Below are 230,686 nucleotides of genomic sequence, written 5' to 3'. Positions count from 1 at the left end.
ATTATATTGCTTGGCGATTTTTGATAATGTATCACCTTTCGCAACTGTATGAACAGCAGTTGAAGGTTTTGAAGGTGTAGTAGTTGTTGGTTTTGAAGGTTTTCCTGTTTCAGCTGTTGCCTGCTTTGTAATTTCTAACTTTTGTGCTACATAAATCGTATCCTTCGATAGATTATTCCATTTTTTTATATCTTGTATCGTCACTTGATGACTTTGAGCGATTTTGGATAACGTATCGCCTTTTTGTACTGTATATGTTGCAGCTTCAGCATTTTGTATCGCAAAAAATGAAGTAGCAATAGTGCTTAAAGCGAGAATTCTCAATTTTTTTGATTTAAGCATATCCAATAGCCTCCGTTCATGTTAGAATATTTCCTTGTGTGTCTATCATACTAAAGAATTGTCAAAACAAAAATCGGAAATACTGACTATTTTTCAAACAATTTATCAATCCTATATAATACTACAGAATCCGACTGTTTAGCATTACTGTAATAATTGCAAGTTTAATAGTCCTATGATAACATACATTTCTGTATTTAAAATTTTTAGAAAGTTTTAGCTTTTCAATTATAAAGGAGTTTTTATTATTTATGAGAAACATCTTAGTTTTCATCAAAGAGAATTTAGCTGTAGGCTTATTACTTTTTGCCTTGTTCTTAGGGGCAGGTAATATTATCTTTCCACCGTTGCTCGGGCAACAAGCTGGTGAACATATTACAACAGCCATGGTTGGCTTTTTAATAACAGGCGTAGGCTTACCTTTACTGGCAATCGTTGCAGTTGCAAAAGCAGGCGGCGATTTACAACTACTTGCCAGTCGTGTTCATCCAATTTTCGGTATCATATTCACTTCAATTGTCTATTTAGCAATTGGGCCGTTCTTCGCTGTTCCACGTACAGGCTCTGTGTCATATGAAATCGGCATTGTGCCATTTCTTTCAGAGGCAGCACAAGAACATTGGGCTCCACTATTCATTACATCTATAGTATTTTTTGCTTTAATACTTTATTTAGCATTCAACCCATCGAAACTTGTCGATCGTGTAGGGAAAATTTTAACCCCTGCGCTCTTAATTGTTATTTTACTACTAGCTGTTAAGAGCTTTATTACCCCAATGGGTGAATCAGGCACAGCGGTTGGAAATTACACGGATTCACCATTTTACGAAGGTTTTGTACAAGGCTATTTAACGATGGATGTTCTTGGTGCTCTCGTATTTGGTATTGTTATTTTACAGGCATTACGTGGTATGGGAATGAACGATACTAGAAAGCAAGTCAAAACAACCATTTTTGCAGGGATTGTCGCTGCCATTGGCTTGGCCTTTGTTTATATTTCACTTGGCTATATCGGCAATACAAGCATTGGAGCAATTGGTACATCTGATAATGGTGGCGTCATCATCGCAAAATCAGCAGAATATCTGTTTGGCGACTTTGGCAGTATTATTTTATCGGTTACGATTTTATTAGCTTGTATTTCTACTGCTGTTGGCTTATTAACAGCCAATGCACAGTTTTTCAATAAGCTATTTCCACAAATCTCATATAAAACATTTTTAATCGTCTTTACGTTATTTAGTGTAGCAATTACAAATGTTGGATTATCGACAATTATTAATACTTCACTTCCAGTATTATTGATTATCTATCCGCTTGCAATCGTACTGATGGTGTTATCACTTGTCGATCATTTCTTTAAAGGTGGACGAATTGTTTATGTGTTGGCGTTAATTCCGACATTCTTTGTCAGTCTTTACGATGGCTTAAAACAGATGAAAATCACGTTTACTTCTTATGAGAATATTTTAAATATTTTGCCACTGTATGAGCAAAGCCTTGGTTGGCTTGTTCCTGCAATGATTGGTACAATTATAGGTTTTATTATTCATAAGCTTTTTAACAAAAACTAAACTTCAAACAAACAGACACGTCTTGGTACTGCACCCCAAAAGTTAGAGTGAAAAACTAACTTTTGAGGTGATTTTTTATGACTAAATATAATGAAGAATTCAAATTGATGGTGGTTCAAGAATATTTAAGTGGCTCTCTAGGATATAGAGCGATAGCGAAGAAGTATGGTATAGGTGATTCTCCATTAAGGAGATGGGTCCGTGCTTTTAAAGAGTTTGGGCAAAGTGGCTTATCCGTTAAGAAAACGAAGCAGTTTTATTCTGTTCAATTTAAATTAGATGTATTAAACTTTATGAAACGAACAGGTGCTTCCTATCAAGATACTGCGATTCACTTTAACTTGAATGATCCAACTTTAGTTGCTAGTTGGTATCATCGTTTTTTAAAAGGAGGGATAGAGGGCCTGCAAAAAAAATTAAAGGGGAGCCCGTCTATGTCTAAGAAACAAAAATCAACAGCGAATAACCAAGAAAAAACAATGTCACGTGAAGAGCAGCTAGAACGCGAAAATGAACTGCTTCGTTTAGAGGTGGCGTATTTAAAAAAGTTGAAGGCTTTTCGAGAGAATCCAGATGCCTTCCTCGAAAAGCACAAGCTGCCATCGCCTTCGAACTTAAACAAGAAGGATTTCGATTAAAAGATATTTTAAAACAAGTGGATATTCCAGAAGCGACGTATCATTATCATATCAAACTGATGGGGCAAAAGGATCCAGACGTAGAGTGGAAAGTCTTGATTTTAGAGACTTTCGAAAAACATGAAGGTCGATATGGCTACCGGCGAATTCATGCGGAATTAAGAGTGCAAGGACATACAATAAATCATAAAAAGGTACAACGAATTATGAAAAACCTAGGGTTGAAATGTGTGAAATTCGTGCGTAAATCACGCTATAAATCATACAAAGGAACAGTTGGGAAAGTCGCTAAAAACCTTTTGAATCGTAGATTCAGAACGTCATATGCCCTTCAAAAATTGGTGACTGATGTAACTGAATTTAAATGTACAGATGATGAAAAATTATATTTAAGTCCGATCATGGATTTATATAATGGTGAGATTATTGGGTTAAGTATGTCAAAACGGCCGAGCCTAGATTTTGTGTTAGATTCACTTAAACAAGCGCTTCCAATTATTCAAAAGCGTGCTGAATATCGGACAACCATTCATTCCGATCAAGGATGGCACTATCAACACAATACATGGGTGAAAACATTGAGGCAGAACAGGATTTTTCAAAGCATGTCTCGTAAAGCAACGTGCGCAGACAATGCGGCCATGGAGAACTTCTTTAGCTTACTAAAACAGGAAATGTATTATGGAGAACAATTAATCTCTTATGAAGCATTACAAAAGAAAATAAAAGAGTATATCAATTATTATAATAATGTTCGTATTAAACAAAAACTGGCCGGCATGAGTCCGGTAAATTACCGAAAACATGCCAGCCAATTAGCTGCATAATAAAAACTCTAACTTTAAGGGGTCACTACCCTTCCTTTTATAGACGTGTCTGTTTTCATTCGCTGTAATTTGGTAATTCATGTATAATAAACATAAGTCATTAGAAAAGAGGTGTCTTATGAAAAAAGTATTATGGTCCTTCATTTTTATTCTGAGTGTTATCCTATTTCCTTTATCAAACGCTTCTGCTGCAAATAACGAACAGCAACTCGTTGGGGAAATAAAGGAAATCATTACGGAAAATTATGTTGGTAAAGTAAACGGTAACTTACAAAATGCGAAAACTATTTCAGAAATCATTAATATGTTAGACCCTTACTCAACATATTTTACTAAGCAAGAATTTGAAGAATTTATGAATAGCATTAATATGTCGACAATCGGTATTGGTGTTGTGATTGAAGAGCATGATGACGGCATTCATATTTTACAAGTAATTGAAGAAAGTGGAGCAGCTGAAGCTGGTGTCGTGGCAGGAGATATAATCATCGGCATTAATGGTCAATCCATTGTAGATAGCTCAACTCAGGAAGCCTCTTCCCTGCTAATCGGTAATGAAGGCACCGATGTGCAAGTTAAGCTATTACACGAGAATGGGACTACTTCTACTAAAACTATTACACGTAAAAAATTCACACTACCAAACGTAGAATCTGCTTTATTGTTTGGTGATGTTGGCTACATAGCAATGTCTTCTTTCTCTGAAGATGGCGCACAACTAGTGAAAGACGCACTGACTCAGCTTAAGCAACGTGGTGCTACTTCTTTTATTTTAGATTTACAAAATAATGGTGGGGGCTATGTTGCAACAGCTGAACAGCTGACTGGATTATTCCCAAAAGCAAAAATCGCCTATTTATTACAGGAAGCCCATGCCTCTTATGAAGTGCGTGCAGCACAACAAAACATGAAATTCCCAACTGATACACGTATTTTAGTAAATCGCTATAGTGCAAGTGCTTCAGAAATGCTTGCAGCTTCGTTACAAGATCAACAATCGGCGATTCTATATGGTGAAACTACTTATGGTAAAGGCGCAATGCAAGGTTTCTTTGAATTACATGACGGTAGTTATTTAAAGCTTACTGTGGGTAAATTTACAGGTCCTGCTGGTCAAACGATTAACGAAGTAGGCGTGAAACCAACTATTCAAACGAAGACGGCACCACTCTTCCAAGCTCATTACGATGCCATTAAAGCGCAATACAAAGAGTATCAGGAACTAGTAAGCCTAAAAAATGTACCATCTACAAAAACATTTGTAGTTAAGTTTTCGCAAGCCTTCTCTTCACCAATTCCTGAAGGCAGTGTACAGCTTGTTGCATTAGGCGGAGACGAGATTCCAATTACTACAAAAGTAGGAAAAGACAATTCCTTACTCGTTACACCTAAAAATCCTTTAGGAAAAGGCCAAGAATATATGTTGCTCGTTCATCCAACTATTCAGAAACCTACAGGTGACAAACTGCAAAAAGGTATTTATCTGCATATTGCAGTAACTAACTAACAACAAGCCATGAATAAAAGCGTTTGATTGTCGCTCCAAAGCGAAGCGGGAATCAAACGCTTTTTTTAATAACCAGCCCTTTTATATGCCCCAACCACAAGCGCGTCTGGAACGAAAATAAAAAATCCCTCTCTGTATTGAGAAGGATTTCATTTTCTATCACACATATGGAGGTTCTTTTAATAAAAAAAAGACATGAACTAAATTTCGCGCAAGTTCACATGGCTTGCTTTTTTGTTCTAGTAAATTCGTTAATATTAAACGTTCAAAAGAGCCAACAAAACTATCCGCAACTATTTTGATATCGATATTTTGTAATTTAAACAATCTATCACAATCATGTCGATAAACTAGCTCAATAAATCGCTGTGTAAGCTGCGATTTAACGCTTGATGATTGTTTCGATTCAAAAAAGCCAATTTTCGTTAACTTTGGATTTTCAATAATATAGAGAAACATCAAATATAATTTATGTTCTAGCATATGAATAAAGCCTTCCAGCCCTTTTTCAGCCTGTTCGGAATGATTGTCCATAATCTCATAAAATCCAAGCTGAAATTGTATGTTTAAGTCCTCATAAAGCGATTCTTTACTTTTAAAATATAAATAAAATGTGGGCTGTGTTACATCTGCTGCTTTCACTATATCGCTTATTTTCGTAGCATGGTATCCCCTTTCAGCGAAAAGCTCCACAGCCTTTTCCAGTAATAATTGTTTACTTTTTTCACCGTTTGAGTTGATTTTCCTACCTCTTGCCATCATTGTCACCTTACTCTGTTAAAAATTATTACCCTGTTTAAAAATTAATTTTAAATAGTAAACCATCACAAAACCCAACATTTTACTTTTCACTATCTGAATAATGTTAATTATAATATAATTCCAAAAATTACACTATGCATATTCAACAAAATATGATGTTTGGTACTTTTCTAATCTATTGAAAAGCAATGTAATAAGCTAAAAGCATTACCTTAAACAGAATTGTTTTTGCTTGACAAGAAATACAAAAAGCATGCTGGAAGTACTACTTCCAACATGCTTTTCGCGCATTTTATTTTAACCATAATGATTATTGCTTTAATAACTTCTTTTTCAGTTTATCCGTAAATTCTTTTACTTCTTTGATGCCAAATACTAAGTAGGAACCTACAAAGACGGCTATAAAGATGATGAGACCTACAATAAACGTTAACCACTTATATTCAAATACTAAATAGTGGCTGGAGTAATACATAACTACCGCAATGACAATCATTGGTGGCACCGCTCTAAAAAATTGTAACTCTTTGCTAAAGATGCCCATTTCCAAGTCATATTTAGGTATTGCATTATAATATAAGTGTGTTCATTATTAGGAGTTAATACCTAAATCTTTCTTTAATTCATCTAACTTATCGTTTGAATATATATTAGAAATAATACCGTTAGGATCTATTAGAAAGATTGTAGGAACATCATAAACTTCATAATTAATCAGAATAGAATTAGAACGAACTAAATAGGTATAATCATTGTTTGGATAAGTTATATTTTTCTCTTCTACCTCTTCTGGCGCAACGATAATCAAACGCATAGATGTTGTGTTTTTTATAACCTTAATTAAGGCTGCCAAAGTTGCTTTACATACATTACAAGTGTCCTTTGCAAAAAATAATATTGTATTTTTATTATTATAATCACTCAATTTTACCAATTGTCCATCTTCACTTACTTCCCTAAACAATGGAGCCCTAGTTCCAACTGATACTATTCTAGAATTAGCTTTTTCTAATTTAAAACGATTTAAAAAATGGGTAATTGATTTTGTTAATAAAAAGATAACTATTGTCTGTAAAATAATAAATACCCATAATAATATATTTGAATACATTAGAATATTACTCATAAAAATCAATCCTTTTAATGATTTAAAAATCTTTAAATGATAAGATAATACGTTTAAAGATTTTTCTTATATTAATAATTTCTTTAGCAATAAGTACTATGATAATAGCTTGTAAAGTAACGAAAATGGTTTCCCATGCTTTATATCCAAATACTTCTAATGATTTGTTTCTAAAGATAATGGCATCAATAGAAAAAAGTAATTCTTTGTTTAAAGAAACTAGAATACATATTGAAACTAAAATAATATTACGTATTACAAGCTTCCAAGAAAGATTATGATTCCCTAATACACCACCACATCCACAAGATATTTCTTTGCGTCCACGCATTATGTTTATCACTATTGCCATTGTGTAGATTAATAATAAACCTCCAGCAATTAATCCACTTAAAAACTGAAATAATCCTAATAAAAGCAGAATGCCTAGACAAAATTCTACTAGCACATCTAATTTACCTACTACACTTGACCAGCTAGGAGGTAAAACTTTGTAGTTTTCAATTATTCCGATATGTTTATCTAAGGTATTATATTTAGAAATGGAGCTACTAAAAAAAATTATAGCCATGCATATCCGAATAAATAACTCAAACTCTGAATTCATACAAGTACCTCTTCTGTTTTTTTACTAAAATCATCATTGTGCCATTCTGTCTGTTTAGTATACATGTTTGCATATAGTCGATTTAAACTCATTAATTCCTCATGTGTCCCAGCTTCGACAACAGCCCCTTTATCTAATACTAAGATACGGTCTGCTAACCTTGTAGAAGCCATTCTATGTGAAATAAATATAGTTGTTTTACCCTTTGAAATCTCATTAAATTTCTTAAATATATTTATCTCTGTAATTGGATCTAATGCAGCTGAAGGCTCGTCCAAAATCAGAATTTCACTATCCTTAAATATAGCCCTTGATATTGCAATTTTCTGCCATTGGCCACCAGATAAATCTACTCCATCCCCTAGATAACGGCCTAACATAGTTTCATATCCCTTATTAAAATTACAAATAAAATCATGTGCTTCAGCTAATTTCGATGCATTTTCTATTTGACTCCTATCATTCATATTTACTGGTGAACTGATCCCTATATTCTCTTGTGCGGTAAAATTATATTTAGTAAAATCTTGGAAAATAATAGTTATTTTATTAGATAATTGTTCGGGTTTTACATACTTTATATCAATATCATCATATAATATGCGTCCTCTAGTAGGAGAATATAAACCTGTGAGACATTTTATCAGAGTAGTTTTTCCTGACCCATTCTCACCGACTATTGCAATTTTTTCACCTGGTTTAATATTAAATGTTACATCTTTTATTATTTCATTATTGTTATTTGGGTAACTAAATGAAACGTTTTCCAATTTGATTCCTTTTACTAACTTAGAAGGTAATAAAAGTTTTTTTTCAAAACTATTATCCTCAATTTCAGACTCTATAAAGTTGTAATAATCATCAATATATAAAGAATTTTCATAAATATTAGCGAGTTCAATAGCTATATTATTGATAGAGTTCTGAGTAGTATGCACAGCTTCTCCAATAACAACAAATTCTCCAATTTGAATCTTTGTTTTTTGAATTAGCCATATGATTATCATAGCTGCCCCTCCATAAAACAATGCAGCAACACCATCTAATGTGATATATGATATATGTTCTTTCTTAGCTAATGCTAAATTGGCTTTATTACTTATTTGAAATTTTTCAGACCATCTATTCAGTAAATAATCTTGCAACCTGAATGCACGAACTTCTTTGGCAGTTTCACGAACTTTTAATAGGCCCGAAACATAAGTGGCTTCACGTGATTCAGGAGTAAGGTTATACAGTAACCAAAATCTTCTACTACCAAATCTTGCATGTACTATAAACATGGGAATAGCAACTATTAGGCTAAATAACACTAATGACCAATGTATACTAAAAAGAAATACTAACATAGAAATAAAGGTAATAAATGTCTTTATAATTTGTAACATTGACTTAAATGGTGATAAAAAATTGCTACCACTTCCCTCTATTCTTGCCAGATGATTATAAAATTTATGATTATCGAAGCATATTAAAGGAACAGAAGCAGACTTTTGTAAGACTTTGAACTGTAATTGATAATCTAATTTAATTTCAAATTTTTTATCTATGTAGTTTTGAATATTATATACAATAGTACCGGTAAGGGCGACTACTAATTGTAATAATAACAATATAATCGGAATGGTAAACGTGAGATTAGGGTTAGCTATTATTCTAGCTATAGAATTTACTAATTCTTTCGTTATAAAGAGTGTTATAGCAGGAATAATACCTAGAAAAACATTTGTAAATAGAGAAATGAAAAACCAAAATTTACCTATTTTTAAAATGAAATAGAACGCTTTTTTTATATTTTTATACTTCATTTGTATCACCGTGTGTTTTTAACATTTGAATCATAAAATAGTCTAATTTCTTAATTAATACGGTGACAAGAGAGATTATTCCTTCTTTATTAACTATAATAAAAGTAGGGAATTGTGTAATATTCATTATTTCAGTAACTTCCCTAGAATAAGGGAGGATTGTTACTAAATCCTTATACTTTTCTATAAAATTAGAGCTCTCTTTATTATCTTCAGAAGGCATAACTACTACATAAATATCCGTATTATATAATTTATTTGCTTCTATCAACTCCTCTATTGCAGAATGACAACTTGCACAAGATGGTGAGGCAAATTGTATTATCACATCTTTTTTGACGATGTCCCAATTTCCTGGACCAACATCATGTATACTTTCTCCAATTAATGGATGACTATTTTGTAAATCCCGCTTTATCTCTTTTGGTAAATAAGAAATCTCTTTATTAAGTGAAATTAATTGTTTATATGTAACAATTAGTATAGTAATGAAAACAATAAATAAGAATATTAAAATTATTTCCAATTCATCCACATCCAAATCATCTTAAGGCATAATTTAACTAAAAAAGAAAAACACTCATAATCCTTAATTTAATAAACTAATAGGGTTATGAGTGCTTTTTTAGATTAGGTTGTAATTACAATCTTCAAAAATAAAAAACTTATAACTTATTAAGCTAAGTCTATTCTATGTAATTAACCATATCGTAAATCTAAAAGTCTAGTTATGACAGCAATCTACCATTTTACTAGTAGTACCAGTACTGTCTTGACAAATCAATAAAAGGGTGCTCTTATCTCGGTCCAGCATATTACATGCTAAATTAACTTGCCATTTACAAGTCTTATAACAATATAAATCCTGGCCTTTTACTCCAATACTGCTCATAAATTTTTTCAACATATTAACATTTCCTCCTTAAATTTGATACTATTTTAGTATAAGATATATTTCAAAAAATGTAAATAGTTGTAATAAGGAAAAATAACAATTATGAATATTATGATAATCATTTCCTATAATGAAACTTTCAAGCTGCTTCGATTTCATTCTGTAAAAATCAAGATAATTATATTACTCTTAAGCTCCTCTTACTCTAATAAAATTTATTCTTTGAGTCTTTTTATTTCAAATAAATAGTAGTAATATTTCGATGCAGGGCTTCATACAGCTTTAATTTTTTATAGAAATACTTTAGCAAATGAATGGAGTTTTATATAAAAAAAACAAAATGATAAAAAAGTGAGTATCTTTAACAACATAAAGATACTCACTTCTAAAATTATTTTAAAAACTTCCGTTTTAACTTATCGCTAAATTCTTTTACTTCTTTGATGCCAAATACTAAGTAGGAACCTACAAAGACGGCTATAAAGATGATGAGACCTACAATAAACGTTAACCACTTATATTCAAATACTAAATAGTGGCTGGAGTAATACATAACTACCGCAATGACAATCATTGGTGGCACCGCTCTAAAAAATTGTAACTCTTTGCTAAAGATGCCCATTTTCAAGTCGTACTTCACTATTGCATAGCCAACTAACATAATAAAGTTTGTAATGGCACTAATTAATGTACCCCAAGCGATTGCTTCGGCGCCGTAATTTTCTACCATCAACATAATTACGGCTATATTGACACCAAATACATTGATTAAACTAAAAATAACTGGCGCCATGGAGTCGCCCTTTGCATAATAGAAACGCGTAATATACGTATTTGCCGCTAAAAAATACATGGACAACACGAATATTGCTAAAACAGCTGCAGTAAGCACTGTCGATTTTGCATTGAAATTACCATACTGGAAGACCACCTGTATCAAGTTTTCTGAGTAAAAATAAGAATATATTGTTACTGGTACAAGTAGCAATAGTAGATAGTGTAGCCCTTTAGAATAAAGGCTCTTGATTGACACAAGGTCATTGTTGGCTTCTTTTTGACTCAAAATTGGATAAATTACTGTTGTCACAGCTGTAATTAAAATCGCTTGCGGGAATTGCATTAGCTTGGAAGAATAGTTCACAGCTGCGACAGCCCCTTCAGAAAGCATGCCAGCAAAAACACGCTGTAACAAAGCATATAATTGAATTGTCGCTCCTCCAAGCATAATTGGTAAAACCATAATCCAAAGCTGCTTGGAGGAGATATTATGTTCAAATGAAAACCCGACTTTATGGGAATCTAATTTGCGATAACCAATTATTAAGAAATACAACATAATCGCCGCACTAGCTAAAGCACTTATACCGTATCCAAGTGCTTTAATACTTTCAATTTGAGATAACCCAACGGCAATGACTAAGAAAATCGCGTTGTAAATTAAAATGGCAAAGCTCGATAAGTGGAATTTTTCATTGACATTCAGTAAACCACTATACCAAGAAGATAAAACAAGTAAGATAGATGAAGGCATCATCCAAAAGTACAAGTTTTTCAATAAGTCTAAATCACTTTGACTATAATCTTCCTTATTTTTGCCTTGGTTAAACATATCCATAATTGGATTTGTAAATGCTAATAAAATAATCGTCATAATAGACACAGTCAACAATACAACCGTAAAGGATTGTTTTACAAATAATGCTCGGTCTGTTGTTTCCCGATTATAAATTGAGATAACGGCTGTTGTAAAAGCACCACCTACTACTAAATATAAAAAATTGGGAATGGTGTATGCTGTGAAAATACTATCCGCAGTATGGGATACCCCATATTGGATACCGATAATAACCTCACGTAAAAAGCCGAAAACACGGGCAACGATATTAATAATCGCTACTGCCCCTACAATTTTAATAAATTTATTCATAAGTCATCCCTACCTTTAATGGCCGACTTATAAATGTCTATACATCTAGCTGTAATATTTTTTTCATCGTGAATAGCTAATATTTCATTAACCGCTTCACGATTCATATATTGATCTTTCGGCGTGTTCACTGCACGCAGCATCTCCTCAGATAAAGCCATAGCGTTCCCAGGCTCCACTAAATGCCCTGCCCCTTCACCAAGTAGCGATACAAGCCCACCTACTTTAGAAGCGATGACAGGCGTATCTGTTGCTAGTGCCTCTAATGCTACAAGACCAAAACCTTCTAAATGTGATGGTAACACAAAGACATCACTTGCCTGGAACCACTTTACAAGTTCTTGTTGTTTTAGTGGGTCTATAAATTTGACGTCTTCACTGAAGAATGGTTGCAAGGATTGGAAAAAACTTTCATCTCTTCTAGATCCTATAATTTTCAGCTCGATAGGTCGCTCCACTTTTGTTTTTAACATTTGGAATGCCTGCAAAAGTTCCTCAACGCCTTTTTGCTTAATGACATTGCCTACAAAAAGAAAAATAAATGGTTCTTTCGCTAATTGCAATTGTTGACGTACTTCAGCCTGGCTCCCCTTTGAAAATACATGACGATTGACACCCATGCTAACAACAGAGATTTTGTCGGGTGCTATATCAAAGTCTTGCTCGATTTGTTTTGCTAACACGGGACCTACTGCAATAACATGGTCACTTTCACGTAAAATGCTCGCTGTCCAATTGCGAATTCTCGCATTTTTCTTTGCCATACGTTCAATGTCCCCACCATGAGCAGTAACAATGTACGGTATACCAAACATTTTCTTTAAAAGTAACGATAACATCCCTGAAGGAAACACATAGTGTGCATGTGTTACATCGATTGATTTTCGATATTTCAAACCCTTCATTAATGTAGAAAATCCCCATTTAGCATATTTGACAATTGTGTTTTTCTTGCCTGTAGCTGGGTTTGTATTCACTGCTATTTCAACGTCTAGTCCAGCTTTTTCAAGTGCTGTCACTTGGTTTTTTACAAAAATACCGAATGATAAATGATCAGATGAAGGATACATATTACTAATGACGAGTATTTTTTTCATAGACGTGTCACTGCCTTTTTCATTAATTCCTGACCATACATGGCCTCTTTATGAATATGTGTAGCAATTTGTTTCGTCTCTGCAATTGACTGTTCCCAATTGCTACTTAGTTTGCCAACTAATTTAGAAAGAGCTTTCTCATCATCTTCTATATCCTGCATCTGTAAACATCGATCTGATGCGCCGACAAAGGACATAAAATCTTGCACCTTTGTATGATAGGATACAGCAATAATGGGAGTCTCTGAATTGGTCGCCAATATTAGTGAGTGTAAACGCGTACCAATTATAATATCTTGCTCGCCTGTCACTTCAAGTAAACGTTCAGGCACAAGATTTTCCTCAATTATTTCTGTATGAGCATGATGTTGCATTTTTTTCTGAATATCTTTTGTCACAGTAACATCTTGCGGAAACTTCGTTGCAAAAAATGTAATGTGAACGTTTTGCTCAGAAATGACTTGATCTAAATTTTTCGCCATACCTGTTACATATGCATCGTATTTTGCTACATTTCCTTCTGGCCAATAGTTTGCATTATAGTACGGAACAGCTGAAACACCAATTTTTATTGGCTTTTCCGCGTAATCTTTGCGATCCCCTTTTAACGTAAATGCAGGGTCACCAATGACTTCTATCGGTTTTTTGACCCCAATACTGTGTAAAAGTTTTTTAGACTGAGGATCACGCACAGAGATATTTGCTGCATAACGACACATAACACGGATACTAATTTTTCCTGAAAATGTATCTAGTGGTCCTGCACCACATCCGTAAATAATGTAGGGAATATTATTTTGTTTTGCCATCATTGCATATGTTCCATAAAGATGGGCCTCACGCTTATAAAAATCCATTAAAATACCACCACCACCAATAATGAGGAGGTCAAAGTTTGCTACATATTGTTTGTTATTTTTATACGTATGGATAAACGTTTTATATAAGTTGCCCTTTTTATAATACAATGGATAGCTATGTACCCCATAACGCGCGGATGTTTGTTGTGTGTTATTACTAAAAACGGTAATGTCGTCACTCGTTACCGAAAATGTTTGTTTTACTTGTTGAAGAATGCCGTATAATATTGATTCATCACCATTATTATCATTGCCGTAATTCCCCACAATGCCTATTTTCATTAAAAAACATCCTTTTACTTTTTAATACAGAGATTATACCACAATTGCACTTATTCGTTCTTTTTAAAAATAGTAAAAAAAAGGGGAGCCCCGAATTTCAACGAGATTCCCCCCTTTTCTAGCACCTTATGACAATACTAAATCCTATAAAACAGCAAAAAAGTACTACTTTATTTTTGCTTCTGCTAGTCATCTATTGCTAACTTTTACTTATGAATTGCTCTATAAAGGAACAAACCGAAATGTGCTCGACTAATCGCTTCATTTGGTTTAAAAATGTTACCATCATAGCCTGTCGTAATTTTGTTAGCAGCTAGTTGTTGTACAAATGTATACGCCCAATGATCTTTTGGAACATCCTTAAAGGCAATACCACTTGTTCCATTTAATTGATATGCGATTGCAACAATTTTCGCCATTTGTGCTCGTGTTAATGTTGCATTCGGGTCAAAAGTATTGTTTTCGCGGCCACTCATAATGCCTGCTTCTACAACGGCAGCAATTTCTTTAAAGTAAATGTGATTTGCCGGTATATCTTTGAAGTTTGGATTTTTCACATTTTTTGTATTTAAACCTAGTGCACGGCTAATAATGACAGCTGCATGTGCACGTGTCAGTTTGTCATTCGGTCTAAATGTTCCATCAGCCTGTCCCGTAATAATATTTTGAGACGTTAAATATTCAATCTCTTTAAAGTATACGTAATTATTTGGAATATCTTTAAATAGCGCTGGCTTCGCTACAGTAACCGTAGCAACTTGACTCTTCGTACCTAAAGTTGCAATGACCTTACCTGTTGTACCAGCATTTTGTGCGGTAAACTTACCATCGCTTGTAATGGTACCAATATTGCCTTCTACGGACCATTTCACTTGAGATGGATCATAAACAATCGGCTTACCTGCATCATCTTTTGCGTCGATAGTAAATTTCACAGATTCACCTGCTCCAACTGTTTTAGAGCTTGGCGTAACAGCCATTGTTGTAGGAGCATCTACTACTTTGACTTGGAATGATTGTACCGCGGCGCCATCATAGCCGATGTAAATGCGTTCCTCACCAGCTTGCGTTGCTGTATAGTTTAAACCATTAATCTGTAATGTTTGGTTTTGAGAAGCTAACGTTACATGACCATCTAGTGGTAGTGTCGTAAAGTTATCATCTAAAACGTATTGTACTGCGACACTCGATGAAGCACCTACTAACAATGTTGCATAGTTTGTACTATTCGTAAATTTAATGTGTTTCGCCTTGCCATTTGGCGCCGTACTTACCGCTTGTAGTGTGGCAGATACAAGACGTTGTGTATTCCCTGAATTAGAAGGTAAATTCGCTAAAACAACATTATTACTGCCGTAGTTTCGAATTCCCATCGTTGTTGAACCACCGCCATCTAAATTAAGGGCTCTATCAACCCCAAGTGCCACTAAATAATTAGCAAGTTGCACCATATTCATGCCCTTACTATGGCTTTGACGTCCGTCTACTGTAATGAAATGTATAGTTTGTCCATTATTACTTGTAGCCACTACTGTACGTGGCGCAACTTCTTTTGCACGTGAACTTGTTGTGCTCATCATAATATAAGGTTTGCCATCCTTTACTAGATAAGGACCGCTAGCTAAGATAAATTGTGCATTTTGCCAAAGTTGGTCAATTGAAAAGTTAACACTCATTTCATCGCCAACCGCTACATGGCTTAACTTTTTGTGCCAATCGCCACCCTGTAAAGATACAACGAAGCCAGTAGATGGAATCGTTAATTTATCTTTCGAACCGTAAGGCTTAATTTGTGTGACTTTACCAGTTAACGTTTGACCAAATGTATTTTCTGTAATCGGTGAACCTGTGTCTACTACCATTTCAAATCCGAATTCATTTGTATCTGTTGTTTTACTATAAAACTGTGGTGTGTAAACAATCGCTTCATTTATATTACGAATACGATTTAAGCCTGACATTTCATATTTCGTGCCATTATGGGCTAGTGTGACGTCAAAATCAAAATAATCAATGACCCCACGACCATCCGAATTCATACCAAAAGCCGTTGGAACGTTCATATATTGGTCGGAACCGTTTGAAACTGCACCACCATTTAAAATAACATTATTTTTAGCTAGTAAAAATAATGGATAGCCTTCAGACATATTATAAAAACTTGCATTAATAGCACCAACTACTCGATTTCCCTCACGAGAATGACGATTCGCATTTGCTACTGTCGATTCTTTTCCATTGACTGCTGCGGGCATTCCTAATTGTACTTCTGTCGTTGCATCACCAACATTAATCGTTAAGTGATTAATAGAGTTTGTATAGGTATTGCTGTATGTATATTGGTTATACTGCACACCTTTTGAAAGTGGGTAATCCTTCTTTACTGTTTGAAATGCATAGGCATTTAGCGGACTAACAACAATCGACATCATTACAACTAAAATCAGTAAAATTTTTGCTATTCTTTTCATTTTTCGCGCTCCTCATGAAATGTAGAGCCCTCACCTTCCCTTCTATGTTTTTCTTCTATAAGATTATCAAAAATATGCCAAAATAGCTATGGAACATTTAAGCTATTTTCCAGTTTCATATAATTGGTAAAAAAACTGTTTATATTGACGCATTTTATGATAATACGCATATTTAACCTTATCTCAACTCTTTAACTTTGGTAAAATGATGTTAAAGTTTAGGAGGTTAAAAAATATGAAAAAACTATCAATCATTGCATTGATTATGACAATAGTTAGCTTGCTCTTTTGGCAACCCCAACTAGCATCTGCCGATGAACTTTCAGGGCATGCACACGAAAAGGGTCTTCGTTATTTAATTTCAAAAAATGCTATAGTAACGGATGCTAATGGCAGTTTCCGCCCTAATGACAATGTTACACGCGGAGAATTTGCTTCGTATTTAGCAAAGGTCATGAAGCTTGAAGGGAATAACGGTATGGTATTTACCGATGTACCTGATACATATGTGTATGCAACCGATATTCAGCTTGCTGCTACAGCCGGCATTATAACTGGCTACATAGACGGGTCATTTAAGCCTGATGCTGCCATTTCAAGACAACATATGGCCATTATGTTGGAGAGAGCTATTGATTATTTAAAAATTCCTAAAGGTACGTCATCCATTACATTTAAGGATAATGCTTCTATTATTAAAGACTACCGTTCTGCTGTAGCAATCGGTGCACAGTTAGGCATCATCATTGGTTCTGATGGCTACTTTATGCCCGAAAAAAATGCAACAATTGGACAAGCTGCAACGTTCATTCAACGTTTGATGTTACTAGCTGGTGATGGAGCTGCCGACGTCTCAACGTATGCGATTAAGGAAATTTCAAATGGTACACTAGTTGGCAATCAAGGCTTTTCAAGTTTTGAAGCTGCTGAAAAAGCAATCACAAAAAATACACAAGTGATTGTCCAAAAAGATAAAATTGTGAAAATGTCCTCCGGCTATGTTGTCACGAATAATTATGTTGCACTTTATTCTGAAACGATTAAAGATCAAATCGCTGTTGCAGGTAATACAGAGATGGAATATATCAGCAGTGATGCCACACAAGTAAAAGTGAGATTAGCAGGTCAGGTTGGCTATTTAAAACAAGCAGATGTCACGTTAATTCCTTTTTCCCTAAGTAAAGGACGCTCTTACTACTCCGTCGAAAATGGTGAAATTAAACATACGCTATACGATTACAAAACAAATAAATATTCTTCAAGCTATGTTTACGGAAAAGCACCTGCCTTCATGAAACAAGGTGAAAAATACTATAGCTGGAATGGCATTTATTTCACCAATGGAAATGGTTCTTCGAAAGGTGAAGCTTATAACTATTATCAATTTTTACCTGCACGCGCAACAACACAGTATACAGCAGAAGAAATTGATGCTTACATTTTGAATAAGCTTGCTGAGATTGAAAGTACAGGTATTACGCTTTATAAAGATGCTACAACAAAAAGTAAGTTAATTGGTTTAGGAAAGACGTTAAAAGAAGTTGAGGCAAACTCAAAAATTAATGCCATGCTAATATTGGCACTTGCGCAACATGAAAGTGCTTATGGTATGAGTGACCATGCCCAAAACTTAAACAACCTATTTGGTTTATATGTTTATGACACAAACCCACTTAACAAAAAATTCGATAGCGTCGCTGCTAACATTAACGAACTTGTTGAGAAGTTTTTACAACCGAACTATATAACGCCAGGTGGTTCTCCAGGTAGAAACTACGCAAATGGTGCTGTAGTTGGTTCTAAGGCACTTGGCTTTAACGTAAAATATGCATCCGATCCATTTTGGGGTGCAAAAATTGCTGGCCATTACTACCGTGCTGAAAAAGCATTAGGCTTCAAAGATGCAAATAATCCATATAAAATTGGCTTAACAACTACTGCGGGCTTAAATGTTCGTTTAGAGACTTCAACTAGTAATAGTCCACTCTTCACATATGTGCGCAGTGGTATGCCAGTTATCATCGTTAACACGGACATCAATGGCTGGCATGAAGTACTATCTGATAAGCTTCATACAGGCTCTGCTTACATTAGTAAAGATTATATTAAGCTGATAGATACAGTGAAATAAGAAAAAGCGCCAATCCAATAGCTGGAACTGACCCCAATAGGTATAGACAAATAAAAAAAGCATCTTCGATTGAAATTCGGGTATAGATACTTAAATTTCAATGTGGAGGTGTTTTTTCTATGGGAACAAGAGTGAGTTATCCCTATGAAGTAAAAATGAAAGCGATTAAGATGCGATTAGCAGGTGTACCTGTCAAACAGATTCTATTGGAATTAAATATACGCCATAAAACACAGGTCGAAACATGGGTGCGTTGGTATAGAAATGGTGAAGTCAATCGTTTGAAACAACCTGTAGGCAAACAATATATCTTTAATAAGGGTCCTGAACCGGACAATGAACAAACGAAATTAGCATTGGAAAACCGTTATTTAAAGCAACAAATTGAGGTGCTAAAAAAGTACGCAGAGTTGGAGAGGAAGTGGTTGGAGAAGTAGCTGTACAGTTAGTTGCGTCACTAAGAAGCATGATGTCTGTAAAGGACATTTGTAAACACTTTGGGATTGCACGATCTACCTACTATCGTTGGAAACAGGCATCAACCGATGCAAGGTCTCGTCAAGCAATAGAGAGACGTATCGGTGAACTCTGTCGAGCAAATAAATTTCGCTATGGCTACAGAAAAATTACAGCACTTTTACGTCAAGAAATGTGCGTCAATCATAAAGTGGTTCAACGTATCATGCAAAAATATGGTTGGCAATGTCGCGTGAAAGTGAAAAAACGGAAACGAACAGGACAACCTTATGCAATCGCAGCAAATTTATTAAATCGCGATTTTGAAGCCACCGCACCGTTACAGAAGCTCGTAACTGATATTACTTACTTGCCATTTGGTCAAAAACAGTTGTATCTTTCAAGTATTCAAGATTTATATAATGGTGAAATTATTGCCTATTCGATTGGAGACTGCCAAGATACTGATTTTGTGCTGGATACATTAGCTCAACTTCATCATTTGCCCGAAGGGTGTACGTTGCACAGTGACCAAGGGGCGGTATACACATCGTATGATTATCAACAGGCCGTAAAAGCAAAAGGCATTACCATGAGCATGTCCCGTAAAGGTACGCCCGCTGATAATGCCCCAATCGAATCGTTTCATTCTGTGTTAAAGTCTGAAACATTCTACTTAGACAATTTGAACAGTACTACGACGGCCATCGTAGAACAAACTGTCAAAGACTATATAAACTATTATAACAATAACCGAATTCAAACGAAACTAAACAACCAGTCGCCGGTTCAATACCGACAACTGGTTGAGTAATGCTTTTTTGATTATTGTCTTATATATCGGGGTCAGTCCCGCTAAATTGGATGGCGCTTTTTTTTATGATTTCATCGGTGTGGGTGTGGGTGTGACTTACCCGCGGAATGCACATGTTTACCCGCGATTTTTTGTGACTTACCCGCGAAATATAGCTGTTTATCCGCGAATCACACACGTTTACCCGCGATTACAAAAACAAAAGGGCTGCCTAAAATAGGACAGCCCTTCATTTTTAATATTTAAGTTTTCTTTGCTCGGTTTTAATAATTGCCGATGCAATGACGACGAAGCCTAACATTAAAATAAAGATTAAATCAAGTAATCCAGTGTGCATAGACACGGTAAACAATGTAATGACAAATGCGTATGCTACTGAGTGGAAACTGCGAATGCCACCTTGTTTCACTTTATTATAGATTAATGAAATTAACACACCGTACAATAAGAAACCAATTGCCACAAGCGCATAGCCACCATCTAGGAATAGCTGTCCAATAAAGGTTGGTGTTGTCGTTCTTGTAGGTCGTGTAATAAATTTACCTTCTTCCACACTTAAAGAGTTAACAACCTCTGTCACCTTCATACGTGGTGAAATTTGCTCACCAGGAAGAATCGTATTAAAGATGCCTTTATGAATTTGACCGTTTAAATAACCCTCTTCTTGTGTGTACTCAATAATTTTACTTAAAACGATATGACCTGTTACACTTTCACCATTTAATGAACGCATCCATTTTGGCGTTAAGTTTACTTTTTGCTCAACTGTTAACAGTTTTTCTTTTTCCGTCTCTGTCAGTTCAACATCTGGTTGATCGCGATTATTAAATTCTTTCGTAGTATCTTCTGTCACCACGCGTAAGAAACCGAACATTGAGAATGCTACACCAATAACAAATAATGCCGTTAAGAACCAAGTTAATTTTACACGTTTCACAACATAGTGGAAAATAATAATTCCAGTAAATAGCATAATAATTAAAGGCGTACGATAGCCCATTAATAGGAATAGGAACATTACAACAGCAAAGATTGAGCCGTATATTATTGCTTTCTTCCACGTCATATTCTTTTCTAAAATCATTTTGTAAGATAATAATAGTAAAATTCCGTACCATAATAACTGGCTAAAGAAGTTTAGTTTTGGATCAAGATTACGACGATTGGATTCATCGGAAATTCCTAAACCACCGCCAAAGATCATCATTAAATAAGAAGCTAATCCGATTAACGTTAATAACACAACAAAGTGAATCACATATTTTCCTAAGAACGATAGCCCAAATGTTGGGATTGTCCACTGTAATCTATCGATTATATATACACCAAGGTAATAGCAAACAAGCGCAACTAATACTGCTGGTAAAATGGATACACGAACATTAAATAATTCAAATCGATGAAAATCAAATAGACTCGTAAAGAAATATAGCACTAATATAAAAGGTAAAAAGAAATACGGTGAAAACGTATCAATCTTATTGACCTTTGTGAAAACTTGCTTCAGTTTATTCATACATGTAATACATCTAAAAAGATGTTATTGCCCTCCTCTATCATGAATCAATAGTTGTCATCACTATTATATTCTTTAGTTTTCCCTACAAAAACAAAGGTTATTATATCATAAATACGGTTAGACTTATAGAAAGGATTGAATTGAATTTACATAAAAAAGCTAAAAAATTTCATTTTTACCTAATTCTCTGCGAATCAGTTAATATTTAGGTGTATGATGAAATTTAGTAATACGAGTTTTGAGAAAAATAAAAAGCAAGGATGTGGATTTATTGAAGAAATATGTTATTTCCTTCATCGCTGTCTGTGCTTGTTTGCTTGTTGCAATGCTATCTCCGATCAAGGCCCAAGCTACAACACAAAAAATCGGCATTGTTTTCTCTGAAAGTAGTGAAAAATATGCCAACACTACACACCCTGGTGGTACATATGAGGGACAAACAGTATCTCCAAAGGTCGACTATAGCTCAACATATAACAAAGAACTTAAAGCATACCTTTTATATCAGCAACAAGGCTTCCATGTAGAGAAAATTTTCGAAAAGGACTTAAACAACCTAGAAAACTTAAGTCAATATGATGCAATCGTCTTTCCATATACGGTCATGATGAATCATCAACAACGCGAAAATATCAAAATATACGTTCGAAATGGTGGCGGTGCTATTTTTGCATTCCAAACAGCACGTAATGAATCAGCAAAATTTCCGAAGGCTGGTCAAATGGATCTTTCTCCATTAATCTATGATGTCGACTCTTGGGTGATGGAATGGGATAACTTATCAGAAGTTTTCAATGCACGCTTTATCGACGATATTGTGCTAGGTAACGCGACCATTAGCAATGCAAATTCAGTTCACCCAATTATCCAAAACGCCACAAAAGAGCTCGGTAAAAGCACGCTTAGTCTGACAAAATCGGATAAAGAGTGGGTTGAAATTATAAAACCTTGGCAAGGTGGCTACGCTTCACCGATATTATATTTCTCGAATTACAACTATACCGATAAGCCACAAACGATGAAGAAAAATGAATTTGGTGCAGCTCATGCTATTGAATATGGCAAAGGAAGAGTTGTACAAATCGGCTTCAAAATTTTCGATTATATGACGATTAATGTGAAAGCAGACTGGCAAGACAATGAAAACGGTGCTGCTTACTCGACCACACGGGGCGACACAGATGCTCAAGTATTTATGAAGCACGCTTTACATTGGGTTGCCGAAGATCACGATGGATATGTGCCACGCCGCTATAATCTTTCTCTATACTCTGACGGTGTGCAAAGTTATGTAGCGCCATCTGGTCAATTTGTCTTTTACTCTACAGTAACAGTAAAAAACAACGGTAATGTGCCTGCTCGTGGTACGTTAAAAGTAGAAATTGTTGATGCGAACGACCGTATTGTCGGAAAGGGGCACGATCGTTACATACCAGGTCTAGCCGCAGACGCGACAACATCGAACGCAGACCGGAAAGATATTAGTACCCACTCGGAAAAATATCAAATCTTGATGCCTGGAAATTTAGCCGCTGGAACGTATACGATACGCACTTCCTTCATTGAAGGTCGTGATGATCGTAAAAATGCAGACGAAAAATTTGCAACTATTGCAGAAATTAAAACGCTCACACGCACAAAAGGTTCCAATAAGGCCTCTATTGGCACTGCCTCTTTCTTCCAAGATGTACCAAAATCAAGTGCTGCTTATGATGATATTAAAAACTTACATGCACTGGGTGTTGTGAAAGGCAGTAATGGCAAATTTAATCCCCAAGGCACATTAACACGCTTGCAAGCTACCGAAATGGTGTTACGTGCACTAGGGATTTCACCTTTAAGTTCAGCAACATTGAACGCCAGTGATATTAAAGCAGGCGATTATGGTTATTCAGTATTAGCTACAGGCGTTCGTTACGGGATTATTACTTTAGAAGATGGTAAAATCAACGCGCACCAACCAATGACGCGTGCTGCTATGGCACATGCACTTGTTAAAGGTTTTAAGTTACAAGGCTATTCTAGTAAATCATTTTCTGACGTTCCTACATCTCATATCTATTTTAAAGATATTCAAGCGCTCTATGCGTTAAATATAACAACGGGCTATGCAGATCAAACATTTAAGCCAAACAATACAGTATCCCGCCAAAACTTTGCTCAATTTGTTAATCGTACGTTACACGCAAATGCGAAATAGATTTTGATTAGGATCAAAATCTACTATTGCCAGTTAAATCCAAATAAAAAAGAGCTACACAGTTCATATTTTGAACAATGTAGCTCTTTTGATTATTGTTTCGCGTAGTATTGATAAATTCCTTTATAAATCGCTTCAGCAAATAACTCAACATATTGATCATCTGTCATTTTACCTCGGTCTTCACTATTCGTTAGGAAGCCTAGTTCAACTAGAATCGATGGAATTAACATGTTACGAATAACATAATATTGTTGTTCTTTCACGCCACGATTTTTCATGTTTAAGTTATTCACAATTTGGTTATTTACAAAAGTAGCTAAATCAATATCTTCTTGATACATATCTCCTGTTGTCACAGCATAATATGTTTCAGTACCTTGTGCAGAGGTGCTAGATGCTGAGTTTACATGAATACTAACAAAGATTTCGCCATAGTTTGCATCTGTAAAGTCAACGCGATCTTGCAGTGATGGGTACGTATCACCTGTACGTGTCATTGACACTTTTGCTCCAGCTGCTTCCAGCTTTTGTCGTACAAGTGTCCCAACTTTTAAGGTAATAGCTTTTTCTGATTGGGAACCTACTACAGCGCCTGGATCTTTACCACCGTGACCAGGGTCAAGAATGATAATACGATTTTTAAGTGGATTGCCATTTTGGTTTAATAGTTTTAAATACGATTTATGCACGTAACCTTTTTGACCATCAAAAGTGATTTCAGCCCAATAGCCATTAATACTGTTGACATGCACATAATCGCTCTTGCTTAATTTACCTAATACCGTTGAAGTAGAGTTCGCTTCTTTACGAACATTTAAACTATCAACAGTTGCACGACCTAGTAAATCTCCTCCTGTTACAGGTGGAAGCGTTGGATCTGGTTTTGAAGGCTGTTCTACTTCTACATCCTCTGTGCTATTTGCAACAACATAACCTGGCAAGCTATTTACGATTGTTAAATGGTAGCCATTAACCGTCTTGTAGACAGGCAGTTTAACATTACTATTAACTGTTGAAATGATTTTAGAAGAAGAAGTTGGCTTCACATAAAGATTAATACCTTGTGTTGTCTTTACTTCTTTTTGAATTTTGCCTAATGCATTACCATCTGCATCTAAAAACTGTGCGTACGTTTTATAAATATAAGCAAAGGCACCTTTATACGTTACTTTTAACCAGTCTCCTTCAATTGCATAGACTGATAGTTTTCCGCCTTTATTGACTGTGCCTACAATGTTTGTACTCAAATTTGAATCTTTTGATTTACGAATATTCAAGCCATCTGTTGTCACTTGAACTAAACCAATTACTTGTGATGTATCAGGAACAGCTACACCTTTTACAGGTAGCTCTAAACGATATTTTTCACTTTTTGCACGAGCAACAAATAATGCAAATTGTGCACATGTTACCGAGCTATTTGGATTATAGTTTTGGCCGCTTCCTTTTGTAATACCATTATAGTAAATCGCATTGACGTATTGAACGTAAGGATTTGTAATCGCTACATCCACAAAAGGAGAATCCATATTTTCGTATTCACTTGCATCTAATTTAAATGCTTTTGTTAATACATAACTCATTTCATCACGAGTTAAAGGCTTGTTTGGTAAAAACTGACCAGTTATGTTTGTTTTAAAGAACCCTAATTGGATAGCACGTTCAACATAACCTGAAAGCTCTGTACCAACCGTTACATCTGAAAAGTTGGACTTGCTAACCGTTAATGGTTTATTACCTGAAGCCACAACTGCCATTTTGGCAACTTGTCCACGTGTTACCGTATTATTCGGTTTATAATACGTTTTACCTTTTTCTGTATACCCTTTTATAACACCTAAACTAACTAAATAATTGATCTCTTCATAAGCTTCATGCTTTGGTGTAACATCTTCAAAACCACCACTTGCATTTGCACTATGTATCGTAAACATAGAAGCTGAAATGAATAAGACGCATAATATAAGACTGATTTTTTTAAAGTACAATGTCTTATTTCCTCCCTTCATGTTTCGTGTTCTCGTGTTCATTTTAACAAAAATTCACTTGCAAAACTATCATAGATTGTAACTATTCGACATTTTTTTGTTATCACCTCATTTCACAAAGATTCATAAAAAGAAGAGAGCCTGCATGTGCAAACTCTCCTCCATTTATACGTTATTTAAAAGAACTTCCATGCAATGCTTTACTCCAAACGTAGCCCTTGTCCGAAGCAAAGTAGAAATTGATTATTTATTCACTTGCTTAGCACGCTCAATAAATGTCTCTAATTGAGAAATTTTTAACATTTCATCATAACCGAAGTTACCATTATCTTTACCTGCTGTAATTCCGTTTGATGCGATAATTGAAATATATTCTGTTGCCCAATAGTTTTCAGGAACATCTGCAAATGTCACAACATCCCCTTGATGCTCAAGACCAAAAGCAACTACTAAAACTTTTGCAATTTGTGCACGAGTCATTGGAGAAGATGGATTAAATTTGCCGTTGTCATCACCAGAAAAAATACCTAATTTCGCTACAGCAGCAATTGCCCCAGCATGTGCATAAGTAGGTTTTACGTCTGCAAATGACGTATTTTTATCAGAAGTATCTAAGTTAAGAGCTTTTGCGATTTGAACAGCAACTTCAGCACGAGAAGCATATACTGTAAAATCAATTGCAGCTTCTTTTACTTCCGCTGCTGCTACTTTCGTTACTTCAGCTTGTTGTTCAGTGTCAAATTGTGCTACGCGTTTTGCGCCAACATAACGTGAGCTCCAGTAATATGGATCGTTTACATCAGAATAACTTACACCTTTACCTGTTTGAGAGTGAATCATTTTACCGTCACCTATGTATATCGATACATGTGAGATACCACTACCACTCGTGTTAAAGAACAGTAAATCGCCAACTTGAAGATCACTCTTCGCTACAGCAGTGCCTTGTTGATATTGTGAGCTTGAAGTACGATTTAATTTAATGCCTAAATCACTGAAGACTTTAGAAGTAAAGCCTGAGCAATCTAATCCGCTAGTAGTTGTACCACCATAAGCGTAAGGAATACCTAAATATTTCGAAGCTGTTTCAGTGACCTCATCTGCAGTCGCCGCTTCAGCGTTATCTATTTGAATTGTTGAAAATAACATAAAAGATGCAAAAATCGGTAATAACCATTTTTTCTTCATAAGTTTGTAATACCCCTCTCAAAGAACTTTTTTGCCTATACATAGACTATCACAAATGATGGTATTTTAATTTTTCAATTGTGTAACGGTTTTGAAAGTAAAAAAAACGTTGATATACCAACGTTTTGTGGTTTATCAACGCTAAAATATGGGTATTAATTAATGGGTATTCCGGCTTTTTGTAACATTCCTGTAATATAAGCCACGCTTTGTTACAATAGAGGATGACGAAAATTGCCAATAAAAACTCACGAATTGCTCGTAAAACAAGCGTTATCGCCGATAAAGACCCATGAATCGCCCGTAAACCATCAGAAAGTGGTCAACACATTCATATCAAAAAAGTGTTAGATTGAGCGCTCAATCTAACACTTTTTCTTTAAGCCCTCTAACCGACTTATTCAATACGAACATTCCCTACATATTGTACACTGCCTGCTGTATTGCTAAATTTAACTTCCAAAACATAGCTTCCTTTGTCGGTTGGGAATTGAAATTCTCTAAAATCATCAAATTCCAGTTCAATTCGCTCGTAATCTTTTAACAGGAAAGTTGACACTTGAGCATCAGTCCAAATATCTCCACCGTTTTTTTCGTTCTCCTCAAAATCCAATGATGTATGTTGACCTGGAAAGACTTTTATTTCATCCAATGACGATGCGTATTTTTTTATATCTTCGATGGACTTCTGTACATCTTCACTTGCTGTCTTCCAATTGATATTTGCTTCTGTTAATTGAACAGAGGCATGATTAAAATTTAAATGAGCAGTTGGCACTCCAACATCATAGTCCTCACCAATACAGCCTGTTAGCATAAAAGCACAAAGCAATCCAATCAATAATTTACCCAATACTTTCATCTTACACCTCATTATTTTAGTTTAGGCTACGTTGTCAATATAAGCGCTTTGACTTGCTAGTAAAACTAAACTGTGGACATCACTTACACCATCATCATGAATCAGGATAAATCCCTTCAGCATATTCGATTTCTATCGTTTGAATTGCTAATCGACAGTTCTCAACTGCTTCTTCAACATTTCTCCCTTTTGTAATAATAAAGCCATGTTCGTCTTTTGGACTGTTCGTTTCTGTTGTGCCATCGCCTTCTTCAATATTACATTTATAGGCTACAATGGTTTCATCCGCATTTTGGAAATTTAATTTCTTTATTTTTTTATTCGGCTGGAATCTTAAATAAAAAACTGCGGCAGCACGATATTGTTGACTTACATCATATTTTTGCCAATTCTCTGTATAGATGGCATCTAAAGTCCATTGTGTTAAATCAACACCTGAAACAAAACGATGCAACGCTACAATCTGGTCGCCACCTGTTCTACAATGTGCAGCAATTATTTTAGGACCATATGCTGTCATTTTTATCTCTATATGGCATGGGCCAAAAACTACACCTGTTAACGTTAAAAAATCCAAAACAAATAATGTAATCTCGGTTATTAATTCATCATTTAAAGTTGTTGGCACACTGTGACCATACGTTACAAAATCAGGTTCTGTATATTTATCTGTAATGCCCACGACATAGTGTTTTCGATTAAAAGAAAAAGTTTCAACACTAATCTCTACCCCTTCTTGGTAATCTTCCGCTATAAGGGTCGCGGGATTTTCTTTATCCAATAATTCGTATACTTCTTTAAATGTGGAGATTTTTTTAGCGACCTTACTACCTGTTTCAATGCATGGTTTTAGAATAAATGGAAATCCATTTTCATTAGCAAATTCGATTAATGCTTCTTTAGAATTAATGAGTTTAACATGAACATAACTAAAATTATTACGGTTTAGGAGATTACGTAAGTTACACTGATTCTTAAATAATTTTATTTGATCTGATTGTTTATATTTGTTTAATGGATATTCCTCTTGTAATGCCACGACAGCATTTTGACCATCTCCTGTAAAGGATAAAATAGCATCTACGGGGTATTTTATTAATATCTTTCCTACTTCTTTTTTTAATAAAGTTATATCCTTATAATCTATTTCAAAGTAAATATCATCTGAATTCATTAAATCTTTCAGCTGTTTTTTTTGTTCTTTCTCGATACATATCACTTTTATGTTTAATTTCTTAATTGTCTTTAATGTATTCACACTACAATCAATAACCATTATCCTTTTTCTCATATTTTTTCTCCTTTTAATCCATTTGTTATGAAAAAACATCCTAAAAAATTAAATAATAGTTACATATCTCTTTATTTGAAGTTTTGTTCATAAAACTTATACAATTGTTATTTGCAGATAAATTAAAAAGGGAGGATAATGCAGATAATTATTATGATAGACAGCGCTATTAGTTCTTTTAATGCTTGATAGGCAAATACAATCAGGCATAGTTAAAAGGCCTGAGTCGATACACTACCGATTTCAGACCTTAACTGACTTCCCAATTAACGATGTTGCATTTATTTAAAATTCCGAAGTTAAAAATACTACTTTACGTATTTAGCTTGCTAGCTATTTAAAGTTCGAAAATATCTTTTACCATTATCCAACTAGTATAAAGTTACATTAACTACCGATTAAGTCCCAAATAAAACCGACAATCGCTGAAGAGTTAGCCGTAAAGATTTGTATGCCTGCCCACATCATTATTTCCCTCCTGCCATTCCATTTTCTATATTATCTTATGTTTTCAATTTTATTTGTTAAAATGTAAACAAAAGTTAACATTTTACGAAGGGGCGAAGTACATGAAAATTGGAGAATTAATTCGAACGTTACGGCTACAAAAAAATTTACGTTCTAACGTACTCTATAAAAACCTACTAAGTCGACCTGCTATTGCTAAATTTGAACGTGGTGAAAGCGATACAACAGCTGAAAAATTTTTAAAGATGTTAGATCACTTAAATATTACGTTAGAAGAATTTAGTATCATTTATAATGATGGGAATAAGGACTTGGATTACATGCGAAAGTATGTAGAAGCTTTCTATAACCGAGATGTCAGTGCGTTATACATGGTCGCCGAACAAGTTGAAAATGAATACAAATTAACGGGCAATCTGAAGTTTTTGCATTATCGATCTTTAATTTTGTTATTAATTGATGATGTCCGAGGGACCGATGAACATCTTAACGAAATAACGTTGCTTCAAGAATATTTAATGAACTGCGAAAGTTGGGGTTATTACGAAATTACCTTATTCGCTAATAGTTTAAGCTTCTATTCTATAGAATTAATCGACCTTGTTTTTGAGCGTGCCAAAAACACATTACAACGTTATCAAAATCTTACGAGGTACCGTAACGAAATCGCCTTAATGATTTTCAATATTTTAGAGAAAAAAATTACGTGCAAGGATTTAGATGGTGCTAAAACGTATCTCACGGAGTTAGAAAATATAAAAGTAAGTGTAGTAGATAATATGTACATGCAAACAATGATTAAATTTTTCTCTGCCATCATCGCCCTTATCGATGGTGATAAAACGAAAAACAAATCCATACTGCAAATTATTGAAGTTTTCTCTTTGTTGGAGCTAAAACTTAAAGCTGCACAATGCCTAGAGTTTTATGACAAAGTAAAAGGAATATATACAATAAAAATAAAAGAGGACATCTTCTCCTAGTAAGTGTCCTCTTGTTCCTATTTCCCCACTGTCATCAAGTTATTGACTAGAAAATAATTGTACCCAATAGAAATTCCCTTTGCCATCCACTGCGATGGCCACACCGGTGTTTGTATAATTTTCACGTAAAATATTATCGCGGTGTGCTGGTGATGCCATCCATGCTTTAACAGCCGCCTCTGGAGTCGGAATATTTCTTCCTATGTTTTCACCTAGGCTCGTATATGAATAATCAAATAATGTTGCTAAATCCCATGGCATTCCGTAGTAGGGTGATTCGTGTTCAAAATAATGACGATTAACCATGTCCTGTGCCTTGATAACAGCCACTTGTGTTAAAGCTTCATCATAGTTAAGACTCTGTAGTTTTCTTTTTTGTCTTTCGTTATTGACTAACCTAATCACATCATTAGACATGGCAGATGAGTAATTTTTAGTCGGAATATAAGACTTCGATAAGTAATCATAGGCTGCTTCCAAATTGGTTAGTGTCATTGAGAAATCAAGACTCCGTTCAACTATCGAGGCAAATTGTGCACGTGTTACCAATTGATTCGGTGCAAATTGTTTTGCATTGATTCCTTTAATAATGCCCACATCTGCAAGTGATTCAATATAATCCTTTGCCCAATACCCTTCAGTAATATCACTAAACTTACTATTATTTTGTGAATCGACCTCAATATTGTAAGCAAGCGTTATCATTTTAGCAATTTGCATGCGCTTCAATGGCGCATCAGGATTAAAACAATCGCCATCTTGTAATATTCCTAATTCCACCAATGCACAAACTTCCTTGTAATAAGGATGCGCTGGAGATAAATCTCGAAAATGAGGTGCAGAGGGAGCAGTCATATTTAGTTGCATCGAACGGGCAATTGCCGCAGCTGCCTCCGCTCTCGTAATAGTCTGCTCTGGCTTAAATGTCCCATCCTGATAGGTTGTCATATATTGCTTATCCAACATGTGCTCGATGGAACGATTCGCCCAATGTGTAGATGGAACATCCTTTACTGATTCTGCCGCTAAGGCAACATCTAGTAGGTTTGGAAGAGGCACAGCATGTGGTGTAGCCAGCAAAATAAGCGACAAACCGACAATACTAGGTACTTTTTTTAACATAGCTTCCTCCTTAAATATGTATGAAAATTTTTGCATTCATGCCGATATTTCATCGCTTCATCATAAGCAACGAAATCCACTAGTGTATCGTTTTTACCCTATTTACCACATAATAAACATACCATTATTACCTGTTTTTTCCTACAAAGATTTTTAAAAAAATCACTCTACAGGCACGTTCATTCCCAAGAGTGATATTTATCTTGTTATTCAACCCCAATAATGTATAGGTCATTATTATTTTTTTGTAATATGCGATAAAGGAATAAAGCCATTTGACCACGTCGTACATCTGTATACGGAGAAAATGTCGTAGCGCTAGTACCTTGCGTAATCCCATAATCTACTAACGTTTGAATGTATCGATTGGTTTCAACGTCTTTTGTAAAATCTGTAAAAGGTGCAGTTAACGATGTCGCTTGTTGTAAATGAAAGCCCAGTGTCAGCATTTTTGCCATTTGACTACGCTTAATAGAAGCATCCGGATTAAATTGATTTCCTTTTTGGATAATACCATTAGCTGCTAGTGCTGCTATATAGCCATAATACTGATGCGAAGTTGGCACATCGCTAAAACCTGGATTGTCCACGTTGTTCGTTTGCAACTGGAGTGCTTGTGCTAAAAAATAAGCGGCTTCTCCACGCGTTAATTGTTGATAGGGGCTAAATGTTGAAGGTGTTGTACCAAATACAATGCCTTTATTGTATAGCTCGCTGACTGCATGATAGAGCTCAGTTTCACTATTATTGTTTGTAATATCTACAAATGGCATGGAAGCCGCTTCCGTAGGAATTACGGCAACACAAGGTGCTACAGCTAAAGCCGTAGCAAATGCCCATGCATATTTAGTATGCTTTATTTTCATAGACCTTTGCCCCTTTGTAATTGAATATATATTAACCATTTAAAATAACGAAAAGAGGGACCCCATCCCTCTCTTCATCCATTAGTCCAATCCTAATGTCTTTGCATGCTCTTGTAAAATGCGATAGTTGTAAACTAAATCTTGTTGCTCCAACGTTAGTGAGCTATATAGTTTTTGTGCAGCAATCACTTTCTTTTCAAAAGTTTTTGAATCGGGATCTAGTTCTCCAATCGCATTGACTACTTTTAATACTGCTGCTATATCTTTTTCTGCACCTTTTAGCTTATCGTAGTTGATCACTTGTCCTCTTACTTTGGAGTCTAGCGCCTTATACGCAGCTACTGCATTTTCAACATCTTGGATATACGTACTTGATGTTGGAGAAAGACTAGCGATGATTTCCACCACTTTTTTTACTTCACTCATGTTTTTCTCTGCTTCTAGTAAAATCGAATAATTCGATACTCTTTGTTTATCGGCTGTATTAAGGCTATCGTAGTCTTTACGAACGGACTCAATCATCCCAAAATACATTTTATCGCTCGGTTTTAAAGCTGCAATACTCTTGTAAACGTTAATTACATTATCTAAAGAAAGAAGCACTTGCTCATTATAGACATATTTACGTTGTGTAGCCGTTAAATTATCATAGGCTTTCAAAATCTTTTGATATTGACTATCCATATTTTTAGATGTCATCAATTTATCAATCTCATTGATAACACTAATAACTGGCTTAATCAATTTTTCTTGGTCTTGTAGTGTTCTATAATTCGCTACTGCCAATTGCTGATCTTTCGGCAATGCATTATAAGCTGCACGAATTTCCTCAATACGTTTGACATATTGTTGTGGTTCAGTATTTGGCAACTCATCAATCATGCGTTGGACATTGCCAGCACCTAATATGCTTGTTTCCGCAGCTTGCAACAACTTGTAATTCGTCACATACTGCTGCATTTCTTTGCTGAGTGCTTCATACAATGCACGCGCATGTACAGTATCTTCTTGGAATGTCTTGCTCGATGCTTTTAACTTACTGATTAATTCGATTACGTTAGCTAATGGTTCATAGCTTTGTAATGTTGCCATATTGTTGACAAACGCCTTTTGTTCTTTTGTCAATTTATCATACGCTTTACGTGCTGCATTGACCTTGCTAACAAAATTATTGGCACTTGGGTCTAACGTATCGATTTGCACCATGACACTTAAAATTGGCTTCACTTGTCTTTCACGATCCGTTAATGTCTTGATATTTGAAACAAGCTTTTTCTGTCCAGTTGGTAGTTTATCGTAAGCAACACGTGCATTCATTAGCTTAGTTAAATAATCCTCTGCTTCTGGAACTGCCGCATCTATTAATGCAATTACTGTACTTGCGGAAGTAAGCTCCGTTTCCGCTGTCACCAGCTTTTCATAGTTAATGATTTTCTGTTGTTTGTCTGGTGGTAGTGCATCATAATTGGCACGTGCAGTTTTTAAATCGTTTAAAAACGTCTTACTTGTAGGCTTTAACGTTTCAATTAACCCGATTAATGATGCTACATCTTCGACAGCTGTTAACTGTTCATAATTGGTCACACGCTTTTGAGATGCTGCATCTAATGCATTGTAAGCTTTACGTGCTGCAATTACCTTTTTCGTATAGTCTTTATTGGCTGGGTTTAAGGCAGAAATTAAATTAATAACCTTCACAACGTTGGCATTATTTTTCTCATACGTTGTTAATGTTTTATATTGCGTTACTAATCTTTTGGCATTTTTGTCCATCGCTTTATATTCAGCAGATAATGCCACTACTTTTGCAACAAATGTGGCATCTGGTTCATTGGCTAATGCATTGACTCTATCATCAAACTGTTGAGCAGTGGTGATATAGTTGTTTGCTGTTAACAACGCTGTGTAGTTCGTCACTAATGCTTGCGCTTCTGGAGACAGTTTATTATATTCTGCAAGTAAATTAACAACCGTGTCTTTATAATCTTTGCGTGACGTATTTAACCCCATAATAGGATCAATAAGATTCATAGCGTCCACTTGATTTTTTAAGTTTTTATAGCTTTTAACATACTCGCGTTTGGTCGGATCTAATTTTAAGTAAGCCGTGTTAGCAGCCTTTGCTCTTTTTGTATAGTCCTTCGCCGTTGGATTTAGTTTTTCAACTAACGTAATAACATTTAAAACTGCTTTATGAGAGCTCTCCCACGTTGTTAACTCAGACAAGTTTTTCACGATTTTTTTCACACTTGCTGCGTCAATTTTTTGTCCAGCAGGTGCTACAGGCGTATTATAGGCTAAACGTGCTTCTTCTATTTTAGAGATTTTATCTGGCGCAGCCGCAATTTCAGAAATCAATGACTCAATGACTTCTGCAGCCGCAATATTAGATTCAGCTAATTGTAAATCTTCCGCATTTTTTACAAATTCTTTATTAGAAAGCTTATCATATTCCGCTCTTGCCGCCTTTACTGCTATACGATACGCGTCCGTATTAGAAATACGTAATGCTGTAATTTGCTTGGACACGTTGGCCGCCTCTTGGAAAGGTTTTAAATCGCCATAATTGGAAACTAAACGTTTTGTTTCTGCGTCCTTTAAATTGTTATAAGATGCTTCAATTGCTGCTACAGTACTGATAAAACTAGTAGCTGAAGTAAAATCTTCTGGTTTTTTCGTAGTTAGCTGCGTAATACTTGCAACAATCTTATCTGCAGAAGATAAATTGACTAGTACATCGGTATATTTTTTAAATGGCGTAACTGTTGTGTTATTTGGATTATACGCTGTAACAATTTTCTTTTGGTCAGCAGTTAGAGCATTATAGCTTGTTGTTACTTCAGCGGCTGCTGTAGCAATATCACTAGAGCTCGAAGATGTGTTATCTAGTACGTTAATAAAAGTAGTTAATTTAGCAATTGTTCCTTTAGCAGCATTTGCATCATCATTCATTTTTACAAGCTTGGCGATATCTGCACCGTTCTTTTTAAAATAATTGTTACGTTCCGTGTCGTCATAGCCGTATTGAAGTGATGTACCGCGAACAGACGAGACAATGTCTTTGGCATCATTGGCTAATGCTGTATTGACAGCTACATTAAAATTATTTTGAACAGCCAGATAGGAATTGGCTGCTGAAGTTGAACCTAAAAATGCAGTATACTCTGCTTGCACAGCGGCAACATCGTCAACAAATGTTCTACTTGTATAAGTAATTGCATTAATACTTTTACCTAGTTCATTTAATTTTTTAACGAATCCTCTTTGTGCCACTACATACTCATATTTCGCTTTAATAAAAGCTCGTTCATTATCATTAAAATCAGTCGTGCTTAAAACTTTAACATCGCCGTCTGCAATAACCATCTCATTCGCTGTGGATGTTTCGGAAAGCTTGCCGAATTGTTCAATCGTTTTATTTCTAGTTTCCGTTGTTGCTACAGCGTTGACATAAGCTACTTGTTCAGCTTGTACTACAGTTTGTGCTTGTGCTTCTTGTACATTAGCAAGGGCTGCTGGCGTTAATAAAAGGCTCGTTAAGACACCCACTTTTAAAGGTTTCTTCAACTTGCTCATCCTTTCTTTTTACGTTATATAGGAAAATCGATATGTATCATATATTGCGAATCTACTATCTTTAGTATCGGTGATAATAACTTGATTTCAAGCTATTGTTGTAAACTCACATACAACCTTTACTAACTTACAGATAATTGCTATTTTTAGATAGAATAGACTTTTTAAAGGAAGTTATTGTTAGAATACTATATAATTGTGATAGACGCATTTATCCCGCATCGGACGTTTAAAATTAAGCCTAATTAAAGTCCCACCTTATTGAGAGAATTCCTTAAAAAAACTAGCATTTATACTATGTCATTTACCAGTAACTAGGTGTATACTACATCTTTAATATTTAATTTATTAGAAAGGGAGCTAGATATGTTTTATCACTACAAGTTTTGGCATAGCTTAACGCATCCCCTGAACTTTACACAAGCTTTGGAAACAGGAGAAATAAGAGGCTATAAAAAGCGTTCCTTTACGATTTTCTTTCTCTTCATGCTCCTTTTTGCAATACGTGAGTTTTGGGGATTAGGCACTGAAAGTTTAACAACATTATTTGCAACGAACCAGCAAGATGAATATTATACAGCCCGTTTGCTATCAATGGTCGGAGCCATTGTTTGGGGAATCATTTATTTTTGCTTCCACTATTATGGCGTTACATATATATTACATCTATTAACGGACATACCTTACAAATGGATTCAAAAAGTACAACTGTTTGTACTGGCATTTATACTTATTGAAAAGACCATTTTATTTGCAGTGTTTTACGCAGTAGGCTACTCTACAACTTTCTCCTTCTTATCACTTGCCCCTGTGGTACAGCAAGTGATAGATAAAGATGTTGTGTTATTCATTATTAATCAGCTAACAGTTACTACTGTACTGACGATTATTGTGCACTTTACTTTCCTTTCTAAATGGGAGGAAGCAGCAGATCGCAAAGCGCTGTTAGCAAAAATTATCATACTACAAGTAATAATGGCCGTTTTTGTTGGGATGATTAGCGTACTACCACTTCAAGAATGGATTACAAGGGGGCTAGGATGATGCGTTTTATAAAATCCAGACCTTGGACATGCCTTAGTATGATCGTGATGGCGATTTTAGTTGGCTTAAATGCCTTCTACGTATTCAAGGATAATAGCAAAGTAGCGCGTTCCTATTTTGTTGATGAATTTCAACGAGCTACTGTCGGTGACCGTGTAGAAACGGTGAAAAAAGATGCAATAGTTGCACCAGCCGAAACATATACAGTTTCTGCAGATGCGAAAAGTTTATCAGCAGTAAATGTAAAGCGTGGTCAGCACATTCAAGCAAGCGATTTACTCGCTACCTATAAAACAGAGCAAGTTGACGATGAGTTAACGAAGCTTGAGGCTGAACGGGACGCTTATGAAACTGAATTAAGTGACTTGCAATCCGCCTTGTCACAAATAGAATCGGATTTTGGAGGTACAGATAATCCAAAAAGTTCGATTAATACAGATCAAATTAGTGATAAATTAAATGTCACAGTAAAATTGGAGTTAGGTCAACAAAATACTCCATCTACAGCTGTAGCTATTTTAAATCGCCATATTGCAGAAGCTACACGTCAAATTGCCGTAATGGATGCTCAAATTGCCCAAATTCAAGCACGCCAAGGAGTAGTAAGCCCTGTTGATGGTGTTATTGCCAACGTCACAGACGAAGCTGGTACAGTAACATTTGAAATTTATTCAACAGAAAAAGTAATGCTTGTCTACTTATCTGAAGAAGAATGGCAACAGGTTGCGGCTGGGCAAAGGGTCGACTTTGAACTACAGCATTTCAAAGATGACCTATCAGGTATCGTACTTGAAAAATCAATGATTGCTACAAATCATGACGCTCTATGGGCAAAAGAATTAGCAAAATCAGCGAAACTACCGAAGCCTACTAATTATGAAGTAATGCTACAACAAGACGATATGTTAGAAAATATTCCGTTTTCAACAGTTGGTCAGGCTGCAATCGTAGTGAATGAAGCTTTCGATGCTTATAAAGTGAATTCTTCTTGGGTTAAATCAGTAAAAGGTGCTAAGAGCGTCTATATAATTGACGAGGATGGAAAAATTCGTCTTGAAGATATTGAAGTTGCTTTTTCAACGAAAGATTCAACGATATTCACAAGCTATATAGATGTTGGTACGCCTATTTTAGCTAATGAAAAACGTAATATTTTAGCACGCACTTTCTGCTCAATGCCCGTGAAAAAAATTGAGTGGCAACACTTTAAAGAAATTGGCTGGAAAGACTACGTCAAATATATAATTTTCTAAACTAAATGGAAAAGTGTTAGATTGACGCAGGACAATCTAACACTTTTTTGCTATATCGTTATGTCCGCTATAGGAGTGCCTTGTTACATTTCTACTCCATCGTTTGAATCCTTTAATCTGTTTTTAAAATATTGCTGATTATCTAATATAAGTTTATTTGTTGGATCGTATTGTAATGCTTGTTCATTGTAATTATTCGCTATGTCATATTGTCCCAGACGGTCGTAACAAACAGCTAATTGAATATATGGTAGCCATGTCCAAGCGATATGTTCAATTAAATTCCCCTGTTTTGGTTTGTTCTTCATACTGATTGCTTGTTCATACCAATAAATAGCTTGTTCGTATTGTGAATCTGCCAAAAATTTTGCACCTAAACGACAACAACATTCTGGGCGAGGCGTGCTATAAGCGAAAGTTTTTAATAAAAAATGCAACTGTCTATCAGCATCATTCAGCATTTCATAACAATCTGCTATTTTTATACAAGCTGCAATTTCATCCTCAATCCACCCTTGCTTTGTCGCTAAAAATTGTTGATATTTATCAATGGCTTCTTTGTACAATGCATGATCTTTTAATTCATTTCCATAATAAAACAAATCCCGTGCCGTAAATTGCTCTTGTTGCGCTTCCCTGCGCTTATAAATTTTCAAATTACGGTCTGTATAGGCTTTTTCTTTACGATGTGTAATGGCTATATTACGCTGTATAACATTCCCTTGGACTGCTAAATATTCATGTACTGCCCCAACCCATTTAAAATCGCAAGAACGTTTTACTACTCTATTTCTTTTAAGGCTATATGTTGGATTGCCATTCTCATCAAAGGCTAAATGATAATCCATCATCACACTATCCACTTCTTTATTCGTTAGTTCTTCTAGTAAGTTTAGAAAATGTATTCTTTCCCTCTCTTCTATAATATCATCTGCATCTAACCATAAAATATAATCCTTGGTGGCTTTGCTAAATGAAAAATTGCGAGCTTGTGAAAAATCATCTATCCATTCAAAATCATAAATAAGACTTGTGTATTGCTTGGCAATTTCTTTCGTTTTATCGGAGGATCCTGTATCTACAATAATTATTTCATCCACAAGTCCTTGAACAGAAGATAAACAACGCGCTAAAACTTGTTCTTCATTTTTGACAATCATACATAAGCTAACAGTCGCTTGTTGCTTTTTTCCAATAATGATTTCATTTTTAAATTTTTCCGCACCTAGTAGGTCTGACTCTCGATAAATATGAAAAGCAGGCAAACGAGTATCAACAAATAACGGTAATTCTAAAGCGGAAGCTCTTATGCAAAAATGTCGATCTTCTCCCCAAAACGATAAATTTTTTAGCTGTTTAAAACGAACACCCTTTAAAAGTGCTTTTCTACTTATTAATGTGCAAGCACCTAGCCCCCCTACTTCATAGATGCCTGGTACTTTTAATTTATTGATAAAAGCGGACGTTCTATTGGCAATATCGATTGGTTCTAATTTTTCGCCATTATTAATCTCGTATAATGTATATTCATCCATCATCCACACTTGAGGTAGTGCTACTTCATTTTTGTTCCACTCAGTCCAGAAAATATTAGAGATAATGTCTTTTTGCGCATTCCATAAGTTTTGAAGTGTATTCGGATACAACATTAAATCAGAATCTATCAGTAGCAAACCATCATATTGTAATTGAATTGCATGTTCAATAATCATATCTTTCATTTTCCCTACTTTTTCAATTAGCGAGTCGGTCCAATAATGTGTGTGTTCATCCTTCCTATAAAGTTCATTTTGCTGGTTATTTTTAATAATTTTTACACCTTCATTTTGTGATTGAAATAACGTTAAAAGTTCCGTTGATTGTTGGTCATCATTATCATCAATAAATAAAAAATCCACTTTATGCTCGTCTTTGTTTAACGACTGAAGTGAAAACAAAAAATAATCTAAAATTAAAGGTTTTTGTCGTACAGGGCTAGCAATTAATATACGAGGTTTCATACAGTTCTCCTTCATTTGGATATTTTCAGGAAATCATACAACATACCATCCCCATCCATGTCTTCAATTTAGAGCCAAGTAGGAACTTCATCGTACTATCAATATTCATCATGCATTTAATTTGTGACAAACCGTTAATATATACTTCAACTAATGAAAAAAGTGAAATTGACAATTGTCAATTTCACTTTTTCGTATCACGATGTTCTATCGGTGAATTACCACGCATTTTCCATATCTTGTTGTGTCGCTAATTCGTAATACATCGTCGTTATTCCACTTACTTCATACATCATTCCTTGAACAAATAGCTTTTCACCATTCGTACCGTTTAGGCGAATGGCAAAAATGGTTTCACCTTTGCCAACTTTTTTAACTGTTACACCATCAGCAGCATTTTCCACATCAACAATTTTGTGATCATACAATGCTCCTGTAAATTGCTCTACGTGAACATCTTTCACAGTAAAACCTATTTCACTCTTCGGAATGAAAACACTGCTGACTTCAACTGCTGCTGAAGTATACATTTCATAACCATCTGTTTCAGCATGAATACCTACACGTACAGATTGTCCTTTATCATCCGACAATGTTGCAATGTAGTCACCTGCCTGCAATAACTTCAATTCATAATTGCCGCCTTTTGGAATGCTTTCTGGCTCCCAACCATCAAAATTGAATGGTTGATAGACGTAGACTTTGTCACTTACTTCATGACCATTTGCAGTTGTTAGCTGAATATGAGACGGATTAAAGCCTAAATCCTCTTCGAAAAGTAATGCTGAACCCGGTGTAATTTCATCTGTTTGTTGGCAATCAAGTTGAAGCTTGCCATCCACTTCTGTAACGACCACTTTATATTTTTGCGTGTCAATAATCTCATAGTTTTCTTCTTTATCAATATTGTAGCTTACTAACATAAAGTGGCCAGATCCTTCACGCAATGCCTCTACCGTCAAACCATTCGTTGTTTGATGAATTTTGAAAAATTCGTGCTCCCCATCAGCCGCTATATTATCATAAGAATAGGCTTCCAATTGAGTAGCTCCAAAATCACGCGCAGTGAAACTTTGGACAACGCGATTTGCTTGTATCGCCTCTATACGATGAATAAATAATGCAAGTTGTGAACGTTTGACTGTTTCTTTTAAACCGAATGTTGTAGGTGTAATACCCTTTGTAATATTGTGTTCAAACAATGGACCTACTGCATAATACGCATCAGAGTATTTTACAATATCCGTAAACGGCAGTGTCCAATCTTCAGTATTATTACTTAATTGGAAAGCAGATGTTAACATGCTCGCTAATTGCTCACGTGTGATGGCTTGATTGACACCAAAGCTACCATTGGCAAAGCCTGTCGCAATTCCCTCATTTGCTAATGCCGCAATTGCGCCGTAGTATTCATCACTTTGCTTAACATCGGTAAATTGAGGGTCTATTACATTTTGCGTATCTAAAGCCAATAAATTTGCTAAAATTTTGGCTACTTGTCCACGTGTGACATCTGCAAACGGCTTAAATGTACCATCTGCATAACCATTAATAATCCCGCGGGTAGCTAAATCTTTCACCGCAGTTCCATATTCTTTCGTCATATCCACATCGCTAAATCCTTCAACTGCGTGCGCTGTCGGCACTACTACAATGGCACTTGTAGCTAAAGCCGCAACGATTGCACCTTGAAATAATTTATTTCGTTTCATTCACTCGACCCCCTACGTCTTTTCCCTATCATACTATGATAACACATGGAAATAATACTAAAAGTTTCATATTCTTCTATAGTTATGTAGTTTATAGCATTGTAGCAAAGTCAAATGTATTCATACCCGCTGTTTTTTCCATTAAAAAAGCCTTGTGACTAGGATGAATCAAAAGATTTCATCTAATCACAAGGCTAGTTATAACACTAGTAAACTAGTGTATAAAGTAACACTTCGTTTTATTAAGGAGTTACAATTGTTGCTTTAAGTTCTTTTGTTGCGTTACCAACTTTAATTTTTAAAGTTACTTTAGCTTCTGTAACGCCAGCTTTTAATGTAGCTGTTGCAGCTGCAGTACCGTTACCAGCAATTGTTACATCCGTAACTTTTTCAGGTACGATTGTAACTGTTTCTGCTGCAAGTGCTTTGATTTCTTTGTTACCATATTGGTCAACAGTTGCAACGTTTACTACTACTGGAGCATCTCCTGTAGTTTTTAAGTTTGCTACAGTTGCACCAGATGCTAATGTAGCTTCTGTAATAGCTTTCGCTACGTTGTAATCAGCTAAATCTACTGATACTGTTGATGCTGTAAAGAAGAAATCTTGTGTTTTTTCAGCGTCAGCTGAAACAACGAATTTTTGTTCTAATACTTCACCAGTTGCATTAATTGTTACTTTTAAAGTGAATTCTGTATCAATTTTGTTTGCTGCTGGAGTTGTATCAGTGTTTAAAGCTGTGTCAGCGATATTTACTTTACCTGCAGTTACAGCTTGTGGCACAGTTAATTTACCGCCAGTTACTGTTGCTGTATATTCGTTTGGCTCAAGTGCAACTTTACCACCGTTTAATAAACCGTTAACAGTGATTTTTTTGTCAGTTGCTACTTTTGTTTTACCGATTTCAGCAATTTCGTAGCCTTTGTATTCTGTACCATCAGTTACTTGTACTTTTACTTCTACAGCAGAATCAATTGTGCCATTTGGCGTTACTAGAGCAACGTTTAATGTTGCAGTACCATTTTTAAGTGGTGTAACTTGGTTTGCACTTACTGATACTACATCAGAAGTACCAACTAATGTAACTGTTACAGGAGCTGCAGAGTTTTTCATTTCACGACCGTATTGGTCTTCAATGATTAAGTGATCTTTTGCAGTAATTGTCACTGGTGCTTGAGCAGTTGAAATTACTAATGGGTTTTTAAGTCCGCGAACTACAGTTGGTACTGCTGCAGCTTTAACATCTACAGTGATAGTAGCAACTTTGAATGTTGAAGTTTGGAATACTAATGCTTGTGTTCCAGCTGCTCCAAATGTTGTTTTGTAGTATACTTGACCGTCTTTTACTTCAAGAGCAGATTCAGCAACTGGTGTGCCGCCAACTTTAATACCTTTGTTAGCATCAGCTAAGATTTTTTTGTTAGTGATAACATTGCCTTCTTTATCAGTAACTGTTAAAGGAATTAATGTAGCTTCGTTAGCAACTGCGATTTCTGGTTGAGAAACAGAGATTGCGTTAGTTGTAGTAGTTTCTGCCACTTTCACAGTGTATTTTGCAGATTGGCCGTTAGTTGTTGAAATTAATAATACATCAGTATCACCAGCTTTTAAGATTGATGATAAAGCAACTACTAATTTATCTTTTTCGCCAATTTTTACTTTTGTTACTTTGTTATCGATTGTTAAGTTTGTAGTGTTAGTGTTTGTAATTACTAAACCACTTGCTTTAGCAGCATCTGTAATTTCTTTACCGTATTGGTCTTTAAGGTTTAATACGATGAATGCTTCAGAAGCTTTAGAGTTATCATTTAAAACTACTTCTTCACCTTTAGCGTTGTAAACACCCGCTACTTCAATAGAAGAAACTGTAGATTCAGCAGATAATTTCACAGTTTTAGAAACTGAAGTACCTGTAGCAGTATCAAATAATACAACTGGTACTAAATCGCCGATTTTTTTACCTTCTACAACAGCGCCTGATAATTTAACTACACCTTTAGCAGCATCAGCTACAACAGTTGTGTTAGCAGTATCATTTGTTTTTAAAGAAGTTGTTTTTGTAATATCTGTACCGTATTGGTCTTTCACTACGTAACCAACAGTTGCAGTTGTACCTGCAGCGAAAGTACCGTTAGATTGGATAGCTGTATCAACTACTGCTACTTCGTCTAAGATTTCGATAGAAGTAACTTTTTGAGCTTCGATTTTAACGTCGCTTGTTAATACTTTTTCAGTTAAACCAGAGATGTTTACAGTGTAATCTGCAGCTTGGAAGTTTGTAGCGCCTACTAATTGAACTGATTTTTTGTCAGCAGCCCAAGTAAGAGTTACGTTTTGCTTGAATGTACCGCGTAATAATTCAATTGTAGCTTTAGAAGTATCTTCTACTGCTTTGTTGAATTTTACTTCGATTGTTTTAGCGTTAACAGCTTTTACAGATTCTAATTTAACTTCAGCTACTTCATATGTAACTACAGCTGAATAAGCTTTGCCTTCGATTTCGAAGTCTACTTTAGTTTCTTTGTTTTCTGGAAGTGCAGTTTCTAATTTTACAGTATGTTTTGTATCATCAGAAAGAGTTACTTCTAATGTAGTTGCGTCAACAACTTTAGCTTCTTTTACAGTTAAAGGAGCTTCTGCAATGTTCGTGATTGTACGGTTTAAGAATGATGCGAATTGACCACGAGTTAAAGTGTTTTTAGGGTTGAACGCTTTAACGTTTGTAAGACCAGCATATTCTAACGCGATAATTGCTTCACGGTTTTCGTTAGCTGTAGCGTTATCTAAGTCAGTGATTGTAGATTTGAAGTCAGATTCTTTGTAATCTGCAACTAAGTCTACACCGTAAACAGTGTTGATAGCACGTACTAATACTACTGCCATTTGTTCACGAGACATGTTTTTAGTGTACATTAATTGGTCGTTAGAACCTTTGAATACGCCAGCATCTTTAACAAGTGCTGCATATTGTAGTAATTCTTGGTCTGGAGCTGTAGTTGGTAGGTCAGTGAAACGAGCTTTTGTTGCATAGTCAGCTGGCACTTCATAACCTTCAGATACTAACCATTTACCTAAGAATTTTGTTACGTTACCGCGTGTTACTACTGCATTTGGTTTGAATGTACCGTCAGTGTAACCTCCTACGATTTTAGCGTCCGCTAATGCTAAGATTGCGTCCTTGTGATCACTATTTTCAATATCAGAAAAGCTTGCTGCGCTAGCTACTGGTACGATTGCTGATGCTACTAGAGCTGCTGATGCTGCGCCGACAACCCATTTACTATATTTTTGTTTCATGTGCAAAAACCTCCTAGATAAATTAGCCACTTTTGTGACTACGTTTCTATTATAAAAGAAGTAGAACATACATTTCTATGTGCAATATTTGGAATGAAGGATGTGGTAATAGTTTATCTTCATTGGTTATAAATACATTTATTAGTTTATTTATAACTTGTTTTCCATCCGAATTTTGGCATACTAACGTTTCTTTTGTTCGAAAAATATACCATTTTACCCATAGATATTGAGACTTTTTCCCTTCCAATAATTTTTAAGTAAGCCAAATATCTCACTTAAAGGAATAGTGAACAAATCGTGAATTTAAGTTACAATAATATAGGTAATTTATTCATTAATTCCCTTGGAAAAATGGATTAATATTTTATGGAAACCAGAATCTAGCGATAGCTATTAAAGTAAATGGGTATTACTAGACTTCTAATAGTGGTAAAACTCGGTTTTGTGGCGATTATCTCGGGTTTTGTGGCGTTTTGTTCGGAGTTTGTGGCGTTTTGCTCAAGCTTTGTGGCATTTCATACTGCTAGTCAGCGATTCACGAAGTTTTATTTTTTACAGAGATGGGGAATTGACAGAAATGGTATTTAGTAGTCTTATTTTTTTATATGTCTTTTTGCCATTAGTGATTGTTGTGTACTTCATTTCTCCGAAGATGCTACGCAATACGATTTTACTGTTGGCAAGTTTGTTCTTTTACGCTTGGGGTGAGCCGAAATATGTGCTTCTCATGATGCTGTCCATCGTACTCAATTATGTGCTCGGTATCGTTATTGAAAACACCGCTTCCCAGTCCAAGCGCAAAACATTACTTTGGTTAGTCATTGTTAGCAACTTAGCCATCTTAGGCTATTACAAATATGCTGGCTTTTTCGTGGATATTGTCAATAATTATTTGTCGCAACCTATTGAATGGCAGGCTGTACCGCTGCCAATCGGTATTTCATTTTACACGTTCCAAGCACTTAGTTATGTAATCGACGTCTATCGTAAGGACGTAAAGGCACAGCGCAATTTTTTAGATTTATCACTGTTCATTACATTATTTCCACAACTCGTTGCAGGCCCTATCGTTCGTTATCAAACGGTAGCTGAACAAATTAAGAAACGTATTGCGACAGCAGAAGATTGGATGATTGGGTCGCGTCGCTTTGTACAAGGGCTGGCGAAAAAAGTACTGATAGCCAATCCGATGGGCGAAGTTGCCGATCATGTCTTTAGCTTATCAGGTGGGGATTTAACAACGGGGACTGCCTGGATTGGGATTTTAGCGTACTCCCTGCAAATTTATTTTGACTTCTCAGGCTATAGTGATATGGCAATTGGGTTAGCACGAATTTTCGGCTTTAAATTTGAAGAAAACTTTAACTATCCATATATAGCACAATCTGTTACAGACTTTTGGCGACGCTGGCATATCTCACTTAGCAGTTGGTTTAGAGATTATGTCTACTTCCCACTTGGTGGTAGTCGTGTTAGCCATGAATGGAAACTATATCGTAACTTACTTGTTGTGTGGACACTTACTGGTTTTTGGCACGGGGCAAGTTGGACCTTTATGGCATGGGGCTTTTACTATGGTATCTTAATTTGCTTGGAAAAATGGGTGCTGTTGAAATGGTTGGCACGCATTCCACGTATCGTCCGACATATGTATATATTAATGATCGTAATGATTGGCTGGGTGTTCTTTAGAGCAAATGATTTTACATATGCATTTTCATTTATCAAAACAATGTTTGGGCTTTCCGATGCCGCACTGTACAATTATGAAACGATTTTACTGACAAAAGATTATGCGCTTTACTTTGTCATCGCTATTATTTTTGCCATGCCGATTTATAAGCTTTACCAAACATGGAGTGAACAAAAGGCAGCCGCTTCCCTATCATTTGACTGGGGTCTGCGCATTACACAAACCGTTTACTATGGTGCACTTTTGTTATTTATTACGATGTTTTTAGTAAACGCAACACATAATCCATTCATTTACTTTAGATTTTAGGTGGGACATCATGCGAAAAATTCAAACGTATCTATTACCAATTACATTTTTTTGCATTATTTTCGGTGGCTTCGTCGTGCATGTATTAACGGTGGATCGGCCGCAATCAGAAATGGAAAACCGGCCATTAGAATCTGCCAACATTACGCCAAGCGCTAAGGAAATTTTAACAGGGACATGGTCCAAGCAAGTAGAGTCGTATATTTCTGACCAGTTTCCTGCACGTGATACATGGATGCGCAATTATGTAAACTTTCAACGTGTTGTGGGCAAAACGTATTTAAATGATAAGTACGCTGTTGATAATAAAACTGGATGGATTATTTCGAAGCCGGCCGCCGTAAAACCCGAAGAAGAGCTAGCTGCTTTTGCCTCTGATTTACAACGCTTAAGCGAAGGTCTAGCGGAAAAGCATATACCGTTTACATTTTACTCCCTACCAGCAAAGGCGACTTATTCACGTGAGCCAAGCCCACACTATATGCCAGAAGATGCTGGTATTACCAACAATGTAAAACTGCACGAACTTGTTACCGCTGCTGGCGTTGACAATATTCGTCTTTATGATGAAATGCAAGAAAACTTTTCTGCCGAGCGCAACTTCTTTAAAACAGATCATCACAGGACAATTCGCGGTGCCTATTCAGGCTACGAAGCGCTTATCCATACACTAAACAAACGACTGGGCGAAACAATAACAACCATTCCTTTTGATGAAGCCAATACATTTTGTTTACCAAATAAGTTCGCCGGCTCATGGAATAAAATACTCTATATGACCGTCGAGAATAATGAACAAATTTGCTATAACGAACCTGCATCGTTTGCAACACAGTTTACAATCTACGACGGTACAATTGAAGGTGGCGTCACTGCACCGTACGACGCAGTGTACGGTCGGGCGAAACAGATGAGTCCTGACGCCATAGTGAACTATGCGGATGCCTACAGCCGCGACTTTGCCGAACTTACAATCGTCAACCAAAACTATGACAGCGACAAACATCTCGTCGTCATTAAAGATTCATACTTTAACACCATTCAATTTCATGTAGCAAGTCACTTTAAAACTGTGACCATTTTAGACTTACGTTATTTAGAGAAAGATATTATTCCTTACTTACAAAACATGCAACCGGACTATGTCATTCTTGCCTATAATGATCGCAATTTAAAACTGATGCCCGAGTAACTATCGGTCAATCACGTGATAACGAGGTACCCGCGGTTTGCTTGAGGTTACCCGCGATTTACTCTAATTTACCCGCGGTTCGTTACGGTTTACCCGCGGTTTACTCTGATTTACCCGCGATTTACCCGCGATTTACCCGCGATTCGCAAAACAATTACAAAAGCAGTGATTTCTATCTAGTTAGAGATCACTGCTTTTTAACGTTTTTTCAACTTTCCCACAATCCATTGATTAAACGGTAGGAATGACAATAGTTTCGTCAGCCCAATGCAAACAACAAGTGTCCACAGCATAAGCATGGAAACACGCGTCAATGTGCTATCAAAATGTGCCACAAACCAGCTTGTCGATAGACGTAGCACTTCCCAATGGATAAGGTAAATCATAAACGCATATTGACTAATAATACGAACCAACTTCGTAGCTGGCAATGACTGCCCCCAAGCAATAACACAAAGCACAACACTAAAGACAAGTGGGACTATATCGAGACGCCTCGAATGCACCTCAGTATAGCCAAGTAACATACGAATCATCAAAAACAGTACAGCAAGTACAACGAAAACAACCGTTGCACCTCGGTACTTCTTCGCCAATGCAGCTAGTCTCTCATATGAGACTCCCATCGCATAGGCAACTGAAAAATAACCAAGCCATCCTGTAAACAGCAAGCGTAGCACATTCGCATGATCCTCAAAAATTGGATAAGGCAAGGCAATGACCGCATGATGTACTAGCGTAATCAGCACACTGAGCGGTAGAAACCACGTAATCGACCATTTAAAACGCTTCATCAACGCAAATACTACATATAACTGGAAAATAACTACAACAAACCAGCCCACAAACTCTCCATAAACTACATTATAGAAATACTTGTCCCATAACAAACCTTTACGATAAATTGACTCCACCAATAATGCATCGACAAAAGCCCACACTAAAAAAGGCACTAAAATATATTGGAGACGACTCGACCAAAAATAAATTGGTAGCCGTTCACGATAACGGTTTGACAATATGATAATCGATAACACAATAAACGTCGGCGTTGCATAGCAAAGCGCAATCCGCAAAAACAGATAAACCTGTTGCTCGGGTTCTACACCAACCTCCAAAATTACCCAGGATGATGTATGTAATAGTAAAATGGATAGGCATGCCACTACACGTAGGAAATCCCACTCTTTAATCACTACAACATTCTCCTAGTACTATACTCTCTCTATTAAGCATGTCATAGTTTATTAGATAATGCAATGGCACTAGTTGGTAGCTATTTTTGTAGTATTTTTCTATAAAATAAAATAGCGATGCTAAGTGTCGCAATATCAGCAAGTGGAATTGACAAAAATATGGAGAAAGCAGGACTAATATCGAACAAATTTTCTTTACGAAAAAAAGTCGGTAAAAGCAGAACGAGCGGCACAATTACGATAACCTGTCTGATTAGACCAAGGATTACGGCATAAATTTCTTTACCTGTAACCTGCAATACAGTCATAATTGTATAGGTAATACCCAATAGCGGAAATGTTAGAAAAATGACCTTTATCACATGTTGTGTTGATGTTAACATCGTTTCATCAGAAGTAAACAAATACAAAATCACATTACTGAACATATACATAGCTACAGTAATACCAATACCATAAATAATCGCATACAACATTGTCTTTTTTACAGTTTTATTTTTTTTCAATAATTCTCCCTTACCCTCAAAATAAGCAAGAATTGTTTGAACTGCCTGCGTGATACCAATAATCGGCATTAATACAAGCATATACATCTTGTTGGCTATATTCCAAATCGCTATTTGACTATGGCTTCCTATTGATATGAGCTGATGGTTTACTATAAATGCAGAAACACCGGCTAATAATTGTATGGCCGTTTGGGCAAAACCAATTTTCAACATTTGAAAGGACAGCCATCCATGTTCTCCTAAAGATACCTTGCTCGCTAAAAACCAGATATGACGTTTTACCAAATAAACAATGGAAATAATAGCGCATACTAACTCACTAATGAAAGTGCCTAAAGCAATACCAACAACGCCTAATTGAAAACCGAAAGTTAAAATAGCATTGCACACAATATTAATCACCACTGCAATGGTAATAATAATTGCCTCTACTTTTGGATAACCAAATGCTCGAATAACGCTCGTCAATGTATAACCAATAGCACTCAAAATATTACTAAGTAGAATAATAGTTAAATAATCTTTGGCAAGCTTCCATACTTCACCTTTAGCACCCAACATAGTTAAAAGTGGCTCCATCAAAATCCATGTAGTGCCAGATGTAACAAAGCTAACAACACACGTCATCACAAACCCACTCTGAAAATACTTATTTAATTGAAGTTGATCGCCACTACCTAAATACTTTGAAATCATGATTGCCGTTGACGTGGCAAAGAGCGTCTGCAGTGCTACAAAAGCAGCAAGAATCGGCGATAATAAGCCCATGGCAGATAAGGCACTTTCACTTTGGCTACCTATATGCCCTGCAAAAGACGTATCCACTACGGAAGTCATCATTTCAAGAATTAAGGACAAGATTGCAGGAAGTGAGAACGTTGCAATTAATTTACTGATTGAATAGTTGTCGAAGTTATTGGACTTCATCTAGCATCCCCTCCAACACAAACAATATCATGTCAAATAAGACACCTAATGTCTTATTTGAAAATAATTGTGTGATTTTGTTGGTACGGAGTAAAATTTCGTTCAAACTCAATATTCGTTATATGCGAATAAGTAATTGAAGCAATCTTTATTAATACATACTCCCTTTCAAAAGCATATAAATATAACCCATCCGCTTTTAAAACATAACTAATCGGTGCTACGTCCATTTGTTTCTCACCAATAACGACACGAAGATAGTATTCCTCGTCAAGACAATGGTTTATCCGTTGATAGACTGCTTCTGTCATATCGACCTTATTATCGAAAAGATCAACGATAAAATAATCTTTGGCATCTTGTTCATACAGATAAATCAATTCTGGAGAAATGAGTGCCAGTTTCTTTAATATACGCTCCTTATGCATTTGCATTGACAAACTATCATAAACAGATAACGCAAATGTTAAAACTTGCAAATCTTCATCATTAAAGAAGCTACTAGATAATTTATAATGCTCTTCAATATACACGCCACCCCTATGCCCCTGCTTACAAGTAACTGGAACACCCATCACTGATAACTTATCAATATCCCGCTGAATCGTTTTTACACTTACTTCAAACTGACGCGCCAGCGCCTCATGCGTTGTCTTTTTCACCTTCAACAAATGTAGCAATATCTCCATTTGACGATTACGAATCATCTTACAGCTCCCCCCTTCTGTCACTTCTATATTTAGTATGGACTAAAATCTTCAGTACACAAAGTGGCTACAAGTGAAAAATCGTATTTTTGCTTTATAGTAAATTATTTGCGTATAGAATAGGAATTGACTTCCTTTCAGGTATATTGCAATCATTTAGTGATAAAAATAGAAGAAAGCTTCTAGCTATAAGAAAGGTATAAAATGTATAAAATATCAATTGCGGAAGATGACATGGATATTGCTCAAACATTGAAAAATCAACTAGATAAATACGGCTATCAAAGCGTTATTACACAAGACTTTGACAAAGTGCTCGATCATTTTCAAGCATTTCAACCGCACCTTGTTTTGCCTTTGATGGTTACTATCTATGAGCATTCTTTACTTCTACTTACAAACATCAATGGAAGGTGAAAAAGCAAAATATACAGGCATTCGAAAAATTGGTCTTTCTGTAAAAGAAGTACGTTCTGTAGTGACAAAGGAATTAGCTATGCTAGTTTTTATCCCCTTCACCTTTGCTAGCATTCTATTAGTTTGTGTAATGTTCTCCATGCGCAATATGATATCATCGTCATTTTATGAAATGACGGCAATGGGCATCAGTATATTTTTACTGTTATTTATAGGAAGCTTCTTCATTATCTGACGAAGCTATTTAAAGAAATTAGTAGTAGCACATTAAATAGAACCGTTCCCTTTCATTTACAGCGACGACGGAACTGACACCAATAGAATAGACAATAAAAAAGCACCTTTGATTGAAATAAGGTTTAGATACCTACACTTCAATTGGAGGTGTTTTTCTACGAGAACACGTGCGTAAAAAGGACTTTTTACAGAATTAAAACTCTATACAATCCTATACTTATTCAACAAATAATCAAATGTGACAAATATTATAATATAAATGCTCCCCAATAAAGAACTAATGTAAAAAGTATCTTTATACGTGTTTATATCAAAATTAAGGAGTGTAAACAACAGTGAAAAAATTAAGGCACAAAGGAGATGTTTAATATACATCAATACTATATGTTTATTTTTACTATGTTTCTCAATAAGTAAGGAAACTCCTAAAGCTACAAGCATAGAAGGTGCCGTAAATGCAGTACCATACATACCATAAACAATACTGTATGTAGAAGTAATAAATAGTGGAATAATAAAGATGCCAATAATAATTGTAACGACAGCAGCGATTACTTTGTTTTTAACCATTCTATTTCACAACCTTACTAGTTTTGAAAAAACCATTTTATAAATTACATAAGTAATTAAATTAAAAATAGGGAAAATAATCGACTGGACTATTGTCACAACTATAATAAATAAGAAATCTGCACCTAATACAACCTCGCCCGGGGGCAACTCTTTTTTTGTGCTTTCCACCAAAACAATAGTGCCCCAGACAAAGATAGATACGTATAATCCTAAATATGCGAACAGTGAATATTGATAAAACTTCATTCTAAATTTAAATCCTAACACCACATTCAGAAGAATTATAACGAAAGGAAAAGCTAAAAATTGAACTAACGAATCAAACCTTTCGTCTAACATTGAACCAAGAAATTGACTTATACATGCAATTGCACTATTTGCAAACGCTACTATAATGAAAGCATTTTTTTGTGTATCCATTTTTCCCCCTCTATTAACTCCTATAGAGTGTTGTTATAAATTTTATCATAAATGGAATGCATACCCATGACTTTCGCCACTATATTTTGTATTATGTATTCACTTTCAAGCTCGTTTGAAATCAATTGCTTGTCGCCAATCCATAATAAAACCAGCCAGTTTTCAGCGATTTACCGCTGAAAACTGGCTGGTTTTTGCATTTTGCTAATTCACCATCTGCACCGCTGGTTTGTTGCCATAAATCGTTTCTACCCATTCTGGATGGTCGATAAATGGATTGCGGTTCCCTTGGATTTCGTAGATTCTTTCGTTTCGTCGTTTTTCATAGTCATCTACTGGGTCTTGTAGATGCCATTGTAAAAGAACCGAAAGTTTACCGTGATACGGAGCCGTTCCATTGTTAACTTTGTCATTTAATTCAAGGTCTACTTTATCGCCTAGCTCATAACGCGTTGCCATATAAAACAGAATGCGTGCAACGTCCCCTTTGACACGATTCGGTGGTTCGAAGGAATCGGCGTCTTTCAAACAACCGTTACAGCCAGCGACTGGACTACCGCCATTGTCAAAGTCTAAATTTCCTCTTGCGCTATTTACTTGCACATCGGTAGGGCGTAAATGATGGATATCAGTTCCTGGTCCTTGACTTGTGCCGAAATTACCATGTGATTTTGCCCACGTATGTTCTCGGTTCCAGTTGCCTACATTGCCGCCGTTGTTTGTTTTTGGACTAGATTTACCAGAATAAAATAACAGGACATTATTTGTATTATTCGGATCTTCATCTGTGTATCTCAAAGCATCCCATGCAGCATCATAGGATAATACTTTTTGGTTTGCAATAATATCGTGCAGCGCCTTTTTAAGTGCTTGCCCCTCTTTGTTATAGGCAGCAGTATAGTAGTCGTTAGCCGTTACAGTAACACTAAAATTGGCCGTAACACTTTTTGTACCATCAGATGCCGTGACACCCACAAGATGACTACCCGCTTCTAAAGTTAACGTTAAGCGTTTGCCCTTTATCGAACCTTTTGTAGCGGTAAATGTCAATTCGTCATTATCAGGATCAGCGAAATGTTCTGTTAAATCAATGGTAATGTCCGTTCCTACAGCTACTGTCTGATTTGTAAAAGGCTTTTTGATAATTGGTTGCTTGTTTTCAGCAGGGACAGGAGGGTAGACAATCGGTTGCCCCTTAGAATTTGTAAATTTAATGTTTTCTAACGATGCACCCTTCTTCAATTCAATCAACTGTAAGTCAATATTTTCTGCGCCTCTAATTTCACTTACATTTTTGCCTTCAATGGTAATCTTTTTAAACGTATTGCCCTTTAAGTCTACAATGGACTCTGGATGATTTGGCGTAATAATCACATCTGTCTTGTTAAAGCCTTCACCGTGAAGCTCGACATACTTCCCTTTTAAGTGTACGCCCTTCGTAATATACGACGCTGCATCTAAATGTAATGCTACACTCGGTTTTGTAATAACTAAGATATTTTTCTTAAAGTTCTCATAGTTATATGTGATTTCAGGTTGAATCGGTTCTACTGTAGGACCTTGTTTTAAATCCAGTTGCACCATGACAGGGTCATGGTCACTTGCACGGCCTGCCATATCTGTAAAGTCTGCATTAATATGAAGAATATCAATTATCGTTTTTTCTTGAAGGTTATTAGAAACTAAAATATGATCTAATACTTGCGAATTTCCTTGATACAAATACGTATAACGGTCAGATGAATCGGCTTTATTGATCATATTAGTCATCCATTCACCTTCATGAATTTTAAGCGCTTTGGCAAATTGGTAATCGTTAAAATCACCTAACGATACAATGTTTGCATCTGGATTTTTCGTTTTAACATCCGCAACAAAGTTATACACAATATTTGCGATTTTCTGGCGTTGCACTTCACTTTTATATTGCGGTGGTTGTGTTGCTCCAAATAATGGTGTGTCACCCGATTTAGAATTCCAGTGATTAGCAATCACAATGACATCTTCACCTTGGAACTCAAATTGTGCAGCTAACGGTTTTCGGCTATTATTAAATGCTTCATTCATCGGGTCAATTCGGCCTGGGTTCAGCGTTAATTGACCGTTTTGATAACTAACCGCAGTAGTCGCATCCCCTGCTTGGATTCCTTCCTTCAAGTTCACCCTTGCTGGATTGTATAAGAAACCAACACGAATATTCGCGTTCGGTGCACCACCATCTGCATTATTCACAGGGTCAATATTGACATACTTATAATCAATACCACTTTCAGCTTTAATGGCATCAATTAAGCGTTGATAACTTTGATCTGCTTTGGCATCACCAGCCGACTCGCCGTTATTATCTTGTACTTCCGTCACCCCTACAATGTCTGGCGTTTGCATATCAGTACCAATGGCGCGTGCTAATTTTCGCGCCTTATCATCCGATGTGGATGTTTTGTTATTAGAAAAGTTTTCTAAATTATACGAGGCAATTGTTAGCTTATCCTCTGCTTTGACTATTTTAGTTGTCTCAGGTGTTGCCGACCCTTTTACATGGGCTTGCTTCATGTTATCTAATGGCACGTAAATTTTGAAGTTTTGATAAGAGTAGCCCACAATACCCGTAATCGGTCCGTTAAACTTATCGCCTGTGGCAACTTCGAAATCACGAGCTGTACCGTTCGGTTCCAATCTGAATTGGATACGATTTGGGTTTGTTTTTCCTTCCTCATACAAGACCCCACCATGCAGCGTGTTTGTTGGCTCACTTTCAAGAACCGTTACTAAATCGCCATGTTCCTGTGGAGCAACAGCTTTGACATTGTCTACCTCCACTCGCATCGCTTCAATACTTTCCCAAAAATCAATAGCATCAATTGTTGGGTTGAAAACTTGAAGATTGTCACTATCAATTTGGCTAAATGACATTTTTAATTTATCAATTTGAATGGCATTTGGTAATGCTACACTGGCATTAAGTACTTGTACTTTGCCACCTTGATCATTTCGTACATTGATTTGCGTCGTTTTTAAATCTGTTTGGTTCGCATCACTATAGCCATCATACGCATATTCATCTACTTTACCTGTTACCGATACTAAATTTCCTACTTGAATCGGCCAAGCATTCTTTCCGCTATAAAGTAAGATTCCTTCCGATGTATTCGGATTATCATCCGCTAATTCATCAGGTGTTTGAATTGTATAATAATAACTACCATTTAAAGAAAATGAATATGTTACAATCCCTTGAATGCCATCAACGGTTTTGCCAGCAAATGGAGAACGATGGCCTTCCCCTTGAATATCATGAATTTGCAGCGCATCTGTAATAACATAGTCATAGGTCATCACTTCACTAAACGTGCCATCACTTGCTTTGACAACCGTTTTTAATGTTGTGTTTTGCGTAATATCGATTGGTTTTTCGTATTTAATACCTGATATAGTAGGATTTGTACCATCTACTGTGTAATAGATTTCCCCATTAGCTGTCGATGTTGATAAAGTGACCGTTGTTTGATTAATAAATGTACCACTACTTGGCGACGCAATCGCTGGTTTTATTGCGGTACTATCCACAACAATATCGTTTACAGAACGTGGTATCACTTGGTAATCCTGATCAAATTGTTGAACAATGCCCGTAATTGATTCATATGTTGTGCCGACCGTTAAGCCTAGCGTATTCGTTTCATCGCGTACTAAGAAATTGCTACCATCACTAGCTGTATAGTTTGCCCAGCCACTTCCTGTTTGCACATTCGTCAGCGCAACATTTTTTATCGTAACAAGTTGTGATTCATTTGCTTCTGCTACCTCTGCACCTGTTACTACTTTTGCAGTTGGTGCACCAACACCTGCCACTTTGTCGATAATTTGAGCTCCGTCTAATTGCAGTAACCCTCTATAGTCCGCAAGCTTCCCTTTAAGCGTTACTTCGTCCCCAATTTCTACATTTAGACTCGTCGGTCGTACAGCGATACCACCTGTTCCATCCTGTACAGAGATGGTATTTTTCAGCTTCCCTGCCACAATACCTTTGATTGTTACTGTTGTACCGTTCGCTTGTGTTCTTGCATCAGCGATTGACTGAACATCTGCTTGTCCAATGACGGTATAACTAAAAGTTTGCACATCACTATTTTCCAGCCCCTGTGCAACTGCTATCGCTTTGATCGTCATTGTTTTATCAATAACAATTGGCTGCGTATAACTAGCACTTTGCAATGTTGGCTCTGTTCCATCCGTTGTATAAAAAATCGTTGCACCAGCAGTGGCAGAAAATAATGCAATGGCAGTACCTGACGCAACCGTTCCAGAAGGTGTAGAAGCTGTGACGGCTTCTGCCTTTATAATAGGCCCACCCTGTCCTCCATCCATTGCATGACTGCCTAAATGTTCGAATGTATCGATTGGATAAGGCTGCCATTCTAATGAAGGGTCAAAGGTGTCACTTGGATTTTTATCACCAGACGTAATGGAACTCTTTCTAACCAATGTTGTATCAACAGTAGACACCCCATTGTCATTCCATGACTTGCCTGGATCAAACCCCATTTGCCCAAAAGAATCTACTACCTCTTCACCTTTCTTTAAAACAATCGCATCATTACCATTAAACGCGGTAACAGCTGAAGCAAGTCCACCTTTCTCTTTGATCGCTGCCACTGCACTAGAATTATAGAGAATGATTGTCTCATTATGTGCTAAAGTGCCACTTAACGTCTGTTTGTTCGTTGGTGTCGTACTACCATTTGTATAAAGTTCAAGTTTGTATTGGCTTAAATCAATCGTTGAACCCGTTCCATTGTAAAGTTCAATCGCCTTATTATTACTGGACCCTTCAATATACTCAGAGATAATTAAATTAGTAGCTAATTCAGCCGCAACAGCTTGACTAGGCATTACTGGCATCGATACACTCGCAACTAATGTCGTTGCGAGAAAAGCATTGAATGACTTGTTCCATTTCTTTTTAGACATCATCAGTTAGCTCCTCTTTAAGTATTTGCTTCATAAAAACCTTCTTCTTAACCGAAGAAGGTCTACCATCTCTCTATCTCGGCTGTCGGTTTGAACCTACACCAGACGCATCAAGCGTGCCATCAATAGTAGTAAAACTTATTTCCCCAGTATATATATATGAAACCATATAACTGTTAATGCACTATTGAATTACTATATAGTAACTGTTAAATTATAGCATTTCACAAGAACCTAAGCACACAACAAAATAGTACAATTGTTAACCGAAACTTCACTTTTGCTAAACAATTAGTACTTTTTCATGGTTACTCCTTACAGCGGTTAGCTATAGATAAACGTAGGAAAAGTGTTAGATTGATTGGGGTAAATCTAACACTTTTTTGCTATACCGTTGTTGTTCGCTCTGGCGGTGCTTTCCGCGGGCACACACGTAAGCCGCAACCCTCGCTAACGCGCGGAATGCCCGCGTCTTACGCTGTGTGCGTTCCCGCAGGAGTCACCGCCTCTGCTACCAACAACTAGTACACGCCTCTATTTATTGTTTACTGCAAAAGAATAAACAGCTAAGGTTTCCTTTATTTGCATAGCAGATAAATGCCATCATTTGAACGCGCTTCACAAACAATGCAACGTCAACAAATGGCAGTAGTTTTAGTACGTGCTATTAAAGAAATCGCTGGCGTAGACTTAGTAGCTGAGTACAAAAAAGCGAACTTCGTAACAGAAATTGGTGACTTAGACAAAGCTTACTCTGCAGAACAACGCACAGCGATCGTTGCTTTAGAATATGCGGGTATTACAAATGTTGCTCACTTCAACCCAGGTAACAGCGTAACACGCGGACAATTCGCTTCATTCTTATACCGCACAATCGAAAACGTTGTAAACAACCCAGAAGCGGGTGTTGCAGCAGTAAAAGCTATCAACAACACAACTGTTGAAGTAACATTCGACGAAGAAGTAGATAACGTACAAGCTCTTAACTTCTTAATCTCTGATCTTGAAGTGAAAAACGCAGCTGTTAAATTAACAAACAAAAAAGTTGTTGTATTAACAACTGCTGCTCAAACAGCTGACAAAGAGTACACTGTATCTCTTGGCGAAGAAAAAATCGGTACATTCAAAGGTATCGCAGCTGTAGTTCCTACTAAAGTAGATTTAGTAGAAAAATCAGTTCAAGGTAAACTTGGCCAACAAGTAACACTTAAAGCACAAGTAACTGTTGCTGAAGGTCAAGCGAAAGCTGGTATTCCAGTAACTTTCTTCATCCCAGGTTCTTCTAATGGCGTGAAAACTCCAGTAACAGTTGAAGCTGTAACAAACGAAGAAGGTATCGCAACTTACTCTTACACTCGTTATGCTGCAACAAACGACACTGTAACTGTATACGCAAACGGTGACCGTTCTAAATTCTCAACTGGTTATGTATTCTGGGCAGTTGACCAAACTTTAGAAATCACTGAAGTAACTACTGGTGCTACTATCAACAACGGCGCTAACAAAACTTACAAAGTTACTTACAAACACCCAGAAACTGGTAAACCAGTATCAGGTAAAGTACTTAACGTTTCAGTAAAAGAAAACATTGACGTAACTGTTGATAAATTACAAAACGTTACAGTTAATGGTCTTGCTGTAGTACAAACAAGCGATAACAACACACGTGCTGCACAAATCACAACTGATTCTAAAGGTGAAGCAACATTCACAGTTTCAGGTTCGAACGCTGAAGTAACACCAGTTGTATTTGAAGCAACTCCAGTAACAGTAACTAATGCTAATGGTACAGTTACAACAACTGGCTACACTCAAAAATACACTGCTGACACGTTACAAGCTTCTGCTGCGAAAGTAACATTCGGTGCTATTCAAGCGGCTTACACACTTGAAGTAACTCGCGATGGTGGCGAAGTTGCAGCAACTGGCTTAACAAACGGTCGTAAATATAACTTAGTAGTTAAGGATAAAGATGGTAAATTAGCTGCTAACGAAACAGTAAACGTTGCATTTAACGAAGATATTGACGGAGTAATCTCTACAGTTACTTCTGCACAATTCGTAAAAGTAGAAAACGGTAAACAAGTTGCATTTGAAGGTAAAAAAATCACTGTTAAAACAAACTCTAAAGGTGAAGCAAGCTTCGTTATCGGAACTGACCTTGCTAACGTAAACACTTACGCTACACCAATCGCTTGGATTGATATCAATAACCAAAGCGGTAAAGATGCAAACTTAGACAAAGGTGAGCCATCTGCAGTTGCACCAATTTCATACTTCCAAGCTGCATATTTAGATGGTTCTAAACTAGTATCTAAAAATGCTAAAGGTGACGACACTGAGAAATTTGACGGTGGAGAAACGGCTACATTTGAAGTACAACTTACAAACCAAAGTGGTAAAGTAGTTCCTAACTCTGGCTACACAACTAAAGATGTTACTTACACTGTTTACAACACTGGTGCAAACAATGTAAAAGTTGGTACTGTAGAAATCGCACCAAACCGCGTGCATACAGTAGTTGCTCCTACAGGTAAAATTGATGTTACTTCTGTAGAAGGTAAAACTTCTTCTGTAAAAGTTCTTGCTACAGGTGTAGCTAAAGAAATTAACGGAAACAAAGAATTTGCATTCACTGCTAAAGAAGCAACTGCAACATTTACTAATGCAGGGGAAATTACAAATCCTTACACAGGTGTACTTGATCTTACAAGCATCAACAAAAAAGATAAAGAAATCAAATTTGTTGATAAATCTAAAGCTGTAGCTTATGCTGGTGAAACAGGTAAAACTTACAAATACTTCGGTATTGGTAACACTACAATTTCTAGCGCTGACGCTTTCATTTCATTACTAGAAGAGTATAAGGCTACTAATAAAGTAGTTCGTGCAACATATGAAGTAAAAGATGATGTTGTAACATTCACTATTATCAGTGAAAATACTGCTGGTAACAACAATGGTGCTGCTGGTAAATTAGTGTCTGCAGTTGTAACTGATGAAACTCCAGATGTTGCTGGACTTGTAGATACAATTACATTCACATTCGATAAAGCTGTAGATGCTACTACTGTAGCTGCTTCTGACTTCACAGGTATTGCTGGCTATGCATTAACTGCTGGATCACAACAAGTATCTGGAACAACTGTTAAATTTGCTATTACACCTGTTGCTGCAGTAACAACTGCTACAGTAACAACAGTTGCTGATTCAATTACTGTTGGTTCTAAAGTAAGTAAGCTTTATACAAATAAAGCGAATACACTTGCTGTTACAGGTACAAATGCTGTTGCTCCAACAATTACAATTGATGGTCAATCAGTGGATGTTACTGTAGCTGGAACTACGAATGCTGCTGACTTCAATGGTCTTAAATTTGAATTTAAGCAAAATTCAGATGATACATTAAAAGCTACTTATAACAGTGGTGTTGTAAACATTGCATTACCAAATGCTACTCCTGCAAATGCTACTGCAGCTCTAATTAAGTCTGCAATCAATGCATTAGGCTCTACAACATTCAATGGTAAAACTATCAACTTAGCTGATGTTAACGTAGCAGTAAGTGGTGCAGGTCTTACAGGTACTACTATTTCTGGTGTAGCAACTTTAGCTAATGGTGTATCTGGCGCAACAGCAGTTAAAGGCGAATACAATTTTGCTGTATACCCAACATTAGTTACTGGTGATAAAGTTACTATTAACGGAATCACTTATACTAAGGTTGTAACTGGTGCATCTGTAGCTGCAAATAAAACATTTGATACAACTGCTAACTTATTACTTGCAATTAAAGCTAATGACCCACGATTCGATGCTACTTCTTCAGAAGCAGCAGGTGTATTTACTTTAATTGATGCAGCTGCAACAGGTGCTGCTGCACCAACTGTATCTGTGAACTAATTTAAAGCAGAATATACAAACTTTATTAAGTTCATAATTTTACATTAAAATTAGACATTGTAGAGGTTTTCTCTACAATGTCTTTTTTTTGTGTGTTATAAATATTTGAGTTACTATACTGTAGAGATTTTTTAAGTTGATATGTTCTGTTTGGAGAGACTATTTTGATTACTAATCATCCTGCTTAAATGATTGGTTTTTTTGTATTTTTTAAAATTCCCCTGTATGTAGGTGGTTCCGAAATGCTTTTAGCTATGGACAACAAAAAAACTCCAATCGTACAATAAAATCAGGTCTAGTCAACCGACTTTGTACGAAAGGAGTTCCAAATGGATAGTAAAAGTTTAGCACATACAACATGGAATTGTAAGTATCATATCGTTTTTGCACCGAAATATAGAAGACAAGTTATTTATCGTCAAATCAAAGCAGAAATAGGAAGAATACTACGTCAGTTATGTGAAAGAAAAGGTGTAGAAATTGTAGAAGCAACAGCGTGTCCAAATCATATATATATGTTGGTGAAGATTCCACCGAAACTAAGTGTATCTGCTTTTATGGGCTATTTAAAAGGGAAAAGTAGTGTAATGATTTTCAATCGGCATGATATTTTAAAGAACCAATTGGAAAGTCGTCAATTTTGGTGTCGTGGATACCTAGTAGATACAGTTAGTCGAAATCAAAAAGTGATTCACAAATATATTCAAAAACAATTACAAGAAGATTTACGCTATGATCAAATGTCAATAAATGAAATCATTGACCCTTTAAATTGTGAATAAATTAACTGGAAGAAAAAAGTCTGCCGCTTTAGCGGTTGTAGAAAAGAAGTATGGTTGGCGGACCTTTCAGAATATCGTTAGACATAAGGTATTTAAATAGCGTTTACGCGTAAAGGAACCCACCAGTTTTACTGGTGGGTTTTTAACAGAAAGCTTTTACATTGGTATAAATTATTATTTTTTTGAATAAATATTCGCTAGGTATGTTATTGTTATTTCAATTTCTTCATAGCCGACCTTAAATCATCTACTTTTAAATGTTGGTAGCGTGCAGTGGAACGGGAATCGGTATGACCTAATAGAGTTGCAATATAATGTTGGTCTACACCGAGTAGTGTTAAGTGTGTGGCGGTACAGTGACGAATGACATGGGGGGTTAATCGTTTTGTAATATTGCATTGGGCGCCAATTTTTTTTAATTTGATTCGGATTTCTACGCCGCTAATGGGCATATTACGGCTTACGGGAGAGGGAAATAAATAATCTGATCCGTTGTCTTTTGTTTTCTGTAAATATTCCCCTAATATTTTTTGTAGTTTTGGATGTAGGGGTAAGTGAAGATCTCTGCCACCTTTAATCCGTGGGAAGTATATTTTATTATTTTTTATATCAACATTTTCCTTTAATAACGTTCGAGCAGCTGTAATTCTTGAACCGGTATAATAGAGTAAGCTGATTAATACATAGTAAAACTCGGAGTACTTTTTCGCTGTAGCCAACACTAATGCCATTTCATCCATATCGAGTATTTCAGGTAAAGGTACATACACATTTCGAGTGGAAATACCTATTGTTGGATCGACTTTAAAGTTCAACTCTATTACAAGATATTTGAAAAATGCCTTCACACCATAAAAATATCTACTAATCGAATTGGGTTTATAATCCTGATTGCCTAAAAAATCTAGATATTCTAGAATATCATCCTTCGATATTTCCTCTGTTAAAATATGACCATCGTATAATTGATAAATAAAGGACGAGAACTTTTTTATATCATTTTCATAGCCAATAATGGTTTCTTCTGAATAGTACTTTCTTTTTAAATGTTGAAGAAATTTTTTAGAGTACTTAGGCAAATCAAAGTCAGAATGGATAATCAAAGAGATATCAGCTCCTTCCCGTTAGCTAATGTGTTCTTGAATATCTTGCATTGTATTGTGCTGCTCGTAATTAAGAACAAACCAACTTAATTTCGCATCACAATAGTTTAACTCCAATGAAAGTAACGCTTTTTGCACTAAGTAATGATGTTGTTGGCGATAGGACATATTAGGACTTAACCATAAAATATTAACGATTTTCTGTGGTTCACGAATATGCTGTAAATATTCCTCCGTTTGATAATAAAGGGAACAATCGCCTAACCAACTTTCAAACAGAGAGCGTTGTCTTCTATCAGCATGAAGTAATTGAAGATGCAATATATGATGCTGTACTTGTAATTGAAAATAGATTGGCTCATTCGATAAATTGATATAGCCCTTGTAGCTTTTATCTTGTTCAACTTCTTCACTTTCTGAAAACCAAGCATTTTTTATTATCGTAATACTTCGTTTGATATCTGAAAGCTCATAGGGTGTCAGCAAATGATAAAGCGTTTGTTGAATTTGCTCCTTAAAGTTTTCAATCATTGTATAACGTATATCTTCATTTAATTTTAGTAATAAATTGTTTAACTCTATTATTTCATTTGTTAAAGGGGGAGGCGATTCGCTAGATGGACTATGAATGGTAGGAATAGTTTGCAACTGTAATTCAACTAATTCTGCAAAAGACACATCAAAAAATTCTGCATACTTTTGCAATACTTTTTCAGATGCTTTCCTCGTCCCTTTTTCTATAAAGCCTACATAACTATGCGAAATACCTAATAAATCTGCCAATGCAGCAAGCGTTAGATGATGTTTATGGCGTAGCATTTTTAGTCGATTTCCTAAAGCAATGGCTTGTCCATCTTTGTTCTTCATTTTTCTCACACCCCTTTCTAAACTATCTTCCATTAGTACATGCTTTATAAAAGGACTAGTAAAAGTAATGTTGGAACTATGCAATATATTGCGAAGGAACAGAAGATAAGTTGGTGACTAATTCAAATTGCACTATATTGGATAATTTCAATAAAAGGATTTATACCCTCAATTTGGTAGTGTTAGTTAGAAAGAAAACCCAATGTATTGCACATGGGTTTTCTTTTTCTTTTATTTCTATGAATTCCTTAGTTTATAAAGTTGATGTTTCGTTTAGTTTTTAAGTGTTACTGTCCATTTATTCATTGCAGTTGGATTAAAAGCAACTTCATATGTGAACTCTTTTTCAAAAGTTGTTTCAGTTGCAGCAACTTTCACTTTTAGTGTACCTACAGCTGCATTTGTTGGAGCAGTAGTAAATAGCAATCCGACTGTGTTTTTGCCTAGGTCAGCAACAGTTGTTTTTTGACTATCAATAGTGAATTCTTGTTTGTCATCTATAATTACATTAGATGCAAATGAGATTGTAATGATTTCATTATTAGTATCCCAGTATATTTCGCCAACTGTTGGCGCAGCAGGAGCTTTTACTAATTTTGCAAGACCAGTTTCTAAAGCAGTTTTTGCATTTTCATACTCTGCTTTTGTAGCATTCGCTTTAGTTAATACATCAGTAGCCGTTTTCACAAGTACTTGAACTGCAGTTTTATCTTGATAATTCTCTTCTTTAACAGCTTTAATCGCTGCATCTAAATCCGATTTTGCTTTAGCTAAAGCATCTATTCCAGCTTGTTTATCTGCTTCTACTGTATTAATTGGAGCTGGTGCACTAACAGTTTTTAGATAGAAAGTAATATCGTTGTCTTTTGCTTCATACGTAATTTCTAAACCAGTATTACCGCCAGCTTTTGCAGCATCAACTAGTGCTTTTTCGAAGTTTGCTAATGATACTGGACGATTTGCTTCATCTCGGTAAGTGTAGTTCTTACCTGTTTCACCAGCATATCGAATTGCAGTTTTTCCGACAATTGTTAAAGTTCTTCTCGATGTATCGAAAGAAGCAATTCGACCTGATTCTAAGTTCGATACCTCATTAGTAGCAGTAAATTTAGCTGTTGCTTCTTTTGATGTAAAGTTGAAATCTCTACCATCATGGCGTACTTTACCTGTTGCTACCACTTTTACAGAGCCTGATTTACCATCATAAGAGCTCACTTTTAGCACTTCATTACCTGTTAATTTCACAGTTTGACTACGGTTTGGTGAGATTTTAGCTGTGTCTGAAACGGTTGTTGTTAAGCCTGCATCCCCAAGATAAATGACACTAGAACCAGTATTGTAGATTGTATACGTTACTTCTTCAAGTGTACCGATTGTTGTAGAGCTACCGCTTTGGTTAACTAAATCTACTTTAAATTCAGCCGATACATCGCCTTTTAAATCGGCTGTATCTCTAAATCTACCGTTGGCATCTTTCACTTTTAATGAAGCACCGTCTAATTTCTCTGCTTCGAAGTAAGAAATAGGGGCAATAGCTTTTGGTTCACCTTCATCAAGTGTTCCTTGTTTGTTAACAAACGCACTGTTAATATCAATCCAAGCGACAGGCGTAGCATATGTGCTTACTTTGTCATTCGCAATAATGAAGCTTGCTTCCCCTTTAGCGTCAGTAGTAACCGTAATTTGTTTCAACGTTGGTTTATACACTCTGTTGTCATTTGCATCTAATTCTACAAAATAAGCATCTGTGTTTGTGCTAATTACACGATCTAGATGTTCATTAAATGCCACATTGACTACTTCATTTTTCGCCACTTCACCATTTTTGTTTTTCACAACGACTTTGTATTTACGACCATTTTGATAACCGATAGCTGCTGTTTCACCACCATCACGTGTAACGTCAATCGTGTAGTCTGCTTGTAAAGCTGAGAACTTCACTTTCGCAGCAGAAGCTTGTAACGTGTCAGCAGTGTATTTTTGAGTGTAGCCAGTTGTTGTAACTGTACCATTAGCATTAGTTACTGTTACTGGAGTTGCTTCAAATACAACTGGTGTTACTTCAGCGTTCGAACCTGAAACTGTGAATGTTGCTTCACCTTTAGAATCAGTTGTGATTTGTGCAGCACGTGTGTTGTTATCGCTTGTTTGAACTACAGCAAGACCATTAACTGTAACGTTTTGTAATTTATCAACAGTTACGTCAATGTTTTCTTTTACTGAAACGTTAAGTACTTTACCTGATACTGGTTTACCAGTTTCTGGGTGTTTGTAAGTAACTTTGTAAGTTTTGTTAGCGCCGTTGTTGATAGTAGCACCAGTAGTTACTTCAGTGATTTCTAAAGTTTGGTCAACTGCCCAGAATACATAACCAGTTGAGAATTTAGAACGGTCACCGTTTGCGTATACAGTTACAGTGTCGTTTGTTGCAGCATAACGAGTGTAAGAGTAAGTTGCGATACCTTCTTCGTTTGTTACAGCTTCAACTGTTACTGGAGTTTTCACGCCATTAGAAGAACCTGGGATGAAGAAAGTTACTGGAATACCAGCTTTCGCTTGACCTTCAGCAACAGTTGCTTGTGCTTTAAGTGTTACTTGTTGGCCAAGTTTACCTTGAACTGATTTTTCTACTAAATCTACTTTAGTAGGAACTACAGCTGCGATACCTTTGAATGTACCGATTTTTTCTTCGCCAAGAGATACAGTGTACTCTTTGTCAGCTGTTTGAGCAGCAGTTGTTAATACAACAACTTTTTTGTTTGTTAATTTAACAGCTGCGTTTTTCACTTCAAGATCAGAGATTAAGAAGTTAAGAGCTTGTACGTTATCTACTTCTTCGTCGAATGTTACTTCAACAGTTGTGTTGTTGATAGCTTTTACTGCTGCAACACCCGCTTCTGGGTTGTTTACAACGTTTTCGATTGTGCGGTATAAGAATGAAGCGAATTGTCCGCGTGTTACGCTGTTACCTGGGTTGAAGTGAGCAACATTTGTAATACCCGCATATTCTAAAGCAACGATCGCTGTGCGTTGTTCTGCAGAGTAAGCTTTGTCTAAGTCACCAATTTCTGTTACGAAGTTCGCTTTTTTGTACTCAGCTACTAAGTCTACGCCAGCGATTTCTTTAATAGCACGTACTAAAACTACTGCCATTTGTTGACGTTGCATTGTTTGTGAAGCGTTTAGGTTGCCATTTGAACCGTTGAATACGCCTGCATCTTTTGCAAGTGCAGCATATTTAACTAATTCTTCTTCAGCTGTTACTGGTAGATCGTTGAAGCGTTGTTTTGAATTCCAGTCAGCTGGAATTTCTTGGCCTTGAGCTTCTAAATAACGACCTAATAATTTAACCACTTGACCGCGGTTAATTGTTTGGTTTGGTTTGAATGAGCCGTCAGCGTATCCATTGATGATACCTGCATCAGCAAGTGCGTTGATTGCTACTTCGTGGTCGTTACCTGCTACATCTGAGAATCCTGCTGCAGAAGCCACTGGTACGATAGCAGAAGCTACTAAAGTAGCCGTTGCAGCCGTAGCTACGAATTTTTTGTATTTCTTTGGTTGGTTAGCCATAGAAAAATTTCCTCCTCTAAGTTCAAAAATTATGTCTCTACTACATAGTTATGTAGTAAATAAACAACTACACATAAAAGTATAGTTGTATCCCTAAAAGTTGTCAATCATATTTTGGGAAAATTACTAATTGGTTTCCGGAAAATAGTGGACATCGAACTCTCTTTTACCATTGTCGTTTATCCAACACTTTTTTTCAAGTGAAAATATGCAACTTTACCAACAAAATCTAATTTTCTATCATTCCTTGTTCATATTTTCTAGAATCTTATAAAATAATGGATAATTAAGTTAAATCAGGGAACGAAAAAAGCTCAAGCATATAAATGCTTGAGCTTTTTTCGCTTGGGCTACCAACCGTTGTTTCCTTGCAGGGAATTCTATTTATTTCATAGAGGAAATTCCTATACACCTACAGTCTAACACTTTCAAATTAAAACGACAATACCATTTTTTAAAAATTATTGACGTTTTTGCCTAGCCACTTCCAATAAAAAAAGTGGTAAAGCGATTTGACGCTTGATACGCTTAGGTTCTTTCATTAATCGGTAAAACCATTCAAGACCAAATTTTTGGAAAATTTCTGGTGCGCGTTTTACTGTACCTGCCAACACATCGAATGATCCACCGACACCTTGATAAATCGTTGGGTGCAATCGGTCGCGATTAGCATTAATCCAATTTTCCTGTTTTGGACTACCCATTGCTACAAATAGTAAATCCGGTTGTGCTTCATTAATACGATCAATGACCTTCTGTTCGTCTTTTTCATAGCCGTCCTGTGTGCCGACTATTTTAATAGAAGGAAATAGTGATTTTAGCTTTGCTTGTGCTGCATCAGCTACCCCAGGTTTACCTCCATAAAGGAAAATAGGCTTGCCTCGTTTTGCCGCTTCTTCACAAAGCTTTATCATCATATCAACGCCTGTAACACGTTCACGAATTTGCCCTTTTTGAATTTTAGAAGCAAGAATAACACCAATCCCATCTGGAATTTGAAATTCTGCTTCATTTAATAGCTTTTTTAGTGCAGGGTCTTCTTTTGCTTTAATAATTTTTTCTGGATTGATGGCAACGACGAGCGCTTTTTGTTTCTTTTCAATGCGCTCGAATGCCATATCCATTAATTCATCGTAACCTTCTGTATTGACGTTAATGCCAAGTACTGTTTCTTTCATCGGTTTTTCGCATCCCCTAGTAAGTGGAACTGGAAGCCAGCTTCTTGCCATTTATCACGGTTTAAGCAGTTTTTCGTATCGAAGACGATTTTTGTTTTCACTGTGATAGCTGCTGCATCCATTGCTTTGAACTCATTGTGGTCTGTTAGTACAACGATGATGTCTGCGTCTTTTGTAGCTTCTTCTAAGCTTTGTGTTTGTGTAGCATGTTTGTTTTCTTTAATGTGCGGATCGTAAGAAATCACTTCTAAGCCTAGGTTTTGTAGCTCATCAATGACGATTGTTGATGGGCTTTCACGCATATCATCAACGTTTCCTTTGAAGGCTAGTCCAAGAACTGCTACTTTACCACCTGCGATTTTGTTTTCGTTTAAAATGGCTTGTGTTCTTTGTGCCGTATAGCTTGGCATGCTGTCATTTGTATTACGAGACAGATGAATAATTTGTGCTTGTTCGCCACCTAGCTCTACAAGGAACCATGGGTCAACAGCGATACAGTGACCACCTACACCAGGACCTGGGAAGTGAACATTTACACGTGGGTGGTAGTTAGCAAATTTAATGGCTTCCCAAATGTTCACGTCTAATTTTTCAGCCATTTTTGCTAATTCATTGGCAAACGCGATATTGACATCACGGTATGTGTTTTCCATTACTTTTACTAATTCAGCCGTTGTAGCATCTGTTAGATGAATTGTGCCATTTACAAATGTTTGGTAAAGCTCTTTTGTCATTTGTGCAGATACTGGATCAATCCCACCAACGATACGGTCGTTGTTCACTAATTCTTCAAAAATACGACCTGGAATAACGCGCTCTGGTGAATGCGCTACAAATAAATCAACGCCGAACTCTAGGTTTGCTTTAATTAGCTCTGGTAGCATAATGTGTTCTACTGTTTTCGGTGGAACTGTGGATTCAAGAATTACTAAGTTCCCTTTTCTTACATAAGGCACAATAGATGCCGTTGCTTGACGTACATATTCTAAATTCGCTGTATTGTCAGGATTGATTGGTGATGGAACAGCTACAATGAAAACATCTGCTTCTTGTGGTGTTGTTGATGCTGTTAAGAATCCTTCATCTACTGCTTTGTTTAGGCGTTCTTGTAAACCGTTTTCTTCAATATGAAGCTTTTTCTCTTGAATACTTTTTACTGCTGCTGGGTTTACGTCCACCCCATGTACTTTTATGCCGTGGTTGGCAAACATTACAGCCGTTGGTAATCCGATATAGCCAAGTCCAACGACACAAATTGATTTCGTCATTCTCTATTCTTCCTTCCGTTTCAAAAACGAGTAGTAAATTTTTATATGGTCTATAAATGCTGAATTGCATTTTTGTTCTGCATTATAGTATACATCTTTCAAGGGAAAGTGTGAATCAATTTGTTATTTTACAGTATTTTCTGTGTGCGATTTTGGATAATGGTGGGTTTAAAGTAGCTTTCTGGTGGCGATTTGTTTTGGTTTTGTGGCGATTTGTTCGGTCTTTGTAGCGTTTTCTGTACGCTTTGTGGCGATTCATGAGCGTTTTGTGGCGTTATCTAAAATTTTAGTGGCGTTTCCAATAACCTCGACAAATCGTACTTCGTAAGTTTGCCTGAATTACAGCATGTTTGGAATGTTTTTTGCAATAATCGTTTTGTGACATGTTTACACTCAAGCATTAAAAATGCACGACATTCCCTGTTCTTGATCGTATCTCCAACAAGCATGTAATAATCTTTCAATGCTTGTATATGTGCAGATGTACATTGATGCTGACATCTTCGGCAAAACCACGTTCTTTTTAACTTTTCCATTCCAAAGTGACCACAATTTTCGCAATAAACACCTCTTTGCAAAGCGGTAACCTCAAGTTGATAATAGCGGCAAAGTGGAAATGGGTTTCTGTCTTGTAATTGTGACAAAATAATGTTTGTTATTTCGTTCGTAGCTATCCCCATATTTTTCTCGATGATTTTGTACAGATATATCAGAAGTTCTCTGCCCATGACGATTGGCAGTCCTTCACCCTCACGATGGATTGCTACATTATTAAAAGGAAAAACAATAGCACCATAAATTGGTACCGTAATATTATGCTCGTTAAGAAAATGATGCATTGCCTGGATATACTGCTCCAATTGAATTTCAGGATGCGTAAATGCTTGAACTTCTCCTTTATCAGTAGTGCGTATTAACTGACGTGGGTCATTTTTAAAATGGACGGTTCCCCGTATATTTTTTATTTCTAATATGACGATGCCACTGGCTGTAATAATTAATATATCAATTTGCATGGGGAGGATCGTAGGAAGTATAACATTGTGGAAAAGGTGACAGTCACTAAGCTGCGGTAACTTTTGTAGCTCTTTCAAAATATATTGTTCTGCAAAATCGCCCGCTTCCTTATTTTTAAGTTCCTGTTGTAACGTTATGAATTGGAGATGTGAAGGAGGCAATCGACGAACAAGTGCTTGCAATCCCAATGTCAGTGACGACGGTGCGAAAGGCTTTACTATCAATAACTTCACTCCTTTTCTATTTACTATAACAGCAAAAAAGGCCCGAAAAAATAGCTTGCTTGAAATTAAAAATTTGCCATGATTTTAAAGGATAAAACTAAATTTTAATAACATAAAAAAAAGGAATCTCCATTAGTATCGGGGATTCCTCATTGTTCCGCTTTCTAGTAACTTTAAAATAGATTGTGCCTGCTGCATATGCAATGCTAGAACATATTGGCTTGCTTGAAGCAATATTTGCGACTTCACCATATTCATCATTTCCTTCGCAATGTCAGCATCGCGAATTCGTGATTCCGCTGCGGTTAAGTTTTCCGCTGTATTGACGTTTGCATTATAGGCATGCTCTAGGCGATTTTGATAAGCGCCCAAACGAGAACGCTCCGATGATACCCGTTTTAATGCCTCATCCATCGAGGAAATCGCATTATTGGCATTATCTCGTGTTGCTATTGAAGTCGTGGCGTCCAACCCAAGCGCCCCTGCCCCCATATCATTAATAAACAACTCGATCGTTTGACCAGCATTTGCACCCGCTTGAATCTTGAGACCATTCGTTGAATAATCGCCATTTAATAATGTCCTCGTATTAAATTCAGTATCTTTAGAAAGACGTTGAATTTCTTTTTTTAGCTCCTGAAATTCCAAATCCAGCTGATGTCGATCACTATCAGTTAATGTGTCATTGGATGCTTGTACTGCTAGCTCCCGCATTCGTTGAATCATGGCATGTGTTTCGTTTAGTGCACCCTCTGCTGTTTGCACAAGTGAAATACCGTCCTGTATATTTTTCGACGCCATATTCAACCCGCGAATTTGAGCCCGCATTTTCTCGGATATCGCAAGACCAGCCGGATCATCAGCCGCACTATTAATCCGATAACCAGTAGAAATTCGCAACATTGACTTGCTCATAGCATTATAGTGCCTATTCATGTTACTTAATATAGATAACCCTGAAGCAGACCACTTACCAAGCATTCCCCCACCCCCATGCTAAAAGTATTATTAGTTATATCGGTTTGTGACAACTTCTTTAAAGTTACATTGGTAAATAATCCAAATAATTGAAGTGTTCTATCTATAAAAGAGTTAAAGCACCCGCTTCTCTTTCTTGAAAAGTGGGTGCTTATTTGATGTACCGAGTATTCAATTTCCGAAACCTCCGAAATGCGTGCTCTTTTGATGTAGTAGCTCAAAAAAGAGTGCTTCATTGTAATCTGCTAATGCTTGGTCTATTAAATAATCAATGTTTTTTTGTTCAATTTCAGCAATCAACTGATCAATCTCACCTACAGTTGCTGAAGAGACAAGGGGTAACTGTGGCAATTTTGGTGTAGCGCTTTCAAGAATTGGCGTTAAATGTTCATGCACATTGGTAATGAGTAATAGCTGATAGAGTGGTAATCGGATAAAACGATTTCCCTTTTGGAAAACAAATACCTCAGATAAATTTTCGATTTGTTGTGTATGCAAGTTAATAATCATCTCTTTCCCTTCAATTGGAATGAAATGAAAAATCTCATTCTCTTTTAAAATTGAGAAATATTGATAAGCAAATACGAGACGCAATTTATCTCCAGAGATTTTCGTGTAAAACGGCTTCATATACTGAACTTGCATCATCCTTCATCCCTCCTTATTATCTGATTATTCAGATTTTAACACAAATCACGCATCTTGTTAACCATCTTATCCTCAAATTTTTTCTTTCTCATCATTCAGCTTATCATGTCTGCATTTTAATCGTATAATGGAAAGACAGTCTTTTTTTCTTCCCACAAAAGATGACATTCAATCATCTAAATAAAGCTAAAGTCATTGGCCAATGCAATTGAGAGGAGTGAGGTTATGGCTTTGTCTATTTCGCAACTAGCTAAGGAACATCAACCATTTATACTTGCTAAATTAAAAGAAGCTGAGCAGGATTTACATCCGTCCTCTAGCGAAGACGAGGAACTGGTGCGTCGTGCTGTATTTTCTGTACGAAACAAATCCATCGTATTTGAACGTTTTAATGGAGCAAGTTCTATATTATATGCAAGTGTACAGGATGTGAGACCTGCAACTGTAGAAATTGATTTTGCTCATGGGACTCTAAGCTGTAACTGTCCCCAACTAAAATGGTGTCGTCATCAAGTTGGCGCATTACTTGCTCTCTATCAGTATTTTGATTCTGTACAAAACTGGTCAGGTGCATGGCGTGCTCAAAAATCTGTGCAGTTAAAATCATTAGCGGATGAGCGTAGTCCTGAAAGCTGGCAGCTAATGGTCGACGAAGTAATGAAACGTCTGTTACCACCTGGTCGCATTTTAGAAGGCTATGGACTTTCAGCAATCCGTTCTGATGCATTAGAACGACTGCGCAAGCATATGCCATTTGAACGTGAATGGCAGCCACTATATAAGCTATTTATCGAACTTTCGATTTTTAATGCAATTTGGCGGCATTTAAATAATACGCAAGGTCATTCATTAGACTCACCTTATATGAAATACTTTATCGATCAAAGCGTGCAGTCATTTGAAAGTATATTAACTGAATTAACGAATCGTTCTCGACTTTTTGCAACTGATCCATTTTATAATGCCCTTCAAGAAATTGTCCGTAAATTTTTACTAGAGCGTGAAGGGCTGTTTGCTAGTCGATTACAAATCTATATGCTGCTGTGGGCAGTGCTTTTTTATGAGAAGCCTCGCCGTGAACAGGAGCTAACGCTGATTAACAATCTTGAAGAAGTTTCCCCCGAGATTTCTTTACAGTCATTAAAACTGTTATTTTACGTGTTATTACAAAAAGAACAGTTATTACAGGAAAGCATTGCGCATATTTCCTTACCACAAATGCAAGATTTGTTTGAGTTAGCCACTTTTGCTAAGCGTGCTGGCGAGTCACATTCACAGGCATTCATTTTACGTGCGATGCTCCCATTTGCTGAAGCTTTTTTACAGGAAACTGTGCCCGTCGTACAGCGAGCTCAATACGTACGGCAATTTCAATTGTTATATGAAGATATACAATTAACAGAAGAAGAAGAAACAACACTTTATAGCGCATTTGGTGTGTATGGACTACAGCCCTATTCGTTTTTCCTTATAAGAAAAGAGCGCTATCGCGAATGGGCAGCATTGCATCAATTAAATCTTTCCTCTTTTTCTTATTTAGAAATGTGTGGATTAAAAGATGTTCTACACCTAGCTCCAGCAGTTGTTTTACCTTTGTATCACGTCTATGCAATGGCAGAGATTACGCAAAAATCTCGTATGAATTATAAGCAAGCTGTACGTATTTGGAAAAGTATGCGGAGTGCCGCAAAAAGAGCAGGGAAAGTTGCTTATTTTGAAAATTACATGCAAACAATCCGTGCAGAATATAAACGACTTCGTGCACTTCAGGAAGAAATTGAGAAAGGAAACTTAGTATGATGACATTACATGCTCCCTCTCCGTTTACGAAAAAACAACAGTTACGTATTGAATCAGCTCAAAACGGCAATTATACGATGCGGGGTTTTACTACAAGTGGTGCAGCAATCGATGTTGACACACTGATTTCTTCATTATTTTTTAACTATGAAGCAAATACTTATGGTTTAATGACCAGTCGTACAGACATTTCCATCGATATTTCTAGTGCAGAACTACTCGATATCTTTTCTCCACGCTATCAGCACCCGTTTATTAGTTGGCAAGGGATTGACGCTGACAGTAGTACATTGATTGAACACGCACAAATGTTACAGCAATATTGGCAAGAGCCTAGCCTTTGGTCGTACGCCGTTATTGCAGATGATTTTTCCTCCTTGTCATTTAATATAGACGGGGTAGATACGGCATTACTGGAAGTAGCTGTGCAGCAAAAACTTGCACACGCTGGGTTATTGGTGTCTGATGTTCCGAAGCTCCTTCCATTTTTCATTCGCGGAGGATGGCCATTAGAGCAAGACCGTCAAGCTGGCACCGTTGCTGTTTCTCTACGTTTAAGTGAGCCTGAGGAAGATTCGGAAGTTTGGCTTTTGGAAACGGTGCTTAGTACAGTGACAACGAAAAATTACTGGACACCGGCTGTTCGAAAAAAATCACTACCGCTAGTCGATGCGCTACCAACAAAATGGCAACCATTTGCACTAGATATTGAACAACAACAAACGCAGATTGTCGAACTCCTTTCCATTGAAAATTTACAGTCTGATATTTTCATTCATGCTACCCTTGACGATTTGGAGGTTCGCACATTTTTACGTGAAGACCTAGCCCGTTTACAGGCACTTGGTTTTGATGTTGTGCTACCAGCTTGGCTAAAAGATTTAAAGCAATCCAAAATGCGTGTACGTGTTAGCACAGGTAATTTATCAACGAAAAAAGTTGCTGGACTCGATGATATTTTAACGTTTAAATGGCAATTTTCTATGAACGGTGAATCAATTTCTGCTGAGCAGTTTAAAAAGCTTGTCGATGAAAAACGTGAATTTATTCGTATTGGTACGGAATGGTTCCGAGTGGATGCCAACTGGATGCAAGAAATGCGTGCTTTAATGCAACAGGCTGAAGATGAAAGTTGGACTGTTCGTGAACTATTGTTCCGCGAGTTACCTGAAGATCTTTCTCCGCTAGAAGAGGAAGATGCTGATGATGCGTTGCGCGATGATCCAATTTTTGCATTTGAACTCCAGCAGTCTTTAAAATCGTATATGGAACAGCTTCAGGAGAAAAAAGGTCTTCCAGCAGTTCCAGTCCCTCTTTCATTAAATGCTAGCTTACGTCCTTATCAGCAAGAAGGGTTTGAATGGCTAGTCTTTATGCGTGAGCAAGGTTTTGGCGCCTGTCTCGCTGATGATATGGGACTCGGCAAAACTGTTCAGCTTATTTCTTACTTGCTGCATATCTATGAAACAACGGATGCCAAAGAACCATCCATTATTATTTGCCCAACTTCGGTCCTTGGTAACTGGCAAAAAGAGCTTGACCGTTTTGCTCCATCTTTAACTGTGCATACGCATTATCAAGCAAATCGAATGAAAGAGGATGCATTTGTTCGGTTTATTGAACAAGAAAAACCGCATGTTATTTTATCTACCTATGGAACTGTGTCACAGGATGCTGAATTTTTACAAGCAATTGATTGGGCAACTGTTGTATTAGATGAGGCACAAAATATTAAAAATATGCAGACTTTGCAATCTCGTTCCATTCGCAAATTACATGGTAGTCATCATATTGCTTTAACAGGAACGCCTGTTGAAAATCGATTATCAGAACTTTGGGCGATTTTTGACTTTATTCATAAAGGGTATTTAGGTAGCTTCGGTCGCTTTAATGAACAATTTATTTTGCCTATTGAGCGCGATGAATCCGAACCACATAAACAAAAGCTACGGGCAAAAATTCAACCGTTTTTACTTCGTCGTACAAAGCGAGATCCAAATTTACAGCTTAATTTACCTGATAAGCAAGAGTCCCATGCGTACTGCGCCTTAACGGCAGAGCAAGCTTCACTGTACGAGGGCTATATTTTAGAAACGTTGGATCAGCTAGAACAACTAACGGGCTTCCAGAAAAAAGGACGCGTCTTAAAGATGCTAAGTAAATTGAAGCAATTATGTAATCACCCTGCTCTTTATTTAAAGGAACCTTTTGAGGATGCTGCAACGATGCTGACACGCTCGGTCAAATTAGAGCGCATTGTTCAAATGGCAGCAGAAATCGTCGATAATGGTGAACAGTGTCTTATTTTTACGCAATATATTGGAATGGGCCAATTACTTCAGCATTGTTTCAGTGAAATTTATAATGTCGATGCACCGTTTTTAACGGGCGCCATGCCTAAACAGCAGCGTGATCGATTGGTGGAGGCTTTTCAGGCAGGAGAATTCCCTATTTTTATTCTCTCATTAAAGGCTGGAGGAACAGGGTTAAATTTAACTGCTGCAAATCACGTACTACATGCCGATCGTTGGTGGAATCCTGCTGTTGAAAACCAAGCAACAGACCGTGCTTATCGAATTGGGCAAACGCAATTTGTGCAAGTGCATAAGTTTGTCACGATTGGGACGATTGAAGAAAAAATTGATAAGATGCTGGCGCAGAAATCTGCATTATCAGAAGAACTCATTCAATCAAGCCAGTGGTTAACGGAGCTAGATGATGATGAGCTTCGAGATTTGATTTCACTCGATTATAACTTGTCTTAAAGATGCGCCAAGAGCTCTAACGTTCTTGGCGCTCTTTTACTTTGCAACATATTCGTGAACAATGTTTACTTCTTTCTACTTACTTCATATTCTTATTTAGTTGTGTGAAATAATCATTGCTGTGCGGTCTTCAGCAACGATAGATGATAGGATAGTCCACAACGCCCCTTTCTAACTAAAATGATTACGGTGCAAAGCATTCTAGGAGAATGGCGAATTGCGTAAATGTTTAGCTTTGCTCCGTATGTATTGCGATAGTCGGTTATACTACTGGTAATTGCAATTCTTTCTTAGGTAACACAAAATCTTTCATAATCTCCTGCTCGACCGATGACGATGATGGCAATGTGCTTCCATCATTATCTGGCTGTTTCAGCCTATAGAAGCGAACATCTTCTACAACCACTTCTGTCATATAAATCTTGGTGCTGTGCTCATTCGTAAATGATCTAGATTGAATACGTCCATTTATGCCAACTAATGAACCTTTACCGCAAAACTTCACAATATGCTCTGCCAGTTTTCCCCATACTGTACAAAGAATAAAGTCAGTCTCTACTTCTCCACGACTGTTTTTGTAATTGCGATTTATGGCAAGGGAAAAATGAGATTGGACACGATTTCTAGATAGTTGTCGCAACATAGGATCTTTTGTTAATCTTCCAACCAGTCCGACTTGGTTCATTGATTCACCTCCTTTGTGTTTAATTGCCCTCATCTTACAAGAGGCTATTCACTTTTGGCAAAACTCGGTTTTTGTTTTTTAGCTCATTTTTAAATAAGAAAATAATTTTTTTAGCTGTTATTTATTTGTTTGTTAGGTTTTTTTATTGTGTGGAGGTCAGACGGCAGTAAGTGTTACACCCCATTTTTAAAAAGATAAATTTAGCATCTTTTCATATTTTAAGAAGACAGTCTTAGCTGTAATTGATTATGTTATACTAAAAGGAATGACCGACTTAGGAGGATACATAATGAAAACATTTAAAATGCTTTCTTTTGACCTTGTCACTCAAGATGGCATGCAAGCATTTCCTTTAGTCGATGGCATTATTATTAACCAGGAAAACAGCCATCAATCTTGGATTCTTGAATTGTTTATCGATCGGCAATATCGTCCGATTTTTGATGAGTTATTAGCGAATGCTACAGTAGTTGATGTTCGTGCAGTTATTTCATTTCCTGATAATGAACCAGCTCCATTTCGGGTAGTTGTGCATACTGTCCAAGAAATTGGCGAGCATGTTTCTGTGCTTTTAAAAGGGACGTTAAAAATTAAGCGTTCTAAATACGCTGAACAATTACTCGCTGATCTTTTAACAGAAGGTGTGTCACAAGTAGAATTACTAGACCGCTTCTCAAAAGGAATGAAAGAGCGGCCAAAACTTAAAAATGATGAATGAGCAGCGATACGTTTAAGGACGTATCGTTTTTTTGTACTGGACAGTTTGAGATTTTTGGATAAAATATGGTGTAAAAAACATAGGGGTGAACGTCAATGAATATAGTCATACGTGAGAAGCCGTTAAAGTTGTTATGGTATGAGGCTTTACTACGACGCTTATGTGATGGAGATCGAGATGCTAACTATTATAGCGAGCAATTTCGAAGGCTTGATGCTGGCTTTGCTGGTGAAAAACGAGTAGACCGAGAATGGCATGAATTAGTATGTCCAAATACTTTTGCTGTATTGCATAATGTTGTACTTGTCAATGCTGCACAGCATTTTCACCAAGTTGATACACTCTTTATTTGTAAGCATTTTATGTTCGTTGTGGAAATTAAAAATATACACGGTCGTCTGAATTTTGATGCTACGACACATCAATGCACACGCACAAAATCTGATGGCACAGTGGAAGGTTTTGCAAATCCCATTACGCAAATTCAACGTCATATGCAATTCATTAAAATTATATCTAAAAATTATTCTCTCCCCATTGAAGGTGCAGTTATTTTGTCTAATCCGTCAGCTATAATTGCAAATCATCCAAAATCCGTCCCTATTTTTCATGTGTCAGGGCTACAAAGTCATATCCAAACTCTTTTTGAAAAGTATCCAACACCTATTTTAACGAATGAGCAATTAACCCGTTTTGTACAACTAATTAGAGCGCAGCATCAACCACAAGAAATACTCCCTCGTATAGATACTTCGAGATTCCGACATGGCGTACTTTGCCCAAAATGCCGATACAAAAATCAAATGCACTTTTACAGAGGCGGTTGGAAGTGTCTAGCATGTCACTATACAAGCACCGAAATTTTTGCAGAAGCCTTGCAAGATTATCGATTGCTCGTAAGTCGTACAATCACCAATAGTCAATTACGTGCGTTTTTCGGTATTACTTCTAGTGATGCTGCTAATCGTTTATTACGAAAATTTCAATTTCCTAGCACTGGTACTTATAAAAATCGAATCTACTATCTTCCTGATAATTTAATAGAATATATGAAACCGTTTTTTTAATGCTACTTTGGGGGAGATTGGGGTAGTTGAATGTTTGAAGTTATGTTTATCGGAGGTTTATCTTTGTTTCGCGGGTATTCTCCTTCATTCCGCGGATAAACAAGCTGCTTTCGCGGGTATCTCCATGCGTTCCGCGGGTAAACGTTCTACTTTCGCGAGTATTCTCCTTCATTCCGCGGGTAAACGTTCTACTTTCGCGGGTATCTCCATACGTTCCGCGGATAAACTTTCTACTTTCGCGGGTATTCTCCTTCGTTCCGCGGGTAATCATATCATTCCCGCATATACCTTCATTCCATAATCATAAAGAAAAAAGTGATTCCGGTTGAACGGAATCACTTTGTTTTTAAGGGTTAGTCATTGTATTGCGGTCTTCTCTCATAGTGCCGTTGTTTCGTTCAACACCATTTACACCATTGGCATTTGGTACGTTGTCATAGCCATTTGTGCCATTGACATCCGCATTCGAACCTGGTGTTGTTGCTTCTGGCATAACAGTATTTTCTCTTACTGTGCCATCATTTACAGTACCGTCGTTAACAGTACCATTGTTGACGTTACGATCGTAGACATTGTGATTCTTATCTGGATCGACAACATCTTCTACATCGTTAACACCTCGTTTAACGTCGTTTTTCACGTTCTCCATTGGGGTTTCAGCTGCATTATTACCCCAGTTACAACCTCCAAGGAATACTGTAGCAAGGATAATGGCTAAAAATGACATTTTCCACATATAAAAAACCTCCTTTCTTGAGTACTATGTCATCAAATACAACATGTGCATTTGTGATCCTACATAGATTGCCCGAGAAAGGAGGGAACTATCCGATTTTTTGTGCAAAAACTATTTTTGTTTATCTTTCAGTAATTGCTCAATGTATGCAGCTTCTGCTTTACAATTATAGGTATAGTTTGTACCTAATTCTTTTTGTAAAGCTTCGATTGTTTCGACTTGTTTAGCGGTTGGTTCTTCATTTAAAATTTTTGCAATTACTTCATCGATTTTTTGTGCCATCTCTTCATGGAATTCAGTACTCATCAAAACATCGGCTGGGATTTTTTCGATCCAAGCGGCATTTTCCTGAAAATAAGACTGCCAGCTAGCAATGAAGTCTTCCATAGAAAAGCGCTCTTCTTCCCAACCAATACTTGCTAAGTATGATTCAAAAGATGTTGAAATCGAACGCGTAATGCTAATTTTAACACCTGAAGACAATTCCTTATACATCTATATAATCCTCCTACTTTTTAAAAAACCTAAAATTACATGTATTTCAATTCACAATACTATCTATGCCATCGCATTAAAAAAACTAAACTAAATTCTGTCAAAAAAAATTGACAATAAGAACACTATTCGACAAGATTATTTTATAACTTTTAGCCTATAATTGCAAATTAAGGCTGTTTTGGTTGTTCAGGCCCTATTGCAAATAAAATATCTGCCTCACAAACTAGCTCGCCATCAACGGTAGCTACAGCATGTCCTTTGCCTATTACACCGCGCAGTTTAACGAATTCTACTTCTAATCGTAGCTGATCTCCCGGTACTACTTGGCGCTTAAAACGAGCATTATCGATTCCTGTTAAAAATACTAAACGTCCTTGATATTGTTCTGATTTTAATAAAGCGACGCCACCTACTTGCGCCAATGCCTCTACAATTAAAACACCTGGCATAACAGGATATCCTGGAAAATGTCCATTAAAGAAATCTTCGTTAATCGATACATTTTTGATACCTACTGCACGCTTGCCTACTTCTAATTCCACAATACGGTCTACAAATAAAAATGGATAACGATGTGGTAAAATTTCTTGAATTTGCTCTGCTGTTAACATTTCTTTTCCCCCTCTAAGTATGTATATATACCTTACGTCCAAAAGAGGATGTAGGTTTCAACGTATAATCGCTTTTAAAATTAAAATACTCGATTTTTTATGTGAAACACAAAGTATGGTAAAGAATATTATTATTCTTTACCATTCATAATGTCAAATATATGTTGCCATGTTTCTAATTTAAAGACATCCATTGCTTTTCCTTGACCAATTACACTGTAGCCGACCATTGTACCTAAAATAGCGGCAACAACGATTAAAACAAGAACAAGTACAACTCGTAACCAAATCGGAATCAGCCGTATTTGCACCCATCGAACCTCGCGTTGCTCTCCGTTTGAGCGACGTCCCTTTTCTTCTGGTGGCGTTTCGGTTTCTTGTGTCGGCACAGAACGTCGACGTGAATCGTTTGTCATAGATATTGTACCCCTTCATTTCTTACTCAATAATGCACTTATCTAACACCATTAATAAGCCCTAGCATTTGGTCAGCTAGTGTTACAGCTCTTGCATTAAATTGATAAGCACGTTGCGTTTCGATTAAATCTGTCATTTCCTTCGACAAGCTCACATTCGATAATTCGAGTGCTTCATTTTGCATGCCGATTTGTTGACGATTTGCTCCTTGTAACTCTGTTACAACTTCTGCTTGTGTATATCCTAGCTCTGCTAAGTTATCTGGTAAGCCTACATATGTACCAGAAATATGCTCCATTAGTTGCGGCTTTTGGAATTCCGTTACTGCTAAATCCGTACGAATAACATCACCATTGGGATATGTAGCTTCTAACATGCCTCCATTGCGAACAATAAAACCTTTTGCATTATCAGGTAATGTAATAGGCTGTCCATTTGCATCTGCCACTGGATAACCATCTGTATTGACAAGCATCACCGTTCCATTATTTAAAGGTGATAAATAAAAGTCACCTTGACGAGTATACACTGTTTTTGTGCCATTTTCACCATCTGGCATTAAAATGTTGAAATATTGCTTTGGTTTTGTAAAAGCGAGATCCAAATCGCGATCTGTTGTTTGAAGCGAACCTTGCTTATGATTTGTTTGAATTTGTCCAAGCTGTGCTCCAGAGCCATAACGGATGCCTACTGGTGATTGACGCACAGTTGGGTCCTGTTTATCATTATTAAATTGCTGATACATAAGTTCGTTGAACGTTGCTTGACGTGTTTTATAGCCATGCGTTCCACTGTTAGCAATATTATTACTAATTGTATCTAATTTATTTTGCAATTGCCCCATTGTATTTGTTGCCGTAATCATTGTTCGTAGCATGTGAAAACGCCTCCTGTTCGCTTAATTATATTTTACCGATTTCATTTACAGCCTTTTCCATACTTCGATCATACGCTTGCAACACTTTTTGGTTTGCTTCAAAAGCTCGGTATGCTGTCATTAAATCTGTCATTGTGCGTCCAGAGTCTACGTTTGAGCGCTCTAAAAATTTTTGTCCTAATGTAAACGATACACCATTTGCACCGTAAGCGGTCGGCAAGGCTTCTCCGTTTTCTGTACGAATTAAGCCATTATCTTGTTTACGTAGCATGTTCGGATTGGCCGCAAAAGATACACCTACGCGCGCTACTTGCTGGTTATTCACATAAATTCCACCGTCCTGATCAAGACGGAAATCATCATTTGGTAGCTGGATGCGTTGTCCATTATCAGATAACACGTAGAGACCTTGACCATTTACTAAATAGCCTTGACCATCTAATGTGAAATTCCCGTTACGTGTATAGGCTTCTCCACCGTCTGGATGTGCTAAACGGAAGAAAATTGAACCAGAGACACCATCTTCATTTTGAGGTAAGTTTCCATCGATAAGGGCCATATCTGTCGTTAAATCCGTGCTATAGATTTGACCTTGTATGTAATTTGGCAATGTTTCTTGCATATATATCCCTGTATTGAGTGCACCAACTTGACTCATATACTGTGAGCCAGCTTGCTGATTGGCGGGTGCATTTGTTTTTCCTACGCTGGACATTAGCATATCTGGAAACGAACGGATGGTAGATTGATCTGCCTTAAATCCAGGTGTACTTGCATTTGATAAGTTGTTTGTCAGTAATTCTGTTCGTCTTTGTTGTGCTATCATACCTGTTGCTACTGTATAAAACCCTTTAAACAAAGGAATCACCTCATTGTATTTTTATAGTGATGCTGGAACACGATCAATATTTTCTAACATAATGCCAGTGCCAATTGCAACACAATCCATTGGATGTTCAGCAATAAAGACTGGAACTTTTAACTCTTCGATTAACAGTTGGTCCATTCCGTGTAATAATGCGCCACCACCAGTAATAATGACACCACGGTCAATAATATCTGCTGAAAGCTCAGGCGGTGTTTTTTCTAACACGTTTTTCGCCGATTGTACGATCATGGCTACTGATTCATGTAATGCACGTTCAATTTCCTCTGAATGAATTGTAATTGTACGAGGTAAGCCTGTTACCATATCACGACCGCGAATATCCATTGAGTCGTTACGTCCACCTTTGAAGACTGTGCCAATCGTGATTTTGATAGCTTCGGCTGTACGCTCACCAATTAACAATTTATATTCTTTTTTAATATATTGTAAAATATCATTATCAAAAACGTCGCCCGCAACCTTAATAGACTCACTTGTTACAATGTCACCCATAGAAAGAACTGCGATATCTGTAGTACCACCACCGATATCCACTACCATATTGCCACTTGGTTGGAAAATATCCATCCCAGCTCCGATTGCCGCAACTTTTGGTTCTTCCTCTAAATATACTTTTTTACCACCAGATTTTTCAGCAGCTTCGCGAATCGCTTTTTGCTCTACACTTGTAATATTTGTTGGACAGCAAATCAATATACGTGGCTTTGTTAAAAATCCTTTTAGATTTAATTTATTGATGAAATGTCTAAGCATCGCTTCGGTAACATCAAAGTCTGCAATTACTCCATCGCGTAATGGCCGAATTGCTGTTATATTACCGGGCGTGCGACCCACCATTTGACGAGCTTCTTCACCTACTGCTAATACCTTATTTGTCTTTTTATCTATTGCTACCACAGATGGTTCGTTTAGGACGATTCCTTTGCCTTTAACGTGGATTAATACGTTCGCAGTTCCTAAGTCAATGCCTATATCCTTCGAAAACATTTTTTAAATTCTCCTTCCCGCCAGTTCCAACTACATAACGTTCCTATTGTCTATTTATCTAGAATATTTTATCACACCCCATTGGTAATTTCACCTAAATTTAGTTATTCCGCTTGTTTTCCTTCAATTATATGTACACAAATAGAAATGTACAAAAAAAGAACGAATCATTCTTGACTCGCTCTTTCTTTCCACTTGTTTTTCGTTGCCTCTCCTCCACGAATATGACGTACGGCTTTATGGTAGGCGAGAATTTCTTTCACTTGATCAGCTAATCCTTCATGAATTGTTGGTAATCGCTCAGTTAAATCTTTGTGCACCGTACTTTTAGAGTAACCTGTCATTTTCGCGAGGACACGCACAGTTTCACGCGTCTCAATCAGTAATTCACCGAGGCGTATGCAGCGCTTCCGAATGTGCTCGTGCACGTTCTCGTCCTTTCCACACAATTTCACAAAATGGCTTTGGCATCAGATGCACGTCTGCGCATTTCTTCACCTTATGTGAGGACAAAGCTATTCAGAACACGATTTGCACTTTCTCGTTAAATTGCTGACTTTTTTAAAATCCTAGGAATTTTTTCGGATTAACGTATTTACCGTTTTCTAGAACTTCAAAATGCATGTGAACGCCAGCTGCTTGATTCCACTCATTGTCAGTCGCTTTTCCAAGTGCCTGACCTTGTGCTACTTCATCGCCTTCTTTCACAGCGATATCTTTTACTGAACTATAATGCGTTTGCACACCATTTGCATGCTCTATGACGATTTTATTACCTGTGAACGCATCTAGCTTTACTTCTAGTACTTTACCAGTTAACGCAGCAACTACTTCGAATTCCTCTCCATTCATAGAAAGGGAAATGCCTGATGAAGTTGTAAATGTTTGATTGAATACCATTAAGGCATTCTCACGTGACTCTTCTTTTGCTTCTACATCATAAAATTCCTGTGAAACTTGTACTTTACTAAGCTCTGCTTCCTTGAATGGATACTTCATTGTTTCTGTTTTTGCATTTGTTTCAACTACTGGACCTGGGTCTACTTGCGCTACATCTGGTAATGGTGCTTCTTCTTTTGTCACGAGACTATTGTAACCAAATAACATACCTGCTAACATTAATGCACCACCCGCGTATACCGCCGGCCAAAACCAAGGTTTTTTCTGCAATTGTCCTTTTTCATTTTGAGAAGTTTTACTATTTTTATCCTCTCTCATTTTCATCACCTCTAGTTGCAGTGTGAACAACTAGAAGCTATTTTAAACATGCATCTATTTTTTTTATCTCAATTTGTTGATAATAATAGTGTAAAATCTCTGAAGCGCTCTTTCCTTCACGTGCCATCGCATCTGCACCGTACTGGCTCATACCAACGCCATGACCATATCCTTTCGTTGCTACCTGAACCTTACCCGTATTCTTATTATATGAAATTTTAAAATCTGTTGATGGTAATTGTAAGAGTGTTCTAACCTCTCTGCCCGACCATCCATTTTTACCTAATTGCAGGCGTTCTACACGCTCTGAATCATTTAGAAACACTTGCATACGATTGAAATCATTCGCCTGCCATTTAACTGGCCACAGCGCATTCCATTCGGCTAACGTCCATTCTTTTATTGTTGCAAACTTTGGAGAAGCTTGATCGGACATACTTGCAACGCTTTGTAAATACGGTAAGTCATTCCCACTGTAACCGTAAGCACTCTCTGTTTTACCATTGCTCGTTGAGTGAAACATCGCCGTAATTAATTCATTATTATATAGAAGAACTTGTCCTTCTGTTTCCGTAATGGCTTCGACAATTTTCTTTTCATTTCCCGGGAAATTGCTAGTCCAATTGGCTTTTCTTTGTTCTTTATTGTAGTAGACTTGCCTTGCAACAGTAGGTGCAATGGCTTTTTTACCGTAATTTGTCGTTTTCAGCGCATAGGTTCTGGCAGCAATGGCTTGAGCTTTTAAAGCTTCTTTATTAAAGGACACGGGCATTTCTGCAGCTACTACACCAACTATATACGTTTCTAAAGGAATTTTTTCCTTCTGTCCCTCCACTTCTATGAATATTTCACAGGCGTTTTCCGTCTTTTGTGGGGAGTTGTTAGAATAATCATCGATTCGTCTCTCACTGAATGCTACTGGCATCATATATAATGCACCAATTAAACAAATCACAGCAATTATCATTATCCAATTTTTCATAAGGAATAATATGCGAGTACTACAGAAAATATGAGCGTTCCCTGATTACGGGAGTTCGTTTTGCTTTGGTTTGTGAGGGGTATTGTGTTTCGCGGGTATTCTGCATTGTTTCGCGGGTAAATCTCTCTGTTCCGCGGGTATTTCACTTCGTTTCGCGGGTAAATCGCTCTGCTCCGTGGGCATCTCTTCGTTTCGCGGGTAAATCTCTCTGCTTCGCGGGTATTTCACTTTGTTCCGCGGGTAAACCTCTCTATTCCGCGGGTATTTCTCTCTGCTCAGCAGGTATCTCTCTTTGCATTAATTAAAAACCTCTTTGCTTATGCTGAGCAAAGAGGTTTTGTTGTTAGTTTGCTGGTAATTCGATTGTTGTTTTTTCTTTCGGTGTAACATCCATTGTTGTTACACGTTCAATATTTGCACCAAGTGATGCTAATTTGCCATGGAAGTCTACGTAACCACGGTCTAAGTGATGGAGTTTTGTCACTCGTGTTATTCCTTCAGACACAAGACCTGCTAAAATTAGGGCTGCCGCTGCTCGTAAATCTGTTGCCATAACCTCAGCTCCCTGTAGGTTTACTGGTCCTTCGATAAACACAGAACGTCCTTCGATTTTAGCACCGGCATTCATGCGACGGAACTCTTCAACGTGCATAAAACGATTTTCAAAGACTGTTTCTGTAATGATACTCGTACCTTCAGCAGTTAACATCAACGCCATCATTTGCGACTGCATATCCGTTGGGAAGCCTGGATGTGGCATTGTTTTAATGTCTACAGCTTTTAATGTTTGCGGTACGTGGACACGTATTCCTTCATCAAGCTCTGTAATTTCTACGCCCATTTCGCGCATTTTTGCGATTAAAGCCGTCATATGTTCAGGCACAGCATTTTCAATCGTTACATCACCCTTTGTAATCGCAGCTGCTACCATAAATGTACCTGCTTCGATACGGTCAGGAATAATATAATGCTCTGCTCCATATAATGTGTCAACACCTTCAATACGAATCGTATTCGTACCTGCGCCGATAACACGGCCACCCATACTATTAATGAAGTTTGCAAGATCTACAATTTCAGGCTCTTTTGCTGCATTTTCAATTACTGTCGTTCCTTTTGCTAAAGATGCAGCCGTCATAATATTTTCTGTTGCACCGACACTTGGGAAATCTAAATATACATTCGCACCTTGTAAACGACCCTCTACCTTCGCTTCCACATAACCGTGCCCAAATGAAATTTTTGCACCCATTGCCTCAAAACCTTTTAAATGTAATTCAATTGGACGTGAACCGATTGCACAGCCACCTGGTAAAGCAACTCGTGCAAAGCCGTTTCGTGCAAGCAAAGAACCCATCACTAAAATGGATGCACGCATTTTACTGACATATTCAAATTGAGCTTCACTTGAAAGTTCTTTTGTTGCGTCTATATATACAGTATTGTCTTCTGGTATATATGTAACATCAGCGTTTAGACTTTTTAGTACTTCATTTATGGTATAAACATCTGCTAAGTTAGGGACTTCTTTAATTACATTTTCTCCTTTTGAAGCAAGTAAAGCTGCCGCCAGGATTGGTAACACTGCATTTTTTGCGCCCTCTACACGAACTTTCCCCTGTAGCTTTTGGCCGCCAGTCACTATAATTTTATCCACCTTACGTCCCTCCGAATTCAATCTCTTAACCTATCGAAAATTTATTTTAAAAAAAGATGTATAATGTCATAATAAGTAAACAAACAACTCTATAGTACAACTTTTCACACGCTCGTTCAAGCGTCCAAATCACTATTTTAAGGCATTTATTGATATTTTGCTATTAATTTATTGTACGCATTATTTTTTTTTTTGTGAATGACCAATAACACGGTAAAATATGTAAATCCCTAAGCCCTTTTTTCAAAAGTTCGTGGATACTATATTTCCGTTTCCATAGCTTATTAAACCTCTCAAGTACATATTTCAAAGGACCACATAAGTGAACTTATGGAGCCCTTCGAAATATGCACATATGAATTACGCATCCGTTACTTTATAGTTAGTTGTCACTAGCTAACTTTAAAATAAGTAAGGGAGTTTTCCAGACCAACTTGAAACTTGTAGAAAGAAATTAGAGACTGCGGTCCCGATTGCAATGCTCAACAAAATATAAATCAACTGTATTTGAAATACTTTGTTTTTTTTAAACAATTTTTCTAGCATGAAGGCCTGCAAAGCGTAAAAAGTGATAGCAATAAAAAAGAGGTGCGATAGAATGCCCATTAAAGCTTCTTGCCCTACTGCTTCATAAATTCCCACATCGTGTCCCTCCATTTAAAAAACGGGCAGATATTACATCTGCCCGTTAAAAATTGAATTAGATATTACCCTCATGAACGTTGATACGATTCAACGCACGTTTTAATGCTAGGTCAGCACGTTTGAAATCAATGTTATCTTGTTTACTTTGAATTCGTCCTTCAGCGCGTTTAACGGCTTCTTTAGCACGTTGTACATCGATATTATCAGCAATTTCAGCAGAAGGTGCTAAAATTGAGATCTTTTCTGGACGAACTTCAATGAAACCACCGCTTACAGCAACAATCTCAGTTGAACCATTGTCCTTTTTCAGCTTCACTGCACCAATTGCAAGTGGAGCTACCATTGGAATATGGCCGGCAAGAACACCAATCTCACCTGAAGTTGTTTTCGCGATTACCATTGATACTTCAGAATCGTATACCGGGCCGTCGGGAGTGACAATATTGACTGTAACTGTCTTCATATTTTTTCCTCCTCGTCCCTAGTATTAAACCTCTACGCCCATGCTTTTCGCTTTTTCAACTACTTCTTCAATAGAACCTACTAAACGGAAAGCATCTTCTGGTAGGTGATCGTGTTTACCTTCAAGGATTTCCTTGAATGAACGAACCGTTTCTTTAACAGGAACGTAAGAACCTTTTTGACCAGTGAATTGTTCCGCAACGTGGAAGTTTTGAGATAAGAAGAATTGAATACGACGAGCACGTTCAACTGTTTGTTTATCTTCATCAGATAACTCATCCATACCTAAGATAGCAATGATATCTTGTAACTCACGGTAACGTTGGATTGTACGTTGTACGCCAGTTGCTACTGCGTAGTGCTCAGCGCCTACGATTTCTGGTGATAATGCACGAGAAGTCGAAGCTAATGGGTCAACCGCAGGGTAGATACCCATTTCAGATAATTTACGCTCAAGGTTAGTAGTTGCATCTAAGTGGGCGAAAGTTGTAGCTGGAGCCGGGTCAGTATAGTCATCGGCTGGTACATAGATCGCTTGAATAGAAGTTACAGATCCTTTGTTAGTAGATGTGATACGTTCTTGTAATTTACCCATTTCAGTTGCAAGTGTTGGTTGGTAACCTACCGCAGAAGGCATACGACCTAATAGGGCAGAAACCTCAGAACCTGCTTGTGTGAAACGGAAGATATTGTCGATGAATAAAAGTACGTCTGCACCTTGCTCATCACGGAAGTATTCTGCCATTGTAAGACCAGTTAAAGCTACACGCATACGCGCACCTGGTGGCTCGTTCATTTGACCGAATACCATCGCTGTTTGCTTGATAACGCCTGAATCGCTCATTTCGTAGAATAAGTCGTTCCCTTCACGAGTACGCTCACCTACACCAGCGAATACAGAGATACCTGAGTGCTCTTGTGCGATGTTATTGATTAATTCTTGGATTAATACTGTTTTACCTACACCGGCACCACCGAATAGACCGATTTTACCACCTTTAATGTATGGTGCTAATAAGTCTACTACTTTGATACCTGTTTCAAGGATTTCAACTGAAGTTGAAAGTTGATCGAAAGATGGTGCTTCGCGGTGAATTGAATCACGACGTGCATCAGCTGGAATTTCTTCACCTAAGTCGATTACTTCTCCTAATACGTTGAATACACGACCAAGAGTCACTTCACCAACTGGTACTGAGATAGCTTTTCCTGAATCTGTTACTTCTGCTCCACGTTGTAAGCCATCAGTAGATGACATTGCAATTGTACGAACAGAATCATCACCTAAATGAAGTGCAACTTCTAATGCAAGAGTTGTTGGTTCTTCATTAGGACGTTCAATCTTAACTGTTAATGAGTTATAGATTGCTGGTAATTGGCCATTGTCGAATTTTACGTCAACAACCGGACCCATTACTTGAATAACATGTCCTTTATTCATTACTGTGTACCCTCCTATCGTATTCTTATACGACATTGGTGAGCTGAGCCTATTCTAAGGCTGCAGCCCCACCAACGATTTCTGTAATTTCTTGTGTAATAGCTGCTTGACGTGCACGGTTATATTGCAATGAAAGATCTCCGATAAGATCAGATGCGTTATCAGTTGCATTTTTCATAGCAGTCATACGAGAAGCATGTTCACTTGCTTTTCCATCTAATAATGCGCCGTAAACAAGGCTTTCCGCATATTGTGGAAGTAATACTTCAAGAATTGCCTCACCAGATGGCTCGAATTCATAAGAAGCATTGCTGCTTGCAGGTGCAATATCAGTTAATGGAAGAAGTTTTTTCTCTGTCACTTCGTTAGCGATAGCACTAACAAAGTGATTGTAGTACATATAAAGTTCATCATACGTACCGTCAATGAACATACCAACAGCATTACGAGCGATTTCTTTAATATCAGCGAATGATGGTTGGTCAGGAAGAGCAACAACACTGCTAATAACATTATGATCACGTTTCACAAAGTAATCACGAACAACACGACCTACTGCTAAAATCACGTATTCGTCTTTTGATTTATGACGCTCGTTGATTGTACGTTGTACTTGACGTAGGATACTTGAGTTGTAAGCACCTGCAAGACCACGGTCAGAACCAATGACTAAGTAAGCTGTTCTTTTAACAGGACGAGCAGTTAACATTGGATGTCCACTGTCTTTTGTACCTGATGCGATAGCGCCTACTACGTCTTGAATTTTTTCCATGTAAGGAACGTAAGCTTTAGCATTTTGCTCTGCACGACGTAACTTTGAAGAAGAAACCATCTGCATCGCTTTCGTAATTTGTTTCGTACTCTTTGTAGAATTAATACGACCTTTTATTTCGCGTAAGTTTACCACTGGTATTTCACCACCTTTTGTTTTTAATCAAGCGACTATTTTCTTGCTTATTCTGATTTAGCGAAAGTTTTTTTGAAGTCAGTTAAAGCTGCTACGTATTCCGCATCAGGAGCAAGTTCTTTAGTAGTACGAACGTGATCTAAAACGTTTGTGTGGTTTGTATCTAACCAGCTTAAGAATTCACTTTCAAAACGAACGATATCTTGAACTGGAATATCATCTAAGTGACCTTTAGTTAATGCGTAAAGGATTGCAACTTGTTTTTCAACTTTAAGTGGTTTGTTTAGGTCTTGTTTAAGAACTTCAACCGTACGTTTACCACGCTCAAGTTTAGCAAGTGTGATTTTATCTAAATCTGAACCGAATTGAGCGAAAGATTCAAGCTCACGGAATGCAGCTAAGTCAAGACGTAGTGTACCCGCAACTTTTTTCATCGCTTTAATTTGAGCAGATCCACCTACACGTGATACAGAAAGACCGGCGTTAATCGCTGGACGTACACCTGAGTTGAATAAGTCAGATTGTAAGAAAATTTGTCCATCAGTGATTGAGATTACGTTAGTTGGGATGTATGCAGAGATATCCCCAGCTTGTGTCTCAACGAATGGAAGAGCTGTAATTGAACCATTTTGATATGTTTCATTTAACTTCGCAGCACGTTCTAATAAGCGGCTGTGTAAGTAGAAAACGTCACCAGGGTAAGCTTCACGACCTGGAGGACGGCGAAGAAGAAGTGAAAGTTCACGGTAAGCTGATGCTTGTTTAGAAAGATCATCATACACGATTAAAACGTGTTTACCTTGTAACATGAATTCTTCAGCCATAGATACACCAGCGAATGGTGCTAAGAATAATAATGGAGCTGGTTGAGAAGCAGAAGCTGTCACAACGATTGTATAATCTAAAGCGCCATGTTTACGAAGTGTTTCTACTACACCACGTACAGTAGATTCTTTTTGACCAATAGCAACATAGATACAGATCATGTTTTGGTCACCTTGGTTAAGGATTGTATCGATCGCTACAGATGTTTTACCAACTTGGCGGTCACCGATGATTAACTCACGTTGACCACGACCGATTGGTACAAGTGCGTCAATCGCTTTAATACCAGTTTGTAGTGGTTCATGTACTGATTTACGAGCCATTACACCGAAAGCTGGGCTTTCGATTGGACGAGATTTTGTTGTGTTGATTGGACCTTGTCCGTCCACTGGTTGACCTAGTGGATTTACAACACGACCAATTAGTTCTTCACCAACTGGTACTTCCATAATACGACCTGTACGACGAACTTCATCGCCTTCTTTGATGTCTGTGTATGGACCTAAGATTACGATACCAACGTTACCTTCTTCTAGGTTTTGAGCCATACCCATAACACCGTTAGAGAACTCTAAAAGCTCTCCAGCCATGGCGTTGTCGAGGCCATGAGCAAGAGCGATACCGTCACCAATACGGATAACTGTACCAACTTCGCTTACTTTAAGTTCAGATTCATAATTCTCAATCTGTTGTTTAATCAGACTGCTGATTTCTTCAGCCTTGATGCCCATGTATGTCACCTCTCACATTTCTAAATTATTAACCGATTAATTCACGTTTTAGACGCTCTAGCTTGTTCACTACTGAGCTGTCATAAATATGGTTACCGATTTGAACACGAATACCACCTAATAATGATGGATCGATTTCGTTTGTAATGTTTAATGATTGTTTCCCAACAAGTTTAGCGAATGCTGCAGAAATTTTAGCGCTTTCTTCAGCAGAAAGTGCACGAGTTGAGAATACAGTTGCATCTGCAGAACCTTGTGCTTGTGCAGCAAGTTCAGCATACGCATTCGCAATAAGCTTCACTTCGTTTACACGCTTTTTCTCAACAAGTAGTTGAACTGTGTGTAAAACTTCTGGCGTTGCACTTGCAAAGATTTCAGCAACCATTTGTTTCTTGCGTTCGATAGAGAACTTAGGCGCATTTAAAAGTGTTAAAAAATCAGGAGATTCATTTACAACTTTTGTTAACTCGTTTAAGTCTGCCCCAACTTCAGCAAGAATATTTTTTTGTTGCGCAAGTTCAAAAAGAGCTTGAGCGTAACGCTTAGCTACAGTTGAATTACTCATTGAGCTTCCCCTGCCTTCGCAATCGTCTCTTCAATTAGAGCACGGTTGTCTGCCTCAGAAATCTCTTTGCTAAGGACTTTAGATGCTGCAAGTACAGATAATGAAACGACTTCATCACGTACAGCTGCGATCGCTTTTTCTTTTTCAGACTCGATTTCACGTAAAGCCGATTCTTTTAAGCGGTTAGCTTCGTTGCGAGCTGCTGTAAGAATTTCTTCTTTTTGCATTTCGCCTTGCTTCTTAGCACCCTCAACAATCGATTGTGCTTCCGTACGAGCTTCTTTAAGAAGACTTTTTTGTTCTTCTAAAAATTTGTGCGAATCTTTGCGCGCTTTTTCAGCTGCTTCGATTTCACTTGCTACTAATTCTTCACGTTGTTGCATGATGCCCATTAATGGACCCCAAGCGAACTTTTTAAGAAGAAGCATTAATACTAAGAAGATGACTAATGTTGAGACGATATCTCCACCATTGAATCCTCCACCTGCACCAAGTACAAGATTGTCTAAAAACACGATTGTTTCACTCCCTTCAAGAGCTTTAACTTCAACATAATAGTTTGTAATACTTAAAAAACTTACCTATTTTAAAAAGCTATATTTGCACATAGCTTTTATCAGTTCCAAAATGAAGGGCGAAGTTTCATCTGGTGAATCCTGCTTCGCCACTAGTAAAATTCAGTATACAACTGAATTATTTGTTCATTACGATGAATGCTACTACTACTGCGATGATCGGTAAGGCTTCAACTAATGCAACCCCGATGAACATAGTAGTTTGAAGAACGCCACGAGCTTCTGGTTGGCGAGCGATACCTTCAACTGTTTTTGATACGATAAGACCGTTACCAATACCTGCACCAAGTGCACCTAAACCGATTGCGATTGCTGCTGCTAATAAACCTAATGAACCTGTCATTTTTAAATTTCCTCCTTGGAATTGTTTGTTTTTTTGGTTCAAGCATAAAATTTATGCTTTATATTAATGGTCATCGCTCACTTTATGAGCCATGTAAACCATTGTTAACATTGTGAAGATAAAGGCTTGGATAAAGCCGATGAAAATAGAGAAACCTTGCCATGCCATCATAGGAACAATTGCCCCTACGAACCCGATTGGTCCTGATACGGCTAATCCTGCGATTAATGCAAGTAAAATTTCACCTGCATAAATATTACCGTAAAGACGCAGACCTAATGTTAAAGTGTTTGCAAACTCTTCAATGATTTTTAACGGGAACATAAATGACATTGGTTTGAAGAATGTACCAACATAATGGCCTGTACCCTTCATTTTGATACCATAGTATTGCGTTAATACTAAAATCATCGCTGCAAGAGTCATTGTAACCGTTGGGTCAGCTGTTGGCGATTTCCACCAAAGTTGATGGTCATAGATGATAGAGAATGGAAGACCTAATAAGTTAGATACTGCGATAAACATAATAAGTGTGATACCTAGAATGTGGAATCGTCCACCCGTTTTCCAGTCCATGTTGCTTTGAATGATATTCTTTACGAAATCCATAATCCATTCCATAAAGTTTTGCATACCAGTTGGTTTTAACTTTAAGTTTCTAGTTGAAATAACTGCGATTAAAAATACGATAGTAGCTGCAACTAGTAACATCATAACTGTAGATAAGTTAAATGTTAAAAATCCAATGGTTACTAACGGAGCTTCATGATTCATTGTTATTTTTCACCTCTCTTTCTAATAAAGCACATTAGTGGTTCCTTACATGAGATACAATTCTCTCGACAAAGAGAAAAACGTACGGAATCATTAGCCCTATGACCGTGCTAATTAAGTGAAAATAGTTTGGCAACGAAATGGCTATAGCAACTGCCGCTACACCTGATCCAAAACGAAGTGCTGTACCAAGTGAACCTATTTTCTTCCCTTCACTAATGGAACGATCAAACTTCTCCATACGGCGAACTAAAATCCAAAAATTATACGTACCAAAAAATGCACCGATTGCGATGCCCGCAAAAACAGTTTGATAGGACGTAAAGCCCCAGCCTAATGCGCAAAGTGCGAGCAAAAAAAATAACGCTCTCTTCTGCACAGCAAAAATGTGATGCAAATCTAGCATTGGTTTGTAGTCTCCTGAATCATTTTTTCGAGTAAAGAAAACGTTTGCTGACCACTTTGTGAAATCAGAAAAGAGCAGTGAAAAACACTACTCACAGCGGAATAGTAATGGGGACGTCATTTGAAATTACAGGTGTAAATCCCTAATAATGCCTTACACCCCATACTTATTCGGTATAAAACCGAAACGCACAAAACGTTGCAAATCGACAGTGATGGTTTGTACTGTCAATTTAGTAGAAACTTGATATAACAAGTGTTTCAACGTCTATCAACGAATAGAAACCCTTATCATTCTTACCCTTTGTAAGCATACAATAGGTGATATTTGAAGTCAATTAGTAAAGGAGAAAAACTTCACAGCCACTATACTCTTGTCAAATTGTTGACAAATTTGTGTATAAACTTTCATAGATTCCAAAAGTTTTTTCGGAATAATGCAAAAAAAAGCTAATTTACGACATAAATATGCTCGTAAATTAGCGACGCATTTACCATTAGTTCTATTTACTCATTTTTTAAACTCAGAATGGTGTATTACTTGCTTTTTTGTAAAAAATCTAAGAGCGCTTCCACAATACGCTGTGAAGCATGCCCATCTCCATAAGGATTAGAGGCTTTTGCCATAGCTTCGTATGCTTCTTTATCCTCTAGTAATTCTTTTGCTAGAGAATAAATCGTTTCCTCTTCTGTACCTGCTAGTTTCAAAGTTCCAGCAGCAATACCTTCTGGACGCTCTGTTGTATCACGTAGCACTAGAACTGGCTTGCCTAATGATGGTGCTTCCTCTTGTACACCGCCAGAATCCGTTAAAATCATATACGAATTAGCAGCGAAGTTATGGAAATCAAAAACTTCAAGCGGTTCAATTAAATGCACACGTTTATTATCACCTAATATTTCGTTGGCAATTTCTCGAACAGCTGGATTCATATGCACCGGATAAACAACCTGAACATCCTCATGCTCCGCCAGCAGTCGAGTAATTGCTCGGAACATATGGCGCATTGGTTCGCCTAAATTTTCACGACGATGTGCTGTTAATAAGATCATGCGGTCATTTGCTATTTTCTCTAACACTGGATGTGTATAATGTTCACTCACCGTTGTAGCTAATGCATCAATAGCTGTATTGCCCGTTACATAAATCGTATTTGGATTTTTATTTTCGTCCAATAGGTTTTTCTTCGATACTTCAGTTGGCGCGAAGTGTAAATCGGCCATGACACCTGTCAACTGACGATTCATTTCCTCTGGATAAGGCGAATATTTATTCCATGTACGTAAACCCGCTTCAACATGACCAATGGCAATTTGATTATAAAATGCTGCTAAACTTGCAATGAATGTTGTAGCCGTATCGCCATGCACTAAGACAATATCAGGTTGCGCTTCTTTCATAACTTTATCTAAGCCTTGTAAAGCATTTGTTGTCACATCAATCAGTGTTTGACGATCCTTCATAATATTTAAATCGTAGTCTGGCGTAATCTTAAATGTTTCTAATACTTGGTCAAGCATTTGGCGATGTTGTGCTGTTACAGTCACAATCGATTCCACTTGCTCGGGATGCTTTTGTAATTCCAATACAAGCGGGGCCATTTTAATCGCCTCTGGTCTTGTACCGAAAATCGTCATCACTTTCCATTTTTTCGTCAAAACGATTTGCACCGTCCTTTGGTTATATTGTACGTTTAAAAAGCAATGCCCCTTCTTCACCTTGAAGTGCCAAGTTCGGGGGATGAATTGCCCAAACATACTATGAAACGTCCTTCAGTACTGAAGGACGCTTTCAAGTGCTATAAAGTTGCTGTTTATAAAACGATATTACTTCGTAAGCAATACACGCAATATTATTTTGTACCGAATAAACGGTCTCCAGCATCACCTAAACCTGGAACAATGTAGCCATGGTCATTTAACTTTTCGTCAAGTGCTGCAATATAGATATCCACATCAGGATGTTCGTCTTGAATCACTTTTACACCTTCAGGCGCAGCAATTAAGCACATAAATTTAATGCTTTTCGCACCGCGTTTTTTCAGTGAGTTGATAGCTTCCACTGCTGAACCACCCGTAGCAAGCATTGGGTCTACAATAATGAAGTCTCGTTCTTCAACATCTGCAGGCAATTTTGCATAGTACTCAACAGGTTTTAATGTTTCTGGGTCACGATAAAGACCGATATGACCAACTTTAGCAGCTGGAATAAGTTTTAATACACCGTCTACCATGCCGATTCCTGCGCGTAAAATCGGTACGATGGCAAGTTTTTTCCCAGAAAGAACTTTTGTTTTTGCAATGGTTACAGGTGTTTCAATTTCAATTTCTTCTACAGGCATATCTCGCGTAATCTCGAATGCCATTAATGTTGCTACCTCATCAACTAGCTCACGAAATTCTTTAGTTCCTGTATTTTTATCACGAATATAAGTTAACTTGTGTTGGATTAGTGGATGATCAAATACGTATACTTTGCTCAAAGGGGTTCTCTCCTAACCGTTCGGATTGATTTTTATCTCAACTAGTATAACAGAAAATATCAACTGTCTCAAAATTAAATTCGAGATATGCCCTTTTCTAGAGTGTTTGCTACATATACAAGCTAATTATACATCAAGTATAGTATCAAGTTGTGCAATTGACATTGGTTTATAATAGAAGTAACCTTGTCCGACTGTACAACCTAGCGCTCGTAAAATCTCAACCTGTTCCTCATTTTCTATTCCTTCCGCAACATATGTCATGCCTAAATTTAAAGCTAGCTGAATAATGGAACGTACAATGGCTAATGTTGCCGCATCTTTTATGTCATTAATAAAACTGCGATCAATCTTTAACTCTGTGAACGGTAATCGTTGCAAATAGCTCAGCGAGGAAAAGCCTGTCCCGAAATCATCCACCGATGTTTGAAAGCCATAGCTTTTTAATTCTTTGATAATGGTGAATGCAGTTTGGAAATCGACTAAACCGATATTTTCAGTTACCTCTAAAATAATATTGCTTGGATCAATTTTATATTTTTCAACGAGCTGGCGGATATCCCTTACAAAATGAAGATAGTAAAAATGATCTGGCGAAATATTGACTGCAACTTTCACCAGCTTCTTGCCTAATTGTTGCCGGTCTGCTAGCCATGCAAGTACTATCTCTAACACTTGACTATCAATCTCACGAACCTTACCTGCATTTTCTGCAACTGGTATAAACATAGCCGGCGATACAAAGCCGAGAATAGGTGAATGCCAACGAGCTAAAGCTTCAATACTTTGAATTTCACCCGTTCGTAAATCTACTTTCGGTTGTAGATTTACAGAAATTTCTTTATTTTTAAGTGCTTGTGATAAATGATTTAGAACAGTCATTTGTTGCTCTAGTAAATCGTTGCGTTCTTTTGTGAATATTTCCATATGTGTGCCTGGTTTGTTAGCTGCATAAGATAGTGCATTATCAGCAAATCGGATGGCATCAGCTATTTTTATTGCTTTATCAAAATAAGAAATTCCAGTTTTTAACGTAATATAAATGTGCTTACCATTTATTATAAAGGGCTGGCGTGTTAATTCTTTGATGCGTTGTTCATAGTCACTGAATTCTTCTTTATGTGTTACTTGAGAAATAATAAGACTCGAACTTGTAAATCGAGCAATATATTCATTAATTTCGGTTTTATGTTCTTGGAGGCGTCGAGCAACTTGCCTTAATAACTCGTCGCCCGCTTCTCGACCGTATAATTCAACGACTTGATGGAATTCACTAGGTTGTATTATTTTGATAAAGCCAATATGCCCACGTTGTTCTTCCTGTTCAATCTTATTTAAAAAACTATGTCGATTCGGCAAACCCGTTGTAATATCCTTATAGGCTAAATCCCATATCTTTCTTTGTGTTTTTGCATACGTAAATGCTAATGCAACAAGTGCACCTATTTTTTCAAACAACTTATTAAACAATGTACTTTCGCTTGAATATTGCGAAAATATCATAAACAAGCCAATCGCTTGTTGCTTCTGATTACGAATAGGGACAAACCATCCAATTTGTTTATTTGTTGTATTGGCAAAACGTTTAAACTCTATTGGAATAGCAATATCTTCTAAGTTATTTGTAATTATCGTCGATCCCTGTTGCATCACCTGTCTATAAAAGTCGTTCATCTCACAAAATTGTGGTACATGGTCACGCATCCTATTAGAAGTAAACACTTGAAGTTGATTGGATTCTGTTTTAATAAGTATTGTACTAAAGACAAATGGAATAAAAAATTCATCTATGCCGCTACAAATAGTGTCCATTTTTTTGTAAAATGGCTCGTCTTTTTCTATCGCTTCGTAGATGGCTCTCTCTAATTGCATTATAAAATCTTCTGTATGATAATACGTTATATCCTTTACAAGTACTAACACAAATAAAGTTTCATTATTATGACTTTGAAAAGGAAGGGTCTGCATCTCGGCCCAAAATGGCGGCTTTTCAAAGCGATGGTGATGCAACTTTGCTGTCACCATTGCTCCACTATGTATTTTCTCTGTTATCATTTCAACTGTTGTCGTTTGTAACTGATTTGAAAGCATCTCAAAATAATCTTTTTTGAGAATCTCTGTATGACTTGCATTTATTAGCATGCAAAAAGATTCATTGCATTCTAGTATACAATTTGTTTTAGCATCTAAAATAACGTAGCTTTCTTTTGATTGTTCACCTAAGTTACGAATTGTCGTTAATAATATACTATTGTGTATATCCATAGATTTAGTAACCATCCAACCCCTCCCGTCTCTATCCACCAACTATAACTTCATTATATATTGTACATAAAAATTCAATAAATTGTCACTTTTATAAAAAAATATTATCCTTTTCAGGACATTAGTTGTCCTCAGTGAATACAATATACCCTTTTATTATATATTTATGTAAAAAAACCCATAAATAAGATGATTTTATTTTTTGGGTAGCAAAAAAGTGATTATTGCAGATATATAAACAAAAAGGCCGTGGCTAAAGTGAACTTTACACTTTAGTCACAGCCTTTTCGCAATAATGATTATGCGTATAATGGATGTTTGTCAGTTAAAGCTTTTACGCGCTCTTTTGCTTCAGCTTTCACCGCTTCATCTTCAGGGTTTTTAAGTACAGCTGCAATAATAGCGCCGACTTCTTTCATATCTTCTTCTTTAAAGCCACGAGATGTTACAGCAGGTGTACCAATACGGATACCAGAAGTAACAAATGGAGATTCTGTATCGTAAGGGATTGTGTTTTTGTTTGTTGTAATACCTACTTCATCTAGTGCATGCTCTGCTACTTTACCAGTTAAGCCAAGAGATTTTACGTTTAATAGTAATAAGTGATTATCTGTGCCACCCGAAACGATTTCTACACCTTCAGCGATTAGCACGTCTGCTAAAGCGCGTGCATTTGCTTTAATTTGTTTGGCATATTCTTTGAACTCAGGTTGTAAAGCTTCGCCAAATGCTACTGCTTTTGCAGCGATTACGTGCATAAGTGGTCCGCCTTGGATACCTGGGAATACAGATTTATTTAATTTTTGCTCCCATTCTTTAGATGCAAGAATTAAACCACCACGTGGGCCACGTAATGTTTTATGTGTAGTCGATGTAACAAAATCAGCGTAAGGAATTGGTGATTGGTGCTCTCCAGCAGCTACAAGACCTGCGATGTGTGCCATATCAACCATAAAGTAAGCTCCTACTTCATCGGCAATTTCACGGAATTTAGCGAAATCAATTTCGCGTGGATATGCAGATGCACCCGCTACAATTAGTTTTGGTTTATGTGCTAATGCTTTTTGACGAACATCTTCGTAGTCAATTACATGTGTATCTTCTGTTACACCGTATTCAACGAAATTGTAAAGCACGCCTGAGAAGTTTACAGGAGATCCATGTGTTAAGTGACCGCCATGAGATAGGTTCATCCCTAGCACTGTATCGCCTGGTTCTAAAATTGTATGGTATACAGCCATATTCGCTTGTGCACCAGAGTGTGGTTGTACGTTAGCATATTCTGCACCGAAGATTTCTTTCACACGGTCACGTGCAATATCTTCAACTACGTCTACGTGCTCACAGCCACCATAGTAACGTTTTCCCGGATAACCTTCAGCATATTTGTTAGTAAGAACTGAACCTTGTGCTTCCATTACTGCTTCAGATACAAAGTTTTCAGATGCAATTAACTCGATATTCGCTTGTTGACGTTTTTTCTCTGCTAAAATCCCATCTAATACTGCTTTGTCTTGTACTGCTAATTTTTCGTATGCCATGTTTGAAAAAGCCTCCTAAGTATTATCGTTATTTACCTGTACCTCTGACAACAGAAGTAGTGTTATTTATATACAGCACGTTCGCCACCAATTAGCTTTGGACGTGATGTTGCTACTGTGACAATTGCTTCCCCTACTGTTCGTACGGATGTACGAACTGGAACAGCTACTTCCTTTAAATGCATACCAATTAGCGTTTGTCCTATGTCAATACCTGCATGTGCACGTATCGCCTCTACAACAACTGGGTTTTCCAATTTTGTATACGCATAAGCTGACATTGACCCGCCTGCAGTACGAACAGGTATGACTGCTACTGGTTCATAGCCAAACTGTTCTGCAACTGAAGCTTCCATCGTAATTGCACGATTGATATGCTCACAGCCTTGGAATGCTAGATATAGCTGATGTTTCTTTGCAAATGCTTGCAACGGCTCAAAAATCGCTTGTGCTGTTTCCAACGCACCCGCTGTGCCAATTTTCTGACCAATCACTTCAGACGTAGAGCAGCCTACGACAAAAATAGTCTTTGGTCGCAACACTACTTGCTCTTCGAAATCACTGAGTAACTGAGTCAATTGCGTTTGTATTTGTTGCACAACCATTAAGCTCAGCCCCTTTTATTGATGTCTTTTCCTTACGCTAAGCCGTACAATGGCATAGGGCGAAGTGACAGCATATGCTGCCACTGCCTATTCGCTATTGTGACCACGACTGAAAAAGCGTATTGTTTATTGTTCTAATTCAGCGATTTTTTCTACGCGGCGTGTATGGCGACCGCCTTCAAAATCTGTTTCAAGCCATGTTTTAGCGATTTCACGTGCAAGGCCAGGACCAATGACGCGCTCACCCATTGCTAAAATATTTGAATCATTATGGCAACGAGTTGCCTTTGCACTAAATACATCGTGTACTAAAGCACAACGAATACCTTTTACTTTGTTCGCAGCGATGGACATGCCAATCCCTGTTCCACAAATTAAAATGCCTTTATCAAATTCCCCGCTAGCAACACCTTCAGAAACTGGCTTTGCATAATCAGGATAGTCTACTGAATCCGCAGATTGTGGACCAAAATCTTCGTAGCTAATATTTAGCTCATCTAACAGTTGCATAATCTCACGACGTAAATTATTGCCTCCGTGATCAGAAGAAATTGCTATTCTCACTGGGTTCCCTCATTTCGAAATATAGTCAACATTAGTTTACCACTTCTCTCCCTAGAATAACATGATTTTTGTTGCATTTTTATGCTGATTTCTCCTAAAAGACGAACGTTTCTTGTAAGTTGATTAAAAAACGTTCATTTTTAGGTCTTTTTTTTGTGGATAATGTGAATATCCTGTTAATAAATTCGGATAATGGTCTTTTGTTCTAATATTCCCTCTTCTGAAGTTTGTCTGTTTTTTCTATTACGGTGGACAAACTATTTTGATATCTTTTCCAAAAGACCCCATTATCGTCCATGCCAGATAAAATAAAAAAACTGTGGGCATGCTTTTTAAGCTTGTCCACAGTCTAATTTTCTATGCTTGTCTATCAAATTGTTGAATCATTTTATGAAGCGCTTCAGATTGCTTTTTTAAATCTTGCGCAAGTTGTTCAACCTGCTCGATTGCATAAGCTTGTTCTACTGTTGCACTGCTAACTTCCTGAGCACCTGCTGATGTTTCTTGTGCAATTGCTGCTACTTCTTGTGATTGTCGAGCTGTTGTTTCGATATTGTGCATTTGTTTTTCTATTAATGAAGAAATCTCGACAATTGCGTTTGCCATTTCATGCACACTAGAGGACATTCCTTCAACAGCTGTCGTTGTCTCTGATACACGTGCTGCTTCTTTTGTTGCAAATGCTACCTGTTGATTCATTTGCTTCACGACAATCTCAACATTTTGTTGCATGGATTGGATTAGAGAAGTAATGCCTTGTACTGCTTTTGCACTTTCATCCGCTAAGCCACGAACTTCTTCTGCTACAACCGCAAAGCCTTTTCCATGTTCTCCTGCACGAGCAGCTTCAATGGAGGCATTTAACGCTAGTAAATTAGTTTGTGCAGCAATATCCCCTACTAAACTAATAATCCGTTCAACTTGTCCCGCATTGTCTTCCAATGTACGAATACTTTCTAACGCTTCGTTGTTGCCTGCTGCAATTTGTTGAATGCTGTTGACTAACGTTTCAATCGCTTTTGTTGTATTAGTTAAATTATGTAAAATCTCTTTCGATTGTGTTGCAGACTGTTCAGCTCTCGTATTGACTTCAGTTGCTAATGCTCGCACATCTTCAATTGCTTCTGCGGTATCTTGTACTGCTGTAGCTGACGCTTCGGCGCCTTCGGAAATATGTCTCACTGTCACCGCAATACCGTCTGCTTTCTTTGTAGCAACAGCGGTTTCATCGGAAAGCTTAATAATAGATTGATTTGTTTGTTGGAAGTTTTGATCGATGCTTTCTACCATATGTCGTAAATTTAACACCATTTGTTGGAATGCTATAGCGACTGAACGAATCTCATCATTTGTTTTCGGCATCACTACATCCTGTCCAATTTTACCTTCTGCAACACGTGTAGCAGAATATTCAAGCTGCTGTAATGGCTTGATTAAAATAACACTGAAAATTGCAGCTAAAATACCTGACCAAGTAATCCCTAATAAATAAGTAATCACTTCAAATAGCTTACGATTGGTTTCCGGGAAAACAGTAGGTTGTATAAATTCAATGAAGATAAAGCTTATACTATATGTGATTAGTGCAAGTATACTTACAAATAATACTAGTTTAAGTCGTAAGCCAAACTGTTTTTTCATAGTGCCCCTCAATTCTTCTCAAGTATTTTTACTAATCGTTCAACTAGTTCCTGTAATTCTGCAAAGGTTTCCTCATAAATTGCTTTACTTCCACCGTAAGGATCTACAACATTTTCATAGCTTCCTTCACTCGTATATTCCTTCAATGTAAAAACTTTTTCTTCCGTATGTGGATAGTTAGCAATGATGGTATCTTTATGTGCTGTGGTCATCGTTAAAACGAGATCGGCCCACTCCACTTCTGCTATGGATAGTTGTGTAGCTAAATGCTGATGAGCTATATTCGCCTCATGTAAAACTTGCTGTGCATGTGCAGACATTTCGGCGTTCGGCATTGCATAAATTCCAGCTGAACGAACATTAACATCGGCGAGTTGTTTCTGTTTTAAAATGGCCTCTGCCATCGGACTGCGACAAGTATTCCCAGTACATACAAATAATATATTCACACTTATCACCTTCCTTATTTATTTTTTAATTGCAAGGATACTCATAATGATAAAAATAATGCCTGCAATTATTTGAATTTTATTTCCAAAAAAAACCTGACTTCTGCGTGCTAAAACTAAAGACCCATAAGAACAAATAAAAGCACTCAATCCAGCACTAATTATAAAAATTGTTTTTTCTAAGTTAAGCATACCAAAAGAAACACTCACTGAAAAGGTATCTAGGCTAGCAGTCACAGCTAATAAAACGGGTGAAATGGTTATTTTCTCATTTTTGTGAGAAGACAACAGTAAATGGAGGCCAATACTAAATAATAAAATACTAGAAATCCATTGTCCCCATTCTAACAAAAAACGCACTAAGTAGCTTCCTAATTCAAAGCCGAGCAGTGGAAAAAGCATATGTAACGTGGCTGTCCACACTGCCAAAAACAAGCGATATCTAACATTTGGAATTAATACAAATAACCCGATGACATCTACAGACGTTAAAATACCTGCAAGAATCCCCTGCAAGAATGCACTCCTTCGCTTTCTAATATTTTATCATTTTATGCTCGAAAATACAGTATTATCAATAATGTCCATATCAAAAAAAGCATCAAGAACGAACTTCCTTGATGCTTTCATATTACGGGTAAACTTGTGGATATCTCTGGTAAATTCTTGCTTGTCGCGATGAAAACTCGGCGCATCGCCACGAAATTCTCACCAATCGCCAGTAGAGTCTCGATGCATTCCAATGTTAACGTGTATACCATTTACCGCCCGCGGCTTTTTCGAGTCTGTTCATAATGGCGGCACCTACACCTTCAGTGGATGTTGTCGTCGCTAATATAATGGTAGCTTCTGTTTTATCGCAAGCACGTAACGCATGGTATAAAGACGCACCCATCTCTTCTTTGCTACCTGCTTCACCGATTGAAAAATAAAAATCCGTTTTAATATGCTCAAAGCTAGCAGGTGCTAGAAGTGCTACTTTATGTTGCTGTGCTTGAAGTTGCTGTATTGCTTGTTGCACTTTTTGGTCATCACAGTCGATTAAGTAGACAGGTGCATTGGGCGCATAATGCGTGTACTTCATACCTGGCGCTTTCGGTGTTTCTTCCATTGTCTGTTCTATTTTGGACGGTTGAATAACTGGGCCGATTACAGACTCTAACATTTCCTTTGTAATGCCACCTGGACGTAATATAACGGGTGGTTCATGCGTAACATCAAGGACAGTTGATTCAAAGCCAATGCCTGTTGGACCACCATCTAAAATATACGGTATGTACCCTTCTAAATCGTCTTTTACATGTATCGCTTCTGTTGGGCTTGGTTTCCCGCTTCGATTCGCACTTGGTGCAGCTAGCGGTTTTTGTATTTGCTGTAGTAATGCTAACGCAACGGGATGATCAGGCATACGAATGCCCACTGTTTTTAAGCCAGCTGTCACACTTTCTGCTAGCGCATTTGGTTTTACTGGCATCACCAGTGTAAGAGGCCCTGGCCAAAATACATCCATACATTTTTTTGCAAGTTCAGAAATATGTTCTATATAAAGGTGAACTTCCTCTTTCGTTCCTATATGGACTATAAGCGGGTTATCGGATGGTCGACCTTTTGCCTTAAAAATCTTTTTGACTGCTTCATCATTTGTAGCCACTGCCCCTAAACCGTAAACCGTTTCTGTTGGAAATGCCACAACTTCTCCTGCATTTAAGATATCCACAGCTTGTGCATAAGTTATTTGACTATTCACATTACTGTCCACAATCTTGCAAACGGTTTCCATATGAAAAACCTTCTTTCAATCGTTGTTTTTTTCTGAATTATCCACATTTTGTTTATAACTTATCCATAATTGTGTATAAGTTATCTGAATTTGTGCACAATTACTCAAAAATTCCTTTAATCCATTCCCAAATAAAAAATGTCACTTGTTCTTTTTCTTCTTTCTTTTCTTCCTTTTTTTCCTCTTGTTCAGGTTCACAAATAGATGGGAAAATGCTGCACCACCAGTTATCGCCACGCGCATCACCAATTTTCACGACAATTGAATGATACATATTTTGTGGGTAAAACATTGCTTCCTGTCTTTTCGGTGGAAATAAGTTATCCCCAAGTACAACTTGTGTATGCAATTGTGGATAATTTTCTTTTATTTGTGCTTCAATATTCTTTTTTAATGTCGCAATGCTGTCATTATCCACATCTGTAGTAGCACCTACTTCTAATAAATAAGGCTTTAAGTCTTTGACAAGTTGCTCTTTTTCTAGTTGATCATTCGTTGTATTGCTATTTGCTATAACTCTTATACGAAAATCATTTTCTTGTTGATGATTCATAGCTTGCTGTGCAGAACCTATTAATGATGGAATATATAAAATACATAGTTGTAAAGCTATCGCAATGATTACTAGTCTAGCAAAGGCTAGTATACTATTTTGTTTTGGAAATCTAACAATCTTGTATTCGTTTAACATAAAAATCCCTCCTTGCTCAACATTGTGGTCAAGAAGGATAATCTTTATACATGAATTTCACAAAAAACCATACGAGGTTTCCCATTAATATCTTTTTCCACGGTAACACTAGCCTGTGGAAAACTTTCTTTAAAAAATTTCGCTACTTGCTCTCCCTGTGTATAACCAATTTCCAGTCCAATTAAAGCTGGCTTGTTCATTAGGGCCGGAAGCTGTTGTGCTAGTTTACGATATAACACAAGTCCGTCCTCTTCTGCAAAAAGAGCGCTATGCGGTTCATGCTCCAACACAATGCTAGACATCTCCTTCGCTTCTTCAAAGGCGATATATGGAGGGTTCGATAACACAATATCAAACTTTTCCCCAACTAAAGGTGCTGTTAAATCGCCTAGACGGAAATCAATATCCGCAGCTAGTAATTGTGCATTTTTTTGGGCAGTAGCTAATGCCGCAACAGATACATCTGTTGCTACAACTGTTAATTCTGGACATTCTAGCTTCATAGAAATGGCAATAGCACCGCTACCTGTTCCTATATCTGCTAGCTTTAGCGTTCTGTTTTCAAATAATTGGCCAATTCGATTGGTTGTTGCCAGCACTAATTCTTCGGTTTCAGGTCTCGGAATAAGCACCGACTCATCTACTATAAATGTACGTCCGTAAAATTCTTCGCTACCAATACAATACTGCACAGGTCGGCCACTTGCATGCTCTTCAATCAATTTTTCAAACCGTTCACTTTGCTCAAAGGTTAAGGTGTCTTGTAAGTGTAACATCACAGCCGAATACGTTGTGCCGAGTACATGCTGCATGACAATACGAGCAGCAGTCTCTTCGCGTCCATTATCCACTAAAAAAGAAGAAGCCCAATCAAGGGCCTCCATTACATTTTTATAGGTCATCATTAAGTCGCTCTAACTTCGATGCTTGCTCTTCTAAGATTAGCGCATCAATAATTTCGTCTAGTCTACCCTCAACGATTTGATCTAGCTTTTGAATTGTTAAGCCAATGCGATGATCTGTGACACGGTTTTGTGGATAATTGTATGTGCGGATACGCTCTGAACGGTCTCCCGAACCTACTGCTGACTTACGTGTTGCATCAATTTCTTTTTGTGCTTCTTGTAAATACATATCTGCTACACGTGCACGAAGAATTTTCATCGCTTTTTCACGGTTTTTAATTTGTGAACGTTCATCCTGCATGGATACAACAACACCTGTTGGTAAATGGGTCATACGAACAGCTGACATCGTTGTATTTACCGATTGCCCACCTGCGCCTGAAGATGCAAATGTATCGACACGGATATCTTTTTCGTGAATTTCAACATCTACTTCTTCTACTTCCGGTAAGCAAGCCACTGTCGCTGTTGATGTATGAATACGTCCTTGTGATTCAGTTGCTGGTACACGTTGTACACGGTGTGCACCATTTTCAAATTTAAATTTAGAATAAGCGCCTTGCCCGTTAATCATAAAGATTACTTCTTTGTAGCCGCCCATTGGGTTTGGTGTTGCTTCCATAATATCAATTTTCCAGCCTTGTGTTTCAGCATAGCGAGAATACATACGGAATAAGTCACCTGCGAAAATATTTGCCTCATCACCGCCGGCTGCACCACGAATCTCCATAATAACGTTTTTATTGTCATTCGGATCTTTCGGAATTAATAAAACACGAAGACGTTCTTCCAACTCTTCTTGCTGTTCTTTTAATGAGTTGAATTCTTCTTTTACCATCTCGTGCATATCCGGATCTTTTTCATTCTCTAACATTTCTCGTGTATCAACTAGTTGATCTTTAACACTTTTATATTCACGATAAGCATCCACTGTCTCTTGAATATCCGATTGTTCCTTTGAATATTCACGTAATTTTTTACTGTCGTTTACAATATCAGGATCACTTAAAAGCTCATTTAGCCTTTCATAACGATCCTCTACTGCTTGTAGTCTATCAAACATGGGCTTCACCTCTATTTAGTTCATTTATCTATATTCAAGTAGAAGTTCGCCTCTCTTTAAAGTGAATGAGACGAACACTATTTTCCTCTATTTGTTAATTATTCCGGCTACGAATTATATTAGGCGTAATTATATGCATGGAATATTTCCCTTACTTAGTATAAGGAAAATTCCGCGTGTATGCTACAATTATTCGGTGGATTGCTTAAAATCATGATAGCCATACGATGAAATTAACAATAGTCCACTTCCATGTTAACACAACTTTAAAGCGGTGGATGTGCGTGGCACTTTCGACAAACAGGATAGTAAGAATCGTTACCTCCGATTTTTATTTGATCGCCTGTATACACAGGTTGACCATTATCATCGACACGTAAATTCATCGTTGCTTTTTTATGGCAGAACCAGCAAATCGTTTTCATTTCTTCAATTTTATCTGCATATGTAAGCATATACTGACTACCCTCAAATAATTCATTTTGGAAATCATTCTTTAGGCCAAAGCCCATCACAGGAATATCTAGTTCATCCACAATATTCGCTAATTGTAGCACATGTGCCTTTTTTAAAAATTGCACTTCATCTACAAGCACGCAGTATGGCTTTACTTCATTATTTTTTACAAGTTCAAAAATATTTGTATCCTCATAAATTGGAATAGCCTCTTGTCTTAAGCCTACTCGACTTGAAACAAATCCAACCTCGTCACGTGTATCAAGACCTGACGTAAATATCATGACAGGCTTTTGCTGTTCTTCATAGTTATGGGCAACTTTTAAGATTTCTATTGATTTGCCACTATTCATCGCGCCATGTTTATAGTATAGCTGTGCCATTGTATTTTCTCCCTCCCTGTTGTCATTGGATTTTGAAAGGAATTATTTAAGCAATTAGCTTTAAGCCCGAACGATTATAGCTGTGGGTTGGCTTAAAATTTCAAAATCCGCTCTACTGCTGTTATATATTAAACGCCCGCAACGTTGCGAAAGAAACCTATACTCTAAGACGCAATGATTGCTTGCACTTTTTAAATACTGAAAAAAATACCTGCCAAGCACATGCTTGGCAGGTATTAAACTAACATTAGTTTTTAAGACCGTATTTTTTGTTGAAACGATCCACGCGACCATCAGCAGACGCGAATTTTTGACGGCCAGTATAGAATGGGTGACATTCGTTGCAGAACTCGACAACGATGTTTTCTTTTACTGAACCAGTTTTGAAAGTGTTACCACAAGAGCAAGTTACTGTTGCTTCTTTGTAGTCTGGATGAATTCCTTGTTTCATATTCGTTTTCTCCTCTCGCCCTGAACCATCTGGAACAGAGTAATTCGAACTGTACCTTACATAGCCCGAATATGTCGGCTACATATGTACACGTTGCATACTTTTGAAGTATAACATAGTTATTTTATTGTTTTCAAGCAAAAAATATTGAAAACTATTCACGAACTTCGCGAAATAGTTTGGCACTATTTAACGCCAAAATCCACCTGTACATGCACCCGCAATTAATCTTACTTTACTAGAATGCAATAAAATCTAATGTTCTGTGCTCTTTTAAAAGCTCTACTTCAAGTTGTATTCACTTTGTAGCTAAAAGAAATACGTTCTTCTTAAACACTTATTGATAATGATTATCATTTTAGCTATACTTTTATTGAAGCCGTAAAAAAACACCAGTAACGACAATCGTTACTGGTGTTTCCGAGTGTAGATAAATTGTTTGAGAATTGTTTGAGTGACTGGCACCTTAAAGTAGGCCTTTACCTTTAGTGGCTTTTTTCATATCTTCATTTAACTTTTCGAAAAATTCTTCGTTTGATTTTGTTGTGCGTAGCTTTTTCAAGAAACGCTCTGCAAAATCTGGCGCATCTGAAAATGTTTTTCGGATTGCCCATAGTTTTTCAAGTTGTTCTGGCTCAAGAAGCAATTCTTCCTTACGTGTACCTGAACGACGAATATCAAGCGCAGGGAAAATACGACGCTCTGCTAATTGACGATCTAAGTGCAACTCTAAGTTACCCGTCCCTTTAAACTCTTCATAAATAACTTCGTCCATACGTGAACCTGTATCTACTAAAGCTGTAGCTAAAATTGTTAAGCTACCACCTTCTTCAATATTACGAGCAGAGCCGAAGAATCGTTTTGGTCTATGGAAGGCCGCAGGATCGATACCACCTGACAGCGTACGACCACTTGGCGGAATAACTAAGTTATATGCACGAGCAAGACGTGTAATGGAGTCCATTAAAATAATCACATCACGTTTATGCTCTACTAAGCGGCGTGCACGTTCTAACACAATTTCTGCTACCTTCACATGATTTTCCGGAACTTCATCGAAAGTAGAACTTACGACATCCGCATTTACAGAACGCTCAATATCCGTTACTTCCTCAGGACGTTCATCGATAAGTAATACGATTAACTCTGCCTCTGGATGGTTAGTTGTAATAGCGTTAGCAATTTCTTTTAATAATGATGTTTTACCAGCCTTAGGTGGCGCAACAATTAATCCACGTTGACCAAATCCTACTGGTGCTACTAAATCCATAATTCGAGTCGATAGATTGCGCTGTGTAGTTTCAAGCTTGATTTGGCGATCAGGATATAACGGCGTCAATGCTGGGAAGTGAACACGTTCTTTTGCTACTTCAGGATCTTCTCCATTTACAGCATCCACCTGTAGTAATCCATAGTAACGTTCATTTTCTTTAGGGGGACGCACTTTACCAGACACTTTATCCCCATTACGAAGATCAAAACGACGTATTTGAGAAGCAGAAATATAAATATCCTCTTTACTTGGTGAGTAATTAATTGGTCGAAGGAAGCCAAAGCCCTCTTGCGATACAATCTCAAGTACCCCTTCCATAAAGAAATAACCCTCTTGCTCTGAACGCGTTTTCAAAATAGCAAAAATTAATTCCTTTTTCGTTAGTTTGCTATAATACGAAATTTTGTATTGGCGTGCGAGGGCGTAAAGCTCCTTTAACGTCATGTTTTCTAATTGAGCGATTGTCAATGTAGACATATGCACAACTCCAGTCTTTTTCAAAATATAATGCATGTATTGGGGTAAACATAGAAGTTTTAAAGTAAAACTATGGGATGGTTTAAATGAAGAAGAAGGTACCTAGTGCAAATAGTTGCACTAGGTATATTTTAGAAGAAAATATTATTAATAGCTAGGTTTTTTATCAAGAGCGTGACGACCTTCTACAAAACGCACAGTACCTGACTTCGCTCGCATAACGACTGAATGCGTTAAAGCATAAGCACCTTTGTACTGCACACCTTTTAATAGCTCACAATCTGTAACAGCGGTTGCTGCAAAAATTGCATCGTCACCTTTTACTAAATCATCTAAGTAAAGAACTTTATCTACATCTACGCCCATTTGTTTACAGCGTTCTAACTGTTCTTCATCTTCTGGCACTAATTTAGCCTGGAAGTCTCCGCCAAGGCATTTTAATGCAACAGCCGATATAACACCCTCAGGTGCACCGCCCATACCAAACATAATGTCGATGCCTGTTTCATCAAAGGCAGTGTTAATCGCTGCTCCCACATCACCATCTTGAATAAATTTAATACGAGCTCCCGCTTCACGAATCTCATCTACTATCGCTTGATGGCGTGGGCGATCTAATAGAGTAGCTACTACATCTGAAATATCTTTATTTTTTGCTTTTGCTACTTGTAATAAATTATAAGTAACAGAGGCGTTAATATCAACTTTTCCTGCCGCTTCTGGTCCTACAGCAATTTTCTCCATGTACATATCTGGTGCATTTAATAGATTACCTTTATCAGCAATTGCTAATACAGTCATAGCACCGTTTGTACCTTTTGCCACTATATTAGTACCTTCTAAAGGATCGACTGCTATATCTACTTTGGGACCGCCATTACGAAGACCAAGCTCCTCACCAATATAAAGCATTGGTGCTTCGTCCATTTCGCCTTCCCCAATTACTACTGTAGCATGCATTGGAATCGTATCGAACATTGAGCGCATTGCTGTCGTTGCTGCATCATCTGCCTCAATTTTCAAACCGCGACCCATCCATTTCCCGGATGCGATTGCTGCTGCCTCTGTTACTCGTACTACTTCCATCGATAAACTGCGTTCCATTGTTGTTTTGCCTCCCGTTATCGGCATGTTTTATTTTACCGAAACATTCAAATTACCTTTATTGTAACATAATTGGCTCAAAACTTTTACCTTACATTACTCCTTTGCCTCTGCAACGCTAACCATAATTGTTTCACGTCGAATATCTGCGCCTAAGTCACGTAATTTTTCAATAAGTGAGCTATAGCCACGTTCAATATGATAGATATCATGAATTTCAGTTTCACCTTCAGCTAATAAGCCAGCTAGAACTAATGCTGCACCTGCGCGAAGGTCTGTCGCAGTGACACTTGAGCCATGTAATTTACTTGGACCAGTAATTATCGCTGTATTTCCTTCTACACGTGCGTTGGCATTCATACGACGTAGTTCATCAATATGCTTAAAACGAGCCGTATAAATGGTATCTGTGATCTTTGAAGAGCCAAGAGCTTGCGTCATTAACACAGAAAGTGGTTGCTGAATATCCGTAGGGAACCCAGGATAAACTATCGTTTTGACGTCAACCGCTTGCAATGTAGATAGGTCTGTTTTAGGAACAAAAATACTTTCCTCGTCTATGTCAATCTTGACGCCCATTTCACGAAGCTTTGCTGTAATTGCCTCTAAATGCAATGGAATGACATTATCTATCGTAATGCCGTCGCCAACTGCTGCTGCCATTATCATAAATGTAGCGGCTTCAATACGGTCTGGAATAATTGTATGTTCCGTTCCATGCAGTTCCTCAACACCTTCAATGCGAATAACACTTGTACCCGCACCTTTAATATTGGCACCCATATTCGTCAGGAGTGTGGCTACGTCAATTATTTCAGGTTCTTTTGCGGCATTTTCAATAACCGTACGTCCCTTTGCACGTACCGCAGCAAGCATAATATTGATTGTTGCGCCAACACTTGCGACGTCTAAATAAATTTTAGCGCCGATTAATTCTTCAGCACGCAAATAAATCGCACCATGCTCGTTAGTAATTTTAGCGCCAAGGGCTTCAAACCCTTTAATGTGTTGATCGATTGGACGCGGCCCTAAGAAACAGCCACCCGGCAAACCGATGACAGCCTTTTTAAAGCGACCAAGCATGGCACCCATTAAATAATAAGAGGCGCGGAGTTTTTTTACATTACCATTTGGCAACGGTAGTGCAACCATATCGGATGGATCAATAATCATTTTGCCATCCTCAAATTGCACTTCTCCACCAATCTCTTCTAACAAGGCTTTTAAAGTCCAAGCATCTGAAATTTCGGGAATCCCTCCAATTGTCACTGGAGAGTTCGCCAAAATTGATGCTGGAATTAAGGCGACTGCACTATTTTTTGCACCACTAACTTTAATTGTACCCTTTAGACGATTTTCGCCTGTAATTTTATAAACATCCATTTCGCGTTCTCCCTCATGATTGGAAAGTAATTTTTGCATTTGACTCACTTTATAATCTTATTATTCACCTTTTCGCTTATTCCAATCCGCTAAAAATCCTTCAATTCCTTTTTCCGTTAATGGATGGTGGAAAAGTTGTTTTAACACTTTGAAAGGAGTTGTTGAAATATGTGCGCCAGCAAGAGCTGCTGCCGTTACATGTTGCGGGTGACGAATAGAAGCAGCAATAATTTGTGTTTCGATATTATGGATTGTGAAAATATCTGAAATTGTTTCGATAAGTTCAACACCGTTTTGACCAATATCATCTAAACGGCCGATAAATGGTGATACATATGTAGCACCTGCACGCGCAGCCATTAATGCTTGGTTGGCACTGAAAATAAGTGTTACGTTTGTTTTAATGCCTTTGTTTGCAAAGAAGCGACACGCTTCTAAACCAGCGGGTGTCATTGGTAATTTCACTGTAATATTCGGTGCAATAGCCGCTAATTCTAGACCTTCTTTAATCATACCTTCAGCATCTAATGCAATAACTTCTCCACTTACTGAGCCATCAACTAGCTCGGCAATTTCACGTAGACGATCATGGAAAGATACGTTCTCCTCTTTTGCCACTAATGATGGGTTTGTTGTAACGCCTGATAAAATGCCCCATGCGTGTGCTTCTTTAATTTCATCAAAGTTTGCTGTATCAATAAAAAATTTCATAATATTTCCTCCCTAACCCTATTTATTTATATTATTAATTTTTTTCAAAAAAGTTATGATTTCAAAAACAAGAGAAGGTCGATTGCTAGCATCAACACTTCTCTTATTATGTGTATTCATCTATGCTTTTGTACCATATGTGAAGCAAAAATTATGCTTTTTGTGCACTACCAAATTCACGGATTTTACCGATAACTGTTGTTTTAATCGCTTCACGTGCTGGTGCTAGGAATTTACGTGGATCGTAAACAACTTTATCGTTGTCAAGGATTTCACGAATCACTTTAGTCGCAGCGATTTGATTTTCAGTATTCACATTAATTTTAGCGGTACCTAATGAAATGGAACGTTGAATATCTTTTGTTGGAATACCTGTACCACCATGTAATACTAAAGGAAGATCTGCTAATTTAGAAATTTCTTCCATTTCTTTGAAACCTAAGTTTGGTTCACCTTTGTATGGACCATGAACAGAGCCGAGCGCTGGCGCTAAGCAATCAATATCTGTTAATTCAACCATTTTACGGCACTCTTCTGGATCAGCGTACATAATACCACCAATTACGCCATCTTCGTCGCCGCCAACTGTTCCAAGCTCAGCTTCTACAGAAACGCCTTTCGCATGTGCATATTCAACTACTTTTGAAGTAATTGCAATATTTTCTTCGAAAGGATGATGTGATGCATCAATCATAACAGAAGTAAATCCTGCATCAATCGCTTCTTTACATTTTTCAAAGCTTGAACCATGGTCAAGGTGAATAGCTACTGGCACTGTCGTACCATAAGATTCCATTAAACCTTTTACCATGTGTACAACTGAAATAAATCCGCCCATATATTTACCTGCGCCCTCAGATACGCCAAGGATAACCGGTGATTTTTCTTCTTCTGCTGCTTGTAAAATTGCTTGCGTCCATTCAAGGTTGTTGATGTTGAATTGACCAACTGCATAACCTTCTGCCTTTGCTTTAATTAACATCTCTTTCATAGATACTAACGCCATACTAAAAATCCTCCTTTTAGGACTATTCTTTATACATAATTGTGCTATTCAATCATAGCAAAAATATAAGCCCCTGAAAAGAAATTTCAGGGGCTTATATTTTTGCCCCGATAGCGAAGTGCAACGCAGCGACAGGGGCACTTTTTTTCTATAAGCCCCTGAAAAGAAATTTCAGGGGCTACTATTTTTGCACCGATAGCGAAGTGCAACGTAGCGACAGGGGCACTTTTTTTCTATAAGCCTCTGAAAAGAAATTTCAGGGGCTACTATTTTTGCACCGAAAGTGGAGAGTAACGTAGCAGTTAGTCTGAGTTGATGGTAGCGGAGACGTCGACTTCTGCGGGAACGCATACAACGTAAGACGCGTGCATTCTGCGCGTTAGCGAGGGTTGTGGCTTACGTGTGTGCCCGCGGAAGGCGTCCGTTGTAGCACACATCAACAGCACTAGCATGCGCAACAAATAACACCTATGTATAAAAAAACAGGCGGTGTTTGCCACTGCCTGCTTAACTATGTTTTTAACGTTTTATTTACTTCGTCACGCACTTCAAAAATATCAAACGGCTTCGTAAAATATCGAATTGCCCCTAATTCCAACGCCTCCTGCACAACATCTAATTCACCGTATGCTGTCATCATAAAGACAGGTAATTCGGGCCATTTCTCTTTTAAACACTTTAAAATTTCTATGCCATCCATGCCAGGAATCTTCATGTCTAGCAATACACAGTCTATCGATTCTTCCTCTGCATAACGTAGTGCCTCAGCGCCATTCGCTGCTAAATATGTAACGTAACCTTCTTTTTTTAATACTTCATTTAATAGCAAACGAATTCCCTGCTGATCATCAACAATTAGTAATCGTTTCACATTGCATTCCGCCCTTTTTGAATTATTATTCTTGCACAAAAAGATCTATATATGTAATATTCTCCTTTTACAGCTTAATACCTTCTAGTATTATAAATTATCTACTCTTTTGCTTTATGCTTCACACATCCATATAATATTGATTGAGGTGGAATCATGTCAAAAATTCTAACAACACAGTTGAGCGGATTATTACAAAGAATAACACAAAATGAAGAAGAAGCTATTGAAGAAACAGCACGATTACTTGCACAAGCTGCGATAGGCGAAGGCAATGTCTATTTTGCTTGCTTTGGTGAAATGCAAGTTGTCGAATTAAATGCACTTCAAGGTGTAGAGCGTTTTTCTAAGCTACTCCCTTGGAACGAGCATACAGTCGTTAGCGAAGCAGATCGCATCTGTATTTTTACACGCAGTGCTCATGATCAGGAAGCATTAGCCTTAGCACAAAAATTGAGTGCTCAATTTATACCATTTGCAGCAGTGGCGAGTGAAGTAGCAAATAACGAAAATCCATTAGCCGATTTAGCGTATACATATATCTCCACTCGTATGCGCGGTGGTTTAATGCCTAATGATTTAGGTGAGCGTATTGTTGTACCGCATGCAATAGCTGCACTGTTCATTTATGAAGCTGTAAAAGTAATTTATGATGAAATGCTTGGCTTGGATGAGGAACTGTAATCGTTTCATAATATGCAAACTAAAATGCTTTAAACAAGAGGCTGGGACATAAGAGAAAAGGTGTTAGATTGATGGCAGTCAATCTAACACCTTTTTTGCTATATCGTTGTTGTCCGCTACGACGGTGCTTTCCGCTCAGCACAGTAAGCCGCAACCCTCTGCTTTCGCGCGTATGCCCGCGTCTTACATTATGTGCTGTTCTGAGCAGGAGTCACCGCCTCCGCTACCAAAAACTAGTGAACACTTCTAATTTTTTATTAATTGCAAAAGCAAGAATTGCTAAGGTCTCCATATAGCAAAAATTTATGAACACCTTTCCTCTGTTCCTTAAATTTTTGTAGTTATGTCCCAGCCTCTTCTTACTATTATTTAAATGTTGCACCAATGAAATCACGGAATAATGGTTGTGGACGGTTTGGACGTGACACGAACTCTGGGTGGAATTGGCATGCTACAAAGAAATTGTTTTCTGGTAGTTCAATGATTTCCACTAATTTTCCATCCGGGCTTGTTCCTGAGAACACAAGACCTTCTGCTTCCATTGCTTCACGGTATTCATTGTTAAATTCATAACGATGACGGTGACGTTCATAGACAAGCTCTTTGCCATAAGCATCACTTGCTTTTGAGCCTTCTTTTAACTTACATGGATATAAACCTAAACGTAATGTTCCACCAATATCTACGCTATCGTTTTGATCTGGTAGGAAATCAATAATAGGATACTGTGTTTCTGCATCAAGCTCTGTAGAATGTGCTCCTTTTAAGCCTAGTACGTTACGAGCAAATTCAATTGTTGCTAATTGCATACCTAAACAAATTCCTAAGAATGGTACATTATTCTCACGAGCATATTGCGTAGCTAAAATTTTGCCCTCAACCCCGCGATCACCAAAGCCACCAGGAACTAAAATAGCATCTGCACCTTTAAGTAACGATACAACATTATCAGCATCTACATGCTCTGCATTAATCCAATCAATATCAATATCAGAGTTAAACGCATAACCTGCATGTTTTAACGCTTCTACTACTGAAATATAAGCATCTTGTAGCTCAACATATTTCCCTACTAATGCCACTCTGCGTTTATTTGGTAAGCTCTTCACTTTTGCCACAAGGTCACGCCATTCTTCCATATCTGCCTCTGGCGCTTTAATGCCGAAATGATCTAGCACGATATCATCGAAATCTTGTGCATGGAGATTTAAAGGTACTTCATATAAGTGCTCTGCATCACGAGATTCAATAATTTCATGAGGTTGTACGTCACAGAACAATGCTAGTTTTTCTTTCATATCTTGTGGTACTTCTTGTTCTGTACGCACAACGATAATATTTGGTTGAATCCCTAAAGAACGTAATTCTTTAACAGAATGTTGCGTTGGTTTTGTTTTTAATTCACCAGCAGCTTTAATGTAAGGAATTAGTGTACAGTGTACATACATGACATTGTTATGACCTAAGTTTGTTTTCATTTGACGAATGGCTTCTAGGAATGGTAGTGATTCAATATCGCCTACCGTTCCCCCAACCTCTGTAATAACAACATCTGCGTTTGTTTCACGTCCAGCGCGTTGGATACGATCTTTAATTTCATTTGTAATATGAGGAATTACTTGGACTGTTCCACCGTTGTAATCACCACGACGTTCTTTTTGTAAAACAGATTGATAAACGCGACCAGATGTCACAGTTGAATGTTTTCCTAGGTTAATGTCAATGAAGCGTTCATAGTGACCTAAGTCTAAGTCAGCCTCTGCACCATCATCTGTTACAAATACCTCACCATGTTGATAAGGACTCATTGTACCTGGGTCGATATTGATATATGGGTCAAATTTTTGAATTGTAACTTCTAACCCACGGTTTTTTAATAAACGTCCTAGAGATGCTGCAACAATCCCTTTTCCAAGTGATGACACTACCCCACCTGTTACAAAAATATACTTTGTCATGAAAAATTCCTCCTTATGTTGTTCTAGATCTTGTTAGTAAAAAAAGTATATTGCGTCCATCCAATGTGTCACTTATGTTTACCGATTCGCCTAATTGCAGGAAGGTAATGTAAACGTTCAACACCGTTGTATGGACCTGAATAAGAAACATCTATGCTTTCCTATCCCTAAAATAAGAAAAGCCGAGAATGCCTACATAAGATGCAGTCAATTCGAAGCTGTAATCGTTTCTATCTCTTTTTTACTTTCCTTTTCTACATTGTCCTTCATCGTAAAGTGATTTTGCATTCCTCTCTTGTGAGCAATTTCATTATCCCTCCACTAGAAGCACTAACATATTCTCAGTCACCGATTTACTTTACAGAAAGAATAGTTCTGCAACATATAGCTTGCTATCCTTATCTATACGTATGGGAGTGCTTGACTGAATATTGATTAATTACCCTCTCGGCGTATGCGTTCAGATTTATTCAAACCTGCTAAAAAAGCGGATTTTAAAACTGTACCTTCTGCCAAGCCTTTAACTTAATTTAGCTTCCCAAAGCAAGTTAAAAACAAAAAAAACGCCCCTCCTGCATAGGTTTGCAGGGGGAGCGTATTATATACACGGTCTTTCTCCTTTTTTTAAGGAGCCCAAGTAAAAGATTAAACGTAACCGTGATAGAAGTCAAGAATTTTTACTACATGTAAAAAAGTAAGAAAATTCAAAGCAAGTTAGTCTTACACTTCTTCCTCTTCTTCTTCTTCAAATTCTTCATCATCTTCAATGAAATCTTCATCTATTTCTTCATCAATATCTTCTATATCTTCTTCATCAAAGTCGATTTCTTCTTTTTCTTCATCGATTTCTTCTTCAACAAATTCTTCATAGTCTTCATCGAAGTCAATTTCTTCTTCGTCTAAATCTTCCTCTATATCATCTTCATCATCAAGAGCAGCTTTAGATTTTTTCTTATGTGTTTTCACAGAAGGAGCTGTTTCTTCTTCGATTTGTTCAACTTTAAACCATTCACGTAAGCCCCAACCAGTTTCTTGATTGAATAAGAAACGTCCATCAATGTTCATATCTGTGTAAAATTGTAGTAGGCGTGATTTTATTTCTTCATCGCTATAGCCAACAAGCTCTTTAATAATTGTAAGCAGGTCATTAAATGACACTGAAGCACGTTTTTCTGTTAAAATTGCATAAGCTAAGTTAATTAACGATTCTTCCGCTAATTGTTCCTTTGTCATTTCACGAAAATTCAATTCGTGCACTTCCTTCCTCTCATCACAATGGACGTTTTAAAATTAAATAGTGCTTTATTTTCGGAGCGCAGCTAAAAAAGACCGCACAAAAGTAACTTTCCATACCATAAGCATAATACCCATTATATACAATGTTTTAGTCTCTTTGCTACCTTCAATTACTGTTTTTTATATTACACATTTTTTTTATCCCTAGAAAAAACAAATATATCGATAATAAAAGTAAAGGAATAGCGCCAATTTGCTTATTATACAGGAAAATGACTCCTAATACTAAAGCTAAAACAATAATGTAGTGAATTATTGATTTCATCCTCCGCTGCGCCCCCCTCTTTTTTACATTTCTATTATAACGAAAATAAAAAGAAGTGCCTAATCGTATGACTAGACACTAAAAAATTAGCAGTTTTTCGGATAGACTAGCATTGCCGTTCCTCATTAAGCAAATTCACAGTCTTTTGTTTTACATATTGCGACGGAATTGTCCTCCGACTTCATATAAAGCCTTTGTAATTTGTCCTAGACTCGCTACTTTTACAGTTTCCATTAGCTCTTCGAAAATATTGCCATTGTTTACAGCTACCTCTTGTAAGCGGGCTATCGCTGCTTCTGTTGCCCCCTCATGCTGTTGCCAGAATAACTGTAAATTGCGAATTTGTGTTTCTTTTTCTTCTGATGACGCACGAGCAATTTCCATATTATCAATCGCATCATCTGTAGGCGGATTCGGGTTTAAGTATGTGTTAACACCGATGATTGGTAATTCACCTGAATGCTTTAACATTTCATAATGCATCGATTCTTCTTGAATTTTACCGCGTTGATATTGGGTTTCCATCGCACCCAGTACACCGCCACGATCATTAATACGATCAAACTCTTCTAACACAGCTTCCTCTACTAAATCCGTCAATTCCTCTATGATAAATGCACCTTGTAATGGATTTTCATTTTTCGCTAAGCCATGTTCTTTTGTAATAATCATTTGTATTGCCATTGCCCGTCTTACTGATTCCTCTGTTGGCGTAGTAATGGCTTCATCATATGCATTTGTATGCAAAGAGTTACAATTATCTTGCAATGCCATAAGTGCCTGTAATGTTGTTCGAATATCATTAAAATCTATTTCTTGAGCATGCAAACTTCGCCCAGAAGTTTGGATATGATATTTAAGCTTTTGTGCACGGTCATTTGCACCGTATTTATCACGCATGACAACTGCCCAAATACGACGTGCTACACGGCCAATTACTGTATACTCCGGATCTAAACCGTTTGAGAAGAAGAATGATAAATTTGGTGCGAAATCATCAATATTCATACCTCGGCTTAAATAATATTCAACATACGTAAAGCCGTTTGCAAGTGTAAATGCTAGCTGTGAAATTGGGTTCGCTCCTGCTTCTGCAATATGATAGCCCGAAATAGAGACAGAATAGTAGTTACGCACTTTTTTGTCGATAAAATATTGTTGAATATCGCCCATCATGCGAAGCGCAAATTCCGTAGAGAAAATACATGTATTTTGCCCTTGATCTTCTTTTAAAATATCAGCCTGTACTGTACCACGCACAACCTGCAATGTTTTCTCACGCGTCTCTGTAAATTCTTCAACTGTTAATGGTCTTCCTAGTTCTTTTTCTCGTAATTGAACTTGTTGATCAATAGCTGTATTCATAAACATCGCCAAAATAATTGGCGCTGGTCCATTAATTGTCATAGATACAGAGGTTGAAGGTGCACAAAGGTCAAAGCCTGCATAGAGCTTTTTCATATCCTCAAGCGTACAAATAGAGACGCCTGATTCACCAACTTTACCGTAAATATCCGGACGGTAATCAGGATCCTCGCCATAGAGCGTTACCGAGTCAAACGCGGTTGATAAACGTTTAGCATCATCATCTTTCGATAAATAGTGGAAGCGTTTATTTGTACGTTCTGGCGTACCCTCGCCGGCAAATTGTCGTTTCGGATCCTCTCCTTCACGCTTGAACTGGAATACACCTGCTGTATAAGGGAATTCTCCTGGTACATTTTCACGATATACCCAACGTAAAATTTCACCGTAGTCCACAAACTTCGGCAGTACAACTTTCGGTATTTTTGTGCCTGAAAGACTCGTTGTCGTTAAAATTGTACGAATTTCCTTATCCCGCACTTTGGTTACAAACTCATCCCCAGCATAAGCTTCTTTCAATGCTTGCCAATTATCTAAAATACGCTTCGATTCTGCTGTTAATTCATCTCGTACACCTTCCGCTAAAGAAGTAAGTGATGCAACAAGGGCATCATCTGGCGCCTTTTCCATTACTGCTGCGATGGCACCTTCTAATTGGAATAAGCGACGAGCAAATGCAACCTGCTGCTCTGTTTTTTTATGATAGCCACGCACTGTATCAGTTATTTCACGAAGATAATAGCGACGATCATTCGGAATAATAACATCCTGCTTTTGCGTTTTGGCAAATTGTTCGTAACCTGTTTCCCAATCGCTTCCTGTTTTTTGGTTAATAATCTGAACCAATGCAGCAAATAACGCATTCGTTCCTTTATCATTAAATTGACTGGCAATCGTGCCGTAAACAGGCATTTTATCGATTGGTTCATCCCAAAGCTCTCGAGAACGTTGGTATTGCTTCTGTACTTGACGTAGTGCGTCTTCTGAGCCTTTTCGTTCAAATTTATTGATGGCAATGACATCAGCAAAATCAATCATATCGATTTTCTCAAGCTGTGTCGGTGCTCCAAATTCGCTCGTCATTACATACATGGATAAATCAGTGAATTTTGTAATTTCTGCATCGCCTTGACCAATACCACTCGTTTCAACAATGATTAAATCATAGCCTGCCACACGTACAACATCCAATACATCGCCAATAGAAGCCGAAAGCTCCGTACGAGAACCACGTGTTGCTAAACTTCGCATATAGACACGATTATTGAAAATAGCATTCATACGAATACGATCTCCAAGTAAAGCGCCACCTGTTTTTTGCTTTGTTGGATCCACCGATAAAATTGCTACACGCTTTTCTGGGAATTCTTTTAAAAAACGACGGATAAGCTCATCCGTTAAAGAGGATTTACCAGCACCACCTGTACCTGTAATCCCTAAAATCGGTGTTCCTTTTGAGCGCTTACGTGCTTCCTCTAGCATTCTTTTCGTTTCTTCATCGTTATTCGATTCAGCTGCGGTTATTAAATTTGCTAAAATTTCTGGTGTTTCAGTTGTTAAAGCATCTAGCTTTTCTAAATAGTCACCAGTTGCAGTTGGAAAATCTGTACCTTTAATTTGCTCATTAATCATACCTTGCAGCCCTAATACACGACCATCTTCTGGTGAGAAAATACCTGCAACGCCGTAAGCATGTAATTCTTTAATTTCACGAGGCAAGATCACACCGCCACCGCCGCCGTATATTTTAATATGCGGTGCACCTTTCTCACGCAGTAAATCATACATATATTTAAAGTATTCCATATGGCCGCCTTGATAAGAAGATACAGCAATGCCTTGTGCATCCTCTTGAATCGCAGCATTGACGACTTCTTCTACAGAGCGATTATGTCCCAAATGAATGACTTCCACACCGCTCGATTGTAAAATCCGTCGCATAATATTGACCGAAGCATCATGACCATCAAAAAGACTTGATGCTGTAACAAAACGTACGTGATTTTTTGGACGATACACTTCTACCTTTGTCATATGAAACCCCTACTTTCTCCCCTTAGTAAATCTTTTCATCAATGTTTGCATTGATTTCATCATTTAAAAAGTACAAACACAGAACCATTTTGCTTCGTACCGATGCTTTGCTAGCAAGCAGTGAATCACTGTTAAATGCCAGCTTCCGACTCGTTCAAATGAAAAATCGACACATTGTATGGGCTTCTTGAGCCTAGTGAAATACCATCAGCTCTGCGCCATACGCCATTATGAAAAAAATCGGTAATTGCAATGTCGCATTATGCAATTACCGACAAACCCCTTTGGAACTTATTAAAACCCCTTAATGCCTGAAATGAACAATGTTGTTTGCATTTCAATATACTCGTCAAGCGTATGTTGACGGTGAAGCGCCCATTTGCGGAACGCCCAGCTTTGACCTTGAACAACTAAATTATTTGCTGCTAAATGAATTTGCTGATCAGTCATTGTTAGTTCCCCTGACTGTACGCACCGTTTTAACAATCGTTCAAAAGTGGCAACCATCTCAAACTCTTTACTAAAAACATAACGCTGTGCTTCTTTGGATAATGATTTCGTTTCCTGATACATGATTGTTAATTCATCTACCATGCTATCGATTTGTAAAAAATACTCACGAATCATTTCTTTTAACTCTTCTATCGTTCCTGCCTTTATCTCATAGCTTGATAGACGTTCCATCGCATGGTGGTAGATGCTATCACAAACGAGGTATAGTACATCTTCTTTTGTACGAATATATTCATATAATGTACCGATACTAAAACCTGCTGCTTTAGCAATTTCTCTTGTAGTAGCACGATGGAATCCTTTTTCTTTAAATAATTTAATAGCACCTTGAATCATTTGTTCTCGGCGGATGGCAATGAGATTTTCGTCTTTCACGGTTGACTGGACTTGGGGTCTTTTGTTCTTTTCTGTCATAAATTATTTCGTCAACATACGCGAGATAACAAGACGTTGAATCTCTTGTGTACCTTCGTAAATTTGAGTAATTTTCGCATCACGCATAAAGCGTTCTACTGGATAATCTTTCGTGTAACCATAACCACCAAAGACTTGAACTGCCTCAGTTGTGACGCTCATTGCTGTATCACTAGCCATTAACTTTGCCATTGCCGATGCCTTACCGTAAGGAAGATTGTTTGTCTCTAACCAAGCAGCTTGGTATGTAAGCAGACGAGATGCTTCAATTTGCGTTGCCATATCCGCTAATTTAAAGGACACACCTTGGTTTGCAGTAATTGGCTTACCGAATTGTACACGCTCTTTGGCATATTCAACCGCAGCATCTAAAGCACCTTGCGCAATTCCTACTGCTTGAGCTGCAATGCCGTTACGTCCACCATCAAGTGTTGTCATTGCAATTTTAAAGCCGTCTCCTTCAGCCCCAAGTAAGTTTTCTTTTGGTACACGGCAGTTATCGAAAATAATTTCTGTTGTCGGTGATGAACGAATCCCTAGTTTTTTCTCCTTTTTACCGACTGAAAAACCTGCAAAACCTGCTTCAACGATAAAAGCGGACGTGCCGTTTTTCGCTTCTGGGTCTGTTACTGCAAATACGATATATGTATCTGCTACGCCACCGTTTGTAATAAAAATCTTTGAACCATTTAGAATATAATCATCGCCATCGCGTTTTGCATACGTTCTCATACCACCAGCATCCGAACCAGAACCTGGCTCTGTTAAACCATAAGCACCGATATGTTTGCCTTCTGCCATTGGTCGCAGGTACTTTTGTTTTTGTTCTTCAGTACCAAATTTATATAGCGGCCAACCTGCTAAAGAAGTATGAGCAGATAATGTTACCCCTGTCGAAGCACATACACGAGATAATTCTTCAACAGCAATGACATAGGCAAGGTAGTCAAAGCCTGCACCACCATATTCTTCTGGCCACGGAATACCTGTTAAGCCTAATTCAGCCATCTTATCAAAAATGGCACGATCAAATTCTTCATTTTCATCGCGTTCTGCGGCTGTTGGTGCTACCTCATTTAAAGCAAAGTCGCGAATCATTTCACGTAATTGTTCATGTTCTTCTGTTAATTGAAAGTTCATTGTCCATTTCCCCTTTAATTTTAATGAAGTTCGCCTGTTCCTTTATTGAATTGCCTATAAATACGTGTGCATAAACTAAATTCTTTTACGAATGTTGGCACTCTATTAAATTAAATATTTACTAATCACTAGTTTTTGAATTTCACTTGTACCTTCGTAAATTTCTGTCACTTTAGCATCACGGAAATAACGTTCTACTGGATAATCCTCGGTGTAGCCGTAGCCACCAAAAATTTGTACGGCTTCAATCGCTGTTTGTACAGCTGTTCGAGAAGCAAAGAGTTTTGCCATTGATGCCTCTGCTCCACATGGTAAACCTTTCGCACGTAAATCAGCTGCACGATACACAAGCAATTTTGCCGCTTCTACAGCCGTTGCCATATCGGCTAGCTTAAAGCCAACTCCTTGCTGTACGGCGATTGGTTTGCCAAATTGCACACGCTCTTTGGCGTATGCAGTCGCTGCTTCAAGAGCTGCTTCAGCGATTCCTAAAGCTTGTGCCGCGATTCCTATGCGCCCCACATCCAAATTTGCCATTGCGATTTTGAAGCCCTCTCCTTCTTCCCCTAGAAGGTTAGCGACCGGAATTCGACAGTTATCAAATGTTAATTGGACCGTACGTGAACCATGTAGCCCCATTTTGTGCTCATCCTTGCCTATAATTAGGCCCGGCGTACCCTTTTCAACAATAAATGCTGAAATGCCACGTGTTTTTGCAGCTTGATTAGTGGAGGCAAAAACGATATAAACATCTGCTTCGCCTCCGTTTGTAATAAATACTTTTGAGCCGTTAATGACATATTCATCACCATCACGCACTGCTTTTGACTGTAAGGAGCCTGCATCCGAACCCGCACTTGGCTCTGTTAAACAAAATGCCCCTAAATATTCACCTGCTGCTAGCTTCGGAACATAACGTTGTTTTTGCTCATCGTTACCAAAATAAATAATTGGGTTTGTACCTACAGACGTATGTACTGATAATATAACACCCATCACTGCGCTCACTTTTGATAATTCATTGATTGCGATAATATACGAAGTAAAATCCATCGCAGAGCCACCTAGTTCTTCTGGGGTTGTGATGCCCATTAAACCTAATTCACCCATTTGTGTAAGCAGTTCACGCGGAAACTCACCAGCCTCCATTCGTTCTACCCACGGTGCGATTTTCTCCTGTGAGAAATCGCGCACCATATCACGCATCATTAATTGCTCATCCGTAAATTGTAAATGCATCTATAATGTCACCCCTCTATGCTGTCACGTAGCATTACACATTAACATACTTTTAGCAAAAGCCCTCTAAATGTAACGCCTAGCTAAAGTAAGTTAAGACCTCGATGGCTAGCACAAATTTTATTGAGCCTGCACTCCAAAATCTGAACACCATTACGCCTAGGTGTAATTATTGTGAATATCCCATCCCCATAGGACTATTCGTAAACGTAAAAGCCTCTTCCTGATTTTTTACCTAGCCAACCTGCTGCTACATATTTGCGTAATAAAGGACAAGGTCTGTACTTACTATCACCTAGGCCCTCATGTAAAATTTCCATAATAGATAAACATGTATCTAAGCCGATAAAGTCTGCTAATGTTAATGGCCCCATCGGATGATTCATGCCCAGCTTCATCACATCATCGATCGCTTCTTTCGATGCGACTCCCTCATATAATGCATAAATTGCTTCATTAATCATCGGCAGTAAAATGCGGTTTGCAATAAAGCCTGGGAAGTCATTTACTTCCACTGGTGTTTTTGCTAACTTTACAGTCATTTCTTCCACAGCTTTGTAAACCTCGTCAGCCGTCGCTAAACCTCTAATAATTTCGACAAGCTTCATAACAGGTACTGGGTTCATAAAGTGCATCCCGATTACTTGCTCTGGCCGGTTTGTGACTGCTGCAATTTCTGTAATCGGCAGAGATGATGTATTTGTCGCCAGTATGGCGTGAGCAGGTGCAATTGTATCTAATTGCTTGAAAATGGATTGCTTCACTTCCATATTTTCAACTGCTGCCTCGATAATAATATCAACATCACTAGCATCCTTTAAATCTAGTGACATCTGAATGCGACTTAGAATAGCCATTTTTTCATCTGCTGTTTTACGACCCTTTTCAACATCACGTGTTAAGCTTTTTGTGATAACGCTTAATCCACGCTCAAAAAAGGATTGCTGTATATCATTCAATAACACGTCATAGCCAGCTTGTGCACAAACTTGCGCAATCCCTGAACCCATTTGCCCTGCACCAATTACCATTACTTTTTGAATTCCCATTATTCATGTCCCCTTTGTTTTGGTACTTCAATCATTATGGCATCGCCTTGCCCGCCACCTGAACAAATTGCCGCAATCCCGATTCCACCACCACGGCGTTTTAATTCATGTGCCAGTGTTAAGATAATGCGTGCACCGGATGCGCCAATCGGATGACCTAGCGCTACTGCACCACCGTTGACATTTACTTTTTCTGCATCAAGATCTGCCAACTGGTTGCTAATAAGCGCTACTGCTGCAAAGGCTTCGTTGATTTCAATTAAATCGATGTCAGCTAATGATTTCCCCGTCTTTTTTAGTAGGCTGTTAATCACAAGACCTGGTGTTTGCGGGAAATTTTCTGGTTCAATTGCCAGTTCTGCATGACCGATAATGACAGCGAGTGGCTCTCTACCTTCCCGTATTGCGCGGTCTTCATTCATGATGACAAGAGCACATGCGCCATCATTGACACCTGGTGCATTGCCTGCTGTTATGGAACCATCCTTTTCAAAGGCTGGCTTGAGCTTAGAGAGCACTTCCTGCGTAGTGCCAGGTCTTGGTGCTTCGTCGGTATTGACTACAAGCGGATCACCCTTACGTTGTGCGATTTGTACAGGCACAATCTCCTCGGCAAAATAACCTTGTTCAATGGCTGCAATCGCACGTTCATGACTGCGGACAGCCCATGCATCTTGTTCTTGACGACTTAAGGAAAATTCACCTGCTGCCTTATTACCGTAGCTCCCCATAGGTGGTCTTGCCTGATTAAAGGCACAAGTTAAACCGTCATAAAGCATGCCGTCTACCATTGTTGAATCGCCCATTCGTAAACCTGTGCGACCATTTTGAAGATAATACGGTGCATTTGACATCGATTCCATACCACCAGCAATCATTACTTCTTCGTCCCCTAAACGAATTAACTGATCGGCTAATGTTACTGCGCGCATCCCCGACGCACAAACTTTATTAATCGTTTCAGTTTTGACTGCTACTGGTAATTCTGCCTTCAGTGAAGCCTGTCTTGATGGTATTTGTCCTTGCCCACCTTGTAAAACTGACCCTAAAATTACTTCACCTACTGCATCTGGAGCGATATTTGCCTTTTCCAATGCGCCCTTAATGGCGATAGCACCTAAGTCACTGGCGCTAAGAGTGGAAAGTGAACCACCAAATTTACCAAATGCCGTTCTTGCTCCTGCTAATATTACAGCTCTATTCAAGTAAAACACCCCTTTTGTTTTACGTTACTCGAAGAAGTATCAAAGCGATCATTGTTGACTGAACGCTCGCTCGACTCTTCTCGATAAAAAATGGGAGTTTTTTAATAACTCCCATTTCCAATTAATCTTATTCTACAAAACAATTAATTATTGTGCAATTTATATTTTTCAGATAAAGAAAATATTTCTACAATAATTATCATTTCTCTGCGTTTAGCTCTTCATTCTTGTCTTGCTCTTGTGAGTCAACAGATGCTACCACTTCTTCTAGCATTTCTTCTGTTAGTTCATCAACATTGTCTGCGACAGTTTTCACTTTTTCCCCAAACACAGAGCGTTCTAGTAATTCTGCTACATCGAATGTGCTGATAGTATCTTCAACCTCTTTTGCCTTTGTACCGTCCTCTAACATCGTTAAACAGTATGGGCATCCTGAAGAAATAACTGAAGCATTCGTTGCTAACGCTTGCTCTGTTCGTGCTACATTGATGCGATTGCCAACATGCTCTTCCATCCACATTAAGCCACCACCTGCGCCACAGCACATGGCTGTTTCACGATTGCGTTCCATTTCCACCAGCTTCACACCTGGAATGCCTCGTAAAATTTCACGTGGCGCATCGTAGACATCATTGTAACGACCTAAATAACAAGAGTCGTGGAAGACAATTGTTTCCTCTACTTCATAGTTCAGTACTAAACGATTTTCTTCAATCAATTGATTTAGTAATTCCGTATGGTGATAGACTTCGCCTTTCCAACCAAAATCTTGATATTCATTTTTAAAGATATTATATGCGTGCGGATCAATTGTGACGATTTTCTTTACATCATTTTTCTCAAACTCATCAATATTGGCTGTTGCCAACTCTTGGAATAAAAATTCATTTCCTAAACGACGTGGTGTATCCCCTGAGTTTTTCTCTTTATTTCCTAGAATTGCAAACTTCACGCCCGCTTCGTTCATTAGACGGCAGAAAGCTAAAGCAATTTTTTGAGAGCGATTATCAAAAGCACCCATAGAGCCTACCCACAACAAGTACTCCATTTCCTCGCCTGATTTTTTCAGTTCCTTCACGGTTGGAATATGGATTGTTGGGTCTAAATCACGCCAGTTTTCTTTTTCTTTTCGATTTAGTCCCCAAGGATTTCCTTGGCGTTCAATGTTTGTCATTGCTCGCTGTGCATCTGAGTTTACTTTTCCTTCCGTCATCGTTAAGTAGCGACGTAAGTCAATGATTTTATCGACATGCTCGTTCATAACAGGACATTGATCTTCACAGTTACGGCAAGTTGTACATGCCCAAATCTCTTCCTCTGTAATTACATCCCCGATTAAAGATGGACTATAAATATCCTCAATTACTGCCCCTTCAGCACCTGCTGCCATTGCAAGCTGATTGCCCTTTGTATTTGCAAAAAATTGATAAGGCACCCACGGTTTTTGCTTTGTTACAACCGCACCCGTAAATGTTAAATGATCCCGAAGCTTGACGATTAAATCCATTGGTGAAAGCATTTTGCCAGTTCCTGTTGCTGGGCACATATTTGTACAACGGCCACATTCTACACAAGAATATAAATCTAGCATTTGTTTTTGCGTAAAGTCTTGAATACGTCCTACCCCGATAGATGGGATATCGTCTTCACTTTCAGCATTTTCTCCAGCTTCCTCAAGCGCCTCGAAGTCGATTGGCGTTAACGTACCTGTGCGATCTAAGCGGTTCATATACACATTGATAGGGCTGACAATCAAGTGGAAATGCTTCGATTGCGGTACATAAATTAAAAACGTTAATAATATTAATAAATGAGCCCACCATGCTATATAGAAAACAGTTGCTGCTGCAGACGTTGGTAAAAAACTAAAAATTGCTGCAATGCTAGAAGCAACAGGCTCTGTGTACGTTAAACCTTCGCCATGCCAGATAAGACCCATACCGTTTGCCAGCAATGTTGAAAGCATTAAGCCACCAATAAAAATCAATACAAGACCATTTTTCCAGCCTCGTTTTAGACGTACTAGTTTTTCCACATAGCGACGATAAAATGCCCAGACAACCGCCACTAAAATCATTAATACTACTAGCTCTTGGAAGAATGTGAATACACCATAGAACATGCCAAGTGGTAAATGAGAGCCTGGTACTAACCCCTTCCAAATTAAATCGATAGCCCCTAACTGAACCATTAAGAAACCATAAAAGAACATCACGTGAATTAAACCACTTTTAGGATCCTTTAACAGCTTATTTTGACCAAACACATTCACCATTAAATAACGAATGCGTTCTTGGACACTTTCATCAAACTCAACCTTTTTCCCCAATTGCACAAATTTATAGCGTGTTTTTAACAGATAGATAAATAACCCTACTGCATAAAGCACAACCACGACTGTTAGAACAATGTTTGCAATTACTAATGGACTCATGGTTGGTCCCCCCTTTAGTTTGTCGTAAATTTTCTCTCTTTGTGTTAATATTTCTAGCTCAAACGTAAATGTATGACATTTCACCACTATATCCACATTCTAATAAATGAGTGAGCATTCAGTCAACATAAAACGAAAAAATTTCTGATAATTTTATATTCTTACATTTTATAAGCAAAAAAGCTACCCTGATTTTTACTTTCGGAGTAGCTTTTTGGCATTTGAATTTATCGTTTTATCTTACAATTACTTGTATTCATCGTCATAAATTCCGCTTAAAATATTTATTTTAAAAATGGTTCTTTTTTTGCATCGTTAGGCTCAAATCTTTTGTTTATTTGCTGTTATGCGTTGCTGCCTTCTTCTCTACTTAAGTTATTTTTTAAAGACATTGCCACTACGAATATATTCAATATCAGGTAAGTTTAAACGTGCATTCACAACACGTGCTGCGGCAAATAAATAATCTGATAAACGATTTAAATATTTTTGTACAATAGTCGGTACATCTTCAATTTCTTTCATTAGCGTTACCATTTGGCGCTCTGCTCGGCGTGCAACTGTACGTGCGATGTGTAATGTTGCAGCGGCCGGCGCTCCACCAGGTAAGATAAATTTCTCTAATGGTGGCGCTTCGTCTGACAATGCATCTATTCGCGCCTCTAGTACTTCAATCGGTGCTTCCGTTAACTTATAATGACGTTCCTTCATAACATTTGCTAAATCACCGCCTGCATCAAAAAGCTCATGTTGAATCGTTTCTAAATCCACTAAAATATCTTTAAATAACGCGCGATCTAATTCACTAACAGCCTTGCCGATAAATGAATTTAATTCATCAATTGCCCCGTATGTTTCCACACGTAGACTATCTTTGTCGACACGCCCACCAATTAAGCTTGTTTTCCCTGTATCGCCTGTTTTTGTGTAAAGTTTCATCCTGTTCCACTCCTATGCTTTATTTTTATAATTTTGAATTGCTTGCACCGTCGTCTCATAAACACCTTTACCAATAATCTTACCAACAGCCGTAATCGGTCCACCATAGCGCATTTCCTCACCCTTTTGCGTTGCCGCAATAAGCAAACTATCGGTCGCAGTACCAGTCGCAATCGTATCAGTTAAATGATCCCGAATGTTTTCTGATTGTAAAGCCTTTGTTTTAGCTTCATTTGCAGTCATCAATGCTTGAAAAAATGCCTCTTCCGATAAACAGCCATTGATGACAACCCACGTATTGATAGTACCAATATATGGCGTATCCTGCCGTTCGTGTGTACGAGAGACATCTACAGCATTGCCAACACCTGCTGTTACCACAACAAACACACTCCCAAAGGCAGTGCTATATTCATTAAGTGCAAACAGTTGTGTAGGAACAGCCGTTAACATAACAACTGTGCTTGTCGGTGAAAAATGCTCCCTTTGTAAAAAGTCCGCAACTTCTTGTTTAACATCACTAATAACATAATCTCCTGGCACTGAACGATTTAATAGACAGTCATACCATCCTATACCAGGATTATGAACAGCCGAAGAAACGGTTTTTAAAGGAATGGTTGATTTTAGTTGAATATAATCTGGCGTTACTCGAAAGTCTTCTTTTACGATGTCAGCGCGTTGCTGATATTCATTGGTTGATGGCATAATTGTAATTTGCGGTTTCGGTATTTCAGGGTGGGCATAGGTTGTTACCCGTGCCTGATATACATCCTCAATTTGTGAAGCTATTAACACCTTATGTGGTACACCTAAAGCACGCACAGAGCCACTCTCCATTAACAATAATTCATCACAATAAAGAGAGGCTAAATTCATGTCATGTAGCACCATAATAACTGTTAAACCGCACTCGATTGCTTCCTTACGCACCATATCCAAAAGTTGACGTTGATGGGCAATATCTAAGTGATTGGTCGGCTCATCTAGCAATAATACTTCTGCTGTTTGCGCCAAAGCTTGCGCTACAAAAACCCGTTGTTGCTCGCCGCCCGATAGAAATTCCATCGATGTATGCTCATAGCGTGCTACGCCTGTTTGATCCATGGCATATTGAACAGCTCGTTCATCCTGCTCTGACCAATTGGAAAAAAAACCAGATTGATGCGGGTAACGACCGAGCGATACCGCTTCCCGCACGGTATTTGAAAATGCATTGGCATGTAATTGTGGTAAGACGGCCATCTTTTTCGCCAGCGCGCGTGGACTATAGTGTTTAATATTTTTGCCATCTAAAAAAACCGTTCCTGCTGTTGCAGGCAATAGACCACTAATGACTTTCAATAATGTCGATTTACCACTACCATTCGGTCCTAAAATGCCAAGGATTTTCCCCTTTTCAACGGTAAAACTAACATCTTTGACGATAGGTACGTCCTCATAGCCACCCGATAGGTGTTCAACGATAATCATACACGTACCCCCTTGCTTCTACGTTGCTTATAGAAAATATAAGAAAAGACAGGAGCACCGATAAATGCAGTAATAACGCCTATTGGTAATTCCCGAGGGATAATGATCGTTCGCGCCACTAAATCACAAATAATTAGCAATGTTGCGCCGTTGATAAATGATAACGGCAATAGATGACGGTGATCCGAACCCCAAATCATGCGTGTCATATGTGGCACAACTAAACCGACAAAACCGATTGTGCCAGAAACAGCAACAGCCGCACCAGTCAGCATGGAGCCCCCTACTAAAATTAAATATTTACTACGCTTTACATTGACACCTAAATGCTTTGCACGTTCTTCTCCGTATAATAGAACATTGAGCTCTCGTCTTTGCGTCCACAGAATAGCAGAACCTATGACAACAAATGGTGTAATCATCTGCACATACGGCCAGCCCCGCATCGAAACTGAACCAAGCAACCAGCCTATCACTTGGCGGAGTTCTTCTCCTGATAATGCAATCATTAAGGATATAAGAGATCCTAAAAAAGAACTAAAAATAACACCTGTTAAAATAAGTGTTTCCATTTTCAGTGCACGGTCGACTATTCTGGCAAAGCTCATGACAGCTACCATTGTTAGTACCGCACCCACCATACTAAGCGTTGGTAATGCATACAGCCCGACAACCGGTATCGAGATACCAAAAAATAATGTCACCACAGCACCTACTGACGCTCCCGAAGATACACCTAGTGTATAAGGATCTGCCAATGGATTCTTTAATAATCCTTGGAAGGCTGCCCCTGCAATCGCCAACGATGCGCCAACAAGTCCTGCCAGCAATACGCGTGGCAACCTAATTTTCCATAAAATATTAGCGGCTGTTTCATCTGCCGCCCTATTCCAAAATACTTCAAATGGAATATGAACCGAGCCTATTGATACGCCACACCAGATGCTAACAAGAAGTAACGTAATGGCTGTAATATAGGCTAATAATGCTCTACTCACTCGAAAGCCTCTGGATAGACGGCTTTCGCTAACTCTTCAAGCCCATCTGCTAAACGCAGGCCTTGACGACTTGTTAAATTTTCATCTACTTGTACAATTGCTTTATTTTTTACAGCTGTAATAGTATCAAAGCCTGCACGTTGCGGAATTTTCGTTAAAATATTTGGCACATAATCGTATGTGACAACGATGACATCTGGATTTTTTGTAATAATTTGCTCCGCATCAATTTTGAACCAACCAGTTGTATCGGCTGCAATATTTTCAGCATGAATCATATTTAGCATTTCCTGCATAAATGTATCCTTACCAGGTGTGTAGATTTCAGGCTCATCTGACGTTTCGACAAAGACTTTCTTTGGTTCCACATCCTGCAATTTCGCTTGGATTTCTTCCACTTTGGCTTTCATATTAGCAATAATTTTTTGTGCCTCCGGTAACTTACCAGTTGCGCGTCCTAATTGCTCAATCGTCGTATAAGTTTCATTAAAATCGCTTGCATTCGCCACTACAAATACCTTTACACCTGCTGCCTCAAGCTGCTCCATCGCTCCATCTAAAGAAGCCATTCCTGATTCATGAGCAAACACAATATCTGGCTGTAAGGCGATAATTTGTTCAATATTGAACTCCATACTGCCGACTTTTTCTTTTTTAGCTGCCTCCGGTGGATAATCATCATAATCATTGACGCCGACAATTTCGTCATCTAAGCCAAGCCCAAATAATATTTCTGTATTACTCGGAATAAGAGAAACAATTTTTTCAGGCGGTGCTTCTAGCACGATATCTTTGCCAGTAGCATCTTTTATTGTCACTGGAAATGTTGCTTCTTCTTGTTTGGTTACTTGTTGCTCCTGCTGCTCTGATGCAGATTGCTCGTTTTTCGGTTGTGCTCCACATGCTGCAAGTAAACCCATTGCCAAAAATGCTGATAATCCTATCTTCCAATACTTTTTCATTGTGAATCCTCCTTAGATTGTATGTGCATTTTTTAGCTCTGTTAACTTGATTGATCGATAGTATAGGGATTGTCATTATTAAATATGGAGATTGCTCACCTTTATTTTCAATGGTTATCGATAGTCGCCTTACAAAACATAAAAAAAGCCCTCGTCCATTTAACGAGAGGCGGGCTTGCACAAAAAAACCACCATCCTATCCTCGTAGGCTGAAATGTAATGTTCTATAAAGGCAGGTCTCCTGGCTCGTGCTCCAAATGCTTTTTCATGCCTTCCCAAAATAGCTTTCAGTGGCATCCATTGAAAAAACTCACACTTACAGTGGCGGGACCGCATCGGAATTACACCGATTTCCCTTTTCACTTTACTTAAGTAAAGAACCTTTATAATATTCAGTTGATTTTATTATACATGAAAATAGAAATAGGGAACGATAAAAAAAGTGACACCATTCTATGTGCTTCAAAAATTGTGTGCGTGCCTGACACCCTAAAGACGGTAGATAAACTCACAAAAATTTGAGTTTATCTACCGTCTGAAAACTTTTTAAAAAGGCTTATTTCCTTACATAATATCTGAAAAATACTGGACCGTTTTCATGGGTGCGCCAATTTCGCGTAATGCCCATGTATTTTCTAAATATATATCTGCTAGCTTTTCGTATTTGCCACCAAATTTAGCTGCCCATTCGACTGCTACTACACTTTCATAGAGATGAGCCATTTTTTCGGCTACTCCCTTTGCCTCGTATGATTTAGTAGCTTCATCCAGACAACTAAATATTTGTAATGTACCTTCTAATTTCGCTAGTTGCTCTTCCACAATTTGCACTAATGAGCCATTTGCTAATTTAGTCAACCGCTCATGCATTACTCGTACAAATAATTCATGGGCAAAATATTTATCGACTAAGCGAATAAGCTCTAATGCTAAAATATTCGCTGTACCTTCCCACACCGTAAGTACTTGCGCATCTCTAAGCAAACGAGGCGTAACAAAATCTTCAATATAGCCATTTCCCCCATGTAATTCAATCGCTTCGCTTGCATAATGTACCGCTTGTTCAGCCGTTTCTTTCTTCATAATGGCGATATTCAAGCGATTAAGAATCATATCCTGCTCATCGCCCTGACCACTCGTTACCCTGTCATACAATTGAATAAGGTCGAAAACAGTAGCCACTTCTACATGGACCTTCGCCGCATATTTCCCTAATGTATCTTGAATCATAGGATATTGAATTAAAGGTTGCCCAAATGCATTCCGATTAGTCACATAATGCTTCGCCTCTAAAAATCCGCGACGCATAATACCGATAGAAGCCACTGCATTGCAAATTCTAGATAAATTAAGCGCCTCTAACATATAATAGATTCCTTTATTTGGTTCCCCAACGACATATGCTAACGAACCATCAAACTCTACCTCACCTGATGGCACTGCTCTCACACCGAGCTTATCTTTTAAACGACGAATGCGAAGGTTGTTTATCTTACCATTGTCTAGACGCCAAGGGACCGCAAATAATGTTAAACCTTTCGAACCTGTAGATGCGCCCTCAATGCGTGCTAAAACCATTGCCACACCACACATTCCTACATTCGATGCAAAATATTTTTCTCCGTACATAAGATAATGCTGTCCATCTTGTCTAGCCTTTACAATATTTGCGCCAACATCTGAACCACCTTGCCGCTCTGTTAAAAATGTTGCTCCCTCATATAGCTCTGTATCTCCTGTTGCACAAACATGTGGTAAAAATCGTTGCTTCAACTCTTCACTTGCATAATGATCCAGCAAATAGGCTGTTGCCATCGTTAACGTGACGGGGCAATAGAAGCCTGGCTCCGCGTGAGATAGTAAATAGCCTTGCGCAAAGCTATAGACATAATTCCCCTTCCTACCTAACTGCGGAATGTTCTTATGCACATAGCCTACAATTCCCGTGTTGTATGTTTCTTCAATGGTTTTTTTGTAGCCTTCATTGACCCAAACTTCCGAAACTTCCTCACCATATGCATTATAGCGTTGCAATCGAGGTTCGCCCTCTCGATCAGTATGCTTTGCCCTTACGTCAATAGCACCTGCACAAAGCTCACCAAAATCCGTTAATTCTCGCTTAGCATAGACGAATAACTCTTTATCTAGCATCATGTCTAATAGTTGTTGGAGCGTCTCATCCTCTGTGAAAAAATTAGTGGTCTGTCTTGCATCCTGCTGTAGCACTTTCATAACTATCTCACCCCTTGTTCCTTCAATGATTGTTTAAGTATTTTCCCAGAAGCATTTCTCGGAAGCGCTTCCACGCGTTCAAATAGACGTGGAATTTTATATTTTGCTAGATGCTCCTCTAAATACGCCTTAAGTGCGCTCTCATCAATCTCTATCTTTGTAGCGTACACAGCCTTTACGGTTTCGCCCCACTGCGGATGTGGAACTCCGATAACAGCCACCTCAAATATGCCGTCATAGCTTAAAAGCAAATCTTCAATCTCTTTCGGATATATATTGACACCGCCCGAAATAATCACATCTTTTTTTCGATCAACAATCCAAATAAAGCCGTCTTCATCTTTCCGCGCTAAATCTCCCGTTTTCAACCAACCATCTACAAACGCTGCCTTTGTAGCGATTTCATCTTTGTAATAGCCCATCATGTTGCCTTCACCGAATAACACAATCTCCCCGACCTCATTCACACCAACTTCTTCCCCACTATCGTTAATAATGCGTAGCTCCGTACCGAGTGGTGCACGTTGACCAATACTCCCTGCTTTCGCTATATGCTCTTGCCCGAACATTAAAGAACCACTTGGCCCAGCCTCTGTTAAACCATAAACACATGTTAGATTTTCTGTTCGAAAAGCTTTTTGTATATGACGAATTTCATTTTGTGATAATGGCGCCCCTCCGTAAACCCACCATTTCATTGAAGATAAATCTGCCGTTTGCAGTCTCTTTGTTTGAGCAGTTAATAAGTAAGCGACTGGTGCCCCGAAAAAATGCGTCGTCTTTTCTTGTTCTACCATGTCTAGTAACAAATCTGGTGTAAAGGTTGGCGTTAATACATTTGTGGAGCCAACAAGGACGCCTGCCATTAAAAATAAATGTAATGGGGCTGAATGCGTTAACGGCATCATTAGAAGAATACGGCTTGCAGGCTTTACTTCCATTTCGACGGCAATCATCTGTGCTACTGTTAATATATTACGATAACTAAATAGCACACCCTTTGGTTTTCCTGTTGTGCCTGAAGTATATAAAATCGTTGAGGCATCCTCTTCATTTAGCTGGCAATCTATTGTTTGTGTACTTGCATGTTGTATTAACGTCTCATAATGAAGCCACCCTGCCTCCATATGACCCGTCTTAATCTTTAAAGGCACGACGTTGATATGCTCGACAGTAGCAAATATAGCTTCATGTACTAAAATGGCTTTAGCCTCAGCATGCTGTGCAACATACTCAACCTCCTGCAATGTAAATTTGGCATTTACAGGAACGACAATAGCGCCTATACGCTGAATCGCAAAATAACTAACAACAAACTCTACAACATTAGGCATAAAAATAATCACTTTATCATTTTGGCGAACACCCTGTTCCATCAAAGCATGACCAAGTCGCGTCACTTGCTCATCTAATTCGCGGTAAGTCACGCTTTTCCCATGACAAACAACAGCTTCTTTCATAGGGTACTTTCGGGCATTTCGCGCTAACAAATTTGAACTATTCATCGTGCATCTCTCCCTTTAAAGTCAATAATTTTTCACTAAACATGCCATGTAATTGCTGTAATTCATTTTTCATTTGTGTAAGCTCAGCTATTTTACTCTCAATTTCTTGTATTTTTTGATTTCCGTATGCCACAGTCCGTTCCAATTGTTGAATCCCTGAACGATCAAAATCAAAGAGCAACACCATCTCCTTGATTTCTTCCAATGAGAAACCATAACGCTTTCCTCTAAAAATAAGCTTGAGCTTCGCCATTTCCTTTTTGGAAAAGGTTCGTTGATTCGTAGAAGATCGATGTGGACTTAGTAGCCCCAACTCCTCGTAATAACGAATCGTACGTGTAGAAACATTAAATTGCTTCGCTACTTCCTGAATCGTTTTCAAAACCAACTCCCCCTTCACAATTTTTCATCAGTATATCATTAACGTTAACGTCAACTTCAACAGAAAATTAGAAATAAACAGAAAAATACACACACAAAACACAAAAAAACGGTGCCAGTCACTCAAACAATTCTCAAACAATTTTGTTCGTAAAAACAGAAAAACCCCGACACGCAATTGTGTCGGGGTGATAATCATGTACATTACATTTTTTCTGGTGCAGATACGCCAATTAGACGTAGTGCGTTGGCAATCGTTGTACGAACAGCTGTAATCAGTGCTAAACGCGCTTCTGTTAGCTCTTTATTCGATGCATCTAACACTTTTTCAGCGTTATAGAAGCTATGGAATGCAGCTGCTGTTTCTTGAATATAGTTAGCGATACGGTGTGGTGTACGGTGTTTTGCAGCATCCGCTACTACTTTCGGGAAATCACCAATTTTTTTCAATAAATCAATCTCTTTTTCAGCAGTTAACAGGCTTAAATTTGCTGTTGAAGTAGCGAAGCCTTGTTCTGTCGCTGAACGTAAAATAGAAGAAATACGCGCATGTGCATATTGTGCATAGTACACTGGGTTTTCATTTGATTGAGAAACCGCTAAGTCAAGGTCAAAGTCCATATGTGAATCACCAGCTGTTTTCACAAAGAAGTAACGCACAGCATCTAGACCAACCTCTTCCACAAGCTCACGCATCGTTACAGCATTCCCTGTACGTTTGGACATTTTGAATTTCTCGCCGTTTTTGTATAACTGCACCATTTGGATAATTTCCACTTCTAGTGTGTCACGGTCATAGCCAAGTGCTTGAATAGCCGCTTTCATACGTGGAATATAGCCGTGGTGGTCTGCTCCCCAAATGTTAATTAGTTTATCGAATCCACGAACAATTTTATCCTCATGGTAAGCGATATCTGGTGTCAGATATGTGAAAGAGCCATCGTTTTTAATTAGTACACGGTCTTTATCGTCACCGAATGTTGTTGAACGGAACCAAGTCGCACCGTCCTCTTCAAATACATGACCATTCGCTTTTAATTTATCTAATGCTACTTCGATTTTGCCGTTGTCATATAATGATGTTTCAGAATACCACACATCAAAATTCACGCGGAAGTTCGCTAAGTCTGTTTTTAATTTATCTAATTCTAAAGCAAGACCATGTTGACGGAAAAATGCAAAACGTTCTTCATCCGGTTTTGATAAAATCGAATCGCCATGCTCGCTCGCTAATTTACCTGCAATGTCGATAATATCTTGACCATGATAGCCATCTTCAGGCATATCAGCAGCAAGGCCTAATGCTTGCTTATAGCGCGCTTCCAGAGAATAAGCCAAGTTATTAATTTGATTACCAGCATCGTTAATATAGTACTCACGAGATACAGCATAACCAGCCATATCTAAAACATTACACAATGAATCCCCTACAGATGCTCCACGTGCATGACCTAAGTGTAGGTCGCCAGTTGGATTTGCTGAAACAAATTCAACTTGCACTTTTTCACCAGCTCCTGCGTTAGAGCGACCATAATCAGCACCTTGTTCAAGGATAGCTGTTACAACTTCTGTTAAGAAATCTTTACGAACCGTTATATTCATAAAACCAGGACCTGCGATGTCGATTTTTTCGATATCAGTTCCTGCTGTTTCAAGGTTTTCTAAAATTGCCTCTGCAATTGCACGCGGTGGCTTTTTCGCTAATTTCGTTAATTGCATGGCAATATTTGTTGCATAATCACCGTTTGCTTTGTCTTTTGGTGTTTCAAGGTGAATCGTTAACTCTGTGCCAGCTTCGACTAAGCCTGCTTTGTCAACAGCCTGCGCAATTGCCGTTTTAATGGCTTGTTGTACTTGTTCTACTGCGTTCATCATTGTACCTCCGTAAATGTAATGTCTAATGTATAATTGCCAACGCTTTGTCCACCCATTAATAAATCGTATTGCACATGAAAATCTCCGCACATTTCATGTCTAGTAAATAGCATGTTTTTTGTTTGTGTTACGAGTGGCATCGAACCTAATTCACTTTCATAATGGCCAATTTGTTGTTCAAAAATATTGAGTGGTAAGCGCATTTTGACTGCTCCAGCGCGCATAATAAGTGCCCGTTCCGTGTCTAACTTCATCGTCGTGCGGATTGTTTTATCATCCTGCATCTCTTCATATTTTAAATATAGGGAATCTGCTTTATTGATTAGCTGCCCATCCAACCACATTTCCAAGGTTTCGGACTCCCCATCAATCGGACGAATCGTCGAAATGAGCTTAATGTTCACCTGCGATTTTACTTCGTTCACCTTCATGGACGCTCCCTTTTAATCTTTTTACTATAACCTTTTTATTATAGGATAAATGTCCGCTTTTTTTCAAGATACAAGTGCGTATTGTTTTCAAGCATTGGCACAGAAAGTGAAAAGATTTACTATTATCTATATATGTTCGAGAAAGGAACTACTATTAATAGATGTTACTTCATATTTATGTCAGCTTTTGTATTACCTTTACTTTAATTATTTTAACGTATTGGCCATTTACTCATCCGACTCGAAGAAAATCATTTATCAAAGATTTTAAACCAATTTTAGTCGGCATTATTTTTGGTATGACAGGCCTTGTATTAAGTGCTATATCGTTACGTTTTTTACAAGGGACGCTTATAAACATTCATATTGTACCGCTACTATACAGTGGGCTGATTGGTGGTCCGTGGTCAATTATTATAAGCGGTGCAATTATGGGGATAGGGAGTCTATATATCATTCCTACACAATCTTTACTGTCCATATCAAGTTTATCAAACATTAATTTAATCGTTCTTTCGATTATCCTTGCCTTTGTCGCTTGTAAAAAGCCTATTACACTTCACACTTTAACAACTTATTTTTTTAGTGTCATGGCAGAAATTATTGTAATGCTTGTACTAGCAATCTGCATGCCACCTATACTGAAAATAGAGACCATTTTAGGATTCATTGCCTATGCCCTTTTTACATTTTTTACAATTTTCACTGTTATTACACGTTTACAAGCAACTAGTGAAAAAGTACAGCTCATTTATCGACTTAAGGAAAAAGACTATTTAACACAACTACCAAATAATTTGGCGATACGATCATTTGCACAAGAAATGGTACTAGAAACGGACAATTTTTCTGTACTCCATTTTGATGTCGACAATATGAAAGATATAAATATTAAGTATGGCCATTTAGCTGGTGATGGGATTATTAAGCAACTCGCTACCATTATTCATCATTATATTGAAACGAAAAACGGAATGGCCGCACGTGTTGCTGGTGAGGAGTTTTATATTATTTTAAAAGATGCCCCACCTGCTATCGCCCTCTATCATGCTGAAAAACTAAGACAAGTAATTGCACATCACTCTTTTAAAATTAATGACAGGCAAACTACGCCATTGACGGTTTCTATTGGTATTAGTTCAAGTCCCGATAACGCTGTAGACTTTGATGAACTTACCATTATCGCCACACAGGTTACTACAGAAGTGAAAGCTTTAGGTGGCAACCAAGTAGTACATGCCAACAATAGTGAATTTCATAAAGGATGCTAATGTTAGGTCCTCTATACCAGAAACTGCGAAACTTTTGCGATATTTGCAAACGTCTTGCAGTTTCTTTTTATGTGCCATGCTAGCAAACATTGACAGATATTAACTCTAATACTACATTTATATTGTTATTTCCGAATTTTCAAATTGTTAAAAGAAATGAGGTATACTTTATGCTATCGCTTGAAAAAATCCAAGCTGCCAAAATGAAAGTCGCACCTTATATTTATGAAACACCTGTTATTCGCTTGCAAGGACTCGATAATTTATTACATTGCAACGTTTCGATAAAAGCCGAAAATATGCAAAAAACAAACTCTTTTAAATTGCGTGGGGCTCTTAACAAACTACTGTCGATGCCAGTTGAACAATTACAACATGGCGTTGTGGCAGCTTCCTCCGGTAATCATGGCAAAGGTGTGGCTTTTGCGGCTCAACTATTAAATATACCAGCAACCATCGTTTTACCCGATTCAGCGCCATCTGTTAAAGTCGAAGGCATACGAGCCCTTGGTGCACGTATTGTCCAATGTACGCTTGCCGAAAGACATCAAGTGACTGAAACCCTAAGCTTAGAACATGGTTATGCCATTGTGCATCCTTATGATGATTACGATATTATGGCGGGGCAAGGGACAGTAGGATTGGAAATTTTAGAACAGTTCTCTCAGGTAAGTGCAATTGTTGTTCCTATTGGTGGTGGTGGTCTGCTAAGTGGTGTCGCAACTGCGGTAAAATCTTTAGCACCACATATTAAAATCATTGGTGTTGAACCAGCCGTTGTCCCGCGCTATTCCAAAAGTATTCAAGTAGGTAAAAGATTACTATTAGCTGAACAACAATCGTTAGCGGATGCTCTATTAACTTTACAACCTGGGGAGCGAAACTTCCCGATTGTTGAAAAATTAGTTGATGACATTGTGCGTGTAGACGAGGCTTCCATACTTAATGGGATGAAAACATTGCTACTAGAAGGCAAAATATTAGCTGAACCCTCCTCTGCCATCGGGATAGGAGCAGCTCTTCGAGGCAATTTACCGATTACAAAAAACGACCATGTTTGCTTCCTTATTTCAGGTGGCAATATTGGGCTAAATCAATTACAACGTTTATAAGGAGGAACTTATTATGAAGAAAGTTTTGATAGAACAAGAGCCAATCGGGCATTATACACCAGGCATGATTAGTAACGGGAATTTATATATTTCGGGGCAAACTTCAGTCGATCCAGCTACAGGCAAACCTGCAACTGGTGGCATTCACGCTGAAACATTCATGGCTCTTCAAAAGATGGAAGTCGTGCTTCAAGCAAGCGGTCTGACGAAGGAGGCTGTTGTTATGTGTCGCGTCTATATAACATCTGCTGATTTATGGGCGGACGTAAATGAAACTTATGCACAATTTTTCGGTAGTCATAAGCCTGCCCGCGCCATTATCCCAATTAAAGAATTAAGCCATGGCTGCTTAATTGAATTAGAGGCAATTGCAGAACTTGAAGGTTAGTGCTATGTAATTAATAAGAAAAAGCATCAAAACATGCTCTTTTTCGTTCGAAAAATATATATTCACACCGGCTAAATATTTTCGAATTTTCAAATTATTAATCCCAAAATAATTGAAATAATAGTTTTAATTATGATATTTTTTAAGTAACTCGAGTATAAGTAAATTTGTTATAACAAATTATCATTATAAGAATGTTTCATATAAACAGGAGGTAATTTGTTTTGAAAAAAATAGCTTATATTTTAACTTTCTACTTATGTTTCTCAGTAGTACTTACGCCCATAAGCAGTAGTATCGCACTAGCAAAAACAACCTCAAGTAATTTTGATTTAATAAACAACGCTACTCACAATACAGATTTTGATTGGGATTCCGTCCGATGGGAAGAAACGTATTTCGAAAACTCAAACGATAGTTTCCCTGTTTATCTTGATGAACAAGACGAAAACATTGAAATAGTAGACCTTGAGCCTGGAGAAGTCTATGATGGACAATATCATATTATTAATGAAGAAGATTTCCCTAAAATACAACCACGCTTATGGAATTTGGTAGCTAGAGTTGTTTTATCAGGTGGACAATACGTAGTTAAATTTGGTTCAAGAATATTTAAAAAACAACCTGCTAGTGATGCACAAGTAGAAACGATAGCATTCCAGTCTGCTACTGTAAATATTGGGAATGGAAATACGGTGCTTTTACAGAGAAGTAGTATGGTGCATATTTTACAACAACACCATCCACGTTTTTGGACAGGTTCAACTGGAAAAACTCTTTTTAATCCTAACATCACTACTTCTCAACTAAGATCACAAATAATTCAAATCCTAAATCAAAATAGACATAAGATTGATCTAAACGGCTATGGAAGAATAAATGTAATGATTGAGGGACAAGTTTATAGATTAGTAGTCTCTAATAATCGAGTAACTACTTTTTATCCTGTGGGCTTATAGGTGAACTATATGATTAAAATAGATACATTTATTGCAATCGAAACAAAAAGTTTCTATTCACAAACGATAGAACAGCTTCAACAGGAATTTACTAGCATACAAAGTAACAACGCGCTACAGATTATTGCACAAAATCTAACAACAAGTAAAGGTCATTTTTTACATGGTGCTATTATTGTAGAAATAGACGATGTTCAAATTACGTCGTTGTTTGATTGGGACGATTGTGATTTAATATGGCCAGGATTTTTAACGATGGTCATTGATTTCTTACATGATGGTTTTGGTGAAACTGCTACATCATTGAATGATATTCAATGGACTTTAGAAAAAATTCTGACGAAACCAAGCCCTTTGGTTGTTTTTTCCTCAAAACATGGTCGGGGGGAAATCACCAAAGGAGTTTGCAATGAATATGACTTTCTTCAAGCAGTCTTACTTAGCGCACGCCAATACCTGACGTTAAGGCAACAAGATACCCGAACACACACTTTAAATGGCATGGCTGAAAAGTATCATTATCTAAAAAGTTTAACGGAAAATTACTTCGGCTAAAAGATTTCATAGCCATTATTTTGTTTGAAATGCACTGTCTAAAATGTGCAGTACTTCCATGCTAGAAGCAATGTATTGGGCTAGAGTAGTAGCTATCCTTGCTATTTTACTGGTTGTGACAATGTTATTAGTAAAGTCTAGCAATGTTAAATTGAACATTATATAACGATAAACAAGAGTGTGATGACTGTAGATATTATTAAAGGAACTAAAAACAGTTGTTTTATCGTAAATTTATAGGGATTCACAATAAGTTTTTGAAAAGTATAATTGAGAATCAACACTGTAATAGTTGTGAAAATAAATGTTAGGATGACTGTATACATTTGAAGAAGCCCCTTCCCACTTTAATAAACTGAATATTCACATTATTAATAATATATTATAACATAGTTTCATAGAAATGGAGGAGATTGAAAGTGAGAAAGTTCTATTTCAGCTTTTTGTTAGCTGTTGCCGTCTTTGTGTCACTGTCATTTGAATCGTTCAATGTAACTGCAATAGCGGCAGAAGAAGAAACTCAGGTATTAACGCCTGCCCAAATAGAAGAAATAAATGTGGTATTAGAGATTTTAAGAAATCAAGTGAATACTAGATTAGAACATGGTGAAACAAATATAACTTTGTATGGTAGTTTGAGTTTTCAGAAGGAACCTATAAGTCTTTCGTTTCAAGTCGAAGAACCGGGTTCTAGTATTTCGCCATTTTCAGTACAACAAAGAAAGACTTTTAGAACAGAGGTAAAGAATACAGCTGGATTTGATTTTGGCCATGTTTTGACAGGTAGTTTTTTGTGGGGTTCGGGTAAAGTAGGGAATTATTCTTATGATGCTTTTTTATATGGTTCTTTTTATGGTAAAACACATTCTACGAAAGCTACTAGATTGGATCCTAGTGTCGTTGAAATTTCAAGTATGGGCACTTTTAAAGCTTTGAAATATGCTCCTGTAGAGTATAACACGCATATGAAAGTAGAACTTTATGGAAGTGGTACATATCGCTTAATGGAATCTAAGTTAGCGATTAAGTAAAGCTGTATTATTTATGGATGAAAGTGAAAAGATAGAGTAGCACATATAGCTACTCTATTTTTATTTCACCGTGCCTAATATGGAATTGTTGCAAGATTAACGTGAAATACTAATAAAACATAGATGTATCAATGTTTTTAAATTTAGCACCCTACCCCTACTAAAAACGCTCCCTAAACATCATTTACAATGCCTCTAAAACTCAATGTTAATGCTTTTTATACAATCCCCATTTCTTTTCCTATTTTCTTAATTTTACTAATGACCATATCGAGCTGCTCTATTGTATGTGTAGCCATTACCGTTATACGCAACCGACTTGACCCTTTTGGCACTGTTGGTGGTCGAATCGCTGGAATAAAGACACCCTCATCCAGTAGTTTCGCAGAAAACTGCATGGCTTCATGAGAACTGCCAATGATAAGAGAAATAATAGGTGTTTCCCCTTCTTTTATTACAAAACCAGATTCCTCTAATTTCAAACGTAAGTACCGCGCATTTTTCAGCAATTGCTTTCTCCGCTCGGGCTCATTCTGTATGATGGAAATGCCTTCTCGCGCTGCTTCAATCGCACTTGGCGATAAAGCTGTTTGGAAAATAAAAGATCGGGCGTTATTTAACAAATAGTTCTTAGCAATGGATGACGTCGATACAAATCCACCCTCTGCACCAATCGCTTTACTCAACGTGCCTACTGTAAAATCAATCTCATCTTTCAAACCAAAATAATCAGCGGTACCACAACCATCATTGCCAAGAACACCTGTTGCATGCGCATCATCAATCATTATGTACGCTTTGTATTCCTTGGCTAACTCTACTATTTTTGGAAGTGGCGCAATATCACCATCCATACTAAAAACGCCATCCGTTACGATGAACTTCATTCCATCCCCATGTGATTGCCTTAATTTCCGCTCTAAATCCACCATATCCGCATGTTCATAAACAATCGTTTTGGCTTTACTTAATCGACAACCGTCTATAATACTCGCGTGATTCCAAGCATCAGAAAAGATAGTATCTCCTGTTTTCACCACACTCGAAATCACACCTACGTTCGCTAAATATCCACTGCTGAAAACAATGGCTGCTTCAGTCTTTTTAAAATCTGCAATTTCAGATTCTAGCTGTTCATGAATGTCGAAGTTTCCAGTTGTAAGTCGAGAACCGCCAGCCCCTGTCCCGTATTTACTAATACCTTCAGTTGCTTTCTTTTTCAAACGACTATCTGTTGCAAGGCCTAAGTAGTTATTCGATGAAAATAGCAAAAATTTCTTACCATTCATCACTACCTCGCTTTCATTTCCAGTTGAAAACAAACGTAACTTCCTTGTCAATCCTTGCTCTTCTATTACTTGCAGTTCCCTTCGAAAGCGATCATTCATTTTTAATGCCCCCTAATGAGAATAGGTTCTCTTTCTAAATAGTGTATATATGATTCTAGCTCAACTTCATCTGACACAAAAAAAATACGTCCGCCACTTTCACAGCCTTCCCTTTTTAAAGGCGTAATTCTGACATAACCAATCTCATGATTGCTTACATAGCCAGTAACGTATTCTGGATCATCTGACCAACATAATTCTGCGATGGTATACGGAGAATTTGCCACTTTCGTTGCCAGAGCTAGCGCTTCACGAACACGCTCATTGTAACCTACATCAGCGTCTTGCCAATCGATTCGTGATACACGAACGCCTTTCAGTCCGCGATTGTCAAGTCGCAAGCCAGTTTGACTATGAAGGAGGATAGCCCCACGAAGATTTTGGTTACTAGCAAGTAGATGAAAAGCAACATTTTGTGCCTGCTTGGAAACACCTACTGAGGTTAATATACTCCTAGCTTCTTTATGTGCCCTTTCAATTGAACTCTCATCAATTGTCGTTATTTCTAACGGTGGCATATACAGTATCTGATCACCTGTAAGTTTTTCAACGGTAATTTGAATAAAGTCAGCATCTCCGCGCGAATGATTCCTTGCTTTGTTCAATAACTGTTTTACAATTGGCTCTATTTGAAATTCACTCCCTATCCGTTCCCCACCAGATATATGCTTTTCTCCTCCTTCGAGATTTTTTTCAGCTGCACGCATTCGAATGCTATAACACGTTTCTGACATGATGATCACCTGCTACTTTCTTATTAATTGCATATAACATTTTCGTTATTGGATAAACACTGACAGCCGTAATGACCATCCCTGGAATCGCCAAAACGAATAGTGGCAAAAACGGGGTCCCTAACGTAAAAGCCAATCCAAGTCTAGCAACCATTGTTCCAATCGGTCCTGCCACAACTAGTACCGGAATTGAAGTTCCTAATAAAACAATGATTAGACCAACAGTCAATCGGAAAATTATTGAAATTTCAACATTTAAGATGGAGTGTATACCTAGTAAAAATAAGATTAGACTTGCAATGATTCCCGCAAGAAAATATCGCTTAAATCCAAATACTGCTGCAATCGCAACGGCAATCGGTGCAGATAATTGAAACTCAGATCCAGGAATACCTGTTGGAATCTTAAACATGCCTGTAACGATAATAAGACAAGCTAGTAATGAAATCTGAGCAAGATCATATGTAGAAAACTTACGCATCCTCCTATTCCTCCCATTCTAACTTCTTCGATTTGAGTTAACCTTAATAATAATTAAGTTAACACATTTATAGATAGGAAGGTAGATTAAAATTGATTTTTTTCATAAAGGACTATATCTTTAACGGCTGTGGCGATGCAGTCATGAGATTGGCAACATGCGCATTTAAACATAGAAAAAGGGGTTAGCTCATCGCTAACCCCATTCAAACCGCTTTCTAACAACCTATACAAAGCCCGTATTATTTTACCCAGCCTAAAATCATTTCTCTTAATAATTTACTTGCCGTATTGGCTGTCATTTCTGATGTGTCATAGATTGGTGCTACTTCAACTAAATCAAAGCCTACTACATTGACGCCACTTGCAGCAATTGCATGAATAGAAGCTAATAATTCTTTCGACGTAATGCCACCACAATCTACAGTACCAGTACCAGGTGCATGTGCTGGATCTAGTACATCGATATCAATTGTTACGTAGACATTGCGCCCTGCTAATGTTGGTAACACTTCTTTTAACGGCTCTAGTACTTCAAATTTTGAAATATGCATACCGTTTTCTTTCGCCCATTCAAATTCTTCCTTCATACCTGAACGAATGCCAAATGAATAGACATTTTTAGGCCCAATATGCTCGGCAATTTTACGAATCGGTGTTGAATGGGAAAGTGGCTCCCCTTCATATTCCACACGTAAATCTGTATGTGCATCGAAATGAATAATGGCTAAGTCATCGTACTTTGCAGCAACTGCCTTCATTACAGGCCAAGACACTAAATGCTCGCCGCCCATGCCGACAGGAATTTTACCATCTTCTAATAATTTCACAATGAATTTCTCAATTTCATCTAAAGAACGTTGAGCATTGCCGAATGGTAATGGAATATCCCCAGCATCAAAATACTTTACCTCTTCTAATTCGCGATCTAAATATGGGCTATACTCTTCTAGGCCAATCGACACTTCACGAATACGTTGTGGACCAAAACGTGACCCTGGACGGTAACTTACTGTCCAGTCCATCGGCATGCCATAAATAACTGCCTGTGCATCCTCATATGTAGGATGACTTTTTATAAAAACATTTCCTGAATAAGCTTCATCAAATCTCATATCTAGCCTCCATTAATCTCTGAACTTCCTATGAAATTCAGTTGTTATAGTTATTATGACGAAGGACTTACAGGTTTGTAATGAAACCTCACTCAGCAAATCCTCGTATACATTATTGGAACGTCTAGCAAAATTCATTTAAAATCTACAAAGTGCAATGCTGTTGTCGAAAGCTAGCGTTTCATATCAGTACAAAAAAAGTATAGATGTTTTTGAATAAAGTGCAATAGTTTTTGCTTACAATTCCGATTAAAGAATAATATTCAGACACATACTAAACGCAAGTTGTTAGAAATCGAGGTGAAGTCGGATGAAAAGAAAAAGCTATCAACGTAAGCAAAAGCGTATAAAGCGTACACGCAAAACGCTTACACTTTTTGTCGCCTTTGCATCTGCAATAGTAGTAGCATTTATTGCCCTACGCGTCTATGTTCAAGTGGCTGGTGCACCGCCATTAACTGTACCGAAAGCCTCTATTTTCTTAGATGAAAACGAGAACCAAATAGGAGACCATTTTACAAATGAACGTCGCTATTGGGTAAGTCTTGATGAGATGTCACCCTATTTAGTAAAGGCAGCCGTCGCTGTAGAGGATAAAGATTTCTACAAACATAGCGGTTTTGACTTTTCTCGTATTGCCGGTGCGTTATTAGTTGATATTAAAGCTGGTAGTAAGGTGCAAGGTGCAAGTACAATCACCCAACAATATGCTCGAAACTTATATTTATCCCATGAAAAATCATGGACTCGAAAAGCAAACGAGGCATTGTATGCTTATAGATTAGAAGTTTTTTATAACAAAGACGAAATATTAGAAGGTTATTTAAACACAGTTTACTACGGACATGGTATGTATGGCGTAGAAGCTGCAAGTCGCTATTATTATGGAAAATCAGCAAAAGATTTGACGTTAGCGGAGGCATCCATGCTGGCAGGTGTACCGAAAGGACCAAGTATTTACTCACCCATTGCCAATCTTGAAAAGGCAACAAATCGCCAGCACGTCATTTTAAAACTGATGGCAGATCAAGGCGCAATAACACAAGAAGAGAAAACGCGTGCACAAGAAGAGCAACTTGTTTTGAAGAACGATATGTGGGTTGCCTCTAAATCCGTGGCACCTTATTTCTTGGATGTAGCATGGCAAGAAGCTAGTGAAATTTTAAAAGCAAAAAATCTTGATATTAGCGAAGGCGGTTGGACAATTCAAACAACGCTTAACCTAGGTCATCAAAAAGCAGCAGAAGAAGCTGTAGCTAAAAATATGCCTGCTAATGATTTGCAAACAGGGTTTGTCAGTATGCAGTCGAAAACAGGAGCTGTTACAGCGCTTGTTGGAGGGAAAGATTATGCCGCAAGCTCATTTAACCGTGTGACACAAGCTAAACGTCAACCAGGGTCAACGATTAAGCCCGTTTTATATGCAGCAGCGTTAGAAAATGGCTATACGCCTTTAACGTATTTAGATGTCGGACAAACTACGTTCACTATTGATAACGGACGCAGCACTTACTCTCCTAAAAACGTCAACGGTGAATTCGCAGACCATGACATGTCAATGGCTCAGGCAATTGCAATTTCCGATAATATCTATGCAGTTAAAACATTAGAGGATATTGGATTTAAAGCATTTCATAATATAGCAGACCGTTTTGGTGTAAATATAGGCTCAAAAGACAATCTATCACTTGCTCTTGGAACGATGGAAACAACACTGTACGATATGACAAATGCTTATAATATTTTAGCGTCACAAGGACAAAAAACTGTTCCGACAACGATTATCTCCATTAAAAATGCCAATGGAGAAGTTATTTACGATAATAAAAACGTTGAAAAACAAAATGAAAATGAAACGGTGCTGTCAAAAGAAAATACCTATATACTAACAGAAATGATGACTGGTATTTTCGATCCTGTATTTAGTGACTACTCACCTGCTACAGGGATTAGTATTCGTTCACGTATGACACATACGTATGCCGCAAAATCTGGTTCTACCAATAGTGATCAGTGGCTTATCGGCTTTACACCAAATTTAACAGCGGGTGTTTGGAACGGCTACGACCAAGGTAAAAACCTTACTTCGAAAGAAGATTCGGCTGCAACAAAGCAAATTTGGATCGACTTTATGGAAAGCGTGAATAAAGGAACTAAAAACGAAGACTTCACAAAACCAAAAGGCGTTAAAGGAGTAGTAATTGATATTGAAACAGGAAAGCTTGCAACAGATGCCTGCCCTAAACAACGTCTTGTATATTTAGAAACGAAAGCTGTACCTAGTGAAAAATGTACAAACTTTGATATTCTGGATAGCAATACGTGGGGAGAATTTTGGAATATGCTACCGTTTTTCAACAATAAACAATAATGCGCAACCTTTAACGGGGCATCATCGTTTTATTTAATGAAAGCTCTCGACAAAGGCTATAGACATAAAGCGAAAAAGAAAAGCTTTCTCTTCCCCGGAGACGTGTCCGTGGGAACAGAAAGCTTTTCTTATTTTTGGTCCTGGAAAGGATGAGAATCATGGGGCATTTGGCTTGGGTTTGGGTTGTTCAAATGCCGCATAGCACTCATCACATTCTGGGACCAAGTGTCCTAGCTTACTAAAATGTAAGCTCTGAATCAAGTGTACTTTTTTTCATATCTACTTTCAACCTTATATCGAAAGCGATTGCAAAATGTCACAGATTGTTCAATCATTGTAGGTCTATTATACAAATAAGTCTTGACGTAATTGCTCCTCACTGCGCATCCACAGCTCTGGATTCAGCTCCTCTAGGAAAGAAGCTAATACTTTTTTAGACGCTTCATCCATATGGTCTACAATAATTTGTCGTTTCATCGACTTATCCATTTTATTAACGTGATCCGCCAAAATTTTATATCCACGGCGTTTTTCACGATTTACTACCATTTCACAAGCTGTTACACCAGCATAGTACGGTCCATCTGCTTTATGGTCAATCGTTACCCAAACCAACCAGTAAGGCTTCCCACCTTCTGAATCAGCACGATCGGTCGTAAATTTAATGCCCCGTTCTACATCGCTACGTGCGTGCATCGCCCCAATTTCAACTGAAGCTTTCCCTTCTTCTATATCAATAATGACTGGTGACACGTTTTCAAGTGAAAGCGAACCAATACCAAATCCTTTATGGCCGTCTGTCGGGTCATTTTTTATAATGGTAAAGCCCATTTTTTGTTTTGGTTTCTCTTCATTTGCCATACTTTAATTCCCTCCATTCTGCTATTATAAAGTAAAGCATATTCTTGCGCTTTTGTGCATAAGTAAGAAGTTTATAATTTCTTATAAACTAACTATACAACATAATTCTAAAAGGAGGCACTATTATGCCATATGTAACAGTAAAAATGATTGAAGGCCGTACCGAGGAACAAAAACGCGCACTAGTAAAAGAAGTAACAGAAGCCGTTTCACGTACAGTAAACGCACCTGTTGAAAACGTAACAGTTTTCATTGAAGAAATGTCCAAAAACCATTATGGTGTGGCAGGCGTCCGCTTCAGCGATAAATAACTATAATTCGGGTAGAGCAACAGTCCGCTCTACCCATTTTTTTAGCCAAAGCATTCACGTTGCTATCCGCTATTCTTTCTTATAAGGAGGTGACCTTACAATATGAACAAGCTGAAAATATCAGTACTTATTTGTTTATTGATAATCGGTCTACTACTTATTTTTATTAATCCGATTCAAAATGCAGTTATTGCCCACTTAAGTCAACAATTAAATACAACCGATTACAGTGCCAAAGATATCGAAAAGAACAATCAAGCGACAGCAGATTTTGCATTTGAAGATGTTCAATCCCTGTCCATAGCTGAAGTTTTAAAAGCACAGACACAGTTGGATAACTTACCGGTCATCGGCAGTATTGCCGTACCGACTGTAGAGCTGTCTCTTCCTATAATTAAAGGCGTCGGGAATGCCTCCCTTGCTGTTGGCGCAGGTACGATGAAGGCAGACCAAACGTTTGGGCAAGGAAATTACGCCTTAGCAGGTCATTATTTTGAAAATAAAGATATATTATTTAGTCCATTGTATAATGCAAATATTGGTGATGCGATTTACGTAACGGATTTAACAACTATTTATGAATACAAATTAACAACTAAAAAAGTGATTGCAGCAACAGATGTCTATGTCATTGACGATATCCCAAATCAAACTATTTTAACGCTTATTACATGTGCAGATAATGGCACAAAACGCCTGGCTATCCATGCAGATTTTGTGGAGCAATATCCTTTAAACGATGCACCTGCCAAGCTATCAGAAGCTTTTTAGTATAGGAAACCCCCCAAGACTGAATGGTCATGGGGGGTTATTTTATACATTATTTCATTTCTGCCTTACGACGACGTAAGAAGAACAATGCGCCTAAAACAAGCGCTACACCCGTTAGAGTAAGAGCTGTTTGATTGGCTCCATCTGTTTGAGGCAACTTACCTTGTGCCTGTAATTGCGTTTCTAAACGTTTTGCATCTGCTTTGATTTTATCTACATCAAGTGATTTTGCAATTTCTTCCTGCTCTTCTTTTGATAATTGGTTATAGTTATCAATGAAATCTTTATACGCATCTAGCGTATCTTTATTTGCAGTAGAAGTATTAATTGACGGCAAGTTTTTCCCTTGATCAATAACATCTTGTACAGATGGTTTAGACGTATCTGTTTTTCCAGGAGCCGTTGAATCTTTTGAATCTGTTGAAGGATTCCCTGGATTACTTGGCTCTTCTGTATTTGTTGATGGATTTTCAGGATTCACCGGTTGTTCTGGATCTGGTGTTGGCTTGTTCGGATCCACCGGTTTACCTGGTTCTGGTGTTGGCTTGTTTGGATCCACCGGTTTACCTGGTTCTGGTGTTGGCTTGTTTGGATCCACTGGTTTACCTGGTTCTGGTGTCGGCTTGTTCGGATCCACCGGTTTACCTGGTTCTGGTGTTGGCTTGTTTGGATCCACTGGTTTACCTGGTTCTGGTGGTGTTGAACCACCGCCTCCACCGTTATCACCTGGTAATGACGGTTTTACAAGTGCCGAACATGTATCTTTTACAACGAAAGAGCCAATTAAACGACTTCCTTCATATACATTGTACGTTCCTTGTTGAATTGCTTTATCTGGTAAAACAATAGTTCCAGCAACAGACGTTGTTAGCTTGTCGTTACCATTCGCATCTTTAATTGTATTTCCTTTCACATCTTTCACAGTGACTATCGCATTTGCAAGAGGCGTACCAAATGCAGTTTGTACAGTCAATGTAAACGAAGGACATGTAGGTGCTGCTACAATTTCCGCATGACAATTAACGGAATATTGAACTGTAATTTGACCAATAAATAGGTCACCTTGATACACGCTATAGTCCCCTGAAGGAATATCTTGAGATGGCATCGTCACTTGACCTAATGCGTCTGTTGTTTTGTTTGAAGCAATTGTTGCGCCGTTTTTATCTTTAATCATAATATTACTTACATTCGGGCGAACATTACCGTTTTCATCTTTCACCGTTAATGTAAAGATTGGACAAGACGGTGCTGGTTGCACTGTTGCTGCACAGTCAACATTCGATTGGAAGCTACCATTTTCTTTGCCATTGACTTCAACTTTATAAATACCTGGTTGCAGATTTGTTAATTCCAGCACACCATTCGTTGTTGTTTTTGTCGCAACAATTTTATCATCTGCATCTTTCACTGTTACAGAAGTACCGTCCGCAACTAAGTTGCCATCAACATCCTTAACAGTTAGTTTAAACGTTTCACATTTTGGTGCTTGTGTAATCGCAGTTTCACAATTCCCTTTGTATGAGATATCAACTGTACTTAAAAATTGATTGCCCTCATATAAATAGTATTCTCCTGCTTTAACACCATTTACATCTTGAATTGACGGCACTGTAAACTTACCATCTTTATCAGTTGTGACAGTTACAATTTCGCTACCCGTTGAATCTTTCAACGTGACAGTTACTCCTGCACGAGGTACATCAACTCCAGCTTTTTTCTCATTTAATGTAATTGTAAATGCTGGACAAGCTGGTATTGGCGCAATTTCATCTTTACAGCCATCTGTATATTTCACAGTTACATTTCCAATTTTTGTATCATTCGCATCATAAACATCGTATTGTCCTGCTAATACAGTGTTCGGCACTTTTACAACACCATTAGTAGTTGCACCCGTGTATTTCACTGTACCGTTTGCATCTTTCAATGTTACATTTTGGTCTGCTATAGCAGAACCATCTAAATCTTTAATTGTTAATTCAAATTCTTTACACGCATTTGCTGGTGGTGCAATATCTTCAACGTTAACAATTGTATAAGGTTTCTTTGTAACCTCGAAGTTGTTGCTATCATTAAACCTTACTTCAACTGTTGAAACTGCTTTATAGCCTGCAGGTGTTGTTTCTTCTAGTTTATAAATACCGTAGCGTAAATTTTCGAATGAAAGTTCACCATCAACTGTCGACCCTTCTGCTAAGACAATGGATTTGTCACGGTTATATAACTTGAATTCTACGCCATCAAGTGTTGTTGTTGCACCTGTATTCGGATTTACACCTTGTTTCTTAATTTTAAACGTTCCCTTTTTAGCTGAAGCGTTTGTATCAGATGTACTGTACTTAAATAACTTGTTATCTCCACCTGTAGCGGGTGTACCTGCGGAAGTAGCACCTGCATAGTTAATGGATGCATTATTCGATACATTTTCACCCGCGTTCGGGTCACCCATAAAGTACGTTTTGTATTTAATAATATAGCCCTTACCATCGACATTTCCTAAATCTAATGTAAAGGTACCATCTGGCTGTACTTGAATATCGCTAGGACTAATCACAGTTGCTGTACCAACGTTTTGTGATTTTCCTGTGGCATTTAACTTAATTTCTTGCTTTGTAAATGTGTTAGTTAATAGCTTTTGGTTAGCTGAAGGCGTATCCGTTAACGTAATATTACCTAGCTTTGAGTTGGATTCGTTAATCGTGACTGTCCATTCAATCGTATCTGATGTTGGTTGAGGACTAGCTGTCTTAGTAATTAACTTGTTCGCTTTATCTGTAATCGTTGCGATTGCATCATACGAATATTTACCATTATCTGGAGTATCTAAAACGGCACTATTCGTATATTTTCGAGCATCCGTACTTCCATTTCCATAAACATCATCTGAATCTTTTGATTTGTACTCTATCAAGTACGCTTCATTATTTTCTGCAGCCGTTAACCCTGTAAATGTAAGTTCATAACTTGTCACATTGCCTTGGGCATCTTGTGTAACAGATTTCACATCCCATTTAGTAGGATCTAATGGCGCATCTTTTGTTCCTCTTTCATCATTCACACCTAATTTTAAAAGATTTACAGTAATAGCATCTTTTAAACTTTGACCATCTGGAACAATAATATGGTGTCCTGTACCTAATGTATCTATTAGTTTTGCACCTTCGATGTTTTGCTTATTAATGTTAATACCAATTTTCCAAGAAAATTCTTGTTTACTATTATCGACAATTGCATTGTCTTTATAACCATTTTTACCTGTAGGCGATGTTGCGGATGGTTTATAGCTAGCATTTTTTTGTGCTTTATTATTTGTACTTGTTTGACCATCCCACGTAGCATCTGCTACATTGTCATAGCTTTGTGCCACGCCACCGTTTGATTCAATATCAAACTTTGTTTTGTATTCAATTGTTACAGTTCCTGAAGGGATCGATGAGAATGTCATTGTAAATGCTTCATCTCCGATTTCTCCTCCATTATTAATTGTTGGTGCACTACTATTTGTAACATGGAATACTTTACTCGAACCATCCCACGATGTTAACTTATGCTTCAACGTTTTACCGCTCGCATTTTTCGTTGAAATAGTATCTGCAATGACAAAGTTTGTTAATGGTTTTTCAGCATTAATTGTTAGTTTCCAAGTAATTGTTTTGTTGACATAGTCAATTGCGCCACGTTCTTTGCTAAAGATATTTGATACAATGCTTACAGTATCTGATGACGAACTATCATCATCTAAGCGCTTTACAGTATTTGTGATACTCCCTGCATTTGCATCTGTGACAAATTCTTGATCAAACTCTGTATTATACTTAATCAAATAAGCTGCACGCGGATTAGCAGCAACATCTTTAGAAAAATCAATAGTAAATCCTTGCGCAGTATCATCACTTAATGCATAATCTGTATCTTTCGTTAACAGTGTTTCTGACGCTGCTGTTTGACCATCATCATTTAACGTTACACGATACACTTGGAAATTAGCATCATATTGTATATTGTGCTTTGCCCCATTATTGTTTGCTGGAATGGTATCAGTTAATGATTGGGAAGATTTTTTGCTAAGATCTTCTCCTAACCAGTTATACTTAATCTCCCAAGATGCTTCGTATTTATTATTCGATTTAATAGTTTTTAGTAAAGCTGGGCCATACGGGATATTTACTTGTCCTGGACTTGTCTTAGTAACGCCGTTATTTGTGAATTCTGCTGTGTTCTTATACGTCATATTGGAGCTTGTTGGATCTGCTGTAACTTTCGTTTTATACGTTAGTTTGTAGGCAAAACCTCCCGCATCCAAATTGACAGGGAATGCTGTTGAACCACTGTCATAACTTACTGGCGCTCCTGGATTACTTTTGTTAATACCATTTAAGCCGATTGGATATTTCTCAACTACTAAACTACCTGCTATAAATGCATGATTTGCATCTGGCGTATCGTCTACTGTAGCACCTGAAACAATTGGTTTACCTTCTGTGTTGACCCAGACTGTCCAATCAATTTCAGCGCCATCCGCTTCACGTGTAATTGCACCGGAAGATTTAGTGATTGGCTCACCACTACCAGTAGGCTGAAATATAAAGGGTAACGTAATATCTGCTTTGCCTAACACAGGCATTACTAATTCTTGATCAAGTTTAGACTCGTCTTGGAAATTGCCAAACTTGGCCATAAAATCAAATTCAATCTCTCCATCAACACCGTCTTCGATGTCACTCTCTAATGTTACGAGTATTTTACCAGCAGAATAGCTATACGAATATGTAGCGTATTCCGTAGTTTTCGAACCTGAAAACGAGTTACCTACTTGCTCAATCATATATTGTGGTAAATCAAACGTAAATGTAGAACCTACACCATAGCCCTGCGTAGGCTTCACATCAAATACATAGTTTAGATAAACTGTGTCACCTTTTTTTGGTGCAGCGTCGGCTGGAATTTGTGATGAGTTCTCGATTACCTCGCCTGTTGGACCAGTTAGTCGAATACCCGCAGATAATCCACTTACATTACCTTGCATATCACCAGCAGTTAACGCTAATGGTGCTATGTTCATAGGTGCTATTTGCGGTGTCGTTGCGTCAGTCGCCTCTTCACTTGGCTTTGCTTCACCTTCAGCACCGTCAACTTTGTCAGATTCATCCGGTGGTGTCACGGTTGAATTATCCGTGCCCCCCGTATTAGCATCTGTCCCATCAACTTCCCCTGTATCACCAGGTGTTGGCACTGTTGCATCCGGATTACCGGTGTCACCAGGTGTCGGTACTGTTGCATCTGGATTGCCTGCGTCACCAGGTGTCGGCTCTGCTGCATCTGGATTGCCTGTGTCCGGCGAATTAGAAGTAGTTTCACCATTTCCAGCTTCAACTGCTGGAGGTACAGAAGAACCTGTATCTTCTGCAAATACGGAAATCGGTGACAGTACCGTTTGGAACACTAGCAACAATGTAATGATTGCTAAATTTAATTTTTTCATGTTTCTCTCCCTTTTTAAGTTCAGAGAGATCCCTTAAAGTGTTTGCGGACGACATGTAAGTTTTCACACTATGCGAAAACTTTGCTACAAACATTCGGTTTGCCCCTCTTCCCCTCTAATAACGTGTCGTCTCATTGATACATAAGAACCTTTCATCACTCGGTACACATACCGTTTTTGTATCGAAAACTGGTGTGTGGCGCCTCTGCTGTATAGAATGGCCTCACCCCCTTTTGGTTTTCATTCATTATAAGAAATGATTCTAAACAAATTCTAAACATTGCCATTTTTTTCATTAACAATTCCTATATTAATGACATCTTCACTAATCGAATATGTATTTGTGCACAAGAAAAAGCACTAAACCGTCACTATTTTTTAGTGAGTTTAGTGCTTTTGTATTACTTATATAAAATAAGGCGTTTATATATAACCAAATTAGATAGATTTACACTTGATTTTTAATGTATTTGTAATAACTTTATAATTTGCTGTTTCACTGATGCTTGTGTACTAGAATCCTCTAATATATCAAGTGGAAAATATACTTTATGATCTCGTTTCATGCGTCCTGAAATGGAATCAACGATAATAGATTCGCGTGATAATTCACGTAATTCTCCGTTTTTCATTTCTAAAAAGATAGGGACTCGTACTTCTTCCTCACCTGGTCGATAAAAATCGTAAGGGAGATCTGCCGTTGTATCATGGACAAGGTAGTAGTCTGGATTGATGTCTGCTTGTTTAAATAACGCTTGTAACTTTTGATATTTTTCTAGTTCTACTCCTGGATCTAAATCAATGTATTGGAATAGCTTACGATTCACAAAACGGCGACTTAAATCACTTAATATCGCATCATCCTCTTGCATCCATAATTGAAAATATGTAAACAGAATACTTTCATCTAGGGCAAGGTAATCTTCCAACGTAATCGTATTTTGGAAAAATGCCAAAAAATGTGTAGGCTCATGCTTAAACTTATAGCCTGCATTACTTAATTGCTTCGCTCGCTTTAAAATATTATTCAAAATTACTTCTGCACTTCGCGATACAGGATGGAAATAGATTTGTAAGTACATTTGATAGCGACTCATAATATAATCTTCTACAGCATGCATGCCGGTTGCTTTAATTACTACTTGATTTTTACGTGGACGCATTACGCGTAATATACGTTCCATATCAAAATGACCATAGCTTACACCTGTAAAATAGGCGTCACGTTGTAAGTAATCCATACGATCCGCATCAATTTGGCTTGATATTAAGCTAATGACTTGTTTGTTCGGATACGTTTTTTCAATTACTTGTGATACTTTTTCAGGAAAATTGGGTGCAACTTTTTTTAGCACCGCATGTACTTCCGTATCCCCAAGCAAAATTTGTCTTGTGTAAAATTCATGATCTAACTCAAACACATTTTCAAATGCATGTGAAAATGGACCATGTCCTAAATCATGTAATAGGGCTGCACAAAGCACTAGCAGTCGCTCGTCTTCATCCCAATCAGGGCGACCTACAAAAACATCATCGATAATGCGACGCACAATTTCATAAACACCAAGTGAATGACTAAAGCGACTATGCTCTGCTCCGTGGAATACTAAAAACGTAGTGCCTAGTTGGCGAATTCTACGCAAACGTTGAAATTCTCTTGTTCCTACTAAATCCCAAATAACTTGATCTCGTACATGTACATAACGATGTACAGGATCTTTAAATACTTTTTCTTCTTGTAATTTTGCCTTTGCATAATGTGTCATTTGTACAGCACCTCCATTTCATCTTTCTTCTATTATATGCAAACATTATAGAACTAGCATAGAGATTACACTGTAATTATAGAGACTATCAACCTAATTAAACGTAATTTCCACTTCATACAGGTTATTATCGTCCTAAAACAAACAAAAACTACCTTCAGCCGTGTGAAGATAGTCTTTTATTACTTATTTTTTAATTTAGCTAAAACTTTTTCCATTAGTTCTTCTTCCGTTAATGCAGCAACAGGGCGACTATTTACAAATGTAAATGTTTTTTTACGACCTGGGCCACAATAAGAGTGACAGCCAATTTCGATGGTTGCATCAGGATCGATTTCCTTTAATTTTGGAATTAACGTTTTTAAGTTAACGGCCTGACATTCATCGCAAACTTTAAATTCGTTTGCCATTTTGTCAACAACCCTTTCTATATAGTATTTTTCAATAAAATTATCTAATGTCCGCATAACCTTCACATATTTAAGTATGTAGCATACGCACAAACCTACAATCGGTATTGTATCGTATTATTCCCCTTGTATTCAAGCATAATTCCTTTCACATAGATGAATAAAAGGTTAAAAGATTGGTCATGCTAGACATAAATAAAGAAATTCCAAATAAAGGTGGGAGGATTTTATAATGAGTAAAGTAAGACAAGATGCTTGGTTAGAAGAAAATGATGAATTGCTAGCAGAGGCAGTAATTCGTCACGTAACGGAAGGTAGTACACAATTAAATGCTTTTGAAGAAGCTGGTGATGCGTTAAATCGTACGGCGGCTGCATGTGGTTTCCGTTGGAATGCAGTTGTTCGTAAAGCTTATGAGGAGCAACTAGCTGAGGCGAAAAAAGAAAGAAAAGAGAGAATGCGAGTGTTGGGTGCACCAGCAAGACGTCGTTCCACAAATATGTTTACAATAAATAATAGTGATACAGATAGCAAGTCAATTCCTCTATCTGCCCTATCACTTGATATTGTCATAGCATATTTACTACGTTTACAACATTCTGGTGAAATAGGTAATGAGTCTTCAAAATGGAGACAACTTGTGCACGTAACATCCGAGAAAAATAAAAAGCTAGAGAAAACAATTGCTCAGCTTGAAGAAGAAAACCGTGCAATTCGCAAAGATTATGAGCAGTTTGTCCAAATTATGAACCGCGCTAGACGCCTTGTAACGCTAGATGAAGAGGAAGAACGTATTGCTCCGGTTTTTAAAATGGAGAAAAACGGAAATCTAGTTATTAGTGGTCCAACCTATCAAAAAGAAAATGGCGATGTGCTTAGTTAGCACCATCGCCTTTTTTGCTAGAAAATATGATTACATTTACTTCAACGCAAGCATTTTGGCATTTCGCTCTAATACCCGTTGTAAATAAAATGCATATAATGGTAATTCTTCATCATGAAATGGCTCTAACCGAACTTCTTCAGCCATTGTATGCAGCATTTGCTGTAAACGAATGACTACGTCTTTGACTGTTAAAGAGGCATCCACTAATTCACTTAACGAAGCCATTACATCTGGTAGTATTTGAGGATACGTAAATTTCGTTACCTCTCCTTGTAAACTTTCAGCGTAAAAATCACGAATTAGTGCCGCACGCTCCGCTCCGCTTCCTTCAATACATAAATAAATTTGCACTGCTACACCTTGTCGTAATCTTCTTTGGGAAATACCTGCAAATTTCTTGCCTTCAATACTTAAATCATAGGAACCTGGGCAATAGGAGCCGACTATTTCATAGGCTTCGATTTTATCAGCAGCTTCAGGAAATAGTGCTTTAATCAACGCAACCATGACATCATAGCCATCATTAATGCCTATGGCTGTTGTTTGTTCAGATAAAACAACTGATATATTTAGTATCCCTTCATCTAACACAACGGCAAGACCACCTGAATTGCGAACAATGGGATGATAGCCTCGCTTCTCAAGCAACTTCATGCCTTGCTGTACATAAGGTAATCGATGATCTTGAATGCCAAGTACCACCGAAGCATTATGTACCCATGTACGAATAGTCGGTGGTGATACGAGCTGTCCTACCAATTGACATAATGTATCATCTGTTGCAAATGATTCAAGGGGGCTGCTATTTTTCAAGCTAATAGATTGATCATAAAAACGCCAAATGGGCTGTTGTAAATTACTGTTCATGTATTTTAAAGCTCCTCTATTTCCATCATCTCTTCTCTTTAGCATACATCATCCATAGATGGTGTCAAATTGGTGAAAATCAGTCATGAATTTAGGGATTTTGTACAAACTATGATAAACTAAATTAAGAATGATTTTCACTTATAAAGGAGTGCTTTGCATAATGAATGAAGCAGCAATTACATTAGACGGTTGGTACGCTTTACATGATTTCCGCTCAATTGACTGGGCTTCTTGGAAACTTGTGTCCGCAGAAGAACGTCAAGCAGCAGTTGAAGAATTTATTGCTTATTTAGAAAAGTTAAATGAAGCAGATGTTGCTAAAACAGGTGCTCATGCTTTCTACGCGATTGTTGGTCAAAAGGCCGACTTTATGATTATGACATTACGCGAAACAATGGATGAATTACAAGAGCTGGAAGCGGAATTTAATAAATTAGCTATTGCTGATTTTACTATTCCTACATATTCTTATGTATCTGTTGTTGAGCTTTCAAACTACTTAGCTGGCGAATCAAACGAAGACCCATACCAAAATCCACATGTCCGTGCACGACTATACCCGGAACTACCTCGTTCTAAGTATGTTTGCTTCTACCCAATGGACAAGCGTCGCCAAGGGAATGATAACTGGTATATGCTATCAATGGACGAGCGTAAGTCATTAATGCGTTCTCACGGTATGATTGGTCGCGGCTATGCTGGTAAAGTAAAACAAATTATCACTGGTTCTGTAGGTTTTGATGACCACGAATGGGGCGTTACATTATTTGCAGATGACGTATTACAGTTCAAAAAACTCGTTTATGAAATGCGTTTTGACGAAGTTTCTGCTCGTTACGGTGAGTTCGGTGAATTTTTCGTCGGTAACCTACTTGATAACGAAAAATTGGTTAATTTCCTATCAGTTAAATAAAAAAACGCGAGTCCATATCGAATGGGCTCGCATTTTTTATACTTCATTTTCCTCACTGTATTCAGATTCTACTATTAAAATAATGGTATGAATAAAAAATCCAATAAGAATCATGAAAAATACTAAATACCAATCATATGGCTGATCATAATACTCAGCAATTCCAACAGCCATAAATGCACTTGCGATAATGGCTACAAACATACCGAAAATACGCATTGTACTACTCCTTTTTATAAAAACAATAATCAGTTTCACTTTAGTATGTCACAATGCATTTTCAATATACTTGCAAATCATAAGTTTTTTCACATTTTTTCGCAAAAAGATAATAAAAATTTTATCGCATTATTCAAGTGGGAAGAACAAATACATCTTCTTGTTAATTGTACTGAGGCTGGGACAAAACTAAAAAAAATTAAGGAGCAGAGGAAAGGGATTCATAAATTTTTGGTATATGGAGACTTAGCACACTTAGCTATTCTTGCTTTTGCAATAAATAAAAAATTAGAAGTGTTCACTAGTTGTTGGTAGCGGAGGCGGTGACTCCTGCGGGACAGCACAGAACGTAAGACGCGGGCATTCCGCGCGATAGCGAGGGTTGCGGCTTACTGTGCTGAGCGGAAAGCACCACCGAAGCGGACAACAACGGCGCAGCAAAAAAGTGTTAGATTGACTGCCATCAATTTAACACTTTTTCTCTTTTGTACCAGCCTCTTATGAATGGGACATTACGTAAAGCATTAAGAGCTTTCATCCTTCACTTTTAAAATAATAATAATCGTATTTATGAAAAAACCTACCAAGATTATTACTATAAAAAGATACCAATGGAGGGGTTGACCATAGATATTCCCAAGCAAAAATGCGAGCACTGCACTTACTAAAATTGCAACCCAAACACCTTTCTCCATCTCTCGTCACCTCACATGTATTCATACACATGCAATTTTCTCTTATAATCCCCTAATGTAATGTTTATTTTATCTTTACCCCATTGAATATAGTAACTATCGTAAAACCACCTTTTATTGACGGACTCCCCCGTTATTACTAATATATGCTTCATCATTTTGATTTGTGAATTTCTTTCTTATCAAAATTGAACATGTCTACAATACCTTCATGCATATACTGTTTGCGAGGAGGTTTGAAAATCGCTGTAATAAAGACGAATGATGCACAAACAGCTTTGCTTGCAAGGCTTATGCGTGCGGAAGCTGAAGGCGAAGGTGAATTAGGCATGCTGATGGTCGGCAATGTTGGCGTCAATCGTGTACGAGCAGATTGTCTAGATTTTGGTGATATTCGAACACTGGAACAAATGGTTTATCAACGACCAGGGGGGTTTGAAGCAACAACAAAAAGTTATTTTTATCAACGGGCACGTGAACAAGATCTTCGATTAGCAAAAAGGGTTATTGAAGGTGAAAGATTTCATCCGGCTACCCGCTCTCTGTGGTTTTTCCGACCTGCGGGTGACTGCCCTGCACAATGGTATGGACAGTGGAATACAGGACGTTTCAAATCGCATTGCTTCTTCTCTCCAACGGAAGAAGATTGCCCTCAAATTTAAATGAAAGAAGGTTGATACTTATGATGCCTTACTATTGGACACCGACAACACAGCAACAAATGACGCCTCCTCCAGTGACGCTTCCAAGCGGACGGCCACCTGGACGTGAGGAATCGTATATTGAAAACATCTTACGTTTGAATCGAGGAAAACCTGGTACTTTCCACTTTTCCTTCGAACATGCTGTTGAGCAAGGGAAAAATACCAAGACTGTACGAGGTGTTGTAGAAGCTGCGGGTCGGGATCACGTTATTTTACGAGAAATCAAATCGAATCATCGTTTTTTATTCCCAATGATTTACTTTGATTTTGCTGAATACGATGAGGAAATGTCTTATTTCAATCAAAATCCATAACTGAAATGAGGTTAGAAAAAAAGAAAAAGTGTTAGATTGACGCAATCAATCTAACACTTTTTTGCCGCGCAGTTGTTATCCGATTCTACAACTACCAGCAACTATTCATTTTCTTCTGATGTTTTTTGTAAATATTGTAAAGTCGCTTTTCCTAATGTTTTTGCTGCAATGAGCATTGCACGTTCATCAAAATCAAAGCGGGCATGATGATGTGGATAGGCTGTTTGCCATTCTGGCTTTTTGGCACCTGTAAAGAAAAACGCACCAGGCACTTGTTCAAGATAATATGCAAAATCCTCCCCAATCATAAACGGCGGACATGTAATGACATTTTCCACCCCTGGAATTTCTGCCGCAAGCTGGGCAACAAATTGGGTTTCATTTGCATGATTATAGACAGGAGGATATCCTCTTGTATAACGATATTCATAACTTGCTCCGAAGGCAAGACAAGTAGCTTTTAAGACTGCTTCAAGCTCTTGTTCCATTTGTGTACGCACCTGCTCCTCAAAAGTTCGTACTGTACCAGTTAATGCCACTCGTTCTGCAATAACATTAAATGGATTAATGGCTTCAAAATGCCCAATTGTCAAAACTGCTGATTTTAATGGATCTATTCGTCGAGCGACTAATTGCTGGGCATTGATAACAAATTGAGAGGCTAGTACAACCGCATCAATGGAATGGTGTGGTTCTGCACCATGGCCTCCTTTTCCTTGAATAAGAATTTCTGCTTTATCGGCGGCTGCCATTATCGCTCCCTCTCTTACTAAAATATCCCCAAGTGGTGTTGGAGCCCATAAATGTGTCCCAAAGATTACATCGACCCCATCTAGGCAACCATCTTCAATCATCGGCTTTGCCCCGCCTGGTGCAACTTCCTCCGCATGTTGATGAATAAACACAACATTACCTACTAGGTCATCCTTCATTGCATTAAGCGCTTTAGCCAACCCAAGTAAAGTAGCTGTATGTCCATCATGTCCACATGCATGCATTTTACCGTCGATTAATGATTTATAAGGCACATCATTTTCTTCTTGAATAGCTAATGCATCAAAATCAGCACGTAACGCTACTGTTTGTCCTGTCTTTGCACCGCGTAACGTTGCCACAACGCCTCGTCCACCTACTTGTTCCCGTACTTCATGCCCTAACGCTCTATGAAAAGCTGCTATGTATGCAGGTGTTTCCACTTCTTCAAAAGATATTTCCGGATACTGATGTAGATGACGACGAATTGCTACCATCTCCTCATAGCCATCATCCAATAACGTAAATAATTTTTCCATATACCATTAACCTCGCTTTCTACTGTCGTTCCTTTTTTTAGTAATACTAGTGTACCCTACAAATCCTTACAAAAACAATAGGAATTAATATAATGAAAATGCTGTTTCTATTGTGGAAAGACGTTCTATTGATAAAAAAATAGTATGCCAGTTTACCTAGCATACTATTTTAAAGTTTAGGGACATACCCTCGTTACATATTTTTTATACAAATAACTGTGAGGAAAAATTCATTTATCATTTTGCATGTTTTAACGCACTAACGATAATTAGCACCCAACCAGCTAAAAATAACACACCACCAATTGGTGTAATTGCCCCTAATACTTTAATGCCACTTACCGCTAACACATATAAACTTCCTGCAAAAAAAACAATACCTAAATTAAAGAAAATACCTGCTAACTTTAATTGTTTTACCTCACCTAGTAATTTAGAGCTCATTAAAAGACCGATGACTAGCAGACCTGTAGCATGGAACATTTGGTATTGCACAGCTGTTTCCCAAATGCTAAGACCGTATTCATCTACAACATCTTTTAATGCATGTGCACCAAATGCACCTAGTGCCACTGCTAAAAAGCCATGAAGTGCACCTGTGACAATAAATTTTTTCATCGTTATTTACCCTACCTTTTTTCTAATACTCAATTTTTTAGTCTAATGTTGCCAGCACTAATTAAAAATCAAAGATTGAATCACCATTTGCACCATCATCATGTTGGATTTTTGCGGTATATAAATTGGATGGCTTTTGTTCAGTAGCTAACATTTGCGGTATAGGTTTTGACTGAACATTGGAAGTTTCAATAGGTAAATCCAGCACTACATCGCATAATGCCCGAATAGCTGTCAGTGCTTCACGCATTTGCTGTTCATTCGTTGCATTTTTTACACTAGCTAATTGTTTTTCAAGCTGCTGTATGACAGCTTCATATGATATCATTGCGCTCTCTCACCTTCTGCTTTTGGCACGAATTTTAGGCAGTTCATACCAGACGATTGTTTAACAACAACTGATGGCATTTGCTTCGTTTTAAAGCTATATGCCACACAAGCACGCGGTGTTTGCGGGTCCCACGTTACTTTGAAATATTGACATTTAAAACAATTTACCTGCATCGCTGTGCCCCTCTTTCTTCTATTATAAACTGTACCATGATTTTTCTAGTGTATAAAGCAAACGATTTGTGCCACTTTATACTAAACACCAATCAATCGGTTGCTCTCCCCACGCCAGTAATTGTGCATTGACTTGTGAATACGGTTTGCTACCAAAAAAGCCTCTATATGCACTTAATGGACTCGGATGTGGCGCTTCTAAGATGACATGTGGGGTTGCGTACTGATGAATTATTTGCTTTTTACGCTGCGCAGGCTTGCCCCATAGCACAAAGATGATTGGTTTTTGTCGTGCTGCAAGTTTATCAATAACCGTATCCGTAAACTGTTCCCAGCCTTGCTCCTTATGGGAGTGAGCTTGTCCTGCTCTTACTGTCAGCACTGTATTTAAAAGCATTACACCCTGCTCCGCCCATTTCGTCAAGGTGCCATGCTGTGGTATTGGACAACCAATATCATCTTGTAATTCCTGTAGCATATTGCGTAAGCTTGGTGGATGTGGGACATTGGGCTTTACAGAAAAGCTTAGACCATGCGCTTGATTCGGTCCATGGTACGGGTCTTGTCCTAAGATTACCACTTTTACATCATGATAAGCTGTGCAATAAAATGCATTCATAACATCATGCATTGGTGGATAAATGGTCTGTGTCGAATATTCATGGGCCACAAATTGACGTAAACGTTGATAATATGGTTTTTCTAATTCTTCTGCTAGTATTGTTTGCCAATCATTTGGGAATACTTCTTTCATTGAAATGCCCCTTTCTTTTATTTACAACGGTACAAAAAAATAACGTGTTATTCAAGTTTCAATTGATACTGACCATATAAAAATATTGATTTCTGACTATTTTTACAGAATCAGATTAAGACTATACTAAACGGTAGATTAAACTATTCTTTCATGAAGGAGATCTTTCACATGGCTCTTAAAAAAACTTTAACAATCGCAGGTTCAGATACATCTGGCGGCGCAGGCATGCAAGCCGACCTTAAAACTTTCCAAGAACATGGCACATACGGGATGGTGGCATTAACAGTAGTTGTGACAATGGATCCAAATGGATGGACACATAATGTAACGCCATTGCCAACAGAGCTTCTTCAAAAACAAATTGATACAGCATTATCAACAGGCATTGATGCAGTAAAAACAGGTATGCTTTCGACTGAGGAGATTATTCGTATAGCTGGTGAGGCGATCGCCAAGTCTGGTACTTCAAATGTTGTGATTGATCCTGTTATGGTATGCAAAGGGGATGACGAGGTTTTAAACCCTGGCAACACTGACGCTATGATTCAGCACTTGCTACCGCTTGCTGCCGTGACAACACCAAACCTTTTTGAAGCTGGACAATTAGCTGGTACAGGTACACCAAAGTCAATTGATGAGATGAAAACAGCGGCCAAAAAAATTCATGAACTAGGTGCAAAAGCAGTTGTCATTAAAGGCGGAAAAGCATTAGCAACTGAAAAAGCAACAGACTTATTTTTTGATGGTGCAACATTCTACTTATTAGAATCAGAAAAAGTCGCTTCTACGTTTAACCACGGTGCAGGCTGTACATTCGCTGCTTCTGTGACAGCTAATCTTGCCAATGGACTATCTGTCAAAGAAGCTGTAATTGAAGCAAAAGAATTTGTATCGGCTGCCATCGCACATGGTTGGGCGTTAAATGATTATGTAGGACCAGTTATGCATGGTGCTAAGTCTCGATTTGGTGCTCCAGCAGTTACTGTAACTGAAATTTAATAAACCGTAAAAAAGAAAAAGAGGCTAGGGCAAAAGAGAAAAAGTGTTAGATTGATGGCGGGACTGACCCCGATATATAAGACAATAATCAAAAAAGCATTACTCAACCAGTTGTCGGTATTGAACCGGCGACTGGTTGTTTAGTTTCGTTTGAATTCGGTTATTGTTATAATAGTTTATATAGTCTTTGACAGTTTGTTCTACGATGGCCGTCGTAGTACTGTTCAAATTGTCTAAGTAGAATGTTTCAGACTTTAACACAGAATGAAACGATTCGATTGGGGCATTATCAGCGGGCGTACCTTTACGGGACATGCTCATGGTAATGCCTTTTGCTTTTACGGCCTGTTGATAATCATACGATGTGTATACCGCCCCTTGGTCACTGTGCAACGTACACCCTTCGGGCAAATGATGAAGTTGAGCTAATGTATCCAGCACAAAATCAGTATCTTGGCAGTCTCCAATCGAATAGGCAATAATTTCACCATTATATAAATCTTGAATACTTGAAAGATACAACTGTTTTTGACCAAATGGCAAGTAAGTAATATCAGTTACGAGCTTCTGTAACGGTGCGGTGGCTTCAAAATCGCGATTTAATAAATTTGCTGCGATTGCATAAGGTTGTCCTGTTCGTTTCCGTTTTTTCACTTTCACGCGACATTGCCAACCATATTTTTGCATGATACGTTGAACCACTTTATGATTGACGCACATTTCTTGACGTAAAAGTGCTGTAATTTTTCTGTAGCCATAGCGAAATTTATTTGCTCGACAGAGTTCACCGATACGTCTCTCTATTGCTTGACGAGACCTTGCATCGGTTGATGCCTGTTTCCAACGATAGTAGGTAGATCGTGCAATCCCAAAGTGTTTACAAATGTCCTTTACAGACATCATGCTTCTTAGTGACGCAACTAACTGTACAGCTACTTCTCCAACCACTTCCTCTCCAACTCTGCGTACTTTTTTAGCACCTCAATTTGTTGCTTTAAATAACGGTTTTCCAATGCTAATTTCGTTTGTTCATTGTCCGGTTCAGGACCCTTATTAAAGATATATTGTTTGCCTACAGGTTGTTTCAAACGATTGACTTCACCATTTCTATACCAACGCACCCATGTTTCGACCTGTGTTTTATGGCGTATATTTAATTCCAATAGAATCTGTTTGACAGGTACACCTGCTAATCGCATCTTAATCGCTTTCATTTTTACTTCATAGGGATAACTCACTCTTGTTCCCATAGAAAAAACACCTCCACATTGAAATTTAAGTATCTATACCCGAATTTCAATCGAAGATGCTTTTTTTATTTGTCTATACCTATTGGGGTCAGTTCCGGCGGTCAATCTAACACTTTTTTGCTGAGCAGGAGTCACCTCCTTCGCTACCAACAACTAGTGAACCCTTTTAATTTTTTATTTATTGCAAAAGCAACAATAACTAAGTTAGCTATGTTCTCCATATAGCAAAAATTTATGAACACTTTTCCTCTGTTCCTTAAATTTTTCTACTTATGTCCCAGCCACTTTTTTGCGTAAATCGGTAGACGCTTGCCGAAAGGTTTACCAGCGTTTTTTTCTAGCTTATCAGCGATTTTTGAGCTTTTACCGGCGTTTTCTCGTCGCTTACCCGCGAAGTACTGGCTTTTACCGGCGTTTCCCCTCTATTTACACTTTACATGTAATTTTCCATCAGTTCGAGCCGATAATCCCATGGATCATTCATGGATATAAAACTAGCTAATGCCTTGCTTTCTTTTTTGCGCTCAGCCCGCACTTTTGCTCTTTCAGAAGCAGTCTCGTGCAATTTTGTTTCCTCAACTGTTTCAGGTATAACGCGTGGTACTGCAGCAGGCCGATTTTGTTCATCTAGTGCTACAAAGGTTAATAAAGCAGTGGCTGCAACTTTACGTTCACCTGTTTTTAAATTTTCGGAGATGACTTTCACAAACACCTCCATCGAGGAAGTTCCAGTCCATGTTACATATGACTCAAAATAGACAGAATCTGTAGGACGAATCGGATGTAAGAAATCGACCGAATCGGTGGAAGCAGTGACACAATCTCTCCGACTATGCTTAGCAGCGGAAATTGATGCGACCTGATCAATATCGCTCATTAAACGACCACCAAAAAGAGTATTATGATTGTTTACATCATTCGGAAAAACACGACTTGTCCGCATAACCCTTGATTCCTTACAAAACTTATAATCTTTTATCACATCAATTCCCCCTATTACTTTTTTCTACTATAATGCAATATATTTCTAAAAAAAGCAATTAAATTATCTGATTATTACAATACTTTACATTTACATAATAAAAGCGGACAAGATACCGTAGCACAACACATGCCATATATTAGCTGTATATGGGAGGGAGACGTATGAAAAAACATAAATCTGAGGAGACAACTGAAGAATCACGCTTGTTAGCTGGAGAAATAACATCTTCTAAAATGGAAGTAATCGCTTCAATTGTATTAACCCTCGGGTATTCACTATCCACCCTCGCAACGATATTAGCGTTACAAGAGGAAGAGGAAGATGCGCAATTACTCGCTTCCAATTCACAAGATCAAAATCAACAATTTAAACAAATGTGTAAACAACTACAAAATGTTAATAATCGTTTAGAATCCATTGAAAAGAAACTTAATCGTTTTTAAAAGAGACATATCTTACTCCCACACGCTCCCCGATTAACCTTAGGAAGCTTTAAGAGCAATCTGATTTTGATGCCCATTATTGCAAAAAAACCACAATTCTCCGTCATAAAAGAGAATTGTGGCTTTTTTACTATACTATGATAATGAGCTTTCATGTCTTCTTTGCACGCTACAGCCCTATACCAGATGGAGAAGGACGTCATCTATTGTACCAAGATAGAAATCGTTTTTGTCTAGCTTATATTCCCCTTCTGCATGGTGAACTGTCACTCTACGTGTGAAGAAGTCAAATATGCAACATCTTTTCGTATTGTGAAACCGCATACAAAATAAAACGACACTTTTTGTACAAATTTGCTTTCACACTTTATATATTGATACATCGCAATAACTTTTTCAAGAATTTTGCTTAAAGAAATTGCAAGGGAATTATAGCCATTTTCAATCCCTATTTCTATCCAATTTTCAAACACTCCACAAAAGAACCCAACATAAATTTGTCATAAAAAGGGCATTCAATTTCCCTTTATGACCTTTTTTGACTATACTTAATAAAGAAATAATCGAGAGGAGTGTTAAGATGCAAGAAGTACAAGTAGAGACGTTGCAGGAATTATTGAATTCTTTCGCCAACAAAGACGTTTATATTCATCTTGAGACGACAAACGGTTCTTACGCAGCACACTACGATGAAAAATTTTTTAATGCTGGGGCTTTTATTCGTAATGCCAAAATTAATTACGAACTGGCTAAAGTAGTGGATGACTCTCCACATCGTGTCGGTTTAAAAATGGCACATGGTTGGGTTTATGCTCAAGGTATTACACATTATGAATTAGATGATTTAGGCCGTTTGTTAATGGCTGGACTAGACTATTCAGGTAAATTGGCGATAGCACTGGAAATTAGCGAAACGCCATTTACTTATTAAGGGGGACGACTATTTGAATTTACAACCACAACGTCATATTTTAATTGTTTACCCTCACCCAGATGATGAGGCTTTTTCAGTTGCTGGAACGATTGCCTATTATACTAAAAAGATGAATACACCTGTTACATATGCCTGTTTAACATTAGGTGAAATGGGTCGTAATTTAGGAAATCCACCATTTGCTACGCGTGAATCGTTGCCAGAAATACGCCGCAAGGAGCTTGTCGCTGCTGCTGACGCTATGGGCATTCAAGATTTACGTATGCTAGGCTTACGCGATAAAACAATTGAATTTGAAGACGACGAAAAAATGGTCAAGCTTGTAGAAGGTTTAATTGAAGAATTAATGCCGTCGCTTATTTTTACTTTCCTTCCTGGCTTCGCCGTGCACCCTGACCATGAAGCAACTGCACGGGCCGTTGTAGAGGCTGTGCGTCGCATGCCTAAAGCAGCGCGACCTCAAATTTTTGGCTGCGCCTTTGCTAACGATACAATTGCTAAAAATGGTGAACCACATGTCGAAATCGACATCCGTGAAATGAAGATGGATAAAGTAAAGGCTTTACAAGCGCATGCTTCTCAAACTGGTTGGATGATGCAAGAAACAGAAAAGCGCATTGATGACGGCGAGCCAATGAGCGAGAGCTGGCTGAATGTTGAAAAGTTCTACATTGTTAACCCTGATAATTATGTAAAATAATACAAAAAAGCGGTTGTAACCTTTTAAGGCACAACCGCTTTTATTTTGCTATTTTTAATTTATTAAACACATGGATAACCATCGTCAAACCAAAGGCAATGACTAAAATAATAAAAAATAAATAATGCGGTACATATATACCAAATACAGTCACTAACATTTTAAGCGCAATAATCCCAATTATGATAAATGCCGTCGCCTCAAGCTCTGGAATTTTTTCGATAATAATTAAAAATAATCCTGCAATTGTTCGCATCATTAATATACCAAGCATGCCGCCTATTAATAACACCCAAACCTGATCAGATATTGCAAAGGCAGCAAAAATGGAATCAACCGAAAACGCAATATCCATTAGCTCTACAGAAATAACAGTAGCCCAAAATACGCCAAATATCCGCACCATTATTCCAGACTTTTTTACTTCTTTGACACTGTCCTCTTGTCCTAGTTGTAAAAAATGCGCAATACTAATCCACCCTAAATACAACGCTCCCAACACTTTAATAAACCAAAACTCTACTAAATACACGCCAATTCCGATAAATAAAAAACGGAAAAAATAAGCCCCTAGCATACCATACATTAACGCCCGTTTACGTTGCTTATCGGGTAAATGTTTGACAAGTACCGCTAGTACGAGCGCATTATCTGCCGACAGTAATCCCTCAATGACAATGAGCGATGAAATTAATCCCCACGATACTGGATCTGCTAATACTTTTTTCCACATATCCCAATCGAAAAATTGCATATATGTAGATAGTATCCCATGAATAATGTCCAAATGCTTACCCCCTACTTGTCCTAAACTAATATATGCTCGGCGTTCTTCGTTATGAAAGTTTCTCCTTCTGTCATTTTTAAAAAATTTTTGATAATTCAATTTCTAGAAAACTCGATCAATAGACGTTTTTTCTCGAACATCATAAATTATGCTACTTCCATGTAATAAGATAAGAAAATGGACACCGAAAATTTAGAATTTACTAAAAATTTATAACAAAAATCGAAAAAAATATGCTATCATAGATGAATGTTTTACACGTAAAACGGAGGATGAATACTATGGAAGTTGCTGACACTAAAACAGTGCAAGTAGAGAATATCTTAATTGCACATCACTTTTTAAAAGATGTAGTCGTGCATACGCCACTACAGAAAAACGATTATTTATCAGAGAAATACGGAGCTAATATTTATTTCAAACGTGAGGATTTACAGCATGTTCGCTCATTTAAACTTCGCGGTGCTTACTATAAAATTAAAAAAATCGAGGAAGAAGCACGCATTAACGGCGTTGTCTGTGCCAGTGCGGGAAATCACGCACAAGGTGTTGCTTATGCCTGCGCACAGTTAAAAATTCAAGCGAGCATCTTCATGCCTCAAACAACCCCAAAACAAAAAATCGACCAAGTGCGTATGTTTGGCCGTGATTACGCTGAAATTATTTTAGCAGGAGATACGTTTGATGATGCTGCTGAAAGTGCAATGGCCTACTGCGAAGAACAAAGTAAAATTTTTATCCACCCATTCGACGATTTTGACGTCATCGCTGGACAAGGCACAGTTGCTGTTGAAATTATGAATGACATGGAAGAACCAATCGACTATGTTTTCGGAAGTATTGGCGGCGGTGGATTAATGTCAGGTGTTTCAGCTTATGTGAAAAACCTTTCCCCAAACAGTAAAATTATCGGTGTAGAGCCAGCCGGTGCAGGCAGTATGAAAGCTGCATTTGCAGAAGGTGGCGCAGTGGCACTCGATTGGATTGACAAATTCGTTGACGGTGCTGCCGTAAAATGCGTCGGTCACCACACTTATGATGTTTGTCGCCGTTATTTAGACGATATCGTGCTTGTTCCCGAAGGAAAAGTATGTACAACCATATTAGATTTGTACAATAAACACGCGATTATAGCTGAACCCGCTGGCGCATTATCAGTTGCTGCTCTTGACAGTTATAAAGAAGAGATTAAAGGCAAATCTGTTGTAGTTATTATTAGTGGTGGTAATAACGATATTGGGCGTATGCAAGAGATTAAAGAGAAATCTTTAATTCACGAAGGATTACTATACTACTTTATCGTAAGTTTCCCTCAACGTGCAGGTGCACTTCGTCAATTCCTAACAAGCGTCCTTGGACCAAATGATGATATTACAACTTTTGAATATACGAAGAAAAACAATAAAGAGAGTGGTCCTGCCTTAGTGGGTATCGAGCTAGGCAATCGCGATGATTATGAAGGATTGTTAAAACGCATGAAAGAGTTTGGTTTCAACTACAAAGAAGTAAATAACGACATCCAATTATTTGGCCTACTCGTGTAAGGGTCTTTGAGGGCTACTAAAAGGAAAATAGCGCACTAGAAATAGTTCTAGTACGCTATTTTTTATAAGTGCCAGGCACTCAAACAATTCTGAATTCTGACATAACGAAGCTCCCTAGATTATAGCATGGAATTATTAACAGTAGCATAGACCCACAAAACAAATAAGAACAATACGAGTCCTAGAATACAAAATCAAAATACAATTTTTCTTGCAAGAGAATCCTCTTTTAACCTAAAATCATATTTGTTTGCATTTTGATATTTCGGGTCTATATAGCTAGACTTCTCATCACTTTTTGAGGCTTTTCTAAATTTAGGAAAAGATGTATATTCTTTCTCTTTCCATATCCAAATACCTGTTTCTCCTTTTTCTTTATGGAATACATTCTTTTGGAGTTTATTTTTTTGATTGGCTGTAAAATAGTTGGAGATAAAAATCCGCGATGGTCCAGCGGTTAAAACATTTCTTTCTATCACATTGTTTTTTGTATCATATTGTAATAATAGCTGTCCCCCATCTAGCCCCTTCGTGTCATTTCGATAAAGAATATTTTGAGAGATAGTAGAATTAATCGTACCTCCCCGATCTTCATCATACCCACCAATCGATATCCCAGTGTAAAAGTTTTCATAAATAATATTGTTTATTATTTTAATGTTATCAGCGTATTTTTTAGCATGCTCAGAAGTTGCTTCTATTCCAATATCACTTTTATAAACGGTATTCTTTTCAATGGTTATATTTTTGCCACCATCTACATAAATTCCGCCAGCAGCATAATCCTCCCCATAAGCTGGATTGTCATAAGAGGATATTTCATAAACTATATTATTCTTTACGATGCCATTCCGTACAAAGTCCACTTTTTTATCATTTGAAATGCCTTCATAACCAATTAGGTCAATTCCGATATTATCACTACGGCGAACTATATTATTTTCTACTTTAAAAACGTCAATATTGCCATTTAGAACAAGAGATTCACTTGCCCCTAGTTTCAAATCTTCCAACGTATTATTTGAAATATTTATATCTTTCATTGTGCCAGTTCCGTATATAGCAATCCCATGGCCATTCCCATCATCTGCATGGGTTTCAATGCGCTGCACATGATTATTGTCTAGTGTAATATGGCTACTAGAACCTGTTACATAAATCCCCATTACTGTTTCGCCTGCTAAATCAGTAGATAAATCCTGGATAGTTAGTCCACTGATGGTCACGTAATTTTTATTATTTATCACCACTAAGGCTACATCCTCTTCAACATCCTTCAAGTCCTTTCCACTCAGAACAACCTTTTCCTTGTTGTAGGCTTTAAATGTAATTGGTTTTGACTTGGTACCACTATGTTTTACGACAAGTTTTTCATGATAATTTCCTTTTCGTATGAGGACGGTAGTACCGGCGCTTGCTTCTAAAGCCGCTTTTTTTAATGTGCGTAATGGCTTTGATTTTGTACCAACATTATCATCATGTCCATTTGTCGCAACGTAAATAACTTGATCCTGCTTATCTTCATTATTGTTTAAAACAAAGACAATCACCATAGCAACTGCTACCAAGAGGATAAAATAAAATTTTTTCATTAAATCATTCCTTATTGAATATATTTCATAACTTTAATAATACAAGTAACAGGCACCAAAACAATTCAGAATTTTCACTAGCACAATAAAAAACGCCCATACCTATGTATGAGCGTTTAATCATTAACCTAGCAATGCACGGTCAGAATTCATTTTTTCACCGCGAATGCGTTCGAATTCAGCCATTAAATCAGGAATTGTCAGTTCATGTTTGCGATCCTCGCCGACCTCCAAGATAATCTGACCTTTATCCATCATAATAAGACGGTTTCCTAAGTCCAATGCTTGTTGCATATTGTGCGTGACCATTAGCGTCGTAAGATTGTCCTTTTCAACTAAATGCTTCGTAATACGCGTAATAAGCTCCGCACGCGAAGGGTCAAGCGCTGCGGTATGCTCATCTAGCAATAGAATGGATGGCTTCGTAAACGTAGCCATTAACAGTGATAATGCCTGACGCTCACCGCCCGAAAGCAAGCCAACCTTTGCGGATAAGCGACTTTCTAAGTTTAACCCTAGCATTTCTAAGGATTCCTTAAAAAATTGTCGACGTTTCTTATCAACGCCAATACGTAGACCGCGACTTTTGTTTCTTGAATACGCAAGTGCTAAGTTTTCTTCAATCGTCATAGTCGGTGCTGTTCCCGCCATTGGGTCCTGAAACACGCGACCAATGAAATGAGACCGTTTATATTCTGGCAAACTTGTGACATTATTACCGTCTATTAATACGGAACCAAAGTCTGGTGTTAACGCACCAGAAATCATATTCATCATCGTAGATTTACCCGCACCATTACTGCCGATAATTGTAACAAAATCGCCTGGTTTTAAATGTAAGTTTATTTCAGCAAGTGCAATTTTCTCATCGGGTGTACCTTCATTAAAAATTTTATTAATGCCGTCTAATTTAAGCAAGGCCTTTTCCTCCCTGCTCTACCGTTTTCACTTGCGAACGTTCTGCTGCCCGTTTTGCTTTGCGCTTTCGCTCTTTGTTTTTTTCGACAAACTGAGGAACGACAAGCGCTAAAATAACAATAATAGCCGTAATGAGTTTCATATCACCTGAATCAAGGAAATCGACGCGCAATGCTAACGCTAAAATAATGCGGTAAATAATAGCACCAGCGATTACAGCCAATGTAGTACGCATAATTGTTTTTGTACCAAAGATGGCTTCCCCTATAATAACCGAAGCAAGACCGATAACAATCATACCGATCCCCATACTAACATCCGAAAACTTCGAATATTGTGCGATTAAAGCTCCAGAAAATGCGACAAGTGCATTCGAAAGACCAAGACCAAGAATAATAAGCGTATCTGTATTCGCAGAGAAACTACGAATCATACGTTTATTATCACCTGTTGCTCGAATAGCTAGCCCGACTTCTGTTTTTAAGAACCAGTCCGCAATAAATTTAATTAAAATCGTGATGAGTAAAACTACAATCAACGTACCCCAAGTTGACGGTACTTGCTGAATGCCGATGCTTTTTAATACGTTATTTAATGCCGCATCGATACCTAAATTACTCCAAAATGTTTGAAACTTTGAAAACAAGGTTTCAGAGTTTAATAATGGAATATTCGGACGACCTATCGTATTTTCTGCAGTTAACCCCATGATGCGTAAGTTAAGCGAATACAAGGCAATCATCATTAAAATCCCTGATAATAGCGGATTAATCTTCCCTTTTGTGTGAAGAATTCCTGTCATACATCCTGCAATAAATCCAGCAACAATTGCCACTAAAGTCGCTAAGATTGGGTGGTAGCCAAGCAGAATCATTGTTGCTGCCGTAGCCGCCCCTGTTACAAAGCTTCCATCAACCGTTAAATCCGGAAAGTCTAACACACGGAATGTTAAGTAAACACCGAGTGCCATAATTGCATAGATGATTCCTTGCTCCACTGAGCCAAATATTGCTGTAAACATTGTTGAATCATCTCCTAAAAATTATCGTATCAATTATACCGAGCCGTCATTGCGCCAAGATGTTATCTAGCTTGTTCAAAAGCTTCTCTTAAAATCTGTAAAATTTACTTGGAACTCAAATCTCTTATTGATAAACGTAAAGATTGTCTGCTTTAACAAGTTAAAATGAAGAGAAAGCGGGGATAGTTCTCCCCCGCTTCAGCTCAAATGTAACATGACTTATGCATTATTTTTCTAAAAGCTCTGCGCCCCAAGAATCTTTAATTTCAATCCCTAATTCATCAGCAACTTTTTTGTTCACTACTAATTTTAAGTTTTGTGGATATTGAGCTGGTGTATCAGCAGGTGTTGCTTCACCTTTTAAGATTTTGACAGCCATTTGACCAGCTTCATAGCCTATATCATAGTACTCAAAGCCGTATGCAGCTAAGCCACCACGTTCTACAGAATCAAGCTCACCAACAATAAGCGGTAATTTATTTGCTTTTGCTACATCAATAACAGATTCTAATGCAGAAACAACTGTATTATCCGTAATAATATAAAAAGCCTCTACTTTACCAATTAACGATTCAGCCGCTTGTTTAACATCCGCTGAAGTTGCAGCTGAAGCCTCTTTTACTTCAAGACCTTGTTCAGCCATCACTTTTTTCACTTCTGTTACTTGTGCTACTGAATTTTGCTCACCAGCATTGTAAACCATACCGACGTTTTTAGCGCCAAGTTCTTTTAATAATGCTACCGTTTTAGAAATCGTATCAGGATGTAAATCAATTGTTCCCGTTACATTTTTCCCTGGTTTGTCCATCGAATCAATTAACTGCGCGCCCACTGCATCTGTCACAGAAGTAAAGATAATTGGAATATCGCCCGTTGCCGTAGCTGCTGCTTGTGCAGAAGGTGTAGAGTTAGCAAAAATTAAATCTACGTTTGCACTTACTAGGTTATTGGCAATTGTTGTATTTAAGCTGTTATCACCTTGTGCAATTTGTGCATCATATTCCACTTTTAAGCCTGAATCCTCAATCGCTTTTTTGAACCCTTCTGTTGCAGCATTTAAAGATGGATGCTCAACAATTTGAGTAATCCCGATTTTATATGTTTTTTGATCTACACTACCACTTTCACTTGCATTATTCTTTTCGTCGCCCTTTGAATCTGATGAACTACCGCTACCACAAGCAGCAAGCAATAATAATAATCCAAATAATAGGAACGAAAGCTGTTTCATATTGCGCTTCACAAATAATCCCCCCGACTAATACTCTATTATCTATCACACTTCACTCGAGCAAAGTGTGAATGTATCGCTATATTATCGTTATTATCGCTATTCGTCAACAACATTATGAATGTTCTGACTTTTAAATTTGACAAAATATTTTACTTTTTCACTTAATTTGTCGCTTTAAACCGCTAAACTACTACATTTCTTAATTTATAATTCTTTTGTAATATAATAATAATTGTATGGCAATTTTTCGAAAGTTAAAGGTTGCCTTCATAATCCAAAAATCGATAAGAGCATAATAGAATTTGGGACAAAAGAGAAAAGCGTTAAATTGACCGCAGTCAATCTAACGCTTTTTTACTATATCGTTGATGTCCACTTCGAATGGTGCTTTCTGGGGGCACACCGTAAGCAGCAAGGATGAGAGGTGTCCTCATCTTGCATTGAGTGCACGTCTTGCCTTCACTGCGCCATTTAATTAACTACTTACAGATTCAATAGTAGCAAAAATTTGCGAGTAAACATCTTGAATATTCTGTTTCTTTCTCAACTTATATCTCCATGTATGTTCTTTATTTTTCTCATCAGTTCCTAAATCGAGAAACCCTGTTGCGAAATTAGCAGGGTCAACATCAATAATATCATCATACTGTACACCTTCATTGACAAATGGTACATGTACTTTAGTCGATTGCATAAAAAATGTAGGAATTTTTAACGACCTATAAGAAGCTACATATTGGTCATCATCTGCTTCATGTAAAAATTCTTTCATAATCATAATGGCATCTAGCTCTTTAGATAGGGATTCCGTATTATTTTTTAACTTCTCAAAAGTAATATCTTGAAAATCTATATTTTCTTCCCTTACTTCTGGAATCGCCCCAATTACCCCAATTTTTAAATCCCGCCCTTGGTAAATTCCAAATTCTGTATTGTTACACCCAACGAGACAGATTAAAACCCAGATAAGCAAAGATGCAATTTTCTTCAAACGACATCCCTCCAGTTACGGATAATATCATTTTACTTTATCCTATCTAATAACCTAACACATCCCGTTTTGTCCTTAAGATTGTTAACGATGCATAATAATTACTAGTTGAGGCAACTGAATAAGTAGCACTAAAAACTGTAGTGACTCCAGCAGTGCCTGTATGTGTAGTTGATGTAGATTCATAAAAATTTCCATTCACTGTATAATAAAAGTGACCATTGTATAATTCAACTACTATTGTACCTTGAAAAGATATTGGGTTTGCACGAAACTCTTGAAGAAGTGGTTTCGTATTTGTATCTATATATTGCGCACCACCACGGCACACATTCACATACACAAGAAGAATTGGTTTATATGATCTATTTGGAATTGTTACTGGTGTACTTGTAGCTAACCATCCACAAGACGGATTTGATGTAACAGACCTTGCTCTTGGCTTAGCTTGTGCTAAACTATCTGACATTGCCTGGTAAGCTTCGTCTAAAGAAACACCCTTTATTTCTGCATAATGTTCAGCTACTTGTTCATCAGTTAGTTCTATCGTAAATTCTTCACCTGAGTTTAAGATTGCATCCAACTCTTCCTCTCTCATATTTTTCCCATCTAATATTTTAATTATGTTTGAATTAGTTTCATCATTAGCCTTTACATCCGAATCAACTAATGGAAAAAAAATCAAAAGAAATAGTGTGAGTTTAAGTATCCTCATCATGCTTTGCACCCCTTTTTCCTTTTCAAATTCAACTTTAATTTATTAAGTCATCTGAAATGGTTGCTATAGCAAATTTGAATATACTCGATTTAATTTAATTTTATCGAGAATAGTACCGACATTTCAACCGACATTTTTTCTGTCGGTACACCAGTACTTTATACTTAAAAAATCGGAAAATTTTACACCACGTATAAAAGAAGCAATACTACGAATATTCGGGCTACACAAATTTTACACATTGCTATTTACAAACCTTTATAAATACTGCTATGATTGCACTTGCTTTACGTGGTTCGTAACCATCCCACGAAAAAAAACTAAGGAGAAATGAATATGAAAGTGAAATTTTTAGCAGCAAGTGGCATTATTGCCGCGCTCTATATTGCTGTTACAATGCTCGTCGCACCATTTGGTTTTACAGAGGTGCAATTCCGCGTATCGGAAATTTTTAATCATTTAGTTGCCTTTAACCCTCGCTTTGCTGTTGGGATTATTATGGGTGTGTTTATTTCAAATCTATTTTCACCACTTGGTGCCTATGATTTAGTGTTTGGCGTTGGACAGACAATGATTACGCTTGGCCTGTTAATTGTGATTTGTAAATTTGTCCAAAATATATGGGCGCGTTTAATCATAAACACATTTTTATTTACATCCACAATGTTTATCATTGCCTTCGAGCTGAACTTAGCATTAGAATTACCATTCCTGTGGACATGGTTAACTGTCGCAGCCGGTGAATTTGTTGTATTAGCAGTCGGTGCACCGATTATGTATATGCTCAACAAGCGCCTAAATTTCAAAAATATGATTTAATAGACGAGTCTTTGCGATTCGTCTTTTTTTTACTTTCGGGCGTACTCCCCCTGCTTTTCCTCTTACAATTAAGGCTACAAAAGTATTTTTTCTTTTTCTTGACACTATTCTGAAAATATATTAAAATTTTTCAATAATAAATGTGTAGAAGAAGATGAGTAGCAAGCAATCGTACTTTTAGAGAGCTGATGGTTGGTGCAAATCAGTAGTATGGACTTGTGAATGGACTTCGGAGCAGCCTTACTAAAATAAGGTCGAACTAACTCCCCGTTACAGGAGTACAAGCGCGCATTTTTGCGAATAAAGGTGGCACCACGGTTACTCGTCCTTTTTATAGAGGATTGGAGTGACCTTTTTTTATGGAAAATTTAGAATAGAGGAGTCGAGAACAGATGGGTACAGCAGTAGAGCAAAAAGGATATTTTGGTGAATTTGGAGGCAGCTTCGTTCCTGAAGAGCTTCAAAATGTATTAAATATTTTAGATGAGAACTTCCAAAAATATAAAGATGATGAAGCGTTTAATCAAGAACTAGACTATTATTTCCGTGAATATATTGGCCGAAAATCGCCACTGTATTTTGCAGAAAATTTAACGAAGCAACTTGGCGGCGCTAAAATTTATTTAAAGCGTGAAGATTTAAATCATACTGGTTCACATAAAATCAATAATGTACTAGGTCAAATTTTACTTGCAAAACGCATGGGCGCTAATCGTGTTATTGCTGAGACGGGCGCAGGTCAACACGGTGTTGCAACAGCAACTGCTTGCGCTATGTTTGGCATGGATTGCACAGTCTACATGGGACTAGAAGATACAAAACGACAAGCATTAAATGTATTCCGTATGGAGTTATTAGGTGCTAAAGTTGTTGCGGTTGATAAAGGCCAAGGTCGTCTGAAAAATGCCGTAGACGAAGCATTTGCTGATTTAGTAGAAAACTATGAAACAACTTTCTATTTATTAGGCTCTGCAGTAGGACCGCATCCATTCCCTTCGATGGTGAAACATTTCCAATCAGTGATTAGCCGTGAGAGTCGTGAGCAAATTTTAGAAAAAGAAGGCAAACTCCCTACAGCAGTTCTTGCATGTGTCGGTGGCGGTAGTAATGCAATCGGTGCATTTGCAGAATATATCGCTGATGAAGGCGTTCGTTTAATCGGTATCGAACCAGAAAAAGCAGCAACATTAAATGAAGGTACTCCTGGTGAATTGCATGGTTTTAAATGTTTAGTATTGCAAGATGCACAAGGTAATCCATTACCAACATATTCAATTGCAGCTGGTCTTGACTACCCTGGGGCTGGCCCTGAACATAGTTATTTAAAAACAATTGGCCGCGCTGAATATGTAATCGTATCAAATGACGAAGTGCTAGAAGCATTCCAAGTACTTTCAAAAGTGGAGGGAATTATCCCTGCGCTAGAGAGCTCGCATGCTGTAGCACATGCTATAAAATTAGCACCAACACTATCACCTGACGAAAGTATTATTATTAATATCTCAGGTCGTGGAGATAAAGACGTTGAACAAGTATTCAATATGTTAAAAAATAAAGCTACACTATAGATTGCTGTTTGCATTTAGATGCGTTCCGCGGGCACATGGCAAGCCACAACTCGCATCATAACGATAAAAAAGACCAAGCAGGCTTGGACAAAAGAGAAAAAGTGTTAGATTGACTGCCGGGACTGACCCCGATATATAAGACACTAAACAAAAAAGCATTACCCAACCCGTTGTCGATATTGAACCGGCGACTGGTTGTTTAGTTTCGTTTGAATTCGGTTATTGTTATAATAGTTTATATAGTCTTTGACAGTTTGTTCTACGATGGCCGTCGTAGTACTGTTCAAATTGTCTAAGTAGAATGTTTCAGACTTTAACACAGAATGAAACGATTCGATTGGGGCATTATCAGCGGGCGTACCTTTACGGGACATGCTCATGGTAATGCCTTTTGCTTTTACGGCCTGTTGATAATCATACGATGTGTATACCGCCCCTTGGTCACTGTGCAACGTACACCCTTCGGGCAAATGATGAAGTTGAGCTAATGTATCCAGCACAAAATCAGTATCTTGGCAGTCTCCAATCGAATAGGCAATAATTTCACCATTATATAAATCTTGAATACTTGAAAGATACAACTGTTTTTGACCAAATGGCAAGTAGGTAATATCAGTTACGAGCTTCTGTAACGGTGCGGTGGCTTCAAAATCGCGATTTAATAAATTTGCTGCGATTGCATAAGGTTGTCCTGTTCGTTTCCGTTTTTTCACTTTCACGCGACATTGCCAACCATATTTTTGCATGATACGTTGAACCACTTTATGATTGACGCACATTTCTTGACGTAAAAGTGCTGTAATTTTTCTGTAGCCATAGCGAAATTTATTTGCTCGACAGAGTTCACCGATACGTCTCTCTATTGCTTGACGAGACCTTGCATCGGTTGATGCCTGTTTCCAACGATAGTAGGTAGATCGTGCAATCCCAAAGTGTTTACAAATGTCCTTTACAGACATCATGCTTCTTAGTGACGCAACTAACTGTACAGCTACTTCTCCAACCACTTCCTCTCCAACTCTGCGTACTTTTTTAGCACCTCAATTTGTTGCTTTAAATAACGGTTTTCCAATGCTAATTTCGTTTGTTCATTGTCCGGTTCAGGACCCTTATTAAATATATATTGTTTGCCTACAGGTTGTTTCAAACGATTGACTTCACCATTTCTATACCAACGCACCCATGTTTCGACCTGTGTTTTATGACGTATATTTAATTCCAATAGAATCTGTTTGACAGGTACACCCGCTAATCGCATCTTAATCGCTTTCATTTTTAATTCATAGGGATAACTCACTCTTGTTCCCATAGAAAAAACACCTCCAAATTGAAATTTAAGTATCTATACCCGAATTTCAATCGAAGATGCTTTTTTTATTTGTCTATACCTAATGGGGTCAGTTCCGCCATCAATCTAACACTTTTTTGCTGCGCCGTTGTTGTCCGCTTCGGCGGTGCGTTCCGCTCAGCACAGTAAGCCGCAACCCTCGCTAATGCGCGGAATGACAGCGTCTTACGGTGTGTGCGTTCTAAGCAGGAGTCACCGCCTTCGTTACCAACAACTAGTGAACACTTCTAATTTTTTATTTTTGCAAAAGCAAGAATGGCTAAGTTCCCATAATAGCAAAAATTTACGAACACCTTTCCTCTGTTCCTTAATTTTTTTTAGTTATGTCCTAGCCTCTTTTCCTATTACACAAGCATATTTAGCTTCGGATAAATTTCCGCTACATTGTCACGTAACTTAGCTTTTAAGAACTTTCCTACAGATGTTTTCGGGATTTCATCTAAAAAGACAATATCGTCTGGCACCCACCATTTCGCAAATTGACTTTCTAGAAATGCTAGCAATTCTTCTTCCGTTGCTGCCATCCCTTCCTTTAAAACGACACAGGCTAGTGGACGTTCTTGCCATTTGGCATGTGGAATTGCAATAACTGCTGCTTCAAATATAGCATCATGCGTCATTAGTGCATTTTCCAAATCTACAGAAGAAATCCACTCACCACCAGATTTAATTAAGTCTTTTGTTCGGTCAGTAATTTTAATAAAGCCGTCCGCCGTACGAACCGCAATATCTCCTGTAAATAACCAGCCATCTCGATAGGCATCTTTTGTACGCTCATCTCGATAATATTCATGTGAAATCCACGGACCACGTAAACGTAATTCGCCCATGGTCTCACCATCCCATGGCACTTCTCCATGATCATTAATAATACTTGACTCAATCCCAGCCATTGTCATTCCTTGCGTAGCACGAGCTTCAATACGTTTTTCAATCGGCCATTCTTCCATCCATGACATATAATTTGATAACGCAACGATTGGCGTTGTCTCCGTCATCCCATAAACAACGATGTATGGAATACCGTATTTTTCTTCAAACGTACGGATTAAACGTGTTGGTGAAGCTGAACCACCACAACAAATCGCGCGAAGCGAACTGATATCTCGCTCACGCTTCTCCTGCTCTTGTAATGCTCCAATCCAAATGGTCGGTACACCCGCAGTCAATGTCACCTTTTCTTGCTCCACTAAATCTAAAATCAAATCAGAAGTAAATTGAGGCCCTGGCAGTACTTGTGTTGCACCGACATTGACACTTGCAAATGGCAACCCCCAAGCATTTGCATGAAACATTGGCACAATTGGCATCACAACATCGCGCTCTGAAATACCCATGGAGTCGGACATACTTAGCATCATACTGTGTAACACTAAGCCACGATGTGAATAAACCACCCCTTTTGGATTTCCTGTTGTGGCACTTGTATAACACATACCAGCAGGTGCTTCTTCCTCTAAATCATCTGGAAATTCGAAGTTTTCATCTGCAGCAGCTAATAATTCTTCATAGGATAAAGCATTCGGTAACGTTGTCTCTGGTAACGTCTCTTCATCAGTCATAATAATATAATGTTTTACTGTTTTTAACTCACTAGCAATATTTTCTATGATAGGGAGCAAATCAACATCAATCATTAAAATCTCATCCTCGGCATGGTTAATGATATAAATTAAATGCTCTTCAGATAAGCGAATATTCACCAGAACATGGCACTGCAAAATACGCCTCTAAGTGGCGATGCTGATTCCACGCGAAGGAACCAATCTTTTTCCCCTTTTCCATCCCCAGCTTTGTCAGCGCATCTGCTAAACGACGCGTCCTTTTCGCCCATTCTCCATATGTTAAACGGTGAATTTTATGTGCACTTGTACGCGACACGATTGTCTTTCTAGCGAAGTAACTCTCAGCTCGCTTAAAAAAGTTTGTTAATACTAATGGTGTTTGCATCATATTACATCCATCCCTTCTTCTAAGTGAATTCCCCCAAACACTTGTAGAACATCTATGTATTCTTTAACAGAATACTATTAATATTCTGAATATGATTATATTAGAAAATTAATTATTATGCTATATATTCCAAAAATTTTCTTTTTTATACTCTGTTTTTCTATCCTGTTTTTTATTGAATAGTGCCACGTCAACAAAAAACAGGTAAAGAAAAACAATGTCGTTTCTCTTTACCTGCGTTAATTTATTTTCATTTGAAAAAGCTTTTATTTTTATGAAATAGCCTTCTTTTGCAGTTTAATTTTTAACTTCTCCAACATATCGATAGTCATCTTGGCTAAATCATATTCTGCTTTAAAGCCCCATTCATTTTTGGCTGCATCAACATTGATAGAATTTGGCCAACTATCCGCAATTGCTTGACGAATCGGATCGACGTTATAATCCATTCGGAATTGTGGCAAATGTTTTTTAATTTCGGCTGCAATTTGTGATGGTTCAAAGCTCATCGCAGTAATATTAAATGCATTGCGATGAATTAGTTTACTACTATCAGCCTCCATTAAATCCACAATCGCTTGTAACGCATCTGGCATATACATCATATCCATATACGTTCCTTCTTGAATATATGATGTATACTTCCCTTGTTCAATCGCTTCATAGAAGATTTCTACGGCATAATCCGTTGTACCACCGCCAGGAGGCGTTACATAAGAAATCAATCCTGGGAAGCGTACACCACGTGTATCTACCCCAAAACGATTGAAATAATAGTCACATAATAATTCTCCCGCGACTTTATTTACACCATACATCGTTGTTGGACGCTGTAATGTATCTTGTGGCGTATCATCCTTAGGTGTTGTTGGACCGAATGCACCAATAGAACTCGGCGTGAAAAATTGTAACTTCAACTCACGCGACACTTCTAATGCATTCATTAAACCACCCATGTTTAAATTCCAAGCAAGCAATGGATTTCTTTCTGCAGTTGCAGATAGTAGTGCAGCTAAATGCATCATCGTATCTGCACCAAAACCCTTAGCTAAATCATGCATCCTTTGTCCATCCGTCACGTCCAGCACTTCGAATGGCCCCTTTGTATGTTCAAGCTTTCGTATATCTGTAGCTAACACATTGTCCTCTCCATAAATACTACGAAGTTTTTCTACCAGCTCAGAGCCTATTTGACCAAGAGCACCTGTAACCATAATCTTTTCCATTTCTCCAAACCTCCACATATGAACAATTGTACTTCTCAGGAGTACAATATTTTATACTGAAACATTGATTTAATAACACTTCTGATGCATTTCATTATAATGTGTTCATATAAAAAATACAACAACAATCTATACGAGTTTCAAAAAAGGACGTAAATTTCCTTGTTATCAGTATATGGTTTTTGATAAATCTTGTGCTGTCTCACAACACAAAAATACATTTGTACTTTCCAAAAATACAATAATCTATTTTTCATAAAAAAAAGAACCTCTTTACACATACATAAAGAGGTTCAACTTTTTTTCTTGTTCCATTAAATTGAAAAACGTTTAACAGCAATTTGCAACACCTTTGAAACTTTTCGTAATTCTTTAATCGTATGATGAAATTGTTGCTGTGCATTTAATTGATCTGTCGTTAACTTCGCTACATGTTTAGTCGAGGCTGCATTCGTATCTGAAAGAGCTGTTAACATACCTGCATCTTCGTTAACCTTCTTTGTATGTTCAGCTATATCTTGCACTGTCGTCGATACTTCTACAATATATGGCTGAATGATATTGACCTTTTCTAATATTTGATCGAAGCTTGTTGCAGTTTCTGACGTTACATTTACACCTTTTTCTGTAGCACTTAGTACACCTTCCATCATCTTTACAGCGTAGTGAGAATCGGTTTGGATATTTTGTACAATGGACGTAATTGTCTGAGTTGAATGTACTGTTTGCTCAGCTAGTTTACGTACTTCGTTGGCGACGATGGCAAACCCTTGTCCGTGTTCGCCAGCTCTCGCCGCTTCGATGGACGCATTTAGCGCCAGTAAATTGGTTTGGGCAGTTATTTTTTCAATCACTTCAACCATATGGTCGATTGTAGAGGCTCTTTCCACTAGTTTAAAAATAGCTATATTTGATTTTTCAACAGCGCGCTTTATGGCTTGAATTTGGGTTAAATTCGCCTGTACAATATCTGTACCACTTTCTGCTTCACGGGCAGTCTCATGTGCAAAGCTCTCTACAAGCTGCACTTTTTCTAAGACAATCTGTACACCGTTTAATACTTCTTCTAATGAGGCAGAATTGGACGCTAATTTACTAGTAGATGCAGTGGTCAAATCTGCAATACTTTGCACATCCTTTGCTATTTTTACTGTAGCTGTAGAAGATCGCTCCGAGGATTCTTGTAAATTTTCCGTCATTCCTGCAACCTCTTGCGCACTATTTGTAACCGTATGTAACAATCGCTTTACTTCTGTTGCCATCTGATTATATGACAATACAACTTCTCCAAGCTCATCATGCGCCACATAGCTCGCATTGGCTGTAAAATCACCTTGTTCTGCACGTTTTAATAGTGATTTCAATTGACGTGTCGGTACATTAACAGCCTTCGTTGCGATGAAACCAATGAAAACGACTAATAGTACGACAAATGTACAAACACTCCCCAATAACCAATAACCAAATTGCACATCCTTTTGGTACGCTTGTTGCTGTTCATCAGCTCTTTGAACTAAATAACTCTGCGTCTCTTCTAAAATTGCATGGCTTTGTTGTCTAACCGGTAAATAGGACTGCTCATAAAACTGCTGACGTTTTTGCGTATTTAACTGTTGATAACTTTCAACTAATTCTATCTGCTGTGAGAATACCGAATTATACTTCTTTACTTGATGATTCATTTTTTTATCAATTACTATTTTTTCTAAATTACTTAAAGGCTGTTCAATATTTTTTAGTATAGCTGCCATCTCTTGATATTCGCCACCTGAATCCATTAAATAATCCAAGTGTCGTTGCGCTTCCTCAAGCTCATTAAGCCATCCAATCGGTACAAGTGCCTCGGTATAACTTTCGCTTGCATGCCATGACATTTTCCGTAAATAATCCACACTAAATATACCGAGTAGGACATTCGATAGTACACAAACAATCATGAGTACAAGCAGCTTATCTTTTACCTTAATATAACGAAAAAAATGCATTATTTTCGGCTCCTTCTCCAACTATTACCATTAATCATAGTATGGAGATATAAAGCTAGTGTTATGTTTTTGTAAAATTTTCTAACAGAATTATAGAACATTCGATTCTTTAATAAATTCGACACAATATAAAAACTTGCGCAACCTTCTTTACATTCTATCGTTTACTATTAATAGATAATTTTTACAATTATGAAGGAGAGGTGTTTGACTGTTGCATTTAAAAAAATTAGATAGCAGTTTAGCAATAAGTCTATTGTTGCTAGGTATTACTAGTTGCCTCTTCGTACACTCTAGCAGTACAGCGTTTGAACAGTATGCAAGTTTGTTTATCATAAAGCAATTTATCTATTATAGTTTGGGCTTTTTAATGATGTATGGTGTAGCAACACTTGATATTGAGCAACTAAAAAAAATCGGCTGGCCCTTTTATTGGGTTATAGTAGCGCTAACATTCGGATTATTTATTGCACCTGAAAGCATCGCGCGCACCATAAATGAAGCAAAATCTTGGTATCAAATTCCACTTTTAGGGTCGTTACAACCCTCTGAATTTTTGAAGTTCGCATTTTTAATTGTTGTCAGTAAAGTGATTGTCGCCCATCAAGCAAAATATGTGCGTCCTTCCTTTTTATCCGATATGCGATTGCTATTGATGATTGGCATCATTACACTTCCACCAACACTCGCTGTATATAAGCAACCAGATACAGGCATGGTTATGTTATATATGGCGATGATATTACCGATGATTTACTTTTCAGGTATCCAAACAAAATTACTCGTCATTTTCACAGCTATTCCTGTGACCATCGTTAGTGCAATCGTTATTCTCTATGTAAAATTTAATGATTTTTTTACAGAAAAAATACTAAGTAAGTTATCTGGGCATCAAGTTTCCCGTTTTTACGGGTGGTTACAACCCTATGAATATACGGATTCCTCCTTTCAAACTAGACAAGGCTTTATGGCCATCGGTACAGGAGAATTTACTGGTAAAGGCTATTTACAAAATAATGTCTATGTTCCAGAAAAGCATACAGATTTTATTTTTTCTGCCATCGCTGAAGAATTAGGATTTGTTGGTGGAGCCTTTGTCATTACATTATTATTTTTTGTAATTTATCGTATTGTTCTTATTACAGTAGAAGCAAAGGATCCATTTATGACCCTTATGGGTGCGGGTATCTCCAGTTTACTAGCATTCCAAATTACACAAAATATTGGCATGACGATTGGACTTTTACCTGTAACCGGTGTAACGTTACCGTTTTTAAGTTACGGAGGTAGTTCACTACTATCAAATTTCATGTTAATGGGTATTGTTATGGTTATCCATAATTCTTATAGCGGGTATATGTTTAAAACCTCACAAGTTTAGGAGGACGCATTTATCGATGAATACTCATGTAAAGAAGCGAATTGTATTATTACTTTTCCTGACAGGAGGCGTGTTGTGCATACTCATTCTTCGCCAAGCCTTTCTGATGCTTTAAAAGCTGTCCTGAAAGCCCTTGATAGCGACTTTTAGAGACAGCTTTCTTTGTACATAATTATATTTTTTTAATATTTTCAATAACAACTTCAATTATTTTATCTAAATCATGTTGGACAATATTAAGTGGTGGTGATAGCGTTAGAACATTGTTAAACCCTGCTACTGTTGCACCATTTTTCCCTATTATCACACCCTGCCCTTTGCATGCAGCAATGACGGCGTTCACTTTATCCACTGGTAAGGGCTCTTTTGACTCTTTATCTACGACTAATTCAATTCCTATTAATAAGCCTTTACCACGTACATCTCCAACATGTGGATGTGTTTTCAAAGCTTGCTGAAGCGTTTGAAGTGTACTAGCCCCCACTACCTTGGAGCGCTCGAATAATGCTTCTCGCTCTAGAATTTCGATATTCTTCAATGCGACAGCACAGGCTACAGGAGAGCCACCAAATGTATTGACATGGCGGAAATAACCATATGCATCTGAACCTGTAAACGCCTCATAAATTTCGCGTTTCACTGCCGTTGCTGATAATGGTAAATACCCACTTGTAATACCTTTAGCCATTGTAATAATGTCAGGCTTCACCCCATAGTTCATAAAACCAAACGGCTTTCCTGTGCGACCAAATCCACAAATGACTTCATCGACAATCATTAATGCCCCATGTTTTTGACAAACCGCCTCGATGCCCTTCATGTAATTTTCCGGTGGCATGATTACACCACCACCCGTAATAATTGGTTCTAATATCATCGCAGCAATCGTATCGCTAAGTTCCCATGTCATCAACTTATCGACAGCCTTAACACTTGCTAGCTCAACTGGAGCTGTTGCATCATTTTCTGGATCTCGATATTGGTCTGGTGGCGCGACATGAATAAATCCTGGTGTTAGCGGTTCATATTTATATTTTCGTTCTGCTTGCCCCGTTGCGGCTAAAGCTCCAAACGAACTTCCGTGGTAAGCCCGATAGCGTGAAACAATTTTATAGCGCGCACTTTGCCCTTTCTGCTGATGGTATTGGCGGGCAATTTTAAATGCAGTTTCATTTGCTTCAGAACCACTATTCGAAAAGAAAATAACATAATCGCCACCAAGCATTTGATTAATCTTTTCAGCTAATTCAACTGCAGGTAAATGCCCTTGCGATAGAGGTGCATAGGCGTTTTTCATCATCTGCTCATGTGCAACATCTGCTAATTCCTTCCGTCCATAGCCTGCATTAACACACCATAAACCTGCCATCGCATCAATGTATTCAATACCTTCCGTATCAACGATTCTTGCCCCATCCGATTTCTCTACTACATAAGTGGCTTGCGGATTATAAGGCTTCATTGAATGCCAGACATACTGTTCATCCTTTTTTAATACGTCACTCTTCAGATTTGTTTGAACCATTTACATGCACCCCTTTAATTTATAATGTTGTTCCATTATTAAAGCAGTTTGTATTGTTCTAGCGAATATAAAAAACGACCTGATGTCACCCCTTTTTCAAAATTGCACTATTTCTTACAAAAAATTTTACAACTTTTAGCAAAACGAAGGAATAGACAACTTGTATAATTCTATGACTTTGTTTTTAACATAATGTAAAATTAGAATAAACTTTCTTTAAAGAAGATATTTCATAAACTACTAGCTAAATATTCACAGTTGTCGTAAGTTACTATTTTTTATATCATGCAATACTTTGAGTGGAGGGCTACGATGAGTCAATTTAAACTTCAAGTGAAGGATGTATTAAAAAATGAATACTTTCAAAGTGCAGAGGTCATTGCAGGAAAAGACGGATTATTACGCATTGTTAAGTGGGCACATGTTATTGAAATTGTGCAAGTGGATAATTTCTTAGCAGGGGACGAATTAATTTTGACGACGGGGATTAGTTTACAGCATCATCTTGAGGACTTTATCTTTTTCGTCGAGATGTTAATTAAAAAAAACTGTGCAGCACTGTGCATAGAATATGGCACTTACTTACAGACAATACCTGAAGCTATACAATCATTGGCCAATCGCCATGACTTTCCAATCATTGTATTTCATGAGACAGTGCCTTTTGTTCGGATTACACAGGATTTACATAGCCAAATTATGAATCAACAATATTTCATGATTTCTTCATTAGAAAATTACGCACAAACGTTAAACAAAAATGCCCTTCATGGACAAAGTACTGATGACATTTTGCAAACAATTTATCATACATTACGTACACAAATCATTTTTTCCATTAAAGACCGAGACGTTATCTTTTTCCCAAACATGCCTCTAGCGAAACGACAGCAATTATTAACGTTGCCACAATCAGCGCCACAATTTAAACATGCACCTATTTTTATTGTTGATCAGCATTATGCCGATTTGACCCTTTATCGAACGGATGGATTATTTTCTGAATTCGAATTACTCATTTTAGACCGCACAGCAACGGCACTCGCACAGCTTTTAATGCGTGAGTTCTATATAGAAGAAAAAAGAGATATTGAGGATGCCACTATTTTAGCAGATTGGATTGATCACAAGCTGACGAAAGAAGAAATCTATAAATTTATCGTATCCCATCATGCTAACTTTACACACTATAGTAACGCTGTCTTTATTTTATCGTCGCCTTATACAATGATGAAAGGTCAAGAGGATATTGTTTATAGCAAACTTTACTATAGAAATTTATTTGAACAAAATGGTTTTGTCCCCTTTTTGTTCGAGCGAAAGAGCTACGTTGTATTTATCTTACTCCACACTAAAGATTGTAAAGCGAGTCGTGATTTATTAAATTCGATCTTTTCTACGCTCCAGACAACGGATTTTTATAAAAAGCAGCAAGCACAGGGCTATCAACTAGCTATCGGTAAGATTGTGGCGGATGTCGAGGAAATTCCGAAGAGTTATCAAACCGCTTTGGAAACATTATATATTTGTCGCAAAGTTCAAACGACATCATTTTTTTATGATGACTTACATTTATATTACCTAATTTATAAATTACAAATGCAAGTAGACTTGCAAGAAGTCATTCAAGATTATTTACAGCCTGTGATTGAATATGATAAAAAATACAACAGCAAGCTATTAGAAACATTACAAGTCTACTTACAAACGAATGGCTCGAAACAACAAACAGCAAATCAATTGTTTATCGTGCGACAAACTCTCTATCATCGCCTAAAGAAGCTTGAAAATTTGCTAGGAGAAAATTTCATGAAAGGGCACAATCGGATTACACTTGAGTTTATGCTTCTAGCCCATTCGTTAATTGAAGATAAGAAATGAAATTAGTCAGAATTGTTCGGGTGACTGGCACCACAGCAGGCATCTTGCGGCTTACGTTACACGCGTTCCCATAGGGGTCTTTGTGAATTTTCAGAATTTTTTAGGTGACTGGCACATGCTATATAATCCTGGTCTGCGGTCATCGTACACTGGAATTCTGCCGCGCACTTCATCGACAATTGAAAAATCAACATCAATAACTGCTACTTCTTCATCGTCTGCTCCAATCCATAACACTTCTCCCCAAGGTTGAATCACCATGGATTGCCCATTGAAGTTTTCTACTTTGTTGGCAATACGGTTAACCGCAATGACGAAGCATTGATTTTCAATCGCGCGTGCCTGCAATAATGTTTTCCAATGGTCAATACGTGGTGTTGGCCATTGGGCTGGCACGAATAACACCTTTGCGCCTGTTAATGCGTGCGCTCTCAACCATTCTGGAAAGCGAATATCATAGCAAATAACGCCTGCCGCCTCAATATCTCCTAGTGCAAAGCGATTCATTTCATCGCCTGCTTCTAAAAATAGATGTTCATCCATCAAACGGAATAAATGTGCCTTACTGTATTCGCCAACTAGTTTTCCATCTTTATCAAACGTATACATCGTATTGAAAAATTTATCGCCCTTCTTCGTTGCCACAGAGCCCCCGACAATATGTACGCCAAGTTCCATTGCTAAACCTTGTAAAAATGCTTTCGCTCGTTCTCCATCCACATCTGCAAGCTCAGGTAATTTTTCAAGCGCGTAACCTGTATTCCACATTTCTGGAAGCACAATAATTTCTGCACCTAATGTTGCAGCCTCACGAATCTTTTCTTCAGCCCTTGCAAAATTCTCTTCCACTTTGCCAAATCCTACATTTAATTGAATACAACCTATTTTCATTTTTCATTCCCCCTGTGTAAAAAATAGTTTTTAAATTCGAGGTATAAATAGCTTTAAACATTTCCAAAAGCGCTGATCCTACTACCGCTTTTCTACTGTTCATTATACTACAGTTAAAAGTGCACTAATTTAGATTTTTTGCACAATTAGTCGATTAAGCTAACTAACAGGCTCCAATTTTACTTAGACCCACTTACACTAAGAATGTATTTTTTTAACGTATGTACGGTTGAAGAAAATCAAATCCGGATATCTGTTACTGCCCTTCCATTTTTAACGTTTAATGACAATAACCATGTTTATTGCTATATTTAATACATACAAAAACGACAGATTTCTCGATATTATACGAAGGAAGGTAACATCATTTATGGACAGTACATTAATCGCTTTTTTGCCTCTTTTAAGTTTATTCATCTACATAGCGCCCGTGATTTTTATTATTTGGTTTCTCCTTAAATTTCTTAAAGTACAACAGGAACAAGTACAAATTCTTAAACGTATATCTGATAAGTTAGATCAACGCTAAAAGGATGGGATTTCCCATCTTTTTTAGTTACTCTTCTATTTTTTAAAATACATATCAGTAAAATTTCTCTTTTCGTAATGACATACTTTTCTTCTATATACAAAGGGGAATATGGCTTTCCAATAGAATAAAGCACTATATTAAAAATGCTAAATGGAAAGAAGGCGTATGATGAAAAAGAAAACAATAATTATCGGGTCTGTATGGCTATTCGTTGCCCTTCTATTACTAGGAACCTATAAATTAATGAATTCTAGAACCTATCAGTTATTCGGGAATATAACTAAACAAGTAGAGACCACTCAAAAAGTGGTCGCTTTAACTTTTGATGATGGCCCAGCAGAAAACGTCAACATAATATTACCGCTATTAGCTAAGTACAATGCTAAAGCTACCTTTTTTCTAATCGGTGAAGAAATCGAAAAGTACCCTGAAGAAACGAAAAATATTGCAAAAGAAGGACATCAAATTGGCAATCACAGCTATTCTCATCATCGAATGGTTTTCAAAAGCCTTTCTTACTACAAGGCAGAGATTGAAAAAACAGATGTATTAATTCGAAATGCTGGATTTAACGGAGAAATCGATGTTCGTCCTCCGAATGGCAAAAAATTAATCGGACTTCCTTATTACCTAAATAAACAGCATCGAGACACGATTACTTGGAATCTCGAACCCGATAGTTATTTCAATACAGTTTCAGACAAAGTAAATGATGTAAAAGAAAATATTAAGCCTGGGTCGATTATTTTGATTCATCCAATGTATGATGACACAGACAAAGTACGTCAAACAATCGAAGGCATTTTACAAGCACTTTCAAATAAAGGCTATACATTTATTACCGTAAATGAACTGCAAGATATATAACATAAAAACAGCGTTAGTTTTGAACTAATCTTCTTTTCTAACCTGCAATATAGTGAAGCGCAACTTATTTAGCCATCTAGGGTCTAGACAATCAGTTGAAAAAGTACTAGTATTTGCAACATATCTACAATAATTATTATATTCCGAAAAAGGTGAACATTCATGGAATTATCTAAAAAACTACAACAACTCCCTACTCAGTTTTTTGCAGCACTTGTGCAAAAGGTCAATGCGGCATTAGCAGAAGGACGAGACATTATTAATCTTGGGCAGGGCAACCCTGACCAGCCAACCCCTCCTCATATTATTAAAGCGCTACAAGAAGCGGCGGAAAACCCTCAGCATCATAAATACTCTCCATTTCGTGGTATAGCCGAATTACGGCAAGCTGCCGCTGATTTTTATAAACGCGAATACAATGTAACAATCAATCCCGATACAGAAGTTGCTATTTTAGGTGGTACGAAAATTGGACTTGTTGAGCTACCAATGGCTGTGCTAAACCCTGGTGATACAATGTTATTACCTGACCCTGGGTATCCCGATTATTTATCTGGAGTGGTCTTAGGAGATGTTCAATACGATGTCATGCCACTTTTTGCGGAAAATAACTTCTTACCTGACTATGATGCATTGTCCGACGAAGTAAAGGACAGAGCTAAGCTTCTTTACTTGAATTACCCTAACAACCCTACTGGTGGAACAGCAACGCTTGAATTTTTTGAAGAAACTGTACGTTTTGCTAAAGAACATCAGATTATTGTAGCACACGATTTTGCCTATGGTGCTATTGGCTTTGATGGCAATAAACCCGTAAGCTTCTTACAGGCAGAGGGTGCCAAAGAGGTCGGCATCGAGCTATATACATTATCAAAAACTTATAATATGGCTGGCTGGCGCATCGGTTTTGCAGTCGGTAATGCTCAAATTATCGAAGCGATTAATCTTATTCAAGATCATTTATTTTGTAGCCAATTTCCAGCAGTTCAACAGGCAGCCGCTGTCGCTTTAACATCTTCACAAACTTGTGCACAAGAGCTTAGTGCGACATATGAGCGACGTCGTAACGTATTAATCGAAGAAGCACAGCGCATCGGTTGGCAAGTAACAGCGCCAAAAGGCTCGTTTTTTGCATGGCTCCCTGTTCCCTTAGGCTATACGAGCGAACAATTTGCCGATTTATTGCTCGATAAAGCTGATATTGCAGTAGCGGCTGGCAATGGCTTCGGGCAGTTCGGCGAAGGTTATGTACGTGTCGGTTTACTTGTAAGTGAGGAACGCTTACAGGAAGCGATTCGCCGTATAGAAAAACTTAATCTGTTTAAACAATAATTCCACAATACAAGAAGCACCCGCCATATGACGAGTGCTTCTTGTTTCATTTTATTTACGATTTTTCATCCATTCTGGTTTCCCAAAGCCTTTGAAGTCTGCATCAATAATATCTTCAAATTTAGCTGATTCTACAATTTCCACTAGATCCTTTGATAATTGCGAATCTTTATTCTCTGCCTTTACTGCGATAACGTTGCGGAATTGGTCAGGCATATTTTCTAAAAATACAGCATCTAGTAAATCTAATCCAGCCGCTAAAGCAAAGTTACCAGGAACTCCTGCTAAATCAACACTTTCTACTGTACGTGGAAGTGCTGCCGCCTCAATCGGTTGGAATACTAAATTTTTGTCGTTTTTCACAACATCTTTTTCTGATGCTTTTAATTCTTCGATTTTAGGATCAATCTCGATTAAGCCTTGTTCTTGCAATGATAACAATGTACGTGCTGCATTAGAAGGGTCATTGGCAATTGCCACTGTCGCCCCATTTGGAATTTCATCAATCGATTTATATTTGTTTGAGAAGAAGCCCATTGGCGCTGTCGGCACAATAATTAATGGTTCTAAATCCATGTTATTCTGTTCTTCAAAGTTTTCTAAGTAAATTGTATGCTGGAATAAGTTTGCATCAATATCCCCATTATCTAAAGCTTTGTTCGGTTGTACATAATCACTGAATTCTACTAATTCTACTTCATAACCCTTTTCTTCAAGCTCTGGAATAATAGCTTTTTTCAGCATATCACTATAAGGACCTGCTGTTGCACCTAATTTAATCGATTTGCTTTCCCCTGCTGCATCTGAACCTTTTTTTGAATCTGCTCCTTTGTCGCTTGCGCCACATGCTGCTAAAACAACAGCAAAGATGATTGTCAAAAATGCTAATAACGATTTTTTCATCTTATCAATCTCTCCTCTTTTTATCTTTTATCAATTGATTTTGCAAACCAGTCACCTGCAATTTGTATCGCTTGCACGAGCAAAATGAGTATCGCAACGGTAGCAATCATAATTGTATTATCATAACGGTAGTAGCCGAATCGAATGGCTAAATCACCAATACCACCACCACCAACTACACCTGCCATTGCAGAGAAAGCTACTAAACTAATCACCGTGACTGTCACTGCTTGAATAATGCTCGATTTTGCTTCAGGAATTAAGACATCCTTAATTATCATCCACGGCGTTGCTCCTACTGCAATAGACGCTTCTATTACCCCTTTATCAATTTCTCGTAACGACGTTTCCACTAAACGTGCAAAAAACGGAATGGCTGCAACCGATAATGAAACACTTGCTGCAATGGGTCCAATTGTTTGTCCAACAAGCAACTTCGTCAACGGGAATAAAGCAACCAATAAAATGATATATGGAATCGAACGAATCAAGTTCACCGCAAAGCCAAATACGCTTTTAATCAATCGATTTTCCCAAAACAATCCCTTATCCGTAACGAATAATAAAATACCCAGTGGTAGACCTAATACAATCGACACAGATAAGGAAATACCAATCATAATAATGGTTTCTTGAAAGGCCTTTAATAAATCTGGAACCATATCTATAAAATGTGTAACATCAAACATGCAAAACCACCTCCACAATCGCACCACGTTCGGTCATATAGGCCCTAGCTTTTGCTAACTCGCTGTCCTCACCTTGTAGCTCCATTAAAAAAATACCCAGTGGTCTCTCTTGAATGTACTCGATTGTGCCATGAAGGAAATTCCCTTTTACCTCAAAACGTTGCATCGTATCTGAAATAACCCCTTCACCTGCAACATTTCCTTTGAATAAAATTTTAACGATTTGACCCCGTACATCTTTTAGAATTGTTTTTGGAATATCAAAAGATACAACACTACTAATAAACTCCTGTGTTAATATTTTTTGGGGACTGGCAAAAATATCATACACCTCCCCTTCTTCTATCACTTTTCCGTCCTGCATCACAGCCATACGATTACAAATTTCCTTCACAACATCCATTTCATGTGTAATAAGGACAATTGTAATGCCTAACTTTTTATTTATTTCCTTTAATAATCGTAAAATTGACACTGTCGTTTTTGGATCGAGAGCTGATGTTGCTTCATCGCATAGCAACATCGCCGGATTGTTTGCTAAAGCTCTAGCAATACCTACTCTTTGTTTTTGACCACCACTAAGCTGTGCAGGATAAACATCTCGTTTTTCCGCTAAACCAACCATCTCTAGTAGCTCATCCACTCGAGCAGGAATCGAATTGGCTGGCATACTCGCTGCTTTTAAAGCAAAGGCAATATTTTCACCAACTGTTTTTTGACTGATTAAATAAAAATGCTGGAATATCATGCCGATTTTTAAACGGGCTAAACGCAGTTCATTTCGGGAGAGCTTCGTTAAATCCTTACCATTTATTAATATTTCACCACTAGTAGGTCGTTCTAGTAGATTTATACAACGCAGGAGGGAACTTTTCCCTGCCCCCGAATAGCCTACAATACCGAAAATATCACCACTATTAATTGTTAAGGATACATTATCTACACCAACAACATCTTTTTTCTTTACGCTATAAACTTTTGATACATTACGAAATTCGAGCATATTGTTCTCCTTACTCAATTATTCAATATCTAAAAACCTACTATTCTAATATGTTTTATAGAATAGTTTGAATTATGTTATTTGTCAATCTCTTTCGACAATAAGCTTATCCCTCAATATCTAATTTCCGTTTAAAACGATGAATATTGAGCAATATCTCGAAATTTCACAGTAAAACTAACAATGCAAGAAAAAAAAGAGCACTATTGTTCAAATTGAACAATAGCGCTCTGTCTTTATTATTTAATTACACCTAGTTCACGACCTACTTTTTCGTAAATCGCCAATGCATTGTCTAGCATTTCTTTTGTATGAGCCGCTGTCGGCATATTACGGACACGCCCAGTGCCTTTTGGAACAGTTGGGAAAACGATAGATTTTGCATAAACGCCTTCCTCAAATAAGCGACGTGAGAACGCTTGTGTAAGCTTTTCATCCCCAATAATACATGGTGTAATCGGTGTTTCAGAGTCACCAATATTGAAGCCTAACTTCGCTAATCCTGCTTTTAAGTAGTCGCCATTTTCCCATAGCTTATCATGTAGCTCTGTTGAGTCAATAAGCATTTGCACTGCTGCTGTAATGGCCGCAACATCACCTGGTGGTAATGCCGTTGAGAATAAAAATGGACGAGAACGTACTTTCAGCCAGTCAATTAAATTTTTCTTACCAGCTACATAACCACCGACTACGCCAATTGCCTTTGACAACGTGCCGATTTGGAAGTCGATTTCTTTTTCAAGCCCGAAATGTTTTACCGTACCTTTGCCTTTGCCTGTCACACCTGAACCATGTGCATCATCGACATACGTAATTAAATCAAATTCCTTGGCAATTTCGACGATTTCAGGCAGTTTGGCAATATCCCCATCCATTGAGAATACTCCATCTGTAATGACCATCACTTTATTATACAAACCTGATTCTGTCGCTTCTTTTGCCTTTGCACGTAAATCCTCCATATCCGAGTGATTATAGGCAATAATTTTCGCGCGCGATAAGCGACATCCATCAATAATCGACGCATGGTTTAATTGATCTGATAAAATCGCATCGTTTTTATCCATAACAGCTGAAATAGCCGCCATATTACAGTTGAAGCCCGATTGATAGGAAATCGCCGCTTCCGTTCCTTTAAATTCAGCGAGCTTTTCTTCTAATTTAACGTGTAGATCGAGCGTGCCGTTAATTGTACGAACAGCCCCTGCGCCTACACCATATTGTTCTGTTGCTTCTTTAGCAATTCGCTTTAATTGCTCATTTGTTGCTAAGCCGAGATAGTTATTAGAGGAAAGATTGATGAGATGCTGACCTCGAACCTGAATAATTGGTCCATTTGCGCCTTCTACTGCGTCAATTTCATTGTATAAGCCTTGATCTCGTAAGGCTTGTAAGTTTTCATCTAAAAATGCGTTTAGTACTTTAGACAAGAGTATCATCCTTTCTACAATTCATTTCTTCTCGGCGTCATAATATTCGGATTTTAGTACATGCATGCATTGTAAAATCCAAGGCTTCAGCCAGAGGCATTCTCTTCATTTAGCTGGCTTTTGAACATCTTTGCAACTAAGGGGTCACTTGCATCGATATTTCTTGAGCAATTAGCTATTAATTGAAGATTGACTAGTCTACCCATAGTGTAGCATAAGCGTGCAATTAGAATAAATTACTTTGCTAATCTTTCAAATAAAGGTGCTGTTTTTTCACGCCATATCGCAGTCGATACACAATGATCCATTAGCTGGCGAATCGTTTTCTCCGCTTCAGCATAACGCGTCGCATAGCCAATTGCATCTTGCATGGCGCTTTTATATTTCACACGGATATCTTCAATTTGAGCTTCGGCTTGCTCTGATAGCTTACAATGCTGACCCATATCAAAAATTTCATCGCCTAATCTTCCATCCTGCGGATTAAATACATGCGGTTCTGTGCTATCAAATATACAAAAATTTAATTCTGGTATGATGACCATATCCACTGATCCAGCATCTAAGCCACACCAAACAATTTGTGCATCTAATCCCCTTGCATTTGCTTCATCAGCCAATCCTTTCATTAATGAAGATTTACCTGTACCGGGCTTCCCTTTAATCATCAATCGTCTTGTTAAATTTTTTGTCATGCTGTCTACTGTATTTTCTGCTCCACGAGGTGTAAGTGTTCCTAATAATCGATGTGTACGTCGGCCTGTTTTATTTAACACGATGGATTGAAAAATAGTTGACTTTAAACGAGCAACTTGTTCATCTAACGCTTGCCAATCCATGCAACCTTGCGTGACTACTTCCCAGTCATCATGTATTTTTTTTGCAATTTCAAGCATTGTAATACACTTCTCACGCCACAAATCTCGCTCTTTTATCGCAGCAGCCAACTTTTCACCTATTTTTTCAAGCTGTTGTTCTTCTAGGCAATCATAAAAGGACAGCACGCGATGCTTCGTACCAAGTAAAGTTGGTTCAATGCCCCATGTTGAAGTCCAAATAAAAAGTCGATTACAACCTCTAACAAATACTCCTTCTATTACGTTCTCTAACAATGCGTGTTGAAACCACTCTACTGCAAAGCCCTGTTTTACATAAAAATAACCAAGCTCCTTCAGAAGCTCTGACCCTTTAAACGTTGATGCGCCTTGCAGAACGTAAACAAGTTCTGCTTCGTCCATCATTTCTTTATATAAATGTTTGATTCCTTGCCCTGTAAGTGCGTGTCCAAAATAGTAGGTCACATTTCCGTTCAATGTCGCTCCTCCTTTTTTTATGCCATGACAGTATATGAACTATCACAGAGAAAAATGAAAGGGAGCTAGCTCTAATTGTATGAGAATTGTGTGAGAATTGTGTGAGTGCCTGACACTAAAAAAACTATCCAAGATTATTCTTGGATAGTTGTAATTGGTGCCAGTTGCGCCTTTGTTACGGCGAGTAAATCATCTAGTTGTATATGCATTTGCATGCCGATTTTTCCTGCACTTACAATAATACTTCCTTGCTCCCGTGCAGATGCATCCACAACCGTCGGATACAGTTTTTTCATGCCGACAGGTGAGCAGCCACCACGAATATAGCCTGTATAACCTAGAAGCTCCTTTACTGCTAGCATCTCAATCTTCTTCTCTCCAACTACTTTAGCCGCAGCTTTTAAATCCAATTCTTCCGCAACTGGAATGACAAAAACAAATAGCTGTTGAGCGCTTGCCTTTGCGACTAATGTTTTAAAGACACAGGACACAGGATGACCAATTTTTTCAGCCACTGAAACCCCATCTACTTGACCATCACCTGTTTCGTATTCCAATACATCAAATTGTATTTTTTGCTGCTCTAATAGTCTAATCGCATTTGTTTTCGTATGCTTTGCCTTTGCCACAGTCAATTCCCCTATCTACACCATTAAGCTGTCATTGAAAACAACGCGTTATCCCCAAAAAGATAACCGTTTTTAGCCATTTTAATGTGTGCTGCATATGTTGCAGACGCCAGTTTAAATGTTCGTGCCTTCAACGCCTCTTCATAACTCTTACCGAAAATTGTATCTGCAAATGGGTCCAATTTCAATGCCTTCGCAAATCGCTCTGGCACCTTTACATCTACCATTTCCGTAACATAAGCTGGTTCTAGAGCCGCTTCTTCCAGCTCTAGTCCATTTAACATTGCCTGAATTTGTTGTATTTGAGTATCTGCACTAGCCGCTACACGTAAATCCTGTGAAGATGGGGCAGTTGGCGCAAGTGCAGCACTTCGAACCTGCTGTAAAATTTGCAACGTATCAACATCACCACTATCTTTATCAAGTGCAACAATCGATGAATCGTCTAATGCTATAGATCCTTCAGCATTCACTTCTGAAGGCAATAACGAGTCATCAGCCTCACCGCCAACTGCTTTATAAGCTTGCTCATGTGCTCTTACACTTTTCTCTGCTTGTTGTAAGTCTTGAATCATAGCTTGTTGTTGTGGCGTTACATCTTTCGCTTCTTCTTTATGTTGCTCATATAAATCTTGATCTGTGCGTCCTAATAAAAGATTTTCGAGCTCTTGCAAAATGGGATTTTTTTTCGGTTGGAAATACTGTGCATTTTTACGATAAGCATCACCAGCCTCTTTACGCTGAAGAATCTTTTTTCGATTATAAAAGGCTGATTGTCTCTCTTGTTCTATTACATTTGATAGTTTCATCATATCACCTCGACTTTCTTTTTTAATATGCAAGTTACATCGTAAATATGAACAATTCACTCATAACGATTTTTATTCGAACAAAAGCATTCTGTACTCTTATTATCGGAATTTTCCATTATAAATTCAAGTGCAAATTGATACTAACCTCCTAAAGAAACAATAATCCAAATGTAATATAGGTAAAAAGACACCGCATAAATCCATTTTTTCAGTGAACATTCCATTTCTTTATTACTTTATAATTTAGTTTCAATAAATTTTATCACTTTAAACACGTGGTAAATAGTGTAAACGTAACAATAAAAAACAGCCCATACATAAACGGGGGACTGACCCCGATATATAAGACAATAATCAAAAAAGCATTACTCAACCAGTTGTCGGTATTGAACCGGCGACTGGTTGTTTAGTTTCGTTTGAATTCGGTTATTGTTATAATAGTTTATATAGTCTTTGACAGTTTGTTCTACGATGGCCGTCGTAGTACTGTTCAAATTGTCTAAGTAGAATGTTTCAGACTTTAACACAGAATGAAACGATTCGATTGGGGCATTATCAGCGGGCGTACCTTTACGGGACATGCTCATGGTAATGCCTTTTGCTTTTACGGCCTGTTGATAATCATACGATGTGTATACCGCCCCTTGGTCACTGTGCAACGTACACCCTTCGGGCAAATGATGAAGTTGAGCTAATGTATCCAGCACAAAATCAGTATCTTGGCAGTCTCCAATCGAATAGGCAATAATTTCACCATTATATAAATCTTGAATACTTGAAAGATACAACTGTTTTTGACCAAATGGCAAGTAAGTAATATCAGTTACGAGCTTCTGTAACGGTGCGGTGGCTTCAAAATCGCGATTTAATAAATTTGCTGCGATTGCATAAGGTTGTCCTGTTCGTTTCCGTTTTTTCACTTTCACGCGACATTGCCAACCATATTTTTGCATGATACGTTGAACCACTTTATGATTGACGCACATTTCTTGACGTAAAAGTGCTGTAATTTTTCTGTAGCCATAGCGAAATTTATTTGCTCGACAGAGTTCACCGATACGTCTCTCTATTGCTTGACGAGACCTTGCATCGGTTGATGCCTGTTTCCAACGATAGTAGGTAGATCGTGCAATCCCAAAGTGTTTACAAATGTCCTTTACAGACATCATGCTTCTTAGTGACGCAACTAACTGTACAGCTACTTCTCCAACCACTTCCTCTCCAACTCTGCGTACTTTTTTAGCACCTCAATTTGTTGCTTTAAATAACGGTTTTCCAATGCTAATTTCGTTTGTTCATTGTCCGGTTCAGGACCCTTATTAAAGATATATTGTTTGCCTACAGGTTGTTTCAAACGATTGACTTCACCATTTCTATACCAACGCACCCATGTTTCGACCTGTGTTTTATGGCGTATATTTAATTCCAATAGAATCTGTTTGACAGGTACACCTGCTAATCGCATCTTAATCGCTTTCATTTTTACTTCATAGGGATAACTCACTCTTGTTCCCATAGAAAAAACACCTCCACATTGAAATTTAAGTATCTATACCCGAATTTCAATCGAAGATGCTTTTTTTATTTGTCTATACCTATTGGGGTCAGTTCCCGGACTGTTTTTTCTCTTCTTTTTTAAACGTTTCTTTTTGGAAAAATGAGAATACATTTGTAAGCTAAGTATCCAAACCAAGCGCCTAGCGTATTTAAAATCAAGTCATCGACATCCGCAGAACCTACCCTGAATATAAACTGGACTGTTTCCACAGCAAGGCTTGAGAAAAAGCCTGCGCAAACTACAATCCACACCTTCCGAAAGCGCTTTGATAGTAATGGTAACAAAAAGCCCATCGGTGTAAATATTAACAAATTGCCTAATAAGTTTAGGATAATTAAATCTAAATTAAAATATTGGGAGTAGTTGATATAACGTAAAATCGTTTCAAACGGTATAAAATTTGTCGTTACGCGCCAGCTACTATAATCAAATAAACCAATTTCACTTAAAGAATTTTCGCCTCGGAACAAACTAACACTGACATTCACTAAGCGATTAATGACTAATTTGTAAAAGGCGATAAATGTGTAAAAGCTGAAAAATACCCAGCCTATTACTTTAAGCTGTATGTAATACGTATCAATCCACGCGCGATATGGTAATGGTAGCTTGGCATCATCTTGAATACTAGGTATATTATTTTTTACCATGCTAATTCACCCACTTCCTCTTATCCATCCCATATTTTAATATGTCTGACCATCTCCATGCAAGAGGTGAAATATATCAAAAAATGCACACCAGCATGAACTGGGTGCATTTAAGTAAATCCTCTTAGACAGGATTTACACCATGTTTTCGTTGTGAAAATAACAAGTATTTTGACATATACAACTCCAAACGTGTTTCAAGTGCTCTACGTAAGTCATTCGGCTCAATGACATCATCAATAATTAGCTCAGAAGCTAAGCGATAAATGTCAATTTCCTCTTGATACTCTTTCCGTTTTTCCGCAATAAAGCTAGCTTGTTCTTCTTTTGGCAATTCAGCAATTTTATTGGCATATACTGCATTTATCGCTGCCTCTGGACCCATTACCGCAATTTGTGCGCTCGATAAGGCAATACAACAATCCGGTTCAAAGGCTGGGCCTGCCATAGCATAGAGTCCCGCGCCATACGCCTTGCGAACAATTACAGTTAGCTTTGGTACAGTTGCCTCACTCATGGCAAAAATCATTTTGGCACCATGACGGATAATACCCGCCTTTTCAACTTGTGTGCCAATCATAAAGCCAGGCACATCTACGAGGAAAATAAGCGGTATATTAAAAGCATCACATAACGAAATAAATTTTGCCGCTTTATCTGCCGAATCGTGGAACAATACGCCACCCTTCACACGTGGTTGGTTAGCTATAATCCCTACTGATTGTCCATTAATGCGCCCAAGCCCTGTTATTAATTCTGAAGCAAATAATTTCTTTATTTCACAAAATGAATCTTCATCAATCAATCGATCAATTAACTGATACATATCAAACGGCGAGTTCTGATTTTTAGGTATTAAGTCTTCAATTGATTTTTCAAAAGAAGCTGGTGGCTTTGGTGCTTCAACTTTGCTACGCTCAGCATAGTTATTCGGAAAATAGCTCAAGTATTTACGAGCATAAGCAATCGCTTCCTGCTCTGTTTTTACAAGCACGTCCCCACAGCCAGATACGGAACAGTGCATTTTCGCGCCACCCATTGTCTCTAAATCTACCTTTTCACCAATCACCATTTCCGCCATACGCGGTGACCCTAAATACATGGAAGCATTACCTTCCACCATCACCACAATATCAGAAAATGCAGGAATATAAGCGCCACCTGCTGCTGAAGGCCCAAACAACAAGCAAATTTGTGGCACTTTACCAGAAAGCTTCACCTGATTGTAGAAAATACGTCCTGCGCCACGACGCCCTGGGAACATCTCTAGTTGGTCTGTAATACGCGCACCTGCCGAATCGACTAAATAAAATAATGGGCAATTTAGCTTCTCCGCCGTTTCTTGAATACGAATCATTTTTTCGACAGTTCGTTTTCCCCAAGATCCAGCTTTAATAGTTGAATCATTGGCTAACACACATACTGTACGACCATGGATTTTACCAATACCCGTAATGACACCATCTGCCGGTAAATCACCTGCTAAACAGTTTGCGTACAGGCCATCCTCTGATTGAAGTCCATCATCTAATAATAATTCCAAGCGCTCTCGGACAAATAGCTTGCCTTGTTGTGCATTTTTATCGTGATATTTTGGCAAACCCCCTGCTAAAATTTGATCTTTCATCGCATTGGATGTGTTTTCTGTAGAGATATTACTCATGTTCCATTCCCCCTTTGCAGTCCATTACTTCCCTAAGTATTGCGGTGCTCTTTTTTCTTGGAATGCTTGTAAGCCCTCTAAACGATCTTCAGTTGGAATAAGTGCACTATAGGCCAGTGATTCAATTTTCAAGCCTGTAGCCAAATCTACTTCCATCCCATTATTGATAGCATTTTTCGCCTGAATCAATGATAGCGGCGCATTTTTCGCCATTTCCAGTGCAAGTTGAAGCGCTCTTTCCTGCACTTCATGCCCCTCATAGACATATTCCACAATACCAAAACGCTGTGCTTCCACGGCATCGATTCGACGTGCTGTATAAATGAGTTCCTTTGCTTTTCCAATGCCTATTAGTCGCGGTAAGCGCTGTGTTCCTCCTGCCCCAGGTATAATACCAAGAGAGGTTTCAGTAAGTCCCACTTTTGTATGTGTAGCTGCTACCCGTAAATCGCAAGCTAAAGCAAGTTCTAGCCCGCCCCCAAATGCAACGCCATTTAATACGGCAATCACAGGTTGCGCCAATGCTTCAACTTTAGCAATTGTTGTGCCGATTTGTTGCACAATTTGTTTTACTTGTCGGTCGGACATACCATTGCGTTCTTTTAAATCAGCACCTGCACAAAACGCCTTTTCTCCTGCACCTGTTAGTAAAACAACCCGCACTACTGGATCAGCATTTATTTTATCTAGTGTTCCACTAAGGTCGTTTAGTAATTGTACAGACATGGCATTTGCAGCTTCGGGTCTAGTAAGTGTAATAAGCCCGATATTACCTGGTAATACATCAAATTGAACGAGTTGTTGTGTCACGTGACATTCGCACTCCCTTCATTACGAACAATTGCCATTTGCTTAGATGCAACGTCCTTCCCTAGCCTCTGTTCGATAAATCGTACTGCATCTAGCAACTTTTCCATGTTAACGCTGGTTGCTATGCCCATGCCGTCTAATAGATACAGCAAATCTTCTGTGGCAACATTGCCGGTTGCCCCTTTTGCATAAGGACAACCTCCTAAACCACCAAGGGAACTATCAAATTTTGTAATCCCCATTTCTAAGGATTTCGTAATATTGGCAAGTGCTGTACCACGCGTATCATGAAAATGCATGGCAAATTTTTCAACCAGATATCTCTTTAACAGCTCTTCTAAAAGATACTCAACTTGTGTCGGTACGCCGACGCCGATTGTATCCCCTAGCGATATTTCATCAACGCCCATTTCTAATAATTTATCTGTAACTTGTAAAACCTTTTCTGGGTGTATGTAACCCTCGTAAGGGCAACCAATTACTGTTGAGATGTAACCGCGTACGTGCTTGTTTGCAGCCTTTGCCCCAATAACTACTTCCTTTAAAATCGGCAATGTTTCAAGTATCGTTTTGTTAATATTTTTTTGGTTATGACTTTCACTTGCCGACATAAAAATACTTGCTTCATCAATACCCGCTTGCAATGCACGTTCTAGTCCTCGCATATTCGGCACAAGGGCTGCGTACGTTATATCTTTTTCTCGTTTAATCGCTTGCAACACTTCTACCGCATCTGCCAATTGTGGAATCCACTTCGGATGAACGAAAGACGTTACTTCTATATAATTTAATCCCGACTGACTAAGTAAATTGACTAGCTGTATTTTATCTTCAGTTGCGATGTGTACCTTTTCATTTTGCAGGCCATCACGAGGACCAACTTCCTTCAACGTAACATGCTTCGGTAATTGCATAGAAATGCCTCCCTATTCAATTTCTAAAATATCATCATCTACGTTAATAAAATCGCCCTCATTCGCGATGATTTTTGTGACAATGCCATCCTCTTCAGCGGCAATCGGAATCTCCATTTTCATCGACTCTAAAATCGCAACATCTTGCCCAGCTGTCACCTTTTCTCCTTCTGCCACTACGATTTTCCATACTGTTCCTGCCATGCTTGCTTTTACTGTTGCCATATTAACCCCTCCAAATTGTTAATGACTGTATTTAAGTGCTTAAATCACACTTACATCCATACATTGATTATCATTTTGTAACGCACGCTTACTCACTCCACGCTTTGCATAAGCTACTCAGTATGAAAACATCTTTTCGTCATCTCGTACTTTAAAGCACGCATGCCGAATGCTCATATCTTATTTTGTTTCTGTTAATTGTGGTAAATAGAATTCCTCGACAAATTTTGTTGTTGTATGCCCTTGTAAAAATTGCTCGTGACTGACAGTTTTCAAAAGCATCGGTATATTTGTTTGAATTCCTTCAATTTTATATTCTTTTAGTGCCTGTATAAGGCGTTGACATGCAATTGTCCGCGTATCTCCCCAAACGATTAATTTACTAATCATTGGATCATAGAAAGGAGTCACCGTTGTGCCTGCTTCTACACCGCATTCATGTCGAATGCCTTCACCTATTGGCAATACCAGTTCTGTAATTTTGCCTGGAGACGGGAAAAACGTTGTAGGGTTTTCTGCATAAATTCGTACTTCAATGGCATGCCCCTGTTTATCAATGCTGTCACGCGTAAAGCTCAATGACTGTCCCGCAGCTACTTTCAATTGCTCTTCCACAAGATCTAGTTTTGTTATTTCTTCTGTGATGGGATGCTCGACTTGCAAGCGTGTATTCATCTCTAAGAAATAAAAATTTTGCACTGCATCGACTAAATATTCAATTGTTCCTGCATTGACATAACCGATGTGCTTCGCCGCCTGTACAGAAGCTTCTAACATCCTTGCTCTCGTCTCTTCAGAGATGAATGGAGAGGGAGCTTCCTCCACCACTTTTTGATTGCGTCGTTGAATGGAGCATTCTCGTTCAAACAACGGAACGACATTGCCTTTGCTATCTGCAATAATTTGCACTTCCACATGATGTGGATTCGCAATAAAACGTTCCATATACATCGTGCCATCACCGAAAAATGATTGTGCACGTTTCTGATTACCCTCGAATGCTTTTGCGAGCTCTTCTGCATCTGCCACCAGTTGCATGCCGATGCCACCACCACCAGCAGAGGCTTTAAGCATAATGGGATAACCTAAGCGTGCAGCGATTTCAACTGCTTCTGTTACATCTTTAACAGGCGCTTCTACCCCTTCTACAATCGGTACACCCGCAGCTTTCATCGTTTTACGCGCTTCTAATTTACTGCCCATTGACGCAATCACAGTTGCACTTGGTCCAATAAATACGAGTCCTGCTTCCGCACAACGTTTGGCAAAATCAGCGTTCTCTGATAGTAAGCCATACCCTGGATGTATGGCATCAGCACCGCTTTCCTTGGCGATTTCAAGAATGCGTTCCATATTTAAATAGCTTTGTACAACAGGTGGTTTACCTACGCAGTATGCTTCGTCCGCATCTTTGACATGTAAACTTTCTGCATCCGCCTCGGAATAGATCGCAACCGTTAGAATATTTAATCGCTTACATGTGCGTATAACCCGTCTAGCAATTTCACCACGGTTGGCAATTAATACTTTTTTAAACATTATGTTGCCCCCTTCCTATTTCACCTTCACTGCTGCCAAAAATTCTTCGCGTAGCTTAAATTTCTGTACTTTTCCTGAAGCAGTCATTGGGTAGCTATCGATAAAGAAAATATGTCTTGGAATTTTATGTTTAGAAATTTTATCGCGACAAAATGCTCGAATTTCTTCTTCTGTCGCCTGTTCCCCTTCTCGTAAAATAATCCATGCTGCCGCTTCTTCTCCATACTTAGGATCGGGAACACCAGCGACCTGCACATCTGCAATTTTTGGGAACGTGTATAGAAATTCTTCAATTTCACGTGGATATAAATTTTCTCCACCACGAATAATCATGTCCTTCAAACGACCTGTTACTCTGACATAACCATCCTCATCCATCGTCGCTAAATCACCCGTATGCAGCCAACCGTCTTGATCGATTGCAAGTTGGGTTTCTTCTTGGTTGTTATAATAGCCTTTCATCACATGGTAGCCTCTTGTACAAAGCTCACCTTGCTCGTTTATCGGCGCTTCCACATCTGTACCAGGAACAACAATTTTAACTTCTAGATTTGGTAATGCTCGACCTACTGTCTCTACTTTTAAATGGAATGGATCATCTGCTCGTGTTTGTGTAATAACAGGTGAAGATTCCGTTTGACCATAACAAATGGTTATGTCAGTCATCCCCATTTTTTCGATGACCGCTTTCATGACTTCGATTGGGCAATTAGAGCCTGCCATTACGCCCGTTCGCAATGTCGATAAGTCGTATGACGAAAAATTCTGCAAATTCAATTCACTTATAAACATTGTTGGTACACCGTGTAATGCTGTACATTTCTCTTTTTCAACTGTTCGTAACACTTCCGCAGGTGTGTATTCTTGTACTGGGACCATTGTTCCACCACTTGTCGTAATGGCTAGTGTACCGATGACACAGCCGAAACAATGAAAAAATGGCACAGGAATACATAAACGATCTGCTGAAGTTAGACGCATACATTCAGCGATGTTAACGGCATTATTAACTAGGTTATAATGTGTTAACATAACACCTTTTGGAAAACCTGTTGTACCTGAAGTATATTGAATATTAATGACATCATCATAATGTAATGAAGCCTGTATTTGATCTAATTGTTGCTCTGTTACTTGCTTTGCAGATGCCAATACATCTGACCAATTCAGGACACCTGGGTACTTTGTTTCGCCAATTAAAATAACATTTTTTAATAGAGGTAGTCGCTTCGATTGCAAATTACCTGGTTCACAATGTTCAAGCTCAGGACATATTTCTTGGAGTGTATGAATAAAAGAATGGTCACGAAAATTTTCGATTAAAATAATCGTCTTTGCATCGGATTGTCTTAGTAAATATTCCAGTTCATGGGCACGATAATTGGTGTTAACAGTGACAATTGGCGCACCCATTTTTCCTGTACCAAACTGTAACTGTACCCACTCCGGAACATTTGTTGTCCACACGGCAATATGGTCTCCTTTTTCAATTCCAAGGGCCAGTAACCCCCTTGCCACTAAACGACTTTGCTGGTTTAACTCCTCATAAGTCAACCGCAAGTCTCTGTCTGCATACACTAGCGCTTCATGTTTAGGATATTTTTTAGCCTGTTCATCGAGCAATTGACCAATTGTTTGATACACAAGTTCTGCCATGAAAATCCCCCTTCAATATGCTATTTAATTTTTAACAGCCAATTAGACGAGAAATAACGAGACGTTGAATTTCAGATGTTCCTTCACCGATTTCCATTAACTTAATATCACGCAAATGACGTTCTACATCATATTCCTTCATATAACCTGAACCACCATGAATTTGAATGGCTTGATTACAAGTACGGAAGCCCATCTCAGAAGCAAATAATTTCGCCATCGCTGCCTCTTTAGCAAATGGTTTTTTCTGATCTTTAAGCCACGCTGCTTTATGTACTAGCGTACGAGCTAGCTCAATTTCCATTGCCATATCTGCCAACTTAAACTGTATTGCTTGAAACTTGGCGATTGGTGCCCCAAACTGCTCTCGTTCATTGGCATACTTTAATGCTTTTTCATATGCAGATTGTGCAATGCCGACTGATAGCGCAGCTATGGAAATACGGCCACCATCCAATGTATTTAAAAATTGACTGAATCCACGTTTTTCGTCCCCTAATAAATTCGTTCTTGGTACGCGAACATTTTGCAAAATAATTTCACAAGTATTGGAACCACGCACACCCATCTTGTCATAATTACAATTGATTGTGACACCAGGCGTATTCGTTGGCACAATAATGGATGAAATGATTTTTTTGCCATCTTCACGTTTACCTGTTACTGCCGTGACAATAATTTGGCGCGCATGACCTGCATTGGTAATCCAGCATTTTTCTCCGTTAATAACGTAATCATCACCATCTATAACTGCTGTTGTACGGGTACCGCCAGCATCAGACCCCGCATTAGGTTCCGTTAAGCCGAAAGCACCTAATGTTTCCCCTTTCGCTAAAGGAACAAGCCATTCACGCTTTTGCTCTTCCGTACCAAAATTATAGATAGGAGCGGCGCCTAAGCTTACTGCTGCTGCATAGCTTAAACCCGTACCACCACACGCACGTCCAATTTCTTCAACAGCTATTGCATAGGAAACCGTGTCTCCTCCAGAACCACCATATTCCTCTGGAAACGGGATACCTAATAAGCCTAGCTCAGCCATTTTTTCAAAGCTTTCTATTCTCATTGTTGATGTCTCGTCGACTTCACGAGCATAAGGTTTAATCTCTTTCTCTGCAAAATCACGTACCATGTCTCGAATCATCGCTTGCTCTTTCGTTAGTTCAAAGTTCATTCCCATTTCCCCCTAATATCCAATTTGCCATAGCGGAATTCATTCAGACGACAGTTACACAATATTTAGACCGACTAGTCGGTCTGTACTAAACATTAATAAAACCAGCTTGTTCTTCTGGCTTCATCTTTACCATAAATTGAGTTGCTTCTTCCATAGCTTGGTCTGTCACAATTGCTCGTAATATCATATCTGTAAATACTTCTGTAATTTCCTCCATTGTTAACGGACCCGTTTGTTTAAACCACATATATGTCCAGTTAATCATCCCTACAATGGCCATTGTTACAATTGTACAAGGCAATTCAGCACGAAAATCCTTTGTCTGTTGCCCTTCTTCAATTACCTTTTGTAAAATATCCCGATATTGATCCCGCTTCTTATGAATGATTGCACTATATTCTTCTGATAAAGAACGGCTTTCCTCATAAAATACGGTAATATGAGATTGGTATACATCAAACACTTGGGTCAACGTTTGAAGCATTGCACATAAGCGTTTAATCGGTGTATCGTATTTGTCATACGCTTCCTGTGACTGTTTAATCACATAGGAAATAAACACGTCATGAACCTCATACAACAGTTCATCTTTCGATTTAAAATTATGATAAAACCCACCTTTTGATGCGCCAATATACTCCACAATGCGTTCAACTGTTACATTGTGATAGCCATCTTGCTGAAACAGTACTACAGAAGCATCTACAATTCTTTGTTTTAACGTTTTTTTTACCATAGGCATCTATCATCCTTCTTTTATAACACTTACCCCTTTGTTCCCTATAACTAGGACTAACATTTTCTTAATTTTCCTAATTATAAAAACTATGACACTCTAAATATAGCATCACAAAAATTGACTGTCTAGTTTAAAAAAGAATTTTAATGACATTAAAAAGAAAATAAACTACATTAAACAGAATAAAATAATGTACCACTTTCACAAAACACATACAATAACTGTATGCACACCATTTAAAATTCATTACTTTCGTGCCAGTCACTCAAACAATTTATAAAAAATACCTCGAGGCGTTGGTGTCGATGCCGAAAGTAGCACGCTGATATAACCTTATACAAACAAAACCAGCAAAACATCTTTCCGATGTCCTACTGGTTTTGTTGAAGTCCCTCTTGAATTGTAGCTAGTTCAACGTGATTGCAAATTCCGAATTCGATGCACCAGCAAATACAACCGTTCCGTTCTTCGGCAGTTTTACTTTGTTATTGCCATTTACAACAGTAAAATTAATACATAATCCCTTGTCATCATACACCGCAAACGAACTATTTGATGGCAACTCCACCGTCATCGTTTTCCCTGCTAACGCTTCCGGGATTGTAAACCAGCTCGCATGTCCATTTGCTTGTAGTGTAACTTTGGATGATTGGCTTGCATCAAGCGGTTTTAAGTTGGATTCACTTACGTATAAAAATCCGGACATCTCTAAATATTCATCGTCACCTTCTGTATAGAAACTGGTTTCCGTCGTATCACGTCCACCCATCACAGGTATTTGGAGCTGATGCATCGCCGTGTTAGGGCCTGTAATCTTACTACTTCCCCAATAGCCTTCCATCGCTTCCTTGCTATTAATTTGGATAGGCACGATTGGTGCAAAATATAGCAAAGAACTAAATTTCTCACTCACAAGATAAAACTTGACACCTTCTCGCTTTGCCCATGCGGCAGCTGTTTCTTTCGATAGCACATTGTCTTCAAGTTTCTCGGCTACATAATGCGTAATCGCTATTTGCCCTAAATCTGGCAGAGACGAATATGTGCTCTCCTTCAAATAAGTTCGTCCATTCTTCTCCGTGACGAAGTTAAGCTTGGCGGTACCATTCTCATTCATAAAGCTTCCATCGGCAGTATATATATATTTTTCTTCTGGATTAGTTGGCAAGATTAGTTCGTCATTCTTCGTAATTTCTATTTTGAAATGACCGGAACTATTGCCGTAAAAACCTGCTTTCTTCGCTAGATCTTCAGGCATTTTGTCCTTGACTGGCTTGCCAAAGGATTTACTCGGCTTGATGTCCTTAATTGTGCCCTTCTCTTTAAGCGCAGCGAGCAGTATTTCAGTCGCCATTAGTTGATTTGTCATGCTGCTACCGCCAGATGATAACACAGCCATTGCCATCTTCTGTTCAGGAAGTACTACCAGTGAAGCATGTTGCAATCCCGTGTCGCCGCCTTTAGCCAAACCTTTTATCCCATATTCACTAAATGGATATAGTTTCACACTATCCCAACCAAGACCATAGTTGATAATACTATCTCCATCCTCTGGCCACATTCCTTTTTTATATTCCTCTTGCTCCATCGCCTGAACTGCCTTGTCAGAGAGGATTCCTTTTCCCTGTCCCATAAATATTTGTGAGAATTGCACAACATCTTCGGCAGTGGAAGAAATCCCTCCCGTACCAATCACATTCACTGATTCAGGTGGAAGCTGTCCTTGATATGTTGGAAAATAAAGTCCTGCCCGCTTATCATTTTCCCATTCGTCCTGTGGCGTTTTCGTATGATTTAGCTTTAAAGGTTCTGTAAACTGTTGATGGATAAATTCCGTAAAGCTCATACCGCTGACTCTTTCGACCATTATCTCGGCTAACGTAAAACCGTCGTTGCAGTATACTGAGAACGCGCCAGGATCAGCCTTCAATTGTTGGTTGGATAATTGGCGTAACAAGTTATCATGGGCATAAGTATCATTATCGTTAAATAAAAAAGTATTAGTAAACGTACTACCTTGCAAGCCAGAGGAGTGGTTTAATAGCATACGTGGCGTAATGCTTTTGTAACGCTCATCTTTCATCTTGAAATCAGGAATATAGTGGACAACAGGTTCATCCAAATCGACTTTTCCTTCATCGACCAATTTCATAACAGCTGCAGTTGCATACATTTTACTGACTGAACCAATCCCGTATAAAGTATCTTTAGTCAGCGGCAGTTTCCCTTCCATATCATTCTTGCCTGTCTGACCTGACAAAACAAGTTTACCATTATCAATTAGCGCATACTGCACGCTAGTCGTCTCATAGGAATTCGTAAGTAGCGCAGCCTTCTCTTCCGCAATCTTTTTTAGTTCTTGACTAGCTAATTCTTGGCTAGCCACAACCGCAGTCTGACTGTTAGAAAACGCCAACGCCCCAGTTGGTAGACTTATTGTTAATGCTAATGTAGCGGCTAACACCGCAGATAGTTTATTTTTCATAATTGCCCCCTAAGATAAGTAATCGATTTCATTGCTTCTACCTTGTTTAGCAGTATAGCTCAACTAATCTAGATCAGAACCTCTCCTTCCAACTAATTTGGTAAATATCCACAGCAAATCTGTTATACACAAGATAACACAGTTTTGTTATTACAGTCAAATATTTCTATTAATATAAATATCAAACAAAAAATCTCTCCACTATAGCGTGGAGATGATGTTAATTTTCTTATGTCCTCCGTTCACATAGTCTTTAAGTGCGGTGATTAAAATAACTGTTAGTGGAGAGAGTTGGTGTTTGAGAGAAATTGAAGAAGAACTAGCAGAAAAATGTGGACTACAAACTTCTTATTGAAAAGAAATGGAGCGTGGAGCTAAGAATATTACTTTACTAACGTTAGGCAAAATTCCTAAATACGGATTGGGGGGACGGAGATTTTCTACAAAATGCCCTCGAACATTGGTTAGGGAATTTTATTACTAATAATTTGTTGTTTCTACCTTTAGGTACATATAAAATATATAGCTTAATCCTAAAAAAATATCTCCCTGTTGGATAAACAGATTAATCTGGCTATCCAACAGGGAGCAAATCAAATGCATGCATTTCATTAAGAGCGCTACGTTAAATAGCGATTCTATGCCTCGTTTAGCTGCTTTGTTAGCGAGTAATATTCTATCTACCAGAAAATAATAGACCAACGATATTCTGCAAAGATTTATTTTTTACATCGAGAAGCTTCTGGTTTAGGTCAATTTATTAGTGGTACCGATATTGAAACATATTTGCCAGAATGAAAACTAAATTTCTACTAGTTAACAGTCTATGGGCAAATTCTATTGAATTTGCCTATAGTCCTAAATCTTCCGATGATTTAATTATCAGAGTTAAAGCCTTTTAATAGATCTGCAAACGGATTATTCAAAGGTTCTTCTTCTTTTGCTTGTTGTTTCAAATACTTTTGTACACTTCGCTTATCCACTTTTCCGCCACCTTCTTTTTTGCGACGAGCTTCAAAGGCAGATAATTTTTCACGATGTCCGCATTTGCATACGAAGATTTGACCATCGCCTTCACCACGTAACTCTAGTTTTTTCTTACATTGAGGACAACGAGCGTTCGTTATGCGAGCTACATTTTTCTTGTATCCACATTCACGATCTTGGCATACAAGCATTTTACCTTTCTTACCGTTCACTTCAAGCATTGGTTTGTTGCAATCAGGGCATGATTTCGTTGAAATATTATCATGCTTATACTTCTTATCGCTTGATTTGATTTCTGCAACTATTTTTTTCGTGTGTTGCTTCATTTCATTGATAAATACTTCTTTCTTCAATTTCCCTTTTGCAATCAACTCCAACTTTTGTTCCCATTCAGCAGTCGTTGCAGGTGAGCGTAATTCTTCAGGTACTAAATCTAATAGCTGGCGACCTTTTGAAGTAATATAAATTTCTTTACCGCCTCGTTGCTCAATCATAAAGGAATTAAAAAGCTTATCAATAATATCGGCACGCGTTGCTACAGTACCTAATCCCCCCGTTGATTTTAAAGTATCGGCTAACTGTTTATCATTACTCTCTAAATACTTTGTCGGGTTTTCCATCGCAGATAGTAATGTTGCTTCATTAAAACGTGCTGGGGGCTTTGTTTGACCCGTTGTTTGTGCAATTAAATGAACTTCTAATGTTGTGCCATTTTCGATTCGAGGGAAAACTTGCTCTTTTAAGTCGTCATTCGATTCCTCATCATCAAAGCGGTTTTCATATACTTCCTTCCAACCAGCTACAGTGATTGTTTTTCCTTTTGCAACAAAATTTTCATCACTAATTTTAGCGCGTAACGTTAATTGTTCAAATTCATGTGCTGGGAAAAATACCGCTAAGAAACGTTTTACAACTAAATCATAAATCTTACGTTCTTTATCATTAAAGTTTGCGAAATTTACGTATTCTTCAGTTGGAATGATCGCATGGTGATCAGAAACTTTAGCATCGTCTACAAACGCTTTAGTTGCTTTTATAGGTTTAGATAAAATTTTATTAGCAAACGGGCGGTATTCGCCAATTCCGCATGCTTTTAGACGTTCTGGTAACGTTGCTACGATATCGCTTGAAATATATCGTGAATCAGTACGAGGATACGTTAATACTTTATGTTGCTCATATAGCTTTTGCATAATATTTAAAGTTTCTTTCGCAGAGTAACCAAAAATTTTATTCGCATCGCGTTGTAATTCTGTTAAATCATACAGCCCAGGTGCAAACGATTTTTTAGGCTTACGCTCTACTTCAATTACCTTTGCGTTGTTGTTACCTAGTTTTTTAACGATGGTATCGATTTTACCTTTTTCAAAGCTACGGCTATTGCCTTTTGCATCTTGCCAAGTAAGTTTTAAATTATCTTTTGTTTTTGCTTCAATACCGTAATATGTTTGAGGTTTAAAATTTTTAATTTCTTCTTCGCGAGCTGCAACCATGGCAACAACAGGTGTTTGGACACGCCCGCAGTTTAATTGTGCATTAAAACGTGTTGTTAAAGCACGTGTTGCATTCAATCCGATATACCAGTCAGCTTCACTACGAGCTACAGCAGCATGATATAGATTTTCATAATTTTTGCCTGGTTTAAGATTGTCAAAGCCCTCTTTAATTGCTTTGTCGGTTACAGAAGAAATCCATAGACGTTTGATTGGCTTTTTAGTGTTTGCTTTTTCAATAATCCAGCGTGCTACTAATTCGCCCTCTCTCCCAGCGTCCGTAGCTACAATTATTTCTTTTACATCATTTCGAGTTAGTTGCGATTTCACCGCATTATATTGTTTACCTGTTTGCTTCATTACAACCAATTTCATGCGTTCCGGAAGCATTGGTAAATCTTCTAAATTCCATGTTTTATACTTCACGTCATATGCTTCTGGGTCCGCTAATGTTACAAGATGTCCCAGTGCCCACGTCACAATATATTTGTCGCCTTCTAAAAAACCATTCCCTTTTTTTGTACATTTTAGTACATTTGCGATGTCACGCGCAACCGATGGTTTTTCGGCAATTACTAAACTTTTTGCCATATTTTCATACTCCTTTACTTACATCTGTCATGTTAAATATACCACAAGTAAAGCGTTAAATTTTTTTAGCCACTCTTACTTAGAAGTTCTACTAAGGTGATGAGTGGAATTTTCAAAAGTATTAAAGATGATTTTAAGTATGCATAGGAAGGCTGCTAGTTTATCAGGAGCAGCTAGGCAGTCTAGTTTAACGACAATTTTCATATGAAAATGTAGTTTCACATTGCAAACAACTGGTTCAATATTCAATGGGCTGTAGAGGAAAAGTTGTGTGAAATGATTAGTTGCGTCTTGAATTTTCTTTTTTTCATCTAGTAAAATGTACATAAACTAGTAAAATTTTTAACTGTTGCATCATTCATCGTTCCATCCCTCATATTTGCCTATATTGTATTCCTTTAAGGTTTTATAATTAAACATTTACATAAAAAAGTATTTTTAAAACTGCATACTCCTATTCCCTTAACATATATTGAATTGCCATAATATTCTCAAAATTATGAAGGAGGAGAAGAAAATGCAAGCTCAAGACTTTAGACCACGAAATGTGATTATTATTACGATTATTGTTGTTTTGTCACTTATTATTGGTCACGCGATTTATGTAGATTATATTGATGTTTCTTCATATGTAAATGAAATCGTTGAATAAGTTCTAAGGTATTCCATTGGATTGTGCAAAACTGAATCAAAGTGAAGCTTGTGGCAGTCATTAATATGTAAGTGGAATCATGCCATAAATTTATATAGTAATAAAAAGAAGAATCTGCATAGCACTCTTTACTGTTACGAGGAGGGGTATAGGCAGATTCTTTTTTCAACACTGATGGGAGTTTATAGTGCTTTCGCGGGTAAACCTCTTTACTCCGCGGGTATTTCTCTCCCTTTCGCGGGTAAACACCTTTACTCCGCGGGTATTTCTCTCCTTTTCGCGGGTAAACCTCCTTACTCC

189 protein-coding genes, 2 pseudogenes, 2 riboswitches and 1 other annotated feature (1 of these 194 cut by a window edge) are annotated in these 230,686 nt (G+C 37.8%); of the genes and pseudogenes, 46 read left to right on the top strand and 145 right to left on the bottom strand.

The features are described 5' to 3' along the window. Positions 1–342: the 5' end (the start) of a C40 family peptidase gene (locus I5435_RS02900; protein WP_024362457.1), read on the bottom strand. 558 nt of this gene lie to the left of the window's left edge; only the first 342 of its 900 coding nucleotides appear in the window; it begins with the start codon at positions 340–342; its stop codon lies beyond the left edge, outside the window. Positions 343–593: 251 nt separating this feature from the next. Between I5435_RS02900 and brnQ the strand changes: the two genes are divergently transcribed. From brnQ to I5435_RS02880, 4 genes and pseudogenes are all read left to right on the top strand, one after another. Next, positions 594–1,916, top strand: a complete 1,323-nt coding sequence (gene brnQ / locus I5435_RS02895) for a branched-chain amino acid transport system II carrier protein (RefSeq protein ID WP_337983219.1) — start codon at positions 594–596, stop codon at positions 1,914–1,916. Positions 1,917–1,993: 77 nt separating this feature from the next. Then, complete coding sequence (locus I5435_RS02890; protein WP_337983218.1) at positions 1,994–2,554, top strand: helix-turn-helix domain-containing protein; 561 nt, start codon at positions 1,994–1,996, stop codon at positions 2,552–2,554. Next, positions 2,515–3,381, top strand: a pseudogene (locus I5435_RS02885) (IS3 family transposase); the annotation flags it as partial. The gene I5435_RS02890 and the pseudogene I5435_RS02885, both read left to right, overlap by 40 nt. Positions 3,382–3,499: 118 nt before the next feature. After that, positions 3,500–4,888 (top strand): S41 family peptidase, encoded by a 1,389-nt coding sequence (locus I5435_RS02880; RefSeq protein WP_337983217.1) that lies wholly within the window; start codon positions 3,500–3,502, stop codon positions 4,886–4,888. Positions 4,889–5,047: 159 nt separating this feature from the next. Here I5435_RS02880 and I5435_RS02875 read toward each other — a convergent pair whose 3' ends face one another. The 10 genes from I5435_RS02875 to I5435_RS02830 all read right to left on the bottom strand — a co-directional run bounded on the left by I5435_RS02875 (position 5,048) and on the right by I5435_RS02830 (position 16,723). Next, entirely contained in the window at positions 5,048–5,647 is a 600-nt protein-coding gene (locus I5435_RS02875; RefSeq protein ID WP_337983216.1) for a TetR/AcrR family transcriptional regulator, read from the bottom strand. Positions 5,648–5,960: 313 nt separating this feature from the next. Then, positions 5,961–6,194, bottom strand: a complete 234-nt coding sequence (locus I5435_RS02870; RefSeq protein ID WP_337983215.1) for a hypothetical protein — start codon at positions 6,192–6,194, stop codon at positions 5,961–5,963. Between the two features lie 48 nt (positions 6,195–6,242). Further along, complete coding sequence (locus tag I5435_RS02865) at positions 6,243–6,776, bottom strand: peroxiredoxin family protein (protein WP_337983214.1); 534 nt, start codon at positions 6,774–6,776, stop codon at positions 6,243–6,245. A 22-nt stretch (positions 6,777–6,798) separates the two neighbouring features. Then, positions 6,799–7,383, bottom strand: a complete 585-nt coding sequence (locus I5435_RS02860; RefSeq protein ID WP_337983213.1) for a MauE/DoxX family redox-associated membrane protein — start codon at positions 7,381–7,383, stop codon at positions 6,799–6,801. Then, on the bottom strand, positions 7,380–9,191 hold the full coding sequence (locus I5435_RS02855) for an ABC transporter ATP-binding protein (RefSeq protein WP_337983212.1): 1,812 nt from the start codon (positions 9,189–9,191) through the stop codon (positions 7,380–7,382). Before I5435_RS02855 ends, I5435_RS02860 begins: the two co-directional genes overlap by 4 nt. Further along, positions 9,181–9,726 (bottom strand): TlpA family protein disulfide reductase, encoded by a 546-nt coding sequence (locus tag I5435_RS02850; RefSeq protein WP_337983211.1) that lies wholly within the window; start codon positions 9,724–9,726, stop codon positions 9,181–9,183. The genes I5435_RS02855 and I5435_RS02850 overlap by 11 nt, the downstream gene beginning before the upstream one ends. Positions 9,727–10,477: 751 nt before the next feature. Next, complete coding sequence (murJ, locus tag I5435_RS02845) at positions 10,478–12,013, bottom strand: murein biosynthesis integral membrane protein MurJ (protein ID WP_337983210.1); 1,536 nt, start codon at positions 12,011–12,013, stop codon at positions 10,478–10,480. Then, entirely contained in the window at positions 12,010–13,110 is a 1,101-nt protein-coding gene (locus I5435_RS02840; RefSeq protein WP_024362452.1) for a glycosyltransferase, read from the bottom strand. Before I5435_RS02840 ends, murJ begins: the two co-directional genes overlap by 4 nt. Further along, entirely contained in the window at positions 13,107–14,252 is a 1,146-nt protein-coding gene (locus I5435_RS02835; protein ID WP_024362451.1) for a polysaccharide pyruvyl transferase family protein, read from the bottom strand. The genes I5435_RS02840 and I5435_RS02835 overlap by 4 nt, the downstream gene beginning before the upstream one ends. Positions 14,253–14,458: 206 nt before the next feature. Beyond that, positions 14,459–16,723: an S-layer homology domain-containing protein gene (locus I5435_RS02830; protein ID WP_337983209.1), complete on the bottom strand. Its 2,265-nt coding sequence runs from the start codon at positions 16,721–16,723 to the stop codon at positions 14,459–14,461. A 235-nt stretch (positions 16,724–16,958) separates the two neighbouring features. On the opposite strand from I5435_RS02830, the gene I5435_RS02825 reads away from it, so the two are divergent. Together I5435_RS02825 and I5435_RS02820 are read left to right on the top strand one after the other, a co-directional pair. Further along, complete coding sequence (locus I5435_RS02825; protein WP_337983208.1) at positions 16,959–18,854, top strand: S-layer homology domain-containing protein; 1,896 nt, start codon at positions 16,959–16,961, stop codon at positions 18,852–18,854. A 119-nt stretch (positions 18,855–18,973) separates the two neighbouring features. Continuing rightward, positions 18,974–20,124 (top strand): IS3 family transposase gene (locus I5435_RS02820; RefSeq protein ID WP_337982902.1). Its coding sequence is split into 2 segments (ribosomal slippage): positions 18,974–19,247 and positions 19,247–20,124, totalling 1,152 coding nucleotides; the frame shifts between segments, so codons are not numbered across the junction. A 235-nt stretch (positions 20,125–20,359) separates the two neighbouring features. Here I5435_RS02820 and I5435_RS02815 read toward each other — a convergent pair. Next, positions 20,360–21,640 (bottom strand): membrane protein, encoded by a 1,281-nt coding sequence (locus I5435_RS02815; RefSeq protein WP_024362448.1) that lies wholly within the window; start codon positions 21,638–21,640, stop codon positions 20,360–20,362. Positions 21,641–21,914: 274 nt separating this feature from the next. Between I5435_RS02815 and I5435_RS02810 the strand changes: the two genes are divergently transcribed. Then, positions 21,915–23,843 carry an S-layer homology domain-containing protein gene (locus tag I5435_RS02810; protein ID WP_337983207.1) on the top strand — a complete coding sequence of 643 codons (1,929 nt, stop codon included), beginning with the start codon at positions 21,915–21,917 and terminating at the stop codon, positions 23,841–23,843. A gap of 92 nt (positions 23,844–23,935) precedes the next feature. Here I5435_RS02810 and I5435_RS02805 read toward each other — a convergent pair whose 3' ends face one another. From I5435_RS02805 to I5435_RS02790, 4 genes are all read right to left on the bottom strand, one after another. Beyond that, positions 23,936–25,834, bottom strand: a complete 1,899-nt coding sequence (locus tag I5435_RS02805; protein WP_337983206.1) for an N-acetylmuramoyl-L-alanine amidase — start codon at positions 25,832–25,834, stop codon at positions 23,936–23,938. A gap of 243 nt (positions 25,835–26,077) precedes the next feature. Continuing rightward, the gene (locus I5435_RS02800; RefSeq protein ID WP_024362445.1) at positions 26,078–27,022 is read right to left on the bottom strand and encodes a C40 family peptidase; all 945 of its coding nucleotides are present in this window, start codon (positions 27,020–27,022) and stop codon (positions 26,078–26,080) included. Between the two features lie 397 nt (positions 27,023–27,419). Beyond that, a complete protein-coding gene (locus I5435_RS02795) occupies positions 27,420–27,884 on the bottom strand; it encodes a hypothetical protein (protein WP_337983205.1) in 465 nt (154 codons plus the stop codon). Between the two features lie 94 nt (positions 27,885–27,978). Beyond that, positions 27,979–29,175: an ATP-grasp domain-containing protein gene (locus I5435_RS02790; protein WP_167492681.1), complete on the bottom strand. Its 1,197-nt coding sequence runs from the start codon at positions 29,173–29,175 to the stop codon at positions 27,979–27,981. Between the two features lie 569 nt (positions 29,176–29,744). Here I5435_RS02790 and I5435_RS02785 point away from each other — a divergent pair. After that, on the top strand, positions 29,745–30,626 hold the full coding sequence (locus I5435_RS02785) for a helix-turn-helix domain-containing protein (RefSeq protein ID WP_337983204.1): 882 nt from the start codon (positions 29,745–29,747) through the stop codon (positions 30,624–30,626). Positions 30,627–30,665: 39 nt separating this feature from the next. Here I5435_RS02785 and I5435_RS02780 read toward each other — a convergent pair whose 3' ends face one another. The 3 genes from I5435_RS02780 to I5435_RS02770 form a co-directional block, all read right to left on the bottom strand. Further along, complete coding sequence (locus I5435_RS02780) at positions 30,666–31,748, bottom strand: CAP and S-layer homology domain-containing protein (protein WP_337983203.1); 1,083 nt, start codon at positions 31,746–31,748, stop codon at positions 30,666–30,668. A 206-nt stretch (positions 31,749–31,954) separates the two neighbouring features. Further along, complete coding sequence (locus I5435_RS02775) at positions 31,955–32,614, bottom strand: S-layer homology domain-containing protein (RefSeq protein WP_024362440.1); 660 nt, start codon at positions 32,612–32,614, stop codon at positions 31,955–31,957. Positions 32,615–32,695: 81 nt separating this feature from the next. Continuing rightward, entirely contained in the window at positions 32,696–36,181 is a 3,486-nt protein-coding gene (locus tag I5435_RS02770; RefSeq protein WP_443136936.1) for a hypothetical protein, read from the bottom strand. Positions 36,182–36,556: 375 nt separating this feature from the next. On the opposite strand from I5435_RS02770, the gene I5435_RS02765 reads away from it, so the two are divergent. Beyond that, positions 36,557–37,234: a hypothetical protein gene (locus tag I5435_RS02765; protein ID WP_024362438.1), complete on the top strand. Its 678-nt coding sequence runs from the start codon at positions 36,557–36,559 to the stop codon at positions 37,232–37,234. Then, positions 37,231–38,487, top strand: coding sequence for an efflux RND transporter periplasmic adaptor subunit (locus I5435_RS02760; protein WP_337983201.1), 1,257 nt, complete (start codon positions 37,231–37,233; stop codon positions 38,485–38,487). The genes I5435_RS02765 and I5435_RS02760 overlap by 4 nt, the downstream gene beginning before the upstream one ends. A gap of 83 nt (positions 38,488–38,570) precedes the next feature. Here I5435_RS02760 and I5435_RS02755 read toward each other — a convergent pair whose 3' ends face one another. The 3 genes from I5435_RS02755 to I5435_RS02745 form a co-directional block, all read right to left on the bottom strand. After that, complete coding sequence (locus tag I5435_RS02755; RefSeq protein WP_337983200.1) at positions 38,571–40,487, bottom strand: glycosyltransferase; 1,917 nt, start codon at positions 40,485–40,487, stop codon at positions 38,571–38,573. Between the two features lie 218 nt (positions 40,488–40,705). Next, positions 40,706–42,199, bottom strand: coding sequence for an S-layer homology domain-containing protein (locus tag I5435_RS02750; protein ID WP_025218611.1), 1,494 nt, complete (start codon positions 42,197–42,199; stop codon positions 40,706–40,708). 242 nt (positions 42,200–42,441) lie between these two features. Then, complete coding sequence (locus I5435_RS02745) at positions 42,442–45,495, bottom strand: S-layer homology domain-containing protein (protein ID WP_337983199.1); 3,054 nt, start codon at positions 45,493–45,495, stop codon at positions 42,442–42,444. A gap of 580 nt (positions 45,496–46,075) precedes the next feature. Between I5435_RS02745 and I5435_RS02740 the strand changes: the two genes are divergently transcribed. Both I5435_RS02740 and I5435_RS02735 read left to right on the top strand, forming a co-directional pair. Beyond that, positions 46,076–47,500: an MBOAT family O-acyltransferase gene (locus I5435_RS02740; protein ID WP_024362433.1), complete on the top strand. Its 1,425-nt coding sequence runs from the start codon at positions 46,076–46,078 to the stop codon at positions 47,498–47,500. Between the two features lie 10 nt (positions 47,501–47,510). Then, entirely contained in the window at positions 47,511–48,692 is a 1,182-nt protein-coding gene (locus tag I5435_RS02735; protein ID WP_337983198.1) for an alginate O-acetyltransferase AlgX-related protein, read from the top strand. 197 nt (positions 48,693–48,889) lie between these two features. Here I5435_RS02735 and I5435_RS02730 read toward each other — a convergent pair whose 3' ends face one another. The 3 genes from I5435_RS02730 to I5435_RS02720 form a co-directional block, all read right to left on the bottom strand. After that, the gene (locus I5435_RS02730) at positions 48,890–49,888 is read right to left on the bottom strand and encodes an acyltransferase family protein (protein ID WP_337983197.1); all 999 of its coding nucleotides are present in this window, start codon (positions 49,886–49,888) and stop codon (positions 48,890–48,892) included. An 80-nt stretch (positions 49,889–49,968) separates the two neighbouring features. Then, positions 49,969–51,324, bottom strand: coding sequence for an MATE family efflux transporter (locus I5435_RS02725; RefSeq protein WP_337983196.1), 1,356 nt, complete (start codon positions 51,322–51,324; stop codon positions 49,969–49,971). A gap of 53 nt (positions 51,325–51,377) precedes the next feature. Continuing rightward, entirely contained in the window at positions 51,378–52,031 is a 654-nt protein-coding gene (locus tag I5435_RS02720; RefSeq protein WP_337983195.1) for a helix-turn-helix transcriptional regulator, read from the bottom strand. A 204-nt stretch (positions 52,032–52,235) separates the two neighbouring features. On the opposite strand from I5435_RS02720, the gene I5435_RS02715 reads away from it, so the two are divergent. Both I5435_RS02715 and I5435_RS02710 read left to right on the top strand, forming a co-directional pair. Next, positions 52,236–52,448 (top strand): response regulator, encoded by a 213-nt coding sequence (locus I5435_RS02715; RefSeq protein WP_337983194.1) that lies wholly within the window; start codon positions 52,236–52,238, stop codon positions 52,446–52,448. Beyond that, a complete protein-coding gene (locus tag I5435_RS02710; protein ID WP_337983193.1) occupies positions 52,405–52,683 on the top strand; it encodes a hypothetical protein in 279 nt (92 codons plus the stop codon). Before I5435_RS02715 ends, I5435_RS02710 begins: the two co-directional genes overlap by 44 nt. A 578-nt stretch (positions 52,684–53,261) precedes the next feature. Here the strand turns inward: I5435_RS02710 and I5435_RS02705 are convergent. Further along, positions 53,262–53,678, bottom strand: a complete 417-nt coding sequence (locus I5435_RS02705; protein WP_337983192.1) for a hypothetical protein — start codon at positions 53,676–53,678, stop codon at positions 53,262–53,264. 204 nt (positions 53,679–53,882) lie between these two features. After that, a complete protein-coding gene (locus I5435_RS02700) occupies positions 53,883–58,649 on the bottom strand; it encodes an endonuclease (RefSeq protein WP_337983191.1) in 4,767 nt (1,588 codons plus the stop codon). A 597-nt stretch (positions 58,650–59,246) separates the two neighbouring features. Between I5435_RS02700 and I5435_RS02695 the strand changes: the two genes are divergently transcribed. Together I5435_RS02695 and tnpA are read left to right on the top strand one after the other, a co-directional pair. After that, positions 59,247–62,552 carry a hypothetical protein gene (locus I5435_RS02695; RefSeq protein WP_337983190.1) on the top strand — a complete coding sequence of 1,102 codons (3,306 nt, stop codon included), beginning with the start codon at positions 59,247–59,249 and terminating at the stop codon, positions 62,550–62,552. A 329-nt stretch (positions 62,553–62,881) separates the two neighbouring features. Next, positions 62,882–63,334, top strand: a complete 453-nt coding sequence (gene tnpA, locus I5435_RS02690) for an IS200/IS605 family transposase (protein ID WP_337983189.1) — start codon at positions 62,882–62,884, stop codon at positions 63,332–63,334. 212 nt (positions 63,335–63,546) lie between these two features. Here tnpA and I5435_RS02685 read toward each other — a convergent pair whose 3' ends face one another. The 8 genes from I5435_RS02685 to I5435_RS02650 all read right to left on the bottom strand — a co-directional run bounded on the left by I5435_RS02685 (position 63,547) and on the right by I5435_RS02650 (position 74,190). After that, a complete protein-coding gene (locus tag I5435_RS02685; RefSeq protein ID WP_024361608.1) occupies positions 63,547–64,437 on the bottom strand; it encodes a tyrosine-type recombinase/integrase in 891 nt (296 codons plus the stop codon). 21 nt (positions 64,438–64,458) lie between these two features. Continuing rightward, the gene (locus tag I5435_RS02680; RefSeq protein WP_337983188.1) at positions 64,459–65,304 is read right to left on the bottom strand and encodes a helix-turn-helix domain-containing protein; all 846 of its coding nucleotides are present in this window, start codon (positions 65,302–65,304) and stop codon (positions 64,459–64,461) included. Between the two features lie 273 nt (positions 65,305–65,577). Next, the gene (locus I5435_RS02675; protein ID WP_337983187.1) at positions 65,578–68,877 is read right to left on the bottom strand and encodes an S-layer homology domain-containing protein; all 3,300 of its coding nucleotides are present in this window, start codon (positions 68,875–68,877) and stop codon (positions 65,578–65,580) included. Between the two features lie 461 nt (positions 68,878–69,338). Next, entirely contained in the window at positions 69,339–70,055 is a 717-nt protein-coding gene (locus tag I5435_RS02670) for a WecB/TagA/CpsF family glycosyltransferase (RefSeq protein ID WP_337983186.1), read from the bottom strand. After that, positions 70,052–71,323 (bottom strand): nucleotide sugar dehydrogenase, encoded by a 1,272-nt coding sequence (locus I5435_RS02665; RefSeq protein WP_024362930.1) that lies wholly within the window; start codon positions 71,321–71,323, stop codon positions 70,052–70,054. The genes I5435_RS02670 and I5435_RS02665 overlap by 4 nt, the downstream gene beginning before the upstream one ends. 278 nt (positions 71,324–71,601) lie before the next feature. Next, positions 71,602–72,564 carry a nuclease-related domain-containing protein gene (locus I5435_RS02660; RefSeq protein WP_337983185.1) on the bottom strand — a complete coding sequence of 321 codons (963 nt, stop codon included), beginning with the start codon at positions 72,562–72,564 and terminating at the stop codon, positions 71,602–71,604. A gap of 132 nt (positions 72,565–72,696) precedes the next feature. Next, positions 72,697–73,545, bottom strand: coding sequence for a flagellin N-terminal helical domain-containing protein (locus I5435_RS02655; protein ID WP_024362927.1), 849 nt, complete (start codon positions 73,543–73,545; stop codon positions 72,697–72,699). A 168-nt stretch (positions 73,546–73,713) separates the two neighbouring features. Then, the gene (locus I5435_RS02650; RefSeq protein WP_024362926.1) at positions 73,714–74,190 is read right to left on the bottom strand and encodes a hypothetical protein; all 477 of its coding nucleotides are present in this window, start codon (positions 74,188–74,190) and stop codon (positions 73,714–73,716) included. A gap of 225 nt (positions 74,191–74,415) precedes the next feature. Between I5435_RS02650 and I5435_RS02645 the strand changes: the two genes are divergently transcribed. Then, complete coding sequence (locus I5435_RS02645; protein WP_337983184.1) at positions 74,416–75,990, top strand: hypothetical protein; 1,575 nt, start codon at positions 74,416–74,418, stop codon at positions 75,988–75,990. Next, positions 75,987–78,755 carry a DEAD/DEAH box helicase gene (locus tag I5435_RS02640; protein ID WP_337983183.1) on the top strand — a complete coding sequence of 923 codons (2,769 nt, stop codon included), beginning with the start codon at positions 75,987–75,989 and terminating at the stop codon, positions 78,753–78,755. The genes I5435_RS02645 and I5435_RS02640 overlap by 4 nt, the downstream gene beginning before the upstream one ends. Before the next feature lie 262 nt (positions 78,756–79,017). Here I5435_RS02640 and I5435_RS02635 read toward each other — a convergent pair whose 3' ends face one another. Then, complete coding sequence (locus tag I5435_RS02635; RefSeq protein ID WP_108030606.1) at positions 79,018–79,440, bottom strand: single-stranded DNA-binding protein; 423 nt, start codon at positions 79,438–79,440, stop codon at positions 79,018–79,020. A 289-nt stretch (positions 79,441–79,729) separates the two neighbouring features. Here I5435_RS02635 and I5435_RS02630 point away from each other — a divergent pair, with 289 nt between their 5' ends. Both I5435_RS02630 and I5435_RS02625 read left to right on the top strand, forming a co-directional pair. Continuing rightward, a complete protein-coding gene (locus I5435_RS02630; protein ID WP_103977440.1) occupies positions 79,730–80,158 on the top strand; it encodes a YwpF family protein in 429 nt (142 codons plus the stop codon). A 95-nt stretch (positions 80,159–80,253) separates the two neighbouring features. Then, positions 80,254–81,225, top strand: a complete 972-nt coding sequence (locus tag I5435_RS02625; RefSeq protein ID WP_108030607.1) for a nuclease-related domain-containing protein — start codon at positions 80,254–80,256, stop codon at positions 81,223–81,225. Between the two features lie 346 nt (positions 81,226–81,571). Here I5435_RS02625 and I5435_RS02620 read toward each other — a convergent pair whose 3' ends face one another. The 42 genes from I5435_RS02620 to I5435_RS02415 form a co-directional block, all read right to left on the bottom strand. Further along, a complete protein-coding gene (locus tag I5435_RS02620) occupies positions 81,572–81,961 on the bottom strand; it encodes a hypothetical protein (RefSeq protein WP_024362919.1) in 390 nt (129 codons plus the stop codon). Between the two features lie 111 nt (positions 81,962–82,072). Beyond that, positions 82,073–82,456 carry a hypothetical protein gene (locus tag I5435_RS02615; RefSeq protein ID WP_024362918.1) on the bottom strand — a complete coding sequence of 128 codons (384 nt, stop codon included), beginning with the start codon at positions 82,454–82,456 and terminating at the stop codon, positions 82,073–82,075. Positions 82,457–82,626: 170 nt separating this feature from the next. Continuing rightward, positions 82,627–83,070, bottom strand: coding sequence for a 3-hydroxyacyl-ACP dehydratase FabZ (fabZ, locus tag I5435_RS02610; RefSeq protein ID WP_337983182.1), 444 nt, complete (start codon positions 83,068–83,070; stop codon positions 82,627–82,629). A 131-nt stretch (positions 83,071–83,201) separates the two neighbouring features. Continuing rightward, the gene (locus tag I5435_RS02605) at positions 83,202–83,486 is read right to left on the bottom strand and encodes a DNA-directed RNA polymerase subunit beta (protein ID WP_024362916.1); all 285 of its coding nucleotides are present in this window, start codon (positions 83,484–83,486) and stop codon (positions 83,202–83,204) included. A 38-nt stretch (positions 83,487–83,524) separates the two neighbouring features. Next, positions 83,525–84,364, bottom strand: coding sequence for a flagellar hook-basal body protein (locus tag I5435_RS02600; protein WP_024362915.1), 840 nt, complete (start codon positions 84,362–84,364; stop codon positions 83,525–83,527). Between the two features lie 25 nt (positions 84,365–84,389). Beyond that, positions 84,390–85,223: a flagellar hook-basal body protein gene (locus tag I5435_RS02595; protein ID WP_024362914.1), complete on the bottom strand. Its 834-nt coding sequence runs from the start codon at positions 85,221–85,223 to the stop codon at positions 84,390–84,392. A gap of 21 nt (positions 85,224–85,244) precedes the next feature. Continuing rightward, positions 85,245–86,240 carry a rod shape-determining protein gene (locus I5435_RS02590; RefSeq protein ID WP_024362913.1) on the bottom strand — a complete coding sequence of 332 codons (996 nt, stop codon included), beginning with the start codon at positions 86,238–86,240 and terminating at the stop codon, positions 85,245–85,247. A gap of 167 nt (positions 86,241–86,407) precedes the next feature. Next, complete coding sequence (locus I5435_RS02585) at positions 86,408–86,668, bottom strand: sporulation transcriptional regulator SpoIIID (RefSeq protein WP_004269485.1); 261 nt, start codon at positions 86,666–86,668, stop codon at positions 86,408–86,410. 133 nt (positions 86,669–86,801) lie between these two features. Further along, positions 86,802–87,458: a M23 family metallopeptidase gene (locus tag I5435_RS02580; protein WP_025218588.1), complete on the bottom strand. Its 657-nt coding sequence runs from the start codon at positions 87,456–87,458 to the stop codon at positions 86,802–86,804. Positions 87,459–87,495: 37 nt separating this feature from the next. Continuing rightward, the gene (gene spoIID, locus I5435_RS02575) at positions 87,496–88,440 is read right to left on the bottom strand and encodes a stage II sporulation protein D (RefSeq protein ID WP_443136935.1); all 945 of its coding nucleotides are present in this window, start codon (positions 88,438–88,440) and stop codon (positions 87,496–87,498) included. A 343-nt stretch (positions 88,441–88,783) separates the two neighbouring features. After that, entirely contained in the window at positions 88,784–90,097 is a 1,314-nt protein-coding gene (murA, locus tag I5435_RS02570) for a UDP-N-acetylglucosamine 1-carboxyvinyltransferase (protein ID WP_024362909.1), read from the bottom strand. Positions 90,098–90,499: 402 nt separating this feature from the next. After that, entirely contained in the window at positions 90,500–90,739 is a 240-nt protein-coding gene (locus tag I5435_RS02565) for a DUF1146 family protein (RefSeq protein WP_024362908.1), read from the bottom strand. A 58-nt stretch (positions 90,740–90,797) separates the two neighbouring features. Then, positions 90,798–91,205, bottom strand: a complete 408-nt coding sequence (locus I5435_RS02560; protein ID WP_024362907.1) for a F0F1 ATP synthase subunit epsilon — start codon at positions 91,203–91,205, stop codon at positions 90,798–90,800. 24 nt (positions 91,206–91,229) lie between these two features. Further along, complete coding sequence (atpD, locus tag I5435_RS02555; RefSeq protein WP_024362906.1) at positions 91,230–92,645, bottom strand: F0F1 ATP synthase subunit beta; 1,416 nt, start codon at positions 92,643–92,645, stop codon at positions 91,230–91,232. Positions 92,646–92,694: 49 nt separating this feature from the next. Next, the gene (gene atpG, locus I5435_RS02550; protein ID WP_024362905.1) at positions 92,695–93,552 is read right to left on the bottom strand and encodes an ATP synthase F1 subunit gamma; all 858 of its coding nucleotides are present in this window, start codon (positions 93,550–93,552) and stop codon (positions 92,695–92,697) included. Between the two features lie 47 nt (positions 93,553–93,599). Beyond that, positions 93,600–95,108, bottom strand: a complete 1,509-nt coding sequence (atpA, locus tag I5435_RS02545) for a F0F1 ATP synthase subunit alpha (RefSeq protein WP_024362904.1) — start codon at positions 95,106–95,108, stop codon at positions 93,600–93,602. Between the two features lie 28 nt (positions 95,109–95,136). Next, positions 95,137–95,673, bottom strand: a complete 537-nt coding sequence (locus I5435_RS02540) for a F0F1 ATP synthase subunit delta (protein WP_024362903.1) — start codon at positions 95,671–95,673, stop codon at positions 95,137–95,139. Then, positions 95,670–96,188: a F0F1 ATP synthase subunit B gene (gene atpF, locus I5435_RS02535; protein WP_024362902.1), complete on the bottom strand. Its 519-nt coding sequence runs from the start codon at positions 96,186–96,188 to the stop codon at positions 95,670–95,672. Before atpF ends, I5435_RS02540 begins: the two co-directional genes overlap by 4 nt. A gap of 178 nt (positions 96,189–96,366) precedes the next feature. Then, entirely contained in the window at positions 96,367–96,591 is a 225-nt protein-coding gene (atpE, locus tag I5435_RS02530; protein ID WP_004269474.1) for a F0F1 ATP synthase subunit C, read from the bottom strand. Between the two features lie 63 nt (positions 96,592–96,654). Then, positions 96,655–97,365: a F0F1 ATP synthase subunit A gene (atpB, locus tag I5435_RS02525; RefSeq protein WP_024362901.1), complete on the bottom strand. Its 711-nt coding sequence runs from the start codon at positions 97,363–97,365 to the stop codon at positions 96,655–96,657. Positions 97,366–97,399: 34 nt separating this feature from the next. Next, positions 97,400–97,771, bottom strand: a complete 372-nt coding sequence (locus tag I5435_RS02520; protein ID WP_024362900.1) for an ATP synthase subunit I — start codon at positions 97,769–97,771, stop codon at positions 97,400–97,402. 536 nt (positions 97,772–98,307) lie between these two features. After that, positions 98,308–99,429 (bottom strand): non-hydrolyzing UDP-N-acetylglucosamine 2-epimerase, encoded by a 1,122-nt coding sequence (wecB, locus tag I5435_RS02515; RefSeq protein WP_024362899.1) that lies wholly within the window; start codon positions 99,427–99,429, stop codon positions 98,308–98,310. A gap of 194 nt (positions 99,430–99,623) precedes the next feature. Further along, the gene (gene upp, locus I5435_RS02510; RefSeq protein WP_024362898.1) at positions 99,624–100,253 is read right to left on the bottom strand and encodes a uracil phosphoribosyltransferase; all 630 of its coding nucleotides are present in this window, start codon (positions 100,251–100,253) and stop codon (positions 99,624–99,626) included. Between the two features lie 126 nt (positions 100,254–100,379). After that, on the bottom strand, positions 100,380–102,533 hold the full coding sequence (locus tag I5435_RS02505) for an EAL domain-containing protein (protein ID WP_337983180.1): 2,154 nt from the start codon (positions 102,531–102,533) through the stop codon (positions 100,380–100,382). A 284-nt stretch (positions 102,534–102,817) separates the two neighbouring features. Further along, positions 102,818–104,059: a serine hydroxymethyltransferase gene (glyA, locus tag I5435_RS02500; protein WP_024362896.1), complete on the bottom strand. Its 1,242-nt coding sequence runs from the start codon at positions 104,057–104,059 to the stop codon at positions 102,818–102,820. 62 nt (positions 104,060–104,121) lie between these two features. Continuing rightward, positions 104,122–104,664: a TIGR01440 family protein gene (locus I5435_RS02495; RefSeq protein WP_337983179.1), complete on the bottom strand. Its 543-nt coding sequence runs from the start codon at positions 104,662–104,664 to the stop codon at positions 104,122–104,124. A 126-nt stretch (positions 104,665–104,790) separates the two neighbouring features. Beyond that, positions 104,791–105,228, bottom strand: a complete 438-nt coding sequence (gene rpiB, locus I5435_RS02490; protein WP_024362894.1) for a ribose 5-phosphate isomerase B — start codon at positions 105,226–105,228, stop codon at positions 104,791–104,793. Between the two features lie 357 nt (positions 105,229–105,585). Further along, positions 105,586–106,869: a methyl-accepting chemotaxis protein gene (locus I5435_RS02485; protein WP_337983178.1), complete on the bottom strand. Its 1,284-nt coding sequence runs from the start codon at positions 106,867–106,869 to the stop codon at positions 105,586–105,588. 8 nt (positions 106,870–106,877) lie between these two features. Further along, positions 106,878–107,318 (bottom strand): low molecular weight protein arginine phosphatase, encoded by a 441-nt coding sequence (locus I5435_RS02480; protein ID WP_258842039.1) that lies wholly within the window; start codon positions 107,316–107,318, stop codon positions 106,878–106,880. An 18-nt stretch (positions 107,319–107,336) separates the two neighbouring features. Next, a complete protein-coding gene (locus I5435_RS02475) occupies positions 107,337–107,834 on the bottom strand; it encodes a manganese efflux pump MntP (protein ID WP_024362891.1) in 498 nt (165 codons plus the stop codon). Positions 107,835–108,063: 229 nt separating this feature from the next. Continuing rightward, positions 108,064–109,098, bottom strand: a complete 1,035-nt coding sequence (locus I5435_RS02470) for an L-threonylcarbamoyladenylate synthase (protein WP_024362890.1) — start codon at positions 109,096–109,098, stop codon at positions 108,064–108,066. A gap of 100 nt (positions 109,099–109,198) precedes the next feature. After that, entirely contained in the window at positions 109,199–109,789 is a 591-nt protein-coding gene (locus tag I5435_RS02465; RefSeq protein ID WP_108030613.1) for a stage II sporulation protein R, read from the bottom strand. Positions 109,790–109,833: 44 nt separating this feature from the next. Next, entirely contained in the window at positions 109,834–110,694 is an 861-nt protein-coding gene (prmC, locus tag I5435_RS02460) for a peptide chain release factor N(5)-glutamine methyltransferase (protein ID WP_108030614.1), read from the bottom strand. After that, complete coding sequence (gene prfA, locus I5435_RS02455; protein ID WP_024362887.1) at positions 110,681–111,757, bottom strand: peptide chain release factor 1; 1,077 nt, start codon at positions 111,755–111,757, stop codon at positions 110,681–110,683. Before prfA ends, prmC begins: the two co-directional genes overlap by 14 nt. Before the next feature lie 266 nt (positions 111,758–112,023). Further along, positions 112,024–112,596 (bottom strand): thymidine kinase, encoded by a 573-nt coding sequence (locus I5435_RS02450; protein ID WP_108030615.1) that lies wholly within the window; start codon positions 112,594–112,596, stop codon positions 112,024–112,026. Positions 112,597–112,843: 247 nt separating this feature from the next. Continuing rightward, a complete protein-coding gene (rpmE, locus tag I5435_RS02445; RefSeq protein WP_004269457.1) occupies positions 112,844–113,047 on the bottom strand; it encodes a 50S ribosomal protein L31 in 204 nt (67 codons plus the stop codon). Positions 113,048–113,513: 466 nt separating this feature from the next. Further along, positions 113,514–114,797 (bottom strand): transcription termination factor Rho, encoded by a 1,284-nt coding sequence (rho, locus tag I5435_RS02440; RefSeq protein ID WP_024362885.1) that lies wholly within the window; start codon positions 114,795–114,797, stop codon positions 113,514–113,516. 147 nt (positions 114,798–114,944) lie between these two features. Further along, positions 114,945–115,901, bottom strand: coding sequence for a class II fructose-bisphosphatase (glpX, locus tag I5435_RS02435; protein ID WP_024362884.1), 957 nt, complete (start codon positions 115,899–115,901; stop codon positions 114,945–114,947). 96 nt (positions 115,902–115,997) lie between these two features. Beyond that, positions 115,998–117,284, bottom strand: a complete 1,287-nt coding sequence (locus tag I5435_RS02430) for a UDP-N-acetylglucosamine 1-carboxyvinyltransferase (protein WP_024362883.1) — start codon at positions 117,282–117,284, stop codon at positions 115,998–116,000. Positions 117,285–117,344: 60 nt separating this feature from the next. After that, positions 117,345–117,995: a fructose-6-phosphate aldolase gene (gene fsa, locus I5435_RS02425; RefSeq protein ID WP_024362882.1), complete on the bottom strand. Its 651-nt coding sequence runs from the start codon at positions 117,993–117,995 to the stop codon at positions 117,345–117,347. A 151-nt stretch (positions 117,996–118,146) separates the two neighbouring features. Continuing rightward, positions 118,147–119,001 (bottom strand): class II fructose-bisphosphate aldolase, encoded by an 855-nt coding sequence (locus tag I5435_RS02420; protein WP_024362881.1) that lies wholly within the window; start codon positions 118,999–119,001, stop codon positions 118,147–118,149. 511 nt (positions 119,002–119,512) lie between these two features. Continuing rightward, complete coding sequence (locus I5435_RS02415) at positions 119,513–119,872, bottom strand: response regulator (RefSeq protein WP_025218580.1); 360 nt, start codon at positions 119,870–119,872, stop codon at positions 119,513–119,515. Positions 119,873–120,028: 156 nt separating this feature from the next. Here I5435_RS02415 and I5435_RS02410 point away from each other — a divergent pair, with 156 nt between their 5' ends. Next, on the top strand, positions 120,029–120,556 hold the full coding sequence (locus I5435_RS02410) for a DUF2529 family protein (RefSeq protein WP_108030616.1): 528 nt from the start codon (positions 120,029–120,031) through the stop codon (positions 120,554–120,556). 365 nt (positions 120,557–120,921) lie between these two features. On the opposite strand, the gene I5435_RS02405 is transcribed toward I5435_RS02410, so the two are convergent. From I5435_RS02405 to I5435_RS02320, 18 genes are all read right to left on the bottom strand, one after another. Continuing rightward, complete coding sequence (locus I5435_RS02405; RefSeq protein ID WP_024362878.1) at positions 120,922–122,514, bottom strand: CTP synthase; 1,593 nt, start codon at positions 122,512–122,514, stop codon at positions 120,922–120,924. Between the two features lie 720 nt (positions 122,515–123,234). Beyond that, positions 123,235–123,762 carry a DNA-directed RNA polymerase subunit delta gene (gene rpoE / locus I5435_RS02400; protein WP_337983177.1) on the bottom strand — a complete coding sequence of 176 codons (528 nt, stop codon included), beginning with the start codon at positions 123,760–123,762 and terminating at the stop codon, positions 123,235–123,237. Between the two features lie 463 nt (positions 123,763–124,225). Further along, the gene (icmF, locus tag I5435_RS02395) at positions 124,226–127,474 is read right to left on the bottom strand and encodes a fused isobutyryl-CoA mutase/GTPase IcmF (protein WP_337983176.1); all 3,249 of its coding nucleotides are present in this window, start codon (positions 127,472–127,474) and stop codon (positions 124,226–124,228) included. Between the two features lie 294 nt (positions 127,475–127,768). Continuing rightward, complete coding sequence (locus I5435_RS02390; protein ID WP_024362875.1) at positions 127,769–128,401, bottom strand: TetR/AcrR family transcriptional regulator; 633 nt, start codon at positions 128,399–128,401, stop codon at positions 127,769–127,771. A gap of 3 nt (positions 128,402–128,404) precedes the next feature. Continuing rightward, complete coding sequence (locus I5435_RS02385; protein ID WP_337983175.1) at positions 128,405–129,541, bottom strand: acyl-CoA dehydrogenase; 1,137 nt, start codon at positions 129,539–129,541, stop codon at positions 128,405–128,407. 105 nt (positions 129,542–129,646) lie between these two features. Then, positions 129,647–130,780: an acyl-CoA dehydrogenase gene (locus I5435_RS02380; RefSeq protein WP_024362873.1), complete on the bottom strand. Its 1,134-nt coding sequence runs from the start codon at positions 130,778–130,780 to the stop codon at positions 129,647–129,649. 197 nt (positions 130,781–130,977) lie between these two features. After that, a complete protein-coding gene (locus I5435_RS02375) occupies positions 130,978–131,829 on the bottom strand; it encodes a 3-hydroxybutyryl-CoA dehydrogenase (protein WP_337983174.1) in 852 nt (283 codons plus the stop codon). Further along, positions 131,829–133,034: an acetyl-CoA C-acetyltransferase gene (locus I5435_RS02370; protein WP_025218577.1), complete on the bottom strand. Its 1,206-nt coding sequence runs from the start codon at positions 133,032–133,034 to the stop codon at positions 131,829–131,831. The genes I5435_RS02375 and I5435_RS02370 overlap by 1 nt, the downstream gene beginning before the upstream one ends. A gap of 199 nt (positions 133,035–133,233) precedes the next feature. Further along, complete coding sequence (locus tag I5435_RS02365; RefSeq protein ID WP_024362870.1) at positions 133,234–135,468, bottom strand: heterodisulfide reductase-related iron-sulfur binding cluster; 2,235 nt, start codon at positions 135,466–135,468, stop codon at positions 133,234–133,236. Positions 135,469–135,843: 375 nt separating this feature from the next. Then, a complete protein-coding gene (locus tag I5435_RS02360; RefSeq protein WP_024362869.1) occupies positions 135,844–136,407 on the bottom strand; it encodes a cob(I)yrinic acid a,c-diamide adenosyltransferase in 564 nt (187 codons plus the stop codon). Between the two features lie 12 nt (positions 136,408–136,419). After that, on the bottom strand, positions 136,420–137,880 hold the full coding sequence (locus tag I5435_RS02355; protein WP_337983173.1) for an adenosylcobinamide amidohydrolase: 1,461 nt from the start codon (positions 137,878–137,880) through the stop codon (positions 136,420–136,422). Further along, complete coding sequence (locus I5435_RS02350) at positions 137,877–138,878, bottom strand: FecCD family ABC transporter permease (RefSeq protein WP_024362867.1); 1,002 nt, start codon at positions 138,876–138,878, stop codon at positions 137,877–137,879. Before I5435_RS02350 ends, I5435_RS02355 begins: the two co-directional genes overlap by 4 nt. Further along, entirely contained in the window at positions 138,875–139,840 is a 966-nt protein-coding gene (locus tag I5435_RS02345) for an ABC transporter substrate-binding protein (RefSeq protein WP_337983172.1), read from the bottom strand. The genes I5435_RS02350 and I5435_RS02345 overlap by 4 nt, the downstream gene beginning before the upstream one ends. A 214-nt stretch (positions 139,841–140,054) precedes the next feature. Further along, positions 140,055–140,240, bottom strand: a riboswitch (cobalamin riboswitch). Between the two features lie 164 nt (positions 140,241–140,404). Continuing rightward, on the bottom strand, positions 140,405–142,072 hold the full coding sequence (locus I5435_RS02340) for an acyl-CoA dehydrogenase family protein (protein ID WP_025218576.1): 1,668 nt from the start codon (positions 142,070–142,072) through the stop codon (positions 140,405–140,407). Positions 142,073–142,074: 2 nt separating this feature from the next. After that, positions 142,075–143,577, bottom strand: coding sequence for a class I adenylate-forming enzyme family protein (locus tag I5435_RS02335; RefSeq protein WP_024362864.1), 1,503 nt, complete (start codon positions 143,575–143,577; stop codon positions 142,075–142,077). Continuing rightward, complete coding sequence (locus I5435_RS02330; protein ID WP_025218575.1) at positions 143,570–143,959, bottom strand: MerR family transcriptional regulator; 390 nt, start codon at positions 143,957–143,959, stop codon at positions 143,570–143,572. The genes I5435_RS02335 and I5435_RS02330 overlap by 8 nt, the downstream gene beginning before the upstream one ends. A gap of 203 nt (positions 143,960–144,162) precedes the next feature. Continuing rightward, complete coding sequence (gene argS / locus I5435_RS02325; RefSeq protein WP_024362862.1) at positions 144,163–145,830, bottom strand: arginine--tRNA ligase; 1,668 nt, start codon at positions 145,828–145,830, stop codon at positions 144,163–144,165. Further along, a complete protein-coding gene (locus I5435_RS02320) occupies positions 145,830–146,258 on the bottom strand; it encodes a YwiB family protein (RefSeq protein WP_227665406.1) in 429 nt (142 codons plus the stop codon). The genes argS and I5435_RS02320 overlap by 1 nt, the downstream gene beginning before the upstream one ends. A 167-nt stretch (positions 146,259–146,425) precedes the next feature. Here I5435_RS02320 and I5435_RS02315 point away from each other — a divergent pair, with 167 nt between their 5' ends. The 6 genes from I5435_RS02315 (at position 146,426) to I5435_RS02290 (ending at position 151,580) form a co-directional block, all read left to right on the top strand. Beyond that, a complete protein-coding gene (locus I5435_RS02315; protein WP_337983171.1) occupies positions 146,426–147,535 on the top strand; it encodes a diguanylate cyclase in 1,110 nt (369 codons plus the stop codon). 170 nt (positions 147,536–147,705) lie between these two features. Further along, positions 147,706–148,647 (top strand): threonine ammonia-lyase, encoded by a 942-nt coding sequence (locus tag I5435_RS02310; RefSeq protein ID WP_337983170.1) that lies wholly within the window; start codon positions 147,706–147,708, stop codon positions 148,645–148,647. A gap of 13 nt (positions 148,648–148,660) precedes the next feature. Next, a complete protein-coding gene (locus I5435_RS02305; RefSeq protein ID WP_108030623.1) occupies positions 148,661–149,035 on the top strand; it encodes a RidA family protein in 375 nt (124 codons plus the stop codon). Positions 149,036–149,259: 224 nt separating this feature from the next. After that, entirely contained in the window at positions 149,260–149,994 is a 735-nt protein-coding gene (locus I5435_RS02300; protein ID WP_337983169.1) for a hypothetical protein, read from the top strand. 9 nt (positions 149,995–150,003) lie between these two features. Beyond that, positions 150,004–150,549 carry a hypothetical protein gene (locus I5435_RS02295; protein ID WP_337983168.1) on the top strand — a complete coding sequence of 182 codons (546 nt, stop codon included), beginning with the start codon at positions 150,004–150,006 and terminating at the stop codon, positions 150,547–150,549. 419 nt (positions 150,550–150,968) lie between these two features. Further along, positions 150,969–151,580 carry a hypothetical protein gene (locus tag I5435_RS02290; RefSeq protein WP_337983167.1) on the top strand — a complete coding sequence of 204 codons (612 nt, stop codon included), beginning with the start codon at positions 150,969–150,971 and terminating at the stop codon, positions 151,578–151,580. A 218-nt stretch (positions 151,581–151,798) separates the two neighbouring features. Here I5435_RS02290 and bioF read toward each other — a convergent pair whose 3' ends face one another. From bioF to speB, 4 genes are all read right to left on the bottom strand, one after another. Next, positions 151,799–152,968: an 8-amino-7-oxononanoate synthase gene (gene bioF, locus I5435_RS02285; RefSeq protein WP_337983166.1), complete on the bottom strand. Its 1,170-nt coding sequence runs from the start codon at positions 152,966–152,968 to the stop codon at positions 151,799–151,801. Positions 152,969–152,970: 2 nt separating this feature from the next. Beyond that, entirely contained in the window at positions 152,971–153,702 is a 732-nt protein-coding gene (bioW, locus tag I5435_RS02280) for a 6-carboxyhexanoate--CoA ligase (RefSeq protein WP_337983165.1), read from the bottom strand. Continuing rightward, positions 153,683–154,183, bottom strand: a complete 501-nt coding sequence (locus I5435_RS02275; RefSeq protein WP_024362855.1) for a protein BioX — start codon at positions 154,181–154,183, stop codon at positions 153,683–153,685. Before I5435_RS02275 ends, bioW begins: the two co-directional genes overlap by 20 nt. 241 nt (positions 154,184–154,424) lie before the next feature. Beyond that, the gene (speB, locus tag I5435_RS02270) at positions 154,425–155,297 is read right to left on the bottom strand and encodes an agmatinase (RefSeq protein ID WP_024362851.1); all 873 of its coding nucleotides are present in this window, start codon (positions 155,295–155,297) and stop codon (positions 154,425–154,427) included. Between the two features lie 310 nt (positions 155,298–155,607). Between speB and I5435_RS02265 the strand changes: the two genes are divergently transcribed. Then, entirely contained in the window at positions 155,608–157,668 is a 2,061-nt protein-coding gene (locus I5435_RS02265) for a transglycosylase domain-containing protein (RefSeq protein ID WP_337983164.1), read from the top strand. Positions 157,669–158,013: 345 nt separating this feature from the next. On the opposite strand, the gene I5435_RS02260 is transcribed toward I5435_RS02265, so the two are convergent. Beyond that, positions 158,014–158,529: a YwhD family protein gene (locus I5435_RS02260; protein WP_024362849.1), complete on the bottom strand. Its 516-nt coding sequence runs from the start codon at positions 158,527–158,529 to the stop codon at positions 158,014–158,016. 125 nt (positions 158,530–158,654) lie between these two features. Between I5435_RS02260 and I5435_RS02255 the strand changes: the two genes are divergently transcribed. Both I5435_RS02255 and I5435_RS02250 read left to right on the top strand, forming a co-directional pair. After that, positions 158,655–158,840 carry a 2-hydroxymuconate tautomerase gene (locus I5435_RS02255; protein ID WP_024362848.1) on the top strand — a complete coding sequence of 62 codons (186 nt, stop codon included), beginning with the start codon at positions 158,655–158,657 and terminating at the stop codon, positions 158,838–158,840. 102 nt (positions 158,841–158,942) lie between these two features. Next, positions 158,943–159,611 carry a class A sortase gene (locus I5435_RS02250; protein WP_025218562.1) on the top strand — a complete coding sequence of 223 codons (669 nt, stop codon included), beginning with the start codon at positions 158,943–158,945 and terminating at the stop codon, positions 159,609–159,611. 49 nt (positions 159,612–159,660) lie between these two features. Here I5435_RS02250 and I5435_RS02245 read toward each other — a convergent pair whose 3' ends face one another. The 3 genes from I5435_RS02245 to I5435_RS02235 form a co-directional block, all read right to left on the bottom strand. After that, positions 159,661–165,096, bottom strand: a complete 5,436-nt coding sequence (locus I5435_RS02245) for a collagen binding domain-containing protein (protein WP_337983163.1) — start codon at positions 165,094–165,096, stop codon at positions 159,661–159,663. Positions 165,097–165,557: 461 nt separating this feature from the next. After that, on the bottom strand, positions 165,558–166,862 hold the full coding sequence (locus I5435_RS02240) for an HD domain-containing protein (RefSeq protein WP_337983162.1): 1,305 nt from the start codon (positions 166,860–166,862) through the stop codon (positions 165,558–165,560). 182 nt (positions 166,863–167,044) lie between these two features. Beyond that, positions 167,045–167,272 carry a YuzB family protein gene (locus I5435_RS02235; RefSeq protein ID WP_024362844.1) on the bottom strand — a complete coding sequence of 76 codons (228 nt, stop codon included), beginning with the start codon at positions 167,270–167,272 and terminating at the stop codon, positions 167,045–167,047. 232 nt (positions 167,273–167,504) lie between these two features. On the opposite strand from I5435_RS02235, the gene I5435_RS02230 reads away from it, so the two are divergent. Beyond that, entirely contained in the window at positions 167,505–168,155 is a 651-nt protein-coding gene (locus tag I5435_RS02230) for an RsfA family transcriptional regulator (protein ID WP_024362843.1), read from the top strand. A 36-nt stretch (positions 168,156–168,191) separates the two neighbouring features. Here the strand turns inward: I5435_RS02230 and I5435_RS02225 are convergent, their stop codons facing one another. Continuing rightward, complete coding sequence (locus I5435_RS02225; protein ID WP_337983161.1) at positions 168,192–169,025, bottom strand: octanoyl-[GcvH]:protein N-octanoyltransferase; 834 nt, start codon at positions 169,023–169,025, stop codon at positions 168,192–168,194. Positions 169,026–169,188: 163 nt separating this feature from the next. Between I5435_RS02225 and hemQ the strand changes: the two genes are divergently transcribed. Continuing rightward, on the top strand, positions 169,189–169,941 hold the full coding sequence (hemQ, locus tag I5435_RS02220; protein ID WP_024362841.1) for a hydrogen peroxide-dependent heme synthase: 753 nt from the start codon (positions 169,189–169,191) through the stop codon (positions 169,939–169,941). A 36-nt stretch (positions 169,942–169,977) separates the two neighbouring features. On the opposite strand, the gene I5435_RS02215 is transcribed toward hemQ, so the two are convergent. Next, a complete protein-coding gene (locus tag I5435_RS02215; protein WP_025218558.1) occupies positions 169,978–170,160 on the bottom strand; it encodes a hypothetical protein in 183 nt (60 codons plus the stop codon). 988 nt (positions 170,161–171,148) lie between these two features. Between I5435_RS02215 and I5435_RS02210 the strand changes: the two genes are divergently transcribed. Further along, on the top strand, positions 171,149–171,517 hold the full coding sequence (locus I5435_RS02210) for a cell wall hydrolase (RefSeq protein ID WP_370510652.1): 369 nt from the start codon (positions 171,149–171,151) through the stop codon (positions 171,515–171,517). A gap of 20 nt (positions 171,518–171,537) precedes the next feature. Then, positions 171,538–171,873: a spore coat protein GerQ gene (gene gerQ / locus I5435_RS02205; protein ID WP_024362836.1), complete on the top strand. Its 336-nt coding sequence runs from the start codon at positions 171,538–171,540 to the stop codon at positions 171,871–171,873. A gap of 101 nt (positions 171,874–171,974) precedes the next feature. Here the strand turns inward: gerQ and I5435_RS02200 are convergent, their stop codons facing one another. The 5 genes from I5435_RS02200 to I5435_RS02180 all read right to left on the bottom strand — a co-directional run bounded on the left by I5435_RS02200 (position 171,975) and on the right by I5435_RS02180 (position 175,041). Next, positions 171,975–173,165 carry an amidohydrolase gene (locus I5435_RS02200; protein ID WP_024362835.1) on the bottom strand — a complete coding sequence of 397 codons (1,191 nt, stop codon included), beginning with the start codon at positions 173,163–173,165 and terminating at the stop codon, positions 171,975–171,977. A gap of 237 nt (positions 173,166–173,402) precedes the next feature. After that, positions 173,403–173,783: a DUF423 domain-containing protein gene (locus tag I5435_RS02195; protein ID WP_024362834.1), complete on the bottom strand. Its 381-nt coding sequence runs from the start codon at positions 173,781–173,783 to the stop codon at positions 173,403–173,405. Between the two features lie 61 nt (positions 173,784–173,844). Beyond that, positions 173,845–174,111 carry a YwdI family protein gene (locus I5435_RS02190; RefSeq protein WP_024362833.1) on the bottom strand — a complete coding sequence of 89 codons (267 nt, stop codon included), beginning with the start codon at positions 174,109–174,111 and terminating at the stop codon, positions 173,845–173,847. Next, a complete protein-coding gene (locus I5435_RS02185) occupies positions 174,108–174,287 on the bottom strand; it encodes a uracil-DNA glycosylase (protein ID WP_108030635.1) in 180 nt (59 codons plus the stop codon). Before I5435_RS02185 ends, I5435_RS02190 begins: the two co-directional genes overlap by 4 nt. Positions 174,288–174,363: 76 nt before the next feature. Next, complete coding sequence (locus I5435_RS02180; protein WP_024362831.1) at positions 174,364–175,041, bottom strand: uracil-DNA glycosylase; 678 nt, start codon at positions 175,039–175,041, stop codon at positions 174,364–174,366. Between the two features lie 171 nt (positions 175,042–175,212). Between I5435_RS02180 and thiD the strand changes: the two genes are divergently transcribed. Next, the gene (gene thiD / locus I5435_RS02175; RefSeq protein WP_024362830.1) at positions 175,213–176,043 is read left to right on the top strand and encodes a bifunctional hydroxymethylpyrimidine kinase/phosphomethylpyrimidine kinase; all 831 of its coding nucleotides are present in this window, start codon (positions 175,213–175,215) and stop codon (positions 176,041–176,043) included. A gap of 99 nt (positions 176,044–176,142) precedes the next feature. Here the strand turns inward: thiD and I5435_RS02170 are convergent. Together I5435_RS02170 and I5435_RS02165 are read right to left on the bottom strand one after the other, a co-directional pair. Then, positions 176,143–177,293, bottom strand: a protein-coding gene (locus tag I5435_RS02170) for an IS3 family transposase (RefSeq protein WP_337982902.1) whose coding sequence is annotated in 2 segments (ribosomal slippage) — positions 176,143–177,020 and positions 177,020–177,293 — 1,152 coding nt in all. Because the reading frame shifts where the segments join, the coding sequence is not laid out codon by codon here. 433 nt (positions 177,294–177,726) lie between these two features. Beyond that, positions 177,727–178,236, bottom strand: coding sequence for an acyl-CoA thioesterase (locus I5435_RS02165; RefSeq protein ID WP_227665405.1), 510 nt, complete (start codon positions 178,234–178,236; stop codon positions 177,727–177,729). Positions 178,237–178,439: 203 nt separating this feature from the next. On the opposite strand from I5435_RS02165, the gene I5435_RS02160 reads away from it, so the two are divergent. The 3 genes from I5435_RS02160 to bshB2 all read left to right on the top strand — a co-directional run bounded on the left by I5435_RS02160 (position 178,440) and on the right by bshB2 (position 180,355). Next, positions 178,440–178,721 (top strand): hypothetical protein, encoded by a 282-nt coding sequence (locus I5435_RS02160; RefSeq protein WP_024362828.1) that lies wholly within the window; start codon positions 178,440–178,442, stop codon positions 178,719–178,721. Positions 178,722–179,301: 580 nt separating this feature from the next. Next, complete coding sequence (locus I5435_RS02155; protein ID WP_024362827.1) at positions 179,302–179,652, top strand: YojF family protein; 351 nt, start codon at positions 179,302–179,304, stop codon at positions 179,650–179,652. A 13-nt stretch (positions 179,653–179,665) separates the two neighbouring features. Next, the gene (gene bshB2, locus I5435_RS02150) at positions 179,666–180,355 is read left to right on the top strand and encodes a bacillithiol biosynthesis deacetylase BshB2 (protein WP_024362826.1); all 690 of its coding nucleotides are present in this window, start codon (positions 179,666–179,668) and stop codon (positions 180,353–180,355) included. A gap of 40 nt (positions 180,356–180,395) precedes the next feature. Here bshB2 and I5435_RS02145 read toward each other — a convergent pair whose 3' ends face one another. Beyond that, entirely contained in the window at positions 180,396–181,142 is a 747-nt protein-coding gene (locus tag I5435_RS02145; RefSeq protein WP_024362825.1) for a TerC family protein, read from the bottom strand. Positions 181,143–181,423: 281 nt separating this feature from the next. Here I5435_RS02145 and ilvA point away from each other — a divergent pair, with 281 nt between their 5' ends. Next, complete coding sequence (gene ilvA, locus I5435_RS02140; protein WP_024362824.1) at positions 181,424–182,686, top strand: threonine ammonia-lyase IlvA; 1,263 nt, start codon at positions 181,424–181,426, stop codon at positions 182,684–182,686. A gap of 194 nt (positions 182,687–182,880) precedes the next feature. Here the strand turns inward: ilvA and I5435_RS02135 are convergent, their stop codons facing one another. The 6 genes from I5435_RS02135 to I5435_RS02110 all read right to left on the bottom strand — a co-directional run bounded on the left by I5435_RS02135 (position 182,881) and on the right by I5435_RS02110 (position 189,040). Further along, positions 182,881–184,278: a right-handed parallel beta-helix repeat-containing protein gene (locus I5435_RS02135; RefSeq protein WP_337983160.1), complete on the bottom strand. Its 1,398-nt coding sequence runs from the start codon at positions 184,276–184,278 to the stop codon at positions 182,881–182,883. A gap of 123 nt (positions 184,279–184,401) precedes the next feature. Beyond that, positions 184,402–185,196, bottom strand: a complete 795-nt coding sequence (locus I5435_RS02130; protein WP_024362822.1) for an ABC transporter ATP-binding protein — start codon at positions 185,194–185,196, stop codon at positions 184,402–184,404. Further along, positions 185,189–186,217: an ABC transporter permease gene (locus tag I5435_RS02125; protein ID WP_024362821.1), complete on the bottom strand. Its 1,029-nt coding sequence runs from the start codon at positions 186,215–186,217 to the stop codon at positions 185,189–185,191. The genes I5435_RS02130 and I5435_RS02125 overlap by 8 nt, the downstream gene beginning before the upstream one ends. 226 nt (positions 186,218–186,443) lie before the next feature. Next, complete coding sequence (locus I5435_RS02120; protein WP_258842019.1) at positions 186,444–187,460, bottom strand: ABC transporter substrate-binding protein; 1,017 nt, start codon at positions 187,458–187,460, stop codon at positions 186,444–186,446. 466 nt (positions 187,461–187,926) lie between these two features. Then, positions 187,927–188,442 carry a hypothetical protein gene (locus I5435_RS02115; protein WP_337983159.1) on the bottom strand — a complete coding sequence of 172 codons (516 nt, stop codon included), beginning with the start codon at positions 188,440–188,442 and terminating at the stop codon, positions 187,927–187,929. Positions 188,443–188,488: 46 nt separating this feature from the next. Further along, positions 188,489–189,040 (bottom strand): hypothetical protein, encoded by a 552-nt coding sequence (locus I5435_RS02110; RefSeq protein WP_337983158.1) that lies wholly within the window; start codon positions 189,038–189,040, stop codon positions 188,489–188,491. A 405-nt stretch (positions 189,041–189,445) separates the two neighbouring features. Then, positions 189,446–189,490: riboswitch (PreQ1 riboswitch) on the top strand. A 6-nt stretch (positions 189,491–189,496) separates the two neighbouring features. On the opposite strand from I5435_RS02110, the gene I5435_RS02105 reads away from it, so the two are divergent. Further along, positions 189,497–189,979 (top strand): QueT transporter family protein, encoded by a 483-nt coding sequence (locus I5435_RS02105; protein WP_024362817.1) that lies wholly within the window; start codon positions 189,497–189,499, stop codon positions 189,977–189,979. A gap of 136 nt (positions 189,980–190,115) precedes the next feature. Next, positions 190,116–190,312, top strand: a binding site (T-box leader). 59 nt (positions 190,313–190,371) lie between these two features. Further along, positions 190,372–191,547: a tryptophan synthase subunit beta gene (trpB, locus tag I5435_RS02100; protein ID WP_337983157.1), complete on the top strand. Its 1,176-nt coding sequence runs from the start codon at positions 190,372–190,374 to the stop codon at positions 191,545–191,547. 158 nt (positions 191,548–191,705) lie between these two features. Here trpB and I5435_RS02095 read toward each other — a convergent pair. The 4 genes and pseudogenes from I5435_RS02095 to I5435_RS02080 all read right to left on the bottom strand — a co-directional run bounded on the left by I5435_RS02095 (position 191,706) and on the right by I5435_RS02080 (position 198,059). After that, positions 191,706–192,856 (bottom strand): IS3 family transposase gene (locus I5435_RS02095; protein ID WP_337982768.1). Its coding sequence is split into 2 segments (ribosomal slippage): positions 191,706–192,583 and positions 192,583–192,856, totalling 1,152 coding nucleotides; the frame shifts between segments, so codons are not numbered across the junction. A 383-nt stretch (positions 192,857–193,239) separates the two neighbouring features. Beyond that, a pseudogene (locus tag I5435_RS02090) lies at positions 193,240–194,848 on the bottom strand (long-chain fatty acid--CoA ligase). Positions 194,849–195,120: 272 nt separating this feature from the next. Further along, positions 195,121–196,074, bottom strand: coding sequence for an L-threonine 3-dehydrogenase (locus I5435_RS02085; RefSeq protein ID WP_337983156.1), 954 nt, complete (start codon positions 196,072–196,074; stop codon positions 195,121–195,123). Positions 196,075–196,388: 314 nt separating this feature from the next. Then, the gene (locus I5435_RS02080; RefSeq protein WP_337983155.1) at positions 196,389–198,059 is read right to left on the bottom strand and encodes a methyl-accepting chemotaxis protein; all 1,671 of its coding nucleotides are present in this window, start codon (positions 198,057–198,059) and stop codon (positions 196,389–196,391) included. A gap of 214 nt (positions 198,060–198,273) precedes the next feature. Here I5435_RS02080 and I5435_RS02075 point away from each other — a divergent pair, with 214 nt between their 5' ends. Next, positions 198,274–199,440: an FtsW/RodA/SpoVE family cell cycle protein gene (locus I5435_RS02075; protein WP_337983154.1), complete on the top strand. Its 1,167-nt coding sequence runs from the start codon at positions 198,274–198,276 to the stop codon at positions 199,438–199,440. Positions 199,441–199,612: 172 nt separating this feature from the next. Here I5435_RS02075 and I5435_RS02070 read toward each other — a convergent pair whose 3' ends face one another. Beyond that, a complete protein-coding gene (locus tag I5435_RS02070) occupies positions 199,613–200,965 on the bottom strand; it encodes an aspartate aminotransferase family protein (RefSeq protein WP_024362811.1) in 1,353 nt (450 codons plus the stop codon). A gap of 312 nt (positions 200,966–201,277) precedes the next feature. Between I5435_RS02070 and I5435_RS02065 the strand changes: the two genes are divergently transcribed. Next, a complete protein-coding gene (locus tag I5435_RS02065) occupies positions 201,278–202,846 on the top strand; it encodes a PucR family transcriptional regulator (protein WP_337983153.1) in 1,569 nt (522 codons plus the stop codon). Between the two features lie 90 nt (positions 202,847–202,936). On the opposite strand, the gene I5435_RS02060 is transcribed toward I5435_RS02065, so the two are convergent. Further along, a complete protein-coding gene (locus I5435_RS02060; RefSeq protein ID WP_024362809.1) occupies positions 202,937–203,737 on the bottom strand; it encodes a carbon-nitrogen family hydrolase in 801 nt (266 codons plus the stop codon). A 700-nt stretch (positions 203,738–204,437) separates the two neighbouring features. Between I5435_RS02060 and I5435_RS02055 the strand changes: the two genes are divergently transcribed. Continuing rightward, on the top strand, positions 204,438–205,136 hold the full coding sequence (locus I5435_RS02055) for a polysaccharide deacetylase family protein (protein ID WP_108030644.1): 699 nt from the start codon (positions 204,438–204,440) through the stop codon (positions 205,134–205,136). A gap of 162 nt (positions 205,137–205,298) precedes the next feature. Then, entirely contained in the window at positions 205,299–206,468 is a 1,170-nt protein-coding gene (locus I5435_RS02050; protein ID WP_024362807.1) for a pyridoxal phosphate-dependent aminotransferase, read from the top strand. A gap of 51 nt (positions 206,469–206,519) precedes the next feature. On the opposite strand, the gene I5435_RS02045 is transcribed toward I5435_RS02050, so the two are convergent. From I5435_RS02045 to I5435_RS01955, 19 genes are all read right to left on the bottom strand, one after another. After that, complete coding sequence (locus tag I5435_RS02045) at positions 206,520–207,371, bottom strand: MetQ/NlpA family ABC transporter substrate-binding protein (protein ID WP_337983152.1); 852 nt, start codon at positions 207,369–207,371, stop codon at positions 206,520–206,522. 20 nt (positions 207,372–207,391) lie between these two features. Next, positions 207,392–208,060 carry a methionine ABC transporter permease gene (locus I5435_RS02040; protein WP_025218541.1) on the bottom strand — a complete coding sequence of 223 codons (669 nt, stop codon included), beginning with the start codon at positions 208,058–208,060 and terminating at the stop codon, positions 207,392–207,394. Then, complete coding sequence (locus tag I5435_RS02035; protein ID WP_337983151.1) at positions 208,053–209,063, bottom strand: methionine ABC transporter ATP-binding protein; 1,011 nt, start codon at positions 209,061–209,063, stop codon at positions 208,053–208,055. Before I5435_RS02035 ends, I5435_RS02040 begins: the two co-directional genes overlap by 8 nt. Before the next feature lie 239 nt (positions 209,064–209,302). Continuing rightward, on the bottom strand, positions 209,303–210,502 hold the full coding sequence (locus I5435_RS02030; RefSeq protein WP_029747246.1) for a glycine C-acetyltransferase: 1,200 nt from the start codon (positions 210,500–210,502) through the stop codon (positions 209,303–209,305). A gap of 227 nt (positions 210,503–210,729) precedes the next feature. After that, complete coding sequence (locus I5435_RS02025; RefSeq protein WP_337983150.1) at positions 210,730–211,806, bottom strand: nucleotide kinase; 1,077 nt, start codon at positions 211,804–211,806, stop codon at positions 210,730–210,732. Between the two features lie 134 nt (positions 211,807–211,940). Further along, a complete protein-coding gene (gene ybaK, locus I5435_RS02020; RefSeq protein WP_024362801.1) occupies positions 211,941–212,435 on the bottom strand; it encodes a Cys-tRNA(Pro) deacylase in 495 nt (164 codons plus the stop codon). Between the two features lie 23 nt (positions 212,436–212,458). Then, positions 212,459–213,247 carry a putative metalloprotease CJM1_0395 family protein gene (locus I5435_RS02015; protein WP_258842008.1) on the bottom strand — a complete coding sequence of 263 codons (789 nt, stop codon included), beginning with the start codon at positions 213,245–213,247 and terminating at the stop codon, positions 212,459–212,461. Between the two features lie 365 nt (positions 213,248–213,612). Continuing rightward, a protein-coding gene (locus tag I5435_RS02010) for an IS3 family transposase (protein ID WP_337982902.1) occupies positions 213,613–214,763 on the bottom strand; the annotation gives its coding sequence in 2 pieces (ribosomal slippage) (positions 213,613–214,490 and positions 214,490–214,763; 1,152 coding nt in all). 119 nt (positions 214,764–214,882) lie between these two features. After that, complete coding sequence (locus I5435_RS02005) at positions 214,883–215,455, bottom strand: VanZ family protein (protein ID WP_025218538.1); 573 nt, start codon at positions 215,453–215,455, stop codon at positions 214,883–214,885. Between the two features lie 124 nt (positions 215,456–215,579). Then, entirely contained in the window at positions 215,580–217,118 is a 1,539-nt protein-coding gene (locus tag I5435_RS02000; protein ID WP_024362798.1) for an acyl-CoA carboxylase subunit beta, read from the bottom strand. Positions 217,119–217,142: 24 nt separating this feature from the next. Further along, positions 217,143–217,928: an enoyl-CoA hydratase gene (locus tag I5435_RS01995; RefSeq protein ID WP_337983149.1), complete on the bottom strand. Its 786-nt coding sequence runs from the start codon at positions 217,926–217,928 to the stop codon at positions 217,143–217,145. Continuing rightward, entirely contained in the window at positions 217,925–218,842 is a 918-nt protein-coding gene (locus I5435_RS01990) for a hydroxymethylglutaryl-CoA lyase (RefSeq protein WP_337983148.1), read from the bottom strand. Before I5435_RS01990 ends, I5435_RS01995 begins: the two co-directional genes overlap by 4 nt. A 12-nt stretch (positions 218,843–218,854) precedes the next feature. After that, complete coding sequence (locus I5435_RS01985) at positions 218,855–219,067, bottom strand: acetyl-CoA carboxylase biotin carboxyl carrier protein subunit (protein ID WP_107896025.1); 213 nt, start codon at positions 219,065–219,067, stop codon at positions 218,855–218,857. Between the two features lie 180 nt (positions 219,068–219,247). Continuing rightward, on the bottom strand, positions 219,248–220,606 hold the full coding sequence (locus tag I5435_RS01980) for an acetyl-CoA carboxylase biotin carboxylase subunit (RefSeq protein ID WP_337983147.1): 1,359 nt from the start codon (positions 220,604–220,606) through the stop codon (positions 219,248–219,250). 15 nt (positions 220,607–220,621) lie between these two features. Further along, positions 220,622–222,262, bottom strand: coding sequence for an AMP-binding protein (locus I5435_RS01975; RefSeq protein ID WP_337983146.1), 1,641 nt, complete (start codon positions 222,260–222,262; stop codon positions 220,622–220,624). Positions 222,263–222,293: 31 nt separating this feature from the next. After that, positions 222,294–223,436: an acyl-CoA dehydrogenase gene (locus I5435_RS01970; RefSeq protein ID WP_024362792.1), complete on the bottom strand. Its 1,143-nt coding sequence runs from the start codon at positions 223,434–223,436 to the stop codon at positions 222,294–222,296. 88 nt (positions 223,437–223,524) lie between these two features. Beyond that, positions 223,525–224,175 (bottom strand): TetR/AcrR family transcriptional regulator, encoded by a 651-nt coding sequence (locus tag I5435_RS01965; RefSeq protein WP_024362791.1) that lies wholly within the window; start codon positions 224,173–224,175, stop codon positions 223,525–223,527. 409 nt (positions 224,176–224,584) lie between these two features. Next, positions 224,585–226,663: a serine hydrolase domain-containing protein gene (locus I5435_RS01960; protein WP_337983145.1), complete on the bottom strand. Its 2,079-nt coding sequence runs from the start codon at positions 226,661–226,663 to the stop codon at positions 224,585–224,587. Between the two features lie 875 nt (positions 226,664–227,538). Next, positions 227,539–229,734: a DNA topoisomerase III gene (locus I5435_RS01955; RefSeq protein WP_024362789.1), complete on the bottom strand. Its 2,196-nt coding sequence runs from the start codon at positions 229,732–229,734 to the stop codon at positions 227,539–227,541. Between the two features lie 517 nt (positions 229,735–230,251). On the opposite strand from I5435_RS01955, the gene I5435_RS01950 reads away from it, so the two are divergent. Next, complete coding sequence (locus tag I5435_RS01950) at positions 230,252–230,386, top strand: hypothetical protein (RefSeq protein ID WP_255313808.1); 135 nt, start codon at positions 230,252–230,254, stop codon at positions 230,384–230,386. The last annotated feature ends 300 nt before the right edge of the window (positions 230,387–230,686 follow it).

This window comes from Lysinibacillus sp. C5.1, assembly GCF_016350185.1.
Taxonomy (GTDB): domain Bacteria; phylum Bacillota; class Bacilli; order Bacillales_A; family Planococcaceae; genus Lysinibacillus; species Lysinibacillus sphaericus.
This window is presented reverse-complemented; position numbering and strand designations above follow the sequence as displayed.

Bases quoted from the DNA above. Each gene is read 5' to 3' on its own strand.
- atpE (WP_004269474.1), bottom strand. From the start codon at position 96,591: ATGACAGGTTCATTAGGTTTATTAGCAGCAGCAATCGCAATCGGTTTA.
- I5435_RS02590 (WP_024362913.1), bottom strand. From the start codon at position 86,240: ATGTTTTCGAAGGATATAGGCATTGACTTAGGAACTGCGAACGTATTA.
- I5435_RS02275 (WP_024362855.1), bottom strand. From the start codon at position 154,183: ATGCGTAAGTTTTCTACATATGATCTTGCTCAGATTTCATTACTAGCT.
- I5435_RS02060 (WP_024362809.1), bottom strand. From the start codon at position 203,737: ATGAAAATAGGTTGTATTCAATTAAATGTAGGATTTGGCAAAGTGGAA.
- I5435_RS02470 (WP_024362890.1), bottom strand. From the start codon at position 109,098: ATGGAAACCGTTTGCAAGATTGTGGACAGTAATGTGAATAGTCAAATA.
- I5435_RS01985 (WP_107896025.1), bottom strand. From the start codon at position 219,067: ATGGCAACAGTAAAAGCAAGCATGGCAGGAACAGTATGGAAAATCGTA.
- I5435_RS02250 (WP_025218562.1), top strand. From the start codon at position 158,943: ATGAACAAGCTGAAAATATCAGTACTTATTTGTTTATTGATAATCGGT.
- I5435_RS02305 (WP_108030623.1), top strand. From the start codon at position 148,661: ATGAAGAAAGTTTTGATAGAACAAGAGCCAATCGGGCATTATACACCA.
- I5435_RS02000 (WP_024362798.1), bottom strand. From the start codon at position 217,118: ATGAGTAATATCTCTACAGAAAACACATCCAATGCGATGAAAGATCAA.
- I5435_RS02200 (WP_024362835.1), bottom strand. From the start codon at position 173,165: ATGGAAAAATTATTTACGTTATTGGATGATGGCTATGAGGAGATGGTA.
- icmF (WP_337983176.1), bottom strand. From the start codon at position 127,474: ATGACAAAGGTAGAAGTGTATCGTCCAAAAAATCACGTACGTTTTGTT.
- I5435_RS02050 (WP_024362807.1), top strand. From the start codon at position 205,299: ATGGAATTATCTAAAAAACTACAACAACTCCCTACTCAGTTTTTTGCA.
- argS (WP_024362862.1), bottom strand. From the start codon at position 145,830: ATGAACGCAGTAGAACAAGTACAACAAGCCATTAAAACGGCAATTGCG.
- I5435_RS02890 (WP_337983218.1), top strand. From the start codon at position 1,994: ATGACTAAATATAATGAAGAATTCAAATTGATGGTGGTTCAAGAATAT.
- I5435_RS02495 (WP_337983179.1), bottom strand. From the start codon at position 104,664: ATGGTTGTGCAACAAATACAAACGCAATTGACTCAGTTACTCAGTGAT.
- I5435_RS02375 (WP_337983174.1), bottom strand. From the start codon at position 131,829: ATGGGAATTCAAAAAGTAATGGTAATTGGTGCAGGGCAAATGGGTTCA.
- I5435_RS02215 (WP_025218558.1), bottom strand. From the start codon at position 170,160: ATGCGTATTTTCGGTATGTTTGTAGCCATTATCGCAAGTGCATTTATG.
- I5435_RS02070 (WP_024362811.1), bottom strand. From the start codon at position 200,965: ATGGTTCAAACAAATCTGAAGAGTGACGTATTAAAAAAGGATGAACAG.
- I5435_RS02865 (WP_337983214.1), bottom strand. From the start codon at position 6,776: ATGAGTAATATTCTAATGTATTCAAATATATTATTATGGGTATTTATT.
- I5435_RS02035 (WP_337983151.1), bottom strand. From the start codon at position 209,063: ATGCTCGAATTTCGTAATGTATCAAAAGTTTATAGCGTAAAGAAAAAA.
- I5435_RS02800 (WP_024362445.1), bottom strand. From the start codon at position 27,022: ATGAAGAAAAAATGGTTATTACCGATTTTTGCATCTTTTATGTTATTT.
- I5435_RS02735 (WP_337983198.1), top strand. From the start codon at position 47,511: ATGCGAAAAATTCAAACGTATCTATTACCAATTACATTTTTTTGCATT.
- I5435_RS01955 (WP_024362789.1), bottom strand. From the start codon at position 229,734: ATGGCAAAAAGTTTAGTAATTGCCGAAAAACCATCGGTTGCGCGTGAC.
- I5435_RS02040 (WP_025218541.1), bottom strand. From the start codon at position 208,060: ATGTTTGATGTTACACATTTTATAGATATGGTTCCAGATTTATTAAAG.
- I5435_RS02880 (WP_337983217.1), top strand. From the start codon at position 3,500: ATGAAAAAAGTATTATGGTCCTTCATTTTTATTCTGAGTGTTATCCTA.
- I5435_RS02225 (WP_337983161.1), bottom strand. From the start codon at position 169,025: ATGAACAGTAATTTACAACAGCCCATTTGGCGTTTTTATGATCAATCT.
- I5435_RS02505 (WP_337983180.1), bottom strand. From the start codon at position 102,533: ATGGTTACTAAATCTATGGATATACACAATAGTATATTATTAACGACA.
- tnpA (WP_337983189.1), top strand. From the start codon at position 62,882: ATGGATAGTAAAAGTTTAGCACATACAACATGGAATTGTAAGTATCAT.
- I5435_RS02055 (WP_108030644.1), top strand. From the start codon at position 204,438: ATGAAAAAGAAAACAATAATTATCGGGTCTGTATGGCTATTCGTTGCC.
- I5435_RS02335 (WP_024362864.1), bottom strand. From the start codon at position 143,577: ATGAATAGTTCAAATTTGTTAGCGCGAAATGCCCGAAAGTACCCTATG.
- fabZ (WP_337983182.1), bottom strand. From the start codon at position 83,070: ATGTTAACAGCAGAGCAAATTCAAGAAATTTTACCACATCGTTATCCA.
- spoIID (WP_443136935.1), bottom strand. From the start codon at position 88,440: ATGAAAAATTGGATAATGATAATTGCTGTGATTTGTTTAATTGGTGCA.
- I5435_RS02875 (WP_337983216.1), bottom strand. From the start codon at position 5,647: ATGGCAAGAGGTAGGAAAATCAACTCAAACGGTGAAAAAAGTAAACAA.
- rho (WP_024362885.1), bottom strand. From the start codon at position 114,797: ATGTCTACATTGACAATCGCTCAATTAGAAAACATGACGTTAAAGGAG.
- I5435_RS02310 (WP_337983170.1), top strand. From the start codon at position 147,706: ATGCTATCGCTTGAAAAAATCCAAGCTGCCAAAATGAAAGTCGCACCT.
- I5435_RS02385 (WP_337983175.1), bottom strand. From the start codon at position 129,541: ATGAACTTTCAATTAACAGAAGAACATGAACAATTACGTGAAATGATT.
- I5435_RS02155 (WP_024362827.1), top strand. From the start codon at position 179,302: ATGCAAGAAGTACAAGTAGAGACGTTGCAGGAATTATTGAATTCTTTC.
- I5435_RS02645 (WP_337983184.1), top strand. From the start codon at position 74,416: ATGGCTTTGTCTATTTCGCAACTAGCTAAGGAACATCAACCATTTATA.
- I5435_RS02365 (WP_024362870.1), bottom strand. From the start codon at position 135,468: ATGAGTCCATTAGTAATTGCAAACATTGTTCTAACAGTCGTGGTTGTG.
- I5435_RS02665 (WP_024362930.1), bottom strand. From the start codon at position 71,323: ATGACGAAATCAATTTGTGTCGTTGGACTTGGCTATATCGGATTACCA.
- I5435_RS02670 (WP_337983186.1), bottom strand. From the start codon at position 70,055: ATGAAAGAAACAGTACTTGGCATTAACGTCAATACAGAAGGTTACGAT.
- I5435_RS02785 (WP_337983204.1), top strand. From the start codon at position 29,745: ATGAAAATTGGAGAATTAATTCGAACGTTACGGCTACAAAAAAATTTA.
- I5435_RS02230 (WP_024362843.1), top strand. From the start codon at position 167,505: ATGAGTAAAGTAAGACAAGATGCTTGGTTAGAAGAAAATGATGAATTG.
- I5435_RS02835 (WP_024362451.1), bottom strand. From the start codon at position 14,252: ATGAAAATAGGCATTGTGGGGAATTACGGCAATGATAATAATGGTGAT.
- prmC (WP_108030614.1), bottom strand. From the start codon at position 110,694: ATGATGACCTATAAAAATGTAATGGAGGCCCTTGATTGGGCTTCTTCT.
- I5435_RS02745 (WP_337983199.1), bottom strand. From the start codon at position 45,495: ATGAAACAAAAATATAGTAAATGGGTTGTCGGCGCAGCATCAGCAGCT.
- I5435_RS01950 (WP_255313808.1), top strand. From the start codon at position 230,252: ATGCAAGCTCAAGACTTTAGACCACGAAATGTGATTATTATTACGATT.
- I5435_RS02825 (WP_337983208.1), top strand. From the start codon at position 16,959: ATGAAAAAACTATCAATCATTGCATTGATTATGACAATAGTTAGCTTG.
- I5435_RS02390 (WP_024362875.1), bottom strand. From the start codon at position 128,401: ATGACAGAAAAGAACAAAAGACCCCAAGTCCAGTCAACCGTGAAAGAC.
- I5435_RS02605 (WP_024362916.1), bottom strand. From the start codon at position 83,486: ATGACAAACGATTCACGTCGACGTTCTGTGCCGACACAAGAAACCGAA.
- I5435_RS02450 (WP_108030615.1), bottom strand. From the start codon at position 112,596: ATGGCACAGCTATACTATAAACATGGCGCGATGAATAGTGGCAAATCA.
- I5435_RS02360 (WP_024362869.1), bottom strand. From the start codon at position 136,407: ATGAAACTTTACACAAAAACAGGCGATACAGGGAAAACAAGCTTAATT.
- I5435_RS02795 (WP_337983205.1), bottom strand. From the start codon at position 27,884: ATGAAAGTATTGGGTAAATTATTGATTGGATTGCTTTGTGCTTTTATG.
- ilvA (WP_024362824.1), top strand. From the start codon at position 181,424: ATGGAAGTTGCTGACACTAAAACAGTGCAAGTAGAGAATATCTTAATT.
- I5435_RS02345 (WP_337983172.1), bottom strand. From the start codon at position 139,840: ATGAAAAAGTATTGGAAGATAGGATTATCAGCATTTTTGGCAATGGGT.
- I5435_RS02485 (WP_337983178.1), bottom strand. From the start codon at position 106,869: ATGAAAAAACAGTTTGGCTTACGACTTAAACTAGTATTATTTGTAAGT.
- I5435_RS02695 (WP_337983190.1), top strand. From the start codon at position 59,247: ATGCCATCATTTGAACGCGCTTCACAAACAATGCAACGTCAACAAATG.
- gerQ (WP_024362836.1), top strand. From the start codon at position 171,538: ATGATGCCTTACTATTGGACACCGACAACACAGCAACAAATGACGCCT.
- I5435_RS02700 (WP_337983191.1), bottom strand. From the start codon at position 58,649: ATGTCTAAAAAGAAATGGAACAAGTCATTCAATGCTTTTCTCGCAACG.
- fsa (WP_024362882.1), bottom strand. From the start codon at position 117,995: ATGAAATTTTTTATTGATACAGCAAACTTTGATGAAATTAAAGAAGCA.
- I5435_RS02600 (WP_024362915.1), bottom strand. From the start codon at position 84,364: ATGCTACGAACAATGATTACGGCAACAAATACAATGGGGCAATTGCAA.
- I5435_RS02520 (WP_024362900.1), bottom strand. From the start codon at position 97,771: ATGCTAGATTTGCATCACATTTTTGCTGTGCAGAAGAGAGCGTTATTT.
- I5435_RS02190 (WP_024362833.1), bottom strand. From the start codon at position 174,111: ATGATATCATATGAAGCTGTCATACAGCAGCTTGAAAAACAATTAGCT.
- I5435_RS02540 (WP_024362903.1), bottom strand. From the start codon at position 95,673: ATGAGTAATTCAACTGTAGCTAAGCGTTACGCTCAAGCTCTTTTTGAA.
- I5435_RS02260 (WP_024362849.1), bottom strand. From the start codon at position 158,529: ATGGCAAATGAAGAGAAACCAAAACAAAAAATGGGCTTTACCATTATA.
- I5435_RS02180 (WP_024362831.1), bottom strand. From the start codon at position 175,041: ATGAAAGAAGTATTCCCAAATGATTGGCAAACAATACTAGCAGAAGAA.
- I5435_RS02790 (WP_167492681.1), bottom strand. From the start codon at position 29,175: ATGAGAAAAAGGATAATGGTTATTGATTGTAGTGTGAATACATTAAAG.
- I5435_RS02705 (WP_337983192.1), bottom strand. From the start codon at position 53,678: ATGGATACACAAAAAAATGCTTTCATTATAGTAGCGTTTGCAAATAGT.
- I5435_RS02185 (WP_108030635.1), bottom strand. From the start codon at position 174,287: ATGCAGGTAAATTGTTTTAAATGTCAATATTTCAAAGTAACGTGGGAC.
- I5435_RS02255 (WP_024362848.1), top strand. From the start codon at position 158,655: ATGCCATATGTAACAGTAAAAATGATTGAAGGCCGTACCGAGGAACAA.
- I5435_RS01990 (WP_337983148.1), bottom strand. From the start codon at position 218,842: ATGCAATTACCGAAGCATGTTACGTTGAAGGAAGTTGGTCCTCGTGAT.
- I5435_RS02240 (WP_337983162.1), bottom strand. From the start codon at position 166,862: ATGACACATTATGCAAAGGCAAAATTACAAGAAGAAAAAGTATTTAAA.
- I5435_RS02840 (WP_024362452.1), bottom strand. From the start codon at position 13,110: ATGAAAAAAATACTCGTCATTAGTAATATGTATCCTTCATCTGATCAT.
- I5435_RS02405 (WP_024362878.1), bottom strand. From the start codon at position 122,514: ATGACAAAGTATATTTTTGTAACAGGTGGGGTAGTGTCATCACTTGGA.
- I5435_RS01960 (WP_337983145.1), bottom strand. From the start codon at position 226,663: ATGAAAAATAAACTATCTGCGGTGTTAGCCGCTACATTAGCATTAACA.
- I5435_RS02245 (WP_337983163.1), bottom strand. From the start codon at position 165,096: ATGAAAAAATTAAATTTAGCAATCATTACATTGTTGCTAGTGTTCCAA.
- I5435_RS02265 (WP_337983164.1), top strand. From the start codon at position 155,608: ATGAAAAGAAAAAGCTATCAACGTAAGCAAAAGCGTATAAAGCGTACA.
- I5435_RS02775 (WP_024362440.1), bottom strand. From the start codon at position 32,614: ATGAAAATAAAGCATACTAAATATGCATGGGCATTTGCTACGGCTTTA.
- I5435_RS02085 (WP_337983156.1), bottom strand. From the start codon at position 196,074: ATGGAAAAGATTATGGTTACAGGTGCTCTTGGTCAAATAGGCTCTGAG.
- I5435_RS01970 (WP_024362792.1), bottom strand. From the start codon at position 223,436: ATGAACTTTGAACTAACGAAAGAGCAAGCGATGATTCGAGACATGGTA.
- I5435_RS02045 (WP_337983152.1), bottom strand. From the start codon at position 207,371: ATGAAAAAATCGTTATTAGCATTTTTGACAATCATCTTTGCTGTTGTT.
- speB (WP_024362851.1), bottom strand. From the start codon at position 155,297: ATGAGATTTGATGAAGCTTATTCAGGAAATGTTTTTATAAAAAGTCAT.
- I5435_RS02720 (WP_337983195.1), bottom strand. From the start codon at position 52,031: ATGATTCGTAATCGTCAAATGGAGATATTGCTACATTTGTTGAAGGTG.
- I5435_RS01975 (WP_337983146.1), bottom strand. From the start codon at position 222,262: ATGGCAGAACTTGTGTATCAAACAATTGGTCAATTGCTCGATGAACAG.
- I5435_RS01965 (WP_024362791.1), bottom strand. From the start codon at position 224,175: ATGGTAAAAAAAACGTTAAAACAAAGAATTGTAGATGCTTCTGTAGTA.
- I5435_RS02125 (WP_024362821.1), bottom strand. From the start codon at position 186,217: ATGTTTACAGCAATATTTGGCTCAGTGGAGCAAGGAATCATCTATGCA.
- I5435_RS02755 (WP_337983200.1), bottom strand. From the start codon at position 40,487: ATGAAACCTCGTATATTAATTGCTAGCCCTGTACGACAAAAACCTTTA.
- I5435_RS02080 (WP_337983155.1), bottom strand. From the start codon at position 198,059: ATGCATTTTTTTCGTTATATTAAGGTAAAAGATAAGCTGCTTGTACTC.
- hemQ (WP_024362841.1), top strand. From the start codon at position 169,189: ATGAATGAAGCAGCAATTACATTAGACGGTTGGTACGCTTTACATGAT.
- glyA (WP_024362896.1), bottom strand. From the start codon at position 104,059: ATGGCATACGAAAAATTAGCAGTACAAGACAAAGCAGTATTAGATGGG.
- thiD (WP_024362830.1), top strand. From the start codon at position 175,213: ATGGCTCTTAAAAAAACTTTAACAATCGCAGGTTCAGATACATCTGGC.
- I5435_RS02650 (WP_024362926.1), bottom strand. From the start codon at position 74,190: ATGATGCAAGTTCAGTATATGAAGCCGTTTTACACGAAAATCTCTGGA.
- I5435_RS02110 (WP_337983158.1), bottom strand. From the start codon at position 189,040: ATGAGAGAGGAAGAGTTGGATGCAATCTTAAACTCAGGTGAAGAATTT.
- I5435_RS02870 (WP_337983215.1), bottom strand. From the start codon at position 6,194: ATGGGCATCTTTAGCAAAGAGTTACAATTTTTTAGAGCGGTGCCACCA.
- I5435_RS02760 (WP_337983201.1), top strand. From the start codon at position 37,231: ATGATGCGTTTTATAAAATCCAGACCTTGGACATGCCTTAGTATGATC.
- bioF (WP_337983166.1), bottom strand. From the start codon at position 152,968: ATGAATGATCGCTTTCGAAGGGAACTGCAAGTAATAGAAGAGCAAGGA.
- glpX (WP_024362884.1), bottom strand. From the start codon at position 115,901: ATGGAACGCAGTTTATCGATGGAAGTAGTACGAGTAACAGAGGCAGCA.
- I5435_RS02410 (WP_108030616.1), top strand. From the start codon at position 120,029: ATGTCAAAAATTCTAACAACACAGTTGAGCGGATTATTACAAAGAATA.
- I5435_RS01980 (WP_337983147.1), bottom strand. From the start codon at position 220,606: ATGTTTAAAAAAGTATTAATTGCCAACCGTGGTGAAATTGCTAGACGG.
- I5435_RS02640 (WP_337983183.1), top strand. From the start codon at position 75,987: ATGATGACATTACATGCTCCCTCTCCGTTTACGAAAAAACAACAGTTA.
- atpA (WP_024362904.1), bottom strand. From the start codon at position 95,108: ATGGGCATCAAGGCTGAAGAAATCAGCAGTCTGATTAAACAACAGATT.
- atpB (WP_024362901.1), bottom strand. From the start codon at position 97,365: ATGAATCATGAAGCTCCGTTAGTAACCATTGGATTTTTAACATTTAAC.
- I5435_RS02860 (WP_337983213.1), bottom strand. From the start codon at position 7,383: ATGAATTCAGAGTTTGAGTTATTTATTCGGATATGCATGGCTATAATT.
- I5435_RS02780 (WP_337983203.1), bottom strand. From the start codon at position 31,748: ATGTTAAAAAAAGTACCTAGTATTGTCGGTTTGTCGCTTATTTTGCTG.
- I5435_RS02355 (WP_337983173.1), bottom strand. From the start codon at position 137,880: ATGATTATCGTTGAACACCTATCGGGTGGCTATGAGGACGTACCTATC.
- bioW (WP_337983165.1), bottom strand. From the start codon at position 153,702: ATGTCAGAAACGTGTTATAGCATTCGAATGCGTGCAGCTGAAAAAAAT.
- I5435_RS02625 (WP_108030607.1), top strand. From the start codon at position 80,254: ATGAATATAGTCATACGTGAGAAGCCGTTAAAGTTGTTATGGTATGAG.
- I5435_RS02340 (WP_025218576.1), bottom strand. From the start codon at position 142,072: ATGAAAGTGCTACAGCAGGATGCAAGACAGACCACTAATTTTTTCACA.
- I5435_RS02580 (WP_025218588.1), bottom strand. From the start codon at position 87,458: ATGAGAGAGGATAAAAATAGTAAAACTTCTCAAAATGAAAAAGGACAA.
- I5435_RS02195 (WP_024362834.1), bottom strand. From the start codon at position 173,783: ATGAAAAAATTTATTGTCACAGGTGCACTTCATGGCTTTTTAGCAGTG.
- I5435_RS02210 (WP_370510652.1), top strand. From the start codon at position 171,149: ATGCGTGCGGAAGCTGAAGGCGAAGGTGAATTAGGCATGCTGATGGTC.
- I5435_RS02160 (WP_024362828.1), top strand. From the start codon at position 178,440: ATGAAAAAACATAAATCTGAGGAGACAACTGAAGAATCACGCTTGTTA.
- I5435_RS02315 (WP_337983171.1), top strand. From the start codon at position 146,426: ATGTTACTTCATATTTATGTCAGCTTTTGTATTACCTTTACTTTAATT.
- I5435_RS02725 (WP_337983196.1), bottom strand. From the start codon at position 51,324: ATGAAGTCCAATAACTTCGACAACTATTCAATCAGTAAATTAATTGCA.
- I5435_RS02635 (WP_108030606.1), bottom strand. From the start codon at position 79,440: ATGAACCAAGTCGGACTGGTTGGAAGATTAACAAAAGATCCTATGTTG.
- I5435_RS02750 (WP_025218611.1), bottom strand. From the start codon at position 42,199: ATGAAACGAAATAAATTATTTCAAGGTGCAATCGTTGCGGCTTTAGCT.
- I5435_RS02675 (WP_337983187.1), bottom strand. From the start codon at position 68,877: ATGGCTAACCAACCAAAGAAATACAAAAAATTCGTAGCTACGGCTGCA.
- I5435_RS02235 (WP_024362844.1), bottom strand. From the start codon at position 167,272: ATGGCAAACGAATTTAAAGTTTGCGATGAATGTCAGGCCGTTAACTTA.
- I5435_RS02005 (WP_025218538.1), bottom strand. From the start codon at position 215,455: ATGGTAAAAAATAATATACCTAGTATTCAAGATGATGCCAAGCTACCA.
- I5435_RS02620 (WP_024362919.1), bottom strand. From the start codon at position 81,961: ATGTGGAAAATGTCATTTTTAGCCATTATCCTTGCTACAGTATTCCTT.
- I5435_RS02715 (WP_337983194.1), top strand. From the start codon at position 52,236: ATGTATAAAATATCAATTGCGGAAGATGACATGGATATTGCTCAAACA.
- I5435_RS02165 (WP_227665405.1), bottom strand. From the start codon at position 178,236: ATGCGGACAAGTCGTGTTTTTCCGAATGATGTAAACAATCATAATACT.
- I5435_RS02815 (WP_024362448.1), bottom strand. From the start codon at position 21,640: ATGAATAAACTGAAGCAAGTTTTCACAAAGGTCAATAAGATTGATACG.
- I5435_RS02135 (WP_337983160.1), bottom strand. From the start codon at position 184,278: ATGAAAAAATTTTATTTTATCCTCTTGGTAGCAGTTGCTATGGTGATT.
- I5435_RS02420 (WP_024362881.1), bottom strand. From the start codon at position 119,001: ATGGCGTTAGTATCTATGAAAGAGATGTTAATTAAAGCAAAGGCAGAA.
- I5435_RS02465 (WP_108030613.1), bottom strand. From the start codon at position 109,789: ATGTTAAACGAATACAAGATTGTTAGATTTCCAAAACAAAATAGTATA.
- I5435_RS02015 (WP_258842008.1), bottom strand. From the start codon at position 213,247: ATGATGAAACTATCAAATGTAATAGAACAAGAGAGACAATCAGCCTTT.
- I5435_RS02680 (WP_337983188.1), bottom strand. From the start codon at position 65,304: ATGAAGAACAAAGATGGACAAGCCATTGCTTTAGGAAATCGACTAAAA.
- I5435_RS02630 (WP_103977440.1), top strand. From the start codon at position 79,730: ATGAAAACATTTAAAATGCTTTCTTTTGACCTTGTCACTCAAGATGGC.
- trpB (WP_337983157.1), top strand. From the start codon at position 190,372: ATGGGTACAGCAGTAGAGCAAAAAGGATATTTTGGTGAATTTGGAGGC.
- I5435_RS02740 (WP_024362433.1), top strand. From the start codon at position 46,076: ATGGTATTTAGTAGTCTTATTTTTTTATATGTCTTTTTGCCATTAGTG.
- I5435_RS02380 (WP_024362873.1), bottom strand. From the start codon at position 130,780: ATGCATTTACAATTTACGGATGAGCAATTAATGATGCGTGATATGGTG.
- I5435_RS02030 (WP_029747246.1), bottom strand. From the start codon at position 210,502: ATGATACTCTTGTCTAAAGTACTAAACGCATTTTTAGATGAAAACTTA.
- rpmE (WP_004269457.1), bottom strand. From the start codon at position 113,047: ATGAAACAAGGAATTCATCCAGACTACAAAGAAGCAACAGTAACTTGC.
- I5435_RS02295 (WP_337983168.1), top strand. From the start codon at position 150,004: ATGATTAAAATAGATACATTTATTGCAATCGAAACAAAAAGTTTCTAT.
- I5435_RS02615 (WP_024362918.1), bottom strand. From the start codon at position 82,456: ATGTATAAGGAATTGTCTTCAGGTGTTAAAATTAGCATTACGCGTTCG.
- I5435_RS02765 (WP_024362438.1), top strand. From the start codon at position 36,557: ATGTTTTATCACTACAAGTTTTGGCATAGCTTAACGCATCCCCTGAAC.
- I5435_RS02855 (WP_337983212.1), bottom strand. From the start codon at position 9,191: ATGAAGTATAAAAATATAAAAAAAGCGTTCTATTTCATTTTAAAAATA.
- I5435_RS02430 (WP_024362883.1), bottom strand. From the start codon at position 117,284: ATGGATGTTTATAAAATTACAGGCGAAAATCGTCTAAAGGGTACAATT.
- I5435_RS02560 (WP_024362907.1), bottom strand. From the start codon at position 91,205: ATGAAGACAGTTACAGTCAATATTGTCACTCCCGACGGCCCGGTATAC.
- I5435_RS02105 (WP_024362817.1), top strand. From the start codon at position 189,497: ATGAAAGTGAAATTTTTAGCAGCAAGTGGCATTATTGCCGCGCTCTAT.
- atpD (WP_024362906.1), bottom strand. From the start codon at position 92,645: ATGAATAAAGGACATGTTATTCAAGTAATGGGTCCGGTTGTTGACGTA.
- I5435_RS02830 (WP_337983209.1), bottom strand. From the start codon at position 16,723: ATGAAAAGAATAGCAAAAATTTTACTGATTTTAGTTGTAATGATGTCG.
- brnQ (WP_337983219.1), top strand. From the start codon at position 594: ATGAGAAACATCTTAGTTTTCATCAAAGAGAATTTAGCTGTAGGCTTA.
- I5435_RS02065 (WP_337983153.1), top strand. From the start codon at position 201,278: ATGAGTCAATTTAAACTTCAAGTGAAGGATGTATTAAAAAATGAATAC.
- murJ (WP_337983210.1), bottom strand. From the start codon at position 12,013: ATGAATAAATTTATTAAAATTGTAGGGGCAGTAGCGATTATTAATATC.
- I5435_RS02710 (WP_337983193.1), top strand. From the start codon at position 52,405: ATGAGCATTCTTTACTTCTACTTACAAACATCAATGGAAGGTGAAAAA.
- prfA (WP_024362887.1), bottom strand. From the start codon at position 111,757: ATGTTTGATAGACTACAAGCAGTAGAGGATCGTTATGAAAGGCTAAAT.
- I5435_RS02655 (WP_024362927.1), bottom strand. From the start codon at position 73,545: ATGCTTGGTAAGTGGTCTGCTTCAGGGTTATCTATATTAAGTAACATG.